The organism is Bacteroides sp. AM23-12 (assembly GCF_003434395.1).
Taxonomy (GTDB): domain Bacteria; phylum Bacteroidota; class Bacteroidia; order Bacteroidales; family Bacteroidaceae; genus Bacteroides; species Bacteroides thetaiotaomicron.
On the sequence record NZ_QTLF01000001.1, the window covers coordinates 288357 to 519042 of the forward strand.

A 230686-nucleotide genomic window follows, 5' to 3' on the forward strand; every position below is an offset into this window, starting at 1 on the left:
ATCTACGGCTTGCTCACCGGTGGTCTGCAGTGATAGTATTTTCTCATATTCCTGCGGATAGGTATCGTCATAATTGTCGCAGGAAGTATTCATCAGAATCATCCCGCACAAACACAATGCTATTGATATATGTTTCATATATATTCTATATTGTTATGAATGAATAAAAAATAATTAATATCCGGGTGCTTGTACCATTTGCGGATTTTTGTATACTTCGTTGTAGAATACCGGATTCAGGTACATGCGGTTTTCCCACACATAAGGTGCATCAACTGTAGTTCGTTTATTAAATTCTTCGAATGTGGGACTTTGAACTTCTGCATTCAATCCTTCCCGTTTGTTTGCTCCAAAGTACTTGGCTCCTTCTGCCCAACGGCGGACATCGAAGAAGCGGTGACCTTCGTTCCATAATTCAACAAAACGTTCATTGTGTACCCAGTCTTTTATTGTCATATTATTTGTGATATCAGCCAATGTTAATTTAGGGATTCCGGCACGTTCACGAACAGGATTTAGTGCATCAATGGCTTCCTGTGTATTTCCTAATGCTGCATGGCATTCTGCTACGTTTAGGTAGAGTTCGGCCAGGCGGAATAAGATAGTAGGTGCGCTTGTTCCGCTTGTAGAACCGCCGGCTGTATAGAATTCAGTTACCGGATCAACAAACTTTTGTGTCAGGAACCCTGTGACACTATGGTCACGATTAAATAGAGACGGATTGTAACCGTGCATTTCCGAATTCCTCATTTCCAGTTTCAGAGGAGAACCGGCCGCAAATTTAGTTCCGTAGTCACCACCGTCAAAAGCCATCCATGCATAGAAACGAGGTTCACGACCCACATTCAATTTGATAATGTCTTCCCGTGAAGAGATACCTGCTGACTCAAACCATTCAGAGGAAGGAGTAAAGTCAAGGTCTTTTTCAGGTAGTTTCCCGTTAGCTGTATAGAAATGTTCGAACGTATATAATGTAGGAGATACACCACTATAACCAGCATGCCATGTTCCATCCGATTTCTTCAGAATACGAAGCGGATAACGGGAATAAAAATCAAACTGGTTGGATAATCCCCAGATAATTTCTTTGTTTCCTTCAGATTCACGTGTACTTACGGCATAGCGCATCTTCATTACGTTTTTCAGGAATTCTTTATTATCTTCCACGTCTGCTACTCCGGGAACAAAAGGTAAGTTCAGGGATTGTCGGGAGTAATATTCGTCGTCATCGTAAAGTTCACGGTCACCGGAAGTTGTAGCTAATGTAAGTGCTTCCTGACATGCGGCCAGTGCTCTTTCCCATTTGCTCTTGTCATAAGTATTGCTTACCAAAGCTTTACCGTAACCCGGAGTCTCGAAATTCTCATTCTGCCAGTTAGGGTAGGGGAAACTTCCGTTCCATAAAGGAGATGCGGCATAAAGTAACAAACGTGCTTTTACAGCTTTAGCTATAGTAGATGTAGCGCGACCCCATTCATTGGTAACGGTGCGGTTGGCAGGAAGTACTTTGGCGGCTTCATCCAGCTGGTTCGCAATCCAGTCTACACAATAGTCAAAGTGAAAACGTCCATTATACTCTGACGTTGGGGTATCCATCGGAATGTACGAGTCTGTAATTGGGATGGGACCATATCTTCTTAAAGTAGCGAAGTGGTAATAAGCTACCAGGAATTGGCATTCGGCTCTCCATTGTTCCTTTTCTGCATCAGATGCAATGTCGCTTCCCGCATTTTCCAACTTTTGTAAAAACAGATAACATTGTCCTATATATTGGTAAGTAGTTTCCCATAGCCAGTCTTGGTTAGTGGATGATGCAGTGTTAAATGCATAGGCGCCCCAATAACCGTCTGTGTTCCATGAATAAGGTAATACATATTCGTCTGTCGTAGAGTTTATTTCCCCCAGATAGGCACTGGGTAAGTCTGTACTGACACCTCCATAACAGGAATAAAGAAATCCTAAAGCTCGGGTGGGGCTTGACATTGCGTCATCGATATTGGGTTGTTCGGGTGGAACGACGTCTAGATAATCACATGAGGTTAAGCCCAATGCAGTGATAATAACTGCTATACTTATATTTTGAAAGATGCGTGTTAGTTTCATATTTTTTCTCATAATAAATTAGAACTGAAGTTGAATTCCGACATTGACAGTTTTTTGCATAGGATAACTGTTCCAAGAAGACAGTTCAGGATCCCAAAGGTCAAACGGACTAAAGGTGAATAGATTGGCTGCGCTGACGAAAATACGTCCGTAAGGTATCTTATATCCTACTTCTACATTCTTCAATCGGAGGAAAGAACCATTTCTCAACCAGTAACTACTGTTCACTGTATTGTTGGCAACGTCTGTTGCAAGTAGTCCCAAACGAGGATATTTGGCATCCCAATTCTGTTTTTCTTCCGACCAGTAATTATCGGCTATATATTTTAATACATTTCTGTTACCGACGGCTATTCCTTCTTGGAAAGGGTCAATACCGTTTGTCATGATAGAACGCAGAGCAGAGCCACTGAAGAAGACACCAAAATCAAACTTTTTGTAGTTGACAGTTCCGCCAAATCCGTATTGTAAGCGTGGAGTACTTCCATATTTGGAGATCATCGTCTGGTCATCCGAATCAATGATACCATCACCGTTAAGGTCACGATATTTAATATCTCCGACCTTGGGTGTAGAACCCAAATTCTGGGCAGGGCTGTTATCTATTTCTTCTTGTGACTTGAATAAGCCTTCTGCTATGTAGCCGGTAATACGTGAATAAGGTTTTCCGGTTTCTGACTTCCATATTGTCGGATATTCCGGTTCATCCACATAGACCATTTTATTTTTGTTGTAGGTGAAGTTTGCCTGTAGACTGACAGACAAATCTCTGGAGAAGTTATTGGCATAATTAATACTGAATTCTACTCCCTTATTATCCATTTTACCAATATTACTCCAAGGTTTGGCAATATGATAAGCCAGTGATTGCGGCCATGCTTCACGGTTCATGAAGATGTCATAACGCTTGTCGTAGAAATAATCGAAGGTAAATGTCCAGTTGCGGAACAATGTAAAATCAATACCTATATCGAGCTTCTTTACTTTTTCCCATCCCAAACCGGACATGGCGTAGTATGCCATCTGAGGACCTCCTAATTGGTAGTCCATATTTTGTCCGGAAGTCCATTTCAAATAAGACAGGTCGTTGTTTGTAATCTTGTCTATATACAGGTAATAACTTCCGCCGGCTGTTGCCAGGTCGTCGCTACCTACAAGACCGTAGGAACCTCTGACCTTGAGATTGTCCACTACATTTTTCATTGGTTCGAAGAAAGCTTCATTGCTTATTACCCATCCTAAAGAGACGGCAGGGAAGAATCCGAAACGGTCTTCTTTGGCCAGACGTTCGGTCCCGTTGTAACCGAAGTTAAACTCAAATAGATAGCGTTGTCCGTAATCATAAGTAAGACGTCCGGAAAGGCCTTGATTACGGTTGGGTAACACGCCGCTTCTGTATTCGCGTTGTTTGTAGAGTAACATGGCACCTACATTATGCAGACCGAATTGACGGGCATAGTTTAGGTTGAACTGTAATTCAAATGTTTGGTCGGAAGACTTTCCGATAGCCGACTGACTGATATAATCGCTGCCATTCGAATTTAGCAGTTCCAATTCATAATTCGTATTTTCTAGGTCGGTTTCATCGTAGCTTCCGCTTTTTATGCGATAATAATAAGGAGCAATGCTACGATTAAAGTAAGAACTTGACCAGGTTTTGAAATTTACAAAAGCATTAATTTTAAGCCCTTTAGTGATAAAATCCAAATCCTGGTCTATCTTGATAACTGTGTTAAGTGTATTTTCGTTCGTTTCGGCAAAGGATGTCATCATCCTGGCATAGGGGTTCGTGTATAAGGTACTTCCTGAGATGATGTTATTGCCGTACATGATACGCCCGTCCTGACTTGGATAAGTAACCGGAAATTCTATGGGGGTAGTAGTCAGAATCTGTTTGAACAAATCCTCTCTTGATACATTCGGGCTTTTTTTCTGACGGATCTGAGCGTTCATATTCATTTTGATTGTTGTCGTCGGCGTCAGTTTATAAGCAATATTATTCTGGAAGGTATAGTTCATTATATTAATATTGTTGTTCCATGAATATGCTTTCCCTGTGTTCAGCAAGCCTGAATCATGGCTGACATCCAAACTCATGTAATATTTAACTTTAGAACCACCACCGGAAATGTTGACGTTGGCACGTTGGCGCATACTCATGTTTTTGAACAATACGTCTTGCCAGTTTACATCGGGGTATAGGTATGGGTTGACTCCGGATGCCGTGCGTTCCATGTCTGTAGCACTGTATTTGGGTGTAGCGGAAGAGTTTCTGGCTAATGAAGCTTTATTATACATATCCATGTAAGTAGCTCCGTCCACAAATTCCGGGAACTTGTCTAAGTAGTTGAAAGAGTTTTCCGCTGTAACGTTGATGGATGTTTTACTATTGTATTCTCCGCCTTTAGTTGTGACGATCATTACACCGTTAGCTCCGCGTGAACCATAGATAGCGGTGGCAGATGCATCTTTAAGGATAGAGAAGCTTTCAATATTCTCGGCTGGCACATAATTAAGGTCACCGGATGATATTTCTACATCATCCAATAAAATCAGAGGAGTTGCTCGTCCACCAAAAGTACCGATACCGCGAATGTAAAATTCGGCACCGGAGCCAGGCTCTCCGGAGTTTGTTTTTGCGATGACACCCGCCAACTTTCCGGCAAATGAGTTGGACAGGGTAGATGACGGCAGTTTGAGGCTGGCACCTTTTATACTTGTGATAGCTCCTGTTACGCTGACCTTCTTTTGGGTACCGGAACCGACTACGACAACTTCATTCAAGGTATGATCGTCTCCTTCCAGTACAATTTTGATATTCCCTAGATCTTCTACAGGAACTTCACGAGTTTTATATCCGATGTAAGTTACGACAAGGATCGTCTTATTGTCGGGTATGGAAAGACTAAAATTACCATCAATATCCGAGATTGTACCAGTGTTCTTGTCACCTTTAATCGTGATGTTAGCTCCAATGATGGGGCTATCGTCCACTGCGTCTATGATAGTACCGGTTACAGTACGTTTTTTCTTTTGTTGGGTGTTATTCGTTTTTTGTACGTTGAGAATAACCTCTTTGTTTTTTACGATATAGCTAATACCGCTGTCTTTGAAAACTTCATCCAGAATCTCGTCAATAGGACCATTACAATTAATGTCTTTCCGTTGTTTGTCTTCGAGATCTGCTGCGTTGTAGAAAAACGTGTAGTCGCTGTTTTTTTCTATAAGCTGGATAGCTTGCATAATAGTGATTGATTGCCCCTTGATAGATATGTGTCCCTGAGCTCCAAGAGCGGACAAGGGGTAAAAGAGCAAAACGAGTGCGATATGCTTCAGATATCGCCTCCGGTAACAACTGTGATTTTTTTTCATGATTTAACTTGTTGTGAGGTTAAATATTGGGTTAATTATTAGAAATATGGTTAATTATATATTACTATTTTACTATTCTGTTTTTTGTATGTGAGGTTAAGGCTGAAACAAAGCTTCTCTATTACGTCATCCAATGTTTCATCATAACGGATGCTACCTGTGAATGAAGATTGTTTAGTAAACTTTCCTTCTAGAATTATATTTGATTGGTATATTTGATTTACAATTGAAATGAGCTGGGGTAATGGGGTTTCTTTGAAGTTGTATCTTCCGTCCTTCCAATTGATATCCATTACATTCTCAACTAATGTTTGTGCATTGTTTGGATTATACATTACCTTTTGCGATGGAGACATGATAATTTTCTCTCCTGTAGATTCTACATTAAATTCTATTTTACCATGAAACAGCGTGATTTCATTTTTTTCAGCATTAGTTTGCTTGATTTGAAAACAGGTTCCCTTTACTTCTATAAAAGCTTTATTAATATGTACTTGGAAGAAACTGCCTTCATGTTTATATACTTCAAAAAATGAGTTGCCTTCTAGCCATACTTCTCTTTTTTTGTTAAAGGCTTTTGTGTATTTAATGGAACTACCTGATTCCATCCATACTTTTGTACTGTCCGGTAAAACGTGCATTTGGTTTTGTTGTGCTATCACCATTATAAATTCGTCGTTAATATTATCTCTGACTGAATTCATCCAAAATCCTCCTATTGTTAGTAAAAGAGCGAGTGAAGCTACGGCAAAATACCATCTTAGTTCTGTTAGAACTAAGATAAAAAAATGACTTTTTGAAAAAAAAACTTCTTTTTGGTTAGTGGTTAATTTATTGAATATTAGCTCATTGTGATTTTAATGATAGTTTTTCTATTTTTTTTATCGAAGGGATGTGGGGGTAGACTTAACTCAAGTGTATTTATAATATACGAGTAATAATAAATAGAATAATAACAAAGTAAGATAGGATGGATAAAGATACAAAGATGAGTTTGATTAAAGATTTGCTGGCAGGACGGCTGACTAAAAAGCAGCGGAGAAGCTATGCTGACCTGGAATCAGTGGATAGAGAACTTAAAATACAATGGAATGAATCAGAAAATAAAGCTATAGATTTTAAAATAAAAGAACAGATATGGGAAAGAGTAAAAGCAAGATGTGTAGATAGGAAAAGAAACAAAGTTCTAACAGAACTTAGTTGAATTTAATAATTAGAATAGATTTTGAAGACATTATTAAAGGAAAAAAGGTAACTTTATTATAAATAAAAATCAAAAAAAATGTTGTGGTTAATGGTTATTTCTTTATTTTTGTAACACAATTGAAAAGAGATGGAGGAGACAATAATTCTGGAAAAGGTAAAAGCGGGAGATGCGGCTGCATTTTCTTTGCTGTATGACCTTTATTGGCTGAAGGTTTATAACTTTGCACGACTTTATGTCACTTCATCTTCCGTGATTTCAGAAGTAGTTCAGGATGTTTTTGTGAAAGTTTGGGAGTCCAAAGAGTTTCTTGATATTACCAAGAATTTTGATGGGTTGCTTTTTATGATTACCCGTAATATTATATTCAATTATTCGCGTAGACATTTTAATGAGCTGAATTTTAAAATGACAGTTCTGAAAGGACTTGAAAATTCTTATGATATAGAAGAGGAATTGGATGCTGCTGATTTGAAGAACTATATTGATAAATTGATTTCGCAACTTCCGGCCAGACGGCAGCAGATCTTTAGAATGAGCCGCGAAGAGCATCTATCTAATCGGGAAATCGCGGAACGTTGTGCAGTCAGTGAAAAAGCAATAGAACGGCAGATTACCTTAGCATTGAAGTTCATCAAAGAGAACCTTCCTTTATTTGTTGTATTTATGGGATAAAGACTCAAACGTATTCATGCTCATGCTTGAGCCTGAATACGTTTAATTGCCTATATGGTGTTTTTTATTTTTTCAGTTTAAAGAAAGGGTTCTTGCTAATCTTGACATCCGAAGGTTTCATATTTTCAATTTTAACAGTACGTCCTAATACATCCCCTTCAATCTTATTGTTTGAAATAACCACAGATTTACATGCTTCCAGCGTAATACCTTCTTTACGATAGTGATAAGGCTGGTAAGTCGTATCACGTATGAGTGTATTGGAGGAGAAGGTGAGTCCGTCTACCGACCGTGCGAAGAGAATCGGATAATCAAATAGGTGGAAGGTATTATCCACAATGCGGATATTGCGATGATAGGGGTACTTCTGTTCCGATGTCGGAATTTCCGGATCAATGCTGATCACGGCTTCACAGAACTGATAAATCGAAGAATTGCAAGGATAACGGAAATCATTGTTACGTATCAGCACGTCTCTGACAGCTCCTGACTCGTACCATGCATTTGCGTCTCCGGCAATCAGAATGGCAGAGCCGCTGGATTCGAATACATTGTTCTCAATAATAACCTTGCCGGGAGTAGATACAAGCAGACCACGTGCCCGGCAACTTCCGAAATGGCAGTTGCGTATTTCTGCATCAGGTGTGCAGGTCAGATTCTCTATTACATATCCGGCTTCCACTCCGGCTGGAAGTGGTGCTGATAATTCGATGATAAATTCAGCTTTATTTAGTGCTTCAAATTTATTCATTTTACCAGTAGCTACGGTACGCATGGTTTTATGCTCTATAAATCCGATTGTTTCGTCCGGACGTCCCCATTCCATCCCTTCACTCATGTCCTGCATGAATTTGCATTTGATACGGGTAGGAGAAAGAACTTCCATAATACGGGAACATGTTCCATGGATGTTAATAGGATCATCCATCAATCCTGCCCAACTGCAGTTCTCAATCTTGAGTAATCCGCTGCATCCCATGAAGTGGAAACCGTCGTCATGTCCGCTCAGCACACGTTTCTTGGAAGTGTTAGGGATGATATGTACATCATTGAAAGATATATTCTTGCTATACTGTGACAGAATTCCCAGTCCGCAGGTATGGAATAGTTTTACGTTTTCTAGTTTTGTGTCCATGCTGTGGTAAATGAAGATACCGGCGTGGTCTCTGGTGCTGTGTCGTAACACAAGGACCGTACCCGGCGCAGGGAAGAATTTATCAGCCTCCTTTTTAGGATCGGATAAGCGTATTAATCCAGGTTTTACTTCTGTTGCATCGTATGAGCGCCAGCCTAAGTTGTCACCTGTATTTGGCAGGACGAGATGGGTGTCGGGATCAAACTGCATGATCGCCCAAAGACTGCTTTTCCATCCTTCACCGACAAAAGTCAGTCGTTTGTTTTCTATGATATAAGGATATTGGTGGGAGTCGATTTCGATCTCAAGGTATCCGGAGGTAGATTGAGTGACAATACCTTGCGCAGTTAATGGGATTTCCCAATCGACGGAGAAGTTCTTTAAGGTAATGTTCCGGCAATGATCCAAAGTGAATGGCTGCATCCGGCCATGCATAATAAACTCAGAACCATTACCGTCAATCGTCAGATCATTGATCTGCTCCAATAGCACGGCGAGAATTTTGGGATTAACATCGTAGGTGTTCGTTTCGTGATAATCTTTTTCGATAGCATGTTGTGCCCAGAAGTCATATCTTCCTTTTGGAAAGACAAGTGTGGAACCTGGATATTGCTTGCAAGCATCGATTGCCTTTTGTATAAATGGCACTGCGTTGATACGGCTGTCGGGTTTCAAACCGAAATCGGATACGGAAATAATCTTGCTTGCCGAAATGCTGTTTGCACAAAGTAAAAGTGCAGATAGTAAGCATGTCTTTAATGATAGGAATGTTCTCATGTGTTTTTATAGTTTAATTGGGGTAAATAGGTAAAATCTAATGTTTGTGTTTTTCCCAGACACCTCTGGTGAAATCCGGTATTTCTACAGGAATACTTCCGTTCAATACCGACTTCTCGCTTAATTCGGTGATACACGACCATTCGGCTGCATCATAAACGTCCATGTCAAGGGGCAGTCCGTTGCGCAGGCAATATATTAACCGATAATCCATTACATAGTTCATTTCGTTCGGTAATCCTTTACGATGTGCTTCCTCGCCGATGGTGGCGCTAAAAGGGTGTTTATAGAGAGTTAATACTTGTTCAAGTGCTTCGCCTTCAAGCGGAGTATCTCCATGAGAATCCAGGGCAATGCATGGTACCGGATATTTTTGTGCAAAGCCGAGTGTGCCGCATACTGTTTGCAGGCGACTGTAAGGGCGGGGAGTCGAAACATTATACTGAAGCATGATCGTTTTCCCTTTGGCGGTATGGATAAGCGTGGTGTTGACATCTCCCAGTTTATACTTTTGACGGGCTTCCGGTGAGTTCTCTCCGAATCTTTTCCGCGCATACTCGCTCATGCCGGCCTGATGGGTGGACATGGATACGAGATATTCCATCCTGTCATTGCGGTGGATGTCGAGGATTTGACAGGCAGGCCCTAGTCCGTGGGTGGGGTAGGGATTGCCTGTATGTTCGATACTGTATCTTTTTCCCCAGTGATTGTGGTAACCGCCTTCGCTCTCTTCGGCAAAATACATGGAACGGAGATCGTGAATATATGCTCCTTCTACATGCATTATTTCTCCGAGTACACCTTGACGTGCCATTTCGAGAGTAGTCAGGGCAAAAGGGTCATAACAGCAATTTTCCAGCATGATACAGTGGCGTCTTGTCTTTTCTGCTGTATCGACCAGTTGCCAGCATTCGGCTATATTCATGGCGGCAGGAACTTCGATAGCTACATGTTTGCCGCATTCCATTGCATAGGTTGCCATTTGGGTGTGAGTGAGCCAGTCTGTACAGATAAAAATTAAATCCAGATCGTTGCATTCACACATCTTTCGCCAGCCGCCTGGTCCGGTATATCCCGTGGCTTCGGGGTGCTTTGCTTCTTTGAGTATGAGTTGGGCTTTGTTCAAGTTACCTTCCCTGATTTCGCTGAGAGCTTTGATTTCGGTTCCTTCTATTTGCAGATAACGTTGCAGGGTGAGTAGCCCTCGATTCCCCAATCCTATGATTCCGATGCGGACAATTGGGATAGGGGGGTGTGCCAATTGCAGTACGTGTGATTGCGTTGGAGAATCTTCCATGTTCTTAGAGGTTTAAAGTTATACAAAAAAAGAGAATCTAATTTCTCAGATTCTCTTTGAAGAGCGGAAGACGGGGCTCAAACCCGCGACCCTCAGCTTGGAAGGCTAATGCTCTATCAACTGAGCTACTTCCGCAATTTTTGTGGGCAAAGATGGATTCGAACCACCGAAGGCGTAAGCCAGCAGATTTACAGTCTGCCCCATTTGGCCACTCTGGTATTTGCCCTTTTGTGCTTTTGAGGAGGTTTGTTTCTCAATTGCGGTGCAAAGATACAACTATTTATTTAAACTCCAAACAAAATCGATCATTTTTATTGCAGAAATTGCACATTCATCTCCTTTGTTACCCAGTTTGCCACCGGCACGATCCTCTGCTTGCTCCATTGTATTGGTGGTAATTAATCCGTAAATGACTGGTATGTCGCCAGTTGCGTTTAATTCGGTAATTCCTTGAGTTGCTCCCATACAAACATAATCAAAATGTGGAGTATCTCCTTTAATTACGCAACCAATTGCAATAATTGCATCCACATCGCAATTTTCCATCATTTGATTGGCGCCGAAAGTTAGTTCGAAACTTCCCGGTACAGTTTTCACCAGAATATTTTCGTCTTTCACTCCATGTTTTTTTAATGTATTGACTGCGCCGTTCAGTAAGGCTCCGGTAATATTGAAATTCCATTCGGATACGACGATGCCGAATTTCATGTTTTCAGCGTTTGGTACAGAGTTGAAATCGTATTCGGATAAGTTATGGTATGCTGTTGCCATAATTGTAGTAATTAAAGTGGGTTATAAATACATGATTTTAAAAAGGCACGGATTACACGGATTTCACGGTAGCTTCGCATAATTGCATTAGTACATATTGTGCGTACTAAAAACCGTGAAATCCGTGTAATCCGTGCCTAACCTTCTATTATATATAATAAGGTATATTATTTCTTCATCAATTTAGCCTGTTCGATGTACTTGTCGATGTCCATAGCCTGGTAAGACTGGAAGTATTTGTCCTTGATCTTAGTGTAGGCATTAACGGCATCATCATACTTTCCTTGTTTCACCAGGATTTCACCGGCTTGCATCAGGAAGATAGGGCTTAATGAGTTATTGTCAGCTTTGTCTGCTGCAGAGAGCAGGGTAGAAGCGGCTTTGTCCAGCTGACCCAGTTGTGCGTAGCAGTTTCCTGTTGCGCCGAGGATAGCGGGAGCTACCATCTGGTCGCCTCCGTTGAAGCCGTCGAGCATCTTTACTGCTTCGTCATATTTACCCAGTTGTGCGTAGCAGATTCCTGCATATGCTTTTGCCAGATTAGCGGCTTTTGTTCCGCTATATTCGTCGGCAACTTTGAGGAAACCTACATAACCAATACTATCACCGTTCAGTGCTTGTTCATAAGCATCTTGTTCAAAGTATTCCTGTCCTTTGAAAAGAGCAGCCTGTGCCTTTTCTTCACGTGGCTCAGCATAGAGGTTCTTGTACATGATAAAACCTGCTACGATGATAATCACGGCTACAACACCGCCGATGATTGCGTTTTTGTACTTAACAAGAAATGCTTCCGATTGTGTCAGTGCATCTTCTACGTTCAGATGTTCGTTCTGATTCTTTTGTTCTGCCATTTTTATATGATTCTTTTTGTTATTATTCATCGTTTGATAATTCGACTCGCAAAAGTAGTTTTTTTATATCTACAAACGAAATTTAGAGGCATCTTTTTTTGTTTTACGCTCGAAAACCTCGAAAAACTTGCTACTTTTGTGAACAAATTAACGCGTATACAATGATACTGAAACGGATATCCATATTAAACTATAAGAATCTGGAACAGGTAGAGATCGGATTCTCCGCCAAACTGAATTGTTTCTTCGGACAGAACGGGATGGGAAAGACGAATCTGCTGGATGCAGTGTACTTTTTATCTTTCTGCAAGAGTTCGGGTAATCCGATTGATTCGCAGAACATTCGGCACGAACAGGATTTCTTTGTTATTCAGGGCTTTTATGAGGCGGAAGATGGCACACCAGAGGAGATTTACTGCGGAATGAAGCGTCGTTCGAAAAAGCAATTCAAACGGAATAAAAAGGAGTATAGCCGCTTTTCCGATCATATCGGCTTTCTGCCGTTAGTGATGGTTTCGCCTGCCGATTCGGAGTTGATAGCCGGAGGAAGTGACGAACGGCGCCGCTTTATGGACGTCGTGATCTCTCAGTATGATAAGGAATATCTGGAAGCATTGATACGCTATAATAAGGCATTGGCACAGCGTAATACCTTATTAAAAATTGAATTTCCGGTAGAAGAGGAATTGTTCCTGGTTTGGGAGGAGATGATGGCGCAAGCGGGTGAAATTGTTTTTCGCAAGCGGGAGGCGTTTATCGAAGAGTTTATTCCTATTTTCCAGTCGTTTTATTCTTTTATTTCCCAGGATAAAGAACAGGTGGGGCTGTCTTATGATTCGCATGCACGGGATGCTTCTTTACTGGAAGTTCTGAAGCAAAGCCGGGAACGGGATAAGATTATGGGATTCTCTTTGCGGGGAATTCATAAAGATGAACTGAATATGCTGTTGGGCGACTTTCCGATCAAGAAGGAAGGTTCGCAGGGACAGAATAAAACGTATCTGGTAGCGTTGAAGCTGGCACAGTTCGACTTCTTGAAACGTACGGGGCAGACCGTCCCTTTATTGCTGTTGGATGATATTTTTGATAAACTGGATGCTTCGCGGGTAGAGCAGATTGTCAAGCTGGTGGCTGGTGATAACTTCGGACAGATATTTATTACGGATACTAACCGTGAACATCTGGATCGTATTCTGCAGAAGGTAGGCAGCGATTATAAAGTATTTCGCGTAGATCAGGGTGTAATTAATGAAATGGGAGCTGAACAATGAAACGTAACGATGCCGAGCAGATAGGAAAACTGATTCAGCAATACCTGCGTCAGGAGAGTCTGGAGTCTCCTCTCAATGAGCAGCGGTTGCTGGATGCCTGGCCGCAGGTGTTGGGACCGGCGGCAAGCTATACCAGTAATCTCTATATCCGTAACCAGACGCTGTATGTACATCTCACTTCCGCCGCCCTTCGTCAGGAACTGATGATGGGACGGGAACTTTTGGTGCGTACTCTGAATCAGAGAGTAGGGGCTACGGTTATCACAAACATTATTTTTCGTTGAGGAAAGGAATTCTGTCTGTCACTTTCATCCCCAGCTTTTGGAGCGTCTCATTTGCCCGGTCATAGTAGAACGGAGTTTCCAGATATTGGTTGTTGTGGGCATCCACTCCGATAATGGCAGTGCAGCCTTCGTGCGCTGCTATTTCCCAAAAATCAGGGTGGGGAATGGTTGTTATTCCATGTTCGTCGTTGTAATCTTCGTAGCCTATATTATATTCCAGGGGCAGGTTCAGGCGGGCGGCCGTTCGGCAGATATGTCTGCTGACAAGTTTACAATGACGGTCAAATTCAGGATATGAACGCATGAACAGGTCGGGATGTGCCAGATAGGCAAACAAACCGCTTTCCATACCTTCAATCGCACTCTCTTCATAAAGTTCAAGCATATCTAACGTATGGGTATTTCGCCCGAAATAAGGAAACTTCTCATCTGTATGGAAATGGTGGTTGCCGAAGATGATGTAATCCAGCTGATACTCCTTGATAACTCCTTTCAGCCAGGGAATATACTCCGGAAAATATTCACATTCCAAGCCGATTTTAATGCTGATCTGATCTTTATATTTCTTTTGTAGCGAGCGGAGGCTTTCTACATACTCCGGCAGTTCTTCGGGAATCATCCGGATGTCGGATACATAATCGGTATGGTATTTCCATGGAGTGTGGTCAGAGAAACCAAGTTCCTGATAGCCGCCTTTGATGGCACTTAAAACAAATTCTTCGTCACTCCCTGTCGCATGGAGGCAGCGGGTGGTGTGGGTGTGATAATTCGTCCTCATTACTTGTTATAATTATGTCCATGCAGATGTCGAATGCTTCTGCCGGAACTTCTTCTACTATTTGAAATGGGAAGCAGATGCCTGCTTTATAAGCTGCGGGGATACGTGGCAGCAAACGGTCATAATAGCCTTTTCCCCTCCCCAGCCGGTTTCCTTTCCGGTCGAAAGCTACACCGGGAACGGCAATAAAGTCTATGTCTGCATAGTCCGTAAATGTTTCTCCAACAGGCTCTTCAATACCGTAAGTGCCGGTTGCCATATCCTCGGGACCGGTATAGAGGCGTAATTCCAATTCATCACCGACAACTACCGGAAGCAATATCCGTTTCTCATTGCTCCATTTCCGGATAAACGCATGCGTGTCTACTTCATCTTTGAGCGAATGGTAGAGCAATACAGTAGTTGCCGCCCTGAAAGCCGGGTGGACTTCGAGGGCGGCAAGTATTTTAGCTGATTGAAGCTTCTGCAAAGTCGAAGATGCGTGTCGGATCTTCAGTGATGCCATAAGCTTGCGCAGTTCTTTTTTTCTTTCCATCTTTATTATCTTTCGTCACTTCCTCTTCTGTCTCGGCGGGTGCTTTTGGGAAAGCTTCTCCCTTTTCGAGCAGTTCTATACCTTGTTGTACTGTAGCATCCGATTTATTGAAGTATTTCAGATAAGCTTCCAGTCCCAGCATATTATAGATAATGTTGCCGTATATATTCGCTTCCAGTCGTTTATACGATTTCTGGATCAGAATATTCCTTCTCTTTACACCTTTCGAGTCGGCAAAGCGGATGAACTGCTCTACCAAACCTTGGTGACGAAGATAATTCAGCAGGTCTTCTTCCGTTTCATACTGGCTCAGTTTCTTCCGGTTATTGTCCGTGTACTGGAAAGTAAACTGAAGAGTTAGTCCGCGGTTGATTACTGATGAGAGATAAGAAGTGACTCCGGTAGTATCTTGTGGTACAAATACGTCCGGCATGATACCGCCACCACCATAAACAGTGCGTCCCAGGCTGGTGAGATAGCGTTCGTTTTCGTTCAGCTTGATGCTGTCGCGTGAGAAGAACTCACCGTGTTCGTAGCGGTTGTATATGTCTAGTTCATAATTCTTGTCTTTACCACTTTCGTAAGGACGTTGGATGCAACGCCCTGAAGGAGTATAATAGCGGGCGATAGTCAGGCGGATAGCAGAGCCGTCGCTGAAGTCAATCGGTTGTTGTACCAGTCCTTTTCCGAAGGAACGGCGTCCTACCACTGTACCGCGATCATTATCCTGAATTGCTCCGGTAAAGATTTCGCTGGCAGAAGCAGAACCCTCGTCAATCAATACAACGAGTGGCATTTTCTGGCAACTGCCCGTACCGTTGGCAAATTCTTCCGCACGGGGATATTTACGTCCTTGTGTATATACAATCAGTTTACCTTCGGGCAGGAATTCATTCACCATGCGGATGGCAGCTTCCATGTATCCTCCTGTATTGCCGCGAAGGTCAATAATCAGTCCTTTACATTTCTTATGATTGAGCTGAGCCAAGGCGTTAAGCAATTCTACGTGGCTTGTCCGTCCGAATTTGCTGACTTTTACATAACCGATATCATCGTTCAGCATATAGGCAGCGTCTACTGTATTTTGAGGAATGTCTCCGCGGGTGATGGTAAAGTCCAGCAATTTCGGTTCTCCTACGCGTTTGACACCCAGTTTCACCTGCGATCCCTTAGGACCTTTCAGTGTGCGCATGGCTAGTTCGTTGTTCAGCTTTTTGCCTACAAATAAACTGTCGTCTACATTAACGATGCGGTCGCCCGCCATGAGTCCCACTTTTTCAGATGGGCCTCCCTGGATAACGGCATTCACATGAATCGTATCATTCTGTATCGTAAACTGGATACCGATTCCGCTGAAACTGCCTTCCAGTTCCGAATTGACTTCTTCGAGATTCTGTGCAGGGATGTAAGTGGAGTGCGGGTCCAGTTCTGCCAGGATCTGTGGCATAGCCTTCTCCACGAGGTCGGTCATGTTTACGGTGTCTACATATTGATCATCTACGATTCTCAACAGCGCATTCAGCTTGTTGGAAGAACCGTTGATGATACCCAGACGGTTGCCGGCGAAGTGCTTGGCATAAAATGTACCGATAAGAATACCGGCCACCACGCTGATAGCTATGATGATAGGCGTAAAACGTGAAGAGTTTCTTGTACTCATGTCTATTCCTTTTTTTTAAAACGTTCGTTTTATTATTTGTTTGGAGAAGAATCTTCGTTCATTTCTGTATAGATAACTTCGATTCCTGCCCGTTTTAATAGTTCTATTCCATCTTCGAGGCGGTAATGTTCGGAGTAGACTACCCGTTTGATTCCTGCCTGTATGATTAACTTTGCACATTCGATACAAGGTGAGGCGGTGACGTACATCGTGGCACCGTCGCTGCTGTTGTTCGAGCGTGCTATCTTGGTGATAGCGTTTGCTTCCGCATGGAGAACATAAGGTTTTGTCAGGTTATTCTCGTCCTCGCATACGTTTTCGAAGCCCGAAGGAGTACCATTGTATCCGTCGGAGATAATCATTTTGTCTTTGACGATCAACGCTCCTACCTTACGGCGCTGGCAATAAGAGTTTTCCGCCCAAATGCTTGCCATACGTATGTAACGTTTGTCCAGTTCCAATTGTTTCTTTTCCGTGTCCATGAGAGTGTCTTTTATTTTACAACGTGAAAAACTAAAGAAAGTGTCTGCTGGCTACCGGAAGGTTTATAGTAAAGGTATAGATTTCGCTCATCTCCTCCGTAAGAGGTTGCGTTGTTCAGCCCTTCTATGAAATTCTTTGCTAATATATCTGATGATTCATTACCTCCTTGGATAGATGCATTGAATTGGTTGTCCTTTCCATTGGCGGACCATGATCCAGTGAAAGTAGAGGTTATCACTGTGCCACTTAAGGTCCCGATGATGATATTGCTTTCTTCCATTCCATTAAAGGTAATTACATACCTACCTGTTTCGTCAAGCAATTTCATGCTTTGTTCGCGGGCTTTGTTGTCGTTTCCCCAAAAATTAAACATTTGATGGCTATCTTTGACTGTGATATAAGTCAGTTTCCATGTCTTGCCGGTGAAGATGCCGGCTACATCATCCGTATCATTACATCCGGAAAACATCGGAAGCAATAACAGCAATCCTAATACTTTAAGTATCAATCTCTTCTTCATGTCCAATTCTCTCCTTTTTTAATTGTATTGTTTCTTTATGCCGTTTCGGATCAGCAATGCGTCAATGGTAGGCTCCTGCCCGCGGAAGCGCTTGTAGAGCAACATCGGGTGTTCTGTACCTCCTTTCGACAGGATATTGTTGCGGAACGAATCTGCTACTTCACGGTTGAAGATTCCTTGCTGTTTGAACAGTGAGAATGCATCCGCATCCAGCACTTCTGCCCATTTATAACTGTAATATCCTGCGGAATATCCTCCGGCAAAGATATGGGAGAATTGTGTACTCATGCAGGCTTCTTTGACTATCGGCAATACTTGTGCGTCTTTCCAGGCTTCCTGTTCATAGGCTTTTACATCGCCCTCGAAAGGAGTGTTGCGGGTGTACCATGCCATATCGAGCAGCCCGAAGCTCACTTGTCTCAGGCAGGCATAGGCTGCATTGAAATTCGAAGCATCCACGAGTCTCTGTATCAGTTCGTCCGGAAGCACTTCTCCGGTTTCATAATGACGGGCAAAGGTATTAAGAAATTCTTTCTCGATGGCAAAGTTTTCCATGATCTGTGAAGGAAGTTCCACAAAGTCCCAATATACGTTTGTTCCGCTTAGGCTCTGATAGGTTGAGTTGGCAAACATGCCATGCAGGCTGTGCCCGAACTCATGCAGGAATGTCTCCACTTCGTTGAAAGTCAGCAAAGCAGGTTTGCTTTCGGTTGGCTTGGTGAAGTTCATCACTACAGATATATGCGGTCGGCTGTCTTCACCGGTTACGGGATCTATCCATTGTTCCTTGTAGCTGGTCATCCAGGCTCCGGCGCGTTTTCCGGGACGGGGATGGAAGTCAGTGTACAGTACGGACAGGAACTTACCGTCTTTGTCGAATACCTCGTAGGCTTCAACATCTTTGTGATAAACCGGGATTTCCGTATTTTTCCGGAAAGTGATTCCGTAGAGTCTTTCTGCCAGTCCGAATACTCCTTTTTTTACTTGTTCCAGTTCGAAGTAAGGACGGAGCATTTCTTCATTGATATTGAATTTCTTGTTTTTCAGCTTATTGGAATAGTAGCTCCAGTCCCAGGGCATGACAATGAAGTCATCACCTTGTTCCTCACGTGCCAGTTCCTGTACTTCGAGATATTCTTTCTGTGCGGTGGGAGTGTAGGCTTCCAATAGTTGGTTGAGCAGCTTATATACGGCATCGCTGTTTTCAGCCATTCGTTTTTTGAGGGTATATTCCGCATAATCTTTATATCCTAGTAGCTGGGCTATTTTCATGCGTGTATTAACCAGCTTCTTTACGATTTCGATATTGTTGAATTCGTTATCGTGTGTACACTTTGTATTATATGCGATGTAGAGCTTATGGCGCAACTCGCGGTTGTCGGCATAAGTCATGAAAGGCACATAACTTGGAGCGTGCAGGGTGAAAGCCCATCCTTCTTTATCCTCACTTCTGGCTGTTTCGGCAGCAGCTTCTACGATGATTTCCGGCAGTCCGGCAATGCTGGCTTTGTCTGTCAGAAGCATTTGATACCTGTTTGTCTCCTTCAGGTTGTTTTCGCTGAAGTCGAGTGTCAGTTTGCTCAGTTCGTTGGTCAGTTGTCGGTATTGTTCACGGGCTTCTCCTTCGAGGTTGGCACCGTGGCGTACAAAACTGTCGTATATATCGTCTAGCAGGCGATTCTGTTCCTGGGTCAGTTGCAGAGATTGTTTTTGTCCGTACACTTCTTTCACGCGGGCAAACAACTTCTCATTCAGTGTGATGTTGTTGCTGTGTTCGCTGAGTAGTGGCATGATTTTCTGAGCCAATGCCTGTAAGTCGTCATTGGTTTCAGCACTAAGCATATTGCCGAATACGGCAGTTACTTTGTCCAGCAGCCTTCCGGATTGTTCGTAGGCTTCTATTGTATTTGTAAATGTCGCCTTCTCCGGGTTTTGTATGATCGCATCAAGTTCCGCATTCTGTTGTTTGATTCCTTCGAGGATGGCAGGCTCATAATGCTCTGTCTTGATCCGGTCAAAGGGCACAGTCCCATGCGGTGTCTGATACTGACCGAAGAAAGGATTCTGAGCGTTCAGTATATTGTTCATGGTGTAAACTAGTATCAATGTTATTAATAATCTCTTCATAATTCTCTTCATAGAAGTACAAAACTACTAAAATTGTAGGTTATACCACGGATAATACCTTGCTTTTTAACAATATATAAAATGAAGACAAAAAAACCGCTACGGTTTTCCGCAGCGGTTTCCTATATGTTTAGATTTCTAATTAAGCGTTAACTGATGCCATGTGAGCGATCAAGTCAAGAACTTTGTTAGAGTAACCGATTTCGTTGTCATACCAAGATACAACTTTTACGAAAGTGTCAGTCAAAGCGATACCAGCTTTAGCATCGAAGATAGAAGTACGAGCGTCACCCAAGAAGTCAGAAGAAACTACTGCATCTTCAGTGTAACCCAGGATACCCTTCAATTCGCCTTCAGAAGCTTCTTTCATAGCAGCGCAGATTTCAGCGTAAGTAGCCGGTTTAGCCAAGTTAACAGTCAAGTCAACTACAGAAACGTCCAAAGTAGGAACGCGCATAGACATACCAGTCAATTTACCGTTCAAAGCCGGGATTACTTTACCTACAGCTTTAGCAGCACCAGTAGAAGAAGGGATGATGTTGCCAGAAGCAGCACGACCACCTCTCCAGTCTTTCATAGAAGGACCGTCAACTGTTTTCTGAGTAGCAGTTGTAGAGTGAACTGTAGTCATCAAACCGTCAAGGATACCGAACTTGTCGTTCAATACTTTAGCGATAGGAGCCAGACAGTTAGTAGTACAAGAAGCGTTAGAAACGAACTGAGTACCTTTCACGTATGTTTTTTCGTTTACACCGCAAACGAACATCGGAGTGTCATCTTTAGAAGGAGCTGACATTACAACATATTTTGCACCAGCTTCGATATGAGCCTGAGCTTTGTCTTTGCTCAAGAACAAACCTGTAGATTCAACAACGTATTCAGCACCTACAGCATCCCATTTCAAGTCAGCCGGGTTTCTTTCTGCAGTGATGCGGATAGCCTGACCGTTAACGATCAATTTGCTGTTTTCAACATCTGCTTCGATAGTACCGTCGAATTGACCGTGCATTGTGTCATACTTCAGCATGTAAGCCAAGTAGTCTACCGGGCAAAGGTCGTTGATACCTACGATTTGAATATCGTTTCTTTTCATTGCAGCGCGGAAAACGAAACGTCCGATACGTCCGAATCCATTAATACCTACTTTAATCATTTTGTTTAAACTTTTAAGGGTTTTATAATATTTGTTCAAATATCTCTCAGCTCGCGCATTTGTTTTATTTTCAAATGCGGTGCAAAATTACAAAAATGTTTTTATATTCGCATATTAAATTCACATTAAATATTGAAAAAAGATGGGAAAGAGCACATTTTTACAAGACTTTAAGGCGTTTGCCATGAAAGGGAACGTCATTGACATGGCTGTCGGTGTAGTTATCGGCGGCGCGTTTGGGAAGATCGTATCGTCACTGGTGGCGAATGTTATTATGCCCCCAATAGGCTTATTGGTTGGTGGTGTGAACTTTACAGATCTGAAATGGGTAATGAAAGCGGCTGAAGTTGGAGCAGACGGTAAGGAGATTGCTCCTGCCGTATCTCTGGATTATGGACAATTTCTGCAAGCAACTTTTGACTTTCTGATTATAGCTTTTGCTATATTCCTATTTATACGTCTGATCACTAAACTGACCACGAAGAAGGCGGCAGAGGAAGCCCCGGCTGCTCCTCCTGCACCACCTGCTCCTACTAAAGAAGAGGTGTTGCTGACTGAGATTCGTGACTTGCTGAAAGAGAAGAAATAAGTACTTGTATAATGAATAGGAGATTCTGTTTTGAGTCTCCTATTTATTATATATAAGTCTCTCTGACATCGTTTCCCTTTTCGGATTTTATGTTGTCCGATGATATATTTCTCTCGTAAATTTCGATTTTTCTGTTTATTCTTCTATCTTTTTGCCTACTTTTTTCTACTTTTGCAAATCATTTATTCAAAATCCAACCATTGATATGCAGGAGAAAATAATAATTCTTGATTTCGGTTCGCAGACAACACAGCTGATTGGTCGTCGCGTACGCGAACTGGACACGTATTGCGAAATTGTTCCTTATAACAAGTTTCCTAAAGAAGATCCGACAATTAAAGGAGTCATCCTTTCCGGAAGTCCTTTTTCGGTTTATGATAAAGATGCCTTCAAAGTAGACTTGAGTGAGATTCGTGGTAAATATCCTATTTTGGGTATCTGCTATGGTGCACAGTTTATGGCGTATACTAACAATGGAAAAGTAGAACCGGCCGGTACACGTGAATATGGCCGTGCACATCTGACTTCTTTCTGCAAGGATAATGTGCTGTTTAAAGGAGTTCGTGAGAATACGCAGGTATGGATGAGTCATGGTGATACAATCACTGCTATCCCTGATAATTTTAAGAAGATTGCTTCAACTGATAAAGTGGATATCGCTGCTTATCAGGTTGAGGGTGAGAAGGTATGGGGCGTTCAGTTCCATCCGGAAGTGTTCCATAGCGAAGACGGGACGCAGATATTGAGGAATTTCGTAGTTGATGTTTGCGGATGCAAGCAAGACTGGTCACCGGCTTCTTTCATCGAGAGTACGGTTGCTGAGTTGAAAGCTCAGTTAGGTGATGATAAAGTGGTGCTGGGATTGAGCGGTGGTGTAGATTCATCGGTTGCTGCTGTTTTGCTGAATAGAGCTATCGGTAAGAATCTGACTTGTATCTTCGTAGACCACGGTATGCTCCGTAAGAATGAGTTCAAGAATGTGATGAACGATTACGAATGCCTCGGGCTGAATGTAATTGGCGTGGATGCCAGCGAAAAGTTCTTTGCAGAGCTTGCAGGTGTGACGGAACCGGAGCGTAAACGTAAGATTATCGGTAAGGGCTTTATCGATGTATTCGATGTGGAAGCTCACAAAATAAAAGATGTGAAATGGCTGGCTCAGGGCACTATTTATCCAGACTGCATCGAATCATTGTCTATAACAGGTACAGTGATCAAGAGTCATCATAACGTAGGTGGTCTGCCCGAAAAAATGCACTTGAAGTTGTGCGAGCCGCTTCGTCTGTTGTTTAAGGATGAAGTTCGTCGTGTAGGTCGCGAGTTGGGTATGCCGGAACATCTGATTACTCGTCATCCATTCCCTGGCCCGGGTTTGGCTGTACGTATTCTTGGAGACATCACCCGTGAGAAAGTGCGTATCCTGCAAGATGCTGATGATATTTACATTCAGGGATTGCGCGACTGGGGATTGTATGATCAAGTATGGCAGGCAGGCGTTATCTTACTGCCGGTACAGTCTGTAGGTGTCATGGGAGATGAACGTACTTATGAAAGAGCGGTAGCATTGCGTGCCGTGACTTCTACTGATGCCATGACTGCCGACTGGGCGCATTTGCCATATGAATTCCTGGGTAAGATTTCGAATGATATTATTAATAAGGTGAAAGGTGTAAACCGCGTAACCTATGATATCAGTTCTAAGCCACCTGCAACTATTGAGTGGGAATAAGAGATTTTCTTGATTTATATAAAATTCCAGTATCGCAAGTTACTGGAATTTTTTTTATGTAATATACCCTTTACTTCTTATTACGGCCTATTCGCCAGAGATTGTTGGTGAAGGAGAAAATATTATTATATATGGTAGAAATTAAGGTGTGCATTTTATTTCTTATGCATTTATTCTTTTGGGGATCTACTACCTTTTTTATTTAGTAAGTTTAGGAATATATATAGTTGTGCTTGGCTGTTATGATTCATTTTTATATTTAACAGATTGGGATAAGTTGCTCTAGAACTTGGTAATTTTATACCAATAAGTGTATTTTTTCCTGTTTTCATAGGCTATTCAAAGGTTATTAAGTTTGTGTGCCACTTAAGACGGTGTAAAGTTATTAATAAAATTGGTAAACGCCATGTTTTTTTTATTTTAATTATCGGCAAACGGTATTTTTTTTGATTTTTCATTCTACTACTCAGATTGTAATAAGATAGATATAATCTTTTTATTGATGTATATTATTGATTATCATGATTTTATTGTTTTGGTTACCAAGTTCTAGAGCGACTTATTCTAATCGGTCAATTACGACTATATTTCTTAATAATTATTTATGATAATGCGAAATTGTAGGCCGCCTCCGGGCAGTGATTAAATTTTTATTATCGTTTCTTCAGCATAGATCAGAACAGTGCTGAAGAGAGATTGAATTCATTAAAAATTTCAATACCCCCAAGAAAAACAAATGAATGATAACAGTCAAACACAACTATATATATTCCTAAACTTACTAAATATTAAGATAAAGCATACACACCCAAAAACAAACGTATTAGAGTAAAAATGCACATCTTATTTCTACCACATTATCATAATGCCTAGATATAGAATAGTAAGTTTTCTACTTATCCATATTAACCCAACTAATTATTAACCTTTAATCACAGAAAAACAATGCAAAAAAGAACTATTTTTTTGACATTTTTTGTCGCCGTATTTGTCTATCTGACTTCATGTTCGGATAGTAAGAATATAGGAAGTGCAGTATTCAATCCGGATCAACCTATTGAGGTGACCGGATTTTATCCGGATTCCGGTGGGATCGCTACCCCTATGATCGTCGAAGGCAGCAACTTCGGATCAGACACTACCAATCTGAAAGTTTATTTCGAAGATGCGGATGGGATAAAGCACCAGGCGGGCTTGGTGAGTTCAAATGGTAACAAAATCTACTTGTATGTTCCTTCGGGACTGACGTACAAGAAAGAAATGAATCTTCTTGTTGCCCGAACAATGCCCGACGGAACAGAATATGAAGGACAAGCCGGAAGGCAATTTATCTACAAGACGCAGACGAGCGTGACTACCGTTGTAGGACAAGCTTCGCCGGACGCTAACCAGCCTACGGTAGGAGGAGACATCGCTACTTCTACATTGTCGGCGCCCAACTACATTAGTCTGGATGACGAGGATAATATCTTTATCACCGAACGCCACGTATGGCACGGAGGAAACAATTATCCATCTGTAACCTGTCAAAATGATAAAGGAGCGCAGTCTAACGGAAATATTGTCATGGCTTCCATTAAGAGTAATTCTGTGCTGGTACTTCAGTATGGTACGTCAGCCATCCTGAATGCTCCTGCTTTTTCGGACCTGGATGGTACGATGTACGCTCCTGAAGATGGCGGTATGGGATATTATTCTTTGGCCAAAAGCGTGAGCTATGCGCCGCGCCGCCTGACGGTGCTGCTGAATGATGAAACTAAAGACGTTGCCGATGGTAACTATAAGCACTGCTTTGTAGTGAATAAGCTGGATCATTACATTTATACAGTGATGGTTAAGGGACAACTGGTGCGGATAAAACCGAACACCCGTACTTGTGAACTCCTACTCAAGAAAGTCGGAACTTCTACCAGACCTGATGCATGTGACTCATACCTTGCTTTCAGCCCTGTCAAAGGACAGGAAAATATGCTTTATGTCGCGATGGCAGAAGGAAATCAGATATGGCGAGTGGATGTGGGAAATCTGGAAGGTAAAGACAAAAACACCTATCCCGGTGAAGGTTATGCCGGAAAGGCCATATTGGAAGGACAGGTAGCAGGAGCAGGATGGGAAGACGGTTTGCTGAGGAATGCCAAGTTTGATAATCCCCATCAAATCTGCTTTACCGAAGACGGTAAATTGTATATCGCTGATTGTGGTAACAATTGTATACGAGTAATCGATACCAAATTGCCCTTGGATAGAGCTATGGTAACTACTCCTATCGGACTTCCGGGCATGAAGGGCTATAAAGACGGCGGTCCGGATATCGCGTTGTTCAATCATCCGTTCGGTGTAGCTGTTAGTGCCGACGGACAAATTGTATATGTCGCAGATACCGGAAATAAAGTGATTCGTAAATTGTCTATACAATAACCTTTGATAATACATATATGAAAAAAAATCTTTTATTGATTGTACTGCTTATGACATTGATTCCATTGGCAGGCTACAGTCAGAACGAAACGAGTACACAGTTTACAGTGGCAGGCGTGATTGTGGATGCAACCGGCGAGCCATTGGTAGGTACGGCTGTTTATGTAAAGAACGAACCGGGAGTCGGCGTAGTAGCGGATCTGGACGGAAAGTTCAAGATAAAAGTAACGAAAAACGCTACACTGATATTCCAGTCAGTGGGTATGAAGAATGTCGAGATGCTGATTACCAAAAACGAAGAAAAGCTTAAGATCGTCATGAAAGAAGACGAGACTAAGATTGACGAAGTAGTGGTAACGGGTATGAGTTCCCAGAAAAAAGTATCTGTGGTAGGTGCCATCACCACCATTGACGTTGCGCAGCTAAAAACTCCCGCCACTTCCCTCAATAATATGATCGGAGGTCGAATGGCAGGTGTTATCACTATGCAGAGTTCGGGTGAACCGGGCAAAAATATCTCCAACTTCTGGATTCGCGGTATCAGTACTTTCGGAGCCAGCAGTGGAGCCTTAGTACTGATCGATGGTCTCGAAGGAAGATTGGAAGATATTGATACCGACGACGTTGAATCGTTCAGTATCCTGAAAGATGCCGCAGCAACGGCTGTCTACGGAACACGCGGAGCAAATGGCGTGGTATTGGTGACTACCAAACGTGGTACCAGTGGAAAATTAGAGGTGACCGGACGTGCTACGATGAAAATATCACATATCAAACGTCTGCCCGAATACCTGGGAGCATATGATTACGCACTCCTTGCCAATGAAGCCAGAGCGATGTCTGGGGAAGACGATCTGTACACCCGTCTTGAACTGGATCTGATCAAAAACAGGCTGGACCCGGATCTTTATCCGGATGTAAACTGGATAGATGAAATCATGAAAAGGAATTCTATTCAGCAGAACTACTATGTCAGTGCTAAAGGAGGAGGTGACGTTGCCAGATACTTCTTGTCGCTGGGGTATCAGGATGAAGGAGCCGCCTATCGCCAAGAGGAAAATCTGTTTAAAAAGCCATTGAGCGTAAACAAGCTGAATTATCGTGCCAATATCGATATGAATTTGACCAAGACGACCCAGCTATACTTCGGTGTAGATGGATATGTCAATTCTTATGTCAGTCCGGGCGGAGGGAACACAGATCTGGTATGGTCAGCCGTCCAGCAGTTGACCCCCCTTCTGTTTCCGGTCACTTACTCTGACGGCACGCTGCCCGTATATGGCGGATCACGTGAATTGGCTTCTCCATATGTTATGCTGAATAATACCGGATACATGCAAAGCGAGGACAACCGAAACATGCTGACGCTGAAGCTGACGCAAGAATTCGGAGGATTTCTGAAAGGACTGACGATGTCGGTACAAGCGATGACGGAACATATCGGCTACTTCAGCGAATACCGCAGGATTTGGCCCGACCTCTACCGTGCTACCGGACGAACCGCACAGGGAGTCTTGATTAAAGCGCTGCGCTCAGCACAATCAAGTATGGCATACGGAAGTGGCGAAAACTCTTACAGGCAATACTATATGGAGGCGAAAGCCAACTGGAACCGGTCGTTCGGAGACCATACCTTTGGCGCGTTGCTCGAATACTATATGAAAGATGAGAAAAACTCTCTATGGGGCAAATATGATGATTTAGGTATCGCCAGCATCCCCAAACGCCATCAGAACCTTTCCGGACGTATCTCCTATGACTATAAAAACCGTTATTTCATCGATGCGAATTTCGGTTATACAGGTTCTGCACAGTTCAAAAAAGGAGAACAGTTCGGTTTCTTTCCTTCCATTGCCGCAGGATGGGTTCCTTCCTCTTATGCATGGTGGACAGAGAAACTACCTTGGTTTACGTTCCTCAAAATTCGCGGCTCTTACGGTATCGTAGGTAACGACCAGATTGTTTCTACCAACGATTATACCGGCCAGGGACGCTTCCCTTACCTGACCCTGATAGACAATCATGCCGGATCTGCTTGGGGATATCGTTATGCGGGTATCACAGAAACCCATACCGGAGCCGACAATTTGAAATGGGAAGTAGCAAAGAAGGCGAATCTTGGTATCGATGCCAAGTTCTTTCACGACAAGTTGTCCCTGACAGTCGACATATTCCGGGATACTCGTGACCACATCTTCCAGGACCGTGTGACGTTACCTTCTTACGTAGGTATGGTGACTTATCCGAAGTCGAATGTCGGACGTATGCACAGTGTAGGATCGGACGGAAATATTGAGTTTTTCCATACTATTAATAAGGATATGAGTTTTACGGTTCGTGCCAATTATACATTCTCACAAAATATCATCGACTATTTTGAAGAGAATAAATTACCTTACGACTATCTCAGTGTGACCGGCAGACCCTTTAACATCTTACGCGGATATATCTCCGAGGGACTATTCGCCAGCAAAGATGAGATCAATACCAGCCCCGATCAAAGCGGATTCGGAAAGATACGCCCGGGCGACATCAAATATCGCGATGTCAACGGCGATGGTATTATCAATGAAGACGATAAGGTGCCATTGTCTTATTCCAACCAGTTACCAAGAGTGATGTATGGATTCGGTGGTGACTTCCAGTGGAAAGATCTGACTGTTAGTGTCTTGTTCAAAGGTTCCGCCAAGGTAGACTACTATCGTGCAGGGCTTGGAAACGACAACGGATGGATTCCGTTCTATAATGGAGACTTGGGAAATGTGATCAAACTAGCCAACAATCCCAAGAACAGATGGACGCCCGCATGGTATTCGGGAACTACTGAAACGGAAAATCCGAATGCTGAATTTCCACGTCTCTCTTACGGAGGTAATAAGAACAATTCTCAATTGTCCTCCTTCTGGAGGCGGAACGGTTCTTTCCTGCGCCTTCAGGAAGTTAGCTTGCGATACAGCCTGAAACATCTGCCATGGATTAAAGCGGTAGGATTGTCTTCCGTCGATCTGGAATTTGTGGCGAATAACCTGTGCACTTTCGACAATGTGAAATATTTCGATCCCGAACAAGCATCGGCAAATGGTGCTGTCTATCCGATACCTGCTACCTATTCATTCCAGGTATACTTAAGATTCTAATCACATAACATTGAAAAATTTATGAAAAATCGAATTAAAATACTTTTGGGAGCCGTGATCGGCAGTTCTTTGCTGCTCAGTTCCTGCAATTTTCTGGATGTAGACAATTATTTTCAGGCTACATTCAAGGAAGATTCCATTTTCCACAGCATGAAAAATGCCGAAGGATACCTTTGGAACACCCCGACCCGTTTTCCCGACGCGGGTGCCATTTGGGGAAACTCATGGAATCCGGGAGAAACTGCCTCGGACGAGATTGCCGTCAGATGGCAGACCAACGAGTTTTGGGGAGCGCAATTCAGTGTTGGTACTGTCAACGGAAGAAACCTGCGGCAGGATATATGGTATAGCATGTATGTAGTAGTGGCAAGATGTAACCGGATGCTGGAAAATATCGATAAAGTGTCTGATATGACAGAAGCCGACAGAAGACGTTACATCGGATACGTACACTTTATGCGCGGTTATGCCTACTACCATTTACTGATGAACTACGGTCCGTTGCTCATTGTCGGAGACGAAGTACTAGGTACTTCCGAATCTGCGGAATACTATGACAGGGAACGGTCTACATACGATGAATCGGTGGATTATATTTGCAATGAATTCAAGCTTGCCACACAAGGTATTTATGGACCGACCGAGCAGAGTATCAGCTATTCCGACCGTCCTACCAAGGGGGCAGCTTTAGCGTTGATTGCCCGTCTGCGCCTGTTCCAAGCTTCTCCGTTGTTCAATGGCGGTGATGCCGCCCGCTTGTGCTTTAGCAATTGGAAGCGCAAAAGCGACGGTGCCGATTACGTAAACCAGACTTATGATCCCGACCGTTGGGCGGTAGCAGCCGCTGCCGCAAAGCAAGTGATCAATATGGAATACTATTCACTGTTCACAGTGGCACCGGACAATCAATACCCTTATCCGTTGGCAGATAATGTTCCTACGGCTCCTTTCCCCGATGGTGCGGGTGGTATCGACCCTTACCATTCTTTTGCCGATATGTTCAACGGTGAAGGTATTATTCAAACCAATAAAGAGTTTATCTGGGCAATGGCATCCCAAAATGTGACTAATTACACGCACCACTCGTTCCCTGTTAAATTCGGAGGCTGGGGCGGCATGTCCGTACCTCAGAGAGTGGTCGATTGCTTCCTGATGATGGATGGCAGAGACATCCACAATGCATCGGCAGACTATCCGTATGTAGCGGATCTCAGTCAGACAATAGGTACGAATAAAGTGCTGGGAAACTATCAGTTGAGAGGTGATGTTCCGAAGATGTATGACAACCGTTCGGCACGTTTCTATGCTTCCATCGGATTTCCCGGACGCTTGTGGACTATGAGTTCCGCTTCTTCCGACGCAACCTATGTCAACCAGCAGTTCTGGTATTCTCATGATGATACGCAAGCCGGGTTGGCCGGTGCGGGAAATAACGTCAATGATTACAATATCAGCGGCTACACTCCCGTCAAGTTTGTCCATCCTGACGATTCATGGTCGAGCGGAAAAGGAAGTGTGAAAGGCGCATTTGTTACTCAGCCTAAACCGTTTGCCATCATCCGTTATGCCGAAGTACTTCTTGAATATGTAGAAGCGTTGAACCGGGTGACGGGTACGGTCACTGTTACTACTCCTGATATGACAGGTACGGATGTCGAAGTGACTGTCAGCCGTGATATTCAGGAAATGGCTAAATACTTCAATATGATCCGCTATCGTGTCGGATTACCCGGTCCGGCTTTGGGTGACTTCAACGAGGTGGAGAGATTTGAGCAGATCATCCGTAATGAACGACAAGTGGAACTTTTCAACGAAGGCTACCGCTATTTCGATACCCGTAGATGGGGTACTTACCTTACCGAGGATGCCAATACGTCTAACTGGCAGGGATTGGATGTACAAAAAGACCGTACGGACGTCGCCGGCAATCCGGGATTCTGGAACATCGTGACCATTGACCAACAGAATATCCGCGATCGCGTCGCACTGCCCAAAATGGTATTTATGCCGATCAGTCACTCTGAATTACTGAAAGTACCTTCCATGGACCAGAATCCGGGATGGGACAGATAATGAAAAACAAGAATAACAGAAAGATAATATGAAAAAGATATTAACTATAATTCTTTGCTCTGCTTTGGTTATGATAAGTGGTTGCGATAAGTATGATTTCGATCAGGAACAGTTCCGCAAAGAAGTAAATTTACTCAGTAATTCCAACTTGGTATATGATCGCCAGGTAGCTGAGTTGCAGCAGGGAGGAGATACCCTTTTCGTGGTAGCTTCGTTGAGTGGATCGCAGGCTACCGACGAACCGGTAACAGTGGTGCTGCAACATTCCGATACACTGTTGAGGGCTTACAACAAATCCAATTTTGATATCAATAAAGCCCGTTTTGCAAAGTACTTGCCGGAAGAATGCTATGAATTTCCAACGATGGAAATGAACATTTCCGCCGGCTCTTCCAAGGCTATGTTTCCGGTGTATCTGAAAAATCTGGAAAAGATTTCACCCGACTCCATCTATTTTCTCGAATATAAGATAGATTCATTGAGAACACCGGACTGTAATCCGAAAAAGAGGCACGTGCTGCTTCGTATCCACAAGGAGAATTACTATGCGTCCACGCAGACGGCAACTTACTACAATTACACCAGTAGTACGGTCATTATCCCGAATCCGGATGGGTATAGTGAAGTTCGCCGTCCGACCAATTCCAACCGTGTATTTCCTATCTCTGAGAACTCTGTACGTTTGATGGCCGGTGATGAAAATTTCACTGACTATACCACTGCGCTGGATATCATCAATAAGGGGAGCATCATTCTGGAAATGGGAGCACAGTTGCCCGAGAATCCGTTGGCAAAGGAACTCACTATCCTGCCGTATCAAAGCATCGACGTAGTGCAGCTCACACCCATCGGCGAATATGACAATACGTATTTATTGAATGTCATCCGGACGCCCGACGGACGCTCCACTTATTATAAGGAGTTCCGCCTCCATTACAAATACCGTTTGAAGTCTACCGACCTCTACAGGGAGGTAAATGCCAAACTGAGATACCAATTCAATCCAAGAGTAGAAAACTTGTAATGCATCTAATAATATGAAAAAAAATATACTAATCATCGGACTGACAGGAATCCTGGGAACTTTCGTAGCTCTCTCTTCCTGTGGTCCTGATTATGAAACTGAGTTCAATGTACTGACATTGACCATTCCCAGCGAGAGCCAGGCGGCTGTTGTTTTTCCGCTTTCCGGCGGCGAACATGAGATAGAAGTGGAGACCAACGTGGCGCTCGATAACTGGACGGTAAGTTCGAATGCCGAATGGTGCAAACTACAAAAGCAGGAAGGTAAAGTCACGGTTTCTGCCGATCAGAATGAAGGCTATAAACAGCGTATAGCAGAAGTTACGATAGCATACGGTCACCAGAGTTATTCCATAAGTGTGAAACAGTTCGGCTTGGAACCGGTGATCGATATACCCGGATTGACGGATGATGGAATGAAGGCGGTGGATGCTAAAGCGACTTCACTTTCTATCCAGGTGAATACCAATCTGAATCTGGATGTCATCACTGTACCGGATACCTGTAACTGGGTACGCTTTAACGAACCGAAAGAGCTGAAAGCAAAGAAAGGACAAAAAGCTGTAAAAGCGGAAGATATCGTCAAGAAAAATCTGGTATTCAGTTTGGATCAGAATACTGATACCATTGTGAGGTATTGTACAATCACCCTTCAGTCGTCACAGAATTACAACTGTGTCGGCACGTTCATTATCAAGCAGCAGCCGAGAGGATATATTGTTGACATTGACGATGCACACAAGGTCTTTGAAGTGAAAGCAATGGGCGAAACGATCACGATTCCTTTCAAAGTGAACGGTCCTGCGGGTGCGGAATATGAATATGTGATTGACGAAAATGCTCAAACATGGATTAAGCCTGCAACTGCACCGCTCACCAGAGGAGCATTGCGTGATGCTTCCGAAAGCTTCATCATAGAGCCTAACACCGCAGTTGTAGAACAACCCCGTGAAGGAACGATAACGTTCACAAGTAAAGATCCGGTTGATCCAAACAGCTTTACAGTTACTGTGAAACAAGCAGGATTCGTTCCCGTTCCTCCTGTAAATGTGGTGAATGCTACCGCTACACCGGGAGCCGGACACATCACTCTGCAATGGGAAGCACCGGAAGATGTGGATTATAGTAAAGTGAAAATCACGTATTATGATAAGGTCACAAAAGAAAATAAAGAGATAGAAATAGATGGATTCAAGACAACATCGGCTATCATAGATGATACCTATCAGTGTGCTGGTGAATATTCCTTTACTTTCAAGACCTACGGTCCTACGGGAATGGAGACTGAGAGTCCTGTAATCATTACAGGTACTTCCGGTGAAGCTTCCGAGTTGGAACGCGTCATTCTCACTGTTGATATGCTTTCTGCTAATGCGACACAGGACGGTGATGGAGGTGGCTTACCTGCTTTGATTGACGGCAAAGGTGGAACTTATTATCATTCCAGATGGCAAGATCCAGTCGTATCAGAAGCCCATTACGTGCAGATTAAACTGAACAAACCGTTGCAAGGGCTTCGTTTTGAATATGATGCGCGTCAGACTGGCATAAATAATGGGGGCGACGTAACGATCGCAACTATTTACGGAAGTACCAACGGTGAATACTTTGAAAGCATGGGTACGGAAGAGTTCAATTTACCGACATCAAACGGTGGTCATGCTACCGCTAAAAACAATGTGAATGGTAAACAAGCTTACAACTATATCCGATTTACTCCTACGGGTCGCCGTAATCAAGCCACATTGGACTATACTAACGCTAATAAAGCATGGTGGAATATGGCTGAGATGTATCTCTACAGAGTAAGGCATGATGAAGCCTGGGCCAAAGAGCAGTTAGGCATCTGATAAACTAATGGAAAGACTGGCGGGGAGGAAATAAGATTAGATTAGACACATTTTCCTATAAAACTCCCTGTCAGTCATTTTTTTTATTTATATTATCCGACTATTGAGAATCATGTACATGAAAACAAAGAAACTGAATATCATATTACTTGTTTTGCTGCTAATCTGCACAGCCGTCGGTTGTCATTCACGGCAGAAACCGGACATTCGTCCCCATCCCGTAAATCTCAGTGCCGACAGTTTTTATCAACAGGCGGTAGCCATCCTGCAATCGTCTTATGATGTCGATTCCACCCGGAAGTGTATCAGCCTTCTGGACCGGGCACTGTCGATTGACAGTCTCAACCCCGATTATTATGGTACCAAAGCTAAACTACTGGCTGAGATGGGGGAGCTGGATTCCGCATTGCATGTCCAGACTTTGGCAATGGAGAGAAAAGCGATAACAGGAGAATACCTGTTTCAGTTAGGATTGTTTCAGGCGGCTAAAGATATGAATGCTGATGCGCATCAAAGTTTCGGAAAAAGTCTGGAAATTCTGCGGGCAGTGCTCGAACAATATCCTGACAGTTTGGGAGCATTTATTCTTGAAGAATCCGCCAATGCGCTTTATCAGGGAGCAGACAGCATTTATATGAAAGACATCGATGGCATTCGCAAACGTTTCCCGAACAGGCTTCTGGAAATAGAGATGATCCGAAGGTTGAAGCCGCATTCGCTGGTGAAGCAAATCAAAAAGATTCAGATAGAGAATGAATATAACATTGACTTCGATTTGGATAGTCTGGTCAACGAAATGGAAAAACAACAAAAAATATAAATACTATGTTATTGGATAAAATAAAACATATACTATGTATCTCTCTTATTCTGCTGGTGGGAGTCACTACTCTTTATGCTTGCAAGAGTGATGATAAAGAGCTGCAGGGAGAACCGGTGCTGCAAGTTCAGAAATCCATTGGATTCAAGAAAGAGGGTGGGGAAGTAGCCGTACCTGTCAAATCGAACCGGGAGTGGAATGCATCGGTAACTGAGGGAAAAGAATGGCTGACGGCAAGGAAAGCATCGGATACAGAACTGACGGTTTCGGCAACATCCAGTCCGGAAAAAGGAGTCAGAGAAGGAAATATTACTATCACCAATAATGCGCTGACTGCTAAACTCAGAGTTGTGCAGACAGGCGGTGACCTGATCATTGAAGTGTCTGACGAGAGCCGTGTCATTCAGGTGGCGGGGACAGGAAACGATCATATGGAAGTCAACTTGCTTTCCAATACAGACTATGAAGTAGTTATTCCGGAGGAAGCCAAAGACTGGATTACCGAGAAAGAAGTACCTGATACAAGAGCTGATCTGGCATCCAGTACACGAATATTTTCCATCGCTTCCAATCCTTTGACTACAGAAAGGAATGCTACGATCAAGTTTGTATCCAAAGAAAATACAAGCATTTATGACCAGTCGGAAATCAAACAACAAAAGAAATCGAGTGACATTTCGGGGGTGAATCCGGAGAAGGATGTAAAACTGAAAGTTACCGGCGGATACGACACCGACCATCAGCCGGGGCAGGATATATCGAAGTCTTATGACGGTCAGTTCGGCGGAACCTGTTATCATTCCACATGGAGTCAATCTGCAAAATTCCCCGTTACTCTTGAATATCAATTCGATCAGAATCAGCTTACGCTAGACTATATCCTGTATCACAGCCGAAATGGTAACGGTAATTTCGGAGCATTCGAACTTTACATCAAGCCTCAAGGAAGTGCGGATTTTGTTCATATACAAGATTATGATTTTAAAGGAGCAGGAGGCAGCCACAGGATATTGCTGAACGATCCGGTTGTACCTGCGGCTGTTCAATTCAAAGTTAAAAGCGGATTGAATGATTTCGTCAGTTGCGACGAGATGGAATTTTTCCATGCTACGGAAAATCCGCTTGACGAACAACTGACAACTGTATTCACCGACCGTTCATGCAGTGAACTCCGCCCGGACGCTTCCGACGAAGTCATCAACCGACTTCCGTCATTCTTTAATGTGCTGGCAAAGTCTTTGCAGAGCAATACTTATCCCGAAGCGGAAAAGAGATTCAGGATACAGGCTTATCAGGCATACAGCGTGCCCGAATATTGGGGAGATAAATTGAGAACCAATTACTACTCGCCTCTCTGCAACCCTACCGGTATCATAACGAATGCGGGTGAAGAGATGGTTGTTTTAGTGGACGGCATACCGCAAGGTGAATCCATTTCATTAAGATGTTGTTCGGATCTGGGACCCGATGGTGAAGAACGATTTCTGAAAAACGGAATCAACAAGTTTTCTTTTTCACGTGCGGGAAATCTGTTTGTCATCTATCAGAAACTTGATCCCCGTGGCATGCTGGCAGTGAAAATACACTTTCCGCCCCAGTATGTGGAGACAACGGAACATGCGCGTGTAGGCTTCAATGTATGGGATCTGACTGTGGATAAAACCGATGATCTGTTCCGCGAATATATCCGGAAGGCAAAGTCTGTCACTTTGGACGGATCTGATAAATGTGTATTTGTACTGAAAGGTAGGAAGATTCTGTTTACAGCACTGAAAGACTTGCTGCAAAATCAGGACAACTTCAAACAATATGGGGTAGTAAGGGGAATGGAACGATGGGATAACCTGATAGATTGGGAGCAGGAACTGGCTGCTATCGACACTTATTCGAATACGGGAGAATTCAATTCACTGATGCATGTCACTACTTTCACCGACGGACTTTATGCTACCAATTATTACATTAACATGGCAGCCGGTGATGTAAGCACAAAAGACGGATGGGGATTCAAAAACAACTTCGATCCGCGTGATATGGATAAAAATCAGGACAATGAATGGGGGCCGGGACATGAACTCGGACACATGCATCAGGGAGCTATCAACTGGCCCAGTACTACGGAATCGAGCAATAATCTCTTTTCTAATTATGTGGTGTACAAGATAAACCAGTGGGGATCACGTGGTAGTTCCATCGGGACATTGGCTGCTTACCGATATGCGCCTCCGACCCCTTGGAGCAGATTCATGCATCCGCGAGATCCGAACACGCTGGCATTTACCCCTCAGGACATGACATCTGATGATGCCAATAAATATGGATTATATCAAGGAGAAGCCTCCGAAATGCATATGCGTCTCAACCAGCAATTGTGGACCTATTTCGAACGTATCGGCAAGAAACCGAATACCATCCGTAAGATATTCGAGCAAGGACGTACCTCTGAATTTTGGTTACCTTTCAATGATCCGGGCGCAGCACAGCTGATGTATGCGCGCAACGTAGCAAAAGCCGCTAACATGGATATGACCGAATTCTTCGATGCCTGGGGATTCTTTATTCCGGTTAGTTTCAAGTTGTATGCTTACGGAAGCTTTTCATATACCGTGACACAGGATATGATTAATCAGACGCTGGCTTATATGAAAACATTTTCCACTAAATGTCCGCCTATTGAATACATTGAAGACCGAAGATATCAGGTAGGAGCCAAAGGCAATCAAAAAGGTATATCCGAAGATGGAGGAGATGTAGGGTACTTCGAAACATTCCAGAACAATGTGAAAATCACCAAGACTGTAAGTTATACCGTTTCCGGAAGAACATACACTGTGACTAATGGCGAACAGGCGGTTGCTTTCGAATTAATCAAGGGTGGCAAAAAAGTATGGTTTGCCAATCGGTTCGTATTTACCGTACCTGCCGGAGCAGACATTGAAGGAGCGGAACTGTACGCTGTTCAGGCGGACGGGCAACGTATTAAAGCAAATAAATAGGGAAACTTACTGAATATCCCCAATCTTATATGGAATGAAGAGTAGCTTTTACTTTTGCGTAGAAGTTACTCTTTGTTCTAATGAAGATAATCCTCGAATTTCCATCCTGTATCCGATGAATAGTTTGCTTTTACATACCGTCCCTGAAAAATAGAACCGTTTATTGTCTGTAACCATCCAAAACTCCAACGAGGCAACTTACTAATCTGTTTTATTAATTGTTTAGTTAGAGCTTGTTCTTCTTTATTCATAATCTCGTCGGGGGATAATAAATATCCGGTCGTTTTACCTTTTTTATTTGTTACCAACAATATATCTAAACCAAATTTTGTAGTTGATGTTTTATCCTTTTTCAATTTGCTATTAACGAACTCTTCTAATAAATCCAGTTTATATTGAAGATTACTATACCAGCAACCATCTGTACTGGCAATAGGCGAATACTTGATAGTAGGACGAGAACGACGAGGACCTTCCATCGTTCCGGTTTTTGCAATATCTAAAAAGTTTCGTGATATTACCTGTCCCTTTTCTATGTCAAACTCAGCTACATTCTTCGTCACAATTTCTCCAAATAAGTCTTTGGGACACGATAAGGCTGTTATCTTCCCCGAATACCATATTGCAGGAATCCCTAAATCGTCTTTTCCATATTTTTCAGCCAACTTATTCTTATAGATCGATGCTTCATTCGACTTTCCTTCTTTTGATGAATATATTTTCTTTAAGTATAACGTAGCCTTTTGTCCTGAAAAATATTCAAAGCACCATTCTGCACGAATATCTTTTGGTCTTTGTAAATCAGATGGTAATAGAGATTGTTCCATAAATATTCCTGCTTCAGGAGATTCTTCAATATTATAAATAATATCATGATTCTTCAAAGTATCGATAGCTTTTTGCTTTTTATAGTTAGATATCATCTCTTTGACCGGAATATAATGCTGGGCATAAACGTTATAAGTATAACATAAGATACTTAGCAAAAGAAACTTTTTCATAACTTTAATCTTTTATGACAGAGTCGTTTTAATGAAAATAATCATTAAATCTCCAGCCCGTATTTTGCGAATAGTCCGCTTTCAAATATCGTCCTTGAAAAATTGAACCATTTATTGTTTCCAACCATCCAAAACTCCAAGGAGATAGCTGATTAATACGCTTTAGAAGATTATTAACCAATATTTTCTCTTCTTGTTTTTCTGTTTTTTGAGGGGATAAAATATATCCTGATTCTTTTCCTTGGTTATCGGTTACAATTAAAATAGATAACGCAAATGCTTTTATCGATGATGTTACAGCATCTTGGTTTACAAATTTTTCTAATGCTCCCAAATCATTATATCGCATACTATCATACCAGCAACCGTCTAACATCATTGCTTTCTGTGACTTTTTTTCTATGCTTCCTTTTTTTATAGGTACATTTTCTTGTGAGATAACAATACCCTTAGAAATAGTTAATACAGCTTTTTCTCTAGATACAATTTCTCCAAACATATTTAACGGGCATAATAAAACATCAATCTTTCCCGAATACCAGACAGCAGGAACTCCATTGCTGTTTTTTCCATATTTATCGGCTAATTCATCTATAAGACTAATTCCATTTTCGTCTTCGATCTGCATTAAAGTGAGGGTACGTCTTAAAGGATCGCTGGAAGAAAGGGTATACAATAAACTCCATTTTATTTTGTCATATTCTAAATTTATTTTTGGTTCTGAAAATGGAAAAAGATCTTTATTAACTACAACTGCGTCTACTTCAAAGCCATCTATGGATTGCATAGGTGTATTTTTTACTTCAGATTTACTAAAATTCAAAATCATGTTCGAGATTGGCAGGGTTTTAGTTTGACCCAATGTTGTGTTACTGATTATAAAACAATAGCACATAAACCATATAAAAGTCTGTTTCTGCTTCATGAGTATTAATTTAAAGTTGTGTGATTCTGTAAAGATAGAAATAAATTTTGCATCTTTGTAAAGAATATGAATCTTTTTTTATGTAAACACGATAATTTTCCTGAAAGTGTCAAATTGATGTAAAATATTGTGGATCAGTATGTTTTAAAATGATAACTAAATATTACGGCAAATACTATTCAAACTGGTTAGTTGTCTTGTTTTTTGATAGAAAAGTGGGAGAATTGATTTGTTCCAATAAATAAAATGTTAATTTTGCAGTAGTTATAAAAAACTAGCGGTTATGAAGAATGTGGTAGAGAATAGTGATTGGGATGTATGAAAAATAGTTCGTTAATTTTGTTGTATAATAATGCAGAATATTTGCCTTTTCACTTATCTTCAGGTTTCGAATCAAAAGGATGGGAGGTTACTCTAGATAAAAGACTGATTGGAAAGGCTGCTGTCGTTGTTTTCCACCTTCCTACGTTACTTGATGTATTATCGGAAGAATTAGAAAAAACAGAAGGACAGTTTTGGGTTGCTTGGAAACATTCGAGAGAACGAGAATGGAGATTCAATACTAAACCAGTATGGGGAAATATATTTGACTTGTATTTATCTTATTCTCCTCAGTGCTATTGGAAATGCGCTACAACTTTTGGTTCTCAGCTACGTCCGTACAAACTAATGTATCCTTTATTGGACGAGATAACGAATTGGTTTAGAAAAATAGATTTTATGATAATTGGAACTCAAAAGGGAGGAAGTACTGCTTTGCATGACTACCTTCATCATCATCCTTCTTGTTGGGGATCATTTTTTAAAGAGCCCGGTTTTTTTCTTTACCCAACTGAATATGCGAAAGGATTTCCATTTTTTATGGAATATATGTGGAAGGAATATCCTCCTTTCCGTTATTCTTTATCCGATAGTCTTTTGTTTGAATCTACTACTTGGTATTCTTATTGGCATGAGGTTCCTGAAAGACTTTTTGAATATAATCCTCATTTGAAATTTATTTTTCTTGTTAGAAATCCCATTGATAGAGCTTATTCGCAATATAACATGTTGATAAATTGGAGGAAAAGTCAGCTTTTACATGAATATGAACTTTTCCCTGATAAAGAAAAATTGAATATTTTATTAAAGAAGCTACTTGATACTCAGAATTTTCCCTTTTCGTATTGGGTCAATCTAGAAATAGAAAAGATAAGAAATCAGGAGAATACGCCAATAGATTTTTTTCCTGATTTTCTACATCGTGGATTTTATTATGAACAATTAGAGCGTTATTATCAGTTTTTTCCTGTGGAGAATATTTTAGTTATTGAACATCGTGAATTAAAAAACAATCGCATATCTACACTCAGAAAGATTGAACAATTTCTAAATATTCCCTATGTGGACTGGAATGCAATAAATTTAGATGATAAGTTTGTCTCACAATATAATGTAAAATTACCTAGTGATATTCGTAATAAGCTTAAGGCTTTTTTCAAGCCATATAATGAGAAATTTTATAAACTCATAAAGAGGAACTTTGATTGGTAATAATTTATAGTTTGAGTTAGTTTGTTCTATTTTTTATCTGTGAAGAATAAGAATGTGACAAATCGCTTATAAGTGTTAAATGGGTGGGACAAGCGTTTGTAATACAATATGTTGTAGTAGTTGGCTTTCTTTGTATACAATCTCAATATCGATATTCAAGGTAGTCTTCAACCTTAAACTTTTTATTTTCTATTATAAATTTAAAATATCGGCCATATAGCATTTTCTTGTCAATGGTTATTAGTGGACCAAAACTGTTTATAGGAAACTTTCTTATTCGTTTTTCTAAATAAGATACAATTATTTGCTCGTCAGTAGATAGTGTTTTCGGTAATAAAAGGTGTGGAATAATTTGTCCTGTTTTAGGGACTACTTCCAATAGAAATGAATATTCCTTCCCAACATGTTTGCTAAATTCTGTAGAAAAATTTTCATTAATAAGGGGGGAAATTAAAAAATCTATATTCCTTTTAATGTCATCATACCAACATCCGTCTTCGCGTATTAATATCATACCTCCTTTTTGTGGAAAACAAGAAGATTCAAACTCACCTTCATCTGGAGTTATTAGTTTTTCGTCAGATATCCTACCTTTATCAATGGATAGGATTGATGCTTTTTTTGATACAATTGTATTAAAAAGCTTTTTGGGACAATGCAAAACGAATAATTTGCCAGTGAACCATTTGGCAATTATACCATTATAACCTGCTGGTACATCTTGATACATGGTTGATTTTCTCGATCCATATTTTTCTTTTATTTTTTGAAATTCAAGAGCTGCGTGTTTTAAGGAATCTCTATTTTGCGGAAATATATCTTCTAAGAATAGATACTTACAGTTTCTGTTTGGAATTCTCCATTGAGCTACACAACAAAATTCTTTCTTTAAAGGTGAAGGATACATAAGAGAAGGCTCATAGAAGTAGCCCGGAACATATATTTTGTCATAATATTCAAGAACATTTTTTTCATTATTCTCAAAAAGATTCAGCATGTCAGTTAGAGACAGAACTTCATATTTGTCGTCTATATTATTTTGAGCATAGATTAGACTAGGCAATAAATATATGAAAAGTGATATAATTCTATTTTTCATAATTGTTATTCTCAATATGGAATATAGGTATCAGTTGGTTCATGATAAATATAAAATTCTTTATATCCAATTTCTTGTAATTTACTCTTTGTTTCATAGTCTGCACCTTAATTTTCATCTTAATTATTAGTGGACTTTTCTTTAGCTTTTAAATGAGGTATTTCATATTCATCTATGATTGGTGGATCTATTACTTCAATGTAATCTTTCGGTTCTCTATACCAAAAAAGATGTTCTAATGATCTGATATAGTGACTTATCTTTTTGGCACCTTTGTCATTATAAAAGCAATACAGAGCAATACATCCACGACGTTTTTTTTGAATTATCATTACTTGGCAATGATTATACTTATTCTCTAAATTTTCCCACATTCTTAAAGGATATGTAATTACGGTATCCGCATTAAATGCTTTATGAGCATATTTTAAAGATTTATAAGAGAGAGGAAGGTCACATAATGAGATCCCCCTTTCTCCTGTATTTATCAAAAAATCACTTTTGATTATTTCTAAATGATAAGTATTCATTTCAATCATAAATCCTGTTTTAAAACTAAAGTCAGCATAAATGGAATCTTTATCCCCGCAGAATATGGGAGGCACAGATACGTATGCAATAAAATTACTGTCTTTTGATAGTATGCAATTATAATGTCGACTAAATGCATGTGCTCTAAATTGTTTTGAAGTAATGCATATTAGATTACCGTTAGGAATATGATGAAACACAAAATCGCTGGACTGATTAAATCGTACTTGGTTTCTATTCAATGCATATCTTTCAGATATATATCCACCAGAATTGAAAAAATCTTTAGTTTTTTTATCTTCTTGAGAGCATACTTTTGACATACTCAAAAGTAAGAATGATGACAAGGCTATTGCTTGTAGTATTTTCATAGTTTTATTGTTCTTATATGTAATTATACTTGCTAAAACGTTGCATGCCAATCACACCAAAAGGTCCATGCCGGTTCATTCAGTTTCATTTTGTCTTCTCTATGCTTCTTAAGTATTTCCTTTGCTTGAGGGTAATCATACCATTTGCCGACTAGTTCTTCTCCAAATGGTCCTGAAGAACCGGGGAAGAAATCGGTAAATTTCACTCGTTGATCGGTATCGGAGAGATCTATCAGTTCTTCGGCATACTTACAATTGGTTTCTATTTGTTCGAACCAATAACGTTCAGAATTATTCTTATAAAAACAATTATAGTCGAGTACGGTAAGAGTTCTTTGATCAACTAACTTGAATTTTCTATATCCTAGCTGATATAAAGCATTCAAAGTGTCCAATTCGTGTCCTGCAATATCTTCATCTTCTCCTATGCATTCGGTTTCTACTGATATATATAGAGGTTTCTCACTCACTTTTTCCACCGTTTGCAATGCAATGATGTCATTTCCTTCTATATCTATTTTGCAATAAAAAGGAGTACCGTATTCATGAAACAAATGGTCCAGCCGTTTTGATTTAATCTTCTTTTTAATAGCTTTGCAGCACATTCTTGAAGAAATAGAAACTTTAGTTGAACTCCAAATGGTATTTGGACTTATATAAAAATCAGTGTCTACGTCATTTGTATCAGAAATCACATAGTTTAGCAACAATAGCTTTCCATTCTCTATGTATTTCTTAAAAATATTCTGCCATTCATTTATTAATTCAGGATCAGCATCCACAGCAATCACCCGATACCCTTTCAAAAGATAAAAAAGGGTATCTTCTCCTTTATGAAAACCTATATCAAAAATGAGATTTTCCATTAGACAATTCTATTTTTCATGAATAATAAGTTTATCATTGTTACATTGATCTTTCTTTTATTTCAGACTTATCAATTTCATTTGTTTATTCGCTCTTGCAAAATGCTCTCTTATTTTACCTTGCTGTTCCATATTACTTTGAGTAACATCCGAGTACCCAAAATCCTTTTGTTCTGAGATAAAAGGATAGATGACCATTTTGTTTGTTGCTAGTTTGGATATTACTCCATCGGCTGTGTCAGTGTTCTGAAACGAATAATCCAGCATCTTATCAAAAAAACGATTATAAACAACAATGAATTGTGTGCACCAAAACCAGTCTACTTTATAGCGATGATATCCTGCAGGGATCGCTTGTCCAAATCCTCCAATACCACCGGAAAGTACTTCTGCTCCTTGTATATAAGCTTCTGTAACTTCTTTGAACAGTAATTTGGGAGAATAATTTTCCGTGAAATAATGGTCGTCTTCACAAATGACAATGATGTCTTCTCCTTTCTCTTTTGCCATTTTTATGATTTTGATCATACTATTCCACAAACCTACTGCACCGATAGGATGAACCGACGCCTCTACTAAATTTAACTCGAATTCTTCCTTGTTGTCGAACTCTTTAATAATATGTTGTTTACGTTCTACCCTTTCTTTCATGTTGATAACATAAACCGGAAGATAAAAATCCGGTTGATGCTCGGATGCGAGTCGTTCTATAATCTTATTACTTTTATCGAGCCATCTGTTCCAGTTTAAACGTTCTTCAAAATTCTTTCGGGCCGTTTTCCTTAGTTGGGAATATGTTGCAGGGGTATTGAATGTATCTTTTATTTTATCAGCATATTCTAGTGCAGAAGCATCGATGTTGAACAGAAATCCATTTTCTCCTTCTTTGATAACCTGTGATACACCTCCTACATTAGAACCTAACGATGGAATACCATAGGCGCATGCTTCGCAGAAAGCTATTCCAAAACAGTCAAAGCGGGTGGGTAGAACTAGAAAATGCGAACGCGTTAGGATTTCATGGAATTTTAATCTATCATTCGGGTTTGCTTTGTCGATAAAAGGGTATATTTCAATATTCGGATCATTTGGTAAGGACATTGGAGGTTCACTCCCTATCATAGTGAGTGTACATTGAAATCCTCTTCCTTTTAGATTATGATAAATTTCAAGTACTTTGTTTCCGCCTTTCATATTCCAATTTCTTCCGATAAATAAGAGGTTACATGGTGTATTTATCGGCGATACGTTATCTAGAACTGGGATGTTCTCTATGATATTCGCTCCAAATTCAACCACTTCTATTTTCTCGGCATCGGCATTGTAATCCTGCATTGCGCTCTGTTTTGCCCATTCCGAACAATAAATAATTTTATCCGCCTTTTGTATAGCGAGTGATTCCAGTTGTTCGGCTAGTTTGGTAAGACTTTCGTCATGCCAGTTCATGTATTGGTTAAACAAATGAAATGTAGTATCTCCAATATAAATAAGTGGTACATCCGAAACGAGATATGCGGAAAAAAAATAATCTCGGCATACAATGACGTCATAACATTCTTTTTTCAATAGGTTAGAAACCAACTTGCCAAAAAGTAACGCATAATTTTCTGGAAAGAATGCTTCATTGCCTTTGAAATTAGCTTTGTGGAATTCCCAAACCTCAGCAAACGTAGTTCCGCCTACCCATATCACCCTATGCTTCTTCTGAAGTGAAGTGTATAGATAGTAAAGAGTACCTGACCAATTATTCTGGTCATTAGGATTTAATGAAGATAAAAAAGCTATGTTCATGATTCTAGTTCAATCTAAAATAATTTATCTACCAGTTTCATAATATAATTATCTCTGATATTTATGCGTATTTCTTGTTTTGATTTCTTATGTTTCCAGAAAAAGTCTGTAAGTTCTTTAGTTTCATTATAAACAATAGTATCGTGAGGCATCTGTATTTCCATACGTTTCAGAAATTGCAAATACGATTGTATCCGTTCTCTGGTCCAAAAATGATTCATCACCATCCCCATACCCATAGACTCATCCGGAGATAAAGTTACACAGTAAGTACTGTCATCTATCATCACAAATAGACTGTCTTCTCCTTTGTTGATTTCATTCACTGCAAAATATGCTCCACTCGTAAGCGATTCAAAATTACTAAGTGATGGACTGCTAAGACTATCCCAGCGACTTTTCTCTACTAAATAGCACATAATTCGGGCATCAGAATCCGTTTTATTATTTATTGATCCCCAAATACGATAATCACAACTTGACAATAGTAAAGTGCCTATAACGTATAATAACACTTGTCTCGTTCTGTTCTTGTATACCATAATTATCAAATTTATAATTAATACAGTAAATGTAATGTTGCAGCCTATTTTATGTATTCACCTTTCATTACTAAATATTTTAGTGAAGATGATCTTATGATTTACTTAGTATCTGACATATAGTTTTGATTAATTTATAATCAGTACTTATTTAATATAATAACTTAATGTTCAAATCTGTTTTTTAGTGCTTAGTGTACTTCTTTGTGTATAAATATAGCTTATCCAAAAGACTATGCTAATAATTGGACAAGCAATTTTAATTGTAAATGGATAATATGCATAATGTTTGAGGTAAAAAGGTAATCCTCCAATATCAACATTCCAATGTCCGTTTATATAATTTACTTGTATGGTTATATTTGCTACTAAAATCAAAAGCATCCAAATCCATTTGTACTTAATCTTTTTATATAGTATAAAGAATAATGTTGATATAATAAACAAATTTGTAATTATCAGATTTATTAAATAGAATAAGCGAACCGTTGATTTTGGATAAGATGGAATCAATTCTCTATTTGAAGTCTTCATTCTTAATGAAAGGTCATGGATATCTTTTTGTTGACTTAAGTCGAAATATTTTGTTTCATATCCTTTTTTAGTGACCAATACTTCAAGTTTATCACTATAAGAGCCTGGTCCGTAAAGATTGAGCATAAAATACCCTAAAGAGTCACTATACAGTGTCTCTTTTTCAGATGTAACGATTTTTGCATTATTTATTGGATTTCCTAATTCATCAATGACATGCCCCGACATAGTAAAGACTCGATCGCATGAAGTTTGTAAAAGCAGTAATGCAATTAAATACACAAGTTGTTTTTTCATTATAGTATTTTTAGTTGAGAGTCATTAGATTCTTGAATTACTTTGCATTCTATTAAATAGATTCACAAAGAAACGGAATATATCTTCATAAGACATCCATTTATTCTTTTCTAAATATTCAAGATCAGATAATAAGCTATTTAGTGCTTTATTATCATAGATAGAGAGAAGATAGAGAAGAATTTCCTTTCTTAAACGGATGGAACCTAAAAACATTTCCTCTTTCTTCGTTACGGTGACTTGTGTATCACTTCTCCTAAGCATCATCAACTCTTGTGGCTCAACAAATAATATTCCTCCGGCCTTAGCTATATCAAACCACAATTTATAATCTTCTACATAGGGATAGTTTTGGTATTTAATGTGATGATTAAACAAAAACTCCTTTTTAACCATCACACTAGGATGAAGTAACATGTTGTATTTTAATAATTCCAATACAGGTTCGCATATGATCTCATGGCCAAAATGAAAAACATTTCTTTCGTTACCCTTATCGCTGAAAATCTTAGCCCATGTACCACAAACTGTGATGTTCGGATTCTTCTTCATACGTTTTAACTGTATTCGTAGGCGCTCAGTGTGCATAATATCATCAGCATCCATACGTGCGATATAGGCACCCAAAGCTAATTCTAGCCCCTCATTTAAGTTCCGAATGAAATTATGCTTCCTTCTTATCAAACGTATTCTTTCGTCTGTATATCTTTCGATTCTTTCTACTGTCCTATCTGTAGAACCGTCATCCATGATAAGAAGTTCAAAGTCGGTAAATGTTTGTTTTAAGATACTATCAATTGATTCTTTGATGTACTTTTCTCCATTTCTGACAGGCATTAAAATTGTTATTTCAGGCATTATCTTGTTGTATTAATTGTTCATACACATTTATCGTGTTCTCTATCATATTATCCAGTGTGAATTTTTCACGATAGTTTTTGATCGCATTTTCACTCAACTTTTGCCTTAAGACTTTATCATCTATTAGACGAATAATAGCATCTGTTAATTTTTCTTCATCTAGCTCCAATCCAAAATCCTCATCAAACACTAAGGGAATTTTCAAAGCATTTACTTCATCTTCAAACATTTCAGAAAGTGCATCTACGTCTGATACGATCATTGGCATGCCGAACATTGACATTTCAATAGCAACATAACTACATTGTTCATGCAAAGAGGGTACAATTCCGAGAGAACAGCTAGAATATAAAATACTAAGTTTCTTATAAGAAATATTACCCAAGAAATCAACATCCAGTTCTTTGTATTTTAAATAAATTCTATTTTTAATCCTGAAACTACAATCTCCTGCCAATTGTAGTTTCACTTTTCGACCTCTTAAATATACCTTTTGTAATGCATTTAGCAGATTAAAAATACCTTTTTCTTTACTAATCCGTCCAACGAAAAGAATCTTAAAATCTTCATTGCCTGTCTTTAGGGGCGTAACCTTTGTCTCTCTTAATCCATTATATATTACAGATATATTAAGTTTATTATATTTGCAGACCGAAAGTATGTGTTTCTTTGCTGAATTGGAAACACATATAATTTTATCTGCAATAGTATATGCATTTTGTTCGGTATTATTTAGGCTAATTGAAATAAAATTTCCAGCCTCAACTTCTTTGTATAATTGTTTGAATGTTTTTTCGTTAGTTTCTAAACTGAACTTCCATGGAATAACATGCAAATGCAATAAAATAGTACCACCTAATTCTTTCTTCAGTAATGATGCTAAACCTGATAGAAAAAATTCTTGAGTATGAAATACTATATTTGTTTTTCCATCTAGATATGACTTTGTTAGTTTTGTTATTATATTAAAATATTTGTTCCTCCAAAAGTGATCTGATGAATAAGGATTTATCTCAAAAGGGAGTCTTGCAAAAATAAGATCTTTCTTTTCATATATTTCAGGAAAAATAGCAGATGAGTCTAATACTATAGAGTGGATTTTATATTTTTTTTGAGTTAACAACCCCCTCTTAAGCATTTCAATATATCGAATAACACCTGTAGGATGTCCATTTTCATAATATAATAGTACAATATTATAATCCATTTAAATAAATAATTTCATTTTTCTATTTTTTAAAATCATTTCTTTATTCAACATACATCTCATTAACATAAATTTAGGAATACCATATTCTAAAGATACCAGCGAACTTAGTTTGCCTTGATTTAAAAGAGATTGCTTGTTGATTAAATTTTCACATGTAAATAATGAATCTATCCATTTATATATATGTTCAAATTGAAATGGATTTTTTTCTTCTTTAAATAGTTCATTGATTATATAATATGAGTCTATTGCTTCTTCAATACTCATGGTATTATTAATTGTATTTTGAAGAATATTATTTATTAAAGATTGAGAATTTAAAATTAATCTCTTTTTCTGACATTTTTTACTATAATGAAAAAAATGGAAAGCAAACTTTAGATTCATGCATATATAAGCTTTTTGCTCTAATTGTTCGTGGATATTAATTATTGAACAAGTGACATTGTCTAAATAATATTTATCTCTGTCAAATGATGAATTATAGATTGTAAATATCTTTGCTGCGCTAGAGTAGAAAAAGCGAAGTTCAATGGGATTAACTGGTACAAATTGATAATAATCGACTAAGATAGAAGTTAATACATTTAATATCTCCTCAAAGTCATCAATTGATATTTCGTTCTTTATATTGAATAAGAAAACTAGATATCCGATACATTCTTCGATATTGGTTTCTTTGATTTTTATACTTTTTATATAGCAGATGATTTCTTGTAATTCAATGCCATACAACTCATTAAAATCGCAATTAATAAAATTATTCTCAATAGTATACAGTAGTGCACATGCAATTCCTGCTTTTCCTTTTTTAAATGAATATTCTTTTATATTCCAAGCTAATACTTCTTTAAGGAGCTCGAAAGCTGTTTCTTTTATTATCTCTCGCTTATCGATTTGAGATACTTCATATAAACTCAACATGATTCCTGCTTTTCCAGTCATTAATCCCGGGTTGTCAAGTAAATATCCGTGAAGAAGCATAAAATCAACAAGCATTTTGTTGAAAATATTCTGTTGATTCATGTCTTTAAGGCAATTAGTCATAATATGAAGTCATTAGAGTGTAAAGTGTTTGTAACAAATAACATATTTATTGGAGGGTAGCTATCCAATTTATTATTTTTCTCCATATTGATGTACTATATTCTATGTTTTTACTCTTCATGTGGCTTATAGATGTGAAAAATGGTGTATAGACATCGCATTTGCAATAAGAATGATTAATGCTATCCAATCGTAGGATTTCATAATTTCTCTTTTTGATATCTATAAATATTTTTTCTATTCCATCTGCATTATCTTTCCAATCCATCCATTCATCCATCTTTCCATATAGCAATATTATTGGACATGAGATCTTTGAATAATAAACTTTCGGATCATATTTAGTTACAGCTATAAAATGTGGATTCGCCCATTTGTCTAAAGTTTGTTTATATACTTGATGCAAAGTCATATTGCCGTAGGCTTTTATTCGAAATACTGAATCATTATAAAGCATTGCATCGTGCTCTTTTAATTTAGATTGAATTATCGTTGGGCTATTATATCTCTCAATAATTCTTATTTTGTCCCATATTTCTTTTCTTATCCATTTATCTTGTATGGAGTGAAGTTTTAAATAATCAATACGAAGAGTTGATTGATAATAAATAAAATCTGTACCTTTTATTCCACAAGATGATAATATAATGGCAAAAGCAATATCATTATTTTTAGATGATTCAATAGCTACTGCACTCCCTCCTTCACTATGCCCTAAAAGACCTATTTTATAAGTTGCAAAACGCCTATCTCGCTTTAATGATAGGAAAGCATCATGCAGATCATCAGCTTGATTATACATTGTTACTTCTTCCCCGCTAATATTCAGATTCTTTGCTCTATTCTCAAAACGCAGACTTGCAATACCGCTATGAGCAAACACTTCAGCTAACTCAGAATACATCCCATGATAATCTGCATCAGAAGGATATGGAGGTGTTTGCATTATTACTACTTTTTTTTCAGATATCTGAGAACTGGATGGGATACAAAGAATCCCATTTAATTTCAGATTGCCACTATCAACGTAAAAAGAAAAATTTTCTACTTGGATATTGGGAATAGAATCTGCAAAACAGAATTCGGCGTATATCAGAAAAAAGCAGAATATAATATTCCTTATCATAATAATTATATTTTCTTATGATGGTGTACCATATCCTGTCGATGGATAAGTTGTATGGCTGTCCATATAGTCATTTCCTCTTTTGGTTGCATCTTGCTCATAGGGCATATCGTCATGACTACCTGGATCTGTTAATAGATTATACCCACTTGGAATTGCAACATCTTTCCAATAAGAACCACTTCCCATTTCTAGTTCTTGTAAATAATGTCCGTATTCATGAGCGAAATCTTTTATAGTGAAGGGATGTCTTGTATCATTAAGCCAATCTTGTGATATGGAAATGACACCTCCAACTTGAAACGCTGTTCCTGAAGCGATTGGTTCAGCTGTTGATATCCCTATTCCTTCAAAAAAAATCTGTTTGCCATCTTCTCCATAATACCATGTTCCATTTCCTGTTTCTTGAAGAAATCCTCCCGCTATTCTTAAAGTTTCATATCCCTTTACAGGGTCCCAGCCACCTTGGACTCTTTTTTCTTCATCTTCATTTAGTACTGGCATCTCTTTCCGAATCTCATCAATGAGTGCTCTTGTTAATTTTTGCTTCATAAGTATTAAATTTTATTTGTGTGATTCTGCAAATATAGAAATAAATTTCGCATCTTTGCAAGAAATATAAATCTTTTTTTATGCAAACAAGACAATTCCCCTGGGAGTACCAAATGGATGCAAAAGACTGTGGCCCAGCATGTATCAAAATGATAGCAAAATACTACGGCAAATACTATTCGTTGCAATATTTGAGGGATTTATGTGGGATAACCAGAGAAGGGGTTTCCTTTTTGGATATTAGCTATGCTGCCGAAAAAATAGGGCTAAGAACTGTAGCGGTTAAGGCGACTATGGAGAATCTGACTAACAGGATTCCACTGCCATGTATCATACACTGGGACCAGCACCACTTCATTGTTGTGTATAAAACAAAAAAAGGGAAGATATATGTGTCCGATCCTGCCAAAGGCTTGCTTTCCTACCCGGAAGAGGATTTCAAAGACAGATGGTATAAGGAAGGGGAAGAATTCGGGATGCTGATGGTATTGGAGCCTATGGCGAACTTCAAGCAAATAGAAGCTCATGAACGGATCGAAAGATTCAAAAGTTTCGAAAACCTTCTCAACTATTTTACGCCATATAAAAAAGCATTCGGCATATTGTTCGCTATCATGTTGATAGCCACCGGACTGCAAGCAGTACTTCCGTTTATCTCAAAATCTGTAATAGATATAGGTATATATACTCAGGATATATCTTTCATCTACATGATGCTAATCGGCAATATTGTTCTTTTACTTAGTATAACGCTGTCAAATGTATTAAGAGACTGGGTCTTGCTGCACGTTTCTACCCGTGTCAATATCTCCCTCATATCGGACTATCTGATCAAATTAATGAAATTACCGGTGACTTTCTTCGAAAACAAACTGGTCGGTGATATCCTTCAACGGGCGGGCGATCATGAAAGAATACGCAGCTTTGTGATGAACAACTCCTTGGGGATGTTCTTCTCTATCATTACATTCGTTGTATTCAGCATTATACTGTTGATTTATAATCCTATGATCTTTTTTATTTTTATAGCGGGCAGTGGGATTTATGTAGCATGGATTTTCACCTTTTTGAGCATACGTAAAAAGCTCGACTGGGAGTATTTCGAACTGAATGCCAAGAACCAAAGTTACTGGGTGGAAACCATCGAAAATGTTCAGGAGATTAAAATAAACAATTACGAAGACCTTAAACGCTGGAAATGGGAAGCTATACAGGCAAGGATATACCGGTTGAATCTGAAAGTGCTGAAAATCAATAATGCACAGTCGCTTGGGGCGCAATTTATCAATAGTATGATGAATATTGCCGTCACGTTCTACTGTGCCATCGCCGTTATCAATGGAGATATCACTTTCGGAGTCATGATCTCAACGCAATTTATTATAGGGATGCTGAACGGACCTGTGGCACAGTTAGTCAGTTTTATACAATCTGCCCAGTATGCTAAAATCAGCTTTATGCGTATCAATGAAATTCATCAGCTGAAAGATGAAGACGATTCTTCGCCTGTGATAAGCAACAGTCTGAGTTTGCCTGTAGACAAAAGTTTATATCTGAAGAACGTATCATTTCAGTATTCGAGAAATGCTCCGCTGGTTTTGAAAAACATCACCTTGCAGATTCCTAAAGGAAAAGTGACCGCTATTGTCGGAGACAGCGGATGCGGCAAATCTACTTTACTCAAACTGTTGTTGCGTCTATACATGCCTTCTTACGGAGAAATCTGTATGGGAGATATGAACGTGAATAATATCAGTCTTCGCAATTGGCGTGCTAAATGCGGCTGCGTGATGCAGGACGGGAAATTGTTTAATGACACCATACAGAACAATATTGTACTGGATGATGCCAATATTGATTATGAGGCATTGCAGAAGGCTGTTGAAGTAGCCAATATCAGCCACGAGATAGAAGCTATGCCGCAGGGATACCAGACAATGATCGGAGAAATGGGCAGAGGTTTGAGTGGAGGGCAACGGCAGCGTGTACTGATAGCAAGAGCGCTCTACAAGGATCCGGACTATCTGTTTCTGGACGAAGCTACCAATGCACTTGATACGATTAATGAGCAAAAGATAGTAAGGGCATTAAATAACGTTTTCAAAAACAGGACAGTCATTGTGGTAGCTCATCGGCTAAGTACGATTCGCAGGGCAGACCAAATCATCGTATTAAAAGCGGGAATGATCATAGAGACAGGCAATCATCAAAGCCTGATGACAAACAAACAGTATTATTACAACTTAATTCAAAGCCAATATGAACCGGAAACAAACACCTTCTCCACAGAAGAAAGCGCAGACTAAATCATCCGGAAGAAGCGAAGAACTGGATGAGATTATTGACCGGATGCCCATGGCTTTCGGAAAATGGGTGGCACTGGCGGTCATTGTATTTGCAGCATTATTTCTATTGTTCGGATGGATTATCAAATACCCGGATATGGTGACCGGGCAAATTAAAATTAATGCGCAGAACCCGACCGTAAGGCTTGTTGCCAACAGTACGGGGAATTTGCTGCTTCTTTCGCACAAAGCACAGGAGGAGGTGAAGAAGGGGGAATATATAGCGGTCGTGCAAAATCCTGCTTCTACAGAGGATGTGCGGAAGATTGCGGATTTAATAAATCGAATAGATTTCGATGGCACCCATTTGCTTGCTCTTAAAGATACATTTCCCGACAAGGTATATTTAGGAGAAATCAACCCTCAATACTATGCCTTTCTTGCAGCTCTGAAAGCTCAATGTGACTATCTGCAGCAGAATGTCTACGAAAAGCAAAGAGAGAATATCACGACGAGCATTGAATGGAAAAAGAAGATTGTCCGAGAAGCGGAGGACTCGCAGAAAGCTGCAAAAGATAGAATGGATGTTGCCCGGAAATGGCTTAAACGTTATGTCTCTCTTGATCAGCAGGAAATAGCGACTTATGAATATGAGACCGATCAGATTAAAAATAATTACCTGACAACAGTACAGGAGGTACAAAACATAAATAGGGAGATTGCCTCGACCCGCATGCAAATCACAGAAGCATACCATCGGCTGGAGCAACTGGAAGTGGAACAACTGGAGAAAGAACGGGAACTGAAAGTGGAACTTTTGTCCACTCATCAGAACTTGATAGCAAATATGGCCGCATGGGAACAGAAATATGTTTTCAAAGCTCCTTTTGATGGAAAAGTAGAGTTCCTGAAATTTATTTCAGATGGTCAATTTGTGCAGGCAGGAGAAGCGGTATTTGGAGTGATACCCAAGGAAAACCATATATATGGTCAGGTGCTGCTTCCGGCCAATGGAGCCGGAAAGGTAAAAGAAAACAGTAAAGTCGTTATTAAGTTAGAGAACTATCCCTACATGGAGTATGGATATATAGAGGGATATGTATCTTCTATTTCTTTGGTCACCCAAACGCAGAAAACAGGAGAAAAGACCATTGAAACATATTTGATTAACGTTGAATTACCCAACGGATTAACAACTAATTATGAAGAGACTCTCGACTTTAAATATGAGTTGGGAGGAACTGCCGATATTATTGTAAAAGACAGACGATTGATAGAACGCCTGTTTGATAATTTAAGGTATCGGACTAAATAAAGCTCATACTCAAATTTACGCTCCATAGGAATTCAACACGACTTTTGCCCTCATGCTCTAACAGTCCGTCTGTATCCCTTTATTCATCGTGGTTTCGGGCGTGGTAGCAAGTGTGGTGGCAAGTATGAGAGCAAACGGTTGCTCTCACTCAGTTTCGTCGCATTATATGTTGTTTTTTGCTGCTATTATTTGATTTACAGAGTATTAATGTCTGAAGTGTCAACTATTAACGATTGGCATTTCAGCCATTAATAACTGAGAAATCAGGTGTTAATAGCTGATAACTCACGCATTATTGACCGATATATGATTGAATGCTTCCTGAAAGATCAGGTTGATTGAAACATTTCATGCGGTCAAATCAATCCAATCATATAAGTCAAGCGCCAGTTTCCTGCTTGGGAAACTGGCGTTCCCTTATAAGGGAACGCCAGTTCCAAGGCAGGAAACGAGCGTTTCCGATATAGGGAACGCTCGTTTCCAAAATAAGAAATTAAAGGAAACTGTAAGCCATTCAGATACAATGATATAGGGAAATCATGGTAAGAAATGAACCATCTACGTGTGATTGATGTCGTATTTTATTATAAGGTTAATGCGAGCAAAAAGTCTGTTTTTATTAGAGGAAAAGTTTGTATGCCGTAATATAATATCGTACCTTTACAGGAATTAAGCGATAAACAATATTGGTAGATAAACAGACAAAAAAGAATGAAAATAACTTTAATCAGACAAGACAGCGGGAGTGGAAAAGAAGCTCTAAGCATATGCGAAGCAAGTACATTATTCAACAAAATGAAAACGGAGACAAAATCGGGACACATTACGGCTTTGCGAAACCTGATACCGATGCTGGAAGGTACGTACAGCCAGTACGAACATATAGACAAACTGCCATATATCTATTCTGCCGTAGAATGTACCCGCACTAAAGAAGGCGAACGAAAAATGAAACAATATAACGGACTGGTGCAGTTGGAAGTGAACCGGCTGGCAGGCCCGTCCGAAATGGAATATGTGAAACGGCAGGCGGCACTCTTGCCTCAGACTTTCGCCGCATTCTGTGGTTCCAGTGGCCGTAGCGTGAAGATATGGGTGCGTTTTGCCCTGCCGGATGACAGAGGACTGCCCGAAAAAGAAGCGGAAGCGGAATTATTTCATGCTCATGCCTACTGGCTGGCGGTAAAGTGCTACCAGCCGATGCTTCCTTATGATATTAATCTGCAAGCACCGGTGCTGACACAGAAGTGTCGTATGACACTGGACGAATCTCCATATTACAATCCCGATGCAGTGCCGTTCTGTCTGGAACAACCGCTCGCTATGCCCGGTGAAGAAACTTTTCGGCAGCGCAAGCAGGGTGAAAAGAATCTGCTGTTGCGCCTGCAACCGGGATATGAGTCTGCAAAAACCTTTACAAAGATTTATGAAGCGGCGTTGAACAGGGCATTTCAGGAAATGGAAGACTGGAAGCGTGGAGATGATTTGCAACCTTTGCTTGTACACCTTGCTGAGCATTGTTTCAAAGCGGGTATCCCCGAAGAAGAAGCGGTCCGGCAGACACTCATTCATTACTATCGGGAAGAGGATGAGCGAATCATACGCTCGACGATTCATAATCTTTATCAGGAATGTAAGGGTTTTGGCAAGAAAAACAGTATCGGAAGGGAGCAGGAGACGGCTTTTCTGCTGGAAGAATTTATGAACCGTCGTTATGAATTTCGTTATAACACCGTGTTGGATGATCTGGAATACCGCCAGCGTGATTCCATCCACTTTTACTTTAAGCCCGTGGACAAACGTGTGCGCAACAGTATCTCTATCTGTGCCTTGAAAGAAGGCATCAATGCCTGGGATCGTGATGTAGACCGTTTTCTGAATTCGGAATATGTTCCTTTGCACAATCCTGTAGAAGAATATCTTTATGATGTCGGCCGTTGGGACGGGAAAGACCGTATCCGTGCATTGGCAGGATTGGTTCCTTGTACGAATCCGTACTGGCAGGAGTTGTTTTATCGTTGGTTTCTGAGCATGGTGGCGCATTGGAGAGGGGTGGATCGGCAGCATGGAAACAGTACGTCACCTTTGCTTGTCGGTCCGCAAGGGTATCGTAAGTCAACGTTTTGCCGGATTATTCTGCCGCCTGAGTTGCGTTTCGGCTATACGGACAGTATTGATTTCAAGAGTAAGCAGGAAGCGGAGCGTTATTTAGGACGTTTTTTTCTGATCAACATTGATGAGTTTGATCAGATCAATGTCAGCCAGCAGGGGTTTCTGAAGCATTTGTTGCAAAAGCCTGTTGCTAACTTGCGCAAGCCTCATGGCAATACTATTCGTGAAATGCGTCGTTATGCCTCCTTTATCGGCACCAGCAATCAGAAAGATTTGCTTGCCGATCCCAGTGGCAGCCGTCGTTTTATCTGTATTGAGGTGATAGCTCCTATCAAAACCAATGCTACCATCAATTACAAACAGCTTTATGCTCAGGCGATGGAAGCCATTTATAAGGGTGAGCGTTACTGGCTGGATGATGAGGATGAAAAGATTTTGAAGCAGACGAACCGTGAGTTTGAGCAGGCGAGCCCGTTGGAACAGTTGTTCCATTGTTATCTCCGTCCGGCGGAAGAAGAGGAGGGAGGCGAATGGATGACGTCCATGCAGATTCTGAATTATTTGCAGACGAAGACACGGGACAGGTTGGCTATCAATAAGGTAGCTGTGTTCGGCCGTGCGCTTCAGAAGCTGAATATTCCCTGCCGGAAGTCCGGTAAGGGGACACTTTATCATTTGCTGAAAATAGAATGATTGGTAGCAACGTGAGGGCAAACGGTTGCTCTCACGCTGCTATCATTGGATCTCTAATCGCTGTAACTCCGATGAATAGGGGGATTGAAGCGGGAATGAGAGCGTGAGGGCAAAAGTGCTGTCATTTTTCATTTGGAAAAAAGTTATTTCGCTACAGTCGCCTCAACGAGACTATCCATATCAAAATCAATATTATAATCCTTTTCTATTTGAATCCTTCTTATTTGATTGACCAATGAATGCGGTTTCACCCTTCGGGTCATCTCTATTTCCAGCAACCTTTCGGGAAAGCGTTTACGGATTTCATCTATATTTCTCATGAAAAGTGAATCTTTATTTTCGTAGAGAGAATTGGCGGCTTCTGCCAGGATAAAAGCTCCCAAGCTGTCGGGATATTGTTTTAGTACTGCTTGAAGGAAAACCTTGCTTTTTCCAAAGCTTTCGTGGGCTTCAGCGTGCATATCTTTGGCAGCTTGAAGTAGTCCCAGTTGGAACAGATACTCACCGGTAATTGCGTTTTTCTCCATAGCAAGTGTTTGTATGTATAGGGCGGAGTCCAGTTCTCCCATTTCAGATAAAAGTTTGGCTTTCATGCCGTAATAGTCAGGATTTAAACTGTCGATTGCCAAAGCTTTGTCCAGAAAGCGGATGCATTTTCGGGTGGAGTCTACATCATAGGAAGATTCCATCAGGGCTATTGCTTGTTGGTAGAGGCTGTCTGCCTGAAGATTGATACAATGAGGAGTGATGTCTGCTTTAGACTCTTGCCGGGAATGGCAACCTGTAGCTGCAATAATCATTGGCAAGATAGTTAATAAGAGGCTTAATTTCTTGGGTTTCATATTCATAATTCTTATCATCCAATTTTATAAAAAGTAAGACTGGCGAAGAACTCGATAAGAAAATGTGTCTAATCTGATCTTATTTTGTTCTTCGTCAGTCTTTTCTTGTTTTGTTAAATGCCTAGCTGCTCTCTTGCCCAGGCTTCATCATGTCTTATTCTGTAAAGGTATATTTCGGACATATTCCACCATGCGCTGCCTGCGACAGTATAATCCAATGGATCTTTGTCACGGCGAGCCGTAGGAGTAAATCGGATATAGTTGTAAGCTTGCTTTCCACTCACATTGTTTTTAGCTGTGGCATGGCCACCGTTTGTTGTCGGCAGATTGAATTCTTCATTACCCATACTTTCAAAGAACTCACCGTTCATACTTCCATATATTGTTGCGGCTTTTACGTCACCTCCGTTATTCACTCCGCTTTGACGTGCATCATATTCAAAACAAAGGTCCTTTAATGGCTTGTTCAGTTTGATCTGGACATAATGTGCTTCTGTTGTAACAGGAGCATTCCACTTGGTATGATAATAAGTATTCACCTTCCCGTCAATCAATGCCGGTAAACCGCCTCCGTCTCCGACATGATTAGCATTGTCGGAAAGCATATCGATAGTAAGAGTAACACGTTCCATTTCGGAAGCTTCGCCGGAAATGCCTGTTATTGTTACCGGACTATCTGTCTCCATACCAGTCGGACCATAGGTGTTGATAGTAAATGAGTATTCACCTGCACATTGGTAAGTATCATCTATGATATAGGATGTTGTCTTATAGTCATTTATTAAGATCTCTTTATTTTCTTTCGTGACTTTATCGTAATAGGTAATCTTTATCTTGTTGAAGTCTACATCTTCAGGTATCTCCCATTGCAGCTGAATACTTCCGGCTCCCGGAGTAGCAGTAGCATTGATCACATTTAAAGGAGGTGTCGCGATAAATCCGGCCTGTTTTACTGTGACTACGAACTGACTTGGTACTTTGTCGGTGCTATTGGTACTCTTGAAGGTTATCTTTCCTTCACGAGGTTGATTCTCAACTTCAGTGTTGGCTTTAATGATAAAGCTTTCGGAGACATCACGCAGTGCTCTTGAAGCGGGTAATGATACTGGAGTGATCCAGGATTGGGCGGATTCTTCGACTTCATAGGTATATGACACTTCACCGGCAGGAGAATTTACTTTGAAAGGAATAGTGATTGTTTCTCCCATTGCTTTCACTTCATAGATCTTCTTGTCTTCATCGATTTCGACTATATAACCTCTGGGTTGTTGCTTTATCAGGAAAGAAGCTGTATAGCTGTAATTCTGGGAAGACTGGAGGATAATCGTACAATAACGTACGTCAGTCTCGGTGCTTTTATCCAGCGTAAATTTCAGTTCCTGTTTGTTTACGTCTTCCGCTGCACGCGTCTTTGCATCAAATGTGGCAGGTTGCTCTGCCAGACGTATCCAGTTGCAAGTGTCTGGTATAATGATATTATCCAGATTCAGGTTGGTCGCTACAGGAATTGTCAATGTTTCTCTTTCTGCATCTATTATTTCTACATATCCTTCCTGTTGTAGCTTGTCACCTATAAGGATGGCCGGTTCTTTACCAAACTGCGAGACAGTGATGGAATAGCTTTGATGACCATAGGCTACAGTGATTTCTGCCCGGCGTTGTTTGTATATATTGTTTGCACTGGCAGATACGACTACTTTGCCCTCGTGTTGTACTACCTTGCACCATTCTGCATTGGACTGGGCACTCCATCTGTCGAGTGGTACATTGGTCTGCACTTCAATTTCATGTTCTCCTCCCAGAAGTGGGAAAGTGATAGGTGCCTGACTTTTATCAGGAACTACGAGCGTTTCTACTTTAAACTCGGTTTCGTAATCGGGCGAACAAGAGATAAGTCCGGAAGCAATTCCGAATATGCTTGCGAGCCCGATGATTAATATATTTTTTTTCATACTCATTTGATTTGATTACAAGTTATCTACTCTTGGGTTAAATTCATATCGTAGTTTGGCTTTCACTTCCCGGTAAGGGGCGGTGGATTCCAGGCGATATTTATAATGCAGACGGAACTCTTTGTAATAAGTGGCACGTCCGTCGGGAGTACGGATAGCGTTTAACAGGAATGTGTTGTCGTAATCATCGATTGGGGTAAGTTGTACTACATCGACCGGATCCACTTCCACATCATTAACTCTGTCATGCGCTCTGATGGTAAGTTCTCTGGCCTGAGGATTCTCCGGTTGCTGCTCGCCAATTTCCAGAATGATACTCTTAGATACAATTCTGCTTCTTGCTGTCTTATAATCGCCAAGATCTTCATCACCTGCCATCATGCGTACCGAATTGGCACCGATCGGGAATACTTGATTGGCATTTGTCGGTCTACGGACTTCGGGACTACCACTGGGGTTAGGAATTACAATCGTACTGCTTGTATAATTGTAGTAGGTAGAAGTCTTTGTCGTTGCGTAATAGTTTTCTTTATAGATACGCAATAATACATGACTTTTATCCGGATTATAATTAGGTGTTTTTTCCGGATCTATCTTGTAATCCAGAAAATAAATAGAATCCGGTGAAATCCTTTCCAGATTTTTCAGATAGATCGGAAACATTACTTTGGAAGTGCCTGCCTGAATATCCAGTTCCTTATTGGGAAAATCATAGCATTCATCGGGAAGCAGTTTGGCAAATTTTTCTTTTTCTATATCAAAGTTGGATTTGTTGTATGCTTTCAGCAAAGAGTCCGATTCCAGAAGAGCTACATGGTGTGTGTTAGGGCTTATTTGTGAGCCGCTGACCGTGGCAACCAGATAGATCGTATCTTTTTCTTGTCCTACATTAGCCACCTGCCGGTCGTAGATCAGACTCGAATTACTGAGTAAGCCTACTTCGTTCCGGTATTGTTCCTGGTCGAAATCGTATTCATTGCAAGCACTCAATACACCTATAAGAGTGCAGAGCATTATATTAAATTTCTTTTTCATATTCAGTCTGTTATTCATGTTTTGATATTATCTGTCCCATCCGAAATTCTGGTCGGCATTGGGAACCTTCAGCAATTCATCATGGCGGATCGGTAAGAATACCATTTTAGGCAGTGCAATGCGGTCTCGCACATTTTGTGTATTGATCGTCACAATATTCCAGAATCCTTCATTACCGTTGGCATTTGTACGGTCTTTTGTCACATCCAGTCCCCGCCAGTTGGAGCTGTTGGCATCTTCGTCCAGATAGGTTCCCCACCTGCGCGTATCGAAATATCGGTATCCTTCGTTAAAGAGCTCTACCTGACGTTCATTGCGGATGATTTTTTCAAAATTGTCTGCTTCTGCCATGTCGCTGGCATCTACTCCCGGCAAGCCGACGCGATAACGTATCATGTTGAAATATTTAGCCATTTCTGCCGGATCACGGCTAACGGTTTCCTCAATAAGTGTACCTGTATTGTCGGATACTTCTACGGTCACTGTACCTTCTACACGGTTCAATGCTTCTACATATTCCAGTAGCACTTCACCATAACGAATGATAGGGAACGGTTTAGGGCTGGTGACGAATGCGCCTTTTACACTCCCTTTGCCGTTAGCCCATGAGTCGTCCGGATGAATGTATTTGACGGGAACATAACCGCTGACACTGTAGTCGTTTACGTTATTTCCGGCACCGGCAATTCCGGCATTGGTATCATCGTGAGAATACCAGAATTGCTGATTGACGTAGGAGGCGTCGGTAGAAGCTGAACTCATCGGCCAGTAGCGACCCGGAAAACCTATCGAGGCATAGAAGCGTGCCGAACGATTGGCGTACATCATAGGTACGTTTTCCCTTAGTAGGTATGTCCCCAGTTTTTTGGATTCGCCGGTGAGTCTGCTGAAGTCCGGTTCATATGGATATTCTGCCGATGAATTATGAATAGTCCGCCCATCTGCCATCAGATAGCAATCAATTACCCTCTGCGGCACAGACATTGAACCCCATCCGCCAAACTTGACAGGGAATGAGTGATGGGTATAGTTAGTGACGTTACTGGATTCCATCGCCCAGATGAATTCTTTATTAGTCTGTATGATACCTTCTCCTGTGAACATGTCGGAGTAAGAGTGATAAGGATCGATATTGCCTGCTCCGTCAGGGAAGTTAGCAGTAGGGACATTGGAGGCCAGAGGATATGGGTTCTGGGCATCTGCTTCCACTGTATGTAGCTCGTATCCCATTTTGGTCAGCTGTTTGGCGGCAGCTGCTGCAACGGCCCAGCGTCTCGGGTTATACTCTTGATTGACATAGTAGGCTCCGTCGCTTTTACGTTTCCAGGTCCCGAAACATTTACGGGCTGCAGCTCCGCCATTGAAAAGCGGTGAAGCCTGGAAGAGGCGCAAACGGGCGATGAGTGCCATGGCTGCTCCTTTGGTCGGACGTTGATAATAGTTGACGCTTTGCTCATCCGCTGAATAGATGCCTTGAGTTGCCAGTCGGAATTCATCGCATATATAATCTACAGACTCATCATAGGTAGCCCGTTCGCGATTATAATATTCGGCAGGTTCGGAGGTGCTCAGTTCTTCATCGCCCACGATAATCAACGGTCCCCAGTTCATCAAAAGATGATAATAAGCGTACCCACGCATAAAGTGAACATATCCGATATAACGTCTTCTGTCCATTTCATTCATATCAGGTACATTGTAGACTTCTTTAAGCATTTTGTTACATCTTGCTACAATGACATACATGTCGTACCATTGGTTTTGGATAGGCAGATTTCTGCTGTTGATGGTACCTACGGAAAATTGTAGTCCCCAAAATTCATTTGTCTGATATTTAAGTGTTATTTCGTCCGAAGCAGATTCCCCCGGATTCCAGGAATTTCCCCAGATAGCCCCTGCGTCGGGAAAACCTTTCGGAGTGTTCCAGAGATAACCTTCAGCATTTTTCTTGCTGTGAAAGATGGAGTCTTCTTTGAAAGTAGCTTCGAAGTATGGGTCTACATCCAGAAAATTGCAGGAACTGAGTAGTAGTGTACTTCCTACTGTTGCTCCCAATATTATTTTGAATAACTTTTTCATGAGTGTTCTATATTATTTTTAGAATTTAAGATAAACCTGGAACGTGTAAGTTGCCGGTATCGGATAAGCGGCCCCGTTTGCAGATGCCTGTTCCGGATCAAAATACTTCACTTTGTCGATAGTAAAAAGGTTGTTGGCAACAAACTCCAGATCGACAGAAGATAGTCCTGTCTTTTTTATCCATGGAGTCTTCAGGTTGTACTTCAGACTGAGTTCCTGAAAGCGCAGGAAAGAACCGTTCCGTTTCCAGAAAGAGGAAAGCTGGGAGTTGTTCGTATTGCCTCCGTAGGAGAGACGTGGGAATTCTGCATGGGGATTTTCCGTAGCGGTGGTGCCTGAATACCATGCGGGCGTCCATCTGTTCTTGGGATTGTTGGCCAGCTTGATAACGTTGCCGAGTTCTCCGTTATAGAAGGGAATCCATCCTGCGTCATTACCGAGTCCCGAACGGTAGTAGTCTACTTTTGCCGAACCTTTGAAAAGGAAGCTGAGGGTTAAGTCTTTCCAGTGAAAATCGGCTCCGAACCCATACATTACCCGAGGGAGTTGGTTGGAATAGGACAAAGGTACTTTGTCATCGTCATTGATAATACCGTCTCCATTTACGTCACGATATTTGATATCTCCCGGACGAATGCGGCCGAATCCGCTTTGGTCGGCACTTGTGTTGATTTCTTCTTTACTGGAGAAGAGACCTTCTGCAATATATCCGCGAAGGATGTTAAAGGGTTTTCCGGTTACACTCAGATAATCATAAGGTAACTTGTTTTCTTCATAGTAATCAATAATATTCTGAGAGAAAGTGTAATTGCCGCGTACAGTGAAGCTCATGTCTTTATTGATCTGGTGGAAGAATTCGAAGTTTCCGTCAGAACCATAGCTATGCATTTTTCCTACATTTGATTTCGGGACGGTAACCATACCTACAAACTTAGGCAGCGTCACACGATCCTGGAAGATGTGATCACGTGTATCGCGGAAAAAGTCAACAGTGACAGAGAGCTTGTCGTGGAAGAACTTGGCATCGATACCAAAGTTGAGTTTCTTTGCTACTTCCCATTGAAGGTTGTCGGCTCCTTTCACAGTTTCTGTAATACCCCGTTCACGATATCCCCAGTAAGAGGCGGCATTGTCATTGATTAATGTCAAATAAGGGAACCGGTCACCACTGATCTGGTCATTACCTACCTGACCGTAGGAGCCGCGGAACTTGAGGAAGCTTAACCAGGGAATGGCCTCATTGACCCAGTTATAGGATGTCGGTACCCAGCCTACAGCAATGGAAGGGAAGAAACCGAATCTTTTTCCTTTTTCGAATTGCGCAGAACCTGTGTAACCGAAGTTTGCATCAATGAAATAGCAATTGTTATAGCCATAGGAAACACGTCCTGATAAGTTTTGACGCCGTTGAGGAATGGCATTAATACCCATTGCGTCATAGTCCCATTGGGTGTTATGAACATCTTCCATGTAATATAAAGCCAATGCTCCTAGTGAGTGCAAACCAAATGTACGGTCCCAGTTGGCTTTGGCTTCCATGTAGTATTTTCTGTATCTGTTGTTATTTTGTGTATATTTCATGTTCTCTTTGGCAGTACGCAATGTTTTGATGAGTACCCCTTGTGAACTTCTTCCTGTAGCGCGGTAGAGGTCAGGCCATATGTAACGTCCTTCATTGAAATAATTGATATTTTCGCTCATCGCTTGTACCGACGCTGTCATTCCTTTCAGGAATCCTCCGAATTCCTGTTCAAGTTTGAGTGTAAGCATATTACGCTGAGTTTCATCTTGCGTGTATCCGGTGTTATTTAGCATGACATACGGAGAAGCAAGGTCATGTTTTCCATAAGAAGGGAAGGTACCGTCTGAATAGGTTTTAGGAAACATCAGTGGAGTTAGCTGACGGACTGCTGACCATACCGTATTCGTGTTTTGTCCACCCGGGCTGGTATAGTTGGAAATATATCCGTCCAGACCAAAATAAACTTTGGTTGTTTTGGTCAGATTCATGTCAATATTGGCACGATATGTTATTTTTTTATATGACAAAGGCTTTTTGAACAGATTGTCTTCCTGCCGGTAGGCCGCTCCTTCATCCTGATACCCTAATGAAAGATAATATCTGGCTATGTCGCCTCCTCCTTGTGCATTGATGTAATAGTTCTGCTGGATAGATGTGCGTTTCATTATTTCATCTATCCAGTTAACATCCGGGTAGAGGTCTTTATCCAAATTGTATTTTATCAGATCCAGTTCCAGACGGGAGTAAAGGTCGTCTTCACCCGACATGGCACGTGCCTCATTGGCAAGGAGAGCGTAGTCATAAGCTCCCAGGTATTCGGGCAGACGTTTGATGTGCGATACTTTTAATGTTGCTCGTCCTGTGATGGTAAGTTTGCCTGTTTCTCCACGTTTAGTGGTAACCAAGACCACGCCATTGGCACCTCGGGTACCATACACTGCGGTGGCGGAGGCGTCTTTCAGGATACTGAACGATTTTACATCATCAGGATCAATGTCTTCAAGGCGGCCTTCGATACCGTCAATCAGCACTAATGCACCGGAGCTGGCTCCGAAAGTACTGATACCACGAATCCAGAAGTTGGAGATGTTTTTTCCCGGTTCGCCCGAACTCTGCATGGTGATGACACCAGCCAACCGTCCGCCGATCATGTTGTTGAGGGAAGTACCGGGAGTACTGAGCTGGGCTACATCAATGGTACTGATTGCACCTACTACTGATATCTTTTTTTGTGAAGTCATACCTGTGACCACTACTTCGTCAAGCTTGGTGTCATCTTCTTCCAATGTAACTTTGAGTGTCATTTCATCTTTAGTCACCAGTTTCTCGATAGATTTCATTCCAATAGCCTGAATGACTAATATTTGGTTGGCATCTACTTTGATACTGAATTTACCATCCATATCTGCTGAGGTTCCCACTCCCGGTGCATTCTTAACATAAATGGTAGTACCCGGTAGCGGTTCACCGGTTTTGTCTATTACGACCCCCGCTACAGTAAACTGTTTTTTCTTATTGTCTTGACTGTAACTCGTCAGCGGTATAAGCGCCATGATCAGTACAATCAGTAGAAAATTATTTCTCATATTGTATTTTGTATAAGGTTATTCAATGGATAATTTACGAATCACTTTGTTCTGTGTGTCGGCTACATATACAATAGTTCCATCACTGTTGACTGCTACTCCGCAAGGGAAGTGGAATTTGGCAATTTCCGGACCTCCATCCTTATAACCTTCCGCTCCCGGCAGACCGATAGGTGTGGTTACGGCTGCTCTTTCTTTCGGCATAGTAGTATCTATTACGCGGATGCAGGAATTACCACTGTCAGCAATGTACATTTTTCCGTCGTCGGTGAAACAAATCTGGCGCGGGTGTCTGAATTTGGCGTTCTTCAGCAAGCCGTCTTCCCAGCCCTTCCCGTTCATAACTCCTTCGTAGATTGCTTTTCCTGCGTATGATTCTCCGTTATAAGTGTCTTTATCTTCCGGAGTGATCTTGGATACGTCCACTCTCCAAATCTGGTGAAAATCTGCAAGAGATACATAGAGTACGTTTTCTTCTCCTTTAATAGGGCTGAATGCGATATAGGAGTCACTTCCTGCTTTGCCGCCGTCGCCTGTTGCTACATTAGATATTTTCTTTAGCAAAATTTCTGCTGTACGGTTTTTAGGATTGATTCGAACCAATTGCCCTTTCCACATGACCGTATAGATCATATGATCCAGCTTGTTGATTACAAAGCAATGCTTCCAGTTGTTTTCGTCTACGGTGCTGAGTTCTTCTGATTTCAAGACTGTTCTATATCGGGGAACATAATTTAGAAGTTTTTGCATATCATAATATTTCATGCCGGCATCATCCGGAATGTAAACAGCTTCAGCATCTTTTTCATCAGAATAAGCCGGTGCATTAATATATGCAGTTCCATATTTTAATACAATGGAAGAATTGCTGGCGATGGAAATCATTGAAATGTTTCCGTTTACGCCTTCACCTTTTTCATTACGGCAGGTTGTGTTTGGTTGTTTGTCTTTTCCACTGTCTCCTTTACGGTCTACCACAAATATATTGTCTTCACCGTCTATACAGAGATAGAAAGGAGAGGAGAAAGTACATGTGGCAAGGTCACCACCAACGGTGTTTATATTATTGTCCGGTGATGCAAGTCCTGCTACCGTACTAACACTGGTTTGTGTCTTGTATAGGAATTGGTCTGGTGCTTTGCCTATGTATTCTTGACCGTCGGGCGTTCTTCTTTCTACAAGAATATTCATCTCTCTTTTGAAGGTGAGTCCTTTGGGAACAAATGCATAGATTCTGCTACCGTTACTGCTGACTAATCCGGCAGGATGTCTGATCCCGTCTACATCTTCAAAATAGACTTTCATGCCAGTGGTGTCTGTACCGAAGTTGCGGCCTTCGATGATCATCGGAGTGGCTATACCTCCGGAATCAGGATAAAATTCTGTAATCTCAATAGGCTGGTTTGGGTTGAACCCGCTGCTTCCATTGATGTCGTCATCTGAACAGGAAGCTAACCACGCGAAAGCTGTAATGAACAGCGTCCAATAAACTCTTCTTTTTCGCATTGTTTTTCTGTGATAAAAGGTTAATAATTAGATTGGTTAAAAAAAAGTGATAGGGAAACCTACTCTTGTGTGTCTACTATGTGGGTAGAACTAGGGTATGCATACAAGGGGTATACGTTTGTTTTTGTATGTATGAGTAAGTTTGAAAATATATGGGTGTGTTTGACTGCTATTATTCATCTTCTTAAATTGGGGGTATTGAAGTTGATAATGAACTCAGAATACATATTATACCTATTCTGATCTGTGCTGAAATAAAAGTAAAGAATGAGATCAAATTCTCCGATTTTGAAAGGCGGAGGGCTGTTGCTAAGAGTTTTCATAAATGTTAATTTAAGGTTGTAATCATATTGATTAATTGGGGCTAAGTCGTAATAGGACTTGGTATGTGTGTATATAAGTGTCTTATATATAATTGATTAATTGGTTGATGAATGCTTCGGATGACAATTTATGAACTATATAGTAGAATTGAGATTCTAAAAAAATGGTGTTTGTCGATAATTAAAATAAAAAAGATATTGTATTTTTCGATTTTATTAATAACTTTACACCGACTTAGAATAGTACATGCACTTAATAACCTTTGAATAGCCTATGGAAACAGTAAAAAATATACTTTGGGGTATAAAAATACCAAGTCCTATTACGACTTCTTCAAAATTATTCAATTTGGCATAAGGTCTCTATTGCTCTCCAGGATGAAAAGTAATGCAATTAATTTAAATAATTAGGTCGATTTTTCCTTTGAAAATAATTAGAAGACTGTTCTTTTGACTTTTTTCTACCTTATATATATTAGATTGTTCTACCCAAACTGTCAATCTCTTAAAGTAGTTTTTGAGCATCCGGAATCAGAATCTCTTTTCTGTGCAACTCGATTAAACCATTATCCTGTAGTTCATTCAGTGTTTTAGAAATATTTAATCGAGTATCATCCAAACAACGCGCCAAATCGTCCATCTTTACTTTGAAAGTCTTTTCCCCTTGCGGTTTTTCGCAATGTGACAGAAAGAAACGGATAATTTTGCTTTTTAAATCCAGCGTGGGTTCATCCCATAAACGGGAATAGAGATTTTGCGCCCGGTTGCTGACGATATTCATATAGTTGAGGCGGAAAATATCATATCTGAACAGATCACTGAGTACGAATGCTTTGCTGATACAAACAGTATGCACTTCCGTATGTGCCACATAAGAAGAAGCATAGTTGGTATTCATACCGAATAAAGACTGAGGTTCTATCAGATAGGGAGCTTCGATTTGTTCGATGACCGTATAAATGTTTTCTTTTGCATTGGTGACAATAGAAATCTCACCTTTCAACAGAAAACAAAGCTGGGTACAGGGATTACCACTCTTTATGATGGTTTCCCCAGCTTTATGTTTGATAAAGTGCAGCTTGACTTTATCCAGAATACTAGTGAAATCTTCATGACAAAGCCCCTGAAATAAAGGTAATTGGAGCAAAGTATCGAACATTGTTTCCATACGTTGTAATCTCTTATTAATCGTACAAATTTACTCATAATACAACACTGCTATCCACATATCCCCTTTCTTTTTGTTTTTTTTATTGTTTGAATGCATAAAAATAGAGTATATTTGCAAAAAAAAGGAGGAATTATGTTCACGGGTTTTAATTGGCAGCAAATGGTCAGTGCGTTTATCGTACTTTTTGCAGTAATAGATATTATCGGTTCTATACCTATTATTATTAACCTGAAGGAAAAGGGGAAAGATGTGAATGCAACAAAGGCTACTGTCATCTCCTTTGCTTTACTGATAGGCTTCTTCTACGCGGGTGATATGATGCTGAAACTTTTTCATGTAGATATCGAATCATTCGCCGTGGCGGGCGCATTCGTTATTTTTCTTATGTCTCTGGAAATGATTCTGGATATAGAAATCTTCAAAAATCAGGGGCCGATAAAGGAAGCGACACTCGTTCCGCTTGTCTTCCCGCTGCTGGCAGGGGCCGGAGCTTTTACTACGCTTCTTTCGCTTCGTGCCGAATATGCCAGTGTTAACATAATCATTGCCTTGATACTGAATATGCTATGGGTCTACTTTGTAGTAAGCATGACCGGACGTGTGGAACGTTTCCTCGGAAAAGGGGGAATCTACATCATCCGTAAGTTTTTCGGTATCATCCTGCTCGCTATCTCAGTAAGGTTGTTTACTGCTAATATCACTTTATTGATTGAGGCATTGCATAAGTCGTAACCGGGATTTATGAGGTAATATCCGTAGAGTCGGTTGTATTGTGATCGTTGATATCTTCTTCCGGAGATTCTTCTTCTTCATCCGTTTCGTCCGCAAAAGGTTCTGGTCGTTGAGGCCCGTGGTTCAAGAAACCGAATGCACAGAGTGTTCCCATGATACCCCCGCTGAGATGTCCTTCCCACGACATATTGGCGGGAGAGAAGTAGGGGAACATATGCCAGATGATTCCTCCATACAAAAAGGTGACAAGCAGTGAGATGGCAATCAGAGGAACATATTTCCGCAGGATACCACTGAAAAAAAGAAAGAAGGCAAGTCCGTAAATCAGTCCGCTGGCACCGATGTGCCATCCCGGTTTGCCGATAATGAAGGTCAGCAGTCCGGCTCCGATCCAGATGATCATAAAAATACGTCCGGCTATCCCCCTGTAGAAATAGAACAAGCACCATGATAAAAAAAATAGCGGCAACGTATTGGCCAGCAAATGGCTGAACCCGCTGTGTATCAGCGGATGAGTCAGAATACCCGTTATTCCTCGCTTTTCCAGAGGGTATATTCCCATGTGAGAGAAGTCCCAGTCCATGCCGACTTCAACGATCTTTAGCAGAAATAGGATAAAAATTAGGAACAACGGCACCGCTGTAGCCAGCATGATACGCTGAATATCTCGCTTCATTACTTTCTATTCTTTAGATATTTTACGCAATACTACGAATATTTGCACAAAAACTGAAAATAAAAAGCCTTTTTATTTTTGTTTTTATCTAGAATTTGTACATTTGGGCATTATACCTATATATACAATGCTCAGGCTGGTATATATACAGAACAGCAATAGATATATATAAGGAATATAGTGACCAATAATTAACCTTTAAATAATGCACAACTATGAGTTATTTACGATTTGACAAGACCCTCATGACGAATCTGGAAGAAAGTCTCCAAAGGGAGATTCTCCGGACGAACAAAGCAGGAGCTTATCATTGTACAACGATTGTTGATTGTAACACACGCAAATATCACGGACTGTTGGTAATTCCTGTTCCCAATATCGACGATGAAAATCATGTGCTGCTATCTTCTCTTGATGAAACGGTAATTCAACATGGTGCTGAGTTTAACTTGGGGTTGCATAAATATCAGGGAAACAACTTTAGTCCGAATGGACATAAGTATATCCGTGAATTCGATTGTGAGCATATCCCGGCGACAACTTACCGTGTTGGAGGAGTAGTGTTACGCAAAGAAAAAATCTTTGTACATCATGAAAACAGAATCCTGATTCGTTATACTTTGTTGGACGCACATTCGGCGACGACTTTGCGCTTCCGACCGTTCCTCGCTTTCCGGAGCGTGCGAGAGTACACTCACGAGAATGCGCAGGCAAGCCGCGATTATCAGCTTGTGGAAAATGGTATCAAGACTTGTATGTATCCCGGTTATCCGGAACTGTTCATGCAGTTGAACAAGGCTTGTGAGTTCCATTTCCAGCCCGACTGGTATCGTGGATTCGAATATCCGAAAGAACAAGAGCGAGGCTACGACTTCAATGAAGACCTCTATGTTCCGGGATATTTTGAAGTGGATATAAAGAAAGGAGAAAGCATCGTTTTCTCTGCGGGTACTTCCGAAGTGACTCCGCGCAGACTGAAGCAGACGTTCGAAGCCGAAGTGGCTGACCGTACGCCTCGCGATAGCTTCTATCACTGTCTGAAAAACTCAGCCCATCAGTTCCACAACCAGCAGGAAGGAGAACATTATATCCTTGCCGGTTACCCGTGGTTCAAGTGCCGTGCCCGCGATATGTTTATATCCTTGCCGGGACTGACACTTGCGCTGGACGAGGTGGATCAGTTTGAAGATGTGATGAAGACAGCGGAAAAAGCGATTCGAAGCTTCATCAATGATGAGCCGGCAGGATACAAGATTTACGAGATGGAGCATCCGGATGTACTGCTTTGGGCCGTATGGGCTTTGCAACAGTATGCCAAGGAGACCTCTCGCGAACAATGCCGTCAGAAATATGGCGAACTGCTGAAAGATATCATCGAATTTATCCGTCAGCGGAAACATGAGAACCTCTTCCTGCATGAAAACGGTCTGCTTTATGCCAATGGCACCGATAAGGCGATTACGTGGATGAACTCCACCGTAAACGGACATCCGGTGATTCCCCGTACGGGATATATCGTAGAATTTAATGCTTTGTGGTATAATGCGCTTCGTTTCGTTGCCGATCTGGTTCGTGAAGATGGAAACGTTCTTTTGGCCGATGCGCTTGACGCACAGGCGGAAGTGACGGGAAAATCATTTATCGAAGTGTTCCGCAACGAATATGGATATTTACTTGACTATGTAGACGGAAATATGATGGACTGGAGCGTACGCCCCAACATGATATTCGCCGTAGCATTCGATTATTCTCCGTTGGACCGGGCACAAAAGAAGCAAGTGCTCGACATCGCAACCAAAGAGTTGCTCACCCCCAAGGGACTCCGTACCTTGAGTCCGAAGAGCGGGGGCTATAACCCTAACTATGTTGGTCCTCAGATACAGCGTGACTACGCTTACCACCAAGGCACAGCCTGGCCTTGGCTGATGGGATTCTATATGGAAGCCTATTTGCGAATTTATAAGATGAGTGGTCTGTCGTTCATTGAACGCCAGCTTATTGGTCTCGAAGATGAACTGACAATTCATTGTATCAGTTCGTTGCCTGAACTTTTCGATGGTAATCCGCCTTTTAAAGGACGCGGAGCTGTATCGTTTGCCATGAATGTCGCCGAAGTACTGCGTATTCTAAAGCTACTGTCTAAGTATTATTAAAAAGAGGAGGAACGAAAATGAAAGTTTTAATGTTTGGATGGGAGTTCCCCCCGCATATCTTAGGAGGGTTAGGGACTGCCAGTTATGGTCTGACAAAAGGAATGTCTCAGCAGGATGATCTGGAGATTACATTCTGTATTCCCAAACCATGGGGAGACGAAGATCAGAGCTTTTTAAGAATTATCGGCATGAACAGCACGCCGGTAGTGTGGAAAAATGTCGGTTGGGACTATGTGAAAGGACGCGTAGGCAGTTATATGGATCCGCAATTGTTCTATGACTTGCGCGATCATATCTATGCCGACTTCAACTATCTCAATACGAATGATCTGGGATGCATCGAGTTCTCCGGACGTTATCCGGACAACCTGCACGAAGAGATCAATAACTATTCGATCGTTGCCGGGGTGGTAGCACGTCAGCAGGAGTTTGATATCATTCATTCTCATGACTGGCTGACTTATCCGGCAGGGATACATGCCAAGCAAGTATCTGGTAAGCCATTGGTGATCCATGTGCATGCTACTGATTTCGACCGTAGTCGCGGCAATGTCAATCCGACAGTGTATGCCATTGAGAAGAATGGTATGGACAATGCCGACCACATCATGTGTGTGAGCGAACTGACCCGTCAGACTGTGATCCATAAGTATTTCCAGGACCCGAAGAAGGTGTCTACTGTGCATAATGCCGTTTCTCCTTTGTCACAAGAGATACAGGATATTGTTCCTCAAAAGAATCCGAGCGAAAAGGTCGTTACTTTCCTGGGACGTATTACCATGCAGAAAGGACCGGAATACTTTGTAGAGGCTGCAGCAATGGTATTGCACCGTACGCGCAATGTCCGTTTCGTAATGGCCGGTAGTGGTGATATGATGGATCAGATGATTCGTCTGGTAGCCGAACGCGGTATTGCGGACCGTTTCCATTTCCCCGGTTTTATGAAGGGAAAGCAGGTGTACGAAGTGCTGAAAGCCAGTGATGTATACATTATGCCTTCTGTATCTGAGCCATTCGGTATCTCTCCGTTGGAGGCTATGCAATGTAGTGTACCTTCCATTATATCCAAGCAATCCGGCTGTGCCGAAATTTTGGATAAATGTATTAAAACGGACTACTGGGATATTCACGCTATGGCGGATGCCATTTATTCTATCTGTACTTACCCGGCTATGTACGAGTACCTGAAAGAAGAGGGTAAGAAAGAAGTGGATGAGATTAAATGGGAGAACGTGGGATATAAAGTTCGCGGTATCTATGATGAGGTTATTAAAAATTATGGTAAACAATAAAATGATATAGACTATGAGAACGATCTGTCTTTATTTCGAAATACATCAGATTATACACTTGAAACGCTACCGTTTTTTCGATATCGGCACCGATCATTATTACTATGATGACTATGCAAATGAAACCGGTATGAATGAGGTTGCCGAACGATCTTATATACCTGCTCTCAGCACGTTGATCGAGATGGTGAAAAACTCGGGAGGAGCTTTCAAAGTGGCGCTTTCTATTTCCGGTGTGGCATTGGAGCAACTTGAAATTCATGCTCCGGCGGTGATTGACTTGCTGCATCAGTTGAATGATACCGGTTGTTGTGAGTTCCTTTGCGAACCTTATTCACACGGCTTGTCATCTCTGGCTAATGAAGACTGCTTCCGTGAAGAAGTGCTTCGCCAGCGTGATAAAATGAAACAGATGTTTGGCAAAGAACCGAAGGTGTTCCGCAATTCCAGCTTGATTTATTCAGATGAAATCGGTGGACTGGTAGCTTCTATGGGCTTTAAGGGAATGCTGACGGAAGGTGCAAAACATGTATTGGGATGGAAGAGCCCGCACTATGTATATCACTGCAATCAGGCTCCGAGTCTCAAATTGCTGTTGAGAGACTTTAAACTTTCTGATGATATAGGATTGCGTTTCTCCAATTCGGAATGGCCGGAATATCCATTATTTGCTGATAAGTATATTAACTGGATTGATGCGTTGCCACAAGAAGAGCAAGTGATTAATATCTTTATGGAATTAAGTGCATTGGGTATGGCTCAGCCGCTTTCTTCCAATATCCTGGAATTCCTGAAAGCATTGCCCGAATGTGCTAAATCAAAGGGTATCACGTTCTCTACTCCGACAGAGATTGTATCTAAATTGAAATCTGTATCTCAGCTGGATGTTCCTTACCCAATGTCATGGGTGGACGAAGAAAGAGATACAAGCAGTTGGCTGGGTAATATCCTGCAACGTGAGGCTTTCAACAAGTTGTATAGCGTAGCAGAACGTGTTCATCTGTGTGACGACCGTCGTATCAAGCAGGACTGGGATTATCTGCAAGCCAGCAACAATTTCCGTTTCATGACTACCAAGAATACAGGTATCTGGCTGAACCGTGGTATTTATGACTCTCCTTACGATGCCTTCACTAACTACATGAATATCTTGGGCGACTTTATCAAACGAGTAGATTCACTGTATCCTGTTGACGTAGATAATGAAGAGCTCAACTCTCTGCTGACTACTATTAAGAATCAGGGTGAGGAGATAGCCGAACTGCAAAAGGAAGTAACCAAATGGCAGGCAAAAGCTGAAAAAGGAGCTGTAAAAGCTCCCAAGAAAGTAGCTGCGAAAAAAGAACCGGTAGCTAAAGCTACTCGTAAGAAAGCTACTGCAAAGAAAGAAGAATAAGATAATAATAAATTAACTGGTTGTAACCGTGGGGAGATGGGAATCACCTCACGGTTGTTTTTTATATATTGGAAGGTACAGGTACATATAAAAAAACAGCGCGAATTACCGAAGTAACCCGCGCTGTTTATTTTATATATCTTTTTAGTTTGACTTAGTTGTTAATCCGAAGTCTGTAGAAATAACTTCAAGTTTCAACTTGTAATCAGGATTTGTTTTGCCTAGACTTCCACCTTTCAGCCGTACATAACCTGGTTTTAAATCATGTTGTATTCTAATAATATTAGCTTGACCAGTTGTAGTATTTGAAGAGTCATAAGTCACAAGTACAGGTATAAGGACTACTTTGTTCCAATCAGGGTTTTCTTGTAACCATTTAGTTTCATCCCATGAACTACCAGCATTCTTTTTAGCCTCTTCCTTTTCTGCAATACAAGCATTTACCAATTTGGTGATGTTGCTGAATACATATTGGTTCGTGCTACTTGTGTGTGAAGTTAGATAAGAAGATACACCATCGCTCAGCTTATTGTCTTTAAAGAAGCTATCCTGGAATTTCTTACGTACAAGCATTACAGTAGATGGTATAGCCATACCAAACTTCTTATCACCTGTTTGATTGTAATTAGTGAATGTCAGTTTTACTGCATTTAAGGTATCGCCTGTCAATTCATTTTGTATATCTGAAATGGGTAGTGTAGCTTCGGTGAAAATACCTGCCGGACTCTTTAAATAAGTGTTTTTATCTTCCTTAATTAATGCATCTATCCTTTCGGGATCATTCTTTAATTGATTGGCTTGGATTACTTCACGAGTTGTAGCAAACACACGATAAGAGTAATAAGTAGAGTCCTTACCACTTCCGTCTTTCTTCTGTAATTTTTTTCCGGTAATAGAATCTGTTGCATAGCATTTGTATACTACATTCATTTGTGGCTGATCTATATAGAGTACAGTTCCATCACCATAGTCGCTCTTAACGTAGATTCCTTGAAAAGCTTCTCTGAATAATTGGCTATTGAATTCCTTATCAGCATTTTTAGCTTTTCTTGCCGCAGTTAAAATATTTCCACCTACTCTTGTTGCTATATCCTCTTTGAAAGCAATATGCACACTTGGAACATATGTGCTTAGGTTACGAATAGAATCTTTTACTGAAAGATCTACGGCTGTATATGCTTTGGTTCCTAATATATTCTGACTATCGTAAAAATCCTCAGGGTTAATATCGGTATAGTAAGCATTATCAAGATTTAATGTCTCTTTCCCATTGCCTCCCAGTTCATATACACTTAATCTACAAGCTGTCAATGAGTCTCCAAAGTAGCTGTCATACCACAGGTAGAGTTCGACTGCACGTATGTTTCCTATGATTTGATTTCCGTCTTTTATAAAAGTAACATCTTTATTTTCTGGATCTTTATCATCGACAACCATTCTTCCTGTGGCTGAAATAACATTACCACTTGCATCTGTAACTTCTTTGTATGGTTCAGGAAAAGTTAGTCCATCCGGACAATTTAGCTGAGCCAAGAATCCAGCCTGATAAGTGCCAAATGTTTCATCAGTGAATTTGCCAATATAACCGATGTTAGTTTTCGCATAAATGTCACCTGTCTTAACAGATTCAGTAGTTACATCAAACGTGGATAACTTTCCTTTGATATTTTGGTCATTGCCCGGGAACATTCCTAATCCCAGTCCGCCTGTATTATCATCGCATCCGAAAAATGTGATTGCCAGTAAAGCTATCAAGGCATATTTTGCTTTCATGATTGTCGTATCTAGATTTTTATTCTTCTTCTTTATTTGTAGTGGTTTCCCATACCTGATCGTAGAATTCGTTGCAAGCGTTTGCGTAGTTTTCCGGATCCTGATAATCAAGTACCAGTTTGCCTGATTGGCGGGCGTACTCAATGATTGATTCGTCTACCTTTGCGCTGTTTTGTATGATTCCGTCAGAATAATCAACGGCAAGTTTACAAAGTGCCGCATAGTCTACCGGTTCCTTCAAACCAGCCAAATCCTTCTTGGTGATGCCTTTCAACATCAGTTTGGTTGCAAAGTCCTCACTGAGCGTATTCTTGAAATCATCTTCATATACCGAGAATACAACTTTGGCATCACGGAACGATGGTTCGTCCTTGTAGGCCTTCTTAATATAAAGAGGAGCCAATGCCGTCATCCATCCGTGACAGTGGATAACGTCGGGACACCAGCGAAGCTTCTTCACTGTTTCCAGCACACCGCGTGCATAAAAGATAGCACGACTGTCGTTGTCATCGTATTCCACACCATTTTCGTCCGCTGTCTGCAAGCGATTCTGGAAATAATCATCATTATCGATGAAATATACCTGCATACGTGCGGATTGAATAGAAGCAACTTTTATAATAAGGGGGTGATCAGTATCGTCGATGATCAGGTTCATACCGGAGAGGCGAATTACTTCATGCAGTTGATTTCTGCGTTCGTTAATGTTTCCCCATTTAGGCATAAATGTCCTGATTTCACGGCCTTTTTCTTGTATTGCCTGTGGAAGGTTTCTACCTATATTGGCCATTTCGGATTCTGAAACGTAAGGTGTAATCTCTTGAGTAATAAATAAAACTTTATTCGCCTTTGTCATAATAACAATAGTTCACTATAATATTCTGCAAAGATAGCAAAAAAAAGGAACTTTAAATACCATATTCTTTCTTTATGTGGCAAATATTAGTTTATTTTGCAGAGTTTTTGCAAACGACCAAAACATAAACCAATTAACAAAAATGAAAGTAATACACACTATCAAGGACTTACAGGCCGAATTGACGGCACTGAGAGCCCAGGGTAAGAAGGTAGGACTGGTACCCACAATGGGTGCTTTACATGCAGGACACGCATCACTGGTAAAGCGCAGCGTAAGTGAGAATGGTGTAACAGTAGTGAGTGTTTTTGTAAATCCCACTCAGTTTAACGATAAAAACGATTTAGCAAAGTATCCGCGTACATTGGATGCTGACTGCCGCTTGTTGGAAGATTGCGAGGCAGCATTTGCCTTTGCTCCTTCGGTAGAAGAGATGTATCCGCAGCCGGATACGCGTGAATTCAGCTATGCTCCGTTGGATACGGTGATGGAAGGGGCTTTCCGTCCGGGACATTTCAACGGAGTTTGCCAGATTGTCAGCAAGTTGTTTGACGCGGTGCAACCGGATCGTGCTTATTTCGGAGAGAAAGATTTCCAGCAACTGGCGATTATTCGGGAGATGGTTCGTCAGATGGATTATAAACTGGAAATTGTAGGTTGTCCTATCGTTCGTGAAGAAGACGGATTGGCTCTGAGCAGTCGGAATAAACGTTTATCAGCACAAGAACGTGAAAATGCTTTAAATATTTCTCAGACATTATTTAAAAGTCGTACCTTTGCAGCATCTCATACAGTGAGTGAGACGCAGAAGATGGTAGAAGAAGCGATAGAGGATGCTCCGGGATTGCGTTTGGAGTATTTTGAAATCGTTGACGGAAACACGCTGCAAAAGGTAAGCAGTTGGGAGGATTCTCTGTATGTAGTAGGCTGTATCACAGTGTTCTGCGGAGAGGTCAGACTGATTGATAATATCAAGTATAAAGAAATCTAAATTAAAAAAAGACGAAACCTTATGATGATTGAAGTGTTGAAGTCGAAAATTCATTGTGCACGTGTCACAGAGGCAAATTTGAACTACATGGGTAGTATCACGATTGACGAAGACCTGCTGGATGCTGCCAACATGATTCCGGGAGAAAAAGTGTACATCGCTGATAACAACAATGGCGAACGCTTTGAAACCTACATTATCAAAGGTGAACGCGGTTCCGGTAAGATTTGTCTGAACGGTGCTGCCGCCCGCAAGGTGCAACCGGATGATATTGTGATTATCATGTCGTATGCATTGATGGATTTTGAGGAAGCGAAGTCGTTTAAACCGACCGTGATTTTCCCGGACCCTGCGACGAATAGCGTAGTGAAGTAAGAAGTATCTTGTGATAAGAAAACCCCGTTTGCATTCAGCAGACGGGGCTTTCTGTTATAATAAGCTTGTCCTTTTACTTGCTTTGCAGTTGTTCATTCATGGCAGCGGCGGCTTTACGGCCATCTCCCATGGCAAGGATTACGGTAGCTCCTCCGCGCACAATGTCTCCGCCGGCATAGATCATCGGAATAGATGATTCCATGTTGTCATCTACGGCAATGGTTCCTTTGCGTCCTAATTCCAGTCCTTTAATGGAACTCGGAACAATCGGGTTCGGAGATACACCGACACTGACGATGGCCAGATCGATATCGATTGTTTCCGTAGCTCCCGGAATGGCTACAGGACTGCGACGTCCGGAAGCATCCGGCTCTCCTAATTCCATCTTCTGGAGAATGACCTGTTTCACGCAACCTTGTTCGTCGGCAATATATTCAATCGGATTGTGCAATGTCAGGAATTCGACTCCTTCTTCTTTGGCATGCTTCACTTCCTCGATACGTGCAGGCATTTCTTCTTCCGAACGGCGGTAGATGATCATAGCACGTTCAGCACCCAGGCGTTTGGCTGTACGGACAGAGTCCATAGCAGTATTACCACCACCGATGACAGCCACATTTTTGCCGAAAGCTACCGGAGTGTCAGAGTCTTCGCTCGCAGCATCCATTAGATTGACACGAGTGAGGTATTCGTTGGAAGACATGATATTGATCGAGTTTTCGCCCGGTATATTCATAAAGTTAGGCAAACCGGCACCAGAAGCGACAAATATTCCTTTAAAACCTTCTTCCTTCAAATCTTCCACACTGATTGTTTTTCCTACAATGCAGTCTTTGATGAAAGTAACGCCCATTTTAACGAGGTTGTCTATTTCTACATCTACAATCTTGTTTGGCAGACGGAATTCCGGAATACCATATTTTAATACACCGCCGATTTCGTGGAGTGCCTCGAATACTGTTACATCATAACCGTATTTTGCCATATCACCTGCGAATGATAATCCGGCAGGACCCGAACCGATCACCGCCACTTTGATGCCGTTCTTTTCGGCAATGACAGGTACTGAAATTTGTCCGCTTTCACGTTCGAAGTCAGCAGCGAAGCGTTCCAGATAACCGATAGCTACCGGTTTTTCATTCATCTTCAAGTGTATACATTTGGATTCGCATTGCTTTTCCTGTGGGCAGACACGACCGCATACTGCCGGAAGCGCACTTGTCTCTTTCAGTGTTTTGGCTGCTTCGAGGAATTCGCCACGCTCAATGTTCTTAATGAAGCGCGGAATGTCGATGCCTACCGGACACCCTTCCATACATCCAGGGTTAGCGCAGTCCAGACAACGCTTGGCTTCTGTAACTGCTTGCTCAGCGGTCAGACCCTGGTTTACTTCTTCCTTGCGGCTATGTGAACGGTATTCGGCATCGAGTTCGTTCATCTCGACACGTGGAATAGCTGTACGTTCTTTCGGTTTCATCGATTTGCGCAGTTCCTGTCTCCAGGCTGCGTTGCGGCTTTTCTCATCTATCTCTTTCGTTGCTTCACATTCGGGCTGGAGTTTGTTCATCTCTTCACGCTCAATTTTTTTGAACGCACCCATACGTTTCAGCATTTCATCAAAGTCCACCTGATGACCGTCGAATTCGGGACCGTCAACACAAACGAACTTCGTTTTTCCTCCTACCGTGATACGGCAAGCACCACACATGCCGGTTCCGTCTACCATGATGGTATTTAATGAAACGTCGGTAGGAATCTCATATTTCTTTGTCAGCAGACAAACGAACTTCATCATGATAGCAGGGCCGATGGCGAAGCATTTATCTACCTTTTCACGTTTGATGACTTCTTCCACGCCTTCGGTTACCAGACCTTTACGCCCGTAAGAGCCATCGTCCGTCATAATAATCACCTCATCGGAGCTTTCGCGCATTTCTTTTTCCAGAATGATAAGGTCTTTGTTACGTCCTGCCAATACAGTGATCACTCTGTTTCCGGCAGCTTTCAAAGCCTGTACGATAGGAAGCATCGGAGCAACACCTACACCACCACCAGCACAAACAACTGTTCCGAAATTCTCAATATGAGTAGCTTGTCCGAGCGGACCTACTACATCAGTGATATAATCACCTTCGTTCAATTCACAAAGACGGGTAGAGGAGAGCCCGACTTCCTGTATCACCAGAGTGATGGTGCCTTTCTTCAAATCAGAACCGGCAATCGTCAGAGGCATACGTTCTCCCTTGTCGCCTACACGTACAATGACGAAGTGGCCGGCTTTGCGGGATTTAGCAATTAAAGGAGCTTCAATTTCAAGTTTAAACACTTTCTCAGAAAAGCGTTCTTTGCTAATGATTTTGTTCATTATCTAATTAATTTGTTGGTATTATTACGTAACTGCTATCAGAATGTTATAAATTTCGGCAAAGATACGGCTTATTTACGAAATATAAAAAGAAAAGTCACTCTTTTGATGAGTGACTTTCCATATCCATGTGAATATCTTTATTTATTTCGTTCTGATTTTGTATCCGGCTACCCCATAATATAGAATAAACAGGAAGCAGGGAAGGCAAATCCAATATGCTTTCTGAATATCGGAAATGTCTTTCAGATAGCCAAATAAGGTCGGAATAACAGCACCGCCTGCCATTGCCATGATCAGAAGAGATGAACCGGATTTGGTGAACTTTCCTAAATCTGCCATAGCCAAAGGCCATAGGGCAGGCCACATTAAAGAACATCCCAATGCCATAAATGAGATGAAATAGATGGATATATCGGCAGGTGTAAGTACTACTAGTACGGAACCGATGATAGCCAGCACTGAACAAATCTTCAGTGCTGTAGCCTGGCTCATATATTTAGGGATGAAGATGATGCCGCAGATGTAACCGATCACAATGCCTATCGGAGCAATCCAGGCATACATTGCTGCATTTTCCAAATGAAGGCTGGTGGCATAATCTACTAATGTACCCAGTGATACGGTTTCTACACCTACATATAAGAAGAGAGCAAGACATCCTAATAATAAATGCGGGAATTGCCAGATGGAGGTTTTCTTTGCGGCGTACGGACAGGCTTCGGCTGCCTCTTCGCTGTCGTCTTCACCGACGGCTTTGACTTCCGGTAGGGGAGCCATGTATGCGATAATACCTAGTGCGATGAATGCGGCGATAATAACGTAGAATGGCAGAAACAGGTCAGCTACTGTAATATCGGTCACTTCTTTTCCGATTAGGAAAGCCAGGAATAAAGGAGGAATCGGCCATGCGAGTTTGTTGCATATACCCATAATGCTGATACGTTTGGCAGCACTGTCTATCGGTCCCAGAATCGTGATATACGGGTTTACGGCAGCTTGCAGATAAGCGTTGGCACTTCCGCTGATAAAGGAAGCCAATAAAAACAGAGGAAAACTTTCATAACTTGCCGATGGTATGAAAAGTCCGAAGGCTATGGCAAACATAAGGAATGAAAGGACCATTGTTCGTTTGTATCCGATTTTTTTGATTGTAAGGCTTGCCGGATAACCAAAAATAAGGAACGGGATGAAAGTGGCGGCAATGATCAGATATGATTCGGCCGAACTGATTTCCAGTGATCCCTTCAATACGGGGACTAATACTGAGTTGATACCAAGGGCGAAGCCCAGTGAAAAGAACATAACGCCAATGAATGCCAATGGCAATACGAAACTTTTTGTGTTTTTTGTCATGGGGGTAAATGTGTTAAAGGTTAATAAAGGAAACTCCTGTAAGGGGCAGAGATATCTCATCCTTACAGGAGTAGAAAGTTTCTTAGTCTATCATGTCGAAACCGCAGTATGGAACCAATGCTTTAGGAATTCTAATTCCTTCGGGGGTTTGATTGTTTTCCAATAAAGCGGCGACGATACGTGGTAGTGCCAGTGCTGATCCATTTAACGTATGGCAGAGTTCTGTTTTCTTTTCTGCACTACGGTAGCGGCATTTCAGCCGGTTGGCCTGGTAAGTGTCGAAGTTAGATACGGAACTTACTTCCAGCCAGCGTTTCTGTGCTTCGGAGTATACTTCGAAGTCGAAACAAAGCGCAGCAGTAAAGCTCATATCACCACCACAAAGGCGGAGTATACGGTATGGAAGTTCCAGTTTCTGCAACAGGCCTTCTACGTGGTCAAGCATTTGCTGGTGGGATTCTTTAGAATGTTCCGGCTTGTCGATACGCACTAATTCTACTTTGGAGAATTCGTGCAGACGGTTCAGCCCGCGTACGTCTTTACCGTAAGAACCGGCTTCGCGACGGAAACATTGTGTGTATGCGCAGTTCATAATCGGCAACTGTTTTTCTTCCAGGATAACATCACGGTAGATGTTAGTGACAGGTACTTCGGCTGTCGGGATCAGATAGAGATCATCTACTTCGCAATGATACATCTGTCCTTCTTTGTCGGGAAGCTGGCCTGTACCATAACCTGAAGCGGCATTGACTACTGTCGGCGGCATGATTTCAGTATATCCGGATTTGCGTGCTTCGTCCAGGAAGAAGTTGATCAGGGCACGTTGCAGTTGGGCACCTTTTCCTTTGTATACGGGGAAGCCCGCACCTGTAATCTTTACACCTAGGTCGAAATCGATTAAATCGTATTTTTTAGCCAGTTCCCAGTGAGGCAGTGCATCTTTGGGAAGTTCTGTTTCCATGCCTCCCATCTTTTCTACGACATTGTCTTCGGCACCTACGCCTTCGGGTACGCTGTCATAAGGAATGTTGGGGATCGTATAAAGTACATTCTGCATGTCTGTAGCAGCCTGTGTCATGGTAGCGTCCAGCGCTTTGTTGCTTTCTTTCAGTTCGGCAACACGTGCACGTGCAGCTTCGGCTTCTTCTTTCTTTCCTTCTTTCATCAGCTGACCGATCGTGCGGGAAAGTGAATTAACCTCTGCCAGGTTCTTATCTAATAGGTTTTGCGTAGTACGTCTCTTGTCGTTGAGGGCGATGACTTCGTCAATCGTCTCTTTTGCATTCTTGAAATGCTTCTTTTCCAGTCCGCGGAGTACCGCTTCTGTATTTTCTGTAATTTGTTTAATGGTAAGCATATCTATACTTTTTATGAACTTTCTTTATTAAGGCTACAAAGATAAAGAAAAAACGAATAAGCGAGCAATGAAAATCTGCATAAAAAAAGAAAGGAGATGCAATCCTTTGGATTACATCTCCTTTTCTTGAATATTTTCAGTTGTACAGGTTATGCTTCTGTTGCTTCAGCAGGGATGATAGAAACATATCTTCTGTCTTCTCTACCTACTTTAAATTTAACTGTACCATCTACTAAAGCGAAAAGAGTGTGGTCTTTACCCATTCCGATGTTTTCACCCGGATGGAATTCAGTACCTCTTTGACGAATGATAATATTACCTGCTTTGCAAGCTTCACCACCAAATATCTTAACGCCTAATCTTTTGCTATGTGATTCGCGGCCGTTCTTAGAACTACCGACACCTTTTTTATGTGCCATTTCTTCTTACTTTTTAAATGATTAAGCTACTACTTCTGTGATTGTTAACTCTGTGAACTGCTGACGGTGACCGTTCAGTTTTCTGTAACCTTTTCTTCTTTTCTTGTGGAATACAAGAACTTTGTCACCTTTAACCAAGTTTGAAATAACCTGGCAAACAACTTTAGCACCTTCTACAGTCGGAGCACCTACAGTTACGTTTCCGTCTTTGTCTACTAAAAGAACTTTTTCAAATTCTACAGTTGAACCGTTTTCTGCACCTTCAATGTGGTGAACGAACAGTTTCTGACCAGCTTCTGCTTTAAATTGCTGACCGTTAATTTCTACAATTGCGTACATCTTATATATAATGTATAAGTTAGCTCCGGCGGGTGGTCTTTAATCACTTAAAGAGCTCTTTATCGAACCCGTTGCGGAATAATCGGGCACAAAAGTACTTCTTTTATTTGTTTCAGACAAATATTTCCTTTATTTTTTTGCTGTTGTAACAGAAGATAATCAGATATATAGCAAACCGGATAAATTCTCCATAATAAACCGGTGGGGATATGCTCTGAGTTCGTCAGCGGTAGTCATTCCATTAAGGACACCTGCAAAATCTACTCCCGCATTTTGTGCTGTTTCGGCATCCACAGTACTGTCTCCGATGTATAAGGTTTCTTGCGGAGTCCTGCCCAAGTGTTCGAGAGCGAATTTTATTCCTTCCGGTGAAGGCTTGGCAGCTTGTACATCTTCTCCGCCTACCACTATGTCGAGAAAGTTTTCCGGCAGATACTCATCCAGAAAACTAAGTATACGGAAACGGTATTTAGTAGAGATAATGCCGATGCGGGCACCTCGCTCTTTTAGTTCTTTCAGAGTAGAGAGTGTATCAGGAAAAAGGCGGGTATTCACGTTCATGTGAACATCCGCTTCCAGTCTGTACTCTTGTCGAAAAGCGGTGAGCTGTTCCCAGTCGGTGACTCCGGTCAGTATGCTGAAAGATTCTTCCAATGTTTTACCAATGGTACGTTTGATCGCTTCGTCAGTGACATTCGTATATTGGTGACGATTAAGTACATTTCTGAAACAAGTAACGATACCCCGTGATGAATCGGCTAGTGTATAGTCGAAATCGAATAAATAAGTTTTATAATTCATTATTTTACTGCTTCTACTGTATATCCCTGTTTTTTCAGTAAGCTTAATAAGCCTTTATTACCCGGCAGGTGCAAAGCGCCGACTGCAACGAAGGTAGGAGCGGCTTTCATGATAGCCGGTAGTTTCTGTGCCCATGTTTTATTGCGGTCGTAAATTAGGGCATCTTCTTCTGTGGGAAGTGCATCACATTGATTTCCTTTACGCTCTTCGTTGATTTTCAACATGGTTTCCAAATCTTGTTTCATGTAGGCATCTGTCAGTCTTTTGAGGCTTTCCACCTCTTTGTCGATGTTATTGAGGGTACACATGAGCAGTTGGGCTTGGCGTTGCAGGGAAATTCCATTGTATAGCAGGTTAAACTGGAAATCCGGAGTTTCCAGTCCATCCACTTTTTTTCCTTTTTGTGTTGCCTGAGTCTGGAAATAAGTATCGAGCTGTTCTTGCGGATTATAGTTTCCGATGTGCTTGATGTACGCCACTACTGCTATGTTGTTCAGTAAGAAAGCCGGTTTGATTTTGGGTGCCATGTTGAGGTCCATCATCAGGTTCTCCTTGCAGAATTTATTAGCGGTTTCGTAATCTTCCGGTGAGAGGAGGGTAGTCAGAGTCGTATCGCTTTCTATCATCATCATTTTCTGCATCTTCTGGATGGTGGCCGGAGACTGGATATCCGACATTTTCAGTTCTCCATATACCTGTTGTGTTTCATCCATCGCTTTCTGTAGTCCGGTAATGCCGTCTTTGACACTCAACGGAGCGAGATGGTGAGTCCCCATAATGTATGAAGGGCTGCTAAGTCCGTTACCAGATACTTTCCATAAAAGCTGTGCGTTTGCGCTTAACGCTACGCAGATAAATATGACTGCTCCAATAAACGATTTCATGATTCTATATGTTTTTAAGTTGATAATCAGCGTATTCTTCCTCCGGATATCCAGTGTCTGGTGTAATAGTCTTCGCTCAGTCGACTGACAATCACTCCTTTGCTGGTACTGGCATGAATGAATTTCCCATTTTTGAGATAGATACCTACGTGAGCTACCTTTTTTCGGGAACGGCTACTGCTGAAGAATACCAGATCGCCTTCTCGCAAATTCCGTTTGGCGACTTTGGTACTTTCTTTTCTCAGGTCTTCGGTATTTCGCGGAACCTGAGTACGGTATACTTTCCGGTATATCTGGTAGGTGAGTCCCGAACAGTCGGTACCGCGTTTTGAATCGCCGCCTCCACGATAAGGAACACCAATCCATTCGGCCGATTCCAGATAGAGTTTGTGGTTATCTTCCATATTGATGTCCACGCCCAGCAGGATGGAGGCGCGTGCCAGTGCCTGGTAATCCAGACGGGGAGCAGACGTGCGGCAGGAACTAAGGATAAAGATCAGTCCTGTCAGTATGAAGATTAGTTTGAAGTTCACTCCCATCGGCTATCTTTCTTTTCGTATATCGTAAAATTATAAGTAACTTTATTCTTCTACATTGAAGTAGTCTTCCAGTTCTTTTTCAGCTGAATTATTCTCATTCATAATATCCCGGATGATGACGCCATTCTCCAGCAGGGCAATACGCGGACATACATCTATCGTATGATTCAGATTGTGGCTGGAAATGATTACAGTTGCATTATGCTCTTCGCTGTACTTTTTGAGCATATGTTTGATAATGGATTGCGAACTGGGATCGAGGAAGTTGAACGGTTCGTCGAGTATCAGCAACTGAGGATAATGAAGCATGGCGGAGATGATGCCGATTTTCTGTTTATTACCGGCTGAGTAGTTACGGATCAGTTTCTTTTGTCCGATCACTTCTCCGCTCATCAGACGTTCGAACGGCAGAAGGCGTTCGTCCACCTCTTCTTTTTTCAGTCCGTACATTTTCCCGATAAAATAGAAATACTCTTCCGGGGTAAGGTAGTCTATCAGAAATCCATCGTCAATGAAAGCACCTGTGAAGTTTTTCCAGTCTTCACTTTGACTGACGTCAATTTCGTTAATGACGACATTCCCATTATCCGCTTTCAGTAAGTCGAGCATCAACCGGAAAAGTGTTGTTTTACCGGCACCGTTGTTTCCTACCAATCCGAGCATATCGCCTTGATTGATTTCATAGTGATCTATGTTCACGGCTAACTTTTCGCCGAATTTCTTTTGAAGATTATTGATGCTTATCATTGTCTTGGTATTTTTATCGTAAATGATTAATCGGTTCAATCGTAAATCTCTTATTGGCGACTGTCTCTGAAGCCTTCCATATTCTCGTATCTCCGTTTCATGAAACGCTTATAGACGTTTCTGATCCAAAGCGGAGAAGTCAGTGTGAATCCAAGCCCGATGGCGAACAGGATAGAGTAGGCGGCCGTTTCACCCAGAAACGCATTCAACACAGAATACAGGATCAACGGGATACCGAAAGCTCCGAAGTTGACAACCATTTGTATGGCGCTGTTGGTCTGGCGGCTTGTCACTTTCTCGTTCAGTGCTACGGTCTGCTTATTGTAAACAGCCAGTTGGAAGAAACAAAAATAGATAAAACCGGTGGTATAGAAGAACCAGGCAAAGATACCCAGTAAGGGAACTTTATCCATTACAATGGCGGGAATCATCAGGACAAATGGGACGATCTCGCCGATAGTATAGATATAATATTTTGCTTTCAGCAGACTCATGATGGATTCTTTGCGGGACATTAGTCCATCGATGTAATTGCCTTCGAAGGACATGAGTTGCGAAAGGATGATCATGCCGAATACGGCAAAGTTGTAAACACAGATAAAGGTAGTCATGGTGCTCGTGTCATAAAGGCTTGAAAAGCTCAACAGGCAGGAGAAGGCGATGACTACAAGGAGAACATTGCGCAATGCACCTTTGCAACGCCGGTTGCGCAAAAGCATTTTTAATTCCAACCGCATATATTCACCAACTTCTCCGTATCGCTCGAAGAATTTGTATTCTGAAACATGCTTGATGCGGGTATCATCTACTTTTGCCAATTCGGCGTAGATGAGGCCGGACATGATTTTGCGGTTAATCAGCCATAAGATGGCTATGACAAGAATGGTACCGAGGAAACAGAGAATATTCCCGTTGATATATCCGTCGCCCAGGTCCATAAAGAAGTAGAACAGGGGACTGTCTTCGGGAATAAAGGCAAGGCAGCCCAGTCCACCGTAGAAAGCGATGGGGAGCAGCACCCACCAAATACGTTCATTGATTAGTGTGCGACATAACAAGTACCAGTAATTGTTGGCAACGATCAAAAGCCAGATGCCTATGAGATAGGTGAGTACACCTGAGATACCGAAATATTTGGTAATGGTAATGAAGGAAAAGGGGACGAACATAAACAACCAGAACAGGTTGAACAGACTAAGTCCCGAACGGATAAGCAGGAAATCGATGATCCGATTTCGTTTAACCGGCAACAGGAGGTAAGGTTTTACCTCCTGCGTCGGTGTCTTTTGGAACGGAATACGCAAGAGGAAGTCAAGTGCCAGAATAAATATCAGGGCAACGGCATTCATTACATGATATGGTTCCCGGTTGGGAACCATATCTGCAAAACCGAATGCAAACGTCGTACCGAAGAATATCAGGTATCCTGCCCAAAAAGCAACCCCGATATATCCGAATATTTTGGCAACTTTGTTCTTTTCATACATCGGATGCCGTTTGGAGGCGAGCCGTCCATGTTTGCGTAATTCGTTAAATATCATCATACTGTTGGTATGCTATAAAAGTTTATTTAGCTTCTTCTTCAGGTACGGTCATGATGACTTGGATTTCGTTGTTCTGTTTCATCAGCTTGGCAAGGAATTCCTGTACATCTTTTGCTGTGATGCTGTTGACCAACGTTTCATAGTCTTTTGTATAATCGATACCTGTGTAGAAATACTCATCCAGATTGCCCAGCCAGTAGCCGTTTTCCTTTTGGGCGTCTTTGTATTTTTTCAGCATATACTCTTTGATCTTCTGCATGTGTTCGGCAGACGGACCTTCTTTGGCCATTTTTTCCAACTGTTCGATGACGATGCCCGATAGTTTGTCTTTCTTGGCCGGATCGGTCTGGAATACAATCTGAAGCACGAGTTGTTCTTTCGGATATTTGGTGAGGCTTCCGCTGCAGCTTACGCCATAAGTACCGCCTTCTTTCTCACGGATTTCTGCGGTGTAAACCATATCCAATGCCTGATCGAGGATGCTGAGAGTAAGGTTGTTGCGTAAATCATATTTGCAAGTACCGTTGAACAGGAACATGATGGTTGCCATCGGTGTTTCTTGTTTCTTGGCAAACTCGTTCTTGTATTGACCTTTGCGGATTTCCATCTTCGTATCTTTGAAAGTCTCTTTGCGATTGATAGATGGCAGACCACCCAGATATTTGGCGATCATCGGTTTCATTTTCTCAACATCAATGTTTCCTACAAAGTAGAATGTAAAGTCGCTCGCATCTTTGAAACGGTCTTTGTACATTTCCATTACACGGTCATAGTCGATCTTGTCCACCATGTTTTCTTTCATGCTGAAAGAACGTGGGTGATTGCCGTACAATGCATAAGAGACTGTATCACTGAATGCGGTCATCGGATTAGCGTCAGCATTCTGCAATTCGGCTTTCATGCGGTTCTTGTATGATTCGAATGCTTCGTTGTCCTTGCGGGGAGCAGTGAAAGTCAGATAAGTCAGCTGCATCATTGTTTCAAAGTCCTTCGGAGAACAACTGCCGGAAACCGTTTCTGTTGTTGCGCTCACACCGGCTCCTACAGAAGCACGTTTGCCTGCAAGTGCTTTACTCAAATCTACTTTGCTGAAGTTACCGATACCACCAACCATTGCTACGCTGTTGATTTGAGAGATATTCAGAATCTCTTTGTCGGGGAACTGGCTGCTACCACCAAGGCTGGTACCTTTCATCAGAATCTGGTCAGCTTTATAGTCAGTTGTTTTGATATATACTTTCACACCATTGGACAGAACAAGTTTTGTTGTTCCGTAAATATCTCCGGCTTTTTCAGAAACGATCTTTCCGCCTTTCGGCTCTTCTTTCAGCAATGGTTCGTTAGAAACTTTGTCTTCGTAAGGCTTCAGATCGAAAGATTTCATTTGTTTCAGCAAAGCAGCGATTTCTTCTTTCGTCGGGTATTTTACACCTTCCTTCTCCGGACCTGCCAACAGTACTACCTGATTGTTGTCAGTGATCAGCTGTTGCATCACTTGATTGATAGCCGCTACCGGAATGTTTGGAGCCAGCTGATTCATCATTGCATATTCGTATTCAATGCCCGGCATCGGTTCATTGTCAAGGAAGTTACTGATGTATTCGTTGACATAAGTGTCATTTTTCATCTTTTCGCGTTCATTGTAAGCAGATTCTACGCGTTGCAGATAGTTGGCACGGGCACGGTCATATTCAGTTTCGGTGAATCCGAAGCGGCGTGCGCGTTCAGTTTCTTCGAGAATCGTTTTCATGGCCAGTTCGATACCATCGATTTTGCTGCTGGCGTCTACTCCGAAAGCACTTTTTGTCTTGGCTACGAAGAAGTCGCCATAACCTGCACTTGCACCTGTAAAAGGAGGATTCGCTTGCTGACGGATTTCTGCCAAACGGCTGTTCAGCATTGTAACTCCCATGCTAATCATGTATTGAATGCCGTAATAGTTGATTGTATTCTTCAGTGAATCCGGGAAGGCTTCGCTCTTGAAGAAGAAGCTGATGGAAGGAGTTTCGATTTCCTTGTCCGTACCGATAAAGATTTGCGGTTCCTGATTGTCTGCTACCGGATAGTAGATACGTTCAGCCGGATTCACCGGAGCTTTCACGTCTGCAAATACCTTTTTCAACTTTGCTTCCATTTCATCTACATTGATGTCGCCGACAATCATGATACCTTGCAGGTCCGGACGGTACCATTTCGCATAGTAGTCACGGATGTCCTGATAAGGGAAATTGTTGATTACATCGAGGCTTCCGATTGGCATACAGTCTGCATATTTGGAATCCGGATACATGACAGGCAGGGCATTGGTCATGATGCGCTGCATACCACTGTTACGGCTTCTCCATTCTTCACGGATCACACCACGTTCTTTGTCGATTTCCTTGTCGGCAAGGTTGATGGCGCTTGACCAGTCGTGCAGGATCAGCAGACAAGAGTCTACTACACTGACGTTGTCGGTAGGTACATTGCTGATTCGGTATACTGTTTTGTCGATACTGGTGTATGCATTCAGGTTTGTTCCGAACTTGATACCTTTAGTCTCACACCAAGGCACGATGCCCAGTCCGGTTTCATCACCCGGGAAGTTTTTTGTTCCGTTGAAAGCCATGTGTTCAAGGAAGTGAGCCAGACCGCGCTGTTGCGGCTCTTCAAGGATGGAACCCACTTTCTGTGCAATGTGAAATTCGACGCGTTTTTCTGGGAGTGCGTTGTGTCGGATGTAATAAGTAAGCCCGTTGTCAAGTTTACCTATGCGGACATTTTTGTCCACGGGCAGTGTTTGCATAGGTTGTGCAAGCACGAGTTGGAAGTTGCAGCATATAAAGAGAACTGCAATAAAAAATCCACGTAATAAATGTTTCATGTTCTATTTAGTTTATAAAAAAGTTGTTTGAAATATCTGTCGTATTCTTTTGTGTATAATCACAAACGGGCAGAAAAAAGAGTTATTTGATAGCTTCCCGTATTCTGACTAATTTCGTTAATAGTCCTTCCAGAAGGTCCAGCTTCAACATGTTTGCTCCGTCGCTCTTGGCTACGGCGGGGTTTTCGTGTGTTTCGATAAAGATACCGTCGGCTCCTACGGCGATGCCGGCTTTGGCTACGGTTTCGATCAGTTGGGGCATACCACCGGTCACTCCGCTGGTCTGGTTGGGTTGCTGCAATGAATGGGTGACATCCAGTATGACCGGATAACCGAACGTTTGCATTTCCGGAATCCCCCGGTAGTCTACTACAAGGTCCTGATAACCGAAGGTTGTTCCGCGTTCGGTCAGCATCACGTTCTTGTTGCCTGCTTCCACCACTTTGTCAGCGGCAAACTGCATGGCGAGCGGAGAGAGGAACTGTCCTTTCTTGATGTTAATCGTCTTACCCGTTTTAGCAGCAGCAACCAGTAAATCCGTCTGACGGCAAAGGAAAGCCGGAATCTGGAGAATGTCTACGTATTCGGCAGCCATCTCAGCCTCGTCGGCCGAATGGATATCCGTCACTGTGGGCACTCCGAAAGTATCATGTACCTTTTTCAGCACTTTGAGTGCCTTCTCGTCACCGATACCTGTGAATGAATCAAGACGCGAACGGTTTGCCTTGCGGTAAGAACCTTTGAATACATAAGGAATCTGTAATTTTTCAGTGACTCCGACCACACGCTCAGCGATGCGCATTGCCATCTCTTCACCTTCTATTACACATGGACCGGCCAGCAGAAAGAAGTTACCGGCAGGATTGTTCTTAAGTTCGATCATTTTATTAATTACAAGTTACTAATTACTTATTTATAGTTTCATGAGTGAAGGGCTGTTTTTCGCCAGAAGCCCGGTTCTGTTGGCTAATTCGGAATAATCAGGGTCGTCTTTTCTGATAATACGCCTATTTCCAGTGGGAAATGTCTTGCCAGCAGGCGACCGTCCAGATCGACGGAAGCATTCTGTGCGCGGAGCACTTTTACTTTTCTTGTCCGATAGCTTTTCACCATCTTATGGTTCAGGATTCTTCCCTGAATCAGCATCCACAATCCCGAAATGATTTGCAGGAATTCCGGACGGTAGATGACGGATACATCCAGCCAGCCGTTGTAGGGTACGGCACTCGGAGTCTGTCCCCAGCCCCAGGCGCTTCCTACACATACGGTCATGATGCGCCCGCGGATGTGCTCGTCATTGATACGAAGGTGCATCCGGTATAGTTTGCGTTCGAATATCAGCGAGAAGAGGGCGGCAACGTACGACAGGAATTTCACCCCCCAGAAACGTTTGGTCTGGTCGGTGATTTTCACAATCCTTGCGCCTAGCCCGATGTTGACTGCATTGAGGAAATAACGGCGTTGGTGTTCCTTGCCGTCGTAGAAGTTGCAGAAGCCTACGTCTATTTTCTTGAGACGGTGGTTGATGATACAGTCTACGGCAGGTTTGTATTCGGTACTGAGTCCCCAGTATTTGGCAAAGTCATTTCCTATACCGTTCGGGATCATGCCAAGGGCGATGTTCTCCTTGTCTTCGGCATCAGAGAGCATGATACCGTTGATGGCATCGTTCAGCGCACCGTCGCCACCTACGATGACAATGGTACGATAGCCGTTGTTCGCCAGAATTTTGGCAAGACGTTCTACAGAACCGAAACCTTCGGATTGTACATAGTCATAGTTGACACCTTTGCTGTCCATGTACTCCTTGATTTCTTTCCATCGTTTCTGTACCTTTCGGGTACCTGCTTTGGGGTTGTAGATCACTCCCCATTTTCCAGGTTCTACACTCATAACCGTATTTCTATCCTAACTGTATTAACAATCGCATTTTTTATCTTTCACAGACCATTCGTAAATGACTGGCAAAGATACTAATTCCCTCGCAGTTTTTCTATCACAAAGGCTATCTTTTCTTCCATAGGCAGCTCTGCACTGACCCAGTGGATGGTAAATCCCCGACGTTCCATGCCGCGGAACCAAGTCATCTGACGTTTGGCGAACTGATGGATGGCCGTCTCCAGCTCAGTGAACATCTCTTCGTAAGTCAGTTTGCCTATGACGTATAACGTCAGGAATTTGTATTCCAGTCCGTAATAAATCAAGTCGTCCGGTGAAATACCTTGTTCTGTCAATCGCCTTACTTCATCCACCATTCCTTCGTCCAGCCGTTGTTTCAACCGTCGGGTGATCTTCTCGCGACGCAGTTCCCGATCGATATCTACCCCGATGATGAGGCTGTTCAACTTCGGAAACTCCCGTTCGGGAACCGGATGCACGGCATAATACTCCTCAATTTCTATCGCGCGGATTGCACGTTTCACAGTATCCACATCCGTAGAGTTGTGCAATGTTTTATATTGCTTCAGGATTTCGGTCAGTTCTTCGAGAGAGTGATTAGCCAGACGGGCACGTAACTCCGGATTTTCCGGTACCGGCATCAGCTTATAGCCTTTCAGTACCGATTCCAAATACATACCTGTCCCTCCACATAAAACGGGCAGACAGCCTTTTTGTTTGATGGATTCGTAAGAAATCAGGAAATCCCGCTGATATTCGAAAACATTGTATTTATATCCGGGATCGGCGATATCAATCAAGTGATAAGGAATTGGATGTCCGTCGACTGTATAATCTGCCAAGTCCTTGCCCGTACCGAGGTCCATTCCCCGATAGATCTGACGAGAGTCGGCACTGATAATTTCTGTATTCAGTTCATGGGCTAATGCTGCAGCAAAAGGAGTTTTCCCTGAGGCTGTTGGCCCTAATATGGTGATTAAATCATAGTCCGGCATAGCTTTATTCTTTAATGACGGCAAAAATACAAAATAATTTTGACCCAGTGGGTCATTTGTATGCTTTTATCTGATTATTTAATAGGAAGCAGAACTCAAATTTGAACTACATAAAAGTTTGAAGAAGCGTTAAGAAAAGCTACTTATTAATGGTCTGTAGGATACGACATACCTTTCCATTCTTGTCCACGCCCTCAATAATGATATCTTCGGGAGCTGTGCTGTCCGGTGTATAGTATTCTATGGTCGCTTTGCCTTCGGCGTCTAACCGTAATTCCGGATTCCAGTAAACGGTACTCCGGAAGTCCGAACGCTGAGCGTTCTTTTTCTCGGGAGTATCATAGGTGGGGTGATAGAATTCTACGGACTCACTGTATCCCAGCGGTGTATAAGTGATAATTCCTTGCGCTGGTCTGGCCGGAAGATTTCTAGGGTCTTTCAGAGTGATGACAACGGCACCTCCGGAAGCACGGGGACCCAGTATGACGGCATCTGCTCCTCGAAGCAGACTGATACTGGACATGTCACTGACTTGGATATCCTTCAAAATATCGGAAGCATCTTCATACACAATATCATCGATAACAATGATTGCCGGTTCGGAATTGTTACGGATATGTATCTCACTTCCGTTCGTGATTGTAACGCTGGGTAGTCTGCTGGCTGCATCAAAAGCTGTCTGACCGTATCCTTGCAGTCTGTCTTCTTCTACAGTATAGGTGTTGATACCCCCCGTATAGATACTTTTTGAGCTCGGACGTTCCCGCTTCGCTGTAACTGTTACTTCTTTCAGATTGTACACACGCATTCCCCCTTCCATGTAATACTGGTCACGGGTATTCATCAGATAATCTTCCATAAAGGTAGTTGCTCCGTTAAAATAAGGGGCTTTATGCGTAGCAACCGGGTACTGGGGAGGATCCATTAGAATATCTACACCGGCAAATCCTTTCTTGGTGCGTGCCTGAACAAGGAATGTCGTGCTGTCTCTGAATGAGGTATTGACGATGAACTGGCCTTTCTCGTCTGTCTCGGTGGTGGCTATGATATTGTATTTGGGAGCCAGTACACAGATGGGACCTTTCTTTACGTTTGCTCCGAAGAATCCCATGATTCGTCCGCTGATGGTTTGTCCTTTTTCTATATAATTTGTGAAATTCAGCGAAGGAGTGCGGAGAACATTTTCCATTTTATGCCTGCGCCAGCCATGTGTCATCATCAGATAGTCGATGGAACGGAGCGTCCGGGCGTCCTGATTCAGAAAATAGAATGCGGGGTCTTCCACATATCCTTTCAGATCCGAAGTCAGCAGGAGATTGGACAGGATATTATCGGCGAGAGAGTCGGGCTGAATACTTTTTCGGTCGGTGATGCTGACAGAGAAAGTACCTTCTACCGGGTTGCCCTCGCTGTCTTTGGCAGCGATCTGTAAAGATACCTTCTCTCTTTTTCCATACGTCGGTTGGTCTGTAGTGATTTGCCATTGATTCGGCTTATGGTCCGGAACGAAAATCAACCGTTCACTAAGTGCATTTCCTTGTTCATCAATCAGCATGAAGTGAGTGATCCCTTCCGTAAACAGGCTGTCATTCATCTTTCCGAAAGTTCTTTTCGGATTGATGGGTTGTAAAATGGCCAGTTTGCCACGGGTATGTGCAAGCAGAAATAGTTTCTGAGGCCATTCGGTCGCTTCTGTCTTTTGGATTTCGTAGCGAATCTCCTGTTTATAGTGCGACATGGCGATGGAGATTCCTTTCGGTTCTATGGCAGGAAGGTCAAATCGCTTGGTAATACTGTCATTAGTTCTTACCGTAACATAATAAGTCTCATTGTTGACGGGATTCATCGTGAAGATGCCCATGCCGTTGTGTTCCGAACGGAAATTGGTAAGTGTGTCTCCTTTAGAGTTGAACAAGAAACCTTCGATCTCTTTAGAGAAGCCATCTGCTCCCTGTGCTTTGAAAGCGACATTCTGATGAGGAATGTTGATCAAGGCACCGCCTTCGGGGAAAAACTTCACATCGAAATCATTGGTAAACACAGGAAGATGGAAAGTCCGTTTGTAGATATATTGCGGATCGTCAAATTCTACTTCTATTCTGCGCGCTACCGGAGATTTTAAATCGGGTAGGGAAATGGAAATCCAGCCGTTTTCGTCCGTCTTTTTTTTGCCTTTGTTTTTTATCTTACCATTCTCAAGGTATAGGTATTTGATTGTTGTATTTTCAAAAACAGCCTGTACGTTGCTTGTAAATTTGATCTTGGCAGTGTAATGTGTATCATCTTCTTGCTGATACTCGATGCTCGAAACGATGGTATTGTCAATAGAGTTTCCTATCTTGATGTTGCGTGAAAAGAAAAAGTCAGGGTCTTCATTCAGCATCCAGTTGCTATACCCCCGCAGGTAATAATCGCCTGCCGGAAGGGTGGCAGGGAGGGTGAAGGCGTTGTGGAATCCGAGAGAATCTCTGCGGATTTTCTTTCGTTCCACAATGGAGTCGGAACGGTTGATCAGTTCCGTAATGATAAAATTACTTTGTGCGTTGTCCTGATGGGTGATGGCGTTCACCAGATAACCTTTGAACCATATCTTTTCTCCGGCTCCGTAAAAAGGCTTGTCCAGATGGAGGTACAACTTTTCTTTAGGAATTCTTTCCATCAGACTGAAGTTGGCGATAATCGTATCTTGCATGGTCTGTGCAGATAGCGATGAGAAATATAGAAGGACTCCCAAGAGTACTGTGATACTTCTTTTACTTTGAAGAGTAGTGGTGTTTTTCATATATTGTGTTTTTAACTTTTATGCATCCAGATTGAAAGAACTTTTCGCTTCACAGCCAGTATATTAATGACTGATACGATGAGGAATAAAAGAATACCCATACTGACAGCTACCCATAACGAACCGGTTTCCAGTTGCGGGAAGAGGAGTCTGATACTCTCTATGTAATAGCTGCGCAGCCAGCATACCAATCCGACAGATAAAATCAGTACGATGATGTTCAGTCCTACGGTCAGTATCTGATAAGGCAGCGCTACCCTGTTGGGGCTGTAGCCTATCAGAAGCAGACTTTCGAGCTTGGTTGTATTCTTTTGGAGCAGTAAGAATATGCTGAGCATCAGGATATAGAATGACAGGATACTGATGAATAAACCTACTCCCAGCACAATACCTACGATAAGGCGAAGGAAATAAGTGGTCTTTCCGGCATCCAGTTTTCCGTCTTCCGTCTCGTAGCCTTTTTTCTGAAAGTAGCTGGCAATAGAAGAGTCGGCGGGATTGCTGACCTCGATGATCAGTCGGGCAGGTTGTGCCTCCGCGTCGGGGGCGAAGTTCTTGTTTGCCCAGTTCATGAAAGACTGCGGAACGAGAATCGTATTCAGACGGTTGGAAAAACCGACGATGTTTCCCTTGTATTGTTCTACCCGTCCGTTGCCCCGCATCATGATGTCCATCTGAATAAGTCCCATCAATCCTTCTGACAACTTAGGCAGACTGCGGCTTTGAGCGAAACCGAAGTTATACAGATTCAGATAATTGCGTGGGATAATGATGGGAATGGTATGTGTTTCTTCGTCAAAGTGCCATTTGTCGAGTTTGATATCTACAAATTCATCGGGAACTGACTCGAAGAACATATCCGTAGAGAGATGAATACCCGCTTTCTGCATCCCCAATCCCGCCGAAACTTTGAATTGAGAAGGAGTGAAAGCTCCTATCGTTTTGGTAAACGACTGTTTTTTCAGATCGGCGATATCTTCGGGAGAGAACGTATTGCTTTTTCCGGCAAAAGACCCGAGCGTACTGATTTTCTTGGTTGCTATGATGAAGTCTTTTTTCATAAAGCTGTCTCCTTCGGTGAATACGGGAATGACATCTTTGTAAAACTGTACGCTGAGCAATACAATCATCATGCCGAACAAGTTGGCTAAAAAGAAACCGGCTAACTGACCGATACTGATATGTTGGCGGAGAAGTTTCCAGACAAGGGTATTCATTATTTTGTATTTTTATATTTTTAGGCGCGAATGACGCAGATTCTATTATAGTTGAAGCACCTTCTTGTATGGCAGTTCGATATGTTTGCCAATGGACGTGGCGATGACTCCGGCACCTTGTTTTCCGGCTTCGTCAATGATGATTTCTCCCATGATGCGGCTGTTCTCATCATCCAAATGGCTGATAGGCTCATCCAGAAACAGGAAGTCGAACGGCTGGCAGAATGCACGGATAAAAGCGACCCGTTGTTGTTGGCCGAAAGAAAGTTTTCCGGCTTTCACGTTCAGTTTATCTGAGATACCCAGCTTCTCGAATAATGAAAGAATCTCTTTTTTCTTCTTGTGTCCGGTAAGGTTATTCTTCAGTTGTACGTTTTCTATCGCTGTAAGTTCGGTGAAGATACGCAAGTCTTGAAAAAGCATACTCAGTGAATGCTTTCTCAGGTCTACCCATTGCTTCACGGAATATGCTTTGATATTGGTTTCATCGAAATTGATAATTCCTTGATAATCGTTGCGATAGCCGTAAAGATAGCTGCACAACGATGATTTTCCGGTGCCTGAGGCGGCTTCTATCAGATACATTTCTCCTTTCCGGAAGATAAGGTCCTGATGCCATACATCAGAGGTCACCGAATTACGGTCAGCAAACACTTGGGGAAGTGTTTGCTGTAAGTGAATACTATTCATGCCGTTCATTGACGAATTACATGCCGGCGAATTGCTTGGCAAAATCTACGATTTGTTTGAGGGCATTGACATCTTTGTCTTTCAGGCAAAGGTCTGTTTCGCTTGTTTCTCCTTCCGAACTAACGGATAAATAAGAAACTTTGGAAGCGAGATCAGAATAAGTCTTGAACTCCTTGCCTCCGAAGCCTACCAGCATCTTTACGACCGGTAAATCCAGTATGGCTTCTGCATTGATGGCCATAAATACGGTCTTGCCTTTCATGGCTGCTGCGTAAGGAGCGTCTTTGATCGATTTGTCAACCGTTTTGCCAATGCTCTTGTAGAGCAGTTCGTCATTGGTAGCATACATCTGTTTGTCCTTGATGCCGAAAAATATATTCATGCCTCTTGTTTTGTAGACATACTCGTCTTTGCCCAGTTCCATGATGTCTTCTCCTTTTCTCATGCCCAGTGACTGCTTGTTCTTGTAAAGAGCTTCAAGAGCATTCCCATTCTTTACATCAGCATAAGCAAGAAAAGTAGGGGCACTGTTCATGGTTACATTGATCAGCCCGGCAGAGATATCGCCGTTGAATGAACTGAACAGTTCTTTTACTTCATCCGCTTTGGCGATAGACACAGTGCTGCGGAATTCTTTATTCTCACTCAACAGATTGTAAAGTCCGTCTCCTTTTACGCCCATATTGATGAACATCAGCGTAGATGCCGGAAAGTATTTCACGAATGTGCCGTTTGTCTTTCCAAATGATTCCATTTGTTTTTTCAGAAGCGCTTTGACGGCGTCGTTCTCCGTGTAGTTTTCTGTTTTAAGGGCGATCTTGCCTTTTTCGAAGTTCAGTCCGCCTAGGATGGTAATGTCTTCCGGTTTGATTTCAGAAGGAAGTCCCATGCTGATCTGGCTTCTGTAAGTAGAAGGGATTGCTGACATGGAGGCGAAGAAGTTGATATCACTCTTTTGCTTGGCTATTTTCTGGAAGGCTCCGGATTTCGCAATGCTGTTGTCGGCAGTCTGTTTCATTAGTTTGGTGATGGCTTCTTTGGCTGCTTCTGTCTGAGAAGTTCTGCTGGCAGAGATAATGATTGCAGTGGTTTCATTGAAAGCAAGCAAGTTTCCGTTCAGGGTAGTGAAGCTATATCCGTCCGCTTCGCTGACCGGCTGGCAGATTTGTTCTTTTGCCATCACATCGAGGGAAGCGTGCAAATCGTCTTCATTGCTGACTTTGGCAACGAATGCACCACCGGAAATTTGGGGAGAGCTAAAGATATAGATCGGTGCTTCCGGATCCAGACCGGATGCTCCCGGATTGTTGATCACCTTCTCCAACTGTTGGAAAGTGGCAGCATTCATCCCGCTTTTCATTGCTTCCAGCAGTTTCTGTTTAGCAGCTTCATTTTCTTTGTCGTTCATTCCGGCTTTGTTGGCCAGTGATTTCAAATCAATAGAGGCAACAGCCGTAGCGTCTGCCGGTATTACGTTCGTATATTCCGTTTGTTTGGAACATGCTGCCAGAAACACAATCAGTACTGCCAGTACCGAGAGCCGTGAGATCATTTTCTTTGCCATACTCATACTATTTAAAAGTTATTATTGGTTCAATAAGTTCATTGTGTGGCAAGCCACGAGTGCCGCTGTCTCTGTCCGAAGCCGTGATTTACCCAAGCTGATGGGAGTGAATCCGCATTCGATGGCTTTCTTCACTTCCTCTTCGCTGAAGTCTCCTTCGGGACCGATCAGAACGAGAGCATCTTCTCCTGCTTTCAGTACATTTTTCAGCTGAGGCTTTTCGCCTTCGTAACAGTGAGCAATAAATTTCTGACCTTGAAACTCTTGTGCAATGAACTTGTCGAAGTCCGTCATTTCGTTGAGTTTCGGCAGGCGAGCCTTAAGAGATTGCTTGATGGCTGATATCAGAATCTTTTCGATCCGTTCGGTTTTAATCACCTTGCGTTCGGAAAAACGGCAGTTGAGAAAAGTCAGTTCGTCAAATCCGATTTCCGTAGCTTTCTCGGCAAGCCATTCATTGCGGTCCATATTTTTGGTCGGCGCCATGGCAATGTGCAGATGACACGGCCAGAGCGGTTCCTGAAAGATTGTTTCTTTGATGGCTACAAGGCAACGCTTGTTGGTTGCAACCGTGATTTCTGCTTTATAGAAATGTCCCTTACCGTCCGTAAGAGTGATTTCGTCTCCGATACCCAACCGCAGGACGCGGGTACAATGTTGTGCTTCCTCTTCCGGAAGTTCGTAGTTTTTCTGTATATCGGGAGTATAAAATACGTGCATAATTGGTTAGTGGTTTTGATTTCTTGAATTGATCCGGTCGCGTATCTTGGCAGCCAGTTCGTAATTCTCGTCTTTGATTGCTTGATCCAATGCTTCTTCGAGTGACATTGAAGTAACGTTGCGAGGCAGATCCCGCTTCTTTTCGTCTTCCGCTTCTTCATCAGACTCTTCAGGATGTCTTCTTTCCTCGTTCGATATCCGAAGGCATTCCTGTTCCAGAATGGATTCATAAATGAGGATCGGACATTCAGCACGGATTGCCATACCGACAGCATCCGAGGTACGTGTATCGATACGTATAATTTCTTCGTCTTTTTTAAGGTAAATGTAGGAATAGAAAATACCGTCCTTCGCCTTGTAGATCAATACGCGGAGCAAACTAGCTCCTAATACGCCGATAATGGTCATGAACAGGTCGTGTGTCAGAGGGCGGGGAGTTTTGACCCCCTTCATATACAGGGCGGTTGCCTGAGCTTCAGCGGGACCTATGATGATAGGCAGTTGCCGTTCACCGTTCACTTCACCCAACAGTAGGGCAAAAGCGCCTACTTGCGCTTGGCTATTTGTGATATTTAAAACTTGTAATTCTACTTTTTTGTCCATTGTTCTTTTTTACTTAATTTACTTTATTCTCTCGTTGGTGTTTGTACTTGAATACCAGAGCAAACAGGATGCCGATCACCAGTGCATACGCCGCAAAGATAAACCAGATGTCCGGCCATTCACGGCTCACTAGTTTGCCATCAGCATATACTGAGAATGCGTCTACGACAGCACCGCTGGCATATCCTCCGATGATGGCACCCAACCCGTTGGTCATCATAAAGAACAACCCCTGGGCACTGGCACGGATGGAGGAACTGGTTTCTTGTTCAACAAACAACGAACCTGAAATGTTGAAGAAGTCGAACGCCATACCATACACGATCATGGAAAGAATCAGCATCCACAGACCGGAACCCGGATCTCCGAAGCCAAACAGCCCGAACCGGAATACCCAGGCGAACATACTGATCAGCATCACTTGCTTGATGCCGAAATGTCTCAGGAAGAATGGTATAGCGAGAATAAATAATGTTTCAGACATTTGAGAAATAGACAGCAGGATCACCGAATGTTTTACTCCGAAAGAATCTGCAAACTCCGGAATACTGGCGAAGCTCCCGAGGAAAAGGTCACCATACGTGTTGGTGATCTGCAATGCTGCTCCTAAAAGCATGGAGAACAGGAAGAAAATAGCCATTTTCTTTCTTTTGAATAATACGAATGCATCCAGTCCGAAGGAAGAAAGTAATGTTTTCTTTTCTGTCTTGGCCGGTTTGCATGCCGGCAGGGTGAAAGAGTATAAACCCAACAAGAGTGCGGATGCACCGCCTACATAAAGTTGTGCGCTGGAGTTCTTGAATCCGGTAAGGTCTACTGCCCACATGGCGCAGATAAAACCAATCGTTCCCCATACACGGATAGGAGGGAAGTCCTTGATCAGGTCGCATTTATATTGTTCCAGTGCATTGTATGAAACGGTATTGGCCAGTGACAGGGTAGGCATATATACCAATAAATTGAGTAGCATAGCCCAATACATCTGGTCATAATTCGTAACGGTAGAGGCATAGAAAAGACAAGCTGCCCCTGCGATGTGGCAAAGTCCGTATAAACGTTCGGCATTGAACCATTTATCGGCGATAATACCAATGATGCCGGGCATGACTAAAGAGGCAATACCCATGGTGGCGAAGATGGCACCGATCTGTCCTCCTTCGAAGTGGAGTTCTCTGCCCATGTAACCCCCTAGTGAAATTAACCATGACCCCCATACAAAGAATTGCAGGAAGTTCATAATGATCAAACGAACTTTTATACTCATGACTTTTCTAATTTGTGTTTCTCTTTTTACGTTAATAATAGATGCAAATATAATATTTTCGTTGATTGGGTGGACAAGTTAATCGATAAAAAGGGGATAAAAAAGCCATAAATGCGAAGAATAGTGAAGAATTGCTGTTAAAAAGAGGGTGGATAGGCATATAAAAAAAGAAGGCTATCCATCCCAGACAGCCAATCTTTATTAACCTTAAATCTAATACCATGAAAAACACAGTGCAAATATAAAGGATTTTATGTTATAGAACATAATGATTTGCCGAAAAACTTCTATTTGTTAACTCTAATTAACTTTGAAACTATTATTTTTCTTTTATTCACCCCTTGTTTATGCAAGTTCATGGTGTTTATGACATATATTACTCTACATAGAGTACCAGCCCTTTCAGGTATTCTCCTTCGGGATGGTATATATTTACCGGGTGGTCGGCAGGCTGGGTTAGTTGGTGCAGGATACGTACACTACGTCCTGACATAGCAGCAGCGGTAAACACAGCTGTGCGGAAATTATCCTTGGTTACCACCTGCGAGCAGGAGAAAGTAAACAGGATGCCGCCCGGTTTGATCTTTTCGAATGCTTTGGCATTCAGTTTCCGGTAACCTTGCAAGGCATTCCGCAAAGCATCCTTATGCTTGGCAAATGCAGGCGGGTCGAGGATTATCAAATCGTATTGGTCGCCCATGCGGTCAAGGTATTTGAAAGCATCTTCGGCGAAAGCTTCGTGACGCGCATCGCCGGGGAAATTCAGTTCTACGTTTTTGTTAGTCAGATCGATTGCTTTGGCAGAACTGTCAACGGAATGTACCAGCTTTGCACCTCCACGCATAGCGTAGAAGGAGAAACCGCCGGTGTAGCAGAACATATTCAGTACCGAACGGTCTTTAGAATAATGCTCCAGCAGTGAACGGTTTTCGCGTTGGTCTACGAAGAATCCTGTCTTTTGGCCTTTCAGCCAGTCTACATGGAACTTCAGGCCGTATTCCCGTGCGATATTATCGCTGCTTCCTCCTTTAAGGAAACCGTTTTCGGGGAAAAGATCTGCCTTAAAAGGCAGTGTAGTCTCCGATTTATAATAGATATTTTCGATCTTGTCACCCATTACTTCCGACAGGGCTTCGGCGATAGTCATGCGGTCTACATGCATTCCTGCGGAGTGCGCCTGCATGACGGCAGTCCGGGCATAAATGTCAATGACCAGCCCAGGTAGATTGTCTCCTTCACCGTGTACAAGACGGTAGGTGTCATTGGTGGGATTGACTGCGATACCGATTCCACAACGCATATCATAGGCAATTTGCAGTTTACGTTTCCAGAAATCGTGGTCGATGGGTTCCTGACGGAAAGAGAGCACACGTACGGCGATACTTCCGATCTGGAAATGTCCTTCGGCTATAAATTCCTTCTTCGAAGTGTATACTTCTACAACTTCACCTTCTTCGGGTTCTCCATCGAAACGAGCGATTGCTCCGGAGAAAATCCAGGGATGAAATCTTTTTAAAGACTCTTCTTTGCCGGGTTTGAGGTATACTTTATGCATGTTGTTTAAAATGCTATTTTATCAGTTATTAATTAGTCTTTTATCGGTCATTTGTCAGCGATTGGCGGGAGCATTTGCGTCAACCTCTTCTTCTACAGGGAGGCTTTCGACCTCGTAGTTGCCGGTTCGTTTCAGTTCCTGCAACAGGTTGTAGATGTTGAGGCAAGCCCAGGCATCGGTAGCGGCATATTGTTTCTGTCCGTCGCTCAGTACGTCCGCTTCCCAGTTGGACAGCCGTTGTGATTTGGAAATCTTTTCTTTGAACAGGATTGCATAAATCTTTTGCAGACTTTTGTCCTGTATGCCGAACTGGCGTACATAGTCTTGCAGTTCGATGCAGCTCTGTTGGGTAAAAGGTGCACGTTTGTGCAGCATCATAAAGTCGTCTTTGAGCGACAGTCCTACTTTGATAACAGCCGGATTTTCCAGCAGGTCGACCAAAGGTTGGGTGAGTCCGGTCATATTGAGGCGGAACAGGAAACAGCATTCGTCTGAAGAAATCTGCAGAAGTGCTACTTTATGACTTTGTCCTTTGGTGAAAGATGGGCGCGTTTCGCTATCGATACCCAGTATCGGCTGAGATTGCAGGTAAGCTACTGCTTTTTCTGTTTCCGCTTCCGACTGGATCACATGGATTCGTCCCGGAAATACAGTTTTCGGGAGTTCCTTTAGTTCGTCTTTATTTATACTTCTTCTTACTATCATTTTTGTTTATTCGTCATTACGACAATGGCAACCGTCCTCATGACAATGACATTCGTCGTCGTGGCAGTGACAACCGTCTTCTTCACAACAATAGTCGTCATCGCTTAGTTCGTTATTCTCTTCCTCGTTGTCTTCTTCGTCATTCTCATTCTGCTGGTTATACTTCACATCGTGAAGGGCACGCAGAGTGTTTACCAACTTCTGTCCCCACAGCAGACCGAAGTTTTCCTGACAGATGGCCAGTGAGTCGTTCATGGTTTCGTTCAGTCCCAGCTGGAAAACGAAAATAAAATCTTTGATATCCTGATAGATATCTGCCAAATCTTCCGAGATGGACTTCTTGATAGGCTGGTCACTGTACACCATATCCTGTACGAAAACGTCCAGATAATCATCCTTTTCACCCATCAGCCCTGCCAGATTGATGCGCAGAATCTCGTAGATTTCCTCTGTTACATACGTTTCGGGTGCCTCGTCTCCAATCGTTTCACACTTCGGAAGCAAGGATGCTTTGAGATAGAGCAGGGGAAGTATTTTTAAGGACGTGTCGACAAAAGCTTTGCGCTTCATGTGTTCAGCACGTTCGAGGAATGCGCAAAATTCGGCGGCTACCGTTACGAACTCGATCACATTCTTTTCAAATATCGTTTGGCTTTCTTTTTCCATAATCAGATTGATTTGAATCGCAAAGGTAAGAAAAAGGATTGAATGAGAGTACTGCTCGTTATTTTTTTATTATTTTTGCGGCTTATAATACGGATTCCAATTTATTTAAAGAATAAAGACTCATGGCAAAAAAGAAAATAGATAAGGAGGCTGAACGCACTCCGTCTTCTCCTGGAAGGATTGTATCAATTTTTAAGAATGAAACCGTTCATTTTGTGATCGGATTGATGCTGGTAATCTTTTCTGTTTATCTTTTGTTGGCTTTTTCTTCCTTCTTCTTTACGGGGGCAGCCGACCAAAGTATTATCGACAGCGGCAACTCGGCAGACCTTGCGGCGGTTAATAACAATGTAAAAAACTATGCCGGATCTCGCGGAGCACAGTTGGCTAGTTATCTGATAAATGACTGTTTTGGAATATCTTCTTTCTTTATCCTTGTCTTTTTGGCGGTGGCAGGATTGAAGCTGATGCGGGTGCGCATTGTCCGTCTGTGGAAATGGTTTATCGGTTGTACATTATTATTGATTTGGTTCTCCGTATTCTTCGGTTTCGCTTTGATGGATCATTATCAGGATTCTTTCATTTATCTGGGAGGTATGCACGGTTACAATGTAAGCCGCTGGCTGGTTTCGCAGGTGGGAGTTCCCGGAGTATGGATGATCCTGCTGATAACGGCAGTCTGTTTCTTTATCTACATAAGTGCACGGACGATAATCTGGTTGCGCAAACTTTTTGCTCTGAGTTTCCTCAAACGTCAGAAGAAAGAAGAGGAAAAAGAGACAGCAGAAGAAGGAACACAGGAGTTCACGACCTCGCAACCGCAGGAAGTGGAGTTCAATCTGAAACGTACTTATAAGCAAACACCTCCTCCTGCTCCCGTGATGGATATACAGGCAGAAGAACCGAAAGAAGAATCTCCGGTCAACGCACCGGAACCGGACGACGAACTTCCTTCTGCTGATGAGGCGGAAGGGGTGACTATGGTCTTTGAACCGACCGTAAGCGATGTGGTTCCTCCTGCTGCTCAGGATGAATTGCCGGGTGAGGATGAACCCGGGTTCCAGGTAGAGACAGCTACGTCCGAAGAAGAATATCAGGGTCCGGAGCAAGAACCTTATAATCCGATGAAGGATCTGGAAAATTACCGTTTCCCGACAATCGACTTGATGAAGCATTTTGAGAATGACGATCCGACGATTGACATGGACGAGCAGAATGCGAATAAAGACCGTATCATTAATACATTGCGCAGCTTTGGCATTGAAATCAGTACGATCAAAGCTACGGTAGGTCCTACGGTGACTCTTTATGAAATTACCCCTGAACAGGGTGTGCGTATCTCGAAGATCCGGGGCCTGGAGGATGATATCGCCCTGAGTTTGTCAGCGGATGGTATCCGTATTATTGCTCCGATACCGGGTAAGGGAACCATCGGTATTGAAGTTCCGAATAAGAATCCGAAGATTGTATCCGGTCAGAGCGTGATTGGAAGCAAGAAGTTCCAGGAGTCTAAGTTTGACTTACCGATTGTACTGGGTAAGACGATCACGAACGAAGTGTTCATGTTCGACCTTTGCAAGATGCCGCACGTGTTGGTGGCAGGTGCTACCGGGCAGGGTAAGTCTGTCGGCTTGAATGCAATCATTACTTCCTTATTATATAAGAAGCATCCGGCTGAATTGAAATTTGTACTGGTTGACCCGAAGAAGGTGGAGTTCAGCATTTACTCCGTCATTGAAAACCATTTTCTAGCCAAACTTCCCGACGGAGGCGAACCGATTATTACGGACGTGACCAAGGTAGTGCAAACGCTGAATTCTGTTTGTGTGGAAATGGATACACGCTATGACCTCTTGAAGATGGCTCATGTACGTAATGTCAAGGAGTATAATGAGAAGTTTATCAACCGCCGCCTCAATCCGGAGAAAGGACATAAGTTTATGCCGTATATTGTGGTGGTAATCGACGAGTTCGGAGATTTGATCATGACTGCCGGTAAGGAAGTGGAACTTCCTATTGCCCGTATTGCGCAGTTGGCACGTGCGGTCGGTATTCACATGATTATCGCTACGCAGCGTCCGACAACGAATATCATTACAGGTACGATCAAGGCGAACTTCCCGGCACGTATTGCGTTCCGTGTATCTGCTATGATGGACTCCCGTACGATTCTTGACCGTCCGGGGGCAAACCGCCTGATTGGTAAGGGAGATATGCTCTTCCTGCAAGGTGCTGATCCGGTACGTGTGCAGTGTGCCTTTATCGATACGCCGGAAGTGGAGGAAATCACGAAGTTTATTGCCCGTCAGCAGAGTTATCCAACTCCGTTCTTCCTGCCCGAGTATGTGAGCGAAGACAGCGGTAGTGAAGTGGGCGACATTGATATGGGACGTCTCGACCCGTTATTTGAAGATGCGGCACGCTTGGTGGTCATCCATCAGCAAGGTTCCACTTCGTTAATTCAACGTAAATTTGCTATTGGTTACAATCGTGCCGGACGTATCATGGATCAGCTTGAAAAGGCGGGAATCGTTGGACCCACACAGGGAAGCAAGGCTCGTGATGTACTCTGCATCGACGATAATGATCTTGAAATGCGTTTGAACAATTTACAATAACAGATCGTTTATTAATCAAATGAGAAAATACATTTTTAGTGTTTTAATAGCTTTACTGTCACTGCCTGTGATTGCTCAACAACAGCAGTCGCAGGCTAAAGTTGTTCTGGAGAAGACAGCCGAAGCATTTAAGAAGGCAGGTGGTGTAAGGGCTGATTTTACCTTGAAGGCTGTCAATGACGGTCATTTGGAAGGACGTGAGAATGGTATCATCCAGTTGAAAGGCGAGAAGTTTATGCTGAAGACCTCCGAGACAACCACTTGGTTTGACGGGAAAACACAGTGGAGTTACATGGTGAGAAATGATGAAGTGAATGTCAGCAATCCTACTCAGGAAGAGTTGCAGCAAATCAATCCGTATACCTTTCTTTATATGTATCAGAAAGGATTCTCTTATAAGCTGGGAACTGTGAAGATATATCAGGGTAAAGCTGTTTGGGAAGTGATTCTGACTGCTAATGATAAAAAGCAAGAGTTGGAAAGTATTACGCTTTATGTGACAAAGAGTACGTATGAACCGGTTTACATTCAGCTTCAGCAACGTGGTCAGAAAACGCGTAATGAGATTACCGTGACAGCTTATCAGACCGGACTGGATTATGCGGATCATGTTTTCACTTTCGACCGGAAGGCATACCCCACTGCGGAAGTGATAGACTTACGATAGGATGTTCTTTTGAGTAAGAGATGAGATAGTTGGAATATAAAACAATAATATAACAATAAAATGGCAGAAATAGAAAAAGTAAAATGCCTGATTATAGGCTCAGGGCCTGCCGGATATACGGCAGCGATCTATGCAGGACGTGCTAACCTTTGTCCGGTGCTTTATGAAGGATTGCAACCCGGTGGTCAGTTGACGACTACTACGGATGTGGAGAACTTCCCCGGTTATCCGGAAGGAATCAGTGGTCCGCAGTTGATGGAAGATTTGCGTGCGCAAGCCAGCCGTTTCGGAACAGACGTCCGTTTCGGTATTGCTACAGCGGCAGATTTGAGCAAAGCTCCTTATAAAATAACGATTGACGGTGATAAGGTGATTGAAACGGAAGCATTGATCATTTCTACCGGTGCTACGGCCAAATACCTGGGACTGGAAGACGAAAAGAAATACGCCGGAATGGGAGTTAGCGCTTGTGCTACTTGTGACGGTTTCTTCTACCGGAAGAAAGTCGTTGCAGTGGTGGGCGGTGGAGATACAGCCTGTGAGGAAGCGATCTATCTGGCTGGTCTGGCATCCAAAGTATATCTGGTGGTTCGCAAACCTTACCTGCGTGCATCGAAGATTATGCAGGAGCGTGTGCAGAAGCATGAGAAGATTGAAGTACTTTTCGAACACAATGTAGTTGGCTTGTTTGGCGACAACGGCGTAGAAGGTATGAATGTCGTGAAGCGTTGGGGCGAATCGGACGAAGAACGTTACAGCCTGCCGATCGACGGTTTCTTCCTGGCTATCGGTCACAAACCGAATTCGGATATCTTCAAGGAGTATATCGATACTGACGAAGTGGGTTACATTATTACAGATGGTGACAGCCCCCGTACGAAAGTTCCCGGAGTATTCGCAGCGGGAGATGTGGCTGATCCGCATTATCGTCAGGCTATTACAGCAGCGGGAAGTGGCTGTAAGGCTGCTATCGAAGCGGAACGTTATCTCTCTGCAAAGGGAATTATTTAAAGATGAAGTAAGGCGGAATGCTTTGCATGGAATAAATAAGAACTGAATCGATAAAAAAACAGTGGACATGAGCAACAAGCTGAATGTCCACCGTTTTTTGTTATCTCACAGGCATTAATATGCTTCGATTTCGTCTATCCACAATTCGGCAGGAATGACTTCCGGACCGTTGTTCTTTTCGAAATTGACGCCATTACGCAAGGTACCGCCATTCTTGATTTTTACTTTCAGGAAAGTGGCTTGTGTCGGTTCGAATTCGATAGAGTCGGTGAATGCGATTCTTCCCGTTTCCGGACAATCATGCTTCAATACTTTTTCGGCTATCTGAGTATATTGCTGACCGTCAGCAGATACTTCTACGGCAACTCCTCCGGCGGGGAGCATTCTCATGGCAGGATTGAACAAGGAGCCGAAGACCACTTTTCTTACTTCTGTCGGTTTGTCCAGATGGACGATGAATTCTAGGTCTTTACCCTCTACGATTGCGAAACTGGACCACGGAGTGTAAGAAGCATTGTTACCTCTCTTACCATTCGTCAGACCGAAAGTTGTTTTGTCAGCTCCCAGTACATCATTGTCGCCGAAAATATCCCCTGTCCATCCCATTGTATAATTGACGGTAAATGGTTTTCCCGCCAGCAGATTGCCATACAATGGCTTGTTGGTGACTTTGCCCAGCATCTTGCCGTCTTTGAAGGCGGCAGCTTTCAGGTCGATGTTTCCTTCAAGTGCGAAAGGCTGTTCATATAGCGTAGAACCGTAAGTTGGTTCGCTGCCGTCTGTGGTGTATCTGATTTCCGCATTCGGGTAGAATGTTTCCAGCAATACCATCAACGGACCGTTTTCATCCGCATGAGTATTGATGTTTACGTCGAAGAAGTTGAGGCAGGGTTTGGTATCCATGACTTCCAGGCGCTCAAATTCCGTAACCATGCGTTCGCAGAAACTCTTCCAGTTTTTGTTGGCATCCAGCGTCCATCCCGTTTCCGCGATTGCCATTGCACGTGGGAAGGCCTGATAATCTACCCGGTCGGAAGTTTTCATATATTCTCTCCAGAGGTTGCCTTGCATACCGATAATATGCTTTTTCACTAGTTCATCGGCATCATCCGGAACAGGATTGTAGCTATAAGTCTTCTTCAGCGTTGTGTATCCGCCGATGGTAGTCGGGGCGATTTCCGGATCTTCCTGATAGAAGTCCAGATAAGCATAAGGCATGGGAGCCATGATTGCGTTGTGTCCTGCTTTAGCTGCATTCAATCCGCCTTCAACGCCACGCCATGATAAGACAGTAGCGTTCGGAGCCAGACCGCCTTCCAAAATCTCGTCCCAGCCGATGATATTGCGTCCTTTGCCGTTCAGGTATTTTTCCATGCGGGTAACGAAGTAACTTTGCAGTTTATCTTCCTTGCTATGCTTCATTCCGTCCACTTTGCTGGGAGTCACGTCATCCTTCAAGCCTAACTGACGAATCAACTGCTGACAGAAAGCACTGTTCTTCCAAGCTGTTTTGGGGCATTCGTCCCCTCCGATATGAATGTATTCGCTGGGAAATAATTCAACTACCTCATCCATGACTCCTTCAAAGAACTTGAAAGTGGTCTCGCTCGGGCAGAATACCTGTTCGAATACGCCCCACGTAGGTGATACTTTATATGTCTGTGTAGAATCACAAGACAATTCGGGGTAAGCAGCCAGAGCCGCCAATGCATGCCCCGGCATTTCTATTTCGGGGATTACATTGATATATTTGCTTGCAGCATAAGCTACTACTTCTTTTATCTGTTCCTGTGTGTAATATCCTCCGTGTTCTATTCCGTCGAATACTTGCGGATAGTTCACATAATAATAGTCTACCAGCGTCTTTTCACGTTTGGAACCTATCTCTGTCAGTTTCGGATATTTCTTGATTTCGATTCTCCATCCCTGATCGTCCGTCAGATGCCAGTGGAAAACGTTCATCTTGTTCATTGCCAACAGGTCGATAAACTTGTAGATATACTCTATCGGGGCGTAATGGCGGCAAACGTCCAGCATCAGTCCGCGATGTACAAAGCGGGGAGCGTCTTCGATCTCTACAGCCGGAACAGACCAGTCGGCTTTCTTCTTCAGTTCTTTTCCGTAAACAGCGGGAGGAAGAAGTTGATAAATAGTCTGTACACCATAGAAAAATCCGTTCGGCTGGGAAGCTGTAACTGTAATAAGGGTAGGGGTGACAGACAGTTTGTAGCCTTCTTTAGGCATACCTTCTTGTAGTACGAAACTGATAGCAGGCTTTCCATCCACGCTTTCGGCTTCTTTCAGAGAGATTCCGGCAGTCTGTTTCAGTTGTTCGGCAAAGCCGTCGGCTACCTTTTTAACTTCCGGAGCATCGGACGGAACTACCAGCCGGACTTTGTTACTCAGTTCGAAGCGGCCTTCTTTGGGAACAAGCTGGTTGGGTTGCGGAACGATATTGTACTCGTTCGTCACTTCTTTTGGCTTCTGACAACTGGGGGTAATCATAAGTAAGGACAAAAGAAGAAGGGAAATACTTTTCTTCATGGTCTGAAATTGTGTTAAGTTATTAATATATTGACAGGACAAATGTACTTGTTTAATTGATAAGTTCCAATAGTATAGAAATAAAAAAGCCGATGTGACGAACATCGGCTTCCAGTTAAAGTTTCAGATCACTTTTTATGATCGTATAAGGTCTGTATTATCCTATCTTGCTTATTTTCTTGAGTTTTTCTTCTTCAATGATTTTGATCTTTCTTCCGTCGATGGTGATCAGGCGTTCCGTAGCGAACTGTGATAAGGTACGGATGGCGTTCGAGGTGGTCATGTTCGACAGATTTGCCAGGTCTTCACGGGAAAGATAAATACTCAATGTCGACCCGTCTTCTTCCAGACCGTAGCTTTCTTTGAGGAAAATTAGCGATTCTGCCAGACGTCCGCGGATATGTTTCTGTGTCAGGCTGACGGTACGTTCGTCGGAAATGCCGAGATCGATAGAAAGCTGGCGGATGAAGAACATGGCTAAATCATTGTTTTGAGCAATAAGCGTGGTAATGGCAGTCATGGGGATGAGACAGATAACAGAAGGTTCAAAAGCAGCGGCAGCAGTTACGAAGTCTTCCTTTGCGAAGTATGCACGGTACGCAAAGTATTCCCGCTGTTTAATCATGCGGATAATCTGACTTCTACCTCCTACACCATCTTTGAAGATTTTGACCTTGCCGGTAATGAGGCACATCAAATGAGAGGGAGTCTCCCCTTCGCAGTAGATGGTTTCGTTTTTTTTGTAGGTCTGTATTGTATAATTGTTCATCAGAAACTCCCTTTGTTCGTTATTCAAAGGAGCTAACAAATCGGATAATGGTTCCGAAATATCGATGTCTGACATGTTCATTTTTACCATGGGTGCTACAAAACTGTGTTATACAGCACAAAAGTAGAAAGAAAAAATGAGAAAATGAACGAATCTATAAAAAGATTGCACAAAAGCAGGTTCTTTCGTGCAATCTTCAGGAGCTTTTTATTTGGTGAACAAGAGTTCCCTGTACTTGGGTAGCGGCCATATTTCGTCGTCTACCTCCATCTCCAGGTGATCGATATGATCGCGGATTTTATCAAGATAAGGACGTACTTTTTCTTCGTATTCGAATGCTCTCTCTTTGTAGTTGTCTTTGTGATTGGCAACTTTTCGGGCTTCGGTCATTTCGCGTACCAATACTTTGATGGAAGTCACCCGGTGTGAGATTTCGCGAATCAGCTCTTTGCGGTCGGCGCTCAATACTTCGTATTCTTCGGGAGAGAAGATTTCTTTCATTTTGCAAAGATTCTCCAATAGCCGATTCTGGTAGGTGACAGCCGTCGGCACGATGTGGTTGATGGCAAGGTCGCCCAATACGCGTCCCTCGATCTGTACCTTCATGGTGTATTTTTCCAGTTCTACTTCGAGACGGCTGTTCAGTTCGGTTTCGTTGAAGATGCGCTCACCGATCAGTACCGATTTCGACTGGTTGTCTACGTAGTGCATCAGTGCTTCCGGCACGTGGCAGATGTTGGTCAGTCCGCGGCGGGCAGCTTCCTGTCTCCATTCTTCTGAGTAACCGTCGCCTTCAAAGCGGATGGCTTCGGAAGCGATGATGGTTTCTTTCAGCAGGCGGAAGATAGCTTCGTCTTTGCCCACTCCTTCTTCCATCAGTTTCTCCACAGATGCGCGGAATTCGTTCAACTGGTTGGCCATGGCGGCGTTGATGGCGATCATGGCGGCGGCACAGTTGGAAGAAGAACCGGCGGCACGGAACTCAAAGCGGTTTCCGGTGAAGGCGAAAGGAGAAGTACGGTTGCGGTCGGTGGTATCGAGCAAGATTTCCGGGATACGTCCGATTCCCAGTTTCAGCGTAGTCTTTTCTTCCGGTGTCATCTTTTCGTTTCCTACTTGGCGTACGATTTCGTCGAGGGTTGCCGAGAGTTGTGAACCGAGGAAGCAGGAGAGGATGGCGGGAGGAGCTTCATTCGCTCCCAGACGGTAGCTGTTGCTGGCACTCATGATGGAGGCACGCAGCAGGTCCTGATTCTTGTATACCATCATCAGTACGTTTACCAGGAAAGTAAGGAACAGCATATTGCCTTTCGGATTCTTTCCAGGGGCAAACAGGTTGATGCCGGTGTCGGTGCAGAGCGACCAGTTATTATGTTTGCCGGAGCCGTTTACGCTGCTATATGGTTTTTCGTGCAGCAATACATTGAAGTGATGCTTGCGTGCGATACGCTTCATCAGGTCCATGACAAGCTGGTTGTGGTCGTTTGCCAGGTTGCAGTTTTCGAAGATGGGAGCCAGCTCGAACTGGTTGGGAGCTACTTCGTTGTGACGGGTCTTGGCAGGGATGCCCAGTTTGTGACATTCGATTTCGAGTTCCTTCATAAATGCGGTGACACGTGGAGGAATGGAGCCGAAATAGTGGTCTTCCAGCTGTTGGTCTTTGGCGGAAGAGTGTCCCATCAAGGTACGTCCGGTCAGACAAAGGTCGGGACGTGCATTATATAAGGAGGAGTCTACGAGGAAATATTCCTGTTCCCATCCTAAGTTGGTAAAGACGCGTGTTACGTTCTTGTCGAATAGCTGGCAAACATCCGTGGCAGCCTTGTCTACGGCGGCAAGTGCTTTCAGAAGCGGAGTCTTGTAATCCAGCGCTTCGCCTGTGTAAGAGATAAAAATCGTAGGGATACAGAGCGTGGTATCTACTACGAATGCCGGAGAAGAAACGTCCCATGCGGTATATCCGCGAGCTTCGAATGTATTACGGATACCGCCATTGGGGAAAGAAGAAGCGTCCGGTTCTTGCTGAATCAGCAGTTTTCCGGAGAATCGTTCAATGACTCCGCCGTCTTCGCCGAATTCGATAAAGCCGTCATGCTTTTCGGCGGTTCCGTCTGTCAGAGGCTGAAACCAGTGTGTGTAGTGGGTGACGTTGAGCGACTTGGCCCAGCTCTTCATGCCGTTGGCAATCAGGTCGGCTATTTCACGGCTGATCGGTGTACCTTTTTCGATTGCATCGGTAACAGCCTTATAGGCTTCCTTCGGAAGATACTCCTGCATCTTCTTGCGGTCGAATACGTGGCTACCATAATAATCAGAGAGTTTGTTGGAAGGGGCAGTAACTTCCAGCGGCTTCCGGTTGGAAAGTTCTTGTAATGCGTAAAATCTCATTTTTGACATAAATCGTCTTCTTTTTATCGGTTGATGGCGCAAAATTATATGTTTTTTCTGAAAGTACCCCTATTTAAAAGGGGGGTATTTTCAGAAAATGATATATTTTTCTGAGGAACACCCCCCTCTTTAAAGGACTGATTCGTCTCTGAATTACCTTTTGCCCGTCATGGCGCTTTTTGATTATAACCGATTAAGAGATGGATGCCAGTATTTCCTGCTGTCCGTCCTTGTTTTTCTGCCGGTCGATTTCCGCAGCCATCTGTTTGACTAACATTTCTACCTGCATATAATGCTTGTTCATGTTTCTGTATAGCAGCTTCATTGTAGGACTGTCCATAGCCATTTGGGTGAGGAACTGTAGATGCTTCCCCATCGATGCGTTCATTTGCATACGCGTTTTTTTGTTTAAGTCGTCCTGTATGGAGTAGGCACCGCAGGAGAGCAGGATTTCTGCCATGCCATCATCCCAAGCGTGCATGGTGAGATGGGTGAGTGCTCCCACAATTTTCTTCAGGTCTTTCAGCAGAATGTTTAGCATTTCGAATTCAGTGCGGTTTACGGAGCAGGAATCCGGGTTCAGGAAGAGGGCGAATTTGAGGTAGAAGTCCTTTTATTCTCTGTCATTAACAATAAATACATTTTGGGGAGCTTGTGTGATACCTCCCACCGTTGGTTGAACGGCAACTTGTTCTGTTTCCATAATAAGTGATTATGAGTGTGTGGTAGGCGAAGATTTTCTAAAATAATAAGAGCGGTTCCGCCTTTCCCGTTGCATTTCACCAGAAGGCAGTAGATGCATTAACATTCTACACGGGGGTACGGAACCGCCATATAGATATGAACGTGGACAGGCATAAAAATGCCTGCCACGAGGATTGGCAGGTTTCCCCGCCTTCTGGTATGAAATGCATAACAAAGATACAACATTTTTCTTTTTCGTCAAGAATAAAGTGGAAAATAAAAGGCAGGTGAGGATAACTTTAACACGGATATGCAGGGATGCCTTATACTGATGCTGTTACTTTTACTTTCGTTTAGTTGGAAGGGACTCATTCTTTATTTAAACCCTGTTCGTGCCTAAAAGGAATGATAAGCATTTTAGTTCATTTCCGTACGTTCATGAACTAATCATTCGTCTTCTTTATTAAGATTTAATTCTGTATCTGCAAAGAGCTAGTCCCCATTATACTTAAATCTATTCGTCTGACAGTTGTTGAACTTTCGTCTGACAACTGTTACTCTTTCGTCTAACAGCTGTCAGACGAAAAAATAACAGCTGTCAGACGAATAGTTTTATGTATAGTCGAAGATAGATTTATTAAAGATAAGAGGTAAAAAACGTGTTAATCAGGATTAGTTCATAGCCTGCCTCAAGATGACTCATAACTATGCAGAAGTGATTTAAATCATGCAAGAATGAATCACCTTCTACATAGAAATGTGAATGTAGCATAAGTAGAAAAATGTCCATGAAAACTGATATGATGCGTGGCGTGGGGAAAGGATTTTCCTTGCTAACTCTTTTTTGCAGCTTAATTCCCTTGCTTTTCGATATTCTTTTTTATATTTGCCTACAATAAACAAGGAGATACGACGATTGAAATATAAGATATTGATAGGATGTATGTTGTGCTTGTTCTCTTTTATTCCGAAGGGGGCAGCCAATCTTGTTCTTAATCCTTATACAAGTCAGGAGATATCTGCTGATTCCATCATTGAGCGTGTCATGACTTTTGCTCCCTCTTATGAAAGTATAGTGAGCGACTATCGCGCGAACCTATATATAAAGGGTAAGATGAATATTCAGAAGAAGAATTTTATCCTCCGGTACGTTCCTTCGATGTTTCGCTTGCAGAAAGGGGTACGTGAATACTTGCTCGAAACGTATAGTGACCTGCATTATACAGCTCCCAATATCTATGACCAGAAAGTTAAGGCATCACAAGGCACCGTGAGAGGAAACAGGGGACTGCCGGGGCTGCTTGAATATTTTAGTGTCAATATCTACTCATCTTCTCTTCTGAATGACGAACGCTTGCTGTCTCCGCTTGCCAAGAACGGGCAGAAATACTACAAATACCGGATAGACAGTGTGATGGGCGATCCCAATAATCTCGACTACCGGATACGTTTCATTCCCCGTACCAAGAGCGACCAGCTGGTGGGCGGCTATATGATTGTCAGCAGCAATGTATGGAGCGTGCGTGAAATACGTTTTTCGGGACGGTCGGAACTGATTACGTTTACTTGCTGGATCAAGATGGGGGAAGTTGGAAAGAAAGATGAGTTTCTCCCGGTGCGTTATGATGTGGAGGCCCTTTTTAAGTTCCTGGGCAATAAGGTGGACGGCAATTATACCGCTTCGTTGGACTATAAATCAATAGAACTGAAAGAAAGAAAGGTTCGGAAGAAGGAGAAGAAAAAGTATAATTTGTCGGAATCATTCTCCTTGCAGTGTGATACGAATGCCTATAAAACAGATGCTTCCACGTTTGGCGTATTACGTCCCATTCCTTTGAGTGACAGGGAAAAACAACTTTATAAGGATTACGCATACAGACGGGATACCGTGTCGGTGCAACGAAAATCCAAGAGTCAGGCTTTCTGGGGAACGATGGGCGACCTGATGGTGGAAGATTATAAATTCAATCTGTCCAATATCGGAAGTGTCCGCTTCTCGCCGTTTATCAATCCGCTTTTGTTCAGTTATAGCGGAAGCAACGGATTATCATACCGGCAGGATTTCCGTTACAACCGGATTTTCAGAGGCGACAAGTGGCTCCGCATCGTACCCAAACTGGGTTATAACTTTACACGGAAAGAGTTCTACTGGTCGCTGAATGCTGACTTTGAGTACTGGCCGCAGAAACGGGGCTTTTTCCGGTTGAGTGTGGGTAATGGTAACCGTATCTATAGCAGCAAGATGCTGGACGAACTGAAAGCGATGCCGGACAGTATCTTTAATTTCGACCTCATCCATCTGGATTATTTCAAGGACTTGTATTTCAACTTCCGTCATAGTTTTGAAATTACCAACGGACTGGATATCAGCCTCGGTTTCTCGGCACACAAGAGAACAGCTGTCGAGAAATCCCGTTTTGTGATTACGGGTGACTATCCGATGCCTCCGCCGGAATTTATGGAACGCTTCAGAAATACCTATATCAGCTTTGCCCCGCGCATCCGGGTGGAATGGACTCCGGCGCTTTATTATTATATGAACGGAAAGCGTAAGATCAATCTCCGCTCTGACTATCCGACATTTTCGGTGGACTATGAACGGGGAATAGAAGGAGTATTTAAAAGTACTGGAGAATATGAACGGATAGAATTCGACCTTCAACATAAGATTCAGCTGGGGCTGATGCGAAATATTTATTATCGTTTCGGCTTCGGGGCGTTTACCAATCAGGATGAACTGTACTTTGTGGACTTTGCCAATTTTGCCCGTCATAATCTGCCGGTAGGGTGGAATGATGAAATCGGTGGTGTGTTTCAGGTGCTCGACGGACGTTGGTACAACTCCTCCCGCCGCTATGTACGCGGACATTTCACTTACGAGGCTCCTTTCCTTATTCTCCGGCATTTGATGAAATATACCCGCTATGTGCAGAACGAACGTCTTTATATCAGTGCGCTCTCTATGCCGCATCTCCAGCCATATCTGGAAGTGGGTTATGGTATCGGTACGCATGTCTTTGATGTGGGAGTATTCGTCAGCAGTGAGAACTGGAAGTTCAGCGGGATCGGATGTAAATTTACTTTCGAGTTGTTTAACCGATAGTTTTTTCTTCATAACAGTTGCATAATGTATAGAAAATACATATCTTTGTGAGGAAGAGGATGAGGAAAAATTTAGCAGAAAAGAGGTGTAGTCGCCTCGCAGGCACAGGTATTTTCCTGGAAAATAAATCTCTGGTATAAATACCTCTATTTATTTTAGTAAAATCTCATCCTCTTCTTCTCCTTTTTATATATGTAACAACAAGATGGACGGAATTTTAATTACGATACTTATTGTTACCGGTTTTCTGATTTATAAATTGATTTCTTCGAGCCGGAAACAGGAAGGATATAAGAGATGGAAAGCAACAGGCAGCGGTAATACTACTAACGAAGAGACTTCCAAAAACAAATGGGAACATGGAGCCTGGCTCAGGCATGCTTTAGGAGTAGTCACTCCTAAAATGAGAACATGTCCTGTATTTGATGAAGAGGCGGTGGTGTGGTGTGCCAATCTGTTGGGAATAGAGGTGATGAGGTTGAAAGAGATACTGCAGGATGTCTCTTCGCATTATCGGGAGTTCTGGATCAGAAAGCGGAGAGGAGGATACCGTATGATCTCTGCTCCGGACAAGGAACTGAAAGCCATTCAGGATACTATTTATCATCGTATATTACTGTCTGTAAATGTGCATCCTGCCGCTACGGGATTCCGGCGTCAGCATTCCATCGTCGATAACGTCCGTCCTCATCTGGGAAAACGCTGTGTCTTGAAGACGGATATCCATGATTTCTTTATTTCCATACGTAGTCCGAGGGTGAAAAAGACTTTCGAAAAGATCGGCTATCCGAAGAATATATCGAAAGTGCTGGGCGAGTTGTGTTGTATGCGTCGGCATTTGCCGCAAGGAGCGTCTACCAGTCCGGTACTGAGTAACATCATCGCTTATGAGATGGACCGGAAACTGGCGGTGATGGCGGAAGAATTCGGGCTGACTTATAGTCGTTATGCCGACGACCTCACCTTTTCGGGCGATGTCTTTCCGAAAGAGGAGGTGCTTGCCCGGGTCAAGGAAATCATCAGGGAAGAGAAGTTTGAACCGAATCATCAGAAAACTCGTTTTCTGAATGAGAATGACAGGAAGATAATCACGGGCGTATCCGTCAGCTCCGGTGTGAAGCTGACCATTCCTAAAGCCCGAAAGAGAGAGATTCGCAAGAATGTCTATTTCATTTTGACAAAGGGGCTGGCGGAACATCAACGCAGAATCGGCTCCCATGATCCTGCCTATCTGAAACGGTTGATAGGGTCGCTTTGTTATTGGCGTTCCATAGAACCGGATAATACGTATGTAGCTGATTCTATTGCTGCTCTGAAACGTTTGCAGAAGGGGTATTGACGGGTGGCGGCTGTTTGTGTCTGCCTTACCGTGTTAATCGATGATCGTTGCCCTTCCGTTTTCAACTTTGGCATAATTCCTTTTTACCGCTTCCTGAATCCCTCTGAGCATGGATGCTTCGATGTTTGACCCCATGTGTGTGAAGCCGAATACTTGTGCGCATGCTTTTGCCAAATCGGGTAAAGGCAGGCTGATGGAATTGATTAATATTTGTTGGATGGCATTGGCTATTTCTTCGGGTGGCAGATCCGCTGCATCTCGGTCGGAATCGGGACGGTACTCTGAATAAGAACGGTATTGCGCTTCATCTTTCCAGCAGAAGATAAGCCCGTCATGTTCTATGCGGTAAAGATGTAATGTGTCGAATATTATTTCCAATTGAGCATCTATTCGTGGTCCTACACGGTTGACTCCCCATTCGGATATGATTTTCTTTCCAAGTAAGGTTTTGCTGATCGGGGCTTCATTTTCTATTATCTTTTGGACTTGGGAGACAATAATAGGATTATTTCTTTTAGCGAAGATGTCGTCGGCAGCGTACAGGAACGGACGTATTTTAGTACTATTATAATTTTGTACGGAGATAAAAGAAAAGTTTGTGTATGCGCATGCAGATTTTAGCTGCATCGGCGTTTCCTGCACATTCTTTTCTCTTTTTTCTTGTTCCTTTTTTACTATAACCGGTTTCTCCGCTTTCATATCCTGAGCAATCGCTGCTTGTATAGACGCCATCACTTCATCCGGCTTTTCCCACCAGTCCATCGTCCATATACGGCAGATATTCCATCCCAGTGCTTTGAGTACATTGTTTTGAACAATTTCCCGGTCACGGACAGTCTTGGTACGTCTGTAGTTCTTTCCGTCACAGATAATACCTAATTGGTAGTTGGACGGGGTTTGAGTATCGACAATGCCAATATCGATCTTATATCCGGAACAGCCTATATCAGTATGTACGGTATATCCCGAAGAACGTAACTTGTCGGCAATAATCTTTTCGATAGAAGTTTCTTCTTCCGAGGTCCGAATATTAGTCGAGGTATTCAGTATGCGCTTGGTTCCTTTCTCCGCATATTCAAGGAAGCGTTTCAGCCCGGCTACTCCGATAGAAGAAGTTCGGTTCAGATCAATCATGTCCGATCTCAGCGTAGAAAAGATGATCATTTCGTATCGGGCACGGGAGACGGCTACGTTTAACCGTCTTTCACCTCCCGCACGGTTCAACGGACCGAAGTTCATGCTGACGCGCCCTTCGGCATCGGGACCATAGCCGACGGAGAACAGTATCACATCCCGTTCGTCTCCTTGCACATTTTCAAGGTTCTTGATGAACAGGGGTTCTTCACATTCCAGCGCAAAGGTTTCCAGTTCAGGATGAAAGGCGAAGAGATCGGATAGCAAATCTTCTATCAACGCCTGCTGAACCACGTTGAAAGTAACTACCCCCATACTTTTTCTCCTTAATTTTTCGCTCCTCAGCCTTCTCGCTATTTCGTCTACTATGGCTTGCGCTTCCGCTTGGTTCTGACGGGATTTTCCTTTGTCATAATAACCGTCTACGGCGACCATTCTGACTTTCGATTCAATATTGTCCGGTGACGGGAAAGTCATCAGCTTATTATCGTAATATTCGGAGTTACTGAAAGTGATAAGACTTTCGTGTTTGCTTCGGTAATGCCACAGCAGGTATTTGGAAGGGATAGAGAGAGCGAGGCAATCGTCAAGGATACTTTCCAGATCTTCTATCTCGATGTTGTCTTCGTCAATGGTATTAACGGAGAAGAAGCTGGTAGGCGGCATCTGTTTGGGGTCGCCTACGATAACTACATTCTTGCCTCGGGCGATGGCACCTACCGCTTCGTAAGTCGGCATCTGTGAAGCTTCGTCGAAGACGATCAAGTCAAATTTCTCTGCATCGGCATCGATATATTGGGCAACCGATATAGGACTCATCAACATACACGGACACATACGGGACAGCAGGATAGGTATTTGATCGAATAGCTTGCGGATGGATATTCCGCGTGCATTATTGCGTATATTCTTTTGTAATATTCCGACTTCTGAACTTTGAATGGCTTCGTGGGTGAAGGACGGAATGTTGGAAGCCAGTCTGGCGAACAGTTCCTTTTTGGTAATGTCCTCGAAGTTGGCGGATACCTGCTTGTATTTGGTTATAATATCATTGAATATCTTGCCGTTGAATAATTCCAGCGTCGGTTCTTTGGCGATGATATAGTGAATAACGGCTTGGTAGAAACTCTTGCGGAAGCTGCTGGTGAGTAAATCCGTAGGAATATTCTTTTCCTTATATTCTTCTGCGATAAATCCGAGACCCAACTCGTTCAGTTTGTTGTAGGATTGAAGCCATTGATACCAGTCTTTGAGTTTGTCCAGATTTTCTTTCCATATTCCGGCTTGCTGTAGGGCGATGCCGATCCAGTCGGCGGAGTTTGTATAAAGCGTCTCTACGGTTATGCCCAGAGTGGTGGAAAGCCGTTGCTCGGTTGCCGTAAGCGTGTCGACCAGCTGATACAATTCATTCAGAGAATGAGAATGGATATCTCTGAATGTCCGGATACCTTCTGTCAGTTGTAACGCTAAGTTCTGTTTGATTCGGGATGTTTTCGCCACATCTTTTGAATAACTCAGTAACAGGGAATGAAGCGAAGATACCTCATGGATGATCTGATCGATGATGGGCCACTCTTCATCTCTTCCGAATCTTCCGAATAAAGAAGGCAGCTTGGCGGTGTATCTGTCTGTAAAATCAAGCTCTTCCTGATACCGGATGACCTGATGGAGCAAAGGCTGGACTGTCTCTGGCTTTACCGGTTGCAGAGCGTAAGGACGAATCACCTTTTTTATTTTTCTTTGTCCGAAATATCGTGGGAGAAACCATTGGGCGGATACCCGATTCCATTCGGCCAGCATGGGGCCGGCGTTTATCTTCAGTACCTCTTTGGTGAATCCGTTTTCTATTTCTGCTTTGATTTCATCGCGTTTCCTGCCGTGTTCCGTCACTTTCCGGTACTCTTCCAGCGTTTCATTTAATAAAGGAGTGGTCAGCAGTTCGGGCGTCAGTTCCGGAATATCGAGTATTTTTCGGATAATGGCGCTGATTATATTGAAATCCTTGCGGGTGGGATGAATGTCCGTATTTTCCAGTAAAGCGGAAAAGACAGGCAGTTTCGATTGTATGGCAGTCAATAAGCCAATGAAAGTGGCGAGCGTTTGTAAGGCTTCCTCTTTGATGGCGGACGAATATTCCCGAATGAAAATCCCTGTCAATGGGTGAAGATACGGGTGGCCGCAAGCATTGGCGGTACTGACCAAAGATTCGATGGCATCTTCCCAATGTGAGAATCGGTCTTTGTCCAGATTGTCCAGATAAGATGACGGAATATCGAAGCAGGGTTCAACGTCTGTTAACTGGTAGTGGATGATCGCATCATAGAGGGAAAGTCCGAAAGGATATTCCTTGTGTAAGGCTTCGATGTATTTGTTTAGTTCCGTTCGTAACTTCAGCAGGCGTTCGGCTTCCTTCATGAACTCTTCGGGAGGAGTTCGTCTGATGATTTCGGTTGTCTCCTTTAGTTGCGAGATGACAGTGGATTTCTTTGTCTTGTTGGAATGAATCTCCAGACAGAACGGGGCAAGCCCTATGCCCGCCAGTCTGTTTTGGACGACGGAGAGGGCTGCCATCTTCTCGGCAACAAATAAGACTCGTTTACCTTTATAAAGTGCGTTGGCGATGATATTCGTTATCGTTTGGGACTTTCCGGTTCCCGGAGGGCCGTGCAGGATAAAAGTCTTGTCGTGCACCGCTTCATAAATCGCTTCCAGCTGAGATGAATCGGCAATGATAGGCAGTACAATATCTGCCGGAGATAACTGCCTGTCCATGTAGGCGGCATCCACTTCTTTCGCAGTTACGTCCCATTCGATCTTTCCGTTGATGAGGCTGGAGACCACCTTGTTTTGAGTCAGTTTGTGAGCATTGTTGTGGATGTCGTTCCACATGATAAACTTGTTGAAGGAGAAGATACCTAGAATAGCCTGTTCCTCCACATCCCATTTCCGCTGATTCTTGATGCAGTGCCGGATGATGGAATAAATCAGTTTTACGTTGATTCCGCTTTCGTCCGTCGGAAGCGGATCAAGTCCCGGTACGGAAATGCCGAAATTCTGACGAAGCATTTCTAATAAGGTGATATTCATCATCGTTTCTTCTTCCCGCGAACGAATCACATACCCCTTGGCGGCTGACTTGCGGATGATTTCGACTGGTAGCAGCAATATCGGTGCATAACGGGGACGCTCGCTGGAAGGCGTTTCGTACCATTTCAGAAGTCCGAGAGCCAGATAAAGCGTGTTCGCTCCGTTCTCTTCGATAGAAGTACGGGACGAACGGTACAGGTGAGTCAGTGCTTTGCCCAAGTCATTCTCCGGCAAGTAAAAACGTAACCTTTTCTGTGAAAGCTCCGAATTAACGAAGTCGGCTATCGGATCCGATTCCGGTATGGAAGAATAAATGCCAAATTCCATCGCCGGATTCTCCCATTCAGCGGGACGGTGGAGGATACGAAACTCATCTCCTTCCGCCAAGGCGTCTTCCAGACAGGCAAGGTTTGCCGGAATCAGCTGAAGAGTATTCTTTGTAATCCGGATATTCAGCAAGTTGTTGCGCAGACTCAAATCCAGCAGTCTTCTCTCCCAAAGCAACTGTTTGGTGAGGACTGTCTGAGTTTCGCTGCCCGACAAATCATACGGATTCACACTTTGCGGAGTGGCGTGCGTGGTATTTCTGTTCATATCCTCATCTTCCTTTATTTCCCATACTTGTCCGTTCAGTACGCGCTGCGGGATCGGGCGGACTCCCGAATGCCTGGCCCTTCTGATGTCGATGGCGAGGATGAAACTGCCCGGATCGCTCAGTTTGCCGTTAGCGCTTTTCACGGCGTTGTCGAAGTCGGCATTATGTCCCATATTCATGCAGGTGGTTTCTACCAGCGTGATGTCGTAGATTCCTTCGGCGGTTCGTTTGGTCAGTAAGGATACATCGTCGATGGCAGGGTCTGGAAAGGTTTCCGGCACCAGCCAGCCGCCTGCGAAAGCATGCCCTTTGGTGATGACGATGAGGGCATTCAGTCCGATGGATTCGAGACAGGAAGCATAAAGCAGTGCCATATCCAGACAAGTTCCGAGCTTTTGTGCCAGTACGGAATCTATCAGACGGACACACTGCCCGTGCTCTTCGAAGCTGGCGGGAATGGTGCTGTAAATAATCTGCTGTTCGGTGAGGGCGGTGTAGATAGCTGCCATCTGCTTTCTCACACGGTCCGGATTGCGGCTTTGGTATTCGTCCAGTGAAGGAGTACCGGTCCACTGTTCCAGAATGGCGGCGGCTCTCTTGATAATAGGAGTGAGCACGGCATGATTCGGGGTGATGAATGCTGCCAGCATCTCGGGGAATATATTGATTCCGCCCCATTGGTCGTATGCCAGAATGTCGATGGGGTAGGTCCGGGTAAAGATCGTTTCCGCCTCGGAGCGGATTTCTATTTTCAGACTTCCCGACATACGCTCGGTCAGCTGGGCGAAATAATTGGCGGACAAGACCAGGCTGAACGATTGCAGACACACGGTATTATTGGCGGGAATCGCTTCCATCATCACAGGAGTGATACTGCCGAAGTCGGGCTCGGCCGTGATTTGTACCTGAATGTTTCTGAAGGGTTCGGACGTCATATTTTCAATCGAAAGCTGATGGATGACCGATACTTTGTTTTGCTGCATCGCGAAATTAATAAGTGGCAGATAATCAAACTGCACCCTGATTTTGTCCAATGTTCCGTTCATGTTGAAAGTCGTATAATATTAGATTTGCAATATTACAAAAAATACGGATATTACCATCTTTTCTTTGGGTATTCTTTTGTCGGTCAAGAAAATATTCCTACCTTTGCGCCCGATTTATAGATAATATAATGTCTTATTCAATTAAAGTATTAAACAATTTATTTATTAATGGAAAACTTAAAGAACGTAGCTCCTATTGAGGACTTCAACTGGGATGCTTATGAAAACGGCGAAGCTGTAACAAGCGCAAGCCACGAAGAACTAGAAAAAGCTTACGACGGTACGCTTAACAAAGTGAACGACCGTGAGGTTGTTGACGGAACCGTAATCGCAATGAACAAGCGTGAAGTAGTTGTGAACATCGGTTACAAATCAGACGGTATCATTCCTTTGAATGAGTTCCGTTACAATCCGGACCTGAAGGTAGGTGATACTGTAGAAGTATACATCGAAAACCAGGAAGACAAAAAAGGACAACTCGTTCTGTCACACAGAAAAGCCCGCGCTACTCGTTCTTGGGATCGCGTTAACGCTGCTCTGGAAAATGAAGAAATTATCAAGGGATTCATCAAGTGCCGCACAAAGGGTGGTATGATCGTAGACGTATTCGGAATCGAAGCATTCTTGCCGGGTTCTCAGATCGACGTTAAACCGATCCGTGACTATGATGTATTCGTTGGCAAAACAATGGAATTCAAAGTGGTTAAGATCAACCAGGAATTCAAAAACGTTGTTGTATCTCACAAGGCTCTTATCGAAGCTGAACTGGAACAACAGAAGAAAGAAATTATCGGCAAGCTCGAAAAAGGACAGGTTCTTGAAGGAACTGTTAAGAATATCACCTCTTACGGTGTGTTCATCGACTTGGGTGGCGTAGACGGTTTGATCCACATCACAGACCTTTCTTGGGGCCGCGTTAGCGATCCGAAAGAAGTGGTTGAACTGGATCAGAAGCTCAACGTTGTTATCCTTGACTTCGATGACGAAAAGAAACGTATCGCTCTTGGCTTGAAGCAACTGACTCCGCACCCATGGGATGCTCTTGACACTGACTTGAAGGTAGGTGACAAGGTGAAAGGTAAAGTTGTCGTTATGGCTGACTACGGTGCATTCATCGAAATCGCTACAGGTGTAGAAGGTCTGATCCACGTATCAGAAATGTCTTGGAGCCAGCATTTGCGTTCTGCTCAGGACTTCATGAAGGTGGGCGACGAAGTAGAAGCTGTAGTTCTGACTTTGGACCGCGAAGAACGTAAGATGTCTTTGGGTATCAAACAACTGAAACAAGATCCATGGGAAACTATCGAAGAGAAGTATCCTGTAGGTTCCAAGCATACTGCAAAAGTACGTAACTTCACTAACTTCGGTGTATTCGTAGAAATCGAAGAAGGTGTTGACGGCTTGATCCACATCTCTGACCTTTCTTGGACTAAGAAAGTAAAACACCCGTCAGAATTTACTCAGATTGGTGCTGACATCGAAGTTCAGGTATTGGAAATCGACAAAGAAAACCGTCGTTTGAGCCTTGGTCACAAGCAACTCGAAGAAAATCCTTGGGATGTATTCGAAACAGTATTCACTGTAGGTTCTGTACACGAAGGTACTATCATCGAAATGTTGGATAAGGGTGCTGTTGTAGCTCTTCCTTACGGTGTAGAAGGTTTCGCAACTCCGAAACACCTTGTAAAAGAAGACGGTTCACAAGCTCAGTTGGATGAGAAACTTGAATTCAAAGTGATCGAGTTCAACAAAGACGCTAAGAGAATCATCCTGTCTCACAGCCGTATCTTCGAAGATGTAGCTAAGGCCGAAGAAAGAGCAGAAAAGAAAGCTGCTTCCGGTGCTAAGAAGTCTTCTAACAACAAGAGAGAAGATGCTCCGATGATCCAGAACCAGGCTGCTTCAACTACGCTGGGCGACATCGACGCTTTGGCTGCTTTGAAAGAACAGTTGGAAGGAAAGAAATAATCGTTATTTCTATATAATGGAAAAGCGCTCCGGTTATCGGGGCGCTTTTTTTGTTTTGCCATGATAGCGCAAATACCAAAAAACTTGTGTACATTTGTGCCGCTATGGAGAAATTCGAACTACATATACTTGGATGCGGTTCTGCTTTGCCCACCACTCGCCATTTTGCGACATCGCAGGTTGTGAACTTGCGTGAAAAGCTTTTTATGATTGACTGTGGGGAAGGAGCGCAGATGCAGTTGCGTCGTTCCCGCTTGAAGTTTTCCCGCTTGAATCATATCCTTATTTCCCATCTTCATGGCGATCATTGCTTTGGACTGTTAGGGCTGATTTCTACCTTCGGTCTGTTGGGACGAACGGCAGACTTGCATATCCATTCACCCAAAGGACTGGAAGAACTGTTTGCTCCCTTACTTTCTTTCTTTTGCAAAACGCTGGCCTATAAAGTCTTTTTCCATGAATTTGAGACGAAGGAGCCGACGCTGATCTATGACGACCGCTCGGTGGCTGTGACCACCATTCCTCTGAGACACCGTATTCCTTGCTGTGGTTTTCTTTTTGAAGAAAAGCAGCGTCCCAATCATATCATCAGAGATATGGTGGATTTCTATAAAGTACCCGTCTACGAACTGAACCGGATCAAGAACGGAGCGGATTTTGTAACTTCCGAAGGAGAAGTCATTCCGAATCATCGGCTGACCCGTCCTTCTGCCCCTGCACGAAAATATGCTTATTGCTCCGACACAATTTACCGACCTGAGATCGTGGAGCAGATAAAGGGGGTAGACCTCCTTTTCCACGAAGCCACCTTTGCTCAGACCGAACAGGTGCGGGCAAGGGAAACTCATCATACAACTGCTGCACAGGCCGCACAGATTGCTTTGAATGCTGAAGTGAAACAATTGGTTATCGGACATTTTTCTGCCCGCTATGAGGACGAGTCTGTATTGTTGAATGAAGCAGCGGCTATCTTCCCCCAAACGGTTTTGGCAAGAGAGAATATGTGCATAACCATAAATAACTATACAGATACGAGAGACTATGACCCCTTATAACGAACGTGAGGTTCTGAAACTCCTTCAGGAGGAGAGTACACAGCGGAAAGGATTTGAGTTGATTGTGGCGCAATACAGCGAGCAGTTATACTGGCAGATCCGCCGGATGGTACTGTCGCATGAAGATGCGAACGACCTTCTGCAAAACACCTTCATCAAGGCATGGACAAATATTGACTATTTCCGTGCCGAGGCGAAGCTGTCTACGTGGCTCTACCGTATTGCGCTGAATGAATGTCTTACTTTTCTGAACAGGCAGCGTGCTACAACGACGGTGGCTATCGACGATCCCGAAGCGGCGATTGTGCAGAAACTGGAGAGTGATCCCTACTATTCGGGCGATCAGGTGCAGATGTTATTGCAGAAAGCATTGCTGACCTTGCCCGAAAAACAACGAATGGTGTTCAACCTGAAGTATTATCAGGAAATGAAGTACGAAGAGATGTCAGAAATCTTTGGAACTTCAGTCGGAGCGCTGAAGGCCTCCTATCACCATGCGGTAAAGAAAATAGAGAAGTTTTTGGAAGAAGTAGATTAAACCTTTTAAAGCAGATATCGTCTAATCAAAAGAGAGGAGAAAAACGTATGAAAGAAGAAGATACCCTATTGAAGAAAATCGGAAAGGAGCATTCCTTCAAAGTGCCCGACGGTTACTTTGAAAATCTGACTTCAGAGGTGATGAACAAACTTCCTGAAAAAGAGAAAGTCGCTTTCAAGGAAGAGCATGTTTCGACATGGACGAGATTGAAACCATTATTCTATATGGCGGCTATGTTTGTAGGAGCTGCCCTGATTATCCGGGTAGCGTCATCAGACCATAAACCGGTGGCAGATGATATAGCGGTGGCAGTAACGGCTATGGAAGCGGATACGGAACAGGTATCCGATGAGATGATTGATGTTGCGTTAGACCGTGCGATGTTGGATGATTATTCGTTATACGTCTATCTGAGTGACGCGAGTGTAGAATGATTTATTAAAACAGATTGAATAAGAAAATGAAGAAACTAATCGCTTTAGTCGTTTTGTTATGTGGCTTTATGCCTGTTCTTTGGGCTGCCGATGGATGTGACCAGCATTTGTCCCGTGAGGAATTCCGGAATAAACAGAAAGCGTTTATTATTGAGCAGGCCGGATTGACCAAAGAAGAGGCTGCCAAATTCTTCCCGGTTTATTTTGAACTGCAGGAGAAGAAGAAGAAACTGAACGATGAATCGTGGAGTTTAATGCGTCGAGGTAAAGACGACAAAACAACAGAAGCCCAGTACGAAGAAATTGTAGCAAAGGTATGTGACAACCGTATCGCTGCCGACCGTCTTGATAAGTCTTATCTGGACCGGTTTAAAAAGATACTTTCCAACAAGAAGATATTCCTTGTTCAACGTGCGGAGATGCGTTTCCATCGGGAAATGCTGAAAGGCATGAACCGCAAGGACGGAGGAAATGATCCGAAAAGGAAGAAATAAAACGGAGGCTCTGTTTGGATGAAACAGACGTTCTGTCAGAGTAAATCAGAGGCTCTATCCGCATAGGATAGAGCCTCTGATTTTTGTTTCCGGATGTATCTTTGTTGCTTTACTAAAAGAGTAGACCATTGGAAGTGGGAATAACAGAGTTTGGACAGGTATTATATCCATTCCATAAGGAAGGAGGATGGTGTTACAGTCCTTTTCTCTTAGCTTCGTTCCAAATAGAGTCCATCTCCTCAAGAGACATATCTTTGAGGTTTTTCCCTTCTTTAATCGTATGTTCCTCCAGGTAGTTGAAACGGCGGATGAACTTTTGATTGGTTAGTTCCAAAGCATTGTCCGGATTGATTTTGTAGAGGCGTGCCGCATTGATGAGGCTGAACATGACGTCACCGAATTCGGCTTCTGCTTTCTCTTTGTCCATGTTGGCTACCTCTGCTTGGAATTCTCCGATTTCTTCTTTTACCTTATCCCATACCTGTTCCCGTTCTTCCCAGTCGAAGCCTACATTGCGGGCTTTGTCCTGAATGCGGTAAGCCTTGATGAGTGAAGGGAGTGCAGCGGGAACACCGCTTAATACACTTTTGTTTCCGTCTTTTTCTTTCAGTTTCAGCTGTTCCCAGTTTTCGGATACCTGTCCGGCAGTCTCAGCTTTTACTTCTCCGAATACGTGAGGATGGCGGAAAATCAGTTTGTCGCACAACTTGTCACAGACATCTTTGATGTCGAAGTCTCCTGTCTCCGAACCGATCTTTGCATAGAATGCTACGTGTAGCAGCACATCTCCCAACTCCTTGCAAATATCTTTTTTGTCATCCCTCATCAAGGCATCACAAAGCTCGTAAGTCTCTTCTATAGTGTTGGGGCGCAGACTTTCATTCGTCTGCTTGCGGTCCCACGGACATTTAACCCGAAGCTCGTCGAGGATGTCCAGAAAGCGGCCGAAGGCTTCCATCTGTTCTTCTCTTGTATGTATCATTCCTTTGATTTTTTTATAAATAATGTTGCAAAGATAATGCTTCCTTGTCTTTTATAGCCTTAATCGGTACGAAAACAGAAGCAAGGGCGCTAATAAAAGTCTTTTTATTGGTCTGATGCGGTTTTCGCTTTCCATACTTGATACGAAATCAACAGCCCGATCACTTCCGAATAGTTTTTTCTTCCGCTTTCTATTTTGTTTCCTTTCAGGTAGAGGTCGTATATCCAGTTTTGAACATCACCGATCAACGGACTGTATTTAGCCATCCAGTATTCCTGATTCTTTTTCGCCAGTTCTATAATCTCCGGTCGGATACGGTTGATTATATCGGCGTATTCTTTTTCACTCAACAGTCGTCGGGCATTCCCCAATACATGATTCAGAATCGAGAAGTAGCCGCTGAAACGGATTCCCTTTATTTGTGAACGGGTACAAACCTGATAGGCATAGAAATTGGCCTCTGCCTCGCTCGAAATTCCCAGCAGATGAGCCAGTTCGTGAGTGTACGTTGCCGGATAGTTGATGGGGAGCAAGTCTCCGTTTAAGGTGAATTCGCAGAAGAAAGGCCCCATGCTTCCTGTCACTCCGACCATTGATATGAATGGGGTGAAAACCATCGTCTTGACCCGTGGATTGGGAAATGGCGGGCGGTGCACTCCCAGGCTGTCGCTTAATTGATTGTAAAGTTTGACAGCTTCGTCACGTACCTGTTTCTCATGGATTCCTTTTACGGGAACAAACAAACTGTTCAGTGAGTCGATATAGTCATCCACAAACTCTTGAAAAATCTCCGGTGTGTAAGCTGTATAAGGAATATGCGTACGCTGGTAAAAGTTTGGCTGCGAATAGTTTAACCCCCACGCGAGGTAGAACCATACGTAAACCCATAACAGATATTCCCCGTCACGTAGCAGAATCCTTTTCCACGGCAGTTTCTTGCGGATACGGGCATAAAAAGGATAAACGATGACTCCCGTGATACTCCCGAAAATAAATAGATCCCCTATGGCAAAAGGAAATAAGTTGGAGAAGAATGACAAAACGCGGGAGATGACAGGATAAACGGTTTGTGAATACAGGTTTCCCAACGCGGGAATCGACTGTGTCATCCATACCAGAAGCAGCAGTACTCCCAGGAGTATATATCTAATTATCAGTTTCCGTTTCATCATCCGTTCAGATTTTAGTCAACAAAAATATGCATTAAATAAACGTCACGCGAAAAAATACCTCTATATTTGCAAAAAAACTGTTAAACGAAAGATGGCTACCGTAGAAGAAATTGAAAAGTATTGCCGGAATTGCGTGTCACGTGATTTCGTGAATGGGAAAGGGCTTGTTTGCAAACGTACCAGAGAGCTTCCTGACTTTGACGAAGAATGCGAAAACTTCGAGAAGGATGAAGAACTGTTGAAGATGGCTCCTCCCAAGCCCGACGACTTTCCGGTGTCAATGACGGAAGAAGAACTTCTCGCCGAAGAAAATCTTCCCAAAGGAGTGCTGTATGCATCCGTCGCATGTATCTTGGGGGCGGTGGCATGGAGTCTCATCTCCGTTTCTACAGGTCTTCAGATGGGATATATGGCTATCGGAGTCGGATTCCTGGTCGGTTTCGCCATGCGGCAGGGGAAGGGGATACGTCCCGTCTTCGGTCTTCTTGGAGCAGCACTGGCATTGATCAGTTGTGTGTTGGGTGATTTCCTATCCATCATCGGCTTTGCTGCCAAGGATTATGATATGACCTTTTTCGAAGTGCTGGCGGAAGTCGATTATGGCGAAATCTTTTCTGTCATGGTGAAGAATGTGGTGTCGATGTCCGCCTTATTTTATGGAATTGCTGTTTATGAGGGATATAAATTATCTTTCCGGGCACAGAAACATCCTGTGGGTGGTAAGATTTGAATTAAAATTATTAATTTTGCAGCCGTTATTTTTTGAATATACATTATCATATACATAAAGAAACATGGAATTAGCAAGTAAGTACAATCCCGCTGACGTGGAGGGAAAGTGGTACCAGTATTGGCTGGAACACCGTTTATTCAGTTCGAAACCCGATGGTCGTGAACCTTACACCATCGTCATTCCGCCCCCGAACGTCACCGGTGTGTTGCACATGGGACACATGCTTAATAATACCATTCAGGATATTTTGGTTCGTCGTGCCCGTATGGAAGGTAAGAATGCCTGCTGGGTGCCGGGAACTGACCACGCTTCCATCGCTACCGAAGCAAAAGTTGTAAACAAACTCGCTGCCCAGGGCATCAAGAAGACAGACCTGACACGTGATGAGTTCCTGAAACATGCCTGGGACTGGACAGAAGAGCACGGAGGCATTATCCTGAAGCAGCTCCGCAAACTGGGTGCATCCTGTGACTGGGACCGCACCGCCTTTACTATGGATGAGGAACGCAGCAAAAGCGTATTGAAAGTATTTGTAGACTTGTACAACAAAGGATTGATTTACCGTGGTGTCCGTATGGTAAACTGGGACCCGAAAGCGTTGACTGCCCTTTCTGACGAAGAAGTGATCTACAAGGAAGAGCACGGAAAACTGTTCTATCTCCGCTATAAGGTGGAAGGTGATCCGGAAGGCCGCTATGCAGTAGTAGCAACGACCCGTCCCGAAACAATCATGGGCGATACGGCAATGTGTATCAACCCCAACGACCCCAAGAACGCATGGCTGAAAGGAAAGAAAGTAATCGTTCCGTTGGTAAACCGTGTTATCCCTGTCATCGAGGACGATTATGTGGACATTGAGTTCGGTACCGGTTGTCTGAAAGTAACTCCGGCCCACGACGTAAATGACTATATGTTGGGTGAAAAGTATAATCTGCCCAGCATCGACATCTTCAATGATAACGGGACTTTGAGCGAAGCTGCCGGATTGTATATCGGTATGGATCGTTTCGACGTCCGCAAGCAGATTGAGAAAGACCTCGATGCTGCCGGATTGCTCGAAAAGACAGAAGCCTACACAAATAAAGTAGGTTACTCGGAACGTACCAATGTAGTGATCGAACCGAAATTGTCTATGCAGTGGTTCCTCAAAATGCAGCATTTTGCCGATATGGCATTGCCTCCGGTAATGAACGATGAGTTGAAATTCTATCCTGCCAAATATAAGAATACATACCGCCACTGGATGGAGAACATCAAAGACTGGTGTATCAGCCGCCAGTTGTGGTGGGGACATCGTATTCCTGCTTACTTCCTGCCGGAAGGTGGCTATGTGGTAGCTACTACTCCCGAAGAAGCGCTGGCTAAAGCCAAAGAGAAAACAGGAAACGCCGCTTTGACGATGGATGATCTTCGTCAGGACGAAGACTGTCTGGATACTTGGTTCTCTTCCTGGTTGTGGCCTATCTCCCTGTTTGACGGAATCAATCATCCGGGTAACGAGGAAATCAGCTATTACTATCCGACCAGCGACTTGGTGACCGGACCGGATATCATCTTCTTCTGGGTGGCACGTATGATCATGGCGGGTTACGAATATGAAGGAAAGATGCCGTTCAAGAACGTTTACTTTACAGGGATCGTTCGCGACAAGCTGGGACGTAAGATGTCCAAGTCACTCGGCAACTCACCCGACCCGTTGGAACTGATCGACAAATATGGTGCCGACGGTGTCCGTATGGGAATGATGCTGGCAGCTCCCGCCGGAAACGATATTCTTTTCGACGACGCGCTCTGCGAACAGGGACGTAACTTCTGCAGCAAGATATGGAACGCTTTCCGTCTGATCAAGGGCTGGACGGTTGACGATAATATTCAGGCTCCGGATGCCGCTAAACTGGCTGTCCACTGGTTTGAATCCAAGCAGAACGAAGTAGCTGCCGAAGTAGCGGACTTGTTCAGCAAATACCGTCTGAGCGAAGCATTGATGGCTGTTTATAAATTATTCTGGGATGAATTCTCTTCCTGGTATCTGGAAATGATTAAACCGGCTTACGGACAGGGAATTGACCGTACCACTTATAGCGCTACTCTCTGCTTCCTCGATAACCTGTTGCATCTGCTTCATCCGTTTATGCCGTTCATCACAGAAGAATTGTGGCAACAGATGTACGAACGTAATGCGGAAGAAGGAGAAAGTCTGATGGTAAGTGCATTGAACATGGATACTTATGTAGACACCGCATTCGTTGCACAGTTTGAAGTTGTCAAGGGAGTTATCAGTAATATCCGCAGCATCCGTCTGCAAAAGAACATAGCTCAGAAAGAACCGCTTGACTTGCAGGTGCTGGGCGAAAATCCGGTTGCAGAGTTCAATGCGGTGATCCAGAAGATGTGTAACCTTTCTTCCATTACAGTGGTAGAGAGCAAGGCGGAAGGTGCTTCTTCCTTCATGGTAGGAACTACCGAATACGCTGTGCCATTGGGCAACATGATTGATGTAGAAGCCGAAATCGCCCGTATGGAAGCTGAACTGAAACATAAGGAAGGATTCCTGCAAGGTGTATTGAAGAAACTCAGCAATGAGAAATTTGTCAATAACGCCCCGGCAGCCGTTCTCGAAATGGAACGTAAAAAACAGGCCGATGCGGAAAGTATTATCAGTTCTTTGAAAGAAAGCATCGCAGCTTTAAAAAAGGCATAATGAACTGATACATAAAAATATGTAATAGAGAGGCATCCCGATAGATTTGGGATGCCTTTCTTTTTAAAAGATAAAAATAATATTATCTTTGCTTCCACTTTTAATCACACAGCAAAATGAAACAATTACTGCGAATATGCTTAACAGGTGCGTTCTTTCTTCTTTTCGAAGGACTCCTTTCCCCTATGTTGGCAGGTAATGGGAAATCAGATAAAGAAATATTGGTTTTAAATTCCATCAACTTCAACCTTCCCTGGGCCAAAAACTTCTATTGGTATGTGCACGATGTCCTTCAGGAACAGGGGATAACCGCCAGAGCGGAATCATTGTCTGTCCCGGCCTTGCAGGATACGATGGAGGTAAATGCGGTCATCGAGCATCTGCGTCAGAAATATCCGCTTCCTCCTGCCGCTATTGTGATAATTGGTGATCCGGGCTGGATTGTCTGTCGTCCTTTATTTGATGACCTGTGGAAAGATGTTCCGGTGATCATAACGAACTCCCGTGACCGCCTGCCTGCTACCTTGGAGATTCTGCTCTCTCATGCCCCGTTGAATGAAACCAACAGCGTCCCCGCCCAAGAATGGAGAAAAGGCTACAACCTGACTACCCTGAAACAGCATTACTATGTGAAGGAAACCGTTGAACTGATCTATAGCCTGATACCTGATATGGATCGCCTGGCATTTATCTCGGACGATCGCTACATCAGTGAAGAAACCCGCGGAGACGTGAAAGAAGCTGTTGAAAAGCATTTCCCAAACCTGCCTTTAGAATTGCTTTCTACCACTCACTTGTCAACAGAAATGCTTCTGGACACCTTGCGCAGCTATAAAGCAAACACCGGAATTATTTATTATTCCTGGTTTGAGTCGCATAATAAAGAAGATAATAATTATCTTTTTGATCATATTCAAGAGATTATCACCAATTTTACGTCCTCTCCCTTGTTCCTGCTTTCTTCCGAAGACCTGTCCAATAATACTTTTGCAGGAGGCTATTACGTTTCTGCAGAATCATTCGGCGATTCCTTACTTGAAATTATTGACCGTGTGTTGCATGGAGAACAGGCGGAGGACATTTCCGAAAGTATAGGAGGGAAGGCGAGTGCCTACCTCTGTTATCCGGTGCTGGAATCCTACAATATTCCCTATCACCTTTATCCTGAACGAGCTGTTTATGTCAACGAACCTAAAAGTATATTTCATCAATACTGTGTTGAAATCCTTTCCTGTTCCATTTTCCTTCTTATTTTGATAGCAGCGATCGCCTATTATATACGTATTCTTCGCAAGGCATACACTCGTCTGAGTGAGGCAATGGAAAAGGCGGAGCAGGCGAATCAGTTGAAATCCGCCTTTCTGGCTAATATGAGTCATGAAATCCGCACTCCGTTGAATGCGATTGTCGGCTTCTCGAATATGTTGCCGGATATAGAAGATCGTAAGGAGATGCGCGAATATGCAGACATCATCGAAACAAATACCGACTTGCTTCTTCAACTGATCAATGATATTCTGGACATGTCCAAGATCGAAGCCGGCACTTTTGACTTCTGCCCGTCATTGATAGATGTCAACCAGACGATGGAAGAAATCGAACAGAGTATGAGGCTTCGCTTGAAAAAAGAAACTGTCACTCTTATCTTTACCGAACGTCTGCCGGAATGTACCCTTTATACAGATAAGAATCGTTTGATACAACTGATTTCTAATTTTGTCATCAATGCTATTAAATTTACTCAGACAGGTTCTATCAGAATGGGATATCGTCTGAAGGATGCCGATACAATTTGCTTTTATGTCTCGGATACAGGCTGCGGCATGTCAGAAGAGCAATGCAAGCATGTATTCGAAAGGTTTGTGAAATACAATCCTTTTGTTCAGGGAACAGGTTTGGGACTTTCCATTTGTCAGATGATTATCGATCGCTTAGGAGGGACGATTGGAGTTGAATCAGAGGAAAACAAAGGTTCTACTTTCTGGTTTACGCTACCTTATCGGCAAGAATAGGATTGTATCTGTCTTCTTATCCTTTATGATTGTTTGTTTTATGTATTGCAGACTTCCAAGACTTTGGTCAGCTTATTACGATGAGACAATATTCTCACCACAATGAGAAAAAATTCTCAATGCAATGAGAAAAGATTCTCACTGTGATGAGAAAAAGTTCTCACTGTGGTGAGAAATAATTCTCATCATGATGAGAATGGTTGAGAATTTATGATCTGTATCAGCTTGTACTATAGATAAATACAGATTTACTATTTTCTGTTTTATAGCTTTAATTGATAGAGCAAAAAAGAACTTTACCTAAAAAGAGACCGTTTTTCTCTATTTAGTTGAAGGATGGTATAGATTTAATAGGTACGAATCCAATTTATTGGAAGGAGTCACTTATATTAAGGAAACAGTAAAGGAAGCAGCAATGGCAGATAATCTTTTAAATCGATGCGTAATTGTTTGAGTGCTTGCTGAATACGATAATCTACAGTCTTTGGAGACACTTCCAATGTTTCTGCAATTTCTTTGTAGCTCATATCCCGGAAACGATGCATAACAAATGCTTGCCGATAACTTTCCGGTAATGCAGTAACCGCCTCTTCAATACGTTTGGTTAGCTCTTTAATTTGATAGAAGTCCATATCCTGTATCATCTCTTGCATTTCTTCATAGAAACGCGTATCAGCACGTTTGATGGCATCAATGTGTGCAAGCTTATTTAAAGCCTTGTGATGTACCATTTTAAAGAGATAAGAACTTAATGATGATTCAATAATTAGGTTTTCCCGGTTTTCCCATATCCATAGAAGGGAGTCTTGCACAATTTCTTCTGCATCGTGAAAGTCAACATATTTATGACCATAGGCACATAGCACTGCATAGTATTGCCTGAATAGCATTTCAAAGGCTTTTAGGCCTCCACGCTGTATTTCAGATAATTGAGGGTCATTCCTCTTTATGCGTAGTTCCTTCATTTATTAAATTCTAATTTGCTGCAAATATAGCTTTTTTATAATAAAATAAAGATTTTCTGAAAAAAATAAGGTTTTCGTTTAGGAATGTCATGGTTTGGTCTTGTCATATAATAAAAGGTAGAATAAAGGATGAAAGAATTAGATAATAATAGAATAGAAGAATTGCTTCCTCGTTATTGTGAGGGGAGATTGAGCGAGGGGGAACGTCTGGAAGTGGAAGCGTGGATAGATGAGTCGGAGGAGAATAAACGAGTTGCTACTCAGACTTTTGCCCTTTATTTGGCTGTGGACACGGTTCAGGTAATGAAGAAAGTTGATACGGAGAAAGCTTTACTGAAAGTAAAGGGAAAAATGTCGGACCGTGAAGTGAGAAGGATAGTGTGGTGGGAGTGGGCACAACGTGCTGCTGCAATTCTATTTATTCCGCTTCTTACCTTATTTATATGGCAGAATTGGAAAGGGGATACTGGTGAGGTAGCGGAGATGATGGAAGTTAAGACTAGTCCTGGAATGATCACTTCGTTGACATTACCCGATGGTACAATTGTTTATTTGAATTCGGAATCTTCTTTGTCTTATCCTTCTCGCTTTAATGGAGATTTCCGTAGAGTGACGTTAAGTGGTGAAGCATACTTTGAAGTGGCCAAAGATCCGGAAAAGAAATTTATCCTTTCTACTACACATCAATCACAGATAGAAGTATTGGGTACATGTTTCAATGTGGAAGCATATGAACAGAATACAGAGGTTATTACAACTTTGATTGAAGGAAAAGTAGATTTTATGTTCGAGAAAGACGCTGGGGTGAAACATGTGTTCTTATCTCCAAGAGAGAAGCTGGTGTATGATTCGGAGACTGATAAAGTCCACCTTTATAAAACTTCGGGAAAATCAGAATTGGCTTGGAAAGATGGAGAAGTTGTTCTTGATAATACACCTTTGGAAGAAGCATTATGGATGCTGGAAAAAAGATATAGTGTGAAATTTGTTATTAAGAACGAAAAACTGAAGAATAGTTCGTTTACGGGAACCTTTACAAATCAACGTTTGGAGAAGATTCTGGAATATTTTAAAGTATCCTCTAAAATACGTTGGCAACATATCAATGATGATAAGGATGGAAGTGACAGGAAAAAAGAGATAATAGAAATTTATTGATTAACCTTTAACAATTTAATAATATGAAGGCAAAACCCACTTAGAAAAAAGTATGGGAAGATTTTGGCAGATCTCCCCATACTAAAATGAATCAATTGAAAATGCTTGTTGGCAGACAAGCATAGTTAACTCATTTTCAACTTAAATCAATACAAAATTATGCAAAACAATTTTAGCATCCAAGTTTTAAGGGTGGTAAAGTCTTTTTGGCTAACCTCGAAAAAAATCCCACGTACTATGAGACTGGTTATTTTATCCTTATTTTGTTTTGTCGGATTAACTAATGCGACAGATAGTTATGCCCAATCTGCAAAGGTTACGATGAATGTACGTAATCAGACAGTTGAGGATGTATTAAGAGCGATAGAGAAGCAAACAGAATTTAGTTTCTTCTACAACAATGCTCATATAAATTTGAAACGGTTGGTGACAATCTCCGCTAACCGTAATGATATCTTTAAAGTTCTTGACGAAGTATTTAAAAATACGAATGTAGAATATAAGGTAATAGATAAAAAGATCATTCTGTCCACGGAGTTGGCATCTGTCGAACAGGCGCATCAGGAAAAGGTAAAAGTAAGCGGACGAGTTGTGGATGCGGCAGGTGAACCGGTAATCGGTGCCAGTGTGATAGAAAAAGGCTCCTCCAATGGCACGATCACTGATATGGACGGTAATTTTACCCTGAATGTCGGTTCAAAAGACGCCATTCTTGAAATTTCTTATATTGGTTATCAAGGACAGTCCCTGAAAGTAACTCCGGGAAAGACGCTGTCGGTAGTATTGAAAGAAGACACACAGAGTCTGGACGAAGTGGTAGTAGTTGGTTTTGGTGTACAGAAGAAAGCGAACCTGACCGGCGCGGTATCTCAGGTAAAGATGGATGATGTACTGGGGAGTCGTCCTGTTGTAAATGCCATGAGTGCTTTGCAGGGTGCGATGCCGGGACTTCAGATTACTCCTAATAATGATGCTGCCGGTCCGGGACAGAGCAAATCATTCAATATTCGTGGTACGACTTCCATCAATGGCGGTGGTCCGTTGGTGTTGATAGATAATGTTCCGGGGGATATCGATATGTTGAATCCCGAAGATATCGAAAGTGTTTCTGTGTTGAAAGATGCTGCTTCGGCCGCTATCTATGGTGCGCGTGCCGCTTTCGGTGTAATACTTGTGACTACAAAGAAGGCGAAGAAAGGCGACGGGTTTCATGTCAATTATAATAATAATTTTGGTTTCCAGAGTTCTATCAATCGTCCGGAACAGGCTGACGGGCTGGAGTGGATGCAGGCTTACCTGGACGGCGAGTTCAATGCCGGTAAATACTACACCGGGCAAGATATCAAAACATGGATGAACTACCTGACCGAATATCGTAAGAATCCGGGTAAATTCCAGACTACCGGAGACGGGGTATATGTAGACCCGGAAACAGGATTGAATTATTACCTGAATGAGAAAGACCTGTATGCCAATATGCTTGATGATTACGGTTTTCTGCAAGCACATAATGTGTCATTGAGTGGTGGTACTGATAAGCTGGCTTATCGTCTGTCCCTTGGTTATAATAGCGAGCAAGGTATTTTGATCACCGATAAAGACCGCTACAAACGTTTGTCGGGTAGTGCCTATATTTCTGCCGAAATCACCTCGTGGCTGACTCAGTCTGTAGATATACGCTATGCTCAGAGTGACAAGAATATGCCTGTGACTTCGGATAAGACCAGATTGTATGATATGCGTTTGCCGGTTGTATATCCCGAAGGCTCCCTGACTTTGCCTGACGGCACCAGCCTGATGACGAATACGCCTTCCAACGTTTTGAGAATGGCAACGGATAACAATACAATCAGAGACAATGCCCGTATCCTGTCAAAAACGGTATTGAAACCATTGAAAGGGCTTGAAGTGGCATTTGAATATACATTTGACAAGACATGGAGTAATCAGAATGTGAATAAGGCTTCCATTGATTATACAACGGTTGAGCTGGCAAAAATACAGACTGCCACTACTTCTTCTCTGGAGACGACTCACCAAAGTACTGATTATAATGCCATCAACCTGTATGCTAATTATAGATATTCATGGAATGACACGCATAACTTGTCATTAATGGGCGGCTTCAACCAGGAATCCAGTGACTGGAAGAAATTGTATACTTATTCTTATGATATGATTAACGAGAAGTATCCGTCACATAGTACGGCTACCGGTGAGAATAAGGTTATTACAGATGATCATCGCGTGTATACCGTGCGTGGTGCTTTCTATCGTGTTAATTATGATTATAAAGGCAAATATTTGTTTGAGACCAATGGTCGTTATGACGGCTCGTCTAAATTCCCGAAGAAAAATCGTTTCGGTTTCTTCCCTTCTGTATCTGTGGGTTGGAACATTGCCCGCGAGAACTTTATGAAACCGGTTGCAGGTGACTGGCTAAGCGATCTGAAACTTCGCGGAACCTGGGGACAAATAGGTAATCAAGGCATTGATCCTTATAAATTCGTTCCGACCATGTCGCAAGTGGAAAAGAAGGATGTGGCGTGGCTGGTGAATGGAGCGAAGCCGCTGACTTTGAATGCTCCGGGACTGGTCAGTGATAGTTTTACTTGGGAAACGGTAGAAACATTGGACTTTGGTTTTGATATAACTGCCTTGAACGGACGTCTGCAAAGTACTTTCGACTGGTATCGGCGTGATACGAAAGATATGCTTGCTCCGGGAGCTGAGCTGCCGTCAGTAGTAGGTGCTTCCGCACCTTTGCAGAATACCGCCGACTTGCGTACGAAAGGCTGGGAATTGTCATTGACCTGGAGAGATAGAATCGGTGCATGGGGCTATAATGTAGGCTTCAATCTTTATGACTCTAAAACAGTCGTTACCAAATACCATAATGAATCCAAGATTATCCTGAAAAGTGATGGCACGAATAATTATTATGAAGGATATGAAATCGGTTCTATCTGGGGGTATGTAACGGATGGTTACTATACAGCCGATGACTTTGAAGATACAAATACCTGGAAATTGAAAGAAGGGGTGGTGACAGTGGATGGAGTAAGTCCGCGTCCCGGCGACATCAAGTACCAGAATTTGCGTGATGATGGATCGAGTACGAATCGCATTGATACGGGAGACGGAACCTTTGACAATCCGGGAGACCGCAAGATAATCGGTAATAACTCTTTGCGTTTGCAGTATGGTATAAACCTGGGAGTCAATTACAAAGGATTTGATCTGAGTGTTTTGCTGCAAGGAGTAGGTAAACGTGATGTATGGATCAGTGATGCACGCCGCTGGCCGTTTAATTCCGGACAGTTTGGTTCACTCTTTAAAGACCAGCTGGATTATTGGAAACCGGTAGATTCTGCCAATGGTGATTGGACGGCAGCCAATCCGAATGCGGAATATTTCCGTATTTACGGGCAAGGAAACAACTCCGGTTACAATACACGTGCGCAAACGAAGTATCTGATGAATGGCTCTTATCTGCGTGTCAAGAATGTGACTTTGAGTTATAATTTCCCGAAGAGCTGGTTAGCACCTATTACATTAACGAGTTTGAAAGCGTTCGTAAGTTGTGAGAACCTTCACACATTTACTAAGCTGATGAAGGGTTATGACCCGGAACGCCTGTCTTGGGGATATCCTTTCTATCGTACGATTTCTTTTGGTTTTAATGTTACTCTTTAATTTATAATTGGTTATGAAAAAAATAATATATACTATGCTTGCGGCAGCAGCTATCGGGTTTACTTCATGCAACGATAGTTTTATGGAACGCTATCCGGATACTTCGTTGACGGAGCAGACAGTGTTCAGTAATTATAATACTTTCAAGACCTATGCCTGGGGATTATATGGAGTATTTACAAATACTAATATCCTGCGTATTCCCGGAACAAACGGAGCCTATGCCAGTGCCACATCCTATACAAGCGATATTTATGCAGGTTATCTGATGCGTCGTCAGGGTGACGGTAATCCGTATGCTTTTCAAAATGTATCCAGTTCTTCATCGGGCAATGGATGGGCATTCAGTTTCGTCTATCGGGTCAATGTCATGTTGGCAAATATCGATAACTCAGGGATGACGGATGCGGACAAGGAACATTGGCGTTCGGTGGGATATTTTTTCCGTGCCTATTATTATTCGGAACTGATAGCTCGTTTTGGTGATGTGCCTTGGGTAGATCGTGTACTGGGTGATTCGGATAAGGAAATAGCATATGGTCCCCGTACACCTCGCAAAGAAGTTGCCGATCATGTATTGAACGATTTGATATATGCTGAAGAGCATATAAAAGAAGAAGGTGACGGTGAAAATACGATCAATGTGCATGTTGTCCGTGCTCTTCTTTCCCGTTTCTGCCTTTTTGAAGGTACATGGCGTAAATATCATGCTTTGGGGGACGAAGATAAGTACTTTGATGCTTGTATCACTTATTCCAAGAAACTGATGGATTCTTATCCCGAACTGAACAGTGATTGGGGAGAGATGCTGACATCTGACCTGAAAGGAATGAAAGGCATCATTCTGTATAAGGAATATGTAGAAAAAGAACTGACTAATTATGTACTGACTCATGTTGAACGGACATCCACCCATAATGTGGAAATGCCGCAACACATCATCGATATGTATCTTTGTAAAGATGGTAAAACGATTCATAACAGCTCGGAATATGAATGGTCGCAGGACGGGGATAATAGTATGAATGCTACTTTCCGCAATCGTGACCTTCGTCTGCTGGAGACTGTAGCTCCCCCTTATAAGGTGATCCCAAGTGCCGATAATACCAGTTGGGAGTATACTTCTGATCCCAAGGACCGTGAGTTTATGGATATCATGGGCATTACCCGTTACACAGGTTTCGGAGGCGGAAATGGGGAAGCCGGTAAACATAAAGTGTTCCCATTGATGAACTGGTCTGCTGCTATATTGAAAGGAATGCCTCACTTCTTCACCAACAATGGCGGACAAGGTTTCCTCGTAGCCCGTAGCGGTAACTATGTGTACAGATACTATAATGTATGGGACAATTCGAAAGAGAATGAAGGGACCTCAGATGTACCTTTGTTCAAGATTGATGAAGTGATGTTGAATTATGCTGAGGCTAAATTTGAAAAAGGTGGTACAGGTGCCGAGGGCTTCAATCAGACTGTTGCTGATCTTACTATCAATAAGTTACGAGATCGGGTGGGAGTTGCCCATATGAAAGTGGCCGAGATAAATGCCGGATTTGATCCGAAGCGCGACCAGACCGTAGACCCTGTATTGTGGGAGATTCGCCGTGAACGTATGGTAGAATTGATGGGTGAAGGTTTTGGATTCTACGATGTGCGCCGTTGGAAAAAAGCACCTTGGTTTATCAATAAGATACAGTATGGTCAATGGGCTACTAAAGAGCAGATTGGCGACTCCGGACAGTTTGTTGATCTTGAAAAGGGATACGCCGATACGACAGGAAAGAAAGAAGGTTTTATCTATATGTATAATGATCCTTTGGTAGCAGGTAAAGGTTGGTTAGATAAGTATTATCTGTATCAGGTGCCTACTAATGAAATCGCATTAAACCCAGAACTGGCCCCCAATAATCCGGGATGGGAGTAATAATTAACTGAAACACAAATTGAAAGAAGATGTGCAAATAACTGTTTGACACATCTTCTTTCTTTATTAGAGCCAATGCTATCTGTCGGAAACAGTCGGTGAGTCAACCGAATCTTTCCGACTTTTCATATATTGGAGGTTATTTAATGTGTATCAGTATAAAAGAACTACATTTTATTTTCAGTAATCGGAAATTTGAAATATATTTAGAGGCTCAAACGCTCAAACACATTTGATGACCCTTAAAAAATAATGACTATGAACATGCGCCTTCTATTACTTTTATTATTCGGTTCTGTTGTAATGTATACAAGTTGCCAGTCCACGTCTGCTCCAATCGATTCATTGGCAGCACGTGTGACGGAGAATACGTCGAAAGATCAAATCCTTTTCCGGTTGGTTACTGATGAAACCGATCCGGCAAAAGACTACTTTGAGATAGACTCCAAGGATGGCAAAGTACTGATAACCGGAAACTCCGATCTTTCACTGGCTACGGGCTTGAATTGGTACCTGAAATACGTGGCAGGTATTCATCTTTCGTGGAATAATCCCTCGCAGAAGTTGCCGGAAGTACTGCCTCTGCCTCAAAAGAAAATCCGACAGGCGACGGCTATGAAGAATCGATATTACCTGAATTACTGTACCTATTCCTACTCCATGGCTTTCTGGGACTGGGAACGCTGGGAGAAAGAAATAGACTGGATGGCGATGCACGGCATCAATATGCCTTTGAGTATAACAGGGATGGAGGTTGTCTGGTATAATCTGCTGAAGCGTATCGGATATACGACGGAGGAGATCAATGAGTTTATTTCCGGTCCTGCCTTTATGGCATGGTGGCAGATGAATAATCTGGAAGGATGGGGCGGACCGAATCCCGACAGTTGGTATCGGCAACAGGAAGCACTGCAAAAGAAGATCATTGCCCGAATGAGGGAGCTGGGCATTGAACCGGTATTCCCCGGATATGCAGGAATGGTCCCCCGTAATATCGGCGAGAAACTGGGGTATCAGATTGCCGATCCCGGTAAATGGTGCGGTTTTCCTCGTCCGGCCTTTCTTTCTACGGAAGATGAACATTTCGATTCATTTGCTGCCATGTATTATGAGGAGTTGGAGAAACTGTACGGAAAAGCAAAGTATTACAGTATGGACCCCTTTCATGAAGGAGGAAATACGGAAGGAGTAGACTTAGCAAAGGCGGGAACTTCTATTATGAGTGCTATGAAGAAAGCGAATCCGGAGGCTGTGTGGGTGATGCAGGCATGGCAGGCGAATCCGCGGGAAGCGATGGTCAACACGCTCGATTCCAGTGATTTGCTGGTACTGGATTTGTATAGTGAAAAGCTCCCGCAATGGGGTGATCCGGAGTCGATGTGGTATCGGGAGAAAGGTTTCGGCAAGCATGACTGGCTTTATTGTATGTTGCTTAACTTTGGCGGTAATGTCGGTCTGCATGGACGGATGGAGCAGTTGGTGAATGGATATTATAACGCCTGTGCACATGTCAACGGGAAAACCTTGCGGGGGGTAGGAGCTACTCCGGAAGGAATCGAGAATAATCCGGTGATGTTTGAATTGCTGTATGAGCTTCCTTGGCGGGAAGAACGTTTTTCACCGGATGAATGGCTGCAAGCGTATCTGAAAGCGCGGTATGGAAATGATTTGTCACCGGAAGTAGCGGAAGCATGGCGTGCGTTGGAACATACAGTTTACAATGCTCCGAAGAATTATCAGGGAGAAGGGACAGTCGAATCCTTGTTGTGCGCCCGTCCGGGATTTCATCTGGACAGAACGTCGACATGGGGATATGCCAAGTTATTCTATTCACCTGATTCAACGGCAAAGGCAGCCCGCTTGTTACTTTCTGTTGCAGATCAGTACAAGGGAAATAATAACTTTGAATATGATTTGGTGGACGTGGTGCGTCAGAGCCTGGCAGATAAGGGGAATGTGCTGCTTGAAGAAATTTCTCAGAGTTATGATCGGAAAGATAAGGATAGCTTCGGGAAACAGACACAACAGTTTCTGGAGTTAATATTAGCTCAGGACAGTTTGCTGTCCACCCGAAAGGAGTTCTCGGCGTCTTCATGGCTGAATGCCGCACGTTCTTTGGGAACCACGGAAGAAGAAAAGAAACTTTACGAATGGAATGCTTCTGCGCTGATCACGGTTTGGGGAGACAGTATAGCTGCTAATCAGGGAGGTCTGCATGATTATTCCCATCGGGAGTGGAGCGGGATTTTGAAAGACTTGTATTATCAACGTTGGAAAACTTTCTTTGAGCAGAAACAACGGGAGTTGGACGGCAAACTTGGTGAATCAGCGGAAGAACCGATTAATTTCTATGGCATGGAGAAAGCATGGGCGGAGAAAAACAAAACAGCTGATTCATCAGATCATAAGTTACAAAATGTAATTGAAACGGCAAAATCTGTTTATCGGACAGCGATTGAAGCAAAGTAATTTATCTACCTACACTGCTCCGGCTTTCAGCTAGAGGGCTGACTAAAAAGTCGGTAGTGCTGCCTTAAACGGGAGTGACTAAAAGTCGATAGGGAAACTTGGGTTTGTACGAATCATATAAAACGAAAAAAGAATAATCGGAAGTAAACAGGGGAATACCTTTTACTTCCGATTATGCTTTTTATAAATGATAATTGCTTCAGCAAGGCCATGCCGGGCAATCGAACATATTTATTTCTCCAACAAATTTTTCAGAAACTCGTCCAGTTCTTTATCCAGTCCTTTCAGCAGTTCGTCATCCACAAGCAATGTATCGTCATCTATCAGCAACAATTCTGCAACTGTTTCCTTATCTTCATCTACCAGTACGAATGAATAAGGCTTTAATATTGTTACTTTATCGAAGTCTCCTGCATCTTTCATTCTGCAAAGGATACTTTTCAGGTTGGGCTCTACATTTTCCATGAAATCATCTCCATCGTAAGTTGCCCACTCTTCAATCATTACATTAGCCAATTCCTCGTCATCGTCGTTATAAATAGTGAGTTGTCCCGATGTTTGGTCCGGTTGTAAATGAATATCTGTTACGGCTGTCTGGTCGCAGCCACATACATATTTGCCGGCTGCCTTTTGGATAGCCGATTCGATGGTAGACAGAGATTGTTGGCTCAGTTTCATAGGTTCTTCCTTTTTGTTACCTCAAAGGTATAAAAAAAATAATAATCAATGCATGATTTCCTTAAAAATCATCATTAAATCGCTCCATTTGCATTTTTAGCTTGGGCAATTGACTGTTACGTTCCTTTAATTCATTTGCATAAAGGGTTGTAAGGTAGTAATTCGGTATATCGTCAATGGTGGCGTACGCCGCATTTTCGGGAATGTTTTTCTTATCTACTTTTTGGGCAAGTTGCTGTGCTTTGACTGCCCATTCTTCTGCTTTTGCCAAGCTGTCCTTCATCTCATAATAAACAGCGATATTGAGGGCAGCTTTCATCTTTTTCTTTTCCTTCTTGGTTCCGTTGTACACTTGTTCCCAAAGTTCGAAAGCTCTGTCCCATGAATTTTCACGGACAAAGATTGCCGCGTCACGCATCTGTACGGAGCCACCGGTGTACAAGTATCGTTTGCCTGTTTTCCAGAAAGGGAGTAACTGTTTGACAGGGATAGTCCCTGCAAATTCAGAAGCTTCCCGTAACATCTGTGCATCAGGTATCATGTGTGCAAATGTTTCTGTTACCGATCCTCCGTATTCTTCCCAAAAGATACTGTCGGTGGGGTGTAGCGTAGTCATCGGTTTGCTGCGCGAGGGCAGGTATACCTTCACCGTCGGGTAGGCTTTTACATCCACTGTCCCCAGGTAGCAGTTAAAATCACGGATATAACGAACCGTTTTGGTCGCTTTGAATTGCAGGTTTTCCATTGCGATGATACAGTCCACTCCCAAGTCTGATGTCAGCTGTTGGACTTCCTCCTGACTCAATGTACTTTCACGAGGAAACTTGTCATTGGCCCGTAAAGCGGAATCACAGATCACCACTACATCAAAATAGTTCTGATGCGCGATTTCTTCCGCCAGCGATTCAGCCGCAATCTTAACGTTACCATTTGCATACGCTGTGGCGTGGCTTATTTCGGGTACGTTTTCTTTCGGCTTTTCGGTCTGTGTGATCAGCTTGTTATCCGGTTCGGTGCTGGTGTTATTCACGATAGCCACTTTACGGAGTTGAGAAGGGAAAGTCATATCTCCGGGCTGCATATAGTCAATAGAAATCTGCTCCAGGCTCTGACAGCTGCCGAGTGCCAACAGTAGCAGAGAAACAAATGCCAGTGAATAGAATTTTGCCATAGTCTTGATATCTTTAGTAGTTTAAGCAAAAGTACTATTTTGGATGAATAAAAGAAAGCCTCAAACAGTTTTTAACCGTTTGAGGCTTTCTTTTAGATTATAATCTTACATCGGACTGCTGTTAAGCATTCTGTCCGTGGCAGTTTTTATATTTCTTACCGCTTCCGCATGGGCAAGGATCATTGCGTCCTACCGTCTTTTCCGCACGGATCGGTTCGCGTTTTTGTTGCTCGCGAGTATCCTGACTGGCAGCAGCCTGCTGGTTCGGATCACTGAGGTCTTGTTTCTGTTCACGATACTTGCTCATATCCTGACGTTGCTCGGGAGCAGCCTGGCGTACTTCTACGCGGCGTGGCTGTTGTTCGTCTGCCGGAGCTTCCTGTACAGGGATCTGTCCGCGCATCAGAATGGAGATAGTCTGGTTATTGATCTTGTTCACCATAGCGTCAAACAGTGTTACGGATTCCAGTTTGTAGATCAACAGCGGGTCTTTCTGTTCGTAGCTTGCGTTCTGAACAGAGTGCTTCAACTCATCCAGCTCACGCAGGTTTTCTTTCCATGCTTCGTCGATAACGTGCAGCAGGATAGACTTTTCGAAAGCTTTCACCACCTCCTTTGATTCGGACTCGTAAGCCGCTTTCAGATTACAGGAGATGTTATACATCCGTTTTCCGTCTGTGATAGGAATCAGAATGTTTTCGTACATATGTCCCTGGTTTTCGTATACTTGTTTGATGACCGGATTAGCGATTTGTGCCAGGCGTTCCGTTTTGCGTTTGAAGTTTTCCATGGCAATGTTGAATGTCTTTTCTGCCAATGTGTCCTTCTTTTCATTACGGAATTCTTCTTCGGTGAACGGAGTTTCCATAGCCAATGTCTGGAGCAGTTCCATCTGACAGCCTTCGTAGTCATTGTTCTCGATCGCATTCGCGCAACGGTCCCAAATCATATTAACGATATCCATACCGATACGTTCACCCATCAGGGCGTGGCGGCGTTTGGTATAAACAACGGTACGTTGCTTGTTCATCACGTCGTCATATTCCAACAGACGTTTACGGATACCGAAGTTGTTTTCTTCCACCTTCTTCTGTGCACGCTCGATAGAGTTGGAGATCATCTTGTGCTCGATCATTTCGCCTTCCTGGAAACCGAGTTTGTCCATTACACTGGCAATACGGTCGGAAGAGAACAGACGCATCAAGTCATCTTCCAGTGACACGAAGAATACAGAAGAACCCGGGTCACCCTGACGTCCTGCACGACCACGCAACTGGCGGTCTACACGACGGGATTCGTGACGTTCCGTACCGATGATGGCCAAACCGCCTGCGGCTTTTACTTCCGGGCTCAGCTTGATGTCGGTACCACGACCTGCCATATTGGTAGCGATGGTCACTGCACAGCTGAAACCGGCTTTTGCAACAATTTCAGCTTCTTTCTGGTGCAACTTCGCATTCAGTACGCTGTGTTCGATCTTACGCATGGTAAGCATTTTGCTCAGCATTTCGGAGATTTCTACCGAAGTCGTACCTACCAGTACCGGACGTCCTGCCTGCACTAGTTTTTCGATTTCTTCGATAACGGCTTTATACTTTTCGCGTTTGGTTTTGTAAACGCGGTCGTTCATATCCTTCCTTGCGATCGGGCGGTTAGTCGGGATAACGACTACATCCAATTTGTAGATGTCCCAAAGTTCGCCTGCTTCCGTTTCGGCAGTACCGGTCATACCGGACAGCTTGTGATACATACGGAAGTAGTTCTGCAAAGTGATCGTTGCGAATGTCTGCGTTGCGGCTTCTACTTTCACACGTTCCTTCGCTTCGATAGCCTGGTGCAATCCGTCAGAGTAGCGGCGGCCTTCCATGATACGTCCGGTCTGCTCGTCTACAATCTTCACCTGTCCGTCGATCACAACATATTCGTCATCTTTCTCGAACATGGTGTAAGCCTTCAGCAACTGGTTGATGGTGTGTACGCGCTCCGATTTGATGGCGTAGTTAGTCAGCAGCTCATCTTTCTTTTCCAGCAGTTGTTCGTTGGTCAGGTTTTGATTTTCCAGTTCGGAGAGTTGTGCGGCGATATCCGGCAGCACGAACAATGTCGGGTCTTCGGAGTTACCGGTGATCAGGTCGATACCTTTATCTGTGAGGTCTACGCTGTTCAGTTTTTCTTCGATGACGAAGTACAACGGTTCGGTCACTTCGTGCATACGCTTGTTGTTCTGCTCCATGTAGATTTCTTCGGTCTTCAGCATGCCGGCTTTGATACCCTGTTCACTGAGGAACTTGATCAATGCCTTATTCTTCGGAAGACACTTGTGGCTACGATAAAGGGCAAGGAATCCTTCTTCCACTTCCTTCTTGTCGTTGGAGGCAATCAGTCGTTTGGCTTCGGAAAGGTATTTGGTTGCCAATGCTTTTTGAGCTTCTACCAGACGTTCTACCAGCGGACGGAGCTGTTCGAACAGTTGGTCGTCGCCTTTCGGCACCGGACCGGAAATAATCAGCGGAGTACGGGCATCGTCAATCAATACCGAGTCAACCTCATCGACGATAGCGTAGTTGTGCTGGCGTTGAACAAGGTCTTTCGGGCTGATAGCCATGTTGTCACGCAGGTAGTCGAAACCGAATTCATTGTTGGTACCGAACGTGATGTCGGCAAGGTATGCCTGACGACGGGCGTCGGAGTTCGGCTGATGGCGGTCGATGCAATCTACGCTCAAACCGTGGAACATATAAAGCGGGCCCATCCATTCGGAGTCACGTTTGGCAAGGTAGTCGTTCACGGTTACTACATGCACACCGTTTCCGGTCAGCGCGTTCAGGAATACCGGAAGGGTAGCAACGAGAGTTTTACCTTCACCGGTTGCCATTTCCGCAATCTTACCTTTGTGCAGAACGACACCACCGAACAGCTGAACGTCGTAATGAATCATGTTCCATACCGTATCATTGCCGCCGGCATTCCAGTGGTTCTGGTAGATGGCCTTGTCGCCTTCAATGCGTACAAAGTCTTTGGTGGCAGCCAGATGGCGGTCGAATTCAGTCGCGGTTACTACGATTTCTTCGTTTTCCGTAAATCGTTTGGCAGTTGCTTTGACGATAGAGAAAGCTACGGGCAATACTTCTTCCAGTGCTTTCTCGTATTTTTCGAGAATTTCTTTCTCTATCTTATCTATTTGTGCAAAGACTTCTTCGCGGTCTTCCAGTTCGGTGCTTTCGATGCTCGCTTTAAGTTCTTCCACTTTAGCGCGTTCGTCAGTAGCCGATTCGCGGATGTATTTTTTGAGTTCTTCCGTTTTGGCACGGAGGGCATCGTTGTCCAGTGCTTCAATCTCCGGGTAGGCAGCTTTGATCTTTTCTACCCAGGGTTTGATTTCTTTCATGTCTCGTGTGGATTTGTTTCCGAAAATCGAGCTTAAAAATTCATTAAATCCCATGTTGTATTATTTAGTTTATTATTATTTCTTGATTGTCTGCACGGTGCTTTTTCCATATATAAATCCGCGCAAAGTTACATTAAAATGCTGATTTATTTATGTTTTTCGCATGGTTTTTGTGAGGAATCTTTTACCGAAGATCGGTAATAGGAGCCGAAGAAGAAGCATTGGGAGCCCGTATGCGCATGAAATGAGCCAGTGTAGGCGCAATATGGTCGATTGTTACAGGTGTCTGAATGATGGCCGGTTTCACGGAGTGACCCATGAAGATCAGCGGTGCGGGGATATAGGAATGACGTACCACCTTGTTCTCGTTGCCGTTTTCGCTGACGATAGTCCATCCCGGTAACACGTCGATCACGAGGTCGCCGGAACGCTTGCGGTGATAGCCGTTGCGTATTCTGTATATTTCCGGAGTCCATGAACCCAGGAGAAGTCGGTGGGCGGAATATGCCTCATTTACTCCGCTGAACTGCATCAGGAAGTCGGCAGACTTTTCCTGCACTTCTGTCAGGTTCAGTTGCTTTTGTTCCAGTAACTTGTGGTTCAGATAGATTTGCTGGTCGTGATAGGCTTCTACATATTTTCCTTCACCGTAAGTGGCCATCAGAAACATGTTCAGCAAGGCGGTGCAGCGGTTGAGGTGAAACTCTCCGGTCGGTATTTTGTACAGTCCCGAATCCGTCGATTCGCTGTCCGTATATCCGGTGGAAGTGACGAAGATAAGCACATTCTGCAAGCCTACTTTCTTGTCGAGCAGGTCAAGCAGGTTGGCGATGCTGCGGTCGAGGCGTACATAAGTGTCCTGTATTTCCATGGCACACTCTTGTACGGACTTGTGCTCATAGTTGCCTGCATAATAAGTAAGTGCCAATAAGTCAGTAATGTCATCCATGCCGACCGAACCTTTGCCGATTGCTTCTTCTGCGAGGGCATTTACTTCATCGTTGACGAACGGGCTGGTGATGAAACGGCGGAACTTATTGTTGCGGTCGTCGTCAAATTTATATTTGAACACTACGTCCCGCCAATCTGGCAGGAAAGTGTACATACCACGTGGGAAAACCGGTTCCCATGTGACGCTGGAGATGCGGGAGTCGATGGCCTGACGGTCGTTATATTGGCTTGCCCACCAGGGGAATTCGCCATAATAAGTCGTTCCGCTCCATTTTCCGGTCGTGGGATTGATCCAGAACGCTCCGTTTCCTGCATGTCCGGCAGCGAAAATGGCTGCGTCGCAGAAAGGGGCGATGGCGTATACGATACCTTTGCCTTGTGTCGCTATTTTCAGTTCGTCGGCAATGGTAGAGGTTAATAATTTGGTAGGGGCACAGGTCTGATCGGTGTAATAACCCATGAAGGCCGCATCGTCCGTACTGTTGACAGGGCGTAGGGTGGCTACATCCATCCATCGGTTGGAAATGATCCCGTTGACGGAAGGCGTTGATCCGCTGTAGATGGCTGCCATGGCAGAGGCACGGTCTACACCGCTGAATGTATATTCTGCATTGTGGAATACTCTTCCCTCTTTCCAAAGGCGTTTGAAGCCTCTCTCGCCGTAGAGCGACGAAAAAGCTTCCAGATAGTCCGTACGCAACTGGTCAATCGTGAGTCCTACCACAAGTTTAGGGGCAGTAGGCAACGACTGAGCTTGTAGCCCGGTGAAGGTCAGTACGGTAATCAAGGAAGTTAGTAGTCCTTTCATTATTTCTTTTTAGAGGTCAATATCAAATTGCTCGCTGAACGTATCAGCAAACAGAGTGCCAAAGGTACAACAGCTAAGTCAAATCTCTGCGGAATTAGCGGAAAAAGCACCATAAAAAGTGTTAAAACGACTATATTCAGCGTCAAATACCAGCATTTCTTTCCTTTTCGGACACAATAAATGATGTATGGAAGGAGCAGAAGCTGTCCCGGATGGAATACCAGCAATAAGAAATTGGAGCTGACAGCCGGATGTTCGGAGAATAGGGCGAGGAAGGCCAGCACACAGCCCACGATGCCTGCGGCACCGAATAAAATAAGGTCGACACCCCAGAGTCCTGTCCTTTTGCGGATGCTGTAGATAGTAGCAGCTGCGGTAAGTATAAAAAGCAGGAGGGAACATTGGAACGGGGTGGGCATCCAACCGCCTTCTTCTTCCTCGGGAAGGGCGTCTACGATCAGCTCCTTGCCGGATACGAGCGGACGCTGAACCGAATCATGGACGATTTGGGCGCCTGCGAAAGCATCCATCAGGTAAAAGGGGGCAAACATCATTTGGCGTTGCGTGATGGGGCGGTCTGCTTCGCTACCGATGCAGAGGTCGATGCCGAAGCGGGCCCACGGATGGCCTTTGCAGTATTGATGTACGATATCGCGGAAAGATAGCGAACCGTCTTGCGGCTCTGCGGGATATATTACCTTTCCGTCAATGCTTTCTTCTATTTTATCGCGCGGGCGTGTAGCGCAATTGTCATAAAAGAAATTATACCGGTAAACTCTGTTTTCGGGAAGATAGTTTTCTTGCAGTAGTCGGATGAGTTCCGCTTTTTCTTCTTTGCTCAGGTTGAGTGTCTGTTGCCAGACGCTGCGCCCGTCGAAGGCATATTCCGCCGCGAAACGGGCGTAGTCGGTAGCTCCCAGCTGGTAGTCTGTCTCACCGAGTGAAAAACGGAGGATGAAGTTGGGAGTATTGAAGCTGAATAGTCCATAGTTGAATACGGCATCTATTCCGTTGGCCGGATCTTCGTAGCGGATGGCTGTATGTCCGAACAGGGAGTATATTTCTTCACCGGGGGCGCAAGTCAGCAGGCTGAGGCGGATGGAGTCGTTGCCAGAAGCTATGGCTTGTCCGTTTGAAAAGATAAGCAGATAAAGAGTCAGTAATGGATATAGAATTGTCCGTTTCATCAGAAATGCCCGTTTATTATTTTGGTGGCGAATATACGAAGAATAGTTGGATTGTAGAAACGGAGGCTTCGTTTTATCCAAACAGAGGCTTTGTTTTACCCAAACAGAGCCTCTGATTAGGGTAAATAGGGCCTTTAAAAGCGTTCTTTTTTTCTTATAAAATGTGGAACGCTGAACGGAACACTTTAAAACTCTTGTAACTGATTGATATATAGGGAAATGTTGTGTAAGGAAAAATGACTATGAAACGCAAAGCGGTACCATAATAAGGGATAACTAATAAATTATATATTTAAAAATATATAGTTCGATTTTGGCGTTTGGGGGCGATATTTGAAATGAAAAAAGAAGATAATTCCTTCTGTATGCTTCAACTTTTCTTTTTTTACTTTACCTTTGCGCCGCTAAAGACGAAAAGTATTGAACTTAATTATCGACATAGGAAATACGACAGCGAAAGTTGCCCTCTTCAATAGAAGTGAGATGGTGGAGGTGTTGACCGAATCCAATCAATCATTGGATAGCTTGGAGGCTCTTTGCTCCAAATACCGGATTGAGCGGGGGATTGTAGCTACTGTCGTCGATTTGAACGAACGGATACTTGCCGAACTGGCTGCTTTGCCGTTCCCCCTGTTATGGCTCAATCATGAGACTCCGCTGCCGGTAGGTAATCTGTACGAAACTCCCGAGACATTGGGATACGACCGGATAGCTGCCGTAGTGGGGGCCAACGAGCAGTTTCCTCATAATGACATCTTGGTCATTGATGCGGGCACTTGCATCACTTATGAGTTTATTGACTCGAAAGGACAATATCATGGCGGTAATATTTCTCCCGGCATGCAGATGCGCTATAAAGCGCTTCACCAGTTTACCGGACGCTTGCCGCTGATAGACTCCAACGGGCGCAAACTGCCGATGGGAAGGGATACGGAAACTGCCATCCGTGCAGGGGTGCTGAAAGGAATGGAATATGAAATTTCAGGTTATATTGAGGCTATGAAGCATAAATATCCTGAACTTTTGGTTTTTTTAACGGGCGGAGATGACTTTTCTTTTGATAGCAGCGTAAAAAGTGCCATCTTTGCAGATAGATTTTTAGTGTTGAAAGGATTAAATAGAATTTTAAACTATAATAATGGTAGGATTTAAACACACGATTTGGGCGCTTTTGCTCATGATGGTTACCGGAACGGCAATCGCTCAAAATAATACAAACTCTCCTTACACACGATATGGCTATGGCGACTTGTCCGATCAAAGTTTCGGAAATAGCAAGGCGATGGGTGGAATTGCTTTCGGACTCAGGGATGGAGCACAGATCAATCCAACGAATCCTGCTTCCTATACGGCCATTGATTCGTTGACGTTCCTGTTCGAAGGGGGTGTCAGTTTACAGAATATGAATATTAGTGGTGGTGGCCTGAAGTTGAATGCCAAAAACGCCAGTTTCGATTATCTCGCTATGCAGTTCCGGTTGGCTCCGTGGATGGCGATGAGTGTCGGATTGTTGCCATATTCTAATGTGGGGTATACGGTGTCTGATAGTCAGACTACGGACAATGACTTGACATATAGTCGAAGTTTTACGGGAGATGGAGGCTTACATCAATTGTACGTAGGTGCTGGTGTAAAAGTGCTTAAAAATCTTTCCGTCGGTGTGAATGCATCTTATTTTTGGGGAGATTTGACTCGTACGCGAAGCGTGATTTTTCCTCAGATGTCTTCAAGTACTTATTATTCATACAATCGTCAAATGGCTGTTTCGATTTCAGATTATAAACTGGATTTTGGTGTACAATATACGCAGGAACTGAACAAAAAACATTCTTTTACGGTTGGTGCGATATATTCACCGAAACATAAGTTGAATAATGATTATAACTCAACGATTCAAGTAGGTTCTTCTACAACTGAAAAAATGGATGCAACTCTTGAATTGCCCAATACTTTTGGAGTCGGGTTTACTTATAACTATGATAAGCGTTTGACATTAGGTATGGATTATAGTCTGCAACAATGGTCGAAAACTGAATTTGGTATTGCTACCAATGATATCAATGTGCGTCAAGACTTTGAAGAAACCTATGCTTATTGTGATCGTACAAAAATATCAGTAGGTGCGGAATACATTCCTAATTTGATAGGACGTTCCTATTTCGCCCACATAAAATACCGTTTAGGAGCTTATTATACGACACCGTATTATAAGATTGATGGGAAAAAGGCTTCACGTGAATATGGTGTAACTGCCGGTTTCGGTCTGCCTGTTCCCCGTTCGCGTTCCATACTTAGTATCAGTGGACAGTTTGTCCGTGTAAAAGGCTTGGAGACGAACATGGTGAATGAAAATATCTTCCGCGTGAGTATCGGGCTTACGTTCAACGAACGTTGGTTCTTCAAGCGTAGGGTAGAGTAATAAAAGTGAGAGAGAGAATAGACGATATTATATAAACAACTAAAATTTAGATACAATGAAAATTAAAACGCTTGTGGCTATGTTGTTCCTTTCGGCTGGAGCAACCACTGTGGTGGCACAGGATGCGTCTAACTGTAACTCAAACAGTAGTATTTCGCATGAGGCTGTGCGTGCAGGAAATTTTAAAGATGCGTATACTCCCTGGAAAGCTGTGTTGGAAAATTGTCCCACACTCCGTTTTTACACTTTTACTGACGGATATAAAATCCTTAAAGGCTTGATGGCTCAGATTAAGGATAAGAATAATCCTGAATATCAGAAGTATTTTGATGAATTGATGAATACGCATGATTTGCGTATGAAATACACAGAAGAATTCCTTGCAAAAGGAACTAAAGTGTCTTCTGCTGACGAAGCACTGGGTATCAAGGCTGTAGACTATATTGCTTTGGCTCCGAAAGTAGACGCTAACCAAGCCTATCAATGGCTGAGCCAGTCTGTAAATGCAGTGAAAGGCGAATCGGCAGCTGCTACGCTTTTTTATTTCCTTCAGATGTCATTGGATAAACTGAAAGCTGATCCTAATCATAAAGAACAATTTATTCAGGATTATCTGCTTGCTTCAGAATATGCTGACGCTGCTATTGCTGCAGAAACTAATGAAGCAAAAAAGAAAAACTTTATGGGTATCAAAGATAACCTCGTGGCTTTGTTCGTAAACAGTGGTACTGCTGACTGCGAATCTCTGCAAAGTATCTATGGCCCGAAAGTAGAAGCTAACCAGACAGACTTGGCTTATCTGAAAAAAGTAATCGATATCATGAAAATGATGAGATGTACAGAAAGCGAAGCTTATTTGCAAGCATCTTTCTACGCTTATAAGATAGAGCCAACAGCTGAAGCTGCTACAGGATGTGCTTATCAGGCATTCAAGAAAGGTGATATTGATGGTGCTGTGAAGTTCTTTGACGAAGCAATCCAACTGGAAACTGACAACGTGAAGAAAGCAGAAAAGGCATATGCTGCTGCAGCTGTATTGGCTTCTGCTAAGAAATTGTCTCAAGCCAGATCATACTGTCAGAAAGCAATTAGCTTCAACGAGAACTATGGTGCTCCTTATATCCTGATTGCTAACTTGTATGCAATGAGTCCTAACTGGAGTGATGAGTCTGCATTGAATAAGTGTACTTACTTCGCTGTAATTGATAAACTGCAACGTGCAAAAGCAGTTGACCCAAGTGTGGCTGAAGAAGCAAACAAGTTGATTGGTACATATTCCGGTCATACTCCACAGGCTAAAGACCTATTTATGTTAGGTTACAAACAAGGCGACCGCATCACTATCGGTGGCTGGATCGGAGAGACTACAACGATTAGATAAAATTTATGTTGCGAAAACGAAGTAACCGTTTGTTGCATAAAAGCATAAGCATAACAATTGCCTTCGGGGCAATTGTTATGCTTCTTTCATTTTCTTCCTGCGGCGGTAAGAAGAATACGCTGGGCGACGCCATCACAGAACGTGATTCATTACCGGTTATGAATACACTGGGAGTAACTACTCTTATATCCGACTCGGGAGTGACACGTTATCGGGTGAATACAGAAGAATGGACGGTGTACGACCGCAAGAAACCTTCCTATTGGGCATTTGAAAAGGGAGTTTATCTGGAACAATTTGATTCTATCTTTAATATTGAAGCCAGCATCAAGGCAGATACCGCTTATTATTATGATAAGCAGAAACTCTGGAAACTGATAGGGAATGTAGATATACAGAACCGGAAAGGGGAGCGTTTCAATACCGAGTTGCTTTATTGGAACGAAGCAACTCAAAAAGTCTATTCCGACAAGTTTATACGTATCCAGCAGCCGGATCGTGTAATTACCGGACATGGTTTTGACTCCAATCAGCAAATGACCGTTTATGTCATTCAGAATATTGAGGGCATTTTCTATGTTGACGAAAATGGGGGAACTGCTCAACCGGAAGTAAAAGCATTGCCGCCGGATTCGACGAAAAAAGATTCTGTGAAATAAACTATGAATATTTATATCTCTTTACTCATCACTATGGCTTTCTCCGCTTTCTTCTCAGGAATGGAGATCGCGTTTGTCTCAGTAGATAAGTTGCGCTTTGAAATGGAACGTAAGGGAGGAATCACATCCCGTATTCTTTCCATCTTTTTCAAGAACTCGAACGAATTTATCTCTACCATGCTGGTAGGAAACAATATAGCATTGGTTATCTATGGTATATTGATGGCACAGATCATTGGTGATAATCTGTTGGCTGGTTTTATTGATAACCACTTTCTGATGGTGTTGGCGCAGACCGTCATCTCTACTCTGATTATTTTGGTGACTGGAGAGTTTCTTCCTAAAACATTGTTTAAGATCAATCCCAATCTGGTCTTGAATGTTGCCGCTATTCCGCTTTTTATTTGTTATGTCATTTTATATCCTGTCTCGAAGTTATCTTCCGGTTTGTCTTGCCTTTTTCTTCGTATATTCGGTATGAAGGTTAACAAAGATGCTTCGGACAAGGCTTTCGGAAAAGTCGATCTGGACTATTTCGTGCAGAGTAGCATCGATAATGCTGCGAATGAAGAAGAATTGGATACGGAAGTGAAAATCTTTCAAAATGCACTTGATTTCTCAAACATAAAAATACGTGACTGTATCGTTCCACGTACCGAAGTCGTTGCGGTCGACCTTACTACTTCGTTGGATGAACTCAAGAGCCGTTTTATAGAATCCGGGATCTCGAAGATCATTGTGTATGACGGAAATATCGATAATGTGGTCGGTTTTATTCATTCGTCGGAAATGTTTCGTGATCCGAAAGACTGGCGTGATAACGTGAAAGACGTGCCGATCGTACCCGAAACGATGTCTGCCCACAAACTGATGAAGCTGTTTATGTTGCAAAAGAGGACGATTGCCGTGGTAGTGGATGAGTTTGGAGGTACATCCGGCATTGTGTCGTTGGAAGACTTGGTAGAAGAAATATTTGGTGATATAGAAGATGAACATGACAATACTTCCTATATCTGCAAGAAGATTGACGAAGATGAATATGTTTTGTCCGCCCGTCTGGAGATAGAAAAAGTCAATGAAATGTTCGGACTTGATCTGCCCGAATCGGACGACTATCTGACAGTAGGCGGATTGATACTGAACCAATATCAGAGCTTCCCGAAACTGCACGAATTGGTACGTGTCGGCCGTTATCAGTTTAAAATAATCAAGGTGACAGCGACAAAAATAGAACTTGTACGCTTAAAAGTCATGGAATAATGGCGATAACCGTGAAATTTTTAGCTAATAAATAGAAGCATATTAGCATTTTTTGTATCTTCGTGCGCTAAAATGACAATAGAAAGAAATAATAATAAACATAAATCGTATTAATCAAAATGGCAACATTACAAAACATTAGGTCGAAAGGACCTCTATTGGTGATTGTTATCGGTTTGGCGCTGTTTGCTTTCATCGCGGGTGACGCGTGGAAGGTGATGCAACCGCACCAGGCACATGACGTAGGTGAGGTGAACGGAGATGCTCTTTCCGCTCAAGAGTATCAGAATCTGGTAGAAGAATATACCGAAGTGATAAAACTCTCCCGTGGAGTGACTGCACTGAACGACGAACAGACCAATCAGGTGCGCGACGAAGTATGGCGTTCCTACGTTAATAACAAACTGGTTGAGAAAGAAGCAAAAGCATTGGGACTGACAGTTTCTGCTGCTGAAATTCAGGATATCCTGAAAGCAGGCGTGCATCCGTTGTTGCAACAGACTCCTTTCCGCAACCCGCAGACCGGTGCTTTCGATAAGGATATGCTCAATAAGTTCCTGGTAGATTACGCTAAAATGAACGAATCTCAGATGCCGGCTCAGTATGCAGAACAGTACAACAACATGTACAAATACTGGTCATTCATCCAGAAGACATTGGTTCAGAGCCGCCTGGCAGAAAAATATCAGGCATTGGTAGCAAAAGCGCTTCTCTCTAACCCGGTAGAAGCACAGGACGCTTTCGACGCAAGAGTGAATCAATATGACTTGTTGATGGCTGCCGTTCCTTATTCTTCTGTAGTAGATTCTACAATCGTTGTGAAAGAATCGGAACTGAAAGACCTTTATAACAAGAAGAAAGAACAGTTCAAGCAATATCAGGAAAGCCGTGATATCAAGTACATTGATGTTCAGGTGACTGCAAGTGCGGAAGACAGATCTGCTATCCAGCAGGAAGTAGACGAAGCTACTGCACAGTTGGCTACTACAACAGATGACTATACTTCTTTTATCCGCTCTGTAGGCTCGGAAGCTCCTTATGTAGACTTGTTCTATAATAAAACAGCTTTCCCGTCAGATGTAGTTGCCCGTCTGGACTCTGCATCGGTTGGTTCTGTTTATGGTCCGTACTATAATGGTGCCGACAATACTATTAATTCATTCAAAGTGGTTGCAAAAACAGCTGCTGCCGACTCAATCGAGTTCCGTCAGATTCAGGTGTTTGCAGAAGACGCTTTGAAGACAAAAGCCTTGGCGGACAGTATCTATACTGCTATCAAAGGCGGTGCTAACTTCGCAGATCTGGCTAAGAAATACGGTCAGACGGGTGAGACTAACTGGATGAGCTCTGCACAGTATGAAGGCGCACAGATCGATGGTGACAACCTGAAGTTTATCTCTGCTATCAATAATACAGGCGTGAACGAAGTAGTAAACCTGCCGTTGGGACAAGCTAATGTAATTCTGCAGGTGACTAACAAGAAAGCTGTGAAGGATAAATATAAAGTAGCTGTTGTGAAACGTGAAGTTGAATTCAGCAAAGAAACTTATAACCGTGCTTACAATGACTTCAGCCAGTTCATCGCTGCCAATCCTACTGCTGAAAAGATGATCGCTAACGCTGAAGAAGCCGGATACAAACTGCTTGACAGAAGAGACTTGTATAGCTCAGAACACACTATCGGTGGTGTAAGAGGTACTAAAGAAGCATTGAGATGGGCGTTTGCCGCTAAACCGGGTGATGTTTCCGGTTTGTATGAATGTGGCGAAAGCGACCATATGGTTGCAGTAGCTCTGGTTGGTGTTACTCCGGAAGGATATCGTCCGCTGAAAGCTGTACAGGATCAGTTGAGAGCTGAAATCGTTAAAGATAAGAAAGCCGAAAAGATTATGGCTGATATGAAAGCTGCCAATGCAACTTCTCTCGACCAGTACAAGGCTATGCCCGGCGCAGTCAGCGATTCTTTGAAGCTGGTTACATTTGCCGCTCCCGCTTATGTCTCTGAATTGCGCAGCAGCGAACCGCTGGTAGGTGCTTATGCTTCTGTGGCTGAAATGAACAAACTGAGTGCTCCAATCAAAGGTAATGCCGGTGTATTTGTGCTTCAGATGTATGGCAAAGACAAACTGAGCGATACTTTTAACGCTAAAGATGAAGAAGCTACATTGGCTAATATGCACGCACGCTTCGCAAGCCGTCTGATGAACGACCTGTATCTGAAAGGAAAAGTGAAGGATACACGTTACCTGTTCTTCTAAGATTAGTCGTAAAAACGATAACTGCAAAAGGTCGTTCCATGCTTTGGAACGACCTTTTTTGCTAACTTTTACATCCTTGCTATACGGAAATCGACTTTATTTCCTTACATTTGCAAATATAAACCATGAACAGAAAGAATGATGTCTAAATATCCCCTCTTAGGAATGACGCTTATAGAGCTGCAGTCACTGGTGAAACGTCTGGGAATGCCGGGCTTTGCAGCCAAACAGATTGCATCCTGGCTTTATGATAAGAAGGTGACTTCGATTGATGAAATGACTAACTTGTCGTTGAAATACCGGGAGTTACTGAAGCAGAACTATGAGGTAGGAGCTGAAGCTCCGGTGGAGGAAATGCGCTCTGTAGACGGTACGGTGAAATACCTGTACCCTGTGGGCGAGAATCATTTTGTGGAGTCGGTGTATATTCCGGATGATGAACGGGCGACTTTATGCATTTCTTCGCAGGTAGGCTGCAAAATGAACTGCAAGTTCTGTATGACCGGGAAACAAGGCTACTCTGCCAACCTGACCGCCCATCAGATTATCAATCAGATTCACTCCTTGCCGGAACGGGACAAACTGACGAATGTCGTCATGATGGGAATGGGCGAACCGCTCGATAATCTGGAAGAGGTGTTGAAGGCATTGGACATACTGACAGGGTCCTATGGTTATGCATGGAGCCCGAAGCGGATTACCGTTTCAACTGTCGGATTGCGGAAAGGATTGCGGCGCTTTATCGAAGAAAGCGACTGTCACCTTGCCATCAGCCTGCATTCTCCGGTGACCGCCCAGCGTGCGGAACTGATGCCGGCGGAGAAAGCCTTTTCTATCACGGAAATGGTGGAACTGTTAAAAAACTATGATTTTAGCAAACAGCGTCGACTTTCGTTTGAATATATTGTTTTTAAGGGGCTTAATGATTCGCAAGTTTATGCCAAGGAGTTACTCAAACTGCTTCGCGGACTGGATTGCCGGATTAACCTGATCCGTTTCCATTCTATTCCGGGAGTAGCCCTTGAAGGAGCCGATATGGATATGATGACCCGTTTCCGTGACTATCTGACTACGCACGGGCTTTTCACTACCATTCGTGCTTCGCGGGGAGAGGATATTTTTGCGGCATGCGGTATGCTGTCGACTGCGAAACAGGAGGAAAATAATAAAAGTTAATATAAAAATCGAACATCATGAAAAAGTACTTTTTTTATTTAAGCATGGCTTTGGTAGCCTTCGTAGTTGCTTCTTGTGGATTAAAGGGGAATCATACCTCTAGCGGTCGTCCGTATGAACTGTTGGTTGTAGTAGATGCGGGAGTGTGGGACCGTGCCGCCGGAAGGGCCTTGCATGATGTGCTTGATTCTGACATGCCGGGACTGCCCCAGTCGGAACCTTCTTTCCGGATTATGTATACTTCACCGAAGGACTATGATTCTACGCTGAAGTTGATCCGTAATATTGTGATAGTAGATATAAAAGATATTTATACCAAAGGTACTTTCAAGTATGCGAAAGACGTTTATGCTTCTCCACAGATGATACTGACCATTCAGGCTCCGAACGAAGAAGTGTTTGAGAAGTTTGTCGAAGAAAACAAGCAGACGATTATCGACTTCTTCACTCGCGCTGAAATGAACCGTCAGATTACTTTGCTGGAGGAAAAGCACAACAACTTTATCTCAAATAAGGTAGATAGTCTGTTTGACTGCGATATCTGGATACCTTCCGAACTGAATAACTCCAAGACAGGAGAGGACTTCTTCTGGGCATCTACCAATACAGGCAGCGCGGATCGCAATTTCGTGATGTATTCTTATCCTTATATTGACAAGGATACATTCACCAAAGAATACTTTGTTCATAAGCGCGATTCTGTGATGAAAGCCAATATCCCCGGATATAAAGAAGGCGTATATATGTCGACAGACTCGTTACTGACCGATGTTCGTCCGATCAACGTGCACAATGACTACACGATGGAAGCTCGTGGATTGTGGCGCATGAAGGGTGACTTCATGGGTGGCCCGTTCGTTTCCCATACTCGTCTGGATCAGAAGAACCAACGTATTATTACAGCAGAAATATTTGTATATTCACCCGATAAAATGAAACGCAATCTGGTTCGCCAGATGGAAGCATCTCTTTATACGCTGAAACTTCCGCAAGAAGGTCAGCAGAGTCAGATTCCACTGGGGGTAACCAGAGAAGCGGAACCAACTAATAAATAAAAACATGGAAGAAAACAAAATAAGAATCGGCATTACCCAAGGAGATATCAACGGGGTAGGTTATGAAGTGATCTTGAAGACATTCTCAGACCCTACCATGCTTGAGCTATGTACTCCGATTATCTACGGTTCACCTAAAGTAGCGGCTTACCATCGTAAAGCACTGGATGTACAGGCTAATTTCAGCATTGTCAACACAGCTTCCGAAGCCGGATACAACCGTCTGAGTGTAGTGAACTGTACAGATGACGAAGTGAAAGTGGAATTCTCCAAACCCGATCCCGAAGCAGGTAAGGCTGCATTGGGTGCTTTGGAGCGTGCCATAGAAGAGTATCGTGAGGGGCTGATCGACGTCATTGTGACAGCTCCGATCAACAAACATACCATTCAGTCGGAAGAGTTCTCTTTCCCCGGGCATACGGAGTATATTGAAGAACGTCTGGGCAATGGAAACAAGTCACTGATGATCTTGATGAAAAACGATTTTCGTGTGGCTTTAGTAACGACGCATATTCCGGTAAGGGAGATTGCTACAACAATCACCAAGGAACTGATTCAGGAAAAGCTGATGATTTTCCATCGTTGTCTGAAACAGGATTTCGGTATCGGTGCGCCCCGTATTGCAGTGCTTTCACTGAATCCTCATGCAGGAGACGGCGGACTGCTAGGTATGGAAGAACAGGAAATCATTATCCCTGCCATGAAAGAAATGGAAGAGAAAGGGATCATCTGTTACGGTCCTTATGCTGCGGACGGTTTTATGGGTTCGGGCAATTATACTCACTTTGACGGAATCCTTGCTATGTATCATGATCAGGGACTGGCTCCGTTCAAAGCCCTGGCTATGGAAGACGGTGTGAACTATACCGCCGGACTGCCGGTTGTACGTACCTCTCCGGCTCATGGAACAGCCTATGACATCGCCGGTAAAGGACTGGCCAGCGAAGACTCTTTCCGCCAGGCTATTTATGTAGCGATTGATGTATTCCGCAACCGCCAGCGCGAGAAAGCGGCACGGGTAAACCCGTTGCGGAAGCAGTATTACGAGAAACGGGACGATAGTGATAAACTAAAACTGGATACAGTAGACGAAGATTAAGTAATAGGTATTAAGTAATAAGTATTAAGTATTAGCCATGCGGATGGAAGCGAGATGATAATGATGGTAATACTTAATACTTATTACTTAATACTTATTACCTATTACTTAATATTAAGATAGATGACCAAAGCGGAGATACAACAAGTGAAACAGCGTTTCGGTATTATTGGCAATACCGAGGCTTTATCACGTGCCATAGATGTTGCCATTCAGGTAGCGCCTACCGATTTGTCTGTGCTGATTACCGGAGAAAGTGGTGTCGGAAAAGAAAGTTTTCCACAGATCATTCATCAATATAGCCGGAGAAAGCATGGGCAGTATATTGCTGTCAACTGTGGTGCCATACCGGAAGGTACGATCGATTCCGAACTGTTCGGACACGAGAAAGGAGCATTTACCGGTGCTATTGGTGAGCGGAAAGGATATTTTGGAGAAGCTGACGGTGGAACTATCTTCCTTGATGAAGTGGGAGAGTTGCCGTTGCCTACACAGGCGCGTCTGCTCCGTGTACTTGAAAGCGGTGAATTTATCAAGGTAGGTTCATCCAAAGTGCAAAAGACGGATGTACGTATTGTGGCAGCGACCAACGTGAACCTGACACAAGCCATTGCCGAAGGACGCTTCCGGGAAGATTTGTATTATCGGTTGAACACGGTGCCTATTCAGATACCACCTTTGCGTGAGCGTGGAGATGATGTGCTGTTGTTGTTCCGTAAGTTTGCCGCAGACTTTGCCGAAAAGTACCGGATGCCGGCTATCCAGCTGACGGAAGATGCCAAGAAGATATTGCTTGCTTATCCGTGGCCGGGAAACGTCCGGCAGTTGAAGAACATCACAGAGCAAATTTCGATTATAGAAACAAACCGTGAGATAACGGCTGCGATTCTGCAGACCTATCTTCCGGCACAGAATACCCAACGCCTTCCGGCACTGTTCGGCACACGCGAGAGCAAGAGCTTTGAGAGCGAACGCGAAATACTATATTCTGTCTTGTTCGATATGCGTCAGGAAGTGGCGGAACTGAAGAAGATGGTGCACAATATGATGGCTGAACGTGCGGGACAAGTCGGACAGATGGGACAGGTAGTAGCTACTCCGGTAGTGACAACGACGCACCAACCTTCCGTGCCGGCCATTATCCATGCTGTGCAGCAACCGTCTGTTTGTCCCAAAGAAGACGATGACGATATTCAGGACACGGAAGAATATGTAGAAGAAACCCTTTCGCTCGATGAAGTGGAAAAAGAAATGATACGTAAAGCGCTTGAGAGGCATCATGGTAAGCGGAAAAGTGCGGCGAAGGATCTGAATATCTCCGAGCGTACCCTTTACAGAAAAATAAAAGAATATGAATTGGATTAAGAAAATAGCACGACCGCTGATATTGGTTGTTTTACCGGCAGTCATCATCGCCTGTAGTGTGTCCTATAAGTTTAATGGCTCCTCTATCAATTACGATAAGGTGAAGACTATTTCGATTGCTGATTTCCCGATTAAGTCGGAGTATGTGTATGCTCCGCTGGCTACCAAGTTCAATGAAGACCTGAAAGATATCTTCATCAGACAGACCCGTCTGCAACTGCTGAAACCGAACCAGAATGCGGATCTGCAGATTGACGGTGAAATTACGGGCTACAACCAGTATAACCAGGCAGTGTCTGCCGATGGTTACTCTTCGGAAACGAAGCTGACCATCACGGTCAATGTACGCTTTGTCAACAACACAAATCACGCCGAAGACTTCGAACAACAATTCTCAGCTTTCCGTACCTATGATTCCAGCCAGCTGCTGACAGCCGTACAGGATGGATTAATAGCGGAAATGAGTAAAGAGATAACCGACCAAATATTTAATGCAACTGTAGCAAACTGGTAATTTAATGACTTCTGTTAACTTGCAACAATGGATTCAGCATCCCGAGACGCTGAATAGGGATACTTTGTACGAACTGCGCAACCAGCTCGCGAGGTATCCGTATTTTCAGTCGCTCCGGTTGTTGTATCTCAAGAACCTGTATATTCTCCACGACATTAATTTCGGTGCGGAACTGCGGAAAGCCGTTCTGTATATTGCCGACCGACGGAAACTGTTTCATCTGATCGAAGGCGAACGCTTCGCTGTCGAATCCCAGAAGAAAGGGTTGCCTCTCTCTGAAGTATTGAAAGATGAGCCTACCGTCGACCGGACACTGGCTCTGATCGATGCTTTCCTTTCGACGGCTCCCGAAGAAGTAACCAGTCAGACAAGCTTTGATTACTCTATGGACTATACGGCATACCTTCTCGAAGAGACACCTGTCGCCGACGAGCCGGCAGAGGCAATGCCCAAGCTGAAAGGACACGAGCTGATTGACAACTTTATCGAAAAAAGCGAGACTGATCCAGTCGTATACCTGAAACCTTTGAGGGAAGAAGAGAAAGCAAAGGCAGCTTCTTCCGCTGAAACAAACGAAACGGGCAGAACAGACGAAACAACTGAAACCAACACCATAGAAGAGGAAGATGACAGCTGTTTCACAGAAACTTTGGCCAAAATCTACGTAAAACAGCAACGATATTCGAAAGCTCTTGAAATAATTAAAAAATTAAGCTTGAAATATCCAAAAAAAAATGCTTACTTTGCAGACCAAATCAGATTTTTGGAGAAATTGATTATTAACGCTAATTCAAAATAACTAAAAATGTACTTATTATTCATTATCTTAATGGTGATTGCAGCCTTGCTGATGTGCTTCATCGTGCTGATTCAGAATTCAAAAGGAGGCGGACTTGCTTCTGGTTTTTCTTCATCAAACGCTATCATGGGCGTGCGCAAGACTACAGATTTTCTGGAAAAAGCAACTTGGGGTCTGGCTATCTTCATGGTTGTGATGAGCGTTGCTACTGCTTACGTTGTTCCTTCTTCTTCTGCGGCTAAAGATGTATTGTTGGAACAAGCACAGAAAGAACAACAAACCAACCCGTATAATATGCCTACCGGTACTGCTGCTCCTCAGACAGATGCTACTGCTCCTGCAGAGTCTGCACCAGCAACGGAAGCTTCGGCTACTGAAACTCCTGCTCCTGCAGCAGAATAATTCAGTGACAGGATATTCGGTTTAAACTTATTGAGTGAACGGGCTTTTTGACCCGTTCTCTTCATTATAGGCGCGAATTACGCGAATTACAAGAGATTCTAATAGAATCGTGTAATACGTGTAGTTCGCGCCTGTCTTTATTATTGGGCCCGGTCTGCTCTTCTTCATACAGGAATATCCGGTCAGATGTCCTTTTTCTTATAAAATGTTCTCCTTTTTTAGTAAAACAAATGATAATTAGTTAACTTTGTTGCCCGTTACGAGATTATTAACTCCTTTTAAATATTACAATGACAGAACAATTGAAACAAAAGCTGAATGACTCCGCAGTGCTGCGTTGGAGTGTTCTAGCATTAGTCGCTTTTACCATGTTGTGCGGCTACTTCCTCACAGACGTTATGTCTCCTCTGAAACCCATGCTTGAAAAAGAACTTCTCTGGGACAGTTTAGATTACGGTTTTTTCACCAGTGCTTATGGCTGGTTTAATGTATTCCTGCTGATGCTCATCTTTGGTGGTATCATTCTGGATAAGATGGGAGTACGCTTCACCGGAATGGGTGCCTGTTTATTGATGGTGTTCGGTTGTGGATTGAAATATTATGCTATTACTACTACTTTCCCGGAAGGTGCGATGCTTTTCGGATTCAAGATGCAAGTCACATTGGCTGCATTGGGTTATGCTATTTTCGGTGTAGGAGTCGAAATTGCGGGTATCACCGTTTCGAAGATTATCGTGAAGTGGTTTAAAGGCAAAGAGATGGCTCTCGCTATGGGACTGGAAATGGCGACCGCGCGTATTGGAACGACTTTGGCCATGGTGCTTACCGTTCCTTTGGCAGACTTCTTCGGGTCTACGGATGAGAGCGGCGTATTCCATACCAATATTCCCGCTCCTATTCTGTTCTGTCTCGTCATGTTGTGCGTAGGTACCATCGCATTCTTCATCTATACTTTCTACGATAAGAAACTGGATGCTTCACTGGATGCGGAAGGACTGGAACCAGAAGAACCTTTCCGCATGAAAGACATTGTCTATATCATTACCAACAAAGGATTCTGGCTGATCGCATTACTGTGCGTATTGTTCTATTCGGCTGTATTCCCCTTCATCAAGTATGCGGCCGATTTGATGGTACAGAAGTACAATGTTGATCCGAAACTTGCGGGAACGATTCCCGGATTGCTGCCGATTGGCGCGATCATCCTGACACCGTTGTTCGGTTCATTATATGACCGTATCGGTAAGGGAGCCACGCTGATGGTGATCGGGTCGGTGATGCTGATTTTCGTACACACGATGTTCGCTCTTCCTATTCTGAATATATGGTGGTTTGCAACGGTGATCATGATTATTCTGGGATTTGCTTTCTCATTGGTTCCTTCGGCAATGTGGCCTTCGGTTCCGAAGATTATTCCGGAGAAACAGTTGGGAACGGCTTATGCGTTGATCTTTTGGGTACAGAACTGGGGATTGATGGGCGTGCCTTTGCTGATCGGATGGGTGTTGAATTCTTATTGCAAAGGTCCGGTTGTAGATGGTGCACAGACTTATGATTATACTTTGCCGATGGCTATTTTTGCTATGTTCGGTGTACTTGCCCTGATTGTTGCCTTGATGCTGAAAGTGGAAAACAAGAAGAAAGGCTACGGACTGGAAGAAGCAAATATTCAGAAATAATCACAGTATATATTCTATCTGAAAAGATATAAAAGAGAAAAGATATGGCTACGAAAGAGAAAATAAACCTCCTGGAGGTGATCCCTTGTCGTAACGAACATATTAAAGCTGAACAGGAAGGGGAGACTATTGTGCTCTCCTTCCCTCGTTTTAAACGTTCGTGGATGAGTCGTTATTTATTGCCGAAAGGAATGTCCAAAGATATTCATGTGCGTCTGGAAGAACACGGTACGGCTGTATGGAACCTGATAGACGGGCAGCGGACGGTTCGTGAGATTATAGAAAAACTCGCAGACCACTTTCAATATGAAGCAGGCTACGAGTCTCGTGTATCTACCTATCTTTCCCAATTACAGAAAGACGGATTTATTAAATGGATAATTATCCATTAAAAAAGATTGCCCACAGGAGGACAGCACATCCTATCAGTACGCCCATAATGATGAGCGTTCCCCATACGAAATAGCTGTTATCTTTTTCTTTTTTCTTTTCCGAATCCTTGATGATGCGTTCCATCTCTTCCGGAGTCGTATCCGGCAGAAGATAAGGGTCGTTGTTTCTTCTAAGTCGCCCTAACTTGTCATTTCTCCGTTCACGGCGTAAGCGGGAGGCTTCTTTGCCGTCTTTCAGCCGACGTATCATGTCGAGCATATGTCCTTCGCCACCCATCGTTTTGTTTTTTTAGAGGTTTTATTTGCTTTCTTCTCTATCTACTTTCAGTAGTCCACCGGTCACCGGATCAAAGTAAACTTTGATGGTCGAGTTCTTGTTGAATAATACCGGAGCAAGGTATTCTATGATACCGAACTGAGTAACAGGTATTTCTCCTTCATACAATTTCTTTTTGCCGTCCGTCAGCGTCACCATTGCCTGTCCCGGTACGTTATAAGCAATGCCTTCCATCTCTTTCTTCTTTTTTCCGTCCTCTTGCGGAATCTTCACCGTTTTCAGGTCTTTCAGACTGATGTAGAATGGAGTGCCTGCCAAATCGTTGTTGGCAACTATACCCAGCTTCTTTGAAAAGCGGAAAGCTACCTCATTGTCGAATTCCTTATCCGGAGTGAGGCGGACAGTAAATGTCTTTTCTTCTTTATTGCGGACTCCCGAAAACATCTCGGTCATGGCTTCTTCCTGAAGATTCAGGTTGTCGAGCATGATTTTGAGCTGTGCGCCGTCCGAAGGCATATTATCTGCTTGTCCGCGCAATAATGCGTTTTTACTTTCGCGGATATTATAGATTTCCTTTGCTACCAGTTCGGCCATCTTGGCGGTTGAACTTGCCATCAGAATTTCTTCTGTGAGAAAGTCGCGGGGATTGGCTTTTCGTTGGGGAGCAACGGCATTGTTTGCTGCATTCTTTGCATTGTTGCTGCTGTAGGGGACGTTGATTGATTTGATAAGACCCTCTTCAGTCAGTTCCATAAGAGGAGCTACGGTTTTGTCTTTCAGTTTGACGAAATAAGTAGCTTCGCTGTTTGGTACACCTACAGGTTTCACTTTGACACTGTTCAGTTCCCAGTATTCTTCGGGTTCGGCAGAGACGTTGGTCAGTCTCAGGTAGCGGTCGGCGTATTTGCTGAATTCACCCGGCTTATAGTTGACCTTGTTTGCTTTTATTTCTATTTCTATCTGGGTTTTGGGGAGGGCGTACACTACTCCGTAGTCTTTTCCTCGCGTCACTCCTGTCAGCACTTCGGTCTGCGCATAGGCGGAAGTTGCCATTAGTAGTCCTGTTGCTATGATAAACTTTTTCATATTCGGTTCTTTTTAGCTGATTTTGAAAAACAAAGTTAATGAAGTTATTGAATAAACCGTAAGTTCTTAACTTTTATTCGCTTACAAGTCGCCATGCCGTCGGCAGACAGGTCACGATATCACTTGCGATTAATCCGATCATGCCCTGTTTTTTCTGGGCGATGTCTCCGGCCAATCCGTGAATGTAAGTACCGATCTTTGCGGCGTCTTCGGCGGGATAGCCTTGCGCAAGGAGTGCAAGGATTACTCCTGTCAGTACATCTCCGCTGCCTCCTGTTGCCATACCGGGATTACCGGTCTGGTTGAAGTAACATTTGCCTTCGGGGGTGATAATGGCGGAATAAGCTCCCTTCAGAATGATATGTACTTTGGCAGTGTGCGCCAGTTCGCAGGCTTTCATCAGTCGTTCGTATGAGTCCTGACATTTGCCGACCAGGCGTTCCAGCTCTTTCGGGTGAGGGGTGAGGATGGAACCTTTCGGCAGATGGGTGAGCGTATGCCGGTGATTGGCCAGAATATTGAGTGCGTCGGCATCCAGTACCGTCGGAGTCTGACAATGTTCCAGTTGTTCTATCAGGGCGGCTTCCGTTTCCTCGTTGCGACCGAGTCCCGGACCGATGCCGACAGCTTGGTAATCGTCCGTATCGGTAGGTACGGCAAAGCATGTTTCGCTGACATCTGTTTCTACCATGGCTTCGGGGGCGGACGTTTGCAGAATATCGTTGTTGCATAACGGCGCGTGTACGGTCAGCAGACCTACTCCCGAGCGCAGACAGGCACGCGCGGCCAGTACCGATGCACCTGCCATTCCTTTTGAGCCGGCTATCAGCAGGGCATGTCCGAAGTTTCCTTTATGGGCGAATTGTTGGCGTGGTTTGATCAGTGAACGGATTTCTTCGATTTCCAGCATTTCGTAGTTTGTTTCAGTCTCTTCGATTCCTTCTTCGCTCAGCTGGATGTCCAATAACTCCCATTCGCCAACAAATTCTGTATTTTCGGCAAAGAGGAAGGCCAGTTTAGGAAGTTGCAGGCTGAAAGTGACGTCCGCACGGATAATATTGCTTTTTACATTGAATGTATTTTCTTCTCCCATCAGCCCGGAAGGGATGTCGATGGAGACTACCATGGCGGGAGAGGCATTGATATATTTCACAACGGCAGCGAATCCTCCGCTCAATGGTTTGTTGAGTCCGGAACCGAATAATCCGTCGATCACGAGATGTTCCGGTGTCAGTGTGGGAGGTACGAACTGGGTGCTGATTTCATGGAAAGTTACTTCTTCCATCATCTCTACCAGTTCTTTGTTGGTCTGGCAGTCGGGCGAAAGTTCGCCTTTCGTGTTGAAGAGATATACTTCGATCTTGTATCCTTTTTCCGCCATCATGCGGGCGATGGCGAGGGCGTCTCCGCCATTATTGCCCGGTCCGGCAAAGATGGTGACAGGTGTTTCCGGATTCCATCTGTTGGTGATGGCTTTAGTCAGTGCCTGTGCGGCACGTTCCATTAAATCTATGGATGCAATCGGTTCATGTTCAATGGTATAGGCATCTAACTTCTTAATGCTGCTGCTTGGAAATATTTTCATTGCGATATTCTTTTAGTTTTCGACGCACAAACTTACACAAAAACTCTGAATTAATCCTTTATTCCGGTTGGTTTTCGGCTTTTTGGGAAGGAACTTCAGGTATTAATACTTGAGTTGTCAGGTATTAATAGTTGATGTGTCAGTTATTAATAGTTGAGAAGTCAGATATTAATGATTGTTATCTCATTTACTTTTACTCTCTCCGGAGAACATTCATGGCTGTTTGTTAACCTTCCCATGCGTGTTTCTACTACTGTATATTCCTCTGGTTCACCTCTTTCACCCGCAATCGCCTTATTTATCAAAGGTTCAGGAAAAGGGTGGAAGAGGTGATTGTGATAAATATGCTATGGGCATATTCTTGATTAGCTAATAGCTTATTGTTTTTTGCTAAATCTAATGGGGAGTTTGCTCATATAATAAATACTCTATTCACTCTGCTAAAGAAGAAAATCAGTGTAGTTCTCATTCTGCTATTTGAATCAGATATGCATTTTCCAGTGCAAGGTAATCTTGTTTGTACTGTGCGGTTAAATCTCTGACAAAACAGTACTGAATTAACGGATGAGCATTCATTCTTGTATTGAGGAGTGGTAGAAAGTTCTTGGTAATATAGAAAGTATCAATAACTTTGCCATTATCTTCTTTGATTGTTATACGATAATACTCACTCAATTTGTATTCACCTTTGATGGGAATGGCATTTTCTTCATCCAGCACTATATGTTCTTTTTCAAAGTTGCCTGTTTTCATGTTATTATCTGAATAATACAAATCTACTGTTCCTTTGCTGTCTTCCGCATTCATAAAAGTAAATACATATTTATTAATCGGATATGAATTGCCCACTTTGTTCATTAACTCAGTGTGTTCTTCAGATGTAAGCTCGTCTCCCTTCACAATGACTTTTGCTGTAAACGCCTTATGAGTAAGAGTACGATATTTTACAACGACAGACAGTATATACATATTATTCGAACTGTCTTCTATCTTGATGGATGCGCGTCCTATTTCCTTTGCCTTCAATGTTAAACTTCCGTTGTGGTAGTTTACTTGTACCACTTTCTCATTCTCATTGGTCACTTTGTAAGTTCCGTCTCCACCCTTGATGAAGAGTGGTGTCGTTTCTTTGCTGAACGGAGTCAGTGTGTAAGAACGGCTCTCGTTGTCGAACTTAATTTGAGGATCTTCATATTCCAGAGTGATTGGAGAAAAGTTGTCATCATTGTCATTACAGCTCACGAGGCAAATAATACAAAGGAATAACGAAAGTATTCCTGTTAGTTTTTTGGTAGTCATGCTAATTAAAGTTTTAAATGTGCGATATTAGTTTAGTTCTCGTCTGCAAACTTATGAAAAAGAATTGAACTGTTTCTTTATTTGTGCTATTTTTTAGCAGAGATCGGCATAAATGATTAGAATGTAACTAATAATAGCAGCTAATGCCTTGATTATTTGCTTTTTTCGAAAAAAATGATATCTTTGTAGTGCAGTAATGTGCTTTACGTTATTCTCCTGTGCTCACAATGTTTAGATTATAAATATAAATTGTTTAATCTTCTAAAGTTTGCATGATGGAAAAGAAAAGAATTGGCTCAAATGCCGGGAAAGTATGGCGCATCTTAAATGAAAAGGGCGAACAGTCTATGTTCACTTTGTGCCATGAGTTAGGTTTGACGTTCGAGGATGTAGCAATTGCTATCGGTTGGCTGGCAAGGGAAAACAAAATCCTGCTTAGAAAAAAAGAAGGAATGCTCTATGCCAGTATTGAGAATGTTGAATTTACCTTTGGATAAATGGGGACTGACCCACATTTAAGGAGAATATCCACTTGATTATTTACACTGTTGAAAACATAATAAGGTGGGTAACTGAGACTTCTTGCACGCCATCCTGTATTTTTCTATTCTATAAGAATCTTCTTTTTTGAGGCATTTAATCTACTTTTTAGTACCTTTGCACCCCATAAACTACTAAACACATAATTCATGAGTTCATTGAAAGGGCACCCGAAAGGCCTTTACCTAATTTTCGCAACGAGCACGGCAGAACGTTTCAGTTACTACGGTATGCGTGCTATCTTTATCCTCTTTCTGACGCAGGCATTGCTTTTTGATAAAGAAGCGGCGGCCTCTATCTACGGTAGCTACACCGGACTGGTCTATCTGACTCCGTTGATCGGCGGATACATTGCCGATAAATATTGGGGCATCCGTCGTTCGGTATTTTGGGGAGCGGTGATGATGGCAGTCGGTCAGTTCCTGATGTTTATGAGTGCCTCTTCACTGAACAATACAGACCTTGCCCACTGGCTGATGTATGGCGGACTCGGATTCATGATTTTAGGTAACGGTTGCTTTAAGCCTACCGTTTCTTCGCTCGTCGGGCAATTATATGAACCCGGGGACAAACGGTTGGATGCTGCATACACCATTTTCTATATGGGTGTTAATGTAGGTTCTTTCGCTGCTCCTTTGATTTGCGGTTTCTTGGGAGACACAGGGAATCCGCAGGACTTTAAATGGGGATTCCTCGCATCCGGAATCATGACGCTGTTCACTGTTGTCCTCTTTGAAACTCAGAAGAATAAATACCTTTTCTCTCCTTCCGGTGAACCGATTGGTATCGTCCCCGACGCCAGACGTGAAAAAAAGGAGGATAAAGCCGAACATATTTCACATCCGAAGATGGACAAACGTACCAAAGTACGTAATATTATCATCATTACTGCCCTTACAGTTGTCTTAATAGCCTTTTTTAGCTATGCCTTTAGCGATGACTGGATTAGTGTGGGTATCTTTACGGCTTGTATTGTCTTTCCAGTGCTCATTCTGCTGGATGGTTCATTGACCAAAGTAGAACGTAGCCGTATTTTCGTAATCTATATCGTAGCTTTCTTCGTCATTTTCTTCTGGGCAGCTTACGAGCAGGCAGGAGCTTCTCTGACATTATTCGCTTCCGAACAGACTGACCGCAGCATTTTCGGCTGGGAGATGCCGGCTTCGTGGTTCCAGTCATTCAATCCGCTTTTTGTAGTGATCCTTGCCTATATTATGCCCGGTATATGGGGCTTTCTGAATAAGCGAAACATGGAACCGGCTTCCCCTACCAAACAGGCAATCGGTCTGTTGCTGCTTTCTCTTGGTTATCTCTTCATCTGTTTTGGAGTGAAAGATGCTATTCCGGGAGTAAAGGTGAGCATGATCTGGCTGACAGGGCTTTACTTTATTCATACAATGGGAGAAATCGCTCTGTCACCTATCGGGCTTTCTATGGTTAATAAGTTGAGTCCGTTACGTTTCGCCTCCTTGATGATGGGGATCTGGTATCTTTCTACCGCCACCGCAAATAAATTTGCAGGTATGCTGAGCGGTCTCTATCCCGAAGACGGAAAAGTGAAATCAATCCTTGGTTATCAGATTGCTACCATGTACGACTTCTTCATGCTGTTCGTCATTATGTCCGGTGTTGCCTCACTGATTCTGTTCCTTCTCTCGAAGAAATTACAGAAGATGATGCACGGGGTAGAATAAAAAATTGTATTTTTGCGACAACTTTTTTAAAATGACCGGTTATGGATACCATACAGATAAAAGACAAGCAATTTACTGTTTCCATTAAGGAACAGGATATTCAAAAAGAAGTGATTCGCGTAGCGAACGAAATCAATCGTGATTTGGCAGGTAAGAATCCGCTCTTCCTCAGTGTGTTGAACGGCTCGTTCATGTTTACCGCCGACTTGCTGAAGCATATTACGATTCCGTGCGAAATTTCATTCGTGAAGTTGGCATCTTATCAGGGGGTGACTTCCACCGGAGTAATTAAAGAAGTGATCGGGCTGAATGAAGACATTGCCGGACGTACGGTAGTGATCGTAGAAGATATTGTAGATACCGGACTGACGATGCAGCGTCTGCTGGATACACTGGGCACACGCAACCCCGAAGCGATTCATATCGCCTCTTTGCTGGTGAAACCGGAAAAGCTGAAGGTCAATCTGAACATAGAATATGTAGCGATGGAAATACCGAATGATTTTATCGTTGGCTACGGATTGGATTATGATGGTTTCGGACGCAATTATCCCGATATTTATACTGTAGTAGATTAAATTCAAATACAAATTAATTTTTAGGTTAAAAAGATGTTGAACATTGTAATTTTCGGTGCTCCGGGTTCAGGAAAAGGAACGCAGAGCGAACGTATTGTAGAAAAGTATGGAATCAACCACATCTCGACAGGAGATGTATTGCGTGCAGAAATCAAGAACGGCACGGAACTGGGCAAAACTGCTAAAGGTTACATCGACCAGGGGCAGTTGATTCCGGATGAATTGATGATTGATATTCTGGCAAGTGTATTCGATAGCTTCAAAGACAGCAAAGGTGTAATTTTCGACGGTTTCCCAAGAACAATTGCACAGGCGGAAGCATTAAAGAAGATGTTGGCGGAAAGAGGACAGGATGTTTCTGTAATGTTGGATCTCGAAGTTCCGGAAGATGAACTGATGGTACGTCTGATCAAACGTGGCAAAGACTCCGGTCGTGCCGACGACAACGAAGAAACAATCAAAAAACGTCTGCATGTATATCATTCACAGACATCTCCGCTGATCGACTGGTACAAGAACGAAAAGAAATACCAGCACATCAACGGTCTGGGTACTATGGATGGTATCTTCGCTGATATCTGCGAAGCAGTAGACAAATTATAATAAATAAAAAATATGGCTGAATCGAATTTTGTTGATTACGTAAAGATATACTGTCGCTCAGGCAAGGGCGGAAGAGGCTCTACGCACATGAGGCGCGAGAAATATTGTCCTAACGGAGGTCCCGATGGGGGCGATGGTGGAAGAGGAGGCCATATTATCTTGCGCGGTAACCGTAATTACTGGACATTGCTTCACTTGAAGTATGACCGTCATGCGATGGCAGGTCATGGCGAATCGGGCAGCAAGAACCGTAGTTTCGGAAAAGACGGTGCGGATAAAGTGATCGAAGTACCCTGCGGAACGGTAGTGTATAACGCCGAAACCGGAGAATACCTTTGCGATGTGACGGACGACGGACAGGAAGTGATCTTGCTGAAAGGCGGTCGTGGCGGTCAGGGCAACAGTCATTTCAAGACGGCTACCCGTCAGGCTCCGCGCTTTGCGCAGCCGGGCGAACCGATGCAGGAAATGACGGTGATCATGGAGCTGAAACTGTTGGCAGATGTAGGACTGGTAGGTTTCCCGAATGCGGGAAAGTCTACGTTGCTTTCTGCCATTTCGGCTGCGAAACCGAAGATTGCCGATTACCCGTTTACGACACTCGAACCGAATCTGGGAATTGTTTCCTATCGCGATGGAAAGTCATTCGTGATGGCGGACATACCGGGCATCATCGAGGGAGCCAGTCAGGGAAAAGGATTGGGACTGCGGTTTCTGCGTCATATCGAGCGTAACTCGTTGCTGTTGTTCATGGTTCCGGCAGATAGCGATGATATCCGCAAGGAGTATGAAGTATTGCTGAATGAGCTGCGTACGTTCAATCCCGAAATGCTGGACAAACAACGTGTGCTGGCTATCACGAAGAGCGATATGCTCGATCAGGAGCTGATGGACGAGATTGAACCGACATTGCCCGAGGGTGTTCCGCATATATTCATTTCTTCTGTTTCCGGTTTGGGAATCTCAGTGTTGAAAGACATTCTGTGGGAGGAACTGAACAAGGAAAGTAATAAGATAGAAGACATTGTTCACCGTCCGAAAGACGTGACCCGTCTGCAGCAGGAACTCAAGGACATGGGCGAGGATGAAGAACTCGACTATGAATATGAGGAAGACGCTGACGACGACGATGATGATCTCGACTACGAATACGAAGAAGAGGATTGGGAAGAAAAATGATTTCAATCACAAGAGATAAAAGAATGTTGGGGTATGAGTCGTTAAGCTCATACTCCAACATTTCTCATTTTGTAACTACCCGGCAGGGAGGGTGCAGCGAAGGAAATTATGCGTCATTCAACTGTACGCCCTACAGTGGAGACGAGGCGGAAAAGGTCCGGCGGAATCAAACGCTTCTGATGGAAGGAATGTCGCAGACACCCGAAGAACTGGTGATTCCTGTGCAGACTCATGAGACGAATTGCCTGCTGATCGGGGATGCTTATTTATCGGCTTCGTCTCAACAACGACAGGAGATGCTGCACGGAGTGGATGCTTTGATTACCCGCGAGCCGGGATATTGTCTTTGTATTTCTACTGCGGATTGTGTTCCTGTGTTGATATATGATAAGAAACATAGTGCCATAGCTGCCATTCATGCCGGATGGAGAGGGACGGTAGCATACATCGTGCGTGATACTTTGTTGCGGATGGAAAAGGAGTTTGGCACAAGTGGAGAAGATGTAGTTGCCTGTATCGGTCCGAGTATCTCATTGGCTTCTTTTGAAGTGGGTGAGGAAGTGTATGAAGCATTTCAGAAGAATGGTTTTGATATGCCTCGTATTTCTATCAGGAAAGAGGAAACCGGAAAACATCATATCGACTTGTGGGAAGCGAACCGGATGCAAATCCTTGCTTTCGGTGTGCCGTCCGGACAAGTGGAGCTTGCCCGGATATGTACGTATATTCATCACGACGAGTTTTTCTCGGCAAGGCGTTTGGGCATTAAGTCCGGACGGATTCTGTCGGGGATCATGATTCATAAATAATAGACTTGAACGTAAGTTGATATAAACTTGAATAAAAGTATGTTTGAAATAAAAGTATCTCAGGAAATAAAGAACGCCTGCCCTGTTTTTGCCGGAGCAGCCGTATATGCAGCAGTGAAGAATACTGCTTACTGCGATGGACTTTGGAAAGAAATAAATACTTTCACAGAAGACTTGACTACCACCACCCAAATGGCAGACATTAAGTTGCAACCTGTGATTGCTGCTACCCGTGAGGCTTATAAGCGTTGCGGAAAAGATCCGGGGCGTTATCGTCCGTCGGCAGAAGCGCTGCGCCGTCGCCTGATGCGTGGCATCCCTTTGTATCAGATTGATACTTTGGTTGACCTTATCAATCTGGTTTCTCTCCGTACCGGACATTCTATCGGTGGCTTCGATGCGGATAAGATACAGGGTAACCATCTTGAACTTGGCATTGGCAAAGCGGAAGAACCTTTCGAAGGTATCGGTCGGGGCATTTTGAACATTGAAGGATTGCCGGTGTACAGAGATTCTTTTGGAGGAATCGGGACACCGACAAGTGACCACGAACGTACGAAGATGGATGTCGGGACTACTCATATTCTCGCGATAGTCAACGGGTATAACGGAAAAGAGGGATTAAAGGAAGCTGCTGAAATGATTCAATCCTTACTGAGGGATTATGCCGGATCGGATGGCGGCGAGCTTATCTATTTTGAATAATAAAGGAATACATGAAGAACATACTTATTTTATTGACAGTCCTGCTTTTACCAATTCTTGCTTATGCGCAAAGTAAATCCTCTTTTTCTTCTATGGAGGTGAATCATGTACGGGTTGCTACTCCCGGACTTTTTGCGAAAAGCAATCATATATATCTGCATTTGGATTCTTTGCAAGAGCATGAATATGCTTTTCCCTTACCGGGAGCCAAAGTTATTTCCGCTTACGGAACTCGCGGAGGACATTCGGGAGCAGATATAAAGACGTGTGCCAAAGATACGATTCGTGCTGCTTTTGATGGAGTCGTACGTATGTCGAAGCCATATTATGCTTACGGAAATTTGGTTGTAGTCCGTCATGCGAACGGGCTGGAAACGATTTACAGTCATAACTTCAAGAATTTGGTACAGAGCGGAGATACGGTGAAAGCCGGACAACCTATCGGACTGACCGGACGTACCGGCCGTGCTACTACGGAGCATGTGCATTTTGAAACCCGCATTAACGGTCAGCATTTTAATCCGAATCTTATTTTCAATCTGAAGGAGGGTACATTACGAAAGGAATGTATTAAATGTACGAAGAATGGAAATGGGGTAGTGGTGAAGCCACAGGCGAATAATAATCGTGTGGCACAAAATAAAAAGTGAAAGAACTGAGATGGTCTGAAAAAGACGGAAGGGGATTGATTAAAAAGACAATAGTATCTCCCCTTCCCTTCGGGAAGGAGGGGTGGCTGAAAGCCGGGGTGGTAGGTAAAATAGGGTTGTCTATAATTTGCAGTGAATAAGTGGACTGCGTATTCACCTACCACCTCCCCCTGCGGGTACTCCTCCTTCCCGAAGGAGGAGAATTGAGATACTACCGACTTTTTAGTCACTCCCCAGTTATCGGCAGTCAAATGAAAGCGTTTGCTTATTTCATGATATGTTTGCCATAATTCCATCCTTTGAGGTCGTATAGCTCTGCATCCTTACGAATCCTTTCTTTAAAGTCTTCATAATTCCTTTTTTCTTGTGGTGTCCATCCGGCTTCGGCAACGGCGGCAAGACGTGGCAACATCAGGTATTCGAGAACGGAAGGTTCGGTCACCCATTCGGTCCAAAAGTTGGCTTGTACACCTTTATAATAAGGTTGCAAGGCAGCATCCACGTCTTTAAGCGGCTGATAGTTATAAACGGCCTCCACAGTTTCCGTTCCATGTCCCTGCGACATCGGTTCCGTGGGAAGTTTCGACTGTTTTCTGTTGATATAATAAGGTATTTGCGGGCTCAGTATGGTGTTCATTCCTTGCTTGGCAGCCTGTTTTGCGGCGGCATTAGCTCCGATCCATGCCATAATGGTGATGTCATTGCCAAGGATACTGGTATTTCCGTGAAGCACTTCGTTCCAGAATATAAGTTGGCGTTGTTGATCGGCAGGTTTGGTGGCAATGTAATCTTTTAGTTGTTTGTAGAAATAAATCTGCAAGTCTCTGAAGTTGGAAGAACCTATTTCACTCAGCAGCTTCTTGCATTCGTCATTCTTTTGCCATTTATTAGTGGGGCATTCGTCACCGCCTAAATGAATATAATTGAATGGAAACAATTCAGTGAGTTCATCAATTACCTCTTTGGCAAACTGCATCGCTTTCGGGTTGGCTACGTTGATTACATCAGTAGAAATCCCTTGTTGTAGCCATACTTCATGTTTATTCTCCGGGTCGCACGCCAAGAACTCCGGATAAGCTGCAACGGCTGCCTGTGAATGTCCCGGAATGTCTATTTCGGGAATGATTTCTATAAATTTCTTCTTTGCATACGCTACGATTTCTTTGATATCTTTCTGAGTATAAAAGCCGCCATAACGCTCACCGTCTGGTTTCACGTCACCGTATGCAAGTACTTTGCTGTTTCTCCATGCGCCTGTCTCCGTCAGTTTGGGGTATTTCTTTATTTCGATTCTCCAGCCTTGATCTTCTGTCAGATGCCAGTGGAAACGATTCATTTTGTAGATGGCCATCATGTCGATCACTCGTTTTATCTCATCTTTACCGAAGAAATGTCTGCCTTCGTCCAGCATAAAACCTCTCCATTCGAAACGGGGAGCATCTTCAATCTCGACAGATGGGAGACTCCATTGTGAATGGTCGGACGTTGCTACGCCTGCCATTACGTTGCGGGGCATCAGTTGCTTTAGCGTTTGTAGCGCATAATAGAAACCTGCCGGACGGGAGGCTTCGATCCGGACTTGTTTTTTCGAGACGTTCAGCTTATAAGCTTCAGCGGGAAGTTGTGGATTCAAATCTAAGATAATCCTTGCTTTAGCTTCTTTTTGAGTAGATGAAACCTTGATGCCGGTTGCTTCTTGCAATTCCTTTTTGAATGATTCAAAGACCATACGGATGCTGTCTCCCTGATAAGGAGTGACTTTGGCTTTAAGTTGGTTGCCAAACTCAAAGCGGCCGTCTTTTACGGTAAGGTGAGCCGGTTGTGGGGTGAGAGCGATTTCTTGTGCTGTAAGCATCTCATTGCTACCGAGTAGCAATAGCAGGGGTAGAAAATGTTTGATTTTCATGGTAATTGGGGGTATTTAAATAAAAAGTATAACAGCGGACGAAGATAGAAATAATAAATCAGAAAAGTATGTCTTTATGATTATTTTGTTTGCTCTTTTTGATTTGTTTGATCTAGGTTCCTCATAAATTTGCTTAATTTGATAAATTAGTGTTTCTTTGCACCATGATATAAGTCATGATAACTAACCCCCATTATTACAACTTATGAAAAACAACAAGATTTATCTGTTGGGAGCCTGCCTCCTGTGTGCTGTTACTACCTTTGCGCAGAATGTTAGTCTGCAACCTCCTCCTCAACAACTCATTGTTCAAAACAAGACCATCGATCTGCCTGCTGTCTATCAGCTGAATGGCGGGGAAGAAGCCAATCCGCATGCTGTAAAGGTACTGAAAGAACTGCTTTCCGGTAAGCAAAGCAGCAAGAAAGGGATGCTTATTTCTATTGGTGAGAAAGGTGACAAGAGTGTGCGTAAATATAGCCGCCAGATTCCTGACCACAAAGAAGGCTATTACCTGTCTGTGAATGAGAAGGAAATCGTACTGGCCGGAAACGACGAACGAGGTACTTATTACGCTCTGCAAACTTTTGCGCAATTGCTGAAAGACGGAAAGCTGCCCGAAGTAGAAATCAAAGATTACCCTTCTGTACGGTATCGGGGAGTGGTAGAAGGGTTTTACGGAACTCCCTGGAGCCATCAGGCACGCCTCAGCCAACTGAAGTTTTACGGTAAAAACAAGATGAACACTTATATATACGGTCCGAAAGATGATCCGTATCATAGTGCTCCCAACTGGCGTTTGCCTTATCCCGACAAAGAAGCTGCCCAGTTGCAGGAATTGGTGGCGGTAGCCAACGAAAATGAAGTTGACTTTGTATGGGCGATCCATCCGGGACAGGATATCAAATGGAATCAGGAAGATCGTGATCTTCTGCTCGCTAAATTTGAGAAGATGTATCAGCTCGGTGTCCGTTCGTTCGCCGTATTCTTTGATGATATCTCCGGTGAAGGTACTAATCCGCAGAAACAAGCGGAACTACTGAACTACATTGATGAGAAATTCGCACAGGTAAAACCGGATATAAACCAACTGGTGATGTGCCCTACGGAATATAATAAAAGCTGGTCGAACCCTAATGGCAATTATCTGACTACGCTGGGCGATAAACTCAATCCTTCCATTCAGATCATGTGGACGGGAGACCGTGTCATTTCCGATATTACCCGTGACGGCATTTCATGGATTAACGAACGAATCAAGCGTCCGGCTTATATCTGGTGGAACTTCCCGGTGTCCGATTATGTGCGCGATCATCTGCTTCTCGGTCCTGTGTATGGCAACGATACTACGATTGCCAAAGAGATGTCGGGCTTTGTAACCAATCCAATGGAACATGCCGAATCGTCAAAGATAGCGATTTATAGTGTGGCAAGTTATGCCTGGAATCCTGCCAAGTATGATACATGGCAGACGTGGAAGGATGCGATCCGTACCATTCTGCCAAGTGCAGCGGAAGAACTTGAATGCTTTGCAATGCACAATTCCGACTTGGGACCTAACGGACATGGATACCGCCGCGAAGAATCTATGGATATCCAACCGGCTGCCGAACGTTTCCTGAAAGCGTTCAAAGAAGGCAAAAATTACGATAAGGCAGATTTCGAGACTCTTCAATATACGTTCGAACGTATGAAAGAATCCGCCGATATCCTGTTGATGAATACGGAGAACAAACCGTTGATTGTGGAAATCACTCCTTGGGTGCATCAGTTTAAACTGACGGCTGAAATGGGAGAAGAAGTGCTGAAGATGGTAGAAGGCCGGAATGAATCTTATTTTCTGCGGAAATACAATCATGTGAAGGCTTTGCAGCAACAGATGTTCTATATCGATCAGACGAGTAATCAGAATCCTTATCAACCGGGAGTAAAGACAGCTACGCGAGTGATAAAACCATTAATTGACCAGACTTTTGCCACAGTTGTGAAATTCTTCAATCAAAAGTTTAATGCTCATCTGGATGCCACTACCGATTATATGCCGCATAAGATGATCAGTAATGTGGAGCAGATCAAGAACCTGCCGTTGCAGGTGAAAGCGAACCGTGTGCTCATTTCTCCTGCCAATGAAGTTGTGAAATGGGCAGCAGGAAACAGTGTTGAAATAGAACTGGATGCTATCTATCCGGGAGAGAATATTCAGATAAACTTTGGTAAGGATGCTCCTTGCACATGGGGATGCCTTGAGATCTCTACGGACGGTAAGGAATGGAAAACGGTGGATCTGAAGCAGAAAGAAAGCAGATTGTCGGCCGGTTTGCAGAAAGCTCCTGTGAAGTTTGTCCGCTTCACGAATGTGAGTGATGAAGAACAGCAGGTCTATTTGCGCCAGTTTGTTCTGACTATAGAGAAGAAATAAGAATGATTATATAGGCTGACTAAAAAGTCTGAACTACCCACAATTCCCCTCCTTCCCGAAGGAGGAGAGTTGGAAGTTACCACCGACTTTTTAGTCAGCCTTTTTTTGATTTACGATATTCCCGCGGTGACATTCCCATGATCTTGCTGAACAGGCGGGAAAAATAATAAGTATCTTCAATGCCTATTTTATAGCATATCTGATTTATCTTCATATCGGTGGTATCCAGCAACAGGCAGGCCTGCTGTATCTTTAGCAGATTAAAGTAAGTAAGCGGACTGTGTCCCGTTTGCTTTTTGAACAACATGGAGAAGTGCGACGGAGAATATCCGATTTGTGTCGATATCTCTTCCAGACTCAGATGTTTCTCCATATTCTCTTTCATATAGTGGATGGCAACGTTCACTATTCCCTCGTCTTCTGCCTCATTGGTGCCTGCATTACGATATTGCTGGACATAGCGTAACGTTCCCAGATAAAAGTGAAACATAGAAAACGCATAACGCAGGTTCTCGTTGCTATAACCATTTTTGAGTGTATTGAATATCTCTTCAAACAGGTTGATCCGCGTACTGATGCGGGAGTGTTGTTCGGGCTGAATATCCATCGGACGGTTGGCGTCTTTGGCATAGAACGGAGCAAGAATACCTTTGAAGTGAATCCAGTAAATAGTCCATGGTGTCGATTTGTTGGAAGCATAAGAATGCGGGACTCCTGCCGGAAGAATAAAATACTGATTGGCGGAGACGGTATATTCCTGGTCTCCGATCCGGTAAGATCCGGCGCCATCAATACAATAGATAAAGACATATTGATTGATGGGCTCTTTCCGTTCCCGAAAATGATGCTTGGCTTTGGGATAATATCCGATGTCAGTGATATGCAGCATGGAGGTCAGCGGGTCCTCTTCCATCTTATCAACGATGATGCGGGGCAATACTAAGGCTCTTTCCCCGGTAAATCCATCTTTTAGTTTTACCATAGTACATAATTGGTTATTCTGCGCAAATATATAATAATGTATGCGATCTGTCAAATAATACATTAAAAATAAGATTGTCCATCTTTATAAAATGAAATTCTATTTTTTGTGCTTTGGATACGCTCTATCTTTGCAACATCAATTAATCAATCTTCTAGTGGTATGAAAAGTTATAATAAAAAGTTTGTCTATTCCATTTGTTTGGTTTCTGCGATGGGCGGTCTTCTGTTCGGGTATGACTGGGTGGTAATCGGAGGAGCGAAACCTTTCTATGAACTCTATTTCGGTATTGCCGATTCGCCGACGATGCAGGGACTGGCTATGAGTGTAGCTCTGCTTGGCTGTCTGATCGGTGCTATGGTAGCCGGTATGATGGCTGACCGCTATGGCAGGAAACCTCTCTTGCTGATTTCCGCATTTATCTTTTTATCTTCCGCATACGCTACCGGTGCATTTTCCGTATTCGGCTGGTTTCTGGCAGCACGCTTTTTGGGAGGCATCGGCATCGGTATCGCTTCGGGGCTGTCTCCGATGTACATTGCCGAAGTAGCTCCTACTTCCATTCGGGGGAAACTGGTGTCCCTCAATCAACTGACTATTGTATTAGGTATCCTTGGTGCACAAATAGCCAACTGGCTGATAGCCGAGCCTATACCTGCCGACTTTACGCCTGCCGATATCTGTGCTTCATGGAACGGGCAGATGGGATGGCGCTGGATGTTTTGGGGAGCAGCATTTCCGGCAGCGGTATTCTTGCTGCTAGCCTGTTTTATTCCCGAAAGTCCCCGTTGGCTGGCAATGAAAGGCAAGAGGGAGAAAGCATGGAGTGTGCTCAGCCGGATAGGAGGAAACCGCTATGCAGAGCGGGAACTTCAGATGGTGGAACAAACCTCCGCTTCCAAGTCGGAAGGAGGATTGAAATTGTTGTTCAGTCGTCCGTTCCGTAAGGTACTCGTACTGGGTGTTATCGTGGCTGTGTTCCAGCAATGGTGCGGTACGAATGTGATTTTCAATTACGCACAGGAAATATTCCAGTCGGCGGGTTATTCGCTGGGTGATGTACTTTTTAATATTGTAGTGACCGGTGTAGCGAATGTGATCTTTACGTTTGTGGCTATCTATACGGTCGAACGTTTGGGGCGCCGTGCTCTGATGCTTTTGGGGGCTGGAGGACTGGCGGGTATTTATCTGGTTCTCGGTGCGTGTTACTTTTTTCAGGTCAGCGGTTTCTTTATGGTAGTGCTGGTAGTGTTGGCGATAGCTTGTTATGCCATGTCTTTGGGGCCTATCACGTGGGTACTGCTTGCTGAGATATTCCCCAACCGCGTGCGTGGTGTCGCTATGGCAACCTGTACTTTCGCTTTGTGGGTCGGTAGTTTCACGCTTACCTACACATTTCCGTTGCTGAATACTGCATTGGGCAGTTACGGCACATTCTGGATTTATTCGGCTATCTGCGTCTTCGGCTTCCTTTTCTTCCTGCGTGCATTGCCTGAGACAAAAGGGAAATCGCTGGAGACATTGGAGAAAGATCTGATAAAATAAAAAGATATAATTAATAATATCATGGTAAAAGCATGGAGAGAAAAGGTTGTAATTCCTACTTATGAAGTAGGTAAACCGGAAAAGAATCCTATTTTCCTGGAGAAACGTGTCTACCAGGGCAGTAGTGGGGTAGTTTATCCTTATCCTGTCATCGAATCGATGTCCGATGAAAAAGTAGATAAGGAATACGAAGCTATCTTTATTGAAAACGAATACATCAAGGTGATGATTCTGCCCGAGTTAGGCGGTCGTGTACAAATGGCTTATGACAAGATCAGAGAACGTCATTTTATTTATTACAATCACGTGATTAAACCTGCATTAGTGGGGCTGGCAGGTCCGTGGATTTCGGGAGGTATTGAGTTTAACTGGCCTCAGCATCATCGTCCCAGTACTTATATGCCTGTAGATACGACGATTGAAGAAAATGCTGACGGCAGCGTCACTGTATGGGTGAACGAAATGGAACGGATGTTTCATCAGAAAGGGATGGCGGGCTTCACGCTTCGTCCGGGACATGCTTTTCTCGAAATAAAAGGGGTGCTCTACAACCGTACCGAAGTGCCGCAAACCTTCCTGTGGTGGGCGAATCCTGCCGTAGCGGTGAACGACTACTATCAGAGTGTATTTCCGCCCGACATCAATGCGGTGTTCGATCATGGGAAGCGTGCCGTATCCAGCTTTCCTATAGCAACGGGTACTTATTATAAGATGGACTATTCTGCCGGAGTAGACATTTCGAACTATAAGAATATCAAAGTTCCTACTTCGTATATGGCTGTCAACTCCCGTTACAACTTTGAGGGTGGCTACGAAAACGACACTTGTGCAGGTATGCTTCATGTGGCAAATCATCATATTTCTCCGGGCAAAAAGCAATGGACATGGGGAAACGGTGATTTCGGCCGTGCATGGGACCGTAATCTGACTGACGAGGACGGACCTTACATCGAACTGATGGCTGGTGTCTATACCGAGAACCAACCGGACTTTACATGGCTGCAACCTTACGAAGAAAAGAGCTTCGTACAGTACTTCCTGCCTTACCGTGAACTGGGAGTGGTGAAGAATGCAAGCAAAGATTTGTTGATGAACATAGAACCGGAAGGTGAAAAGGAGGTACGTTTCAAGATATTCGCAACATCTAAGCAGGTGGTTAATGTAGTGCTGAAAGGTGACGATGGAAAAGTGTATTATAGCAGGCAAGTGACCATTACTCCGGAAGAACTATTGAATGAAACGGTAGACGTAGCAGGGGAGAAGTTGAACAAACTGAATCTTGAAATCACCGCAAACGGCAAGGAACTGCTTTACTGGCATGCCGAACCGGACGAAGTAAAACCGATTCCGGATGCTGCCGAAGCTGCTTTGTTACCGGAAGAAATAAAAACAACCGAGCAACTCTATCTGACAGGTTTACATCTGGAACAATACAGACACGCCACCTATAATCCGGTAGACTATTACGAAGAAGCCTTGCGCCGTGACCCGATCGATGTACGTAGCAATAATGCGCTCGGATTATGGTATATCCGTAAAGGCCGTTTCCGGAAAGCTGAACAATACTTGCTTACGGCAGTGAAGACCTTGCAGAAGCGCAACCCGAATCCGTATGATGGAGAACCTATCTATAATCTCGGACTTGCCTTGAAATATCAGGGACGCTATAATGAGGCTTACGACCGTTTCTATAAATCATGCTGGAATGCAGCCTGGCAGGATGCCGGTTATTTTGCCTGTGCTCAGATTGCTACGATGCAAGGACGTCTGGAAGACGCTTTGGATGAAGTGGACCGTTCGCTTATCCGCAACTGGCATAATCATAAAGCGCGTGCTCTGAAAACGACCATTCTCCGTCAGATGGGGAAAGCGGAAGAAGCCTTGCAAGTGATTGAAGATTCATTGGCTATTGATAAATTCAACTTCGGTTGCCGTTATGAGAAATATCTGATAACCAATGCTGCCGAAGACTTGCTTACTTTAAAAACGATGATGCGTGGCGAAGCTCACAACTATGATGAAATCGCACTCGATTATTGTGCTGCCGGTTGCTGGACAGAAGCCGCTTCTTTGTGGAATGTAGCTATCGCTGAGGACAGTGTAACACCGATGACTTATTATTACTTGGGTTGGTGTCTTGTTCAGGGTAAGTTATCCGGTGCGGAACAGGCATTTGCCGATGCCGCCGGCGCTTGTCCGGACTATTGTTTCCCTAACCGCCTGGAAGCCATTCTTGCTTTGCAATGTGCTATGGAACAAAACCCGAATGATGCGAAAGCACCTTATTATCTGGGTAATTTGTACTACGACAAACGTCAGTACGACTTAGCACTCGAAGCATGGGAAACTTCCGCCGGACTGGATGACAAGTTCCCTACGATATGGCGTAATCTGGCTTTGGCTAATTTTAACAAAAAGGATGAAGAAGCAACAGCCATCGAATATATGGAACGTGCTTTCCAACTCGATACGACCGATGCACGTGTGTTGATGGAATTGGATCAGCTCTATAAACGTGTCCGTCGTCCGCATTCCGAACGTCTGGCGTTCTTGCAGCAATACCCCGAATTGATAGCGCAACGTGACGACCTCGTACTGGAAGAGATCACTTTGCTGAATCAGACAGGCGAGTATGAAAAGGCTAAAACGTTACTTGATGCGCATATCTTCCATCCGTGGGAAGGCGGCGAAGGAAAAGTACCGGGACAATATCAGTTTGCCCGTGTGGAACTGGCGAAGAAAGCACTTGAAGCCGGGAATTACAGTGAAGCTGTCTCGTTGCTGGCAGAGTGTCTTGAATATCCACATCACTTGGGTGAAGGTAAGTTGCACGGTGCACAGGAAAATGATTTCTATTATTTCATGGGTTGCGCTTATGAAGGTCTGGGGCAGAATGATAAAGCGGTAGAATGCTGGGAACAAGCGATTGTCGGTCCTACCGAACCGGCTGCTGCCATGTATTACAATGATGCAAAACCGGATAAGATTTTCTATCAGGGACTGGCATTGTTGAAACTGAACCGCATGGATGAGGCTAACGGACGCTTCCATAAACTGACAACTTATGGAGAGAAACATCTTTTTGACAAGGTTAAAATGGATTATTTTGCAGTGTCACTACCCGATTTGTTAATATGGGAAGATGACCTGACCATACGAAACGTCATTCACTGCAAATATATGATGGCATTGGGATATTGGGGATTGAACGAAAAAGAGAAATCCGTTCGGTTGCTGAGTGAGGTAGAAAGATTGGATATCAATCATCAGGGTATTCAGGCTTTTCGTAGTCTGATTGGTTAGGAAGTATTGGTTCTTGGTTAGGACCGGCGTACTCTTGTTTCTGTCCGGTGCTAACCAAGTACTTCTTCCTGTTTACGGTACAAATTTGATGCAGACAGGCTTGTCCACCTTTATATCTTTACGTATATCCGTCAGTAATCCTGTATCTGTATCCCTTTCATAAACCTGTATCACATTACTATCCCGACAAGCCACCAGCAAATACTTGCCGTTAGGCGTGATAATGAAGTTGCGCGGGTGAATGCCTGTCAGTTGATAACCAACTTTCGTCAGCATACCGTTTTCCGGATGGATACTGAAGATCGCCAGCCCGTCAGCCTTTAGCCGGTTACTTGCATACAGGAATTTGCCGTCCGGGCTGATATGAATATCACCACTTCCTTTGGCTCCCGCAGTGTCGGCAGCAATTGTCTGAATTTCTTTTAACTCTCCATCGTTATATTCAAACGCAATGACTGTTCCCGATAGTTCATTGATGAGATACGCATAGCTTCCATTCGGTGCAAATGTCAGATGGCGGGGACCCGAACCGGCTTCTACTTTATAAGAGGCGGGACTTCCTTCTTTCAGAAAAACATCTTCATTGTCTGCCTTTGCATTCGGATTAACAATAAATTTGTGTATCTGGTCCGTGCCCAGATCGTCTGCAAATAAGTATTTGCCATCCGGCGTGATGCGGACACAATGCAGATGCGGTTTCTCCTGACGTTCCTTGTCGGCTCCCGAACCTTTGAACTTCACCACCTCAGAAGCGGGGAGAAGTGAACCGTCCTTATCGATCGGGAAGACAGAAATGCTTCCTCCACTGTAATTGGCAGTAACCACATTACTTCCGTTGGTAATGATGTAGCAAGGATCTTCGCCTCCGGTTTTCTGCGTATTCAGCAGTCGGAAAGTTCCTTCCTCCTTATTGAAAGCAAATGCGTTGGCAGCAGCTTGTTCGTTGCTGAATTCGCTGACTGCATAGATGAATTTGCCGTCGGCAGAAGGTACGAGATAAGATGGGTTTTCCACTTCCGCTTCACTGAGTGCGGTTGCGGTTCCGTTTTCTTCATTGAATCGGAAACTATAGAGACCTTTACTGTCTCCCGAAGTGTAAGTACCGACAATCATTGTCAGTTCCTGTTCTGCTTCATGGGAGCCTTCGGTCCGGGAAGCCTTTTTTGATGTACAACTAGATGTGAACATACCGATAATACAGATGGTTGCAAAAGTTTTTAGCATATATAGGTTCTTTTTATTAGATAGCAACTTCCTTAGTCTATACTAATGTCTTGTATAATAGATGATTGCAGTTTCCTTGTCGTTCCCTTACGAGGACACGATGGTTTCCCGGCGAGGAAACGGTCGTTTCTCTACGGGGATACTTGCGTTTCTCTACGAGGAAACTGTCATTTCTTTACTTGAAACGGAAATCTCCCTTACCTGTCCCAGTTATACTCTACTATATAACTGTCGAAATACTCACTTTGAATGACTCCCAGTTCTTTGGCGGTATTTATAATCCATTGCTGCTCGGCGGGAGTGAGCGCCAGTTTGCCACTGCGTTTCAAGTAGTAGTTTTTACGTCCCAGATATCCGATCATCCGATAGCGGAACGTGTTTGCCACGCGCACTGTGAGTGCATTTATTGTGCACATGAATCCTTTGGCGTAACGCACCTTTTCGTTCGAACAGAAATAGTCACATTTTTCTTTTATGCCCTTTATATGGTTTGGATTCATAATTGGCAGAAAAACTTTGTTTGCAGGGGCATGTTTTAAAGCTATCTGTCGCAGGCAAGTCGAGGCTTGCGGGCAATTTTCGGCAGCACACATTCCGAATGTGAAAGGTACTTGAGAATAATCAAATGGTTCTTCCATTGCTTTTTTGAGGTTGATAGTATTTATTATATTCCACAAATGTACGGATAATGTTGGTAAGTTGGAAATAACCGGGCCTACAAATGTTGTATGTTTGGGAGCCAAGTCTGCCTCCGCTCATGATATATCTCTGTATACCGGATAGCATATCATCGGCTAATATTTGCAAATATATGATGGTTAGTAACAAAAGAATATGTATCTTTGTGCCAAAGAAAACAGGATTATTGAAAGGATATGATGCATTATTTATCCCTTATTTGTTTCTTAAATATAAAATATCGATTGTTTTCTTTTGATTTTCAGACCGTTACAAAGTCATGGGGTTGACTGGATTTGACAGCGGGCAGAAATGGTAGGTAAGCATGCAGTGGGTCGGTAATTTCCACTTAAATCTCAGTTATCAAAACTTTATCTGGCGAAACTAATTACGCTCTTGCTGCTTAATCGAATCACAGTAGATTAGCTTAATCCAGGCACTAGGTGCCAGGACGAGACATCACTCGGAAGCTGTTGCTCCGAAGCATTCCGGTTCAGTGGTGCAGTAACATCGGGGATAGTCAGAAGCGGCCTCGCGTTTTTGATGAAACTTTAGAGGATAAGGCAGGAATTGATGGCTTTGGTTCTGCTCCTGCACGAAAATTTAGGCAAAGATAAGCATGTAGAAAGCTTATGATTTCCTCGTTTGGACGAGGGTTCGATTCCCTCCAGCTCCACTTAAAAACAAATGAAAGCTCTGATTATCAGAGCTTTTTCTTTTTGCAGTTTTTCTCTTTTACTCCCCTTTTTATTGTTGATCCTTTATTTTATCTCTTTTTAGATACAAAGTCAATTTCTTATACATCCTATCACTCTATTCTCTTTTGGTATGATAATATGGCTATTTGGTATTGTCAATATTTATGTGTTTTTGTTTTATATACGGAATAATTATAAATATATGCAAACAAGTATTAATAATATATCTTTATTATGTTCTAATCTTTGAGAATGTCTACTTTTATACTTGTAATCGATAATAATCTTAGCGGATATGGAAAATAATGTTAACCAAATTGAGCTGAAGTTTCAGCGTTTTTTTATTTCTAATTTTCCGAAAGTAAAGAATTATGCCCAGCTGTTGCTTAAGTCGGAAGTTGATGCTGAAGATGTTGCTCAAGATATTTTCTGTAAGCTTTGGTTACAACCGGAAATATGGCTTGACAATGAAAATGAATTAGATAACTACCTCTTTATAATGACCAGAAACATTATTCTGAATATCTTCAAGCATCAGCAAATCGAACGGGAATATCAGGAAGGATACCTTGAGAAAACAGTGCTTCATGAATTGATAGAAGGGGAAGATGCCCTTAATAATATATATTATGAAGAAATGTTGCTGGTTGTTCGCCTGACTTTGGAAAAAATGCCTGAACGGCGAAGGTTAATATTCGAGCTGAGTCGTTTTAAGGGATTAAGTTATAAAGAAATCGCAGAAAAGCTTAATGTTTCCATCCGTACGGTAGAGCACCAGGTGTATTTAGCACTGATAGAACTAAAAAAAGTGCTTCTATTTTTATTTTTTCTATTTTCCTTTAAGTAGTGTTTTTCTTTTAGTTGTATTTAGTGTATAAAGGAAGAAATTAATGATGAAAAACTATATTCAACAGATCATAGAGTTATTCGGGCATAATGAGTATTCATTGGCTACGCGTAGAAAAGTGCAGCGATGGTTGGCTGACGACAATCATGCGGAAGAAAAAAAAGAAGCACTTCACACGTTGTGGCAACAAGCGGGAGAACAGAAAGTACCTCGCGGAATGCAACAGTCCATATTACGGATGCAACAAAATCTGGGAATGCAGTCTGTCGGTTCCGGTAAAAAGTATCAGTTACTTATATGGAGAGCAGCAGCTATTTTCCTGTTGGCAGTATCGTCTGTTTCTATCTATCTGATGTTGGAGAAAGACAAACCGCAAAAAGACTTGGTAGAATGTTTCATACCAACGGCGGAAATACGTGAACTTACATTGCCCGATGGTACCCGGGTGATGCTAAATTCGAGAAGCACCTTACTGTACCCGGAGCAGTTTGCCGGTAAGACCAGAAGTGTATATTTGATTGGCGAAGCAAATTTCCAGGTAAAGCCGGATGAAAAACATCCTTTTATAGTGAAAGCCAATGATTTTCAAATAACAGCTTTAGGTACAGAGTTTAACGTGAATGCCTATCCGGAGAACAATGAACTGATTGCAACTCTGCTGGAAGGTAGTGTGAAGGTAGAATTTAATAATCTGATATCTAATGTAATACTTAAACCCAGTGAGCAGATAACGTATAATAAACAGACCCGGAAACGTAGCCTCCAATCGCCTCGGATAGAGGATGTGACTGCCTGGCAGCGTGGAGAGCTGGTTTTCAGTGATATGCATCTCGATGAGATTTTTACGAGTCTCGAACGCAAATTTCCCTATACCTTTGTTTATAGCTTTCACAGCCTGAACAATAAATCGTATAGTTTCCGTTTTCAACAGCAAGCCACTTTGGAAGAGGTGATGAAGATAATAACACAGGTGGCAGGGGATGTGAAATATATAATTAAGGGGAATAAATGCTATATAACTGATAAAATATAGAAAAACGATTGTTGAACCTTTTTTAACTTAATGTACTATGCAAAAAAGTATCCGGAAGAAATGGCCGTTTCTCCCGGATGTGAAATCATTGTCCTTCTAATATTAGCGTATCTCGACGCTATTTCAATTGATCATAGAATAATAACCAATTAACTAATACTAAAAAGATGCTACAAATTTACGAAAAAAGAGCAGATAATGTTGTTCAAAAGCGAGTCTTTCTCATTTTTTTAGGTCTATTATTGATGCAGACCCTTGCTTTTGCTCAAAGTGATAGTAAAATTACTATCCAGCAGAAAGATATCACTGTAGTAGATGCATTGAAAACTGTGGAAAGACAGTCGAAGATGTCTATAAATTATAGTGATTCCGAATTGAAAGGAAAGAAAATTGCCGATCTTAACTTGGAAGACGTATCGGTGACTACTGCGCTCGATGCAATCTTGAAAGGAACAGGTTTCTCTTATCAGATTCAAGGTAATTATATTATAGTTACGGAGAAGAAACCGGCAGCTGCACAATCTGTCAAAGATATCAAAGGGAAAGTAACCGATGAGAATGGTGAACCCCTGATCGGAGTAAATATCTCTGTGGACGGCAGTTCTACAGGGACGATTACAGACTTTGACGGAAACTTTTCGATTAAAAGTCCCGGTAATGCCCGTTTGAAAATATCTTATATAGGATATGCAACTCAACTGATTGCTGTTTCCAATAAGGACTTTTACCCGATTACAATGAAACAAGATACGGAAGTGCTGGACGAAGTAGTCGTGACGGCATTGGGTATCAAGCGGGCAGAAAAGGCACTGTCTTACAATGTGCAGCAGATAAAAAGCGAGGATATAACCGGCATTAAAGATGCCAACTTCATCAATTCACTGAATGGTAAGATAGCCGGTGTAAGTATCAACAAGAGTGGTAGTGGTGTCGGTGGTGCGACGCGTGTCGTTATGCGTGGCGCTAAATCTATCGAAGGCGACAACAATGCACTGTATGTAGTAGACGGTATCCCTTTGTTTAATACTAATATGGGAAACACAGATAGTGGTATCATGGGTGAAGGCAAAGCCGGAACGGAAGGTATTGCTGATTTCAATCCGGAAGATATCGAGAGTATCTCTATTCTGAGCGGACCTTCGGCGGCTGCTTTGTATGGTAGTAGTGCGGCAAATGGTGTCGTTCTGATTACTACTAAGAAAGGGCAGGAAGGTAAATTACAGATATCATTTTCTTCTTCATCCGAATTCAGCAAAGCGTACATGATGCCCGAATTCCAGAACACGTATGGAAATAAAGAAGGTATGTTCGAAAGCTGGGGTGACAAACTGGCCCGTCCGAATTCGTATGATCCCAAGAGTGATTTCTTCAACACCGGAACCAACTTTATCAACTCGTTGACCTTGTCTACCGGTACAAAGCAGAATCAAACTTTTGCTTCGGTTTCATCCACCAATTCAAAAGGTATTGTTCCCAACAATTCTTATGACCGTCTGAACTTCACCATTCGCAATACAGCCACTTTTCTGGACGATAAATTGCAGTTGGATTTAGGAGCGTCCTATGTGAAACAGGAAGATAAAAACATGGTATCGCAGGGACAATACTGGAATCCGGTGATTTCTGCCTACCTTTTCCCCCGTGGAGAAGACTTCGAAGATATCAAGACTTTCGAGCGTTATGACCAGAGCCGCAATATTCCGATACAGTATTGGCCGATTGCCGATGCAACCTATGGTTCGCAGAATCCCTACTGGACTGCTTACCGCAACATCGCAACGAACGAGAAGAGCCGTTATATGTTTAATGTAGGTCTGAGCTATAAGATCACCGACTGGATGAATCTTGCCGGACGTTATCGTATGGACGATACTCATGTTCAGTTTGAACGTAAGGTTTATGCTACTTCCGATCAGAAATTTGCCGAAGGAAAGAAAGGTCTGTATGATTACAGCAATTACAAAGACCGTCAGGAGTATGCCGACTTTATGTTGAATATCAACAAGCAGTTCAACGATTTTAATATTTCTGCCAACTTGGGTTATAGCTACTCTAACTACTGGTCGCTGGCAAGAGGCTACAAAGGAACCTTGCTCGGAGTAACAAACCTGTTTGCCGCCAGCAACATCGACCCTTCCAACGGTCGTATCTCGGAAGACGAAGGTGACAGTCGCGTACGTAATCACGCTATCTTTGCCAACGTCGAACTGGGCTGGAGAAGTATGCTTTATCTTACATTGACAGGTCGTAATGACTGGAACTCCCGGTTGGTAAACACCAGCGAAGAATCCTTTTTCTATCCCTCGGTAGGTCTGTCCGGTATTATCTCTGAAATGGTGAAACTGCCCGAGTTCATTTCCTATTTAAAGGTACGCGGGTCTTATACGGAAGTCGGTTCTCCGGTATCACAGTCGGGACTTACTCCGGGAACTGTGACCACTCCGATTATCGGTGGTGCACTGGCTCCCACAGGCATCTATCCTTTTACTGATTTCAAGGCAGAACGTACCCGTTCTTATGAATTGGGATTGAGTGTACGTTTATGGAATAAACTGAGTGCCGAAGTTACTTACTATAAATCGAATACATACAATCAGACCTTTATTGGCGATTTACCGGAATTTTCGGGTTACAAACAAATCTATTTGCAGGCTGGTAATGTGCAAAATCACGGTTGGGAAGCATCGTTGGGATACAGAGACAGTTTCGGAGACTTTAGCTTCTCCTCCAATCTGACCTTCTCGCGCAATGTCAATGAAATCAAAGAAATGGTGGAAAACTATCGTACTGACATGAGCCCCGAGCCCATCAACGTACCCGAAGTAAGGAAAGACAACGGACGCGTTATATTAAAAGTAGGCGGCAGCATCAACGATATATATGCCAATACTTTCCTGAAGAAAGACAGTCAGGGGTATGTTGAAATCAAGCAAGACGGCTCGTACGGACTCGAACAAGGTGAACCGGTTTTCTTGGGCAAGACGTCACCGGACTTTAACCTGGGATGGAGCAACTCGCTGTCATACAAAGGATTCGGACTCAGCTTCCTGATTAACGGACGTTTCGGCGGTGTGGTAACTTCTTCTACTCAGGCTATTCTCGACCGCTTCGGAGTATCCAAAGCGTCTGCCGAAGCACGCGATGCAGGCGGTGTCTTACTGCCCGGACAAGGGAGAGTGGATGCACAATCGTATTATCAGCTGATAGGTACGGGTGACTATACCACTTCCGGATATTATGTATATAGTGCAACCAATATCCGTCTGCAAGAACTGACTTTGAGTTACAGGTTCCCCGACCTTTGGTTTAAGAATGTACTGAAAGATGTTACTTTGTCATTCATTGCCAATAACCCCTGGATGCTCTATAGCAAAGCTCCGCACGATCCGGAACTGACTCCGTCCGTAGGAACTTACGGTCAAGGTAATGACTATTTTATGCAGCCGAGTGTGAGAAGTTTCGGTTTCGGTATTAAATTTAAATTATAACTGACCCATGAAAAAGATAAATCAATATAAACTATTAGCAGGAATTTGCGCTTTGTCGCTCTTTACTGCTTGTGACTTCGAAGAGTTAAACACCAATCCGTTCGAGATGACCGACGAAATGGGTATAAGAGATGGTGTTGCTGTCGGAGGTGCTGTAACAGCGATGCAAAGAGCTGTAGTCACCGTAGGAACTCAGGCTGATGATACGGATGCCATCAACCAGTATCAGGTTGCATATAATCTGTCAGCCGATTCGTGGAGCGGATTTTTCGGACAGAACAATAACTGGTATAGCGGCAGTAATAATACTACCTATTACTTGCAGGACAATTGGGTGGCGGCTACTTATACCAATTCATATACGACACTGCTGTCTTCCTGGAAAAAGATAAAACAAGAATCCGAAAAGACCGAAACACCGGAAATCTTTGCTTTGGCTCAGATTCTGAAGATATCTGCATGGCATAAAACGCTTGAATCTTTCGGTCCTATTCCTTACACCCATGCAGGAGAACCTGCACTGGTGATACCTTTCGACAGCGAGCAAGTTGCATTCAATGCCATGTTTACCGATCTGACAGCTGCTATCGACATTTTGACTGTGAGAGCGGAACAAGGGGCAACCATTGTTGCCGATTATGATGCCGTATATGCCGGTGATACGAGAAAATGGGTGAAATACGCCAATTCACTGATGTTGCGTCTGGCAATGCGTATCAGTTATGCGGACGAAACGACAGCACAGAAATATGCCCGCCAGGCTTTGAATCATACATTTGGAGTGATGACTTCGAAATCAGACGAAGCCCAGATGAGTACCGGAGCCGGAATGGTCTTTCGTAACAACATCGAGTGGCTGGCCAATCAGTATAATGAGTGTCGCATGGGCTCTTCCATGTTTTCTTATTTGTTGGGTTATCAGGACCCGCGTCTGAGTGCTTATTTTGAAGCTTCTCCCAGTGCGTATGCGGTAGCGGCTTTTGACGGGAAAAACTATCAGGCGGTGCCTCCCGGCAATGCCAATCAGCAAAATACGATTTATACCGATTTCTCCAAGCCCAATATTACCTCGAACACTCCGACTTACTGGATGCGTGCTTCCGAAGTTTATTTCCTGAGAGCTGAGGCTGCGTTGAGATGGGGAAGCGAATTTGGTGATGCGGAAGCACTGTACGAACAAGGAGTTGCCATGTCCTTTGATGAAAATGGTATCAGTTCGTCTGTAGACGACTATCTGGCTTCCGGATTGACTCCGATTGCCCATAATATGAGAGCCTCCTATTACAGTTACAATGCTGCGGCTCCTACTACTGCGACACCTGCCTTCAGCGGTGGAACGGAAGAGAAACTGGAGAAGATCATGATTCAGAAGTGGATTGCATTGTATCCGAACGGTCACGAAGCATGGACTGAGTGGAGAAGAACCGGTTATCCGAAACTGAATCAGGTGCAGACCAACCGCGGACAGGGCGTTACTCGTGAAGGTGGTATTCGTCGTATGGTGTATCCTGTAAGTTTCTATCAGTCGGCAGAGGATAGAGCTAATTATGAAGAAGCATTGAAGCTCTTGGGCGGTCTTGATAAAGACAAAGCAACAACTCAGTTGTGGTGGGATTGTAAAAATCAAATCTATTAAACTATGATTCATATGAAAATGTTAAGACGAATATTATATATACTTCCTGTTATAGGGATAATGATTGCGTCGTGTGTCGATATAGAGAGCAAGGACTTTGAACATATCGGCGGTTACAACACGATGGACAATGAAGAAAGTGCACAGTATTATGCCGATCTTCGTGCATGGAAGGCAACCAGTCAGGGTTACGGACGTCCTATTTTCTTCGGATGGTTCAGCAACTGGTCTCCCGAGGGACCTATTCGTAAAGGATATTTGGCTTCTTTGCCGGACAGCATCGACATGGTATCGATGTGGAGTGGTCCATTCGGCTTGAATGAAGCGAAACTGGCTGATAAGGAGATTTTCCAAAAGAAGAAAGGCGGTAAGATCACGGTTTGTTACATTTTGCATAATATTGGAACTGGTATTACGCCTGCTTCCGTTTCAGAAAAAGTACAGGCGGAAAACCCGAATGCTTCCAGTGAGGAAATCACGGAACTGGTCAATAAGGCAACAGAAGCTTATTGGGGATTTACCAGTGGAGAGAAAGGTGCTGAAGACCATATCGCAGCCATTCAACGCTATGCCAAAGCATTGGTAGACACGATTGTTGCGACTGATTATGATGGTCTGGACATTGACTGGGAACCCGATAATGGTGGTGACGGCGGAAGATATGTAGGCAGTCTGAAAGACCGCAGAGGTGGTCCGCGTGGTGAGTTTCTGCATTATCTGGTAGAAGAGATAGGAAAATACTTTGGTCCGATGGCAACCGAGCGTCCGAATGGTAAGTACTACTATTTTATGATTGACGGTGAAATATGGAACTCTAACAAAGAATCTGCTCCTTATTTTGACTATTTCATCACTCAGGCATATGGTGACTCCAATCTCGATCGAAGAGTGAGTACCTTGCAAAGCTGGTGTGGAGAATATTACGACTATCGTAAGCACATCTTTACAGAGAACTTTGAGTCATCCTGGACTACCGGTGGTGTACTTTTGACTCAGGCTGCTTATAACCATGCCAATGGTCCGAAAGGTGGCGTCGGTGCTTTCCGACTTGATAATGACTATGATAATGCCCGTGATTACAATTTTGTGCGTCATGCTATACAGATCAATCTGCAGGCTTATCAGGAATATATGGACAATCAATCTAATGAAAATACAGAACAGCAATGAAACGTATCAAAATCTTATATGCAGGTGCACTAGTTGCATTGTCTTTCTCTAGTGTGGGTTGCAACGACAGCGAAAGCGATCTGTTGGAACCGAAACTTTACTTTGAAAGTAATGTGATAAGAGTGGAAGTTGAAGCGGATACCTACGAGTGCGAATTGGTGTCGCGGCTTTCAACGATGGTGAAGAGTAATGTAAATGTGAACTATCAGGTAGGAGGGCAGGACCTTGTGGATGACTACAATCATAAACACGGGACGACCGGACAGCTTCTGGCGACTGATAACTATGAAATGACAGGAACTTCTTCGACCATTAAAGCAGGCGAACTGTATGCTGATCCCTGCGGATTGTCGGTAAAGAACATTACCAAGGGGGAAGACGGGGTAACGTATATTCTGCCTGTAATAGTGAACAGTACGGACATTGAAAAGATAAGCAGTTCGAGCGTTACTTATATTGTAGTAAGGAAACCAATTATTATTGATAAGGTATACCGTATCAATCCGGGCTGGCTTGATGTACGTCTGCCGACTGCTTATAAAACAATGGGTTCTGTCACCTACGAAGCATTGGTTTATGCCGAACGTTGGAAGAATCTGGGCACCATTATGGGCAATGAAGGTACTTTGATTATGCGTACCGGTGACTTGAATCATCCTGATAACGAGCTTCAAATGGCCGGAAGTGTTGCACTTCAGATGCCCGATGTATCTATATTCCTGTTGAATCAGTGGTATCATGTAGCGTTCACTTACGATGCTTCTGCGGGAATGGCTACTCTTTATCTCAATGGAGAGAAAATAGCAGAAAAGACGGTAGGCTCACTGACATTCGACTTGAACGAACGTTTCTGCATCGGTTATGCTTATGACTATGACCGGAATCGTAAATGGAACGGATTTATGAGTGAGGTTCGTTTATGGTCGGTAGCCCGTACTGCGAATCAGATTCGTGAAAATATGATGTTTGTCGATTCAGGTTCAGATGGTCTGGTCGGTTATTGGAAACTGAATGGAGAAGATATCGAACAACGGGACGGAGTGTGGTATGTGCTCGACCAGTCACCGAATCATAATGACGCAACTTCCAATAATGGTTTGCGTGGTGAAACCGGTGGTAGTCAGTCTTTTGTAGAGCCGACGGTAGTAGATATGAGGGTTCGGCTTGAATAAATATAGGTTTGTTTTCTAGGTAGATTAAATAGCGGGGGCTGAATTCTCAATGCAGAATTCAGCCCCTATTTTTTATTTATATGAAATCCTGATTATTTCTTTTATGTTTCTGTGAATTACTCGGTAATATTTTTGTTATATTCTACTTCCGTTTATCTTAATGTCGGTATTGGGAAATAAAGTTTTGATACGTTGCATCTCTTCTTTAGTAATTCTGCCGGATAGCTTCAACCTTTCGATTTTCACTTTTGACAGTTCGTCCGGTATATCAATTTCATTAATAAAGGTAAGCTCCAACTGTTTTATTTCTTCAAGTTTCAGCAGGACGGAAGGGAACTCTTTCACTCTAAGGTTGATACCCCTGCCTTTGGCATCGGCTTTCAATCTGTTTATGAGTCCGGTGTTGTCTGTGTTTTTCTTTTTGACCATCCAGCCAATTTGTGGTCTCAGTGCAAAATTCTCATTGTTTTGTTTGAGTCCGATGAAACCGGACCACAACTCCAGTGGTGTTTCAATTACGGTGTCATTGTATGCTTCAATATACTTTAAATCAACTTTTACTATCTCGCTCGGAAGCTTTTTACGACCCACAATCTGTTTTAGATTATTTCTTTTCCCCTCATTGTCGTAAGGAAAGAATTTAATGATCCATCCATCAAAAGTCTCGGGAGCTCCGCATGACTTTGGCGAATGACATTTAAACATATTGCGCCAAAACTCTTGGTTTATTGTTCCTTTTGATGCCTTCACAAACTCCTCCAAAAGAGGTTCAAGTTGTGAAATCCACCATTCGAGTTTATATTCTTTTAGTCCTCTGGCTTTATTTAAAACTTTTTCCCAGTCTTGTGGTGTCCCTTCAAGCGTGATTTCCGGAATACCGCAAACAATCATTATGGTGATAAACTCGAAGTATGATTTTACCGTTTCCATTATTGTTATTTCAGAAACAGTCTTTTCCAAAGAGGTCGTTGTAGAGAAATTACAAGTGAGTGTTTCAACCAAATGGCCTCCTACCTCTTTTCTTATCTGTTCCGTAAACTGCGGGAAAATTTCTTCCCATAAAAGACTCGGGTCTTTCAGTTTCTTATGGGATTGTACAATTAAAGATTCCTTTCCGGAGAAATTTACAAAATATTTTCTCAAAGACTCATGGTTGGCATTCACATGTTGGGCAAAACCTTGATTAATCAGTAGCCAAATCATATCCGGAGATAAAACGAACGGCCTATGATCTGCATAAGCCTGATACATACCGCAGAAAAAAGAATTATACCCGAAGTATAATAAACTGTCAGGAGATTCACTCTTGGCTATTACATTAAATGGAGGTTTCCAGATGTCTTTTTCTGTAATTCGAATGGTTGATTCATTGTCAAATAGCATCAGATATCTGTAGATTTCATCAGGGGAAGTCACGGGATATAATTTTTCGGGCTTGGAGAGTTGTTCAACTTCAAAAGTAATTCCATTTTGAGCAACTATGGAAGTGCTGCATAGAATGAATAAATAGAATAGTAGTTTTTTCATAATACTAAATTTACTTTATGGTTTGTATTTCAAATATTTTCCTGTTGATAGATTATAGATAACAATATACAAATATAGTATTATTAGAAATGGAATCGCTATGATATCGAATCTTTTTTATGTCCTGTGCTTCTAAAAAAATAGGCGCGTATTATTTTAGAGGCTGTTTATTCGGAAAATTATAGTAAGTTTGCTATGGAATTTGAATACAAGTGTTTCAGCGTAAGATAATACATATCGATATGGACGCCTTCTACGCTTCTGTAGAACAGCGTGATCATCCGGAACTTCGTGGCAAACCCTTGGCGGTGGGACATGCCGAGGAGCGGGGAGTTGTGGCAGCAGCCAGTTATGAAGCCCGTCGTTACGGGGTCCGTTCCGCCATGTCTTCTCAGAAGGCGAAACGTTTATGTCCCCAGCTTATTTTTGTATCCGGAAGAATGGATGTTTATAAGTCCGTCTCCCGTCAGATACACGAAATCTTTCATGAGTATACCGATATAATTGAGCCTCTGTCTTTGGATGAGGCCTTTTTGGATGTTACGGAGAATAAGAAAGGAATCTCTCTGGCAGTTGATATTGCAAAGGAGATAAAACTTCGTATCCGGGAACAGTTGAACTTGGTTGCATCTGCCGGAGTCTCCTATAATAAATTTCTTGCAAAGATTGCATCGGACTATCGGAAACCGGATGGACTATGTACCATACATCCTGACCAGGCGCTGGACTTCATCGCCGGACTTCCGATTGAATCTTTTTGGGGAGTAGGACCTGTGACAGCAAAGAAGATGCATTTGCTTGGTATTCACAATGGTCTTCAATTACGTAAATGCTCGCTCGAAATGCTGACGGCCCACTTTGGAAAGGTGGGGGCGCTCTATTATGAATGTTCGCGGGGGATTGACGAGCGTCCGGTTGAGGCAGTTCGTATTCGGAAGTCTATCGGTTGTGAACGAACGCTGGAAAGAGATATATCGGTTCACTCTTCCGTTATCATCGAATTGTATCATGTAGCGGTAGAATTAATAGAACGTCTTCAACGTAAAGAGTTTAAAGGAAATACATTAACTCTGAAGATTAAGTTTCATGATTTTAGTCAGATTACCCGAAGTATTACGCAGTCGCAGGAGTTGTACACATTAGACCGCATCCTTCCACTCGCTAAAGAGTTATTGAAAAGTGTGGAGTACGAACAGCATCCTATCCGCTTGATCGGGCTTTCTGTTTCCAATCCGAAAGAGGAGGCGGATGAACAACATGGAGTTTGGGAGCAGCTCAGTTTTGAGTTTAGCGATTGGGAATAAAGTTCAGGTTTTACCATCGGTGGAAATTTTATAGAAGCTCAAATGAAGTTTCTGTTTATAATAAACGACCGCTCCTTTGGGGCAAACCGAGCAGTTGTTTGAGTCAAATTAAGCGGTCGTTTGATATGAAATGACCGCTTGATTGTATCCAATCAACAGGATGTTTTTCAAACGGAATGTCTGTTTACTCTGAATGAAGGCTCTGTTTGCCCTAAATAGAATGTCTGTTTGCTTTGAACAGAGCGTCTGTTTCACGGGTGGGGTGAGAGCTTCTGAATGTACTTTTTTTGAAGTCTGTACTTTTTTGTCATGAGGTTCGTATGATTTGCTCACCTTACTTTTTGAGAGATGCGTTATCTTTGCCATACTTAAACGAACAAAATACCATGAATCGAATGAAGCATTTAATTTGTGTTTTTCTGTTAGCTGCCTTTGGAAGTTTCTCTTTCAAAGCCAATGCCTATACAGAACGCGATATGCTGCAAAAAGCGGCAGATGAAACTACGTTGAAAAATGTGCTGGTAATGAAACAGGCATGGGTGCCTTATCCAGCCTATACTGACCGTGCCGCTTGGGACTCATTGATGGGGCCCAACAAGCAGCGCCTTATCGCGGCAGGCGAGAAACTCCTCGACTACAAATGGCAACTGATCCCTGCCACCGCCTATCTTGAATATGAGCGGACCGGTAATCGTAAAATCATGGAAGTTCCCTATGACGCCAACCGTCAGGCATTGAATACGCTGATGCTGGCAGAACTGGCGGAAGGCAAAGGACGCTTCATCGATCAGCTGCTCAACGGAGCTTATATGAGTTGCGAAATGAATTCATGGGTACTGTCTGCTCACCTGCCCCGGCAAAGCAGCAAACGTTCTCTTCCTGATTTCCGCGAACAGATCATTGATCTTGGTTCCGGCGGATATGGTGCATTGATGGCTTGGGTGCACTATTTCTTCCGTAAGCCTTTCGACAAAATCAATCCGGTGGTTTCTCTGCAAATGCGCAAAGCTATTAAGGAACGTATCCTCGACCCTTATATGAACGATGACGATATGTGGTGGATGGCGTTCAACTGGCAACCGGGTGAGATTATCAATAACTGGAATCCTTGGTGCAACTCCAATGCTTTGCAGTGTTTCCTTTTGATGGAGAACAATAAAGACCGTTTGGCAAAAGCTGTATACCGTTCGATGAAATCGGTAGATAAGTTTATCAACTTTGTGAAGTCTGACGGCGCTTGCGAAGAAGGGACTTCTTATTGGGGACACGCGGCAGGTAAACTTTATGATTATTTGCAAATACTTTCTGATGGTACAGGTGGTAAAATATCCCTGTTGAATGAACCGATGATCCGGCGTATGGGAGAGTATATGTCCCGTTCTTATGTCGGTAATGGTTGGGTGGTGAACTTTGCCGATGCTTCCGCGCAAGGTGGTGGCGATCCTCTACTGATCTATCGTTTTGGTAAAGCGGTAAACAGCAATGAAATGATGCATTTTGCCGCTTATCTGCTGAATGGTAGAAAACCGTATGCGACCATGGGAAACGATGCATTCCGCTCGCTCCAGTCTCTGCTTTGCTGCAATGATCTTGCCAAAGAGACTCCAAAGCATGATATGCCGGACGTGACTTGGTATCCCGAGACGGAGTTCTGTTACATGAAGAATAAGAATGGAATGTTCGTGGCTGCCAAAGGCGGATTCAACAACGAAAGTCATAATCATAATGATGTGGGAACGTTTTCCTTATATGTGAATACAATTCCCGTAATCCTTGATGCAGGGGTAGGTACATATACCAAGCAGACATTTGGTAAAGACCGTTACACCATTTGGACAATGCAGAGTAATTATCATAATCTGCCGATGATTAATGGTATACCGCAGAAATACGGACAGGAATACAAAGCGACAAATACCATTTGCAATGAAAAGAAACGCATGTTCTCTACTGATATTGCTGCCGCCTATCCGTCGGAAGCAAAAGTGAAAAGCTGGATTCGGTCGTATACACTGGATGACCGGAAACTGACGATTACCGACAGCTACACGCTGGATGAGGCCGTAGCTCCCAATCAGGTGAATTTCATGACTTGGGGCAATGTCACTTTCCCGTCCTTGGGCAAAATTCAGATTGAAGTAAAGGGGCAGAAAGTGGAACTGGACTATCCGACTCAGTTCAAAGCCGAACTGGAAACAATCCAATTGGACGATCCGCGCCTCTCTAATGTATGGGGTAAGGAGATTTATCGCATCACACTAAAATCAAACGAAAAGAAAGAATCTGGAAATTATAAGTTTGTTATTCAACAAATAAAATAGGATTCAGCAAGCAGAGTGAAAATAAGAAATAACGTATAAACAATAAAATCGCAGTAAGATGAAAAAAGTATTATTAGTTAGTCTTTTGGCTATCGCAGGAGTAAGCGTGAGTGCGCAGAATCTGATCAAAAATGAAAAGTTTGCTACGGAAGTAACGAACAAGGTAACCAACCCTAACAAGGCTACGGCAGGTGAGTGGTTCATTATGAATAATGAGGCGGACGGAGTGACAACAATTGCTTGGGAGCAGACCGGAGATGCCAAGTATCCGAACGCGATGAAAATAGATAATTCGGGTGCTGAGAAGAATACATCCTGGTATAAAGCGTTTCTTGGTCAACGTATTACAGACGGCTTGGAGAAAGGTGTCTATGTGCTGACTTTTTATGCAAGAGCAAAGGAGGCAGGAACTCCGGTCAGCGTGTATATCAAGCAGACGAACGAGGAAAAAAATGATAACGGCAAGCTTAACACTACTTTCTTTATGCGCAGGGATTACGATGCTGATGCCCAGCCGAATGCTTCCGGTGCACAGTACAACTTCAAAATCAAGGATGCCGGCAAATGGACGAAGGTGGTTGTTTACTATGACATGGGACAGGTAGTGAATGCTATCAGCAGCAAAAAATCAAATCCTGCTCTGGAAGTGTCCGATACGGATGATGACGCTGCTATCCTGAAAGACTGTTACGTGGCTATTCTTGGACAGAATAAGGGTGGTGTAGTAGAAATCAGTGATGTGACTTTGAAGAAGAAATAAAAAGAAAGAGCGGAGAACCAGTGTGGTTGCTCCGCTCTTTTCATGATATATATTAGTGTGTTTAATTACATGGCTGGCTGCTTCGTCAGCAGTTTTTGAAGTTTACCATTCAAGGTTTGGCACATAGCACCGTTTCCCATTGCTTGATAACGTTTAATACGGTACTGTAACATCATGATTTTTTCATTTGCATTCTTTTTCATAATTTGTTTCCTCTTTTTTTGCCCTCCACGTTTTGAAGAGCGGTTTTACATCTTGTTTTCTTTATTAACACTGCAAAGATACAAAATGTTTTTGAATTATATGCTGTAAAACATAAAAATCTTCTTTTTCTTCTGATTTTTCTTTTTATAGGAGGTTCGGACACGGAGATGTTACAAACCTGTTACAAATTTCCCGTCCTCTTTCTCCGATGACAATATTATTCTTATCTGTCACATTTTTATATACTTATCTAGGCATTCAGAAAATATTCTTGTATTTTTGTGAATCAGCAATCTTATTATCTAAAAATAAACCAAACACTTTTATGAAGACATTCATTCATCTTTTATCCGTTCTTATCCTGTCTGTTGTGCTATTTGCCTGCAACAACGCTCATTTTCTGAAAGAAGAGAATTATCGGAATCAAGTGACCGAAGACTTTGAACAGAAAAAACAAGCACTTCCTCATGGAGACCTGTTTACTGTTTTTTCGAATCCTGACTTGTCTGTATATGAGCAGGAAGCCCTGATGTTTCTCTATGCTTACATGCCGATAGGGGATGTGACGGATTATTCGGGAGATTATTATTTGGAGAATGTTCGCTTGTCCGGGCAGACGCGTACCGAGATGCCTTGGGGGGATCAGATTCCGGATGAATTGTTCCGGCATTTTGTGTTGCCTATCCGGGTGAATAATGAGAATCTGGATGACTCGCGTCGGGTGTTTTATGGAGAATTGAAGGATAGGGTGAAGCATCTGTCCATGAAAGACGCTATTCTGGAAGTAAATCATTGGTGCCATGAAAAGGTAGTCTATCGTCCAAGTGATGCACGTACCAGTTCGCCGTTGGCATCGGTGAAGACAGCCTATGGACGTTGCGGAGAAGAATCCACATTTACTGTGGCTGCGTTGCGTTCGGTGGGGATTCCGGCAAGGCAGGTATATACTCCCCGTTGGGCGCATACGGATGATAATCATGCCTGGGTAGAAGCGTGGGCGGATGGCCAGTGGTATTTCTTCGGAGCTTGCGAGCCGGAACCGGTTTTGAATCTCGGATGGTTCAATGCTCCTGCCAGTCGCGGGATGCTGATGCATACAAAGGTGTTCGGTCGCTATACCGGTCCGGAAGAGATTATGCTTGAAACGCCGAATTACACGGAGATCAATGTGATAGACAATTATGCGCCTACTGCCAAAGCTACAGTGACGGTGACGGATACGGAAGGACATCCGGTATCAGGTGCAAAAGTGGAATTTAAGATATACAATTATGCTGAGTTCTATACGGTAGCCACGAAATATACCGATGCCGAAGGTAAAGCCTTCCTCACTGCCGGCAAGGGAGATATGTTGGTATGGGCATCCAGGGATGGAAAATTCGGATATGCTAAACTGTCATTTGGAAAAGAAGATGCTTTGAAGTTATCTTTAGATAAGAAAGAAGGTGAAAGCTATACACTTCCGATGGATATTGTTCCTCCGGTAGAAGGGGCTAACCTTCCCGAAGTAACTCCTGAACAACGGGCGGAAAATGACCACCGGATAGCACAGGAAGATTCGATCCGCAATGCATATGTGGCAACGATGATGACAGATGAACAGGCAAAAGAATGGGTGAACGGACTGTACGGGAATATATTGCAACCTGAAACTATGAAAGATAAGTTGGCAGCTTTTCTGGTTGCTTCGCGCGGAAACCATCAGACATTGAAGGATTTTCTTTCAGCTATCAGAAAGGAGAAAAAACATATTTCATGGGAGGAAATGCGGGGTATGTGGTTATTAGAGAATATCTCGGCAAAAGATCTTCGTGACGTGACACTCGATGTACTGAACGATCATCTGAAAAACACATCGGATGGAGAAAAAACGGACGCTGATTTGGTGAAAAGGGCGTTGCTCAATCCTCGCATAGCGAATGAGATGCTGACTCCTTATAAAAAGGTACTTTATGATGCAATTTCTGAAGCAGTCTTGAAATCGGCACCTGTTGATGCCGCTCATGATGCTAAAGCATTAATAGAATGGTGCAGAAAAGAGATCAAGATTGATAACGAACTGAATTCTCAGCGGATTCCTGTTTCTCCGATGGGAGTATGGAAGTCACGTGTAGCTGATGAGAAGTCCCGTGATATCTTCTTTGTAGCAGCTGCCCGGAGCATAGGGATACCAGCCTGGATTGATGAAGTGACTGGGAAGGTTCAGTATGCAAGTGATGGGCTTTCTCCGCAGGATGTCAACTTTGAGACTTCGCAGTCCACGCAACCTCGTACCGGCATGTTGAAAGCCAGCTATACTCCGATACGTTCTTTATCCGATCCTAAATACTATTCTCATTTCACTATCTCCAAGTTTAAGAACGGCACGTTCCAACTGCTCAATTATGACGAAGGCGATGTAGATATGGGTGGTGGTGCTACGTGGTCGAATCTCCTGAAAAACGGAGTAAAGCTGGACGAAGGTTATTATATGATGGTGACCGGAACCCGCCTGGCTAGTGGTGCGGTACTCTTCAATACCACATTCTTCACTATCGAACCGGATAAGACGACTACTGTTGATCTTGTGATGCGTGAAAGTAAAGATCAGGTGCAAGTGATCGGTAATTTCAATTCCGAAGCTACCTATCGTCCGGTAGGAGGTACTGACCTGCAAAGTATCCTGCAAACCTGCGGACGCGGCTATTTTGTGGTTGCTGTTCTCGGAGTGGGGCAGGAGCCTACCAATCATGCTTTAAGAGATATTGCGGCTTTGCGCAGCGAGTTTGAACAGTGGGGACGTAAAATGGTCTTTCTTTTCCCTTCGGAAGAGCAATATAAAAAGTTCAACACCCATGAATTTAAAGATCTTCCCTCTACCATTGTTTATGGCATTGATGTGGATAACAGCATTCAAAAACAGATTGTTGATGCGATGAAGTTGAATCAATCAACCCTGCCTGTCTTTATCATTGCCGATACCTTCAATCGTGTGGTCTTTGTTTCTCAAGGATATACGATCGGTCTGGGAGAGCAATTGATGAAAGTAGTACATGGATTATAAAGAGGAGCCAGAGTGCAATAATCGTTAATTCTTACCATTAATACATTGTTTTTGGAAAAGAATGATTACGTTTGCAGCAAATTATGGCAAAGTACATTTTTTGCATATTAGCATGCGCATTTCTGGCTTTGGGATTTACTCATATTTCCAATAAAGAATTGCAGGGATTTCAGAAAGAAACTGAGGTCCCGGCAATTGATATGCAATACAATGCGGGATCAAATTGCAGTGTCTCTTCTGCCGGTTTCGATAAATCATGTAAAGATACTCATTCATTGCTGACTGACGGAACTTACGGCAGTAAGGTCAGTGACTGCATTTTTGATAACCTCTCTTTTCCGAGAAGCATTGTTCCTTTCAAGAATCTGAGATTTAATACAAATACTGCAATAATACAGATATTGAGCTCACTGAATACGTTGCTTCCGGAGGAACGTCTGAGCCATACCTGTTCTGATGTCAATTACACTAAATATTCGTGTAAATACTACGTCTATACATTAGCCCATATTCTTATTTAGGCTGCATTATTTTCCATTGGCAGGGTGAGGTATATCTTTTCTCTCTGCCCCTCCTTTTATTTATTGTTCCTATAAGCGTGTGATATATTTCCCGGATACCTAATCAAGTATCGGGATCAGGATATTGTGTTTTCGTTGTGAAACGGGAGTTACGTCGTATAGAAGCAAAGATGTATACCGAAGTGATTCAAGCAAATAACATCTGCCGATTGTTTCTATATGGGTGATGAGGAGTGCCCAATGGGATTTAACTTTCATGTGTGTCTAAATTTTAATAATGATTTACCATTGGGCGCCTCTTCTTTTTTTTGAATACTATATTATAAAACCTATATTTTTTATTGCTATGATTGATTTATTAATATCTACTTTCGCTATGATGGGGCTCACCTTTCTCATCGGTTTTTTTGTTGCGGCAGTCATCAAACTGATTGCTTATGCGGCAGATTCTTTTGATTTTTATAGTTCTCACCGTCTGGAGCTGCTGCGGTTACATCGCTGGCGACAACACCGGCAGAAAGTAGAAAGGCTTGTCAGACAGATGCCTCTTCCGGACGAAGGGACCTTAGGAGATTATCGCGAAGATTTTAGCCGTGGAATCAACCGGAATGTTTCCGGCTATTCCGGTTATTATCATGGAGTAAGTCCGGGTGCGTCGGAAGAGAACCTGATGGATTATTATTATCCGCGGGATACACGTGAGTTCTTTCTCAAAGAAGAAGAACTGGCGCATGTCAACAAGAAAAATACAAAGAAATCTACTACCAACAAACAATAAAATGACGTTTATTTATGGAAAATATTGATTTTGCCACCCTCTTTCAGGGTATCGGCACAATGATGGAAAGCGGCTGGTTACTGGCTTCTGCCAGAGTCTTTCTGGTACTTCTCGGTTTGTTACTTATCTATCTGGGTTGGAAGGGAGCGCTCGAACCTATGGTTATGATTCCGATGGGATTGGGCATGGTAGCCATCAACTGCGGAACATTGATGATGCCGGACGGTACATTAGGTAACCTCTTCCTCGATCCGATGCTTTCGGATACGGATGACCTGATGAATACGATGCAGATAGACTTTCTGCAACCTGTCTACACGCTGACTTTCAGTAACGGGCTTATAGCCTGCTTTGTCTTTATGGGCATCGGAACTTTGCTGGATGTGGGCTTCCTGCTCCAGAAACCGTTTGCGAGTATATTCCTTGCTTTATGTGCCGAACTCGGTACGTTCCTTACCGTGCCCATCGCTTCCGCACTCGGACTGACTTTAAAGGAAAGCGCATCTGTTGCTATGGTAGGTGGTGCAGACGGTCCGATGGTGCTTTTCACTTCGCTGGCTTTGGCAAAACATTTGTTTGTTCCTATTACAGTAGTCGCTTACCTGTATTTGGGGCTGACGTACGGAGGGTATCCATATTTGGTCAAGCTATTAGTGCCCAAACGTTTCCGTGCCATTAAGATGGTGACCAAGAAGGCGCCGAAGAATTACGATGCCAAAGTGAAACTGGCTTTCTCTGCTGTTCTCTGCGCAGTACTTTGTTTCTTGTTTCCGGTTGCCTCTCCATTGTTTTTCTCCCTGTTCCTGGGCGTTGCCGTTCGTGAATCCGGTATGAAGCATATTTATGATTTTGTCAGTGGGCCGTTGCTCTATGGCTCGACTTTTATGTTGGGAGTATTGCTGGGCGTACTTTGCGATGCGCATCTGTTGCTCGATCCGAAGATTCTGAAATTGCTGGTATTAGGTATCGTCGCACTTTTACTTTCCGGTATCGGAGGAATTATCGGAGGATACATCATGTACATTGTCAAACGGGGAAATTACAATCCGGTGATCGGTATCGCAGCCGTTAGTTGCGTACCTACCACCGCAAAGGTTGCCCAAAAGATAGTAAGCAAAGACAATCCCGATTCATTCGTATTGGGAGATGCCTTGGGAGCCAATATCTCAGGAGTAATCACCTCGGCTATTATTACCGGTATTTATATTACGATTATCCCTTATTTATAAACAGGTATGCTATTGCAGGACTATAAATCGCTGTTTATCGCAGTTTTCAGCTTTTTATAGCCTGAATGGTATTTATCACTCTTTGGGCGGTGGTTATATTTCGTTCGTATTCGTCGATATGTACAGTGCCGCCCATCGATACTGATTCGTTTTTATACTTCATATCGCTCTTGATGCTTTCCCGTGCGGAGAAATGAAACTCCTGTATTCCGGTTTCCGAAGCAATACGGACGATATTCTTTTCGTTCACGCCACATCCGGCAAGCAGGATAATTCTTCCGGAAGCTTGTGTCTGCAATGCTTTTAGCAAGGGGATTCCGAGTTCGGCGGTAGCTTGCTGACCGGAAGTAAGGATACGGTTACACCCTAATCCGATAATCTGCTCCAAAGCCTTTTCAGGATCACGGCATACATCAAAGGCACGGTGAAAAGTCACTGATAACCCTTGTGAGGCTTTCATTAACTTTTGCATCACAGGAAGGTCGATTTCCCCGTTTGCCGTCAGACAACCGAATACCACTCCGTCAGCTCCCAACTGCCGTGCCATTTCTATATCTTTCAGCATCGTTCTCACTTCGATGGGAGAATAAAGAAAATCCCCACCCCGCGGACGGATAATGACATGCAGACGAGTTGCTGTCAGCATGTCGCGTGCTGTCGATATCTCTCCGTAAGAAGGAGTTGTCCCGCCTTCCGGAATACCTGCACATAACTCTACCCGGTCGGCTCCGCCTGCCTGTGCTGCCAGACAGCTTTCTACGGAATTGGCACAGACTTCAAACTGGTACTTTTTCATAAGCTGATGCTTTTAGACTGCATGCTGCTACGTGATGCTGCAAACATGAGAAGTGAATGATGATAAATTGAAAAAGGACGAAATTGCTTCGCCCTTGTATTGAATCTTCTTTTGAATATTTACTTATTTAGCGAAGCTAACCGCACGTGTTTCACGGATAACGGTAATCTTCACCTGTCCCGGATAAGTCATTTCATCCTGAATCTTCTTGGCGATTTCACCGGACAAGCTTTCAGTCTGCTTGTCATCGATCTTATCCGCACCTACGATCACGCGGAGTTCGCGTCCTGCCTGAATAGCGTATGTCTTGGTCACACCCGGATAAGCCATAGCCAGTTGTTCAAGATCGTTCAGACGTTTGATGTAAGCCTCTACAATTTCGCGGCGTGCGCCCGGACGTGCACCGGAGATAGCATCACAAACCTGTACGATAGGAGCCAGCAGACTGGTCATTTCCGTTTCGTCGTGGTGAGCACCGATAGCATTGCAGATATCCGGTTTTTCTTTGTATTTCTCGGCAAGTTTCATACCCAATAATGCGTGCGGCAATTCCGGTTCTTCATCGGGCACTTTACCGATATCATGCAGCAAACCTGCACGTTTTGCCTTCTTAGGGTTCAGGCCCAGTTCCGATGCCATCACAGCACAGAGATTGGCTGTTTCACGGGCGTGCTGCAACAAGTTCTGACCATAAGAAGAGCGATATTTCATCTTACCGATGATACGGATCAGTTCCGGATGCAGACCGTGGATACCAAGGTCGATTGTTGTCCGTTTACCGGTTTCGATGATTTCTTCCTCTACCTGTTTGCGTACTTTGGACACCACTTCCTCAATACGTGCCGGATGGATACGTCCGTCTGTCACCAGTTGGTGAAGAGCCAGACGGGCAATTTCACGGCGAACCGGGTCAAAAGCGGAAAGAACGATTGCTTCCGGAGTGTCGTCTACAACGATTTCAACGCCGGTAGCGGCTTCCAGTGCGCGGATATTGCGTCCTTCACGTCCGATGATACGTCCTTTGATTTCATCCGATTCGATATGGAATACCGTTACGGAATTTTCGATGGCAGTTTCGGTAGCTACCCGTTGGATAGACTGGATAACGATTCGTTTGGCTTCCTTGCTGGCAGTCAGTTTCGCATCATCCATGATGTCATTGATGAATGACTGTGCCTGCGTTTTAGCTTCTTCCTTCAGTGATTCGACCAGACGTTCTTTTGCTTCGTCAGCAGACAGACCGGAGATTGCTTCCAGTTTTTCTATTTCCTGATGTTGCAGTTTGTCCAGTTCTTCCTTCTTTTTGTCAACGATAACAAGTTGCGCCTCCAGGTTTTCCTTTACGGCTTCGGCTTCCAGCTTTTTGCGTTGGATTTCTTCCTGACGCTGGCTGAGCACCATTTCGCGTTGTTTCAGTTTATTTTCCGCCTGCTGAATCTTTTGATTACGCAGTGCCACTTCCTTCTCCAAATCAGCTTTCTTGTTCAGGAATTTTTCCTTTACTTCCAGCAATTTGTTTTTCTTAATTACTTCAGCTTCTGTCTCCGCATCTTTCAGGACACTGTCGTACTTGGACTTCAACACGTACCGGAACAGTACGTATGAAAGGATTCCTCCTACGACGAAGCAAGCAATTGCTGTTGCTATTATTGCTATCATTCTTACATTAATTTAGTTATATAAATAAAAACGCACCGCCAAATATCAGAGCATACATTTGCTCGGATATTGTGCAGTGCGTGGTGTTTTCTTTATCAGTGAATGGCTCGGTGGCATTATTCTTTCTTAAAATAATCCTCCAGCAATTCCGTTAGTTCTTTTACCTTTTCCGTATACGGAGTGGTATCGTTACGTTGCATTAATTGCAGTTTCTCCAACGAGAACTGATAGGCTACCATGGCAATAATCTTTTCCGGTTCAAGGTTTTTGTAGTATTCCCGGTACGCATTAAGCCTGATGTTTACCTGCTTGGCTGCTTCCCGTACCATTTCTTCTTCCTCTCGGTTAATGGTTAACGGGTAGTTTGAGTCTGCTATTTGCAGGTTTATCTTTATCTTATCGTTCATACATCTTTTTTCTTTACTCGTTCAATAAAGCGATGCATTTATCGACTTCACGCACTAATTTTGACAATCGCAGCTTCGTCTCTTTTACGTCGCTGCCGTTAAGGCTGATTGCCGTAGCTGTTTTTAGGTTTGTATAGTTGACTTCCAATTCATCATACTGAGCTTGCACCTTCTCGTTCTTCAACTTTTCGTTTTCAAGAAGTTTTCTCAACCCGGCATTTTCACGCTTTAATTCATCGTGCAAATACATTAAATGCCGTAGCTGCGTTTCAAAGGTACTCAATAACTTTTTTTCTTCTTCTGTCATCACTACACCAAAATTGTACACAAAAATACGATTAACTCTGATATTACAAAAACTTTTCGGGAGAAAATGTACTTTTTAGCCTTAAAATAGCGGATTACGTGGGCAAAGGGGATGAATTATGGAAGAGTATGCATATAAATCTTTTCTTTATGAACAGCTTGGCGGAGGTGAAAAATGCAAAAATGCAGAAAATGCACTCCACAATTTTTCCACACACACAGGCGCGCGTATATAATATAGTTTGCGCGTATTTAGTTATGTTCGTGTGTGTATGTGTATACGCGTGCGCTTACGTGTGTGCGTGTGTTAGGGAGGCCCTCGAAAAAGTGCATTTTTGCATCGGTTAATAACATAGCGCTTCGGGGAGGCTAAAGCTTAGCTTTACGACTCCTAAAGCTAAGCTTTAGCTCACACAAAGCGCCGCTTTGTGTTTTCAGCCGGACTGTTTCATCATCCCATGACTTCATATTCTCTTTTTTCGGCAGATACTAGCCGGTAAATCTCTCCATTCAGACCGGAGGCGCTTTCTAAATAAACTCTTCTTTTTAGTGGTTTTGATCATTTGATTCGTTCATAAAATGATGTAATTTCTATTATTGTTGAGTTCCCTGTCGATGGATAATCGAGAGATGAAATGAATCATTCCGTTGAAGGATTATATCCTTTTTTAATGAAAAAAGGGGCATTTTTGCGTCATAATGAACAAATTTTGTCCTTTATTGATTTGTCGTTTTCCTTCTTTGCTGAGATTTTCCAGTAAGTTTGCGTACCGAACTAACGGACTCAAATTATAAACATAAACATTTGTATCAGCTAACCATGAAAAAGTATTATTTACTATCTCTGATTTCTGCTTCTTTGATTGGAGCAACTTGTGTTCAATGTACTTCTCCCAAACAAAAGAGTGGAGAGAATACTCTTCCGCAAAAGAGTGAACTGTTTGTATCATTGCCGGACTATTGTCCGACACCGGACGGCATGGCTATTGCTCCCAATGGAGATTTGATTCTGGCATGTCCCAATTTTGCAGATATCACACAGCCTGCTTGCCTGATGCGTATTACTAAGGATGGAGCCGTTTCAAAATGGCTGGATGTGCCTGTATTGGAGGAAACCGGATGGGCTTCTCCGATGGGACTTGCCTTTAATGAAGAGGGTGACTTGTTCATCAGTGACAATCAGGGCTGGAGCGGTGCAGAGAAAGCAAAGAACAAAGGACGTGTACTTCGTCTGAAGTTTGAAAATGACCAGTTGAAGGAAACCATTACGGTAGCATCCGGTATGGAGCATCCCAATGGTATCCGTATCCGTAACGGAAAATTATATGTGACTCAAAGCTCTTTGTCACAGATCAAAGACCCTTCCGGTCTGCTTGTCAGCGGTGTATATTGCTTTGATATGAACGACCGTGACATCGCAGTAACCAATACTTCGGCAGATCAGAACCTGTTGACTACGGTAATCACTAAGAACCCTGAAGTACAATACGGACTGGATGGAATCGTGTTTAACGAAGCGGGTGACCTTTTTGTGGGTAACTTCGGTGACGGCGCTATCCATCGTATCAAGATGGACGCGGAAGGAAAAGTTGTCAGCAACGATGTCTGGGCACAGGATACGACTCAGCTTCGTACCACAGACGGTATGTGCATCGATGATAAAGGAAATATTTGGGTAGCAGATTTCTCTGCAAATGCCGTTGCCCGTGTAGATAAGGACGGAAAGATTCAGCGTATCGCCCAAAGCCCCGATTGCGATGGAAGCGATGGCGGACTGGACCAACCGGGCGAACCCATCGTATGGAACGGTCAGGTGATCGTATCCTGTTTCGACCTGGTGACCGGACCGGACAAGGTGAATACCAAGCACGACAAGCCTTTCACACTAGCTAAACTGTCACTGGAATAAGCCTTGATTACCAATCTGAAAACACATTATCAACCCAAGAACACATTATCTATAATATGAAATACTATCTATCGACCTTTGCCGGCTCCGCCATCTGTGGTGGTTTCGCTTTCGGCATCTGGCCGGAACTCTGGAAGACCTACGGTCTGATGGGCGGCTGGCTGGCGGCAACGCTGATTATCGGCATCATGTGGTATATGAATCATTATAACGGAGCGATTTTGAATCCTCCGGGAAAAATATGGCTCGATCAGGGCTGGTGTATCGGTTCTGCCGGTATAGCCTGGGGAATCGTCCGCTTTCAGGGAGATATTACCAATTTCTTTTATGCAGTGCCTACATTGCTCTGTTGTCTGATAGGCGGTGCACTGGCGGGAATTGTAGTTTGGAAAATCCGTTCGTGCGACTGTGCCCGAAAGATAAAATAAGGAGGAGAACACAATGAGCGAATGGTTACAAACCTATAATGAGATGTTCGGTATGTATCATGCCGGAATCATCACCACTATTTTCGGGGCTTTTGCCGTGACATTTACCGTATTGATGAGCTGGCCCAAGCTGGTGAAGGACTTTGGTCCGATAGGCGGATTCATGGCAGCCGCCCTTATCATCGGAACGTTCTGGCTGGTTAATCATAAACTGCCCGGATTCGGCTTCTCTACCGGATTGCTGAACGATGCCGACGGCTTGCCGATGCAGTTCAGCCTGATCCATCAGGGGAATCGTGGCAGTGCCCCTTGGGTAGACATGGGCTGGGCGATTGCGATGGGATTCATCTTTGCAGACGTGCTCTGCGCACCGAAAGGCACACGCGGTGGATTGCTGAAGGAAGCGTTTCCACGTTGGGTAGTTATTATACTGGGCGGCATTGTCGGAGGAATCTTCGTCGGCCTTACCGGATACACGAATGCGGCACTCTAATTCAATTAACTGAAAAGGAAAATATAAAATGTATATATTAGCACATGACTTGGGTACCAGTGGGAACAAAGCCACTTTGTTCGATGAATCGGGGCTGTTGATAGCTTCGCGTACCGCTGCTTATCCTACCGACTATGCTTCCGGCAACCGGGCGGAACAGAATCCGCACCATTGGTGGAAAGCCATCGTTGACACAACACAGGCACTTCTCGAACTGGTATCACCCAATGATATTGCCGGAGTAGCTCTTAGCGGACAAATGATGGGATGTCTTTGCGTAGATAAAGACGGTAATCCGCTTCGTCCGCATATGCTCTATTGCGACCAGCGTTCGCAGGAAGAAGAAGCAAAGTTGACCGAAAAGATAGACCCTCTCCATTTCTACGAAATCACGGGACATCGGATCAGCGCCTCTTACTCTGTGGAAAAACTGATGTGGGTAAAGAAGCACGAACCGGAAATCTTTGCGCAGACTGCCAAAATGCTGAATGCGAAAGATTACATCAACTACCGTTTGTGCGGTACTATCGCCACAGACCCTTCGGATGCGTCGGGAACCAATGCCTACGATTTGAACCGCTGGCAATGGAGTGAAGAGATCATAGAAGCCGCAGAGCTCGATCTTTCTTTATTCCCCGAAGTCCGTTCGTCGATTGACGTGATCGGAGAAATCACCAACGAAGCTGCCCGTGAGACAGGACTGCTTGCCGGAACACCCGTCATCTGTGGCGGTGGCGACGGTAGCTGTGCCGGAGTAGGTGTCGGCTGTGTGGCTCCGGGCACTGCGTACAACTATCTGGGCTCTTCTTCCTGGGTAGCACTGACGGTCGAAAAGCCGATTGTAGACGAACAACGCCGTACCATGAACTGGGCACACGTAGTACCCGGCATGCTGCACCCGTCAGGAACGATGCAAGCGGCAGGATCATCCTACAACTGGATGATTAACCAACTTTGCCAGAATGAACAGGCACTGGCGGCTCAATCGGGAAGCAGCGTGTTCGAACTGATCGACGAACAGATCATTGCCTCTCCGATAGGTGCGAACAAACTCCTGTTTCTTCCCTATATGCTGGGTGAACGTACTCCCCGCTGGAACGTTGATGCCAAAGGAGCTTTCATCGGTCTGACGCTGGGACATAAACATGGTGATATGTTGCGTGCCGTGATGGAAGGAATAACCTTAAATCTCGGATTTATCATCAATATATTCCGCAAGCATGTTCCTATCGACCGCATGACGGTGATTGGCGGCTGTGCTCAGAATCCTGTCTGGCGTCAGATGATGGCGGACATCTATCAGGCGGAAATCCGTGTGCCTAACTATCTCGAAGAGGCAACTTCGATGGGAGCGGCCATCCTTGCGGGTATCGGTGCAGGTGTTTTCCCTGATTTCTCTGTAATCGACCGTTTTGTCCGTATCGAGCAGACGGTGCAGCCTATTCCCGAAAACGTGAAGAAGTACGAAGCGTGGATGCCTGTTTTCGATCAGGCTTATCACGCCTTGTGTGGGATGTACACAGAGATAGCAAAAACCGAACTATAACCTATAAAAATGAATAAGAATACGATGAAATCTGTAATTGTGTCGGCTCCCGGCAAAATAGAAATACGAGAGGTCGAAACTCCTGTCATCAATGCTTATCAGGCATTGGTGAAAACAGAAATGGTGGCACTGTGCAATGCGACTGACAGCAAACTGATTGCGGGACATTTTCCCGGAGTAGATACTTATCCTCTGGCTTTGGGACACGAGAATGCAGGATTTGTAGTGGCCGTAGGCGAGAAAGTACGCAACTTTAAAGTAGGCGACCGGGCTATCGGCGGTTTGATCTCCGACTTTGGCGCGCAGGGAATTAACAGTGGCTGGGGCGGTTTCAGCGAATATGTAGTGGTGAACGATTTCGAGGTACTGAAAGAAGAAGGACTGGCTACCCCCGAACAGGGATGCTGGGACAGCTTTGAGATTCAGAACTCGGTTCCTGCTCATGTGCAGCCGGAAGAAGCGGTGATCTCCTGCACCTGGCGTGAAGTGCTGGGCGCTTTCAAGGATTTCAACCTGACTCCGGGAAAGAAAGTGATAGTGGTAGGTTCCGGTCCTGTAGGACTGAGCTTCGTCAAGTTGGGTAAACTGTTCGGCTTGGGGCAGATTGACATCGTCGATATGCTTCCTGCCAAACTGGAAGTAGCCCGCCGGATGGGAGCGGACAACGGATATACACCTGCCGAAATCAGCACGCCGGAGTTTATAGCCTCCGCCAATCGTTCTTACGATGCCGTGATTGATGCCGTAGGGCTTGATGTAGTAGTCAATTCCGTATTGCCGTTGGTAAAAATGGGCGGTGATGTCTGTGTATATGGTGTCATGACGAAGAATCCGACATTTGATTTGTCGAAAGCGCCTTATAACTTCGATTTGCATATGCACCAGTGGCCTACCCGTTCGGAAGAAAAAGCGGCTATGACCACGCTGGCACAATGGATTGAAGAAGGCAGACTTTCCGCTTCCGACTTCATCACACACCGTTTCAAAATCGAAGAAATCGAAGAAGCCTTCGCTGCCGTGAAACGGGGTGAAGTATTGAAATGTGTATTGACTTTTTAAGAACTAACAATTAACTAACATATTAAACGACTCAAAACAATGGAAAAGAAAAATATAAACGAAGTGATTGCAAATTTATCAGTGGAACAACTGGCAGGAATGATTGACCATACCTTTCTGAAACCTTTCGGAACAGCGGAGAATATCGAAAAACTCTGTGCGGAAGCCCGTCAGTATAAGTTTGCGATGGTAGCCATCAACCCTGCGGAAGTGGAAACCTGTGTCAAACTGTTGGAAGGCTCGGGTGTACGTGTAGGAGCGGCCATCGGTTTCCCTCTGGGACAGAATACCGTAGAGTGCAAGGCATTCGAAACCCGCGATGCCATTGCCAAAGGAGCTACCGAAATTGATACGGTCATCAATGTCCGTGCTTTGCAGAAGGGACAGACAGACATTGTAAAGAAAGAAATCGAAGATATGGTTTCTATCTGCAAACCTGCCGGTGTGATCTGTAAAGTGATTCTTGAAACTTGCTACCTGACTGACGAAGAGAAAGAAACCGTATGCCGCATTGCAAAGGAAGCAGGTGTGGACTTCGTAAAAACTTCTACCGGATTCGGTACGGCAGGCGCCAACGTGCATGATGTTGAATTGATGCGTCGTGTGGTAGGTCCGGTGATCGGTGTGAAAGCCGCAGGCGGTATCCGCGACCTCGATACGGCACTGGCATTGATTCAGGTGGGTGCTACCCGCATCGGTACTTCAAGCGGTATTCAGATTGTAGAAGCTTACAAAGAGTTGAAGAAAGGTCTGTAATGTCCGGTTCGGAAAGGTAAATTTAAGGTAAACAGGAATTTGAAATGATAAGATCGAAATTAATAAAATGGTTGAAGTGGGGGCTGGCATGTTGCATGCTCGTCCCATTCCTCGCCTGGCAGGCGAAGGACACTTCTTTCCAGCCAACCGACAC

Annotated in this window: 174 protein-coding genes, 2 tRNA genes, 1 other RNA gene and 1 pseudogene (2 of these 178 only partly in view); 87 read left to right on the top strand and 91 right to left on the bottom strand. The window is 43.2% G+C overall.

The annotated features are described in order from the left end of the window. The 4 genes in view from DW640_RS00935 to DW640_RS00950 are tightly spaced (at most 50 nt apart) and all read right to left on the bottom strand, a layout consistent with a single transcriptional unit that may run on beyond the window. Positions 1-138: the 5' portion of a BT_3987 domain-containing protein gene (locus DW640_RS00935; RefSeq protein ID WP_074856368.1), read on the bottom strand. 1155 nt of this gene lie to the left of the window's left edge; the window shows 138 of its 1293 coding nt (coding positions 1-138); it begins with the start codon at positions 136-138; its stop codon lies beyond the left edge, outside the window. Positions 139-174: 36 nt separating this feature from the next. Beyond that, positions 175-2115, bottom strand: coding sequence for a RagB/SusD family nutrient uptake outer membrane protein (locus tag DW640_RS00940; RefSeq protein WP_199610189.1), 1941 nt, complete (start codon positions 2113-2115; stop codon positions 175-177). A gap of 6 nt (positions 2116-2121) precedes the next feature. Beyond that, entirely contained in the window at positions 2122-5475 is a 3354-nt protein-coding gene (locus tag DW640_RS00945) for a TonB-dependent receptor (protein ID WP_117576881.1), read from the bottom strand. A gap of 50 nt (positions 5476-5525) precedes the next feature. Next, a complete protein-coding gene (locus DW640_RS00950) occupies positions 5526-6179 on the bottom strand; it encodes a FecR family protein (protein ID WP_048694264.1) in 654 nt (217 codons plus the stop codon). 266 nt (positions 6180-6445) lie between these two features. On the opposite strand from DW640_RS00950, the gene DW640_RS00955 reads away from it, so the two are divergent. Further along, entirely contained in the window at positions 6446-6679 is a 234-nt protein-coding gene (locus DW640_RS00955; protein WP_048694267.1) for a hypothetical protein, read from the top strand. A 129-nt stretch (positions 6680-6808) separates the two neighbouring features. Further along, positions 6809-7354, top strand: a complete 546-nt coding sequence (locus tag DW640_RS00960; protein ID WP_048694270.1) for an RNA polymerase sigma-70 factor — start codon at positions 6809-6811, stop codon at positions 7352-7354. A gap of 64 nt (positions 7355-7418) precedes the next feature. Here DW640_RS00960 and DW640_RS00965 read toward each other — a convergent pair whose 3' ends face one another. The 6 genes from DW640_RS00965 to DW640_RS00990 form a co-directional block, all read right to left on the bottom strand. After that, complete coding sequence (locus tag DW640_RS00965) at positions 7419-9266, bottom strand: right-handed parallel beta-helix repeat-containing protein (protein WP_048694274.1); 1848 nt, start codon at positions 9264-9266, stop codon at positions 7419-7421. 37 nt (positions 9267-9303) lie between these two features. After that, entirely contained in the window at positions 9304-10563 is a 1260-nt protein-coding gene (locus DW640_RS00970; protein ID WP_048694276.1) for a Gfo/Idh/MocA family protein, read from the bottom strand. 62 nt (positions 10564-10625) lie between these two features. Continuing rightward, positions 10626-10698: transfer RNA gene (locus tag DW640_RS00975), tRNA-Gly, on the bottom strand. 8 nt (positions 10699-10706) lie between these two features. Beyond that, positions 10707-10789 (bottom strand) — tRNA-Tyr (locus tag DW640_RS00980). Positions 10790-10839: 50 nt separating this feature from the next. Next, a complete protein-coding gene (gene ribH, locus DW640_RS00985; RefSeq protein ID WP_008764452.1) occupies positions 10840-11334 on the bottom strand; it encodes a 6,7-dimethyl-8-ribityllumazine synthase in 495 nt (164 codons plus the stop codon). 167 nt (positions 11335-11501) lie between these two features. Next, a complete protein-coding gene (locus DW640_RS00990) occupies positions 11502-12185 on the bottom strand; it encodes a tetratricopeptide repeat protein (protein WP_008759931.1) in 684 nt (227 codons plus the stop codon). A 161-nt stretch (positions 12186-12346) separates the two neighbouring features. Between DW640_RS00990 and DW640_RS00995 the strand changes: the two genes are divergently transcribed. Together DW640_RS00995 and DW640_RS01000 are read left to right on the top strand one after the other, a co-directional pair. Further along, positions 12347-13456: a DNA replication/repair protein RecF gene (locus DW640_RS00995; RefSeq protein WP_117576883.1), complete on the top strand. Its 1110-nt coding sequence runs from the start codon at positions 12347-12349 to the stop codon at positions 13454-13456. Beyond that, a complete protein-coding gene (locus DW640_RS01000; RefSeq protein WP_008764453.1) occupies positions 13453-13740 on the top strand; it encodes a DUF721 domain-containing protein in 288 nt (95 codons plus the stop codon). The genes DW640_RS00995 and DW640_RS01000 overlap by 4 nt, the downstream gene beginning before the upstream one ends. Here the strand turns inward: DW640_RS01000 and DW640_RS01005 are convergent. The 7 genes from DW640_RS01005 to gap form a co-directional block, all read right to left on the bottom strand. After that, entirely contained in the window at positions 13727-14518 is a 792-nt protein-coding gene (locus DW640_RS01005; RefSeq protein ID WP_072066207.1) for a histidinol-phosphatase, read from the bottom strand. The genes DW640_RS01000 and DW640_RS01005 overlap by 14 nt on opposite strands. Continuing rightward, entirely contained in the window at positions 14463-14987 is a 525-nt protein-coding gene (locus DW640_RS01010; RefSeq protein WP_233525417.1) for a 5-formyltetrahydrofolate cyclo-ligase, read from the bottom strand. Before DW640_RS01010 ends, DW640_RS01005 begins: the two co-directional genes overlap by 56 nt. Next, positions 14965-16713, bottom strand: coding sequence for a S41 family peptidase (locus DW640_RS01015; RefSeq protein ID WP_048692196.1), 1749 nt, complete (start codon positions 16711-16713; stop codon positions 14965-14967). Before DW640_RS01015 ends, DW640_RS01010 begins: the two co-directional genes overlap by 23 nt. Before the next feature lie 32 nt (positions 16714-16745). After that, the gene (locus DW640_RS01020) at positions 16746-17195 is read right to left on the bottom strand and encodes a dCMP deaminase family protein (RefSeq protein ID WP_008759937.1); all 450 of its coding nucleotides are present in this window, start codon (positions 17193-17195) and stop codon (positions 16746-16748) included. 11 nt (positions 17196-17206) lie between these two features. Next, positions 17207-17716: a DUF4847 domain-containing protein gene (locus DW640_RS01025; RefSeq protein ID WP_048692200.1), complete on the bottom strand. Its 510-nt coding sequence runs from the start codon at positions 17714-17716 to the stop codon at positions 17207-17209. Positions 17717-17734: 18 nt separating this feature from the next. Continuing rightward, positions 17735-19804 carry a M3 family metallopeptidase gene (locus tag DW640_RS01030; RefSeq protein ID WP_072066208.1) on the bottom strand — a complete coding sequence of 690 codons (2070 nt, stop codon included), beginning with the start codon at positions 19802-19804 and terminating at the stop codon, positions 17735-17737. A 181-nt stretch (positions 19805-19985) separates the two neighbouring features. Continuing rightward, on the bottom strand, positions 19986-20996 hold the full coding sequence (gene gap / locus DW640_RS01035; protein WP_016268477.1) for a type I glyceraldehyde-3-phosphate dehydrogenase: 1011 nt from the start codon (positions 20994-20996) through the stop codon (positions 19986-19988). Positions 20997-21138: 142 nt separating this feature from the next. Here gap and mscL point away from each other — a divergent pair, with 142 nt between their 5' ends. The 9 genes from mscL (at position 21139) to DW640_RS01080 (ending at position 37631) form a co-directional block, all read left to right on the top strand. Further along, entirely contained in the window at positions 21139-21585 is a 447-nt protein-coding gene (gene mscL, locus DW640_RS01040) for a large-conductance mechanosensitive channel protein MscL (protein ID WP_008759941.1), read from the top strand. Positions 21586-21790: 205 nt separating this feature from the next. Beyond that, entirely contained in the window at positions 21791-23314 is a 1524-nt protein-coding gene (guaA, locus tag DW640_RS01045; RefSeq protein WP_008764459.1) for a glutamine-hydrolyzing GMP synthase, read from the top strand. A gap of 945 nt (positions 23315-24259) precedes the next feature. Then, positions 24260-25732, top strand: a complete 1473-nt coding sequence (locus tag DW640_RS01050) for a hypothetical protein (RefSeq protein ID WP_117576887.1) — start codon at positions 24260-24262, stop codon at positions 25730-25732. A gap of 17 nt (positions 25733-25749) precedes the next feature. Further along, a complete protein-coding gene (locus tag DW640_RS01055; RefSeq protein WP_016268476.1) occupies positions 25750-28869 on the top strand; it encodes a TonB-dependent receptor in 3120 nt (1039 codons plus the stop codon). A 21-nt stretch (positions 28870-28890) separates the two neighbouring features. Next, a complete protein-coding gene (locus DW640_RS01060) occupies positions 28891-30942 on the top strand; it encodes a RagB/SusD family nutrient uptake outer membrane protein (RefSeq protein WP_008764461.1) in 2052 nt (683 codons plus the stop codon). 28 nt (positions 30943-30970) lie between these two features. Further along, positions 30971-31966, top strand: coding sequence for a BT_3044 domain-containing protein (locus tag DW640_RS01065; protein ID WP_008764462.1), 996 nt, complete (start codon positions 30971-30973; stop codon positions 31964-31966). Between the two features lie 13 nt (positions 31967-31979). Continuing rightward, positions 31980-33815, top strand: coding sequence for a BACON domain-containing protein (locus tag DW640_RS01070; RefSeq protein WP_008764463.1), 1836 nt, complete (start codon positions 31980-31982; stop codon positions 33813-33815). A 118-nt stretch (positions 33816-33933) separates the two neighbouring features. Continuing rightward, positions 33934-34635, top strand: a complete 702-nt coding sequence (locus tag DW640_RS01075; protein ID WP_182427097.1) for a lipopolysaccharide assembly protein LapB — start codon at positions 33934-33936, stop codon at positions 34633-34635. 5 nt (positions 34636-34640) lie between these two features. After that, on the top strand, positions 34641-37631 hold the full coding sequence (locus tag DW640_RS01080; protein WP_117576891.1) for a M60 family metallopeptidase: 2991 nt from the start codon (positions 34641-34643) through the stop codon (positions 37629-37631). 77 nt (positions 37632-37708) lie between these two features. Here DW640_RS01080 and DW640_RS01085 read toward each other — a convergent pair whose 3' ends face one another. After that, positions 37709-38632, bottom strand: a complete 924-nt coding sequence (locus tag DW640_RS01085) for a DUF5030 domain-containing protein (protein WP_117576893.1) — start codon at positions 38630-38632, stop codon at positions 37709-37711. Positions 38633-38660: 28 nt separating this feature from the next. After that, positions 38661-39557, bottom strand: a complete 897-nt coding sequence (locus tag DW640_RS01090) for a DUF5030 domain-containing protein (RefSeq protein ID WP_117576895.1) — start codon at positions 39555-39557, stop codon at positions 38661-38663. Positions 39558-39875: 318 nt separating this feature from the next. On the opposite strand from DW640_RS01090, the gene DW640_RS01095 reads away from it, so the two are divergent. Then, positions 39876-41090: a sulfotransferase domain-containing protein gene (locus DW640_RS01095; RefSeq protein WP_117576897.1), complete on the top strand. Its 1215-nt coding sequence runs from the start codon at positions 39876-39878 to the stop codon at positions 41088-41090. 142 nt (positions 41091-41232) lie between these two features. Here the strand turns inward: DW640_RS01095 and DW640_RS01100 are convergent, their stop codons facing one another. The 11 genes from DW640_RS01100 to DW640_RS01150 form a co-directional block, all read right to left on the bottom strand. Next, positions 41233-42189, bottom strand: coding sequence for a DUF5030 domain-containing protein (locus DW640_RS01100; RefSeq protein ID WP_117576899.1), 957 nt, complete (start codon positions 42187-42189; stop codon positions 41233-41235). Between the two features lie 119 nt (positions 42190-42308). Beyond that, positions 42309-43091: a hypothetical protein gene (locus tag DW640_RS01105; RefSeq protein WP_117576901.1), complete on the bottom strand. Its 783-nt coding sequence runs from the start codon at positions 43089-43091 to the stop codon at positions 42309-42311. Between the two features lie 32 nt (positions 43092-43123). Beyond that, on the bottom strand, positions 43124-43957 hold the full coding sequence (locus tag DW640_RS01110) for an FkbM family methyltransferase (RefSeq protein WP_117576903.1): 834 nt from the start codon (positions 43955-43957) through the stop codon (positions 43124-43126). A 57-nt stretch (positions 43958-44014) separates the two neighbouring features. Further along, positions 44015-45748 (bottom strand): glycosyltransferase, encoded by a 1734-nt coding sequence (locus tag DW640_RS01115; protein WP_117576905.1) that lies wholly within the window; start codon positions 45746-45748, stop codon positions 44015-44017. Between the two features lie 14 nt (positions 45749-45762). Continuing rightward, positions 45763-46167 carry a hypothetical protein gene (locus DW640_RS01120; RefSeq protein ID WP_117576907.1) on the bottom strand — a complete coding sequence of 135 codons (405 nt, stop codon included), beginning with the start codon at positions 46165-46167 and terminating at the stop codon, positions 45763-45765. A 294-nt stretch (positions 46168-46461) separates the two neighbouring features. Next, positions 46462-47121: a carboxypeptidase-like regulatory domain-containing protein gene (locus tag DW640_RS01125; protein WP_117576909.1), complete on the bottom strand. Its 660-nt coding sequence runs from the start codon at positions 47119-47121 to the stop codon at positions 46462-46464. Positions 47122-47145: 24 nt separating this feature from the next. After that, entirely contained in the window at positions 47146-47979 is an 834-nt protein-coding gene (locus DW640_RS01130; protein WP_117576911.1) for a glycosyltransferase family 2 protein, read from the bottom strand. Further along, entirely contained in the window at positions 47972-49189 is a 1218-nt protein-coding gene (locus DW640_RS01135) for a glycosyltransferase family 4 protein (protein ID WP_117576913.1), read from the bottom strand. The genes DW640_RS01130 and DW640_RS01135 overlap by 8 nt, the downstream gene beginning before the upstream one ends. Beyond that, entirely contained in the window at positions 49190-50218 is a 1029-nt protein-coding gene (locus tag DW640_RS01140; RefSeq protein WP_117576915.1) for a hypothetical protein, read from the bottom strand. A gap of 67 nt (positions 50219-50285) precedes the next feature. Further along, positions 50286-51365, bottom strand: a complete 1080-nt coding sequence (locus DW640_RS01145) for an alpha/beta hydrolase (protein WP_118201996.1) — start codon at positions 51363-51365, stop codon at positions 50286-50288. 15 nt (positions 51366-51380) lie between these two features. Continuing rightward, a complete protein-coding gene (locus tag DW640_RS01150) occupies positions 51381-51917 on the bottom strand; it encodes a hypothetical protein (protein WP_117576919.1) in 537 nt (178 codons plus the stop codon). Between the two features lie 80 nt (positions 51918-51997). Between DW640_RS01150 and DW640_RS01155 the strand changes: the two genes are divergently transcribed. The 3 genes from DW640_RS01155 (at position 51998) to DW640_RS01165 (ending at position 58322) form a co-directional block, all read left to right on the top strand. Beyond that, a complete protein-coding gene (locus DW640_RS01155; RefSeq protein ID WP_008759963.1) occupies positions 51998-54223 on the top strand; it encodes a peptidase domain-containing ABC transporter in 2226 nt (741 codons plus the stop codon). Then, positions 54177-55517, top strand: a complete 1341-nt coding sequence (locus DW640_RS01160) for an HlyD family secretion protein (RefSeq protein WP_008759964.1) — start codon at positions 54177-54179, stop codon at positions 55515-55517. Before DW640_RS01155 ends, DW640_RS01160 begins: the two co-directional genes overlap by 47 nt. Before the next feature lie 711 nt (positions 55518-56228). After that, a complete protein-coding gene (locus DW640_RS01165; protein WP_117576921.1) occupies positions 56229-58322 on the top strand; it encodes a BT4734/BF3469 family protein in 2094 nt (697 codons plus the stop codon). 143 nt (positions 58323-58465) lie between these two features. On the opposite strand, the gene DW640_RS01170 is transcribed toward DW640_RS01165, so the two are convergent. The 7 genes from DW640_RS01170 to DW640_RS01200 all read right to left on the bottom strand — a co-directional run bounded on the left by DW640_RS01170 (position 58466) and on the right by DW640_RS01200 (position 70335). Beyond that, positions 58466-59164 (bottom strand): M48 family metallopeptidase, encoded by a 699-nt coding sequence (locus DW640_RS01170; protein WP_016268369.1) that lies wholly within the window; start codon positions 59162-59164, stop codon positions 58466-58468. Between the two features lie 113 nt (positions 59165-59277). After that, the gene (locus DW640_RS01175) at positions 59278-61122 is read right to left on the bottom strand and encodes a BACON domain-containing protein (protein WP_011109190.1); all 1845 of its coding nucleotides are present in this window, start codon (positions 61120-61122) and stop codon (positions 59278-59280) included. A 9-nt stretch (positions 61123-61131) separates the two neighbouring features. Next, positions 61132-62151 (bottom strand): BT_3044 domain-containing protein, encoded by a 1020-nt coding sequence (locus DW640_RS01180; RefSeq protein WP_008764488.1) that lies wholly within the window; start codon positions 62149-62151, stop codon positions 61132-61134. A 27-nt stretch (positions 62152-62178) separates the two neighbouring features. After that, entirely contained in the window at positions 62179-64230 is a 2052-nt protein-coding gene (locus tag DW640_RS01185) for a RagB/SusD family nutrient uptake outer membrane protein (RefSeq protein ID WP_117576923.1), read from the bottom strand. 18 nt (positions 64231-64248) lie between these two features. Continuing rightward, positions 64249-67338 (bottom strand): TonB-dependent receptor, encoded by a 3090-nt coding sequence (locus DW640_RS01190; protein ID WP_016268367.1) that lies wholly within the window; start codon positions 67336-67338, stop codon positions 64249-64251. An 18-nt stretch (positions 67339-67356) separates the two neighbouring features. Beyond that, positions 67357-68844, bottom strand: a complete 1488-nt coding sequence (locus tag DW640_RS01195; RefSeq protein ID WP_008759970.1) for a hypothetical protein — start codon at positions 68842-68844, stop codon at positions 67357-67359. A gap of 828 nt (positions 68845-69672) precedes the next feature. Further along, positions 69673-70335: a Crp/Fnr family transcriptional regulator gene (locus DW640_RS01200; protein WP_008759971.1), complete on the bottom strand. Its 663-nt coding sequence runs from the start codon at positions 70333-70335 to the stop codon at positions 69673-69675. Positions 70336-70470: 135 nt separating this feature from the next. On the opposite strand from DW640_RS01200, the gene DW640_RS01205 reads away from it, so the two are divergent. Continuing rightward, complete coding sequence (locus DW640_RS01205) at positions 70471-71070, top strand: MarC family protein (RefSeq protein WP_117577006.1); 600 nt, start codon at positions 70471-70473, stop codon at positions 71068-71070. Between the two features lie 7 nt (positions 71071-71077). Here DW640_RS01205 and DW640_RS01210 read toward each other — a convergent pair whose 3' ends face one another. After that, positions 71078-71746 carry a rhomboid family intramembrane serine protease gene (locus DW640_RS01210; protein ID WP_117576925.1) on the bottom strand — a complete coding sequence of 223 codons (669 nt, stop codon included), beginning with the start codon at positions 71744-71746 and terminating at the stop codon, positions 71078-71080. Positions 71747-71961: 215 nt separating this feature from the next. On the opposite strand from DW640_RS01210, the gene DW640_RS01215 reads away from it, so the two are divergent. The 3 genes from DW640_RS01215 to DW640_RS01225 are packed head-to-tail and all read left to right on the top strand — an operon-like array spanning position 71962 to position 76587. Further along, entirely contained in the window at positions 71962-73899 is a 1938-nt protein-coding gene (locus DW640_RS01215; protein WP_008759974.1) for a glycogen debranching enzyme N-terminal domain-containing protein, read from the top strand. Positions 73900-73916: 17 nt separating this feature from the next. Next, positions 73917-75191, top strand: coding sequence for a glycosyltransferase family 4 protein (locus DW640_RS01220; RefSeq protein ID WP_008759975.1), 1275 nt, complete (start codon positions 73917-73919; stop codon positions 75189-75191). Between the two features lie 13 nt (positions 75192-75204). Next, entirely contained in the window at positions 75205-76587 is a 1383-nt protein-coding gene (locus DW640_RS01225) for a glycoside hydrolase family 57 protein (RefSeq protein ID WP_008764493.1), read from the top strand. Between the two features lie 144 nt (positions 76588-76731). Here the strand turns inward: DW640_RS01225 and DW640_RS01230 are convergent, their stop codons facing one another. Continuing rightward, complete coding sequence (locus tag DW640_RS01230) at positions 76732-78360, bottom strand: DUF4270 domain-containing protein (protein ID WP_008764494.1); 1629 nt, start codon at positions 78358-78360, stop codon at positions 76732-76734. Between the two features lie 19 nt (positions 78361-78379). Beyond that, positions 78380-79216, bottom strand: a complete 837-nt coding sequence (locus tag DW640_RS01235) for a glycogen/starch synthase (RefSeq protein WP_008759978.1) — start codon at positions 79214-79216, stop codon at positions 78380-78382. Positions 79217-79358: 142 nt separating this feature from the next. Here DW640_RS01235 and panC point away from each other — a divergent pair, with 142 nt between their 5' ends. Both panC and panD read left to right on the top strand, forming a co-directional pair. Continuing rightward, the gene (gene panC / locus DW640_RS01240; protein ID WP_117576927.1) at positions 79359-80207 is read left to right on the top strand and encodes a pantoate--beta-alanine ligase; all 849 of its coding nucleotides are present in this window, start codon (positions 79359-79361) and stop codon (positions 80205-80207) included. Between the two features lie 21 nt (positions 80208-80228). Next, the gene (gene panD / locus DW640_RS01245; protein WP_008759980.1) at positions 80229-80582 is read left to right on the top strand and encodes an aspartate 1-decarboxylase; all 354 of its coding nucleotides are present in this window, start codon (positions 80229-80231) and stop codon (positions 80580-80582) included. A 73-nt stretch (positions 80583-80655) separates the two neighbouring features. Here the strand turns inward: panD and DW640_RS01250 are convergent, their stop codons facing one another. The 24 genes from DW640_RS01250 to DW640_RS01365 all read right to left on the bottom strand — a co-directional run bounded on the left by DW640_RS01250 (position 80656) and on the right by DW640_RS01365 (position 108456). Beyond that, positions 80656-82947 (bottom strand): bifunctional dihydroorotate dehydrogenase B NAD binding subunit/NADPH-dependent glutamate synthase, encoded by a 2292-nt coding sequence (locus DW640_RS01250; RefSeq protein ID WP_008764496.1) that lies wholly within the window; start codon positions 82945-82947, stop codon positions 80656-80658. 144 nt (positions 82948-83091) lie between these two features. Further along, positions 83092-84303, bottom strand: a complete 1212-nt coding sequence (gene gluP / locus DW640_RS01255; RefSeq protein ID WP_182014845.1) for a glucose/galactose MFS transporter — start codon at positions 84301-84303, stop codon at positions 83092-83094. Between the two features lie 82 nt (positions 84304-84385). Continuing rightward, entirely contained in the window at positions 84386-85660 is a 1275-nt protein-coding gene (gene serS, locus DW640_RS01260) for a serine--tRNA ligase (protein ID WP_008759982.1), read from the bottom strand. A 149-nt stretch (positions 85661-85809) separates the two neighbouring features. Further along, positions 85810-86079, bottom strand: a complete 270-nt coding sequence (rpmA, locus tag DW640_RS01265) for a 50S ribosomal protein L27 (RefSeq protein WP_008759983.1) — start codon at positions 86077-86079, stop codon at positions 85810-85812. Positions 86080-86100: 21 nt separating this feature from the next. Then, positions 86101-86418, bottom strand: a complete 318-nt coding sequence (gene rplU / locus DW640_RS01270) for a 50S ribosomal protein L21 (RefSeq protein WP_008759984.1) — start codon at positions 86416-86418, stop codon at positions 86101-86103. 159 nt (positions 86419-86577) lie between these two features. After that, a complete protein-coding gene (locus DW640_RS01275; RefSeq protein ID WP_008759985.1) occupies positions 86578-87219 on the bottom strand; it encodes an HAD-IA family hydrolase in 642 nt (213 codons plus the stop codon). After that, complete coding sequence (locus DW640_RS01280) at positions 87219-88103, bottom strand: TraB/GumN family protein (protein WP_008759986.1); 885 nt, start codon at positions 88101-88103, stop codon at positions 87219-87221. The genes DW640_RS01275 and DW640_RS01280 overlap by 1 nt, the downstream gene beginning before the upstream one ends. A gap of 26 nt (positions 88104-88129) precedes the next feature. Then, positions 88130-88642, bottom strand: a complete 513-nt coding sequence (locus DW640_RS01285) for a C40 family peptidase (protein ID WP_008759987.1) — start codon at positions 88640-88642, stop codon at positions 88130-88132. Positions 88643-88684: 42 nt separating this feature from the next. Then, the gene (locus tag DW640_RS01290; RefSeq protein ID WP_008759988.1) at positions 88685-89389 is read right to left on the bottom strand and encodes an ABC transporter ATP-binding protein; all 705 of its coding nucleotides are present in this window, start codon (positions 89387-89389) and stop codon (positions 88685-88687) included. 50 nt (positions 89390-89439) lie between these two features. After that, positions 89440-90933, bottom strand: a complete 1494-nt coding sequence (locus DW640_RS01295; RefSeq protein WP_008759989.1) for a DUF5687 family protein — start codon at positions 90931-90933, stop codon at positions 89440-89442. Positions 90934-90955: 22 nt separating this feature from the next. After that, positions 90956-93796, bottom strand: coding sequence for a pitrilysin family protein (locus tag DW640_RS01300; protein ID WP_055300166.1), 2841 nt, complete (start codon positions 93794-93796; stop codon positions 90956-90958). An 82-nt stretch (positions 93797-93878) separates the two neighbouring features. Continuing rightward, positions 93879-94679, bottom strand: coding sequence for a 3-deoxy-8-phosphooctulonate synthase (gene kdsA, locus DW640_RS01305; RefSeq protein ID WP_008759991.1), 801 nt, complete (start codon positions 94677-94679; stop codon positions 93879-93881). 83 nt (positions 94680-94762) lie between these two features. Further along, complete coding sequence (locus tag DW640_RS01310; RefSeq protein WP_008759992.1) at positions 94763-95689, bottom strand: diacylglycerol kinase family protein; 927 nt, start codon at positions 95687-95689, stop codon at positions 94763-94765. Positions 95690-95769: 80 nt separating this feature from the next. Further along, entirely contained in the window at positions 95770-96690 is a 921-nt protein-coding gene (gene miaA / locus DW640_RS01315) for a tRNA (adenosine(37)-N6)-dimethylallyltransferase MiaA (protein WP_008759993.1), read from the bottom strand. A 139-nt stretch (positions 96691-96829) separates the two neighbouring features. Continuing rightward, entirely contained in the window at positions 96830-99472 is a 2643-nt protein-coding gene (locus DW640_RS01320; RefSeq protein ID WP_008764498.1) for a TonB-dependent receptor plug domain-containing protein, read from the bottom strand. A gap of 11 nt (positions 99473-99483) precedes the next feature. Beyond that, positions 99484-100689, bottom strand: a complete 1206-nt coding sequence (locus DW640_RS01325) for a hypothetical protein (RefSeq protein WP_008764499.1) — start codon at positions 100687-100689, stop codon at positions 99484-99486. Between the two features lie 45 nt (positions 100690-100734). After that, on the bottom strand, positions 100735-101379 hold the full coding sequence (locus DW640_RS01330) for an ATP-binding cassette domain-containing protein (protein ID WP_032840608.1): 645 nt from the start codon (positions 101377-101379) through the stop codon (positions 100735-100737). A gap of 16 nt (positions 101380-101395) precedes the next feature. After that, complete coding sequence (locus DW640_RS01335; RefSeq protein WP_117577010.1) at positions 101396-102943, bottom strand: DUF4836 family protein; 1548 nt, start codon at positions 102941-102943, stop codon at positions 101396-101398. 21 nt (positions 102944-102964) lie between these two features. Continuing rightward, a complete protein-coding gene (locus DW640_RS01340; RefSeq protein WP_008760001.1) occupies positions 102965-103663 on the bottom strand; it encodes a 16S rRNA (uracil(1498)-N(3))-methyltransferase in 699 nt (232 codons plus the stop codon). Positions 103664-103669: 6 nt separating this feature from the next. Beyond that, on the bottom strand, positions 103670-104266 hold the full coding sequence (locus DW640_RS01345) for a bifunctional nuclease family protein (protein ID WP_011109200.1): 597 nt from the start codon (positions 104264-104266) through the stop codon (positions 103670-103672). 13 nt (positions 104267-104279) lie between these two features. Beyond that, the gene (locus DW640_RS01350; protein ID WP_008760003.1) at positions 104280-105530 is read right to left on the bottom strand and encodes a nucleoside permease; all 1251 of its coding nucleotides are present in this window, start codon (positions 105528-105530) and stop codon (positions 104280-104282) included. A gap of 376 nt (positions 105531-105906) precedes the next feature. Continuing rightward, entirely contained in the window at positions 105907-107085 is a 1179-nt protein-coding gene (locus DW640_RS01355; protein WP_008760004.1) for a class I SAM-dependent rRNA methyltransferase, read from the bottom strand. Positions 107086-107139: 54 nt separating this feature from the next. Further along, positions 107140-107790, bottom strand: coding sequence for a 3'-5' exonuclease (locus tag DW640_RS01360; RefSeq protein WP_008760005.1), 651 nt, complete (start codon positions 107788-107790; stop codon positions 107140-107142). A gap of 6 nt (positions 107791-107796) precedes the next feature. Further along, positions 107797-108456 carry a DUF5063 domain-containing protein gene (locus tag DW640_RS01365; RefSeq protein WP_008764503.1) on the bottom strand — a complete coding sequence of 220 codons (660 nt, stop codon included), beginning with the start codon at positions 108454-108456 and terminating at the stop codon, positions 107797-107799. Positions 108457-108578: 122 nt separating this feature from the next. Between DW640_RS01365 and DW640_RS01370 the strand changes: the two genes are divergently transcribed. From DW640_RS01370 to trxB, 3 genes are read left to right on the top strand one after another with little or no spacing between them, the layout of a single operon-like run. Further along, on the top strand, positions 108579-111074 hold the full coding sequence (locus tag DW640_RS01370; RefSeq protein ID WP_008760007.1) for a DNA translocase FtsK: 2496 nt from the start codon (positions 108579-108581) through the stop codon (positions 111072-111074). A 19-nt stretch (positions 111075-111093) separates the two neighbouring features. After that, positions 111094-111741 carry a LolA-like putative outer membrane lipoprotein chaperone gene (locus DW640_RS01375; RefSeq protein ID WP_117576929.1) on the top strand — a complete coding sequence of 216 codons (648 nt, stop codon included), beginning with the start codon at positions 111094-111096 and terminating at the stop codon, positions 111739-111741. A gap of 60 nt (positions 111742-111801) precedes the next feature. Continuing rightward, positions 111802-112752, top strand: coding sequence for a thioredoxin-disulfide reductase (gene trxB / locus DW640_RS01380; RefSeq protein ID WP_074856390.1), 951 nt, complete (start codon positions 111802-111804; stop codon positions 112750-112752). Between the two features lie 114 nt (positions 112753-112866). Here the strand turns inward: trxB and DW640_RS01385 are convergent, their stop codons facing one another. The 4 genes and pseudogenes from DW640_RS01385 to DW640_RS23885 all read right to left on the bottom strand — a co-directional run bounded on the left by DW640_RS01385 (position 112867) and on the right by DW640_RS23885 (position 119156). Beyond that, positions 112867-115296, bottom strand: a complete 2430-nt coding sequence (locus DW640_RS01385; protein ID WP_008764505.1) for a beta-N-acetylhexosaminidase — start codon at positions 115294-115296, stop codon at positions 112867-112869. Between the two features lie 157 nt (positions 115297-115453). Further along, the gene (locus DW640_RS01390) at positions 115454-116155 is read right to left on the bottom strand and encodes a Crp/Fnr family transcriptional regulator (RefSeq protein WP_008760011.1); all 702 of its coding nucleotides are present in this window, start codon (positions 116153-116155) and stop codon (positions 115454-115456) included. 117 nt (positions 116156-116272) lie between these two features. After that, entirely contained in the window at positions 116273-118462 is a 2190-nt protein-coding gene (locus DW640_RS01395) for a glutamine synthetase III (RefSeq protein WP_022471551.1), read from the bottom strand. Between the two features lie 184 nt (positions 118463-118646). Beyond that, a pseudogene (locus DW640_RS23885) lies at positions 118647-119156 on the bottom strand (hypothetical protein). 924 nt (positions 119157-120080) lie between these two features. On the opposite strand from DW640_RS23885, the gene DW640_RS01410 reads away from it, so the two are divergent. Together DW640_RS01410 and DW640_RS01415 are read left to right on the top strand one after the other, a co-directional pair. Further along, positions 120081-122240 carry a DUF5686 family protein gene (locus DW640_RS01410; RefSeq protein WP_032813909.1) on the top strand — a complete coding sequence of 720 codons (2160 nt, stop codon included), beginning with the start codon at positions 120081-120083 and terminating at the stop codon, positions 122238-122240. A 205-nt stretch (positions 122241-122445) separates the two neighbouring features. Further along, positions 122446-123579: a retron St85 family RNA-directed DNA polymerase gene (locus DW640_RS01415; protein ID WP_008764510.1), complete on the top strand. Its 1134-nt coding sequence runs from the start codon at positions 122446-122448 to the stop codon at positions 123577-123579. A 33-nt stretch (positions 123580-123612) separates the two neighbouring features. On the opposite strand, the gene DW640_RS01420 is transcribed toward DW640_RS01415, so the two are convergent. Further along, positions 123613-129441: a DUF3320 domain-containing protein gene (locus tag DW640_RS01420; protein WP_117576931.1), complete on the bottom strand. Its 5829-nt coding sequence runs from the start codon at positions 129439-129441 to the stop codon at positions 123613-123615. Between the two features lie 168 nt (positions 129442-129609). Between DW640_RS01420 and rpsA the strand changes: the two genes are divergently transcribed. The 5 genes from rpsA to DW640_RS01445 all read left to right on the top strand — a co-directional run bounded on the left by rpsA (position 129610) and on the right by DW640_RS01445 (position 133930). Next, complete coding sequence (gene rpsA, locus DW640_RS01425; protein WP_008764512.1) at positions 129610-131409, top strand: 30S ribosomal protein S1; 1800 nt, start codon at positions 129610-129612, stop codon at positions 131407-131409. A gap of 104 nt (positions 131410-131513) precedes the next feature. Then, positions 131514-132464, top strand: a complete 951-nt coding sequence (locus tag DW640_RS01430; RefSeq protein ID WP_117576933.1) for a ribonuclease Z — start codon at positions 131514-131516, stop codon at positions 132462-132464. After that, complete coding sequence (locus DW640_RS01435; RefSeq protein WP_008760019.1) at positions 132451-133002, top strand: RNA polymerase sigma factor; 552 nt, start codon at positions 132451-132453, stop codon at positions 133000-133002. Before DW640_RS01430 ends, DW640_RS01435 begins: the two co-directional genes overlap by 14 nt. 47 nt (positions 133003-133049) lie before the next feature. Then, on the top strand, positions 133050-133436 hold the full coding sequence (locus DW640_RS01440; protein WP_008760020.1) for a hypothetical protein: 387 nt from the start codon (positions 133050-133052) through the stop codon (positions 133434-133436). Positions 133437-133462: 26 nt separating this feature from the next. Next, positions 133463-133930 (top strand): hypothetical protein, encoded by a 468-nt coding sequence (locus DW640_RS01445; RefSeq protein ID WP_061474388.1) that lies wholly within the window; start codon positions 133463-133465, stop codon positions 133928-133930. Between the two features lie 193 nt (positions 133931-134123). Here the strand turns inward: DW640_RS01445 and mazG are convergent, their stop codons facing one another. Next, entirely contained in the window at positions 134124-134912 is a 789-nt protein-coding gene (gene mazG, locus DW640_RS01450) for a nucleoside triphosphate pyrophosphohydrolase (RefSeq protein WP_117576935.1), read from the bottom strand. Positions 134913-135016: 104 nt separating this feature from the next. Beyond that, a complete protein-coding gene (locus tag DW640_RS01455) occupies positions 135017-136084 on the bottom strand; it encodes a DUF3810 domain-containing protein (RefSeq protein WP_117576937.1) in 1068 nt (355 codons plus the stop codon). A gap of 91 nt (positions 136085-136175) precedes the next feature. Here DW640_RS01455 and DW640_RS01460 point away from each other — a divergent pair, with 91 nt between their 5' ends. The 3 genes from DW640_RS01460 to DW640_RS01470 all read left to right on the top strand — a co-directional run bounded on the left by DW640_RS01460 (position 136176) and on the right by DW640_RS01470 (position 141530). Further along, the gene (locus tag DW640_RS01460) at positions 136176-136814 is read left to right on the top strand and encodes a hypothetical protein (protein ID WP_117576939.1); all 639 of its coding nucleotides are present in this window, start codon (positions 136176-136178) and stop codon (positions 136812-136814) included. Positions 136815-136878: 64 nt separating this feature from the next. Beyond that, on the top strand, positions 136879-139518 hold the full coding sequence (locus tag DW640_RS01465; RefSeq protein WP_117576941.1) for a valine--tRNA ligase: 2640 nt from the start codon (positions 136879-136881) through the stop codon (positions 139516-139518). 116 nt (positions 139519-139634) lie between these two features. Then, entirely contained in the window at positions 139635-141530 is a 1896-nt protein-coding gene (locus tag DW640_RS01470; RefSeq protein ID WP_117576943.1) for an ATP-binding protein, read from the top strand. 389 nt (positions 141531-141919) lie between these two features. Here DW640_RS01470 and DW640_RS01475 read toward each other — a convergent pair whose 3' ends face one another. After that, positions 141920-142495: an RNA polymerase sigma-70 factor gene (locus DW640_RS01475; RefSeq protein ID WP_008760027.1), complete on the bottom strand. Its 576-nt coding sequence runs from the start codon at positions 142493-142495 to the stop codon at positions 141920-141922. Between the two features lie 129 nt (positions 142496-142624). Between DW640_RS01475 and DW640_RS01480 the strand changes: the two genes are divergently transcribed. The 4 genes from DW640_RS01480 (at position 142625) to DW640_RS01495 (ending at position 151739) form a co-directional block, all read left to right on the top strand. Beyond that, the gene (locus DW640_RS01480; RefSeq protein WP_117576945.1) at positions 142625-143653 is read left to right on the top strand and encodes a FecR family protein; all 1029 of its coding nucleotides are present in this window, start codon (positions 142625-142627) and stop codon (positions 143651-143653) included. A 237-nt stretch (positions 143654-143890) separates the two neighbouring features. Continuing rightward, a complete protein-coding gene (locus tag DW640_RS01485; RefSeq protein ID WP_199610191.1) occupies positions 143891-147349 on the top strand; it encodes a TonB-dependent receptor in 3459 nt (1152 codons plus the stop codon). Positions 147350-147362: 13 nt separating this feature from the next. After that, complete coding sequence (locus DW640_RS01490) at positions 147363-149270, top strand: RagB/SusD family nutrient uptake outer membrane protein (RefSeq protein ID WP_070750170.1); 1908 nt, start codon at positions 147363-147365, stop codon at positions 149268-149270. Positions 149271-149528: 258 nt separating this feature from the next. Next, the gene (locus tag DW640_RS01495) at positions 149529-151739 is read left to right on the top strand and encodes an alpha-N-acetylglucosaminidase (RefSeq protein WP_061474412.1); all 2211 of its coding nucleotides are present in this window, start codon (positions 149529-149531) and stop codon (positions 151737-151739) included. 231 nt (positions 151740-151970) lie between these two features. Here DW640_RS01495 and DW640_RS01500 read toward each other — a convergent pair whose 3' ends face one another. From DW640_RS01500 to DW640_RS01520, 5 genes are all read right to left on the bottom strand, one after another. Beyond that, a complete protein-coding gene (locus DW640_RS01500) occupies positions 151971-152417 on the bottom strand; it encodes a hypothetical protein (protein WP_008760031.1) in 447 nt (148 codons plus the stop codon). Between the two features lie 61 nt (positions 152418-152478). Continuing rightward, entirely contained in the window at positions 152479-153588 is a 1110-nt protein-coding gene (locus DW640_RS01505; protein ID WP_022471562.1) for a DUF6340 family protein, read from the bottom strand. A 121-nt stretch (positions 153589-153709) separates the two neighbouring features. Then, positions 153710-157030 (bottom strand): preprotein translocase subunit SecA, encoded by a 3321-nt coding sequence (secA, locus tag DW640_RS01510; RefSeq protein WP_008764528.1) that lies wholly within the window; start codon positions 157028-157030, stop codon positions 153710-153712. Positions 157031-157160: 130 nt separating this feature from the next. Then, positions 157161-158735, bottom strand: a complete 1575-nt coding sequence (locus DW640_RS01515) for an alkaline phosphatase family protein (protein WP_117576949.1) — start codon at positions 158733-158735, stop codon at positions 157161-157163. Beyond that, positions 158735-159922 (bottom strand): DUF4105 domain-containing protein, encoded by a 1188-nt coding sequence (locus DW640_RS01520; protein WP_117576951.1) that lies wholly within the window; start codon positions 159920-159922, stop codon positions 158735-158737. The genes DW640_RS01515 and DW640_RS01520 overlap by 1 nt, the downstream gene beginning before the upstream one ends. A gap of 420 nt (positions 159923-160342) precedes the next feature. On the opposite strand from DW640_RS01520, the gene DW640_RS01530 reads away from it, so the two are divergent. From DW640_RS01530 to DW640_RS01600, 15 genes are all read left to right on the top strand, one after another. Next, on the top strand, positions 160343-161074 hold the full coding sequence (locus DW640_RS01530; protein ID WP_008764531.1) for a type III pantothenate kinase: 732 nt from the start codon (positions 160343-160345) through the stop codon (positions 161072-161074). Further along, the gene (locus DW640_RS01535; RefSeq protein ID WP_117576953.1) at positions 161061-162341 is read left to right on the top strand and encodes an OmpP1/FadL family transporter; all 1281 of its coding nucleotides are present in this window, start codon (positions 161061-161063) and stop codon (positions 162339-162341) included. The genes DW640_RS01530 and DW640_RS01535 overlap by 14 nt, the downstream gene beginning before the upstream one ends. A gap of 55 nt (positions 162342-162396) precedes the next feature. Further along, positions 162397-163722 (top strand): hypothetical protein, encoded by a 1326-nt coding sequence (locus DW640_RS01540; RefSeq protein WP_008760038.1) that lies wholly within the window; start codon positions 162397-162399, stop codon positions 163720-163722. 5 nt (positions 163723-163727) lie between these two features. Beyond that, positions 163728-164381 carry an LPS export ABC transporter periplasmic protein LptC gene (lptC, locus tag DW640_RS01545; RefSeq protein ID WP_008764532.1) on the top strand — a complete coding sequence of 218 codons (654 nt, stop codon included), beginning with the start codon at positions 163728-163730 and terminating at the stop codon, positions 164379-164381. A 3-nt stretch (positions 164382-164384) separates the two neighbouring features. Beyond that, on the top strand, positions 164385-165641 hold the full coding sequence (locus tag DW640_RS01550; RefSeq protein ID WP_008760040.1) for a hemolysin family protein: 1257 nt from the start codon (positions 164385-164387) through the stop codon (positions 165639-165641). A gap of 119 nt (positions 165642-165760) precedes the next feature. Continuing rightward, positions 165761-167899: a peptidylprolyl isomerase gene (locus DW640_RS01555; RefSeq protein WP_117576955.1), complete on the top strand. Its 2139-nt coding sequence runs from the start codon at positions 165761-165763 to the stop codon at positions 167897-167899. A 141-nt stretch (positions 167900-168040) separates the two neighbouring features. Next, entirely contained in the window at positions 168041-169075 is a 1035-nt protein-coding gene (gene rlmN, locus DW640_RS01560; RefSeq protein ID WP_055300141.1) for a 23S rRNA (adenine(2503)-C(2))-methyltransferase RlmN, read from the top strand. A gap of 17 nt (positions 169076-169092) precedes the next feature. Then, on the top strand, positions 169093-170130 hold the full coding sequence (locus DW640_RS01565; RefSeq protein WP_117576956.1) for a DUF4837 family protein: 1038 nt from the start codon (positions 169093-169095) through the stop codon (positions 170128-170130). Between the two features lie 4 nt (positions 170131-170134). Next, positions 170135-171229, top strand: a complete 1095-nt coding sequence (gene pdxA, locus DW640_RS01570) for a 4-hydroxythreonine-4-phosphate dehydrogenase PdxA (RefSeq protein ID WP_008760044.1) — start codon at positions 170135-170137, stop codon at positions 171227-171229. 123 nt (positions 171230-171352) lie between these two features. Continuing rightward, a complete protein-coding gene (locus DW640_RS01575) occupies positions 171353-172594 on the top strand; it encodes a sigma-54-dependent Fis family transcriptional regulator (protein ID WP_008760045.1) in 1242 nt (413 codons plus the stop codon). After that, positions 172581-173108, top strand: coding sequence for an LptE family protein (gene lptE, locus DW640_RS01580; RefSeq protein ID WP_008760046.1), 528 nt, complete (start codon positions 172581-172583; stop codon positions 173106-173108). Before DW640_RS01575 ends, lptE begins: the two co-directional genes overlap by 14 nt. Positions 173109-173112: 4 nt before the next feature. After that, positions 173113-173907 carry a hypothetical protein gene (locus tag DW640_RS01585; protein WP_011109226.1) on the top strand — a complete coding sequence of 265 codons (795 nt, stop codon included), beginning with the start codon at positions 173113-173115 and terminating at the stop codon, positions 173905-173907. A 6-nt stretch (positions 173908-173913) separates the two neighbouring features. Continuing rightward, positions 173914-174309 carry a preprotein translocase subunit SecG gene (gene secG / locus DW640_RS01590; RefSeq protein ID WP_048696816.1) on the top strand — a complete coding sequence of 132 codons (396 nt, stop codon included), beginning with the start codon at positions 173914-173916 and terminating at the stop codon, positions 174307-174309. Between the two features lie 290 nt (positions 174310-174599). Beyond that, complete coding sequence (locus tag DW640_RS01595) at positions 174600-175988, top strand: MFS transporter (protein WP_011109228.1); 1389 nt, start codon at positions 174600-174602, stop codon at positions 175986-175988. 44 nt (positions 175989-176032) lie between these two features. Beyond that, positions 176033-176380, top strand: coding sequence for a PqqD family protein (locus DW640_RS01600; protein ID WP_008760049.1), 348 nt, complete (start codon positions 176033-176035; stop codon positions 176378-176380). Here the strand turns inward: DW640_RS01600 and DW640_RS01605 are convergent. The 4 genes from DW640_RS01605 to DW640_RS01620 form a co-directional block, all read right to left on the bottom strand. Continuing rightward, a complete protein-coding gene (locus DW640_RS01605) occupies positions 176370-176657 on the bottom strand; it encodes a hypothetical protein (RefSeq protein ID WP_011109229.1) in 288 nt (95 codons plus the stop codon). The genes DW640_RS01600 and DW640_RS01605 overlap by 11 nt on opposite strands. A 21-nt stretch (positions 176658-176678) precedes the next feature. Next, complete coding sequence (locus DW640_RS01610) at positions 176679-177743, bottom strand: DUF4831 family protein (protein WP_061474401.1); 1065 nt, start codon at positions 177741-177743, stop codon at positions 176679-176681. Between the two features lie 73 nt (positions 177744-177816). Next, a complete protein-coding gene (locus DW640_RS01615) occupies positions 177817-179328 on the bottom strand; it encodes a bifunctional ADP-dependent NAD(P)H-hydrate dehydratase/NAD(P)H-hydrate epimerase (RefSeq protein WP_048696812.1) in 1512 nt (503 codons plus the stop codon). Positions 179329-179793: 465 nt separating this feature from the next. After that, complete coding sequence (locus tag DW640_RS01620; RefSeq protein WP_008760052.1) at positions 179794-180627, bottom strand: hypothetical protein; 834 nt, start codon at positions 180625-180627, stop codon at positions 179794-179796. Positions 180628-180899: 272 nt separating this feature from the next. On the opposite strand from DW640_RS01620, the gene DW640_RS01625 reads away from it, so the two are divergent. The 8 genes from DW640_RS01625 (at position 180900) to DW640_RS01660 (ending at position 187385) form a co-directional block, all read left to right on the top strand. Continuing rightward, positions 180900-181124 carry a winged helix-turn-helix domain-containing protein gene (locus DW640_RS01625; RefSeq protein ID WP_008760053.1) on the top strand — a complete coding sequence of 75 codons (225 nt, stop codon included), beginning with the start codon at positions 180900-180902 and terminating at the stop codon, positions 181122-181124. Between the two features lie 192 nt (positions 181125-181316). Beyond that, positions 181317-182861, top strand: coding sequence for a peptide MFS transporter (locus DW640_RS01630; protein ID WP_061474403.1), 1545 nt, complete (start codon positions 181317-181319; stop codon positions 182859-182861). A 41-nt stretch (positions 182862-182902) separates the two neighbouring features. Continuing rightward, positions 182903-183439, top strand: a complete 537-nt coding sequence (gene hpt / locus DW640_RS01635) for a hypoxanthine phosphoribosyltransferase (RefSeq protein WP_008760055.1) — start codon at positions 182903-182905, stop codon at positions 183437-183439. Between the two features lie 33 nt (positions 183440-183472). Further along, entirely contained in the window at positions 183473-184042 is a 570-nt protein-coding gene (locus DW640_RS01640; RefSeq protein WP_008760056.1) for an adenylate kinase, read from the top strand. Between the two features lie 12 nt (positions 184043-184054). After that, positions 184055-185221 (top strand): GTPase ObgE, encoded by a 1167-nt coding sequence (gene obgE, locus DW640_RS01645; protein ID WP_008764545.1) that lies wholly within the window; start codon positions 184055-184057, stop codon positions 185219-185221. Continuing rightward, positions 185218-186030, top strand: a complete 813-nt coding sequence (pgeF, locus tag DW640_RS01650; protein WP_117576958.1) for a peptidoglycan editing factor PgeF — start codon at positions 185218-185220, stop codon at positions 186028-186030. Before obgE ends, pgeF begins: the two co-directional genes overlap by 4 nt. A gap of 39 nt (positions 186031-186069) precedes the next feature. Further along, positions 186070-186735: a B3/4 domain-containing protein gene (locus DW640_RS01655; RefSeq protein ID WP_008760059.1), complete on the top strand. Its 666-nt coding sequence runs from the start codon at positions 186070-186072 to the stop codon at positions 186733-186735. Between the two features lie 11 nt (positions 186736-186746). Then, complete coding sequence (locus DW640_RS01660) at positions 186747-187385, top strand: M23 family metallopeptidase (RefSeq protein WP_048696800.1); 639 nt, start codon at positions 186747-186749, stop codon at positions 187383-187385. Between the two features lie 265 nt (positions 187386-187650). On the opposite strand, the gene DW640_RS01665 is transcribed toward DW640_RS01660, so the two are convergent. Next, positions 187651-189291: a beta-N-acetylhexosaminidase gene (locus DW640_RS01665; protein WP_008760061.1), complete on the bottom strand. Its 1641-nt coding sequence runs from the start codon at positions 189289-189291 to the stop codon at positions 187651-187653. 205 nt (positions 189292-189496) lie between these two features. Between DW640_RS01665 and DW640_RS01670 the strand changes: the two genes are divergently transcribed. Then, complete coding sequence (locus DW640_RS01670) at positions 189497-191710, top strand: beta-N-acetylglucosaminidase (protein WP_117576960.1); 2214 nt, start codon at positions 189497-189499, stop codon at positions 191708-191710. A 94-nt stretch (positions 191711-191804) separates the two neighbouring features. On the opposite strand, the gene DW640_RS01675 is transcribed toward DW640_RS01670, so the two are convergent. Then, on the bottom strand, positions 191805-192692 hold the full coding sequence (locus tag DW640_RS01675) for an AraC family transcriptional regulator (RefSeq protein WP_008764551.1): 888 nt from the start codon (positions 192690-192692) through the stop codon (positions 191805-191807). Positions 192693-192854: 162 nt separating this feature from the next. On the opposite strand from DW640_RS01675, the gene DW640_RS01680 reads away from it, so the two are divergent. After that, positions 192855-194237 carry a sugar porter family MFS transporter gene (locus tag DW640_RS01680; protein ID WP_032813586.1) on the top strand — a complete coding sequence of 461 codons (1383 nt, stop codon included), beginning with the start codon at positions 192855-192857 and terminating at the stop codon, positions 194235-194237. Between the two features lie 21 nt (positions 194238-194258). Then, positions 194259-197540 (top strand): DUF5107 domain-containing protein, encoded by a 3282-nt coding sequence (locus DW640_RS01685; protein ID WP_072066231.1) that lies wholly within the window; start codon positions 194259-194261, stop codon positions 197538-197540. 72 nt (positions 197541-197612) lie between these two features. Here the strand turns inward: DW640_RS01685 and DW640_RS01690 are convergent, their stop codons facing one another. Further along, positions 197613-198764, bottom strand: a complete 1152-nt coding sequence (locus DW640_RS01690) for a lactonase family protein (protein WP_008764554.1) — start codon at positions 198762-198764, stop codon at positions 197613-197615. A gap of 197 nt (positions 198765-198961) precedes the next feature. Continuing rightward, complete coding sequence (locus DW640_RS01695) at positions 198962-199402, bottom strand: DUF6078 family protein (RefSeq protein WP_008760067.1); 441 nt, start codon at positions 199400-199402, stop codon at positions 198962-198964. 322 nt (positions 199403-199724) lie between these two features. Here DW640_RS01695 and ssrA point away from each other — a divergent pair. The 7 genes from ssrA to DW640_RS01735 all read left to right on the top strand — a co-directional run bounded on the left by ssrA (position 199725) and on the right by DW640_RS01735 (position 209486). Next, positions 199725-200121, top strand: a transfer-messenger RNA (tmRNA) gene (gene ssrA / locus DW640_RS01705). A gap of 314 nt (positions 200122-200435) precedes the next feature. Then, positions 200436-200987 carry an RNA polymerase sigma-70 factor gene (locus DW640_RS01710; protein WP_008760068.1) on the top strand — a complete coding sequence of 184 codons (552 nt, stop codon included), beginning with the start codon at positions 200436-200438 and terminating at the stop codon, positions 200985-200987. A gap of 46 nt (positions 200988-201033) precedes the next feature. Further along, on the top strand, positions 201034-202020 hold the full coding sequence (locus DW640_RS01715; RefSeq protein ID WP_072066237.1) for a FecR family protein: 987 nt from the start codon (positions 201034-201036) through the stop codon (positions 202018-202020). Positions 202021-202187: 167 nt separating this feature from the next. Further along, positions 202188-205508, top strand: a complete 3321-nt coding sequence (locus DW640_RS01720; protein ID WP_117576962.1) for a TonB-dependent receptor — start codon at positions 202188-202190, stop codon at positions 205506-205508. A 7-nt stretch (positions 205509-205515) separates the two neighbouring features. After that, on the top strand, positions 205516-207144 hold the full coding sequence (locus DW640_RS01725; protein WP_117576964.1) for a SusD/RagB family nutrient-binding outer membrane lipoprotein: 1629 nt from the start codon (positions 205516-205518) through the stop codon (positions 207142-207144). Between the two features lie 12 nt (positions 207145-207156). Further along, positions 207157-208314 (top strand): glycoside hydrolase family 18, encoded by a 1158-nt coding sequence (locus DW640_RS01730; RefSeq protein ID WP_181590421.1) that lies wholly within the window; start codon positions 207157-207159, stop codon positions 208312-208314. Next, positions 208311-209486: a DUF1735 and LamG domain-containing protein gene (locus DW640_RS01735; protein WP_011109247.1), complete on the top strand. Its 1176-nt coding sequence runs from the start codon at positions 208311-208313 to the stop codon at positions 209484-209486. The genes DW640_RS01730 and DW640_RS01735 overlap by 4 nt, the downstream gene beginning before the upstream one ends. 135 nt (positions 209487-209621) lie before the next feature. Here the strand turns inward: DW640_RS01735 and DW640_RS01740 are convergent, their stop codons facing one another. Then, positions 209622-211013, bottom strand: a complete 1392-nt coding sequence (locus DW640_RS01740; protein ID WP_011109248.1) for a DUF4419 domain-containing protein — start codon at positions 211011-211013, stop codon at positions 209622-209624. Positions 211014-211225: 212 nt separating this feature from the next. Here DW640_RS01740 and dinB point away from each other — a divergent pair, with 212 nt between their 5' ends. From dinB to DW640_RS01755, 3 genes are all read left to right on the top strand, one after another. Beyond that, complete coding sequence (gene dinB, locus DW640_RS01745; RefSeq protein WP_008760075.1) at positions 211226-212317, top strand: DNA polymerase IV; 1092 nt, start codon at positions 211226-211228, stop codon at positions 212315-212317. A gap of 386 nt (positions 212318-212703) precedes the next feature. After that, a complete protein-coding gene (locus DW640_RS01750) occupies positions 212704-214638 on the top strand; it encodes a heparinase II/III family protein (RefSeq protein ID WP_117576966.1) in 1935 nt (644 codons plus the stop codon). Between the two features lie 58 nt (positions 214639-214696). Beyond that, positions 214697-215398: a DUF4627 domain-containing protein gene (locus DW640_RS01755; protein ID WP_117576968.1), complete on the top strand. Its 702-nt coding sequence runs from the start codon at positions 214697-214699 to the stop codon at positions 215396-215398. A 65-nt stretch (positions 215399-215463) separates the two neighbouring features. Here DW640_RS01755 and DW640_RS23635 read toward each other — a convergent pair whose 3' ends face one another. Then, positions 215464-215601: a hypothetical protein gene (locus DW640_RS23635; RefSeq protein ID WP_008764567.1), complete on the bottom strand. Its 138-nt coding sequence runs from the start codon at positions 215599-215601 to the stop codon at positions 215464-215466. Between the two features lie 326 nt (positions 215602-215927). On the opposite strand from DW640_RS23635, the gene DW640_RS01760 reads away from it, so the two are divergent. The 4 genes from DW640_RS01760 (at position 215928) to DW640_RS01775 (ending at position 221173) form a co-directional block, all read left to right on the top strand. After that, positions 215928-218645, top strand: a complete 2718-nt coding sequence (locus DW640_RS01760; RefSeq protein WP_117576970.1) for a transglutaminase domain-containing protein — start codon at positions 215928-215930, stop codon at positions 218643-218645. 83 nt (positions 218646-218728) lie between these two features. Further along, on the top strand, positions 218729-219166 hold the full coding sequence (locus DW640_RS01765; protein WP_117576972.1) for a hypothetical protein: 438 nt from the start codon (positions 218729-218731) through the stop codon (positions 219164-219166). A gap of 346 nt (positions 219167-219512) precedes the next feature. After that, on the top strand, positions 219513-219944 hold the full coding sequence (locus DW640_RS01770) for a hypothetical protein (protein WP_032813900.1): 432 nt from the start codon (positions 219513-219515) through the stop codon (positions 219942-219944). A gap of 14 nt (positions 219945-219958) precedes the next feature. Further along, on the top strand, positions 219959-221173 hold the full coding sequence (locus tag DW640_RS01775; protein WP_117576974.1) for a sodium ion-translocating decarboxylase subunit beta: 1215 nt from the start codon (positions 219959-219961) through the stop codon (positions 221171-221173). Positions 221174-221219: 46 nt separating this feature from the next. On the opposite strand, the gene DW640_RS01780 is transcribed toward DW640_RS01775, so the two are convergent. The 4 genes from DW640_RS01780 to DW640_RS01795 form a co-directional block, all read right to left on the bottom strand. Further along, positions 221220-221969, bottom strand: a complete 750-nt coding sequence (locus tag DW640_RS01780; protein ID WP_022471618.1) for a copper homeostasis protein CutC — start codon at positions 221967-221969, stop codon at positions 221220-221222. 123 nt (positions 221970-222092) lie between these two features. Then, positions 222093-223628, bottom strand: a complete 1536-nt coding sequence (rny, locus tag DW640_RS01785; protein WP_008760083.1) for a ribonuclease Y — start codon at positions 223626-223628, stop codon at positions 222093-222095. Between the two features lie 116 nt (positions 223629-223744). Beyond that, complete coding sequence (locus DW640_RS01790) at positions 223745-224035, bottom strand: cell division protein ZapA (RefSeq protein WP_008760084.1); 291 nt, start codon at positions 224033-224035, stop codon at positions 223745-223747. 13 nt (positions 224036-224048) lie between these two features. Next, positions 224049-224342 carry a hypothetical protein gene (locus tag DW640_RS01795; protein ID WP_011109256.1) on the bottom strand — a complete coding sequence of 98 codons (294 nt, stop codon included), beginning with the start codon at positions 224340-224342 and terminating at the stop codon, positions 224049-224051. Between the two features lie 819 nt (positions 224343-225161). Between DW640_RS01795 and DW640_RS01800 the strand changes: the two genes are divergently transcribed. The 7 genes in view from DW640_RS01800 to DW640_RS01830 are tightly spaced (at most 56 nt apart) and all read left to right on the top strand, a layout consistent with a single transcriptional unit that may run on beyond the window. Beyond that, the gene (locus tag DW640_RS01800) at positions 225162-226250 is read left to right on the top strand and encodes an SMP-30/gluconolactonase/LRE family protein (protein ID WP_074856485.1); all 1089 of its coding nucleotides are present in this window, start codon (positions 225162-225164) and stop codon (positions 226248-226250) included. Positions 226251-226306: 56 nt separating this feature from the next. Then, entirely contained in the window at positions 226307-226678 is a 372-nt protein-coding gene (locus DW640_RS01805; RefSeq protein ID WP_117576976.1) for an electron transporter RnfD, read from the top strand. A gap of 13 nt (positions 226679-226691) precedes the next feature. Next, a complete protein-coding gene (locus tag DW640_RS01810; protein ID WP_008760088.1) occupies positions 226692-227171 on the top strand; it encodes a hypothetical protein in 480 nt (159 codons plus the stop codon). Between the two features lie 28 nt (positions 227172-227199). Beyond that, positions 227200-228717: a xylulokinase gene (xylB, locus tag DW640_RS01815; protein ID WP_117576978.1), complete on the top strand. Its 1518-nt coding sequence runs from the start codon at positions 227200-227202 to the stop codon at positions 228715-228717. Between the two features lie 24 nt (positions 228718-228741). After that, positions 228742-229776 carry a zinc-binding dehydrogenase gene (locus DW640_RS01820; RefSeq protein WP_117577012.1) on the top strand — a complete coding sequence of 345 codons (1035 nt, stop codon included), beginning with the start codon at positions 228742-228744 and terminating at the stop codon, positions 229774-229776. 39 nt (positions 229777-229815) lie between these two features. Next, complete coding sequence (deoC, locus tag DW640_RS01825) at positions 229816-230532, top strand: deoxyribose-phosphate aldolase (RefSeq protein ID WP_008760091.1); 717 nt, start codon at positions 229816-229818, stop codon at positions 230530-230532. Between the two features lie 44 nt (positions 230533-230576). Next, positions 230577-230686 carry the beginning of a hypothetical protein gene (locus tag DW640_RS01830; RefSeq protein WP_117576980.1) on the top strand. 2425 nt of this gene lie beyond the right edge of the window, so 110 of the gene's 2535 nt are visible here — the first part of the coding sequence; its start codon is at positions 230577-230579; its stop codon lies beyond the right edge, outside the window.

What these genes read in the sequence shown, in the direction of transcription:
- DW640_RS01765 (WP_117576972.1), top strand. Translation starts at nt 218,729, where the DNA reads ATGGCAAAGTACATTTTTTGCATATTAGCATGCGCATTTCTGGCTTTG.
- DW640_RS23635 (WP_008764567.1), bottom strand. Translation starts at nt 215,601, where the DNA reads ATGAAAAAGAATGCAAATGAAAAAATCATGATGTTACAGTACCGTATT.
- DW640_RS01760 (WP_117576970.1), top strand. Translation starts at nt 215,928, where the DNA reads ATGAAGACATTCATTCATCTTTTATCCGTTCTTATCCTGTCTGTTGTG.
- DW640_RS01615 (WP_048696812.1), bottom strand. Translation starts at nt 179,328, where the DNA reads ATGAAAATATTTCCAAGCAGCAGCATTAAGAAGTTAGATGCCTATACC.
- DW640_RS00990 (WP_008759931.1), bottom strand. Translation starts at nt 12,185, where the DNA reads ATGGCAGAACAAAAGAATCAGAACGAACATCTGAACGTAGAAGATGCA.
- xylB (WP_117576978.1), top strand. Translation starts at nt 227,200, where the DNA reads ATGTATATATTAGCACATGACTTGGGTACCAGTGGGAACAAAGCCACT.
- DW640_RS01070 (WP_008764463.1), top strand. Translation starts at nt 31,980, where the DNA reads ATGAAAAAAAATATACTAATCATCGGACTGACAGGAATCCTGGGAACT.
- DW640_RS01460 (WP_117576939.1), top strand. Translation starts at nt 136,176, where the DNA reads ATGGCTACCGTAGAAGAAATTGAAAAGTATTGCCGGAATTGCGTGTCA.
- DW640_RS01675 (WP_008764551.1), bottom strand. Translation starts at nt 192,692, where the DNA reads ATGGTAAAACTAAAAGATGGATTTACCGGGGAAAGAGCCTTAGTATTG.
- DW640_RS01290 (WP_008759988.1), bottom strand. Translation starts at nt 89,389, where the DNA reads ATGATAAGCATCAATAATCTTCAAAAGAAATTCGGCGAAAAGTTAGCC.
- DW640_RS01145 (WP_118201996.1), bottom strand. Translation starts at nt 51,365, where the DNA reads ATGATAAGGAATATTATATTCTGCTTTTTTCTGATATACGCCGAATTC.
- DW640_RS01175 (WP_011109190.1), bottom strand. Translation starts at nt 61,122, where the DNA reads ATGAGTATGAAAAAAAATATATTAATCATCGGGCTCGCAAGCATATTC.
- DW640_RS01095 (WP_117576897.1), top strand. Translation starts at nt 39,876, where the DNA reads ATGAAAAATAGTTCGTTAATTTTGTTGTATAATAATGCAGAATATTTG.
- DW640_RS01410 (WP_032813909.1), top strand. Translation starts at nt 120,081, where the DNA reads ATGTTGTGCTTGTTCTCTTTTATTCCGAAGGGGGCAGCCAATCTTGTT.
- DW640_RS01210 (WP_117576925.1), bottom strand. Translation starts at nt 71,746, where the DNA reads ATGAAGCGAGATATTCAGCGTATCATGCTGGCTACAGCGGTGCCGTTG.
- DW640_RS01725 (WP_117576964.1), top strand. Translation starts at nt 205,516, where the DNA reads ATGAAAAAGATAAATCAATATAAACTATTAGCAGGAATTTGCGCTTTG.
- DW640_RS01670 (WP_117576960.1), top strand. Translation starts at nt 189,497, where the DNA reads ATGAAAAACAACAAGATTTATCTGTTGGGAGCCTGCCTCCTGTGTGCT.
- DW640_RS01185 (WP_117576923.1), bottom strand. Translation starts at nt 64,230, where the DNA reads ATGAAAAAGTTATTCAAAATAATATTGGGAGCAACAGTAGGAAGTACA.
- DW640_RS01595 (WP_011109228.1), top strand. Translation starts at nt 174,600, where the DNA reads ATGACAGAACAATTGAAACAAAAGCTGAATGACTCCGCAGTGCTGCGT.
- lptE (WP_008760046.1), top strand. Translation starts at nt 172,581, where the DNA reads ATGAATTGGATTAAGAAAATAGCACGACCGCTGATATTGGTTGTTTTA.
- DW640_RS01200 (WP_008759971.1), bottom strand. Translation starts at nt 70,335, where the DNA reads ATGGAAACAATGTTCGATACTTTGCTCCAATTACCTTTATTTCAGGGG.
- DW640_RS01390 (WP_008760011.1), bottom strand. Translation starts at nt 116,155, where the DNA reads ATGGTAAAAATGAACATGTCAGACATCGATATTTCGGAACCATTATCC.
- DW640_RS01015 (WP_048692196.1), bottom strand. Translation starts at nt 16,713, where the DNA reads ATGAGTACAAGAAACTCTTCACGTTTTACGCCTATCATCATAGCTATC.
- DW640_RS01130 (WP_117576911.1), bottom strand. Translation starts at nt 47,979, where the DNA reads ATGCCTGAAATAACAATTTTAATGCCTGTCAGAAATGGAGAAAAGTAC.
- DW640_RS00960 (WP_048694270.1), top strand. Translation starts at nt 6,809, where the DNA reads ATGGAGGAGACAATAATTCTGGAAAAGGTAAAAGCGGGAGATGCGGCT.
- DW640_RS00995 (WP_117576883.1), top strand. Translation starts at nt 12,347, where the DNA reads ATGATACTGAAACGGATATCCATATTAAACTATAAGAATCTGGAACAG.
- DW640_RS00950 (WP_048694264.1), bottom strand. Translation starts at nt 6,179, where the DNA reads ATGAATTCAGTCAGAGATAATATTAACGACGAATTTATAATGGTGATA.
- DW640_RS01600 (WP_008760049.1), top strand. Translation starts at nt 176,033, where the DNA reads ATGGCTACGAAAGAGAAAATAAACCTCCTGGAGGTGATCCCTTGTCGT.
- DW640_RS01150 (WP_117576919.1), bottom strand. Translation starts at nt 51,917, where the DNA reads ATGAAGCAAAAATTAACAAGAGCACTCATTGATGAGATTCGGAAAGAG.
- panC (WP_117576927.1), top strand. Translation starts at nt 79,359, where the DNA reads ATGAAAGTAATACACACTATCAAGGACTTACAGGCCGAATTGACGGCA.
- DW640_RS01660 (WP_048696800.1), top strand. Translation starts at nt 186,747, where the DNA reads ATGAAGAACATACTTATTTTATTGACAGTCCTGCTTTTACCAATTCTT.
- DW640_RS01360 (WP_008760005.1), bottom strand. Translation starts at nt 107,790, where the DNA reads ATGATAGTAAGAAGAAGTATAAATAAAGACGAACTAAAGGAACTCCCG.
- DW640_RS01060 (WP_008764461.1), top strand. Translation starts at nt 28,891, where the DNA reads ATGAAAAATCGAATTAAAATACTTTTGGGAGCCGTGATCGGCAGTTCT.
- DW640_RS01515 (WP_117576949.1), bottom strand. Translation starts at nt 158,735, where the DNA reads ATGAAAGGACTACTAACTTCCTTGATTACCGTACTGACCTTCACCGGG.
- pgeF (WP_117576958.1), top strand. Translation starts at nt 185,218, where the DNA reads ATGATTTCAATCACAAGAGATAAAAGAATGTTGGGGTATGAGTCGTTA.
- DW640_RS01470 (WP_117576943.1), top strand. Translation starts at nt 139,635, where the DNA reads ATGAAACAATTACTGCGAATATGCTTAACAGGTGCGTTCTTTCTTCTT.
- mscL (WP_008759941.1), top strand. Translation starts at nt 21,139, where the DNA reads ATGGGAAAGAGCACATTTTTACAAGACTTTAAGGCGTTTGCCATGAAA.
- DW640_RS01430 (WP_117576933.1), top strand. Translation starts at nt 131,514, where the DNA reads ATGGAGAAATTCGAACTACATATACTTGGATGCGGTTCTGCTTTGCCC.
- DW640_RS01630 (WP_061474403.1), top strand. Translation starts at nt 181,317, where the DNA reads ATGAGTTCATTGAAAGGGCACCCGAAAGGCCTTTACCTAATTTTCGCA.
- DW640_RS01335 (WP_117577010.1), bottom strand. Translation starts at nt 102,943, where the DNA reads ATGGCAAAGAAAATGATCTCACGGCTCTCGGTACTGGCAGTACTGATT.
- DW640_RS01755 (WP_117576968.1), top strand. Translation starts at nt 214,697, where the DNA reads ATGAAAAAAGTATTATTAGTTAGTCTTTTGGCTATCGCAGGAGTAAGC.
- DW640_RS01100 (WP_117576899.1), bottom strand. Translation starts at nt 42,189, where the DNA reads ATGAAAAATAGAATTATATCACTTTTCATATATTTATTGCCTAGTCTA.
- DW640_RS01565 (WP_117576956.1), top strand. Translation starts at nt 169,093, where the DNA reads ATGAAAAAGTACTTTTTTTATTTAAGCATGGCTTTGGTAGCCTTCGTA.
- DW640_RS01285 (WP_008759987.1), bottom strand. Translation starts at nt 88,642, where the DNA reads ATGGGAGTGAACTTCAAACTAATCTTCATACTGACAGGACTGATCTTT.
- DW640_RS01520 (WP_117576951.1), bottom strand. Translation starts at nt 159,922, where the DNA reads ATGAAACGGACAATTCTATATCCATTACTGACTCTTTATCTGCTTATC.
- DW640_RS01340 (WP_008760001.1), bottom strand. Translation starts at nt 103,663, where the DNA reads ATGCACGTATTTTATACTCCCGATATACAGAAAAACTACGAACTTCCG.
- kdsA (WP_008759991.1), bottom strand. Translation starts at nt 94,679, where the DNA reads ATGATCGAACTTAAGAACAATCCTGCCGGTAACTTCTTTCTGCTGGCC.
- DW640_RS01110 (WP_117576903.1), bottom strand. Translation starts at nt 43,957, where the DNA reads ATGGAAAATCTCATTTTTGATATAGGTTTTCATAAAGGAGAAGATACC.
- DW640_RS01655 (WP_008760059.1), top strand. Translation starts at nt 186,070, where the DNA reads ATGTTTGAAATAAAAGTATCTCAGGAAATAAAGAACGCCTGCCCTGTT.
- DW640_RS01735 (WP_011109247.1), top strand. Translation starts at nt 208,311, where the DNA reads ATGAAACGTATCAAAATCTTATATGCAGGTGCACTAGTTGCATTGTCT.
- DW640_RS01020 (WP_008759937.1), bottom strand. Translation starts at nt 17,195, where the DNA reads ATGGACACGGAAAAGAAACAATTGGAACTGGACAAACGTTACATACGT.
- DW640_RS01485 (WP_199610191.1), top strand. Translation starts at nt 143,891, where the DNA reads ATGAGACTGGTTATTTTATCCTTATTTTGTTTTGTCGGATTAACTAAT.
- DW640_RS01225 (WP_008764493.1), top strand. Translation starts at nt 75,205, where the DNA reads ATGAGAACGATCTGTCTTTATTTCGAAATACATCAGATTATACACTTG.
- DW640_RS01125 (WP_117576909.1), bottom strand. Translation starts at nt 47,121, where the DNA reads ATGAAAAAACAACTTGTGTATTTAATTGCATTACTGCTTTTACAAACT.
- DW640_RS01625 (WP_008760053.1), top strand. Translation starts at nt 180,900, where the DNA reads ATGATGGAAAAGAAAAGAATTGGCTCAAATGCCGGGAAAGTATGGCGC.
- DW640_RS01375 (WP_117576929.1), top strand. Translation starts at nt 111,094, where the DNA reads ATGAGAAAATACATTTTTAGTGTTTTAATAGCTTTACTGTCACTGCCT.
- DW640_RS01435 (WP_008760019.1), top strand. Translation starts at nt 132,451, where the DNA reads ATGACCCCTTATAACGAACGTGAGGTTCTGAAACTCCTTCAGGAGGAG.
- DW640_RS01165 (WP_117576921.1), top strand. Translation starts at nt 56,229, where the DNA reads ATGAAAATAACTTTAATCAGACAAGACAGCGGGAGTGGAAAAGAAGCT.
- DW640_RS01750 (WP_117576966.1), top strand. Translation starts at nt 212,704, where the DNA reads ATGAATCGAATGAAGCATTTAATTTGTGTTTTTCTGTTAGCTGCCTTT.
- DW640_RS01320 (WP_008764498.1), bottom strand. Translation starts at nt 99,472, where the DNA reads ATGAAAAACACCACTACTCTTCAAAGTAAAAGAAGTATCACAGTACTC.
- DW640_RS01740 (WP_011109248.1), bottom strand. Translation starts at nt 211,013, where the DNA reads ATGAAAAAACTACTATTCTATTTATTCATTCTATGCAGCACTTCCATA.
- DW640_RS01075 (WP_182427097.1), top strand. Translation starts at nt 33,934, where the DNA reads ATGAAAACAAAGAAACTGAATATCATATTACTTGTTTTGCTGCTAATC.
- DW640_RS01555 (WP_117576955.1), top strand. Translation starts at nt 165,761, where the DNA reads ATGGCAACATTACAAAACATTAGGTCGAAAGGACCTCTATTGGTGATT.
- guaA (WP_008764459.1), top strand. Translation starts at nt 21,791, where the DNA reads ATGCAGGAGAAAATAATAATTCTTGATTTCGGTTCGCAGACAACACAG.
- DW640_RS01030 (WP_072066208.1), bottom strand. Translation starts at nt 19,804, where the DNA reads ATGAACAATATACTGAACGCTCAGAATCCTTTCTTCGGTCAGTATCAG.
- DW640_RS01190 (WP_016268367.1), bottom strand. Translation starts at nt 67,338, where the DNA reads ATGAGAAATAATTTTCTACTGATTGTACTGATCATGGCGCTTATACCG.
- miaA (WP_008759993.1), bottom strand. Translation starts at nt 96,690, where the DNA reads ATGCCGGACTATGATTTAATCACCATATTAGGGCCAACAGCCTCAGGG.
- ribH (WP_008764452.1), bottom strand. Translation starts at nt 11,334, where the DNA reads ATGGCAACAGCATACCATAACTTATCCGAATACGATTTCAACTCTGTA.
- DW640_RS01050 (WP_117576887.1), top strand. Translation starts at nt 24,260, where the DNA reads ATGCAAAAAAGAACTATTTTTTTGACATTTTTTGTCGCCGTATTTGTC.
- DW640_RS01000 (WP_008764453.1), top strand. Translation starts at nt 13,453, where the DNA reads ATGAAACGTAACGATGCCGAGCAGATAGGAAAACTGATTCAGCAATAC.
- DW640_RS01695 (WP_008760067.1), bottom strand. Translation starts at nt 199,402, where the DNA reads ATGGAAGAACCATTTGATTATTCTCAAGTACCTTTCACATTCGGAATG.
- DW640_RS01805 (WP_117576976.1), top strand. Translation starts at nt 226,307, where the DNA reads ATGAAATACTATCTATCGACCTTTGCCGGCTCCGCCATCTGTGGTGGT.
- DW640_RS01690 (WP_008764554.1), bottom strand. Translation starts at nt 198,764, where the DNA reads ATGCTAAAAACTTTTGCAACCATCTGTATTATCGGTATGTTCACATCT.
- DW640_RS01345 (WP_011109200.1), bottom strand. Translation starts at nt 104,266, where the DNA reads ATGGACAAAAAAGTAGAATTACAAGTTTTAAATATCACAAATAGCCAA.
- trxB (WP_074856390.1), top strand. Translation starts at nt 111,802, where the DNA reads ATGGCAGAAATAGAAAAAGTAAAATGCCTGATTATAGGCTCAGGGCCT.
- DW640_RS01490 (WP_070750170.1), top strand. Translation starts at nt 147,363, where the DNA reads ATGAAAAAAATAATATATACTATGCTTGCGGCAGCAGCTATCGGGTTT.
- DW640_RS01370 (WP_008760007.1), top strand. Translation starts at nt 108,579, where the DNA reads ATGGCAAAAAAGAAAATAGATAAGGAGGCTGAACGCACTCCGTCTTCT.
- DW640_RS01140 (WP_117576915.1), bottom strand. Translation starts at nt 50,218, where the DNA reads ATGAATCAACAGAATATTTTCAACAAAATGCTTGTTGATTTTATGCTT.
- DW640_RS00945 (WP_117576881.1), bottom strand. Translation starts at nt 5,475, where the DNA reads ATGAAAAAAAATCACAGTTGTTACCGGAGGCGATATCTGAAGCATATC.
- DW640_RS01720 (WP_117576962.1), top strand. Translation starts at nt 202,188, where the DNA reads ATGCTACAAATTTACGAAAAAAGAGCAGATAATGTTGTTCAAAAGCGA.
- DW640_RS01550 (WP_008760040.1), top strand. Translation starts at nt 164,385, where the DNA reads ATGAATATTTATATCTCTTTACTCATCACTATGGCTTTCTCCGCTTTC.
- DW640_RS01640 (WP_008760056.1), top strand. Translation starts at nt 183,473, where the DNA reads ATGTTGAACATTGTAATTTTCGGTGCTCCGGGTTCAGGAAAAGGAACG.
- lptC (WP_008764532.1), top strand. Translation starts at nt 163,728, where the DNA reads ATGTTGCGAAAACGAAGTAACCGTTTGTTGCATAAAAGCATAAGCATA.
- DW640_RS01135 (WP_117576913.1), bottom strand. Translation starts at nt 49,189, where the DNA reads ATGGATTATAATATTGTACTATTATATTATGAAAATGGACATCCTACA.
- DW640_RS01420 (WP_117576931.1), bottom strand. Translation starts at nt 129,441, where the DNA reads ATGAACGGAACATTGGACAAAATCAGGGTGCAGTTTGATTATCTGCCA.
- DW640_RS01300 (WP_055300166.1), bottom strand. Translation starts at nt 93,796, where the DNA reads ATGAAACATTTATTACGTGGATTTTTTATTGCAGTTCTCTTTATATGC.
- DW640_RS01080 (WP_117576891.1), top strand. Translation starts at nt 34,641, where the DNA reads ATGTTATTGGATAAAATAAAACATATACTATGTATCTCTCTTATTCTG.
- DW640_RS01160 (WP_008759964.1), top strand. Translation starts at nt 54,177, where the DNA reads ATGAACCGGAAACAAACACCTTCTCCACAGAAGAAAGCGCAGACTAAA.
- DW640_RS01605 (WP_011109229.1), bottom strand. Translation starts at nt 176,657, where the DNA reads ATGGGTGGCGAAGGACATATGCTCGACATGATACGTCGGCTGAAAGAC.
- DW640_RS01810 (WP_008760088.1), top strand. Translation starts at nt 226,692, where the DNA reads ATGAGCGAATGGTTACAAACCTATAATGAGATGTTCGGTATGTATCAT.
- DW640_RS01505 (WP_022471562.1), bottom strand. Translation starts at nt 153,588, where the DNA reads ATGGCAAAATTCTATTCACTGGCATTTGTTTCTCTGCTACTGTTGGCA.
- DW640_RS01800 (WP_074856485.1), top strand. Translation starts at nt 225,162, where the DNA reads ATGAAAAAGTATTATTTACTATCTCTGATTTCTGCTTCTTTGATTGGA.
- DW640_RS01280 (WP_008759986.1), bottom strand. Translation starts at nt 88,103, where the DNA reads ATGAAATCGTTTATTGGAGCAGTCATATTTATCTGCGTAGCGTTAAGC.
- DW640_RS01215 (WP_008759974.1), top strand. Translation starts at nt 71,962, where the DNA reads ATGAGTTATTTACGATTTGACAAGACCCTCATGACGAATCTGGAAGAA.
- DW640_RS01710 (WP_008760068.1), top strand. Translation starts at nt 200,436, where the DNA reads ATGGAAAATAATGTTAACCAAATTGAGCTGAAGTTTCAGCGTTTTTTT.
- DW640_RS01195 (WP_008759970.1), bottom strand. Translation starts at nt 68,844, where the DNA reads ATGCGAAAAAGAAGAGTTTATTGGACGCTGTTCATTACAGCTTTCGCG.
- DW640_RS01065 (WP_008764462.1), top strand. Translation starts at nt 30,971, where the DNA reads ATGAAAAAGATATTAACTATAATTCTTTGCTCTGCTTTGGTTATGATA.
- DW640_RS01610 (WP_061474401.1), bottom strand. Translation starts at nt 177,743, where the DNA reads ATGAAAAAGTTTATCATAGCAACAGGACTACTAATGGCAACTTCCGCC.
- DW640_RS01155 (WP_008759963.1), top strand. Translation starts at nt 51,998, where the DNA reads ATGCAAACAAGACAATTCCCCTGGGAGTACCAAATGGATGCAAAAGAC.
- DW640_RS01535 (WP_117576953.1), top strand. Translation starts at nt 161,061, where the DNA reads ATGGTAGGATTTAAACACACGATTTGGGCGCTTTTGCTCATGATGGTT.
- DW640_RS01180 (WP_008764488.1), bottom strand. Translation starts at nt 62,151, where the DNA reads ATGAAAAAGAAATTTAATATAATGCTCTGCACTCTTATAGGTGTATTG.
- DW640_RS01475 (WP_008760027.1), bottom strand. Translation starts at nt 142,495, where the DNA reads ATGAAGGAACTACGCATAAAGAGGAATGACCCTCAATTATCTGAAATA.
- DW640_RS01775 (WP_117576974.1), top strand. Translation starts at nt 219,959, where the DNA reads ATGGAAAATATTGATTTTGCCACCCTCTTTCAGGGTATCGGCACAATG.
- DW640_RS01495 (WP_061474412.1), top strand. Translation starts at nt 149,529, where the DNA reads ATGAACATGCGCCTTCTATTACTTTTATTATTCGGTTCTGTTGTAATG.
- DW640_RS01780 (WP_022471618.1), bottom strand. Translation starts at nt 221,969, where the DNA reads ATGAAAAAGTACCAGTTTGAAGTCTGTGCCAATTCCGTAGAAAGCTGT.
- DW640_RS01680 (WP_032813586.1), top strand. Translation starts at nt 192,855, where the DNA reads ATGAAAAGTTATAATAAAAAGTTTGTCTATTCCATTTGTTTGGTTTCT.
- DW640_RS01770 (WP_032813900.1), top strand. Translation starts at nt 219,513, where the DNA reads ATGATTGATTTATTAATATCTACTTTCGCTATGATGGGGCTCACCTTT.
- DW640_RS01445 (WP_061474388.1), top strand. Translation starts at nt 133,463, where the DNA reads ATGAAGAAACTAATCGCTTTAGTCGTTTTGTTATGTGGCTTTATGCCT.
- DW640_RS01310 (WP_008759992.1), bottom strand. Translation starts at nt 95,689, where the DNA reads ATGAGTGTAGAACCTGGAAAATGGGGAGTGATCTACAACCCCAAAGCA.
- DW640_RS00955 (WP_048694267.1), top strand. Translation starts at nt 6,446, where the DNA reads ATGGATAAAGATACAAAGATGAGTTTGATTAAAGATTTGCTGGCAGGA.
- DW640_RS00970 (WP_048694276.1), bottom strand. Translation starts at nt 10,563, where the DNA reads ATGGAAGATTCTCCAACGCAATCACACGTACTGCAATTGGCACACCCC.
- DW640_RS01665 (WP_008760061.1), bottom strand. Translation starts at nt 189,291, where the DNA reads ATGAAAATCAAACATTTTCTACCCCTGCTATTGCTACTCGGTAGCAAT.
- DW640_RS01585 (WP_011109226.1), top strand. Translation starts at nt 173,113, where the DNA reads ATGACTTCTGTTAACTTGCAACAATGGATTCAGCATCCCGAGACGCTG.
- DW640_RS01250 (WP_008764496.1), bottom strand. Translation starts at nt 82,947, where the DNA reads ATGAACAAAATCATTAGCAAAGAACGCTTTTCTGAGAAAGTGTTTAAA.
- DW640_RS01115 (WP_117576905.1), bottom strand. Translation starts at nt 45,748, where the DNA reads ATGAACATAGCTTTTTTATCTTCATTAAATCCTAATGACCAGAATAAT.
- DW640_RS01795 (WP_011109256.1), bottom strand. Translation starts at nt 224,342, where the DNA reads ATGACAGAAGAAGAAAAAAAGTTATTGAGTACCTTTGAAACGCAGCTA.
- DW640_RS01465 (WP_117576941.1), top strand. Translation starts at nt 136,879, where the DNA reads ATGGAATTAGCAAGTAAGTACAATCCCGCTGACGTGGAGGGAAAGTGG.
- serS (WP_008759982.1), bottom strand. Translation starts at nt 85,660, where the DNA reads ATGCTTACCATTAAACAAATTACAGAAAATACAGAAGCGGTACTCCGC.
- DW640_RS01415 (WP_008764510.1), top strand. Translation starts at nt 122,446, where the DNA reads ATGGACGGAATTTTAATTACGATACTTATTGTTACCGGTTTTCTGATT.
- DW640_RS01170 (WP_016268369.1), bottom strand. Translation starts at nt 59,164, where the DNA reads ATGAAACCCAAGAAATTAAGCCTCTTATTAACTATCTTGCCAATGATT.
- rny (WP_008760083.1), bottom strand. Translation starts at nt 223,628, where the DNA reads ATGATAGCAATAATAGCAACAGCAATTGCTTGCTTCGTCGTAGGAGGA.
- gluP (WP_182014845.1), bottom strand. Translation starts at nt 84,303, where the DNA reads ATGACAAAAAACACAAAAAGTTTCGTATTGCCATTGGCATTCATTGGC.
- DW640_RS01025 (WP_048692200.1), bottom strand. Translation starts at nt 17,716, where the DNA reads ATGAAGAAGAGATTGATACTTAAAGTATTAGGATTGCTGTTATTGCTT.
- DW640_RS01330 (WP_032840608.1), bottom strand. Translation starts at nt 101,379, where the DNA reads ATGAATAGTATTCACTTACAGCAAACACTTCCCCAAGTGTTTGCTGAC.
- DW640_RS01005 (WP_072066207.1), bottom strand. Translation starts at nt 14,518, where the DNA reads ATGAGGACGAATTATCACACCCACACCACCCGCTGCCTCCATGCGACA.
- DW640_RS01090 (WP_117576895.1), bottom strand. Translation starts at nt 39,557, where the DNA reads ATGAAGCAGAAACAGACTTTTATATGGTTTATGTGCTATTGTTTTATA.
- DW640_RS01230 (WP_008764494.1), bottom strand. Translation starts at nt 78,360, where the DNA reads ATGAAAGCAAAATATGCCTTGATAGCTTTACTGGCAATCACATTTTTC.
- hpt (WP_008760055.1), top strand. Translation starts at nt 182,903, where the DNA reads ATGGATACCATACAGATAAAAGACAAGCAATTTACTGTTTCCATTAAG.
- pdxA (WP_008760044.1), top strand. Translation starts at nt 170,135, where the DNA reads ATGGAAGAAAACAAAATAAGAATCGGCATTACCCAAGGAGATATCAAC.
- DW640_RS01820 (WP_117577012.1), top strand. Translation starts at nt 228,742, where the DNA reads ATGAAATCTGTAATTGTGTCGGCTCCCGGCAAAATAGAAATACGAGAG.
- DW640_RS01085 (WP_117576893.1), bottom strand. Translation starts at nt 38,632, where the DNA reads ATGAAAAAGTTTCTTTTGCTAAGTATCTTATGTTATACTTATAACGTT.
- DW640_RS01395 (WP_022471551.1), bottom strand. Translation starts at nt 118,462, where the DNA reads ATGTCAAAAATGAGATTTTACGCATTACAAGAACTTTCCAACCGGAAG.
- secG (WP_048696816.1), top strand. Translation starts at nt 173,914, where the DNA reads ATGTACTTATTATTCATTATCTTAATGGTGATTGCAGCCTTGCTGATG.
- gap (WP_016268477.1), bottom strand. Translation starts at nt 20,996, where the DNA reads ATGATTAAAGTAGGTATTAATGGATTCGGACGTATCGGACGTTTCGTT.
- DW640_RS01715 (WP_072066237.1), top strand. Translation starts at nt 201,034, where the DNA reads ATGAAAAACTATATTCAACAGATCATAGAGTTATTCGGGCATAATGAG.
- DW640_RS01575 (WP_008760045.1), top strand. Translation starts at nt 171,353, where the DNA reads ATGACCAAAGCGGAGATACAACAAGTGAAACAGCGTTTCGGTATTATT.
- DW640_RS01105 (WP_117576901.1), bottom strand. Translation starts at nt 43,091, where the DNA reads ATGAAAATACTACAAGCAATAGCCTTGTCATCATTCTTACTTTTGAGT.
- mazG (WP_117576935.1), bottom strand. Translation starts at nt 134,912, where the DNA reads ATGATACATACAAGAGAAGAACAGATGGAAGCCTTCGGCCGCTTTCTG.
- DW640_RS01235 (WP_008759978.1), bottom strand. Translation starts at nt 79,216, where the DNA reads ATGACAAAGGCGAATAAAGTTTTATTTATTACTCAAGAGATTACACCT.
- DW640_RS01730 (WP_181590421.1), top strand. Translation starts at nt 207,157, where the DNA reads ATGAAAATGTTAAGACGAATATTATATATACTTCCTGTTATAGGGATA.
- panD (WP_008759980.1), top strand. Translation starts at nt 80,229, where the DNA reads ATGATGATTGAAGTGTTGAAGTCGAAAATTCATTGTGCACGTGTCACA.
- DW640_RS01220 (WP_008759975.1), top strand. Translation starts at nt 73,917, where the DNA reads ATGAAAGTTTTAATGTTTGGATGGGAGTTCCCCCCGCATATCTTAGGA.
- rplU (WP_008759984.1), bottom strand. Translation starts at nt 86,418, where the DNA reads ATGTACGCAATTGTAGAAATTAACGGTCAGCAATTTAAAGCAGAAGCT.
- DW640_RS01325 (WP_008764499.1), bottom strand. Translation starts at nt 100,689, where the DNA reads ATGAATACCCTTGTCTGGAAACTTCTCCGCCAACATATCAGTATCGGT.
- DW640_RS00940 (WP_199610189.1), bottom strand. Translation starts at nt 2,115, where the DNA reads ATGAGAAAAAATATGAAACTAACACGCATCTTTCAAAATATAAGTATA.
- obgE (WP_008764545.1), top strand. Translation starts at nt 184,055, where the DNA reads ATGGCTGAATCGAATTTTGTTGATTACGTAAAGATATACTGTCGCTCA.
- DW640_RS01540 (WP_008760038.1), top strand. Translation starts at nt 162,397, where the DNA reads ATGAAAATTAAAACGCTTGTGGCTATGTTGTTCCTTTCGGCTGGAGCA.
- DW640_RS01500 (WP_008760031.1), bottom strand. Translation starts at nt 152,417, where the DNA reads ATGAAACTGAGCCAACAATCTCTGTCTACCATCGAATCGGCTATCCAA.
- DW640_RS01205 (WP_117577006.1), top strand. Translation starts at nt 70,471, where the DNA reads ATGTTCACGGGTTTTAATTGGCAGCAAATGGTCAGTGCGTTTATCGTA.
- rlmN (WP_055300141.1), top strand. Translation starts at nt 168,041, where the DNA reads ATGTCTAAATATCCCCTCTTAGGAATGACGCTTATAGAGCTGCAGTCA.
- DW640_RS01365 (WP_008764503.1), bottom strand. Translation starts at nt 108,456, where the DNA reads ATGGAAAAAGAAAGCCAAACGATATTTGAAAAGAATGTGATCGAGTTC.
- DW640_RS01790 (WP_008760084.1), bottom strand. Translation starts at nt 224,035, where the DNA reads ATGAACGATAAGATAAAGATAAACCTGCAAATAGCAGACTCAAACTAC.
- DW640_RS01055 (WP_016268476.1), top strand. Translation starts at nt 25,750, where the DNA reads ATGAAAAAAAATCTTTTATTGATTGTACTGCTTATGACATTGATTCCA.
- secA (WP_008764528.1), bottom strand. Translation starts at nt 157,030, where the DNA reads ATGGGATTTAATGAATTTTTAAGCTCGATTTTCGGAAACAAATCCACA.
- DW640_RS01440 (WP_008760020.1), top strand. Translation starts at nt 133,050, where the DNA reads ATGAAAGAAGAAGATACCCTATTGAAGAAAATCGGAAAGGAGCATTCC.
- DW640_RS01350 (WP_008760003.1), bottom strand. Translation starts at nt 105,530, where the DNA reads ATGAGTATAAAAGTTCGTTTGATCATTATGAACTTCCTGCAATTCTTT.
- DW640_RS00965 (WP_048694274.1), bottom strand. Translation starts at nt 9,266, where the DNA reads ATGAGAACATTCCTATCATTAAAGACATGCTTACTATCTGCACTTTTA.
- DW640_RS01120 (WP_117576907.1), bottom strand. Translation starts at nt 46,167, where the DNA reads ATGTGCTATTTAGTAGAGAAAAGTCGCTGGGATAGTCTTAGCAGTCCA.
- DW640_RS01355 (WP_008760004.1), bottom strand. Translation starts at nt 107,085, where the DNA reads ATGCATAAAGTATACCTCAAACCCGGCAAAGAAGAGTCTTTAAAAAGA.
- deoC (WP_008760091.1), top strand. Translation starts at nt 229,816, where the DNA reads ATGGAAAAGAAAAATATAAACGAAGTGATTGCAAATTTATCAGTGGAA.
- DW640_RS01295 (WP_008759989.1), bottom strand. Translation starts at nt 90,933, where the DNA reads ATGATGATATTTAACGAATTACGCAAACATGGACGGCTCGCCTCCAAA.
- rpmA (WP_008759983.1), bottom strand. Translation starts at nt 86,079, where the DNA reads ATGGCACATAAAAAAGGTGTCGGTAGTTCTAAGAACGGCCGCGAATCA.
- DW640_RS01275 (WP_008759985.1), bottom strand. Translation starts at nt 87,219, where the DNA reads ATGAATTATAAAACTTATTTATTCGATTTCGACTATACACTAGCCGAT.
- rpsA (WP_008764512.1), top strand. Translation starts at nt 129,610, where the DNA reads ATGGAAAACTTAAAGAACGTAGCTCCTATTGAGGACTTCAACTGGGAT.
- DW640_RS01620 (WP_008760052.1), bottom strand. Translation starts at nt 180,627, where the DNA reads ATGACTACCAAAAAACTAACAGGAATACTTTCGTTATTCCTTTGTATT.
- DW640_RS01385 (WP_008764505.1), bottom strand. Translation starts at nt 115,296, where the DNA reads ATGAAGAAAAGTATTTCCCTTCTTCTTTTGTCCTTACTTATGATTACC.
- DW640_RS01685 (WP_072066231.1), top strand. Translation starts at nt 194,259, where the DNA reads ATGGTAAAAGCATGGAGAGAAAAGGTTGTAATTCCTACTTATGAAGTA.
- DW640_RS01455 (WP_117576937.1), bottom strand. Translation starts at nt 136,084, where the DNA reads ATGATGAAACGGAAACTGATAATTAGATATATACTCCTGGGAGTACTG.
- DW640_RS01480 (WP_117576945.1), top strand. Translation starts at nt 142,625, where the DNA reads ATGAAAGAATTAGATAATAATAGAATAGAAGAATTGCTTCCTCGTTAT.